Source organism: Sphingobacterium corticis, assembly GCF_042684745.1.
Taxonomy (GTDB): Bacteria; Bacteroidota; Bacteroidia; order Sphingobacteriales; family Sphingobacteriaceae; genus Sphingobacterium; species Sphingobacterium corticis.
The window spans coordinates 1-230686 of sequence record NZ_JBHUMA010000004.1 but is presented as its reverse complement, the minus strand read 5'-3'; the positions used below and the strand labels follow the sequence as shown (position 1 = coordinate 230686).

At 41.7% G+C, this 230686-nt stretch carries 214 protein-coding genes, 2 tRNA genes and 1 other RNA gene (1 of these 217 cut by a window edge); 108 read left to right on the top strand and 109 right to left on the bottom strand.

What is annotated here, in order from left to right; all coding sequences use genetic code 11:
- The 4 genes from ACFSQ3_RS02180 to ACFSQ3_RS02165 all read left to right on the top strand — a co-directional run.
- Window positions 1–811 carry the 3' portion of a DEAD/DEAH box helicase gene (locus tag ACFSQ3_RS02180; protein ID WP_380867093.1) on the top strand. 518 nt of this gene lie to the left of the window's left edge, so the window shows 811 of its 1329 coding nt (coding positions 519–1329); its start codon lies beyond the left edge, outside the window; its stop codon occupies window positions 809–811.
- On the top strand, window positions 808–1047 hold the full coding sequence (locus ACFSQ3_RS02175; RefSeq protein ID WP_380867091.1) for a hypothetical protein: 240 nt from the start codon (window positions 808–810) through the stop codon (window positions 1045–1047). Before ACFSQ3_RS02180 ends, ACFSQ3_RS02175 begins: the two co-directional genes overlap by 4 nt.
- A gap of 62 nt (window positions 1048–1109) precedes the next feature.
- Window positions 1110–1460, top strand: a complete 351-nt coding sequence (gene gldC / locus ACFSQ3_RS02170) for a gliding motility protein GldC (protein WP_380867089.1) — start codon at window positions 1110–1112, stop codon at window positions 1458–1460.
- Between the two features lie 31 nt (window positions 1461–1491).
- Window positions 1492–1899 carry an EVE domain-containing protein gene (locus tag ACFSQ3_RS02165; RefSeq protein WP_380867088.1) on the top strand — a complete coding sequence of 136 codons (408 nt, stop codon included), beginning with the start codon at window positions 1492–1494 and terminating at the stop codon, window positions 1897–1899.
- A 9-nt stretch (window positions 1900–1908) separates the two neighbouring features.
- On the opposite strand, the gene ACFSQ3_RS02160 is transcribed toward ACFSQ3_RS02165, so the two are convergent.
- From ACFSQ3_RS02160 to ACFSQ3_RS02130, 7 genes are all read right to left on the bottom strand, one after another.
- A complete protein-coding gene (locus ACFSQ3_RS02160) occupies window positions 1909–2436 on the bottom strand; it encodes an acyl-CoA thioesterase (protein ID WP_380867086.1) in 528 nt (175 codons plus the stop codon).
- Window positions 2437–2446: 10 nt separating this feature from the next.
- A complete protein-coding gene (locus ACFSQ3_RS02155; RefSeq protein ID WP_380867084.1) occupies window positions 2447–3352 on the bottom strand; it encodes an SDR family oxidoreductase in 906 nt (301 codons plus the stop codon).
- A gap of 9 nt (window positions 3353–3361) precedes the next feature.
- Entirely contained in the window at window positions 3362–4309 is a 948-nt protein-coding gene (locus tag ACFSQ3_RS02150) for a M20/M25/M40 family metallo-hydrolase (protein WP_380867083.1), read from the bottom strand.
- A 16-nt stretch (window positions 4310–4325) separates the two neighbouring features.
- A complete protein-coding gene (locus ACFSQ3_RS02145) occupies window positions 4326–4976 on the bottom strand; it encodes a lipoprotein signal peptidase (RefSeq protein WP_380867081.1) in 651 nt (216 codons plus the stop codon).
- Between the two features lie 100 nt (window positions 4977–5076).
- Window positions 5077–5460 carry a TraR/DksA family transcriptional regulator gene (locus ACFSQ3_RS02140; protein ID WP_380867079.1) on the bottom strand — a complete coding sequence of 128 codons (384 nt, stop codon included), beginning with the start codon at window positions 5458–5460 and terminating at the stop codon, window positions 5077–5079.
- 3 nt (window positions 5461–5463) lie between these two features.
- Window positions 5464–8874, bottom strand: coding sequence for an isoleucine--tRNA ligase (gene ileS / locus ACFSQ3_RS02135; RefSeq protein WP_380867077.1), 3411 nt, complete (start codon window positions 8872–8874; stop codon window positions 5464–5466).
- A 217-nt stretch (window positions 8875–9091) separates the two neighbouring features.
- Window positions 9092–9445: a HesB/IscA family protein gene (locus tag ACFSQ3_RS02130; protein WP_380867075.1), complete on the bottom strand. Its 354-nt coding sequence runs from the start codon at window positions 9443–9445 to the stop codon at window positions 9092–9094.
- Window positions 9446–9692: 247 nt separating this feature from the next.
- Here ACFSQ3_RS02130 and ACFSQ3_RS02125 point away from each other — a divergent pair, with 247 nt between their 5' ends.
- On the top strand, window positions 9693–10964 hold the full coding sequence (locus ACFSQ3_RS02125) for a serine hydroxymethyltransferase (RefSeq protein WP_380867074.1): 1272 nt from the start codon (window positions 9693–9695) through the stop codon (window positions 10962–10964).
- Window positions 10965–11180: 216 nt separating this feature from the next.
- Window positions 11181–11771 carry an RNA polymerase sigma factor gene (locus ACFSQ3_RS02120; RefSeq protein ID WP_380867072.1) on the top strand — a complete coding sequence of 197 codons (591 nt, stop codon included), beginning with the start codon at window positions 11181–11183 and terminating at the stop codon, window positions 11769–11771.
- A 10-nt stretch (window positions 11772–11781) separates the two neighbouring features.
- Here ACFSQ3_RS02120 and purE read toward each other — a convergent pair whose 3' ends face one another.
- From purE to bshA, 10 genes are all read right to left on the bottom strand, one after another.
- Complete coding sequence (gene purE / locus ACFSQ3_RS02115) at window positions 11782–12288, bottom strand: 5-(carboxyamino)imidazole ribonucleotide mutase (protein WP_380867070.1); 507 nt, start codon at window positions 12286–12288, stop codon at window positions 11782–11784.
- On the bottom strand, window positions 12288–13430 hold the full coding sequence (locus ACFSQ3_RS02110; protein WP_380867069.1) for a 5-(carboxyamino)imidazole ribonucleotide synthase: 1143 nt from the start codon (window positions 13428–13430) through the stop codon (window positions 12288–12290). The genes purE and ACFSQ3_RS02110 overlap by 1 nt, the downstream gene beginning before the upstream one ends.
- A 1-nt stretch (window position 13431) precedes the next feature.
- Complete coding sequence (locus tag ACFSQ3_RS02105; RefSeq protein ID WP_380867068.1) at window positions 13432–13944, bottom strand: NADH-quinone oxidoreductase subunit B; 513 nt, start codon at window positions 13942–13944, stop codon at window positions 13432–13434.
- Window positions 13941–14531: an NADH-quinone oxidoreductase subunit A gene (locus tag ACFSQ3_RS02100; protein ID WP_380867066.1), complete on the bottom strand. Its 591-nt coding sequence runs from the start codon at window positions 14529–14531 to the stop codon at window positions 13941–13943. Before ACFSQ3_RS02100 ends, ACFSQ3_RS02105 begins: the two co-directional genes overlap by 4 nt.
- A gap of 70 nt (window positions 14532–14601) precedes the next feature.
- A complete protein-coding gene (ffh, locus tag ACFSQ3_RS02095; RefSeq protein WP_380867064.1) occupies window positions 14602–15945 on the bottom strand; it encodes a signal recognition particle protein in 1344 nt (447 codons plus the stop codon).
- Between the two features lie 133 nt (window positions 15946–16078).
- Entirely contained in the window at window positions 16079–16768 is a 690-nt protein-coding gene (locus tag ACFSQ3_RS02090; RefSeq protein WP_380867062.1) for a zinc metallopeptidase, read from the bottom strand.
- Between the two features lie 112 nt (window positions 16769–16880).
- Entirely contained in the window at window positions 16881–17882 is a 1002-nt protein-coding gene (locus ACFSQ3_RS02085) for a sugar phosphate isomerase/epimerase family protein (RefSeq protein ID WP_380867061.1), read from the bottom strand.
- Window positions 17883–17982: 100 nt separating this feature from the next.
- Complete coding sequence (gene frr / locus ACFSQ3_RS02080) at window positions 17983–18546, bottom strand: ribosome recycling factor (RefSeq protein WP_380867059.1); 564 nt, start codon at window positions 18544–18546, stop codon at window positions 17983–17985.
- A 17-nt stretch (window positions 18547–18563) separates the two neighbouring features.
- On the bottom strand, window positions 18564–19268 hold the full coding sequence (gene pyrH, locus ACFSQ3_RS02075) for a UMP kinase (RefSeq protein ID WP_380867058.1): 705 nt from the start codon (window positions 19266–19268) through the stop codon (window positions 18564–18566).
- A 62-nt stretch (window positions 19269–19330) separates the two neighbouring features.
- A complete protein-coding gene (bshA, locus tag ACFSQ3_RS02070) occupies window positions 19331–20470 on the bottom strand; it encodes an N-acetyl-alpha-D-glucosaminyl L-malate synthase BshA (protein WP_380867056.1) in 1140 nt (379 codons plus the stop codon).
- A gap of 161 nt (window positions 20471–20631) precedes the next feature.
- Here bshA and arfB point away from each other — a divergent pair, with 161 nt between their 5' ends.
- From arfB to ACFSQ3_RS02045, 5 genes are all read left to right on the top strand, one after another.
- Window positions 20632–21033, top strand: coding sequence for an alternative ribosome rescue aminoacyl-tRNA hydrolase ArfB (gene arfB, locus ACFSQ3_RS02065; protein ID WP_380867054.1), 402 nt, complete (start codon window positions 20632–20634; stop codon window positions 21031–21033).
- Window positions 21034–21132: 99 nt separating this feature from the next.
- Window positions 21133–21423: an antibiotic biosynthesis monooxygenase family protein gene (locus tag ACFSQ3_RS02060; RefSeq protein WP_380867052.1), complete on the top strand. Its 291-nt coding sequence runs from the start codon at window positions 21133–21135 to the stop codon at window positions 21421–21423.
- A 110-nt stretch (window positions 21424–21533) separates the two neighbouring features.
- Complete coding sequence (locus tag ACFSQ3_RS02055) at window positions 21534–22040, top strand: S-ribosylhomocysteine lyase (protein ID WP_380867051.1); 507 nt, start codon at window positions 21534–21536, stop codon at window positions 22038–22040.
- The gene (locus ACFSQ3_RS02050; protein ID WP_380867049.1) at window positions 22041–22685 is read left to right on the top strand and encodes a 5'-methylthioadenosine/S-adenosylhomocysteine nucleosidase family protein; all 645 of its coding nucleotides are present in this window, start codon (window positions 22041–22043) and stop codon (window positions 22683–22685) included.
- Window positions 22686–22921: 236 nt separating this feature from the next.
- Window positions 22922–23782 (top strand): hypothetical protein, encoded by an 861-nt coding sequence (locus ACFSQ3_RS02045; protein ID WP_380867048.1) that lies wholly within the window; start codon window positions 22922–22924, stop codon window positions 23780–23782.
- A 94-nt stretch (window positions 23783–23876) separates the two neighbouring features.
- On the opposite strand, the gene ACFSQ3_RS02040 is transcribed toward ACFSQ3_RS02045, so the two are convergent.
- Window positions 23877–26036, bottom strand: a complete 2160-nt coding sequence (locus ACFSQ3_RS02040) for a S9 family peptidase (RefSeq protein ID WP_380867046.1) — start codon at window positions 26034–26036, stop codon at window positions 23877–23879.
- Window positions 26037–26251: 215 nt separating this feature from the next.
- Here ACFSQ3_RS02040 and ACFSQ3_RS02035 point away from each other — a divergent pair, with 215 nt between their 5' ends.
- From ACFSQ3_RS02035 to ACFSQ3_RS02015, 5 genes are all read left to right on the top strand, one after another.
- The gene (locus ACFSQ3_RS02035; protein ID WP_380867044.1) at window positions 26252–27865 is read left to right on the top strand and encodes a S8 family peptidase; all 1614 of its coding nucleotides are present in this window, start codon (window positions 26252–26254) and stop codon (window positions 27863–27865) included.
- A gap of 79 nt (window positions 27866–27944) precedes the next feature.
- A complete protein-coding gene (locus ACFSQ3_RS02030; RefSeq protein WP_380867042.1) occupies window positions 27945–28130 on the top strand; it encodes a hypothetical protein in 186 nt (61 codons plus the stop codon).
- A 103-nt stretch (window positions 28131–28233) separates the two neighbouring features.
- Window positions 28234–28884: a peptidylprolyl isomerase gene (locus ACFSQ3_RS02025; protein WP_380867041.1), complete on the top strand. Its 651-nt coding sequence runs from the start codon at window positions 28234–28236 to the stop codon at window positions 28882–28884.
- A complete protein-coding gene (locus ACFSQ3_RS02020) occupies window positions 28881–29927 on the top strand; it encodes a DUF2157 domain-containing protein (RefSeq protein ID WP_380867039.1) in 1047 nt (348 codons plus the stop codon). Before ACFSQ3_RS02025 ends, ACFSQ3_RS02020 begins: the two co-directional genes overlap by 4 nt.
- 45 nt (window positions 29928–29972) lie before the next feature.
- Complete coding sequence (locus ACFSQ3_RS02015) at window positions 29973–32261, top strand: family 20 glycosylhydrolase (protein ID WP_380867037.1); 2289 nt, start codon at window positions 29973–29975, stop codon at window positions 32259–32261.
- Window positions 32262–32343: 82 nt separating this feature from the next.
- Here the strand turns inward: ACFSQ3_RS02015 and ACFSQ3_RS02010 are convergent, their stop codons facing one another.
- The 12 genes from ACFSQ3_RS02010 to nth form a co-directional block, all read right to left on the bottom strand.
- On the bottom strand, window positions 32344–33930 hold the full coding sequence (locus ACFSQ3_RS02010) for a M28 family peptidase (RefSeq protein WP_380867036.1): 1587 nt from the start codon (window positions 33928–33930) through the stop codon (window positions 32344–32346).
- A gap of 22 nt (window positions 33931–33952) precedes the next feature.
- Window positions 33953–34390, bottom strand: a complete 438-nt coding sequence (rpiB, locus tag ACFSQ3_RS02005; protein WP_380867034.1) for a ribose 5-phosphate isomerase B — start codon at window positions 34388–34390, stop codon at window positions 33953–33955.
- 17 nt (window positions 34391–34407) lie between these two features.
- Complete coding sequence (gene tatC, locus ACFSQ3_RS02000) at window positions 34408–35283, bottom strand: twin-arginine translocase subunit TatC (RefSeq protein ID WP_380867032.1); 876 nt, start codon at window positions 35281–35283, stop codon at window positions 34408–34410.
- A gap of 97 nt (window positions 35284–35380) precedes the next feature.
- Window positions 35381–36730, bottom strand: coding sequence for an acetyl-CoA carboxylase biotin carboxylase subunit (gene accC / locus ACFSQ3_RS01995; protein WP_380867031.1), 1350 nt, complete (start codon window positions 36728–36730; stop codon window positions 35381–35383).
- Window positions 36731–36749: 19 nt separating this feature from the next.
- Complete coding sequence (accB, locus tag ACFSQ3_RS01990; protein WP_380867029.1) at window positions 36750–37238, bottom strand: acetyl-CoA carboxylase biotin carboxyl carrier protein; 489 nt, start codon at window positions 37236–37238, stop codon at window positions 36750–36752.
- A 39-nt stretch (window positions 37239–37277) separates the two neighbouring features.
- Entirely contained in the window at window positions 37278–38276 is a 999-nt protein-coding gene (locus tag ACFSQ3_RS01985) for a beta-ketoacyl-ACP synthase III (RefSeq protein WP_380867028.1), read from the bottom strand.
- A 7-nt stretch (window positions 38277–38283) separates the two neighbouring features.
- Window positions 38284–39222, bottom strand: coding sequence for a phosphate acyltransferase PlsX (gene plsX, locus ACFSQ3_RS01980; protein ID WP_380867026.1), 939 nt, complete (start codon window positions 39220–39222; stop codon window positions 38284–38286).
- 96 nt (window positions 39223–39318) lie between these two features.
- Entirely contained in the window at window positions 39319–39510 is a 192-nt protein-coding gene (gene rpmF, locus ACFSQ3_RS01975; RefSeq protein WP_380867024.1) for a 50S ribosomal protein L32, read from the bottom strand.
- 15 nt (window positions 39511–39525) lie between these two features.
- The gene (locus tag ACFSQ3_RS01970; RefSeq protein ID WP_380867022.1) at window positions 39526–40062 is read right to left on the bottom strand and encodes a YceD family protein; all 537 of its coding nucleotides are present in this window, start codon (window positions 40060–40062) and stop codon (window positions 39526–39528) included.
- Window positions 40063–40128: 66 nt separating this feature from the next.
- The gene (locus tag ACFSQ3_RS01965; RefSeq protein WP_380867020.1) at window positions 40129–40791 is read right to left on the bottom strand and encodes an epoxyqueuosine reductase QueH; all 663 of its coding nucleotides are present in this window, start codon (window positions 40789–40791) and stop codon (window positions 40129–40131) included.
- A gap of 203 nt (window positions 40792–40994) precedes the next feature.
- Complete coding sequence (recA, locus tag ACFSQ3_RS01960) at window positions 40995–42023, bottom strand: recombinase RecA (RefSeq protein ID WP_380867018.1); 1029 nt, start codon at window positions 42021–42023, stop codon at window positions 40995–40997.
- A gap of 81 nt (window positions 42024–42104) precedes the next feature.
- On the bottom strand, window positions 42105–42767 hold the full coding sequence (gene nth / locus ACFSQ3_RS01955) for an endonuclease III (RefSeq protein ID WP_380867017.1): 663 nt from the start codon (window positions 42765–42767) through the stop codon (window positions 42105–42107).
- Between the two features lie 65 nt (window positions 42768–42832).
- On the opposite strand from nth, the gene mutS reads away from it, so the two are divergent.
- On the top strand, window positions 42833–45442 hold the full coding sequence (gene mutS / locus ACFSQ3_RS01950) for a DNA mismatch repair protein MutS (RefSeq protein WP_380867016.1): 2610 nt from the start codon (window positions 42833–42835) through the stop codon (window positions 45440–45442).
- Window positions 45443–45520: 78 nt separating this feature from the next.
- Here the strand turns inward: mutS and ACFSQ3_RS01945 are convergent, their stop codons facing one another.
- Complete coding sequence (locus tag ACFSQ3_RS01945) at window positions 45521–46627, bottom strand: hypothetical protein (protein ID WP_380867014.1); 1107 nt, start codon at window positions 46625–46627, stop codon at window positions 45521–45523.
- 221 nt (window positions 46628–46848) lie between these two features.
- On the opposite strand from ACFSQ3_RS01945, the gene ACFSQ3_RS01940 reads away from it, so the two are divergent.
- Together ACFSQ3_RS01940 and ACFSQ3_RS01935 are read left to right on the top strand one after the other, a co-directional pair.
- Window positions 46849–47502 (top strand): tRNA1(Val) (adenine(37)-N6)-methyltransferase, encoded by a 654-nt coding sequence (locus ACFSQ3_RS01940; RefSeq protein ID WP_380867013.1) that lies wholly within the window; start codon window positions 46849–46851, stop codon window positions 47500–47502.
- 17 nt (window positions 47503–47519) lie between these two features.
- Window positions 47520–48011 carry a metallophosphoesterase family protein gene (locus tag ACFSQ3_RS01935; protein ID WP_380867011.1) on the top strand — a complete coding sequence of 164 codons (492 nt, stop codon included), beginning with the start codon at window positions 47520–47522 and terminating at the stop codon, window positions 48009–48011.
- Window positions 48012–48024: 13 nt separating this feature from the next.
- On the opposite strand, the gene ACFSQ3_RS01930 is transcribed toward ACFSQ3_RS01935, so the two are convergent.
- The 4 genes from ACFSQ3_RS01930 to dprA form a co-directional block, all read right to left on the bottom strand.
- A complete protein-coding gene (locus ACFSQ3_RS01930) occupies window positions 48025–48360 on the bottom strand; it encodes a MerR family transcriptional regulator (RefSeq protein WP_380867009.1) in 336 nt (111 codons plus the stop codon).
- 130 nt (window positions 48361–48490) lie between these two features.
- Entirely contained in the window at window positions 48491–49333 is an 843-nt protein-coding gene (gene accD, locus ACFSQ3_RS01925; RefSeq protein WP_380867007.1) for an acetyl-CoA carboxylase, carboxyltransferase subunit beta, read from the bottom strand.
- Between the two features lie 130 nt (window positions 49334–49463).
- Window positions 49464–49561: signal recognition particle sRNA small type (ffs, locus tag ACFSQ3_RS01920), an RNA gene on the bottom strand.
- A gap of 105 nt (window positions 49562–49666) precedes the next feature.
- Window positions 49667–50767: a DNA-processing protein DprA gene (dprA, locus tag ACFSQ3_RS01915; RefSeq protein ID WP_380867006.1), complete on the bottom strand. Its 1101-nt coding sequence runs from the start codon at window positions 50765–50767 to the stop codon at window positions 49667–49669.
- A gap of 111 nt (window positions 50768–50878) precedes the next feature.
- Here dprA and ACFSQ3_RS01910 point away from each other — a divergent pair, with 111 nt between their 5' ends.
- Complete coding sequence (locus tag ACFSQ3_RS01910; protein WP_380867004.1) at window positions 50879–51109, top strand: hypothetical protein; 231 nt, start codon at window positions 50879–50881, stop codon at window positions 51107–51109.
- An 87-nt stretch (window positions 51110–51196) separates the two neighbouring features.
- Complete coding sequence (locus ACFSQ3_RS01905; protein WP_380867002.1) at window positions 51197–51715, top strand: hypothetical protein; 519 nt, start codon at window positions 51197–51199, stop codon at window positions 51713–51715.
- Between the two features lie 18 nt (window positions 51716–51733).
- Here ACFSQ3_RS01905 and rsmG read toward each other — a convergent pair whose 3' ends face one another.
- Window positions 51734–52369, bottom strand: a complete 636-nt coding sequence (gene rsmG, locus ACFSQ3_RS01900) for a 16S rRNA (guanine(527)-N(7))-methyltransferase RsmG (protein WP_380868457.1) — start codon at window positions 52367–52369, stop codon at window positions 51734–51736.
- A 1-nt stretch (window position 52370) separates the two neighbouring features.
- Window positions 52371–53516, bottom strand: a complete 1146-nt coding sequence (locus ACFSQ3_RS01895; RefSeq protein WP_380867001.1) for a glycosyltransferase — start codon at window positions 53514–53516, stop codon at window positions 52371–52373.
- A gap of 147 nt (window positions 53517–53663) precedes the next feature.
- Between ACFSQ3_RS01895 and ACFSQ3_RS01890 the strand changes: the two genes are divergently transcribed.
- The 8 genes from ACFSQ3_RS01890 to ispF all read left to right on the top strand — a co-directional run bounded on the left by ACFSQ3_RS01890 (window position 53664) and on the right by ispF (window position 62204).
- Window positions 53664–54275 carry a hypothetical protein gene (locus ACFSQ3_RS01890; protein WP_380866999.1) on the top strand — a complete coding sequence of 204 codons (612 nt, stop codon included), beginning with the start codon at window positions 53664–53666 and terminating at the stop codon, window positions 54273–54275.
- 115 nt (window positions 54276–54390) lie between these two features.
- Entirely contained in the window at window positions 54391–55521 is a 1131-nt protein-coding gene (gene tgt / locus ACFSQ3_RS01885) for a tRNA guanosine(34) transglycosylase Tgt (protein ID WP_380866998.1), read from the top strand.
- A 21-nt stretch (window positions 55522–55542) separates the two neighbouring features.
- Window positions 55543–56625, top strand: coding sequence for an LptF/LptG family permease (locus tag ACFSQ3_RS01880; protein ID WP_380866996.1), 1083 nt, complete (start codon window positions 55543–55545; stop codon window positions 56623–56625).
- Between the two features lie 22 nt (window positions 56626–56647).
- Complete coding sequence (locus ACFSQ3_RS01875) at window positions 56648–57544, top strand: DMT family transporter (RefSeq protein ID WP_380866994.1); 897 nt, start codon at window positions 56648–56650, stop codon at window positions 57542–57544.
- Between the two features lie 493 nt (window positions 57545–58037).
- Window positions 58038–59342, top strand: coding sequence for a ribosome biogenesis GTPase Der (der, locus tag ACFSQ3_RS01870; RefSeq protein WP_380866993.1), 1305 nt, complete (start codon window positions 58038–58040; stop codon window positions 59340–59342).
- Window positions 59343–59358: 16 nt separating this feature from the next.
- Window positions 59359–60831, top strand: a complete 1473-nt coding sequence (gene cysS / locus ACFSQ3_RS01865; protein WP_380866992.1) for a cysteine--tRNA ligase — start codon at window positions 59359–59361, stop codon at window positions 60829–60831.
- An 80-nt stretch (window positions 60832–60911) separates the two neighbouring features.
- Window positions 60912–61715: a YybH family protein gene (locus tag ACFSQ3_RS01860; RefSeq protein ID WP_380866991.1), complete on the top strand. Its 804-nt coding sequence runs from the start codon at window positions 60912–60914 to the stop codon at window positions 61713–61715.
- A gap of 6 nt (window positions 61716–61721) precedes the next feature.
- Complete coding sequence (ispF, locus tag ACFSQ3_RS01855; RefSeq protein WP_380866989.1) at window positions 61722–62204, top strand: 2-C-methyl-D-erythritol 2,4-cyclodiphosphate synthase; 483 nt, start codon at window positions 61722–61724, stop codon at window positions 62202–62204.
- Here the strand turns inward: ispF and ACFSQ3_RS01850 are convergent.
- On the bottom strand, window positions 62188–63444 hold the full coding sequence (locus ACFSQ3_RS01850; RefSeq protein ID WP_380868456.1) for a TCR/Tet family MFS transporter: 1257 nt from the start codon (window positions 63442–63444) through the stop codon (window positions 62188–62190). The genes ispF and ACFSQ3_RS01850 overlap by 17 nt on opposite strands.
- Window positions 63445–63531: 87 nt before the next feature.
- Between ACFSQ3_RS01850 and ACFSQ3_RS01845 the strand changes: the two genes are divergently transcribed.
- The gene (locus ACFSQ3_RS01845; RefSeq protein ID WP_380866987.1) at window positions 63532–65937 is read left to right on the top strand and encodes an alpha/beta hydrolase family protein; all 2406 of its coding nucleotides are present in this window, start codon (window positions 63532–63534) and stop codon (window positions 65935–65937) included.
- A gap of 316 nt (window positions 65938–66253) precedes the next feature.
- On the opposite strand, the gene pth is transcribed toward ACFSQ3_RS01845, so the two are convergent.
- Together pth and ACFSQ3_RS01835 are read right to left on the bottom strand one after the other, a co-directional pair.
- Window positions 66254–66817, bottom strand: a complete 564-nt coding sequence (gene pth / locus ACFSQ3_RS01840) for an aminoacyl-tRNA hydrolase (RefSeq protein WP_380866985.1) — start codon at window positions 66815–66817, stop codon at window positions 66254–66256.
- Between the two features lie 101 nt (window positions 66818–66918).
- Entirely contained in the window at window positions 66919–67515 is a 597-nt protein-coding gene (locus tag ACFSQ3_RS01835; protein WP_380866983.1) for a 50S ribosomal protein L25, read from the bottom strand.
- Window positions 67516–67745: 230 nt separating this feature from the next.
- Here ACFSQ3_RS01835 and ACFSQ3_RS01830 point away from each other — a divergent pair, with 230 nt between their 5' ends.
- Window positions 67746–68870 (top strand): TlpA disulfide reductase family protein, encoded by a 1125-nt coding sequence (locus ACFSQ3_RS01830; protein ID WP_380866981.1) that lies wholly within the window; start codon window positions 67746–67748, stop codon window positions 68868–68870.
- Between the two features lie 88 nt (window positions 68871–68958).
- On the opposite strand, the gene ACFSQ3_RS01825 is transcribed toward ACFSQ3_RS01830, so the two are convergent.
- Together ACFSQ3_RS01825 and ACFSQ3_RS01820 are read right to left on the bottom strand one after the other, a co-directional pair.
- Entirely contained in the window at window positions 68959–69912 is a 954-nt protein-coding gene (locus ACFSQ3_RS01825) for a ribose-phosphate pyrophosphokinase (RefSeq protein ID WP_380866980.1), read from the bottom strand.
- Between the two features lie 152 nt (window positions 69913–70064).
- Window positions 70065–70135, bottom strand: a tRNA-Gln gene (locus tag ACFSQ3_RS01820).
- 259 nt (window positions 70136–70394) lie between these two features.
- Between ACFSQ3_RS01820 and ACFSQ3_RS01815 the strand changes: the two genes are divergently transcribed.
- Together ACFSQ3_RS01815 and ACFSQ3_RS01810 are read left to right on the top strand one after the other, a co-directional pair.
- Window positions 70395–73412: a glycosyltransferase family 117 protein gene (locus tag ACFSQ3_RS01815; protein WP_380866978.1), complete on the top strand. Its 3018-nt coding sequence runs from the start codon at window positions 70395–70397 to the stop codon at window positions 73410–73412.
- Between the two features lie 89 nt (window positions 73413–73501).
- Window positions 73502–74638, top strand: coding sequence for a sugar phosphate isomerase/epimerase family protein (locus tag ACFSQ3_RS01810; protein WP_380866976.1), 1137 nt, complete (start codon window positions 73502–73504; stop codon window positions 74636–74638).
- A 1-nt stretch (window position 74639) separates the two neighbouring features.
- Here the strand turns inward: ACFSQ3_RS01810 and ACFSQ3_RS01805 are convergent, their stop codons facing one another.
- Complete coding sequence (locus tag ACFSQ3_RS01805; protein WP_380866975.1) at window positions 74640–75278, bottom strand: response regulator; 639 nt, start codon at window positions 75276–75278, stop codon at window positions 74640–74642.
- 197 nt (window positions 75279–75475) lie between these two features.
- On the opposite strand from ACFSQ3_RS01805, the gene mscL reads away from it, so the two are divergent.
- From mscL to tsaB, 5 genes are all read left to right on the top strand, one after another.
- A complete protein-coding gene (gene mscL / locus ACFSQ3_RS01800) occupies window positions 75476–75886 on the top strand; it encodes a large-conductance mechanosensitive channel protein MscL (protein WP_380866973.1) in 411 nt (136 codons plus the stop codon).
- 101 nt (window positions 75887–75987) lie between these two features.
- Window positions 75988–76146 (top strand): 50S ribosomal protein L34, encoded by a 159-nt coding sequence (rpmH, locus tag ACFSQ3_RS01795; protein ID WP_082784996.1) that lies wholly within the window; start codon window positions 75988–75990, stop codon window positions 76144–76146.
- Window positions 76147–76207: 61 nt separating this feature from the next.
- Window positions 76208–76600, top strand: a complete 393-nt coding sequence (gene rnpA, locus ACFSQ3_RS01790) for a ribonuclease P protein component (RefSeq protein ID WP_380866971.1) — start codon at window positions 76208–76210, stop codon at window positions 76598–76600.
- Window positions 76575–76829, top strand: a complete 255-nt coding sequence (gene yidD, locus ACFSQ3_RS01785; RefSeq protein WP_380866969.1) for a membrane protein insertion efficiency factor YidD — start codon at window positions 76575–76577, stop codon at window positions 76827–76829. The genes rnpA and yidD overlap by 26 nt, the downstream gene beginning before the upstream one ends.
- 31 nt (window positions 76830–76860) lie before the next feature.
- The gene (gene tsaB, locus ACFSQ3_RS01780; RefSeq protein WP_380866967.1) at window positions 76861–77574 is read left to right on the top strand and encodes a tRNA (adenosine(37)-N6)-threonylcarbamoyltransferase complex dimerization subunit type 1 TsaB; all 714 of its coding nucleotides are present in this window, start codon (window positions 76861–76863) and stop codon (window positions 77572–77574) included.
- An 11-nt stretch (window positions 77575–77585) separates the two neighbouring features.
- On the opposite strand, the gene ACFSQ3_RS01775 is transcribed toward tsaB, so the two are convergent.
- Entirely contained in the window at window positions 77586–78491 is a 906-nt protein-coding gene (locus tag ACFSQ3_RS01775) for a CorA family divalent cation transporter (protein ID WP_380866966.1), read from the bottom strand.
- Between the two features lie 109 nt (window positions 78492–78600).
- Window positions 78601–79212: an OmpH family outer membrane protein gene (locus ACFSQ3_RS01770; RefSeq protein WP_380866964.1), complete on the bottom strand. Its 612-nt coding sequence runs from the start codon at window positions 79210–79212 to the stop codon at window positions 78601–78603.
- Window positions 79213–79357: 145 nt separating this feature from the next.
- Here ACFSQ3_RS01770 and gyrB point away from each other — a divergent pair, with 145 nt between their 5' ends.
- Both gyrB and ACFSQ3_RS01760 read left to right on the top strand, forming a co-directional pair.
- Entirely contained in the window at window positions 79358–81313 is a 1956-nt protein-coding gene (gyrB, locus tag ACFSQ3_RS01765; RefSeq protein WP_380866962.1) for a DNA topoisomerase (ATP-hydrolyzing) subunit B, read from the top strand.
- Window positions 81314–81429: 116 nt separating this feature from the next.
- Window positions 81430–82509 carry a Gfo/Idh/MocA family protein gene (locus tag ACFSQ3_RS01760; protein WP_380866960.1) on the top strand — a complete coding sequence of 360 codons (1080 nt, stop codon included), beginning with the start codon at window positions 81430–81432 and terminating at the stop codon, window positions 82507–82509.
- A gap of 112 nt (window positions 82510–82621) precedes the next feature.
- On the opposite strand, the gene rplS is transcribed toward ACFSQ3_RS01760, so the two are convergent.
- The 3 genes from rplS to ACFSQ3_RS01745 form a co-directional block, all read right to left on the bottom strand.
- Entirely contained in the window at window positions 82622–82969 is a 348-nt protein-coding gene (gene rplS / locus ACFSQ3_RS01755) for a 50S ribosomal protein L19 (protein ID WP_380866958.1), read from the bottom strand.
- 204 nt (window positions 82970–83173) lie between these two features.
- A tRNA-Pro gene (locus ACFSQ3_RS01750) sits at window positions 83174–83247 on the bottom strand.
- A 390-nt stretch (window positions 83248–83637) separates the two neighbouring features.
- Window positions 83638–84000 (bottom strand): MerR family transcriptional regulator, encoded by a 363-nt coding sequence (locus ACFSQ3_RS01745; protein WP_380866956.1) that lies wholly within the window; start codon window positions 83998–84000, stop codon window positions 83638–83640.
- A gap of 264 nt (window positions 84001–84264) precedes the next feature.
- On the opposite strand from ACFSQ3_RS01745, the gene ACFSQ3_RS01740 reads away from it, so the two are divergent.
- The 4 genes from ACFSQ3_RS01740 (at window position 84265) to ACFSQ3_RS01725 (ending at window position 87347) form a co-directional block, all read left to right on the top strand.
- Window positions 84265–85308, top strand: coding sequence for an MBL fold metallo-hydrolase (locus ACFSQ3_RS01740; RefSeq protein ID WP_380866955.1), 1044 nt, complete (start codon window positions 84265–84267; stop codon window positions 85306–85308).
- 125 nt (window positions 85309–85433) lie between these two features.
- On the top strand, window positions 85434–85853 hold the full coding sequence (locus ACFSQ3_RS01735) for a hypothetical protein (protein WP_380866954.1): 420 nt from the start codon (window positions 85434–85436) through the stop codon (window positions 85851–85853).
- Between the two features lie 343 nt (window positions 85854–86196).
- A complete protein-coding gene (locus ACFSQ3_RS01730; RefSeq protein ID WP_380866952.1) occupies window positions 86197–86856 on the top strand; it encodes a DUF2931 family protein in 660 nt (219 codons plus the stop codon).
- Window positions 86853–87347, top strand: coding sequence for a polyketide cyclase (locus ACFSQ3_RS01725; protein WP_380866951.1), 495 nt, complete (start codon window positions 86853–86855; stop codon window positions 87345–87347). Before ACFSQ3_RS01730 ends, ACFSQ3_RS01725 begins: the two co-directional genes overlap by 4 nt.
- A gap of 117 nt (window positions 87348–87464) precedes the next feature.
- Here ACFSQ3_RS01725 and ACFSQ3_RS01720 read toward each other — a convergent pair whose 3' ends face one another.
- Entirely contained in the window at window positions 87465–87737 is a 273-nt protein-coding gene (locus tag ACFSQ3_RS01720) for a DUF3781 domain-containing protein (RefSeq protein ID WP_380866949.1), read from the bottom strand.
- Between the two features lie 17 nt (window positions 87738–87754).
- Window positions 87755–89797, bottom strand: coding sequence for a S41 family peptidase (locus ACFSQ3_RS01715; RefSeq protein WP_380866947.1), 2043 nt, complete (start codon window positions 89795–89797; stop codon window positions 87755–87757).
- A 429-nt stretch (window positions 89798–90226) separates the two neighbouring features.
- Between ACFSQ3_RS01715 and ACFSQ3_RS01710 the strand changes: the two genes are divergently transcribed.
- The 6 genes from ACFSQ3_RS01710 to ACFSQ3_RS01685 all read left to right on the top strand — a co-directional run bounded on the left by ACFSQ3_RS01710 (window position 90227) and on the right by ACFSQ3_RS01685 (window position 95864).
- Complete coding sequence (locus tag ACFSQ3_RS01710) at window positions 90227–91006, top strand: enhanced serine sensitivity protein SseB C-terminal domain-containing protein (protein ID WP_380866946.1); 780 nt, start codon at window positions 90227–90229, stop codon at window positions 91004–91006.
- A gap of 95 nt (window positions 91007–91101) precedes the next feature.
- Window positions 91102–92112, top strand: coding sequence for a serine hydrolase domain-containing protein (locus ACFSQ3_RS01705; RefSeq protein WP_380866944.1), 1011 nt, complete (start codon window positions 91102–91104; stop codon window positions 92110–92112).
- Entirely contained in the window at window positions 92096–92530 is a 435-nt protein-coding gene (locus ACFSQ3_RS01700; RefSeq protein ID WP_380866943.1) for a hypothetical protein, read from the top strand. The genes ACFSQ3_RS01705 and ACFSQ3_RS01700 overlap by 17 nt, the downstream gene beginning before the upstream one ends.
- Before the next feature lie 805 nt (window positions 92531–93335).
- Window positions 93336–94394, top strand: coding sequence for a hypothetical protein (locus ACFSQ3_RS01695; RefSeq protein ID WP_380866941.1), 1059 nt, complete (start codon window positions 93336–93338; stop codon window positions 94392–94394).
- Between the two features lie 168 nt (window positions 94395–94562).
- On the top strand, window positions 94563–95000 hold the full coding sequence (locus ACFSQ3_RS01690) for a DUF1801 domain-containing protein (protein WP_380866939.1): 438 nt from the start codon (window positions 94563–94565) through the stop codon (window positions 94998–95000).
- Window positions 95001–95291: 291 nt separating this feature from the next.
- Window positions 95292–95864 (top strand): hypothetical protein, encoded by a 573-nt coding sequence (locus ACFSQ3_RS01685; RefSeq protein ID WP_380866938.1) that lies wholly within the window; start codon window positions 95292–95294, stop codon window positions 95862–95864.
- 834 nt (window positions 95865–96698) lie between these two features.
- Here the strand turns inward: ACFSQ3_RS01685 and ACFSQ3_RS01680 are convergent.
- Together ACFSQ3_RS01680 and ACFSQ3_RS01675 are read right to left on the bottom strand one after the other, a co-directional pair.
- Entirely contained in the window at window positions 96699–97157 is a 459-nt protein-coding gene (locus ACFSQ3_RS01680; RefSeq protein WP_380866937.1) for an Lrp/AsnC family transcriptional regulator, read from the bottom strand.
- Between the two features lie 154 nt (window positions 97158–97311).
- Window positions 97312–97761: a protein-disulfide reductase DsbD domain-containing protein gene (locus ACFSQ3_RS01675; RefSeq protein ID WP_380866935.1), complete on the bottom strand. Its 450-nt coding sequence runs from the start codon at window positions 97759–97761 to the stop codon at window positions 97312–97314.
- A 405-nt stretch (window positions 97762–98166) separates the two neighbouring features.
- Here ACFSQ3_RS01675 and ACFSQ3_RS01670 point away from each other — a divergent pair, with 405 nt between their 5' ends.
- The 3 genes from ACFSQ3_RS01670 to ACFSQ3_RS01660 all read left to right on the top strand — a co-directional run bounded on the left by ACFSQ3_RS01670 (window position 98167) and on the right by ACFSQ3_RS01660 (window position 101699).
- Window positions 98167–99225, top strand: a complete 1059-nt coding sequence (locus tag ACFSQ3_RS01670; protein WP_380866934.1) for a PLP-dependent cysteine synthase family protein — start codon at window positions 98167–98169, stop codon at window positions 99223–99225.
- A gap of 6 nt (window positions 99226–99231) precedes the next feature.
- Window positions 99232–100902 (top strand): protein-disulfide reductase DsbD family protein, encoded by a 1671-nt coding sequence (locus ACFSQ3_RS01665; protein ID WP_380866933.1) that lies wholly within the window; start codon window positions 99232–99234, stop codon window positions 100900–100902.
- 173 nt (window positions 100903–101075) lie between these two features.
- A complete protein-coding gene (locus ACFSQ3_RS01660) occupies window positions 101076–101699 on the top strand; it encodes a hypothetical protein (protein WP_380866931.1) in 624 nt (207 codons plus the stop codon).
- A 6-nt stretch (window positions 101700–101705) separates the two neighbouring features.
- On the opposite strand, the gene ACFSQ3_RS01655 is transcribed toward ACFSQ3_RS01660, so the two are convergent.
- Window positions 101706–102974 (bottom strand): YeiH family protein, encoded by a 1269-nt coding sequence (locus tag ACFSQ3_RS01655; RefSeq protein ID WP_380866930.1) that lies wholly within the window; start codon window positions 102972–102974, stop codon window positions 101706–101708.
- A 275-nt stretch (window positions 102975–103249) separates the two neighbouring features.
- Here ACFSQ3_RS01655 and ACFSQ3_RS01650 point away from each other — a divergent pair, with 275 nt between their 5' ends.
- The 8 genes from ACFSQ3_RS01650 to ACFSQ3_RS01615 all read left to right on the top strand — a co-directional run bounded on the left by ACFSQ3_RS01650 (window position 103250) and on the right by ACFSQ3_RS01615 (window position 111996).
- Complete coding sequence (locus tag ACFSQ3_RS01650) at window positions 103250–103777, top strand: outer membrane beta-barrel protein (RefSeq protein WP_380866928.1); 528 nt, start codon at window positions 103250–103252, stop codon at window positions 103775–103777.
- Window positions 103778–103935: 158 nt separating this feature from the next.
- Window positions 103936–104304 carry a hypothetical protein gene (locus ACFSQ3_RS01645; RefSeq protein ID WP_380866926.1) on the top strand — a complete coding sequence of 123 codons (369 nt, stop codon included), beginning with the start codon at window positions 103936–103938 and terminating at the stop codon, window positions 104302–104304.
- Between the two features lie 205 nt (window positions 104305–104509).
- Entirely contained in the window at window positions 104510–105313 is an 804-nt protein-coding gene (locus tag ACFSQ3_RS01640) for an MbnP family protein (protein WP_380866924.1), read from the top strand.
- A 16-nt stretch (window positions 105314–105329) separates the two neighbouring features.
- Window positions 105330–106412 (top strand): cytochrome-c peroxidase, encoded by a 1083-nt coding sequence (locus ACFSQ3_RS01635; protein WP_380866922.1) that lies wholly within the window; start codon window positions 105330–105332, stop codon window positions 106410–106412.
- 3 nt (window positions 106413–106415) lie between these two features.
- Complete coding sequence (locus tag ACFSQ3_RS01630; protein ID WP_380866921.1) at window positions 106416–107318, top strand: MbnP family protein; 903 nt, start codon at window positions 106416–106418, stop codon at window positions 107316–107318.
- 4 nt (window positions 107319–107322) lie between these two features.
- The gene (locus tag ACFSQ3_RS01625; protein ID WP_380866919.1) at window positions 107323–108393 is read left to right on the top strand and encodes a cytochrome-c peroxidase; all 1071 of its coding nucleotides are present in this window, start codon (window positions 107323–107325) and stop codon (window positions 108391–108393) included.
- A gap of 9 nt (window positions 108394–108402) precedes the next feature.
- Window positions 108403–109365, top strand: coding sequence for a transporter (locus tag ACFSQ3_RS01620; RefSeq protein ID WP_380866918.1), 963 nt, complete (start codon window positions 108403–108405; stop codon window positions 109363–109365).
- 147 nt (window positions 109366–109512) lie between these two features.
- Entirely contained in the window at window positions 109513–111996 is a 2484-nt protein-coding gene (locus ACFSQ3_RS01615; RefSeq protein WP_380866916.1) for a PAS domain S-box protein, read from the top strand.
- Here the strand turns inward: ACFSQ3_RS01615 and ACFSQ3_RS01610 are convergent.
- Window positions 111980–112606: a LuxR C-terminal-related transcriptional regulator gene (locus tag ACFSQ3_RS01610; protein ID WP_380866914.1), complete on the bottom strand. Its 627-nt coding sequence runs from the start codon at window positions 112604–112606 to the stop codon at window positions 111980–111982. The genes ACFSQ3_RS01615 and ACFSQ3_RS01610 overlap by 17 nt on opposite strands.
- A gap of 659 nt (window positions 112607–113265) precedes the next feature.
- Between ACFSQ3_RS01610 and ACFSQ3_RS01605 the strand changes: the two genes are divergently transcribed.
- Window positions 113266–116304, top strand: coding sequence for a SusC/RagA family TonB-linked outer membrane protein (locus ACFSQ3_RS01605; protein WP_380866912.1), 3039 nt, complete (start codon window positions 113266–113268; stop codon window positions 116302–116304).
- Window positions 116305–116369: 65 nt separating this feature from the next.
- Window positions 116370–117923 carry a SusD/RagB family nutrient-binding outer membrane lipoprotein gene (locus tag ACFSQ3_RS01600; RefSeq protein WP_380866911.1) on the top strand — a complete coding sequence of 518 codons (1554 nt, stop codon included), beginning with the start codon at window positions 116370–116372 and terminating at the stop codon, window positions 117921–117923.
- 157 nt (window positions 117924–118080) lie between these two features.
- On the opposite strand, the gene ACFSQ3_RS01595 is transcribed toward ACFSQ3_RS01600, so the two are convergent.
- From ACFSQ3_RS01595 to ACFSQ3_RS01565, 7 genes are all read right to left on the bottom strand, one after another.
- Window positions 118081–119511 (bottom strand): TolC family protein, encoded by a 1431-nt coding sequence (locus tag ACFSQ3_RS01595; RefSeq protein WP_380866909.1) that lies wholly within the window; start codon window positions 119509–119511, stop codon window positions 118081–118083.
- Window positions 119512–119561: 50 nt separating this feature from the next.
- Complete coding sequence (locus ACFSQ3_RS01590) at window positions 119562–120923, bottom strand: HlyD family secretion protein (protein WP_380866907.1); 1362 nt, start codon at window positions 120921–120923, stop codon at window positions 119562–119564.
- Window positions 120910–121914 carry an ABC transporter transmembrane domain-containing protein gene (locus ACFSQ3_RS01585; RefSeq protein ID WP_380866906.1) on the bottom strand — a complete coding sequence of 335 codons (1005 nt, stop codon included), beginning with the start codon at window positions 121912–121914 and terminating at the stop codon, window positions 120910–120912. The genes ACFSQ3_RS01590 and ACFSQ3_RS01585 overlap by 14 nt, the downstream gene beginning before the upstream one ends.
- Window positions 121915–122235: 321 nt before the next feature.
- Window positions 122236–123060: an AMP nucleosidase gene (locus tag ACFSQ3_RS01580; protein ID WP_380866904.1), complete on the bottom strand. Its 825-nt coding sequence runs from the start codon at window positions 123058–123060 to the stop codon at window positions 122236–122238.
- 65 nt (window positions 123061–123125) lie between these two features.
- On the bottom strand, window positions 123126–124376 hold the full coding sequence (clpX, locus tag ACFSQ3_RS01575) for an ATP-dependent Clp protease ATP-binding subunit ClpX (RefSeq protein ID WP_380866902.1): 1251 nt from the start codon (window positions 124374–124376) through the stop codon (window positions 123126–123128).
- Between the two features lie 4 nt (window positions 124377–124380).
- On the bottom strand, window positions 124381–125079 hold the full coding sequence (gene clpP / locus ACFSQ3_RS01570) for an ATP-dependent Clp endopeptidase proteolytic subunit ClpP (protein WP_380866901.1): 699 nt from the start codon (window positions 125077–125079) through the stop codon (window positions 124381–124383).
- A 46-nt stretch (window positions 125080–125125) separates the two neighbouring features.
- Window positions 125126–125602 carry a type I restriction enzyme HsdR N-terminal domain-containing protein gene (locus ACFSQ3_RS01565; RefSeq protein WP_380866899.1) on the bottom strand — a complete coding sequence of 159 codons (477 nt, stop codon included), beginning with the start codon at window positions 125600–125602 and terminating at the stop codon, window positions 125126–125128.
- A gap of 84 nt (window positions 125603–125686) precedes the next feature.
- Here ACFSQ3_RS01565 and holA point away from each other — a divergent pair, with 84 nt between their 5' ends.
- Complete coding sequence (gene holA, locus ACFSQ3_RS01560) at window positions 125687–126694, top strand: DNA polymerase III subunit delta (RefSeq protein WP_380866897.1); 1008 nt, start codon at window positions 125687–125689, stop codon at window positions 126692–126694.
- A gap of 16 nt (window positions 126695–126710) precedes the next feature.
- Window positions 126711–127298, top strand: coding sequence for a hypothetical protein (locus ACFSQ3_RS01555; protein WP_380866895.1), 588 nt, complete (start codon window positions 126711–126713; stop codon window positions 127296–127298).
- 16 nt (window positions 127299–127314) lie between these two features.
- On the opposite strand, the gene ACFSQ3_RS01550 is transcribed toward ACFSQ3_RS01555, so the two are convergent.
- From ACFSQ3_RS01550 to ACFSQ3_RS01500, 11 genes are all read right to left on the bottom strand, one after another.
- The gene (locus ACFSQ3_RS01550) at window positions 127315–130485 is read right to left on the bottom strand and encodes an efflux RND transporter permease subunit (protein ID WP_380866893.1); all 3171 of its coding nucleotides are present in this window, start codon (window positions 130483–130485) and stop codon (window positions 127315–127317) included.
- 19 nt (window positions 130486–130504) lie between these two features.
- Window positions 130505–131611: an efflux RND transporter periplasmic adaptor subunit gene (locus ACFSQ3_RS01545; protein ID WP_380866891.1), complete on the bottom strand. Its 1107-nt coding sequence runs from the start codon at window positions 131609–131611 to the stop codon at window positions 130505–130507.
- 12 nt (window positions 131612–131623) lie between these two features.
- Window positions 131624–132952, bottom strand: a complete 1329-nt coding sequence (locus tag ACFSQ3_RS01540; RefSeq protein ID WP_380866889.1) for a TolC family protein — start codon at window positions 132950–132952, stop codon at window positions 131624–131626.
- Between the two features lie 2 nt (window positions 132953–132954).
- The gene (locus tag ACFSQ3_RS01535) at window positions 132955–133542 is read right to left on the bottom strand and encodes a TetR/AcrR family transcriptional regulator (protein WP_380866887.1); all 588 of its coding nucleotides are present in this window, start codon (window positions 133540–133542) and stop codon (window positions 132955–132957) included.
- 120 nt (window positions 133543–133662) lie between these two features.
- On the bottom strand, window positions 133663–134082 hold the full coding sequence (locus tag ACFSQ3_RS01530; RefSeq protein WP_380866886.1) for a c-type cytochrome: 420 nt from the start codon (window positions 134080–134082) through the stop codon (window positions 133663–133665).
- Window positions 134082–134708, bottom strand: a complete 627-nt coding sequence (locus tag ACFSQ3_RS01525; RefSeq protein ID WP_380866884.1) for an SCO family protein — start codon at window positions 134706–134708, stop codon at window positions 134082–134084. Before ACFSQ3_RS01525 ends, ACFSQ3_RS01530 begins: the two co-directional genes overlap by 1 nt.
- A 31-nt stretch (window positions 134709–134739) precedes the next feature.
- Complete coding sequence (locus ACFSQ3_RS01520) at window positions 134740–135192, bottom strand: hypothetical protein (RefSeq protein WP_380866882.1); 453 nt, start codon at window positions 135190–135192, stop codon at window positions 134740–134742.
- A complete protein-coding gene (locus ACFSQ3_RS01515) occupies window positions 135189–135695 on the bottom strand; it encodes a DUF4442 domain-containing protein (protein ID WP_380866881.1) in 507 nt (168 codons plus the stop codon). The genes ACFSQ3_RS01520 and ACFSQ3_RS01515 overlap by 4 nt, the downstream gene beginning before the upstream one ends.
- A gap of 252 nt (window positions 135696–135947) precedes the next feature.
- Window positions 135948–136583, bottom strand: coding sequence for a uridine kinase family protein (locus ACFSQ3_RS01510; RefSeq protein WP_380866879.1), 636 nt, complete (start codon window positions 136581–136583; stop codon window positions 135948–135950).
- Between the two features lie 4 nt (window positions 136584–136587).
- Window positions 136588–137466 carry a muramidase family protein gene (locus ACFSQ3_RS01505; RefSeq protein WP_380866878.1) on the bottom strand — a complete coding sequence of 293 codons (879 nt, stop codon included), beginning with the start codon at window positions 137464–137466 and terminating at the stop codon, window positions 136588–136590.
- 9 nt (window positions 137467–137475) lie between these two features.
- Entirely contained in the window at window positions 137476–138231 is a 756-nt protein-coding gene (locus ACFSQ3_RS01500; RefSeq protein ID WP_380866876.1) for a hypothetical protein, read from the bottom strand.
- Window positions 138232–138268: 37 nt separating this feature from the next.
- On the opposite strand from ACFSQ3_RS01500, the gene ACFSQ3_RS01495 reads away from it, so the two are divergent.
- Window positions 138269–139618: an NfeD family protein gene (locus ACFSQ3_RS01495; RefSeq protein WP_380866875.1), complete on the top strand. Its 1350-nt coding sequence runs from the start codon at window positions 138269–138271 to the stop codon at window positions 139616–139618.
- Between the two features lie 502 nt (window positions 139619–140120).
- On the opposite strand, the gene ACFSQ3_RS01490 is transcribed toward ACFSQ3_RS01495, so the two are convergent.
- On the bottom strand, window positions 140121–141377 hold the full coding sequence (locus ACFSQ3_RS01490; RefSeq protein WP_380866874.1) for a hypothetical protein: 1257 nt from the start codon (window positions 141375–141377) through the stop codon (window positions 140121–140123).
- Between the two features lie 114 nt (window positions 141378–141491).
- Here ACFSQ3_RS01490 and proS point away from each other — a divergent pair, with 114 nt between their 5' ends.
- From proS to ACFSQ3_RS01475, 3 genes are all read left to right on the top strand, one after another.
- On the top strand, window positions 141492–142964 hold the full coding sequence (proS, locus tag ACFSQ3_RS01485; RefSeq protein WP_380866872.1) for a proline--tRNA ligase: 1473 nt from the start codon (window positions 141492–141494) through the stop codon (window positions 142962–142964).
- A 20-nt stretch (window positions 142965–142984) separates the two neighbouring features.
- The gene (locus tag ACFSQ3_RS01480; RefSeq protein ID WP_380866871.1) at window positions 142985–143770 is read left to right on the top strand and encodes an NAD-dependent epimerase/dehydratase family protein; all 786 of its coding nucleotides are present in this window, start codon (window positions 142985–142987) and stop codon (window positions 143768–143770) included.
- 98 nt (window positions 143771–143868) lie between these two features.
- Window positions 143869–144129: a hypothetical protein gene (locus ACFSQ3_RS01475; protein WP_380866870.1), complete on the top strand. Its 261-nt coding sequence runs from the start codon at window positions 143869–143871 to the stop codon at window positions 144127–144129.
- A gap of 33 nt (window positions 144130–144162) precedes the next feature.
- Here the strand turns inward: ACFSQ3_RS01475 and ACFSQ3_RS01470 are convergent, their stop codons facing one another.
- From ACFSQ3_RS01470 to ACFSQ3_RS01460, 3 genes are read right to left on the bottom strand one after another with little or no spacing between them, the layout of a single operon-like run.
- The gene (locus ACFSQ3_RS01470; protein WP_380866868.1) at window positions 144163–145359 is read right to left on the bottom strand and encodes a glycosyltransferase family 4 protein; all 1197 of its coding nucleotides are present in this window, start codon (window positions 145357–145359) and stop codon (window positions 144163–144165) included.
- Window positions 145343–146359, bottom strand: a complete 1017-nt coding sequence (locus ACFSQ3_RS01465; protein WP_380866867.1) for a lysylphosphatidylglycerol synthase transmembrane domain-containing protein — start codon at window positions 146357–146359, stop codon at window positions 145343–145345. Before ACFSQ3_RS01465 ends, ACFSQ3_RS01470 begins: the two co-directional genes overlap by 17 nt.
- Window positions 146338–147516 (bottom strand): glycosyltransferase family 4 protein, encoded by a 1179-nt coding sequence (locus tag ACFSQ3_RS01460; RefSeq protein ID WP_380866865.1) that lies wholly within the window; start codon window positions 147514–147516, stop codon window positions 146338–146340. Before ACFSQ3_RS01460 ends, ACFSQ3_RS01465 begins: the two co-directional genes overlap by 22 nt.
- A gap of 159 nt (window positions 147517–147675) precedes the next feature.
- Between ACFSQ3_RS01460 and ACFSQ3_RS01455 the strand changes: the two genes are divergently transcribed.
- Window positions 147676–148704, top strand: coding sequence for an endonuclease/exonuclease/phosphatase family protein (locus tag ACFSQ3_RS01455; RefSeq protein ID WP_380866864.1), 1029 nt, complete (start codon window positions 147676–147678; stop codon window positions 148702–148704).
- Here ACFSQ3_RS01455 and ACFSQ3_RS01450 read toward each other — a convergent pair.
- The 6 genes from ACFSQ3_RS01450 to ACFSQ3_RS01425 are packed head-to-tail and all read right to left on the bottom strand — an operon-like array spanning window position 148701 to window position 153588.
- Window positions 148701–149891, bottom strand: a complete 1191-nt coding sequence (locus ACFSQ3_RS01450; protein WP_380866863.1) for an aspartate aminotransferase family protein — start codon at window positions 149889–149891, stop codon at window positions 148701–148703. The two genes, ACFSQ3_RS01455 and ACFSQ3_RS01450, sit on opposite strands and share 4 nt — an antisense overlap.
- A 51-nt stretch (window positions 149892–149942) precedes the next feature.
- Entirely contained in the window at window positions 149943–150356 is a 414-nt protein-coding gene (locus ACFSQ3_RS01445; RefSeq protein ID WP_380866862.1) for a hypothetical protein, read from the bottom strand.
- Window positions 150356–151144, bottom strand: coding sequence for a hypothetical protein (locus ACFSQ3_RS01440; RefSeq protein ID WP_380866860.1), 789 nt, complete (start codon window positions 151142–151144; stop codon window positions 150356–150358). Before ACFSQ3_RS01440 ends, ACFSQ3_RS01445 begins: the two co-directional genes overlap by 1 nt.
- A gap of 34 nt (window positions 151145–151178) precedes the next feature.
- Window positions 151179–151724 (bottom strand): RNA polymerase sigma factor, encoded by a 546-nt coding sequence (locus tag ACFSQ3_RS01435; protein ID WP_380866858.1) that lies wholly within the window; start codon window positions 151722–151724, stop codon window positions 151179–151181.
- A 3-nt stretch (window positions 151725–151727) separates the two neighbouring features.
- The gene (locus ACFSQ3_RS01430) at window positions 151728–152681 is read right to left on the bottom strand and encodes a transketolase family protein (protein ID WP_380866856.1); all 954 of its coding nucleotides are present in this window, start codon (window positions 152679–152681) and stop codon (window positions 151728–151730) included.
- 58 nt (window positions 152682–152739) lie between these two features.
- Window positions 152740–153588: a transketolase gene (locus ACFSQ3_RS01425; RefSeq protein ID WP_380866855.1), complete on the bottom strand. Its 849-nt coding sequence runs from the start codon at window positions 153586–153588 to the stop codon at window positions 152740–152742.
- 139 nt (window positions 153589–153727) lie between these two features.
- Between ACFSQ3_RS01425 and ACFSQ3_RS01420 the strand changes: the two genes are divergently transcribed.
- A complete protein-coding gene (locus ACFSQ3_RS01420; protein WP_380866853.1) occupies window positions 153728–154534 on the top strand; it encodes a hypothetical protein in 807 nt (268 codons plus the stop codon).
- A 106-nt stretch (window positions 154535–154640) separates the two neighbouring features.
- Here the strand turns inward: ACFSQ3_RS01420 and ACFSQ3_RS01415 are convergent, their stop codons facing one another.
- From ACFSQ3_RS01415 to ACFSQ3_RS01405, 3 genes are all read right to left on the bottom strand, one after another.
- Window positions 154641–155195 carry a NifU family protein gene (locus ACFSQ3_RS01415; RefSeq protein WP_380866852.1) on the bottom strand — a complete coding sequence of 185 codons (555 nt, stop codon included), beginning with the start codon at window positions 155193–155195 and terminating at the stop codon, window positions 154641–154643.
- Between the two features lie 57 nt (window positions 155196–155252).
- Window positions 155253–156617, bottom strand: coding sequence for an adenylosuccinate lyase (purB, locus tag ACFSQ3_RS01410; RefSeq protein WP_380866851.1), 1365 nt, complete (start codon window positions 156615–156617; stop codon window positions 155253–155255).
- Window positions 156618–156739: 122 nt separating this feature from the next.
- On the bottom strand, window positions 156740–156934 hold the full coding sequence (locus ACFSQ3_RS01405) for a PG1828 family lipoprotein (RefSeq protein ID WP_380866849.1): 195 nt from the start codon (window positions 156932–156934) through the stop codon (window positions 156740–156742).
- A gap of 264 nt (window positions 156935–157198) precedes the next feature.
- Here ACFSQ3_RS01405 and ACFSQ3_RS01400 point away from each other — a divergent pair, with 264 nt between their 5' ends.
- Both ACFSQ3_RS01400 and ACFSQ3_RS01395 read left to right on the top strand, forming a co-directional pair.
- Entirely contained in the window at window positions 157199–158527 is a 1329-nt protein-coding gene (locus tag ACFSQ3_RS01400) for an acyl-CoA dehydrogenase family protein (protein ID WP_380866848.1), read from the top strand.
- 105 nt (window positions 158528–158632) lie between these two features.
- Window positions 158633–159421, top strand: a complete 789-nt coding sequence (locus tag ACFSQ3_RS01395; RefSeq protein ID WP_380866847.1) for a M48 family metallopeptidase — start codon at window positions 158633–158635, stop codon at window positions 159419–159421.
- A gap of 89 nt (window positions 159422–159510) precedes the next feature.
- Here the strand turns inward: ACFSQ3_RS01395 and yidC are convergent, their stop codons facing one another.
- The 7 genes from yidC to aspS all read right to left on the bottom strand — a co-directional run bounded on the left by yidC (window position 159511) and on the right by aspS (window position 169353).
- A complete protein-coding gene (gene yidC, locus ACFSQ3_RS01390) occupies window positions 159511–161313 on the bottom strand; it encodes a membrane protein insertase YidC (RefSeq protein WP_380866846.1) in 1803 nt (600 codons plus the stop codon).
- A 30-nt stretch (window positions 161314–161343) separates the two neighbouring features.
- A complete protein-coding gene (locus ACFSQ3_RS01385; RefSeq protein ID WP_380866844.1) occupies window positions 161344–162960 on the bottom strand; it encodes a CTP synthase in 1617 nt (538 codons plus the stop codon).
- Window positions 162961–163103: 143 nt separating this feature from the next.
- The gene (locus ACFSQ3_RS01380; RefSeq protein WP_380866842.1) at window positions 163104–164174 is read right to left on the bottom strand and encodes a family 10 glycosylhydrolase; all 1071 of its coding nucleotides are present in this window, start codon (window positions 164172–164174) and stop codon (window positions 163104–163106) included.
- Entirely contained in the window at window positions 164167–165252 is a 1086-nt protein-coding gene (locus ACFSQ3_RS01375) for a carbohydrate-binding family 9-like protein (RefSeq protein WP_380866840.1), read from the bottom strand. The genes ACFSQ3_RS01380 and ACFSQ3_RS01375 overlap by 8 nt, the downstream gene beginning before the upstream one ends.
- A gap of 137 nt (window positions 165253–165389) precedes the next feature.
- Window positions 165390–166013, bottom strand: a complete 624-nt coding sequence (locus ACFSQ3_RS01370) for a 7-carboxy-7-deazaguanine synthase QueE (protein ID WP_380866839.1) — start codon at window positions 166011–166013, stop codon at window positions 165390–165392.
- A 40-nt stretch (window positions 166014–166053) separates the two neighbouring features.
- Entirely contained in the window at window positions 166054–167529 is a 1476-nt protein-coding gene (locus ACFSQ3_RS01365) for an LUD domain-containing protein (protein WP_380866837.1), read from the bottom strand.
- Between the two features lie 78 nt (window positions 167530–167607).
- The gene (gene aspS, locus ACFSQ3_RS01360; protein ID WP_380866835.1) at window positions 167608–169353 is read right to left on the bottom strand and encodes an aspartate--tRNA ligase; all 1746 of its coding nucleotides are present in this window, start codon (window positions 169351–169353) and stop codon (window positions 167608–167610) included.
- Window positions 169354–169745: 392 nt separating this feature from the next.
- On the opposite strand from aspS, the gene mraZ reads away from it, so the two are divergent.
- The 22 genes from mraZ (at window position 169746) to ACFSQ3_RS01250 (ending at window position 197032) form a co-directional block, all read left to right on the top strand.
- On the top strand, window positions 169746–170219 hold the full coding sequence (mraZ, locus tag ACFSQ3_RS01355; protein ID WP_380866831.1) for a division/cell wall cluster transcriptional repressor MraZ: 474 nt from the start codon (window positions 169746–169748) through the stop codon (window positions 170217–170219).
- On the top strand, window positions 170212–171129 hold the full coding sequence (gene rsmH / locus ACFSQ3_RS01350) for a 16S rRNA (cytosine(1402)-N(4))-methyltransferase RsmH (protein ID WP_380866830.1): 918 nt from the start codon (window positions 170212–170214) through the stop codon (window positions 171127–171129). Before mraZ ends, rsmH begins: the two co-directional genes overlap by 8 nt.
- A 4-nt stretch (window positions 171130–171133) precedes the next feature.
- A complete protein-coding gene (locus tag ACFSQ3_RS01345; protein WP_380866828.1) occupies window positions 171134–171541 on the top strand; it encodes an FtsL-like putative cell division protein in 408 nt (135 codons plus the stop codon).
- Window positions 171542–171561: 20 nt separating this feature from the next.
- Window positions 171562–173679: a penicillin-binding protein gene (locus ACFSQ3_RS01340; protein ID WP_380866826.1), complete on the top strand. Its 2118-nt coding sequence runs from the start codon at window positions 171562–171564 to the stop codon at window positions 173677–173679.
- A gap of 12 nt (window positions 173680–173691) precedes the next feature.
- Window positions 173692–175146, top strand: coding sequence for a UDP-N-acetylmuramoyl-L-alanyl-D-glutamate--2,6-diaminopimelate ligase (locus ACFSQ3_RS01335; RefSeq protein WP_380866824.1), 1455 nt, complete (start codon window positions 173692–173694; stop codon window positions 175144–175146).
- 5 nt (window positions 175147–175151) lie between these two features.
- Complete coding sequence (gene mraY, locus ACFSQ3_RS01330) at window positions 175152–176396, top strand: phospho-N-acetylmuramoyl-pentapeptide-transferase (RefSeq protein ID WP_380866823.1); 1245 nt, start codon at window positions 175152–175154, stop codon at window positions 176394–176396.
- A complete protein-coding gene (gene murD / locus ACFSQ3_RS01325) occupies window positions 176397–177776 on the top strand; it encodes a UDP-N-acetylmuramoyl-L-alanine--D-glutamate ligase (RefSeq protein ID WP_380866821.1) in 1380 nt (459 codons plus the stop codon). It begins immediately after the preceding gene.
- Between the two features lie 18 nt (window positions 177777–177794).
- A complete protein-coding gene (locus tag ACFSQ3_RS01320) occupies window positions 177795–179000 on the top strand; it encodes an FtsW/RodA/SpoVE family cell cycle protein (RefSeq protein WP_380866819.1) in 1206 nt (401 codons plus the stop codon).
- Window positions 179001–179012: 12 nt separating this feature from the next.
- The gene (gene murG / locus ACFSQ3_RS01315; RefSeq protein WP_380866818.1) at window positions 179013–180110 is read left to right on the top strand and encodes an undecaprenyldiphospho-muramoylpentapeptide beta-N-acetylglucosaminyltransferase; all 1098 of its coding nucleotides are present in this window, start codon (window positions 179013–179015) and stop codon (window positions 180108–180110) included.
- Window positions 180111–180113: 3 nt separating this feature from the next.
- Window positions 180114–181469, top strand: a complete 1356-nt coding sequence (murC, locus tag ACFSQ3_RS01310; protein WP_380866816.1) for a UDP-N-acetylmuramate--L-alanine ligase — start codon at window positions 180114–180116, stop codon at window positions 181467–181469.
- A complete protein-coding gene (locus ACFSQ3_RS01305) occupies window positions 181462–182289 on the top strand; it encodes a cell division protein FtsQ/DivIB (RefSeq protein WP_380866815.1) in 828 nt (275 codons plus the stop codon). The genes murC and ACFSQ3_RS01305 overlap by 8 nt, the downstream gene beginning before the upstream one ends.
- A 28-nt stretch (window positions 182290–182317) precedes the next feature.
- Window positions 182318–183700: a cell division protein FtsA gene (ftsA, locus tag ACFSQ3_RS01300; RefSeq protein ID WP_380866813.1), complete on the top strand. Its 1383-nt coding sequence runs from the start codon at window positions 182318–182320 to the stop codon at window positions 183698–183700.
- Window positions 183701–183841: 141 nt separating this feature from the next.
- Window positions 183842–185650, top strand: coding sequence for a cell division protein FtsZ (gene ftsZ / locus ACFSQ3_RS01295; RefSeq protein WP_380866811.1), 1809 nt, complete (start codon window positions 183842–183844; stop codon window positions 185648–185650).
- Window positions 185651–185839: 189 nt separating this feature from the next.
- Window positions 185840–186388, top strand: coding sequence for a bifunctional pyr operon transcriptional regulator/uracil phosphoribosyltransferase PyrR (pyrR, locus tag ACFSQ3_RS01290; protein WP_380866810.1), 549 nt, complete (start codon window positions 185840–185842; stop codon window positions 186386–186388).
- A 24-nt stretch (window positions 186389–186412) separates the two neighbouring features.
- Window positions 186413–187348 carry an aspartate carbamoyltransferase catalytic subunit gene (locus tag ACFSQ3_RS01285; protein ID WP_380866809.1) on the top strand — a complete coding sequence of 312 codons (936 nt, stop codon included), beginning with the start codon at window positions 186413–186415 and terminating at the stop codon, window positions 187346–187348.
- Window positions 187349–187541: 193 nt separating this feature from the next.
- Entirely contained in the window at window positions 187542–190571 is a 3030-nt protein-coding gene (locus ACFSQ3_RS01280) for a tetratricopeptide repeat protein (RefSeq protein ID WP_380866807.1), read from the top strand.
- A 16-nt stretch (window positions 190572–190587) separates the two neighbouring features.
- Complete coding sequence (locus tag ACFSQ3_RS01275; protein ID WP_380866805.1) at window positions 190588–192324, top strand: hypothetical protein; 1737 nt, start codon at window positions 190588–190590, stop codon at window positions 192322–192324.
- Window positions 192325–192369: 45 nt separating this feature from the next.
- Window positions 192370–193635, top strand: coding sequence for an HU domain-containing protein (locus ACFSQ3_RS01270; RefSeq protein WP_380866804.1), 1266 nt, complete (start codon window positions 192370–192372; stop codon window positions 193633–193635).
- A gap of 38 nt (window positions 193636–193673) precedes the next feature.
- Window positions 193674–194372 carry a MotA/TolQ/ExbB proton channel family protein gene (locus tag ACFSQ3_RS01265; protein ID WP_380868454.1) on the top strand — a complete coding sequence of 233 codons (699 nt, stop codon included), beginning with the start codon at window positions 193674–193676 and terminating at the stop codon, window positions 194370–194372.
- Between the two features lie 25 nt (window positions 194373–194397).
- Entirely contained in the window at window positions 194398–194805 is a 408-nt protein-coding gene (locus ACFSQ3_RS01260) for an ExbD/TolR family protein (protein WP_380866802.1), read from the top strand.
- Between the two features lie 69 nt (window positions 194806–194874).
- Window positions 194875–195699: an energy transducer TonB gene (locus tag ACFSQ3_RS01255; RefSeq protein ID WP_380866800.1), complete on the top strand. Its 825-nt coding sequence runs from the start codon at window positions 194875–194877 to the stop codon at window positions 195697–195699.
- A 19-nt stretch (window positions 195700–195718) separates the two neighbouring features.
- Window positions 195719–197032, top strand: coding sequence for a bifunctional folylpolyglutamate synthase/dihydrofolate synthase (locus ACFSQ3_RS01250; RefSeq protein ID WP_380866799.1), 1314 nt, complete (start codon window positions 195719–195721; stop codon window positions 197030–197032).
- A gap of 212 nt (window positions 197033–197244) precedes the next feature.
- On the opposite strand, the gene ACFSQ3_RS01245 is transcribed toward ACFSQ3_RS01250, so the two are convergent.
- Window positions 197245–199956 carry a DNA gyrase/topoisomerase IV subunit A gene (locus ACFSQ3_RS01245; protein WP_380866797.1) on the bottom strand — a complete coding sequence of 904 codons (2712 nt, stop codon included), beginning with the start codon at window positions 199954–199956 and terminating at the stop codon, window positions 197245–197247.
- A gap of 130 nt (window positions 199957–200086) precedes the next feature.
- On the opposite strand from ACFSQ3_RS01245, the gene ACFSQ3_RS01240 reads away from it, so the two are divergent.
- The gene (locus ACFSQ3_RS01240; protein ID WP_380866795.1) at window positions 200087–200914 is read left to right on the top strand and encodes an alpha/beta hydrolase; all 828 of its coding nucleotides are present in this window, start codon (window positions 200087–200089) and stop codon (window positions 200912–200914) included.
- 172 nt (window positions 200915–201086) lie between these two features.
- On the opposite strand, the gene ACFSQ3_RS01235 is transcribed toward ACFSQ3_RS01240, so the two are convergent.
- From ACFSQ3_RS01235 to ACFSQ3_RS01205, 7 genes are all read right to left on the bottom strand, one after another.
- Window positions 201087–201596, bottom strand: coding sequence for a hypothetical protein (locus ACFSQ3_RS01235; protein ID WP_380866793.1), 510 nt, complete (start codon window positions 201594–201596; stop codon window positions 201087–201089).
- 122 nt (window positions 201597–201718) lie between these two features.
- Window positions 201719–202324 carry a hypothetical protein gene (locus ACFSQ3_RS01230; protein WP_380866792.1) on the bottom strand — a complete coding sequence of 202 codons (606 nt, stop codon included), beginning with the start codon at window positions 202322–202324 and terminating at the stop codon, window positions 201719–201721.
- A gap of 43 nt (window positions 202325–202367) precedes the next feature.
- A complete protein-coding gene (locus ACFSQ3_RS01225; protein ID WP_380866790.1) occupies window positions 202368–203390 on the bottom strand; it encodes an asparaginase in 1023 nt (340 codons plus the stop codon).
- 2 nt (window positions 203391–203392) lie between these two features.
- Window positions 203393–204175: a TatD family hydrolase gene (locus tag ACFSQ3_RS01220; RefSeq protein ID WP_380866788.1), complete on the bottom strand. Its 783-nt coding sequence runs from the start codon at window positions 204173–204175 to the stop codon at window positions 203393–203395.
- 96 nt (window positions 204176–204271) lie between these two features.
- The gene (locus ACFSQ3_RS01215) at window positions 204272–205264 is read right to left on the bottom strand and encodes an FKBP-type peptidyl-prolyl cis-trans isomerase (RefSeq protein WP_380866787.1); all 993 of its coding nucleotides are present in this window, start codon (window positions 205262–205264) and stop codon (window positions 204272–204274) included.
- Window positions 205265–205291: 27 nt separating this feature from the next.
- Complete coding sequence (locus ACFSQ3_RS01210) at window positions 205292–206302, bottom strand: DHH family phosphoesterase (protein ID WP_380866785.1); 1011 nt, start codon at window positions 206300–206302, stop codon at window positions 205292–205294.
- Between the two features lie 85 nt (window positions 206303–206387).
- Window positions 206388–209006 (bottom strand): hypothetical protein, encoded by a 2619-nt coding sequence (locus tag ACFSQ3_RS01205; protein WP_380866783.1) that lies wholly within the window; start codon window positions 209004–209006, stop codon window positions 206388–206390.
- Between the two features lie 134 nt (window positions 209007–209140).
- Between ACFSQ3_RS01205 and ACFSQ3_RS01200 the strand changes: the two genes are divergently transcribed.
- Both ACFSQ3_RS01200 and priA read left to right on the top strand, forming a co-directional pair.
- Window positions 209141–209530, top strand: a complete 390-nt coding sequence (locus ACFSQ3_RS01200; protein WP_380866782.1) for a DUF423 domain-containing protein — start codon at window positions 209141–209143, stop codon at window positions 209528–209530.
- 59 nt (window positions 209531–209589) lie between these two features.
- Window positions 209590–212076 carry a replication restart helicase PriA gene (priA, locus tag ACFSQ3_RS01195; RefSeq protein ID WP_380866781.1) on the top strand — a complete coding sequence of 829 codons (2487 nt, stop codon included), beginning with the start codon at window positions 209590–209592 and terminating at the stop codon, window positions 212074–212076.
- Window positions 212077–212088: 12 nt separating this feature from the next.
- Here priA and ACFSQ3_RS01190 read toward each other — a convergent pair whose 3' ends face one another.
- The 5 genes from ACFSQ3_RS01190 to ACFSQ3_RS01170 form a co-directional block, all read right to left on the bottom strand.
- The gene (locus ACFSQ3_RS01190; protein ID WP_380866779.1) at window positions 212089–212826 is read right to left on the bottom strand and encodes an MIP/aquaporin family protein; all 738 of its coding nucleotides are present in this window, start codon (window positions 212824–212826) and stop codon (window positions 212089–212091) included.
- A complete protein-coding gene (glpK, locus tag ACFSQ3_RS01185; protein ID WP_380866777.1) occupies window positions 212823–214328 on the bottom strand; it encodes a glycerol kinase GlpK in 1506 nt (501 codons plus the stop codon). The genes ACFSQ3_RS01190 and glpK overlap by 4 nt, the downstream gene beginning before the upstream one ends.
- 12 nt (window positions 214329–214340) lie before the next feature.
- Entirely contained in the window at window positions 214341–215957 is a 1617-nt protein-coding gene (locus ACFSQ3_RS01180; protein WP_380866775.1) for a glycerol-3-phosphate dehydrogenase/oxidase, read from the bottom strand.
- A gap of 74 nt (window positions 215958–216031) precedes the next feature.
- Window positions 216032–216892 (bottom strand): DUF4886 domain-containing protein, encoded by an 861-nt coding sequence (locus ACFSQ3_RS01175; protein WP_380866773.1) that lies wholly within the window; start codon window positions 216890–216892, stop codon window positions 216032–216034.
- Window positions 216893–216916: 24 nt separating this feature from the next.
- Window positions 216917–217732, bottom strand: coding sequence for a penicillin-binding transpeptidase domain-containing protein (locus tag ACFSQ3_RS01170; protein ID WP_380866772.1), 816 nt, complete (start codon window positions 217730–217732; stop codon window positions 216917–216919).
- A 143-nt stretch (window positions 217733–217875) separates the two neighbouring features.
- Between ACFSQ3_RS01170 and ACFSQ3_RS01165 the strand changes: the two genes are divergently transcribed.
- The 3 genes from ACFSQ3_RS01165 (at window position 217876) to ACFSQ3_RS01155 (ending at window position 220880) form a co-directional block, all read left to right on the top strand.
- On the top strand, window positions 217876–218532 hold the full coding sequence (locus ACFSQ3_RS01165; protein WP_380868452.1) for a protein-L-isoaspartate(D-aspartate) O-methyltransferase: 657 nt from the start codon (window positions 217876–217878) through the stop codon (window positions 218530–218532).
- Between the two features lie 59 nt (window positions 218533–218591).
- Entirely contained in the window at window positions 218592–220397 is a 1806-nt protein-coding gene (locus ACFSQ3_RS01160) for a MutS-related protein (protein WP_380866770.1), read from the top strand.
- 78 nt (window positions 220398–220475) lie between these two features.
- Window positions 220476–220880: an acyl-CoA thioesterase gene (locus ACFSQ3_RS01155; RefSeq protein ID WP_449329216.1), complete on the top strand. Its 405-nt coding sequence runs from the start codon at window positions 220476–220478 to the stop codon at window positions 220878–220880.
- 21 nt (window positions 220881–220901) lie between these two features.
- On the opposite strand, the gene ACFSQ3_RS01150 is transcribed toward ACFSQ3_RS01155, so the two are convergent.
- The 3 genes from ACFSQ3_RS01150 to ACFSQ3_RS01140 form a co-directional block, all read right to left on the bottom strand.
- Entirely contained in the window at window positions 220902–221276 is a 375-nt protein-coding gene (locus ACFSQ3_RS01150) for a DUF779 domain-containing protein (protein ID WP_380866767.1), read from the bottom strand.
- 121 nt (window positions 221277–221397) lie between these two features.
- A complete protein-coding gene (gene adhP / locus ACFSQ3_RS01145) occupies window positions 221398–222429 on the bottom strand; it encodes an alcohol dehydrogenase AdhP (protein WP_380866766.1) in 1032 nt (343 codons plus the stop codon).
- Between the two features lie 84 nt (window positions 222430–222513).
- Complete coding sequence (locus tag ACFSQ3_RS01140; RefSeq protein ID WP_380866764.1) at window positions 222514–224016, bottom strand: aldehyde dehydrogenase family protein; 1503 nt, start codon at window positions 224014–224016, stop codon at window positions 222514–222516.
- A gap of 196 nt (window positions 224017–224212) precedes the next feature.
- Here ACFSQ3_RS01140 and ACFSQ3_RS01135 point away from each other — a divergent pair, with 196 nt between their 5' ends.
- Window positions 224213–225130 carry a helix-turn-helix domain-containing protein gene (locus ACFSQ3_RS01135; protein ID WP_380866763.1) on the top strand — a complete coding sequence of 306 codons (918 nt, stop codon included), beginning with the start codon at window positions 224213–224215 and terminating at the stop codon, window positions 225128–225130.
- Window positions 225131–225148: 18 nt separating this feature from the next.
- Here the strand turns inward: ACFSQ3_RS01135 and smpB are convergent, their stop codons facing one another.
- Window positions 225149–225604, bottom strand: coding sequence for an SsrA-binding protein SmpB (gene smpB, locus ACFSQ3_RS01130; protein ID WP_380866761.1), 456 nt, complete (start codon window positions 225602–225604; stop codon window positions 225149–225151).
- 304 nt (window positions 225605–225908) lie between these two features.
- On the opposite strand from smpB, the gene spt reads away from it, so the two are divergent.
- Genes spt through ACFSQ3_RS01100 form a run of 6 tightly spaced genes read left to right on the top strand, consistent with a single transcriptional unit; the run spans window position 225909 to window position 230568 of the window.
- The gene (spt, locus tag ACFSQ3_RS01125) at window positions 225909–227108 is read left to right on the top strand and encodes a serine palmitoyltransferase (protein WP_380866759.1); all 1200 of its coding nucleotides are present in this window, start codon (window positions 225909–225911) and stop codon (window positions 227106–227108) included.
- A gap of 14 nt (window positions 227109–227122) precedes the next feature.
- Window positions 227123–228244 (top strand): hypothetical protein, encoded by a 1122-nt coding sequence (locus tag ACFSQ3_RS01120; protein ID WP_380866758.1) that lies wholly within the window; start codon window positions 227123–227125, stop codon window positions 228242–228244.
- Complete coding sequence (locus ACFSQ3_RS01115; protein WP_380866756.1) at window positions 228241–229242, top strand: NAD-dependent epimerase/dehydratase family protein; 1002 nt, start codon at window positions 228241–228243, stop codon at window positions 229240–229242. The genes ACFSQ3_RS01120 and ACFSQ3_RS01115 overlap by 4 nt, the downstream gene beginning before the upstream one ends.
- Before the next feature lie 10 nt (window positions 229243–229252).
- Window positions 229253–229918: a CDP-alcohol phosphatidyltransferase family protein gene (locus tag ACFSQ3_RS01110; RefSeq protein ID WP_380866754.1), complete on the top strand. Its 666-nt coding sequence runs from the start codon at window positions 229253–229255 to the stop codon at window positions 229916–229918.
- A 17-nt stretch (window positions 229919–229935) separates the two neighbouring features.
- Window positions 229936–230337 carry a GtrA family protein gene (locus ACFSQ3_RS01105; protein ID WP_380866753.1) on the top strand — a complete coding sequence of 134 codons (402 nt, stop codon included), beginning with the start codon at window positions 229936–229938 and terminating at the stop codon, window positions 230335–230337.
- A 54-nt stretch (window positions 230338–230391) separates the two neighbouring features.
- Window positions 230392–230568 (top strand): hypothetical protein, encoded by a 177-nt coding sequence (locus ACFSQ3_RS01100; protein ID WP_380866751.1) that lies wholly within the window; start codon window positions 230392–230394, stop codon window positions 230566–230568.
- Window positions 230569–230686: the final 118 nt, after the last annotated feature.

The window sequence follows — 230686 nt, the reverse complement described above, 5'->3', positions numbered from 1 at the left end:
TCCGCGTAAGCGACAAAATATGCTGTTCTCCGCAACGATGAGTGAACTCGTGCGGAAGATCGCAGGTGATTTCTTGGCTTTTCCTACCATTATTGAAGTGACAGAACAAGCTACGCCAGCAGCTACGGTAACGCAATCGCTCTATAAAGCACCAAATTTGCGTACGAAATTAAATTTGTTGCAGGTTTTGTTTAAAGACGATGAAGCTTTTCACCGCGTGATCGTGTTTTGTAAAACAAAAACGGTTGCGGATAATATTTTCGTGTATTTAGATCGCAAATATACGTCGGATGAAGTGCGCGTTATCCATGCGAACAAAGGACAGAATACACGTATCAATTCCATCAATGCATTCAAAGATGGAGAAGTGCGTATTTTGGTAGCGACGGATGTTGCAGCGCGCGGATTGGATGTGTCGAATGTTAGCCATGTGATTAACTTCGACGTGCCGATTGTTATCGAAGACTATGTGCACCGCATCGGCCGTACGGGAAGAGCATTCAATAATGGTGATGCGATTACATTTTGCAATCCGGCAGAAGAATATTACGTGAAAAAGATCGAGAAATTAATTCGCCAAACTATTCCGGTGCTAGATTTGCCGGAAGGCGTAATCGTGGAACCAACGGGATTTGATGAGCGCCAAGCGATTGCTCGTGAAATCGATATGCAAATGCGGAAAGAAAATCCGGATTTCAAAGGCGCTTTCCACGAAAAGAAATTCGTTCCGAAAAATAAGAAGAAAACAGACAACAAAAAGCGTAACAACGGCAAGGCTTTCAAGCCTGCTAAACTCGGAAAGCGCAAATGAGATTGTCCCCACTAAATATCGTGTTGGCTTGCATATTGGTGTGGGCAATTTCCGAAATGGGGCAAGACGGAGAAGCATTGTTTTCTTGGGGATGGTTGATGTTGTTAGTTTTTGTGTTGATCGTTGTCGATATCGTTTCCCGTCTATGGGCACGCGACACACAACGATTATGGTGGATGCAAATTGCCTTTATTTTGATCACAGGCGTTTGTTCCATCCTAATAAAATTGATTTAATGTACATAGATCGGACTGAAAAATTATCCGATTTGTGGAATCCATAATAGATAGTAAGAGATATGAAAAAAGCAGAGATCAAATTAAACGTAGAGTTGGACGATAAAAATGTGCCTGAAACCATCCAATGGTCTTCGTCAGACGGTGAAAACTCGGATGAGATGAATGCAAAGGCGCTGTTTTTGGCACTTTGGGATGCCCAATATAAGAACTCGTTGCGTATAGATTTGTGGACAAAAGATATGCCTTATGATGAGATGAAACGTTTTTTCTACGAAACGATTCAAACTTTAGGCGATTCCTTTTTACGTGCTTCGGGAGGTGATCCAATGGCAGAAAAAGTAATAGGCGATTTACGCGATTACTGTGCACATTTTGCAGAGAAAATGGAAGTAATCGAGCCGCAAAGCTAATCGGATATTTACGAGCAAATCATTAAAAGCAATGAATTACTTTTTAGTGAAATCGGAGCCCTTCAAATATAGCTGGGAACAGTTTAATAAAGACGGCCAAACGTTTTGGGATGGCGTACGCAATTACCAAGCGCGCAACAATATGAAGGCCATGAAAAAAGGCGATTTAGTACTTTTTTATCATAGCAATGAGGGAAAGGAAGTTGTGGGGTTGGCTAAAGTGGTAAAGGAATTTTATCAAGATCCAACGACCGACGACGATAAATGGGTTGTTGTTGATTTGGCGCCAGTAGAAACATTCCAAAAGCCAGTAACCTTGGAAGCAATAAAAGCCGATAAAATGTTGGAAGATGTTGCTTTGGTTAGGCAAGGCCGATTATCGGTTATGCCACTCAAACAGGCAGAATTCGACCGTATTGTAGAAATGGGAAATAGCTAGTTCAACTAGTTATTCCTGTTCTTGAAAGAGCTTAATAAGCTCTTGTAGCACTTCTGCATTTTGTGGCTTCAACTTACCTGACAAGATCAGGCGAAGTTCCCGACGTTGCAGGGCAGAAGTGTATAAATTCTTTTCATTTTCCGTTTCCGGAACAAGCATTGGAACCGCTTTCGGTTTGCCGTTTTCATCCAGCGCTACAAACGTGTAATATGCTTCGTTCGATTTTTCCCTTGTTCCTTTCGGTAGATTCTGAGCGAAAACTTCCATGCGAACTTCCAACGAGCTATTAAAAGCGCGTGTAACTTGCGCGGTAATGGTAACCACATCGCCAAGCTTTACCGGACGTTTGAAAGAAACATTATCCACCGAAGCTGTCACCACCACATTATTACAATGCTTTTGTGCGGCCATTGCAGAACAGATATCCATCCAGTACAAAAGCTTTCCACCCATTAAATTTCCAAACGTGTTGGTATCATTGGGAAGAACCAATTCGTTCATCTCGGTGTAAGAATGTTTAGCTGTTTTCGAATCCATGATCTAATTGTTAGTTGCTGACTAATTCTTTGTTTATTTGTTTTAAGCTTTCGATAAATGGGGTGGGTAGGTAACCCAATTCCGACTTCGCTTTATCTAAATGAAACCCTGTTTTTCGCGGTCTGTTGTTCTCTTGTCCAATATCCTTTGCCGATATCGGTTCAATCAAACTGCGGTCTAAATTCCAGAACTTAGCTACTTCTTGAACGATTTCTAAGATCGACATCATCTCGTTTCCACTGATGTGAAAGATGCCTTGCGCGTTCTGGGAAGCAGCCAGATAACAAGCTTCTGCTAAATCTTCCACCCAGGTTGGCATGCGCCATTGATCGGAAACAACACGAATATTTTGCTTGTTCCTCAACGCTTCCTTAGCCCAAACGACCAAGTTCTTCGCTGAACTTCCCGGATTTGGCGTCCCGTAAACGAGAATAGTGCGCAAGATCGCGTGCTTACATCCGCTGTCAATTAAGATCTGCTCCGCATCAATCTTGCTCTGTCCGTATGCGTTGCAAGCTCCCGTGTCATCGGTTTCGCGATAAGGGCCGTTCAATCCGTCGAAAACGAAATCGGTGGACAAGAAAGTGATATGAATGTCGAATTCCGTTGCTAGATCGGCTAACTGTTTAACGACCTGAATGTTTACACGTTGACAACGTTCCGGTTCCTTTTCGCAAACATCAACGCTACTAATCGCTGCGGTGTGTATGATGTGTGTTGGGGCAAAAGAACGAACGACTCGATCTAATTCTTCCGGTTTGTCGAAATTAGCTTGCTCGAACTGATGCGGAATAGTCGAAGGAATTCGATCTGCCGAGCCGGATGTGCAAAACAACATGACATGGGCATTCGCTGACAAACGTTTTACTAATTTTTGTCCGAGAAATCCGTTTGAACCGGTAATGAGAATTCGCATTTTACGCAGTTAGTTTGTCCATTGAAAAGGCATTTCCTTTACCAGCATAGAGCGGTCGATTACTTTAATTTCTAAGTCGAGAATAGCTTTCAAAGCGTCGTATTCAATTTTATCCGCATCGTCGCTGGCCATGTGATAATCCGCATGACCGCCCGTATGGAAAAATAATACGGGAATATCTTTCTTGTAAAATGAGGTTTGATCGGATCCACCATTACCATCTTTGCTGGTAAAGAATTTGATGTCACTCGTCAAACCATCAAATATTTCCACAAAAGCCGGACTTGTGCCGTGGCCGATAATGGCCAAACCATTTTCAGGTTGGTAGCGTCCGATCATGTCCATATTCAACATCCAATGTATATCCGTCAAAGGAATTGTTGGGTTTTCCGTAAAATATTTTGAGCCGAGAAGCCCCAATTCTTCCGCCCCGAAGGCGATGAACAGTATATTGAAAGTTTCTTTTTTATTATTCTCGCTGTAATGCCGAGCCAACTCCAACAAACCGGCAATTCCGGAAGCGTTATCATCAGCACCGTTATGTATTTCGCCAATATGTAACGTGTCCCGAGATCCACCGATGGTACCATGACCTAAATGATCGTAGTGCGCGCCGATTACGATGGTATTTTTCGCGCCATTATCCAAGAATCCAATAACATTGTCGGCTTGGCGAATGGAGTCCGCAACGGGAACGCGTTTGATTTTTGCCGTAAACGACTGGCGGTATCCATCCGTTCCTTTAGGAACTAGACCGTACTGCTTGAAAGCTTCTTCGATGTAATCTGCTGCTTCTGCAACTTGTTTTGATCCGGTTTCCCGACCTTCCATTTCATCCGAAGCTAAAAAATAAATATGCTTTTTAAGATTCGCTGAATTGATTTGCGCACTGGCAATACCTGAAACGCAACCAAAAAGCAGCACGAATAGAAATCGGGAGAATAAAGTTAACGTCATTCGTATTTTATCGATATTAGTTTTCTACACTTTCTAATTTCTTATCTGCTTCTTTGCTGTCTTCTTCCTTGAAATATTTCTTTTGGAAAATTAAAATTAGGAACACACCAATCGAAATAGCCGAATCCGCAATATTGAATACCGGACTGAAAAACAAAAAGTTTTCACCGCCCCAAACAGGGAACCAAGTAGGGAAGGTACCTTCGAATAATGGAAAGTAAAGCATATCGACCACTTTTCCATGAAACCAAGCTGCATATCCACCGCCTTCAGGAAATAAGGTCGCTTTTTCATAGAAATTGCTTTCGCTGAAAATACGTCCATAGAATACACTGTCAATAATATTGCCGATCGCACCAGCCATAATCAACGCTACGTTCAAGATAAAGCCTTTGTGGTAATCGTTTTTGATCATGTGATGCAAACCGTATCCGATACCGCAAATTGCCGCAATGCGGAATAACGTTAACAAGAGTTTTCCGTAATCGCCACCGAACTCCATTCCCCACGCCATTCCATTGTTCTCAATAAAATGGATTAGAAATTTCTTGCCAAGAACGGGGATATCTTCGCCGATGGTCATATTTAGTTTTACCCAAAATTTGGAAACCTGATCGATCAGCAAGACAGCAAATATAAGTAGTAATGGACGCGAATATGCTTTCATGTATATGTACAAAAAATAAAACTGTCCAAATATAGGAGTCTACTTCGATAAAAAGTAAGCTCCGGCCATTTGGACAGTCGTTAATCGTAAAAAATGATGTCTAATATTGCTTGATCTTAGCTTCCATGCTAAGGGTTGTATGCGGAACAGCTTTCAAGCGTTCTTTTTGAATCAACTTGCCCGTTTCACGACAAACACCGTATGTTTTGTTTTCAATACGAACTAATGCTGCTTCAAGATTATCGATAAACTTCTTTTGACGTGCCGCCAATTGATTCGTTTGCTCCTTCTCCAGCGTAGCAGACCCATCTTCCAATGTCTTGTAGGTACCAGCGGTGTCGTCTGTACCATTTGCGTTGCTACTGCTTAACGATTGCGTTAACGAAGATAATTCTTCTTTAGCTACGCGCAATTTCTCAACGATGATTGCTTTGAACTCTTGAAGTTCGGCGTCGCTATAACGCGTTTTTTCCACTTTTTCCATAATTTAATTTTTTTCAATCGATAGCAATAGGTTGATTCCTTCTATTTCAATGGGGTCTCCTACAGAAATACTGCCAAAATTCAAGTTGTCGGCCAAAATCTCGGTGCAAATATACGATAAATTATCAGTAACTGCTTCTTTGATTTCTGTATTCTCGCTGACTATCACTTGAATACGATCGGTAACTGCAAATCCCTTATCCTTGCGAATATTTTGAATTCTATTAATTAATTCTCTAGCCAGCCCCTCTTTCTTCAGTTCCGGACTAATGTTTACATCCAATGCTACGGTCAATCGACCTAAGTTGGCAACTTGCCAGCCTTCTACATCTTCCGCGATAATTTCCACATCTTCCGTACTGATGCTATATGGCAAATCGCGAAGCGGCAATGTACCATCGGTTTCCAGCGCTTGAATTTCTTCAGCGGTGAACGCGGTAATTGCGGCAGCCACTAGCTTCATGTCTTTACCTACTTTTGCACCTAACGCTTTGAAATTTGGTTTGATCTTCTTTTTGATGATGCCCGTTGTATCCGTAATAAAGCTAATCTGCTTGATGTTGGTTTCCGACAAAATCAATTCTTGTACTTTTTCTACTTTCGCTTGGAATGTTGCATCCAACACAGGAAGTAAGATTTTCTCCAAAGGCTGACGAACGTTGATGCTTGTTTTCTTACGTAACGACAAGGTTAGGGAAGAAATATTTTGTGCTAAACGCATTCTTTCTTCCAGATCTAAATCGATGATCGCCGTGTTAAAAACTGGGAAATCTGCCAAATGAACCGATTCAAAATTTTCTTTTTTCGTCGCTTTGTTCAAATCCAAATACAAATTATCTGCAAAAAACGGGGCAATTGGCGCGATCAGTTTAGATAATGTATCCAAACAAGTGTAAAGCGTTTGGTATGCGGAAATTTTATCGTCGGTGTAATCGCCTTTCCAGAAACGGCGACGGCATAATCGAACGTACCAGTTACTCAAATGCTCATCAACAAATGTTTGGATTGCACGTGCCGCTTTGGTTGGTTCGTATTCGTTGTAGAAATTGTCGACTTCTTGCGTCAAGCTGTTTAACAACGAAAGTACCCAACGGTCGATTTCCGGACGTTTTTCTAATGCAATGTCCGCCTCAGCGTAGCTAAACTGATCAATGTTTGCGTATAGCGCAAAGAAAGCGTAGGTATTGTAAATCGTTCCGAAGAATTTACGACGAACTTCGTCCAAGCCTTCTTCGTTGAATTTCAAGTTTTCCCAAGGCGATGCATTGCTGATCATGTACCAGCGCGTTGCATCGGCGCTATATTTTTCTAAGGTACTGAATGGATCAACGGCATTGCCTAAACGTTTAGACATTTTGTTGCCGTTTTTATCCAATACCAAACCGTTTGAAATTACGTTTTTGAAAGCCACAGAATCCTTTACCATAACGGAGATGGCATGCAGCGTAAAGAACCACCCGCGGGTTTGATCCACACCTTCTGCGATGAAATCTGCAGGAAATGCATTAAAGAAATCCGCGTTGAATGGTAAATCTTCTCCAGCGGCTAATTTCTCCTGATCCAGTCCCCATTGCGCATAAGGCATCGCTCCTGAATCAAACCAAACGTCGATCAAATCTGGTTCACGGAATAATTTCTGTCCACCTTCGGAGACCAAAACAATATCATCCACGTAAGGACGGTGTAAATCTAATTTCTCTGTCCCGAAACGATCCAAATACGCTTGATTAATAGCTTTTTCGTCCGCTGAAAGCACCTCGGAAGCTACTGCAGTTTCCAACAGCGTTTTTAGCTCCGCGATAGAACCAATGCAAATTTCTTCATTCTCATCTTCGCTGCGCCAAATTGGCAATGGGGTTCCCCAATAGCGGGAGCGCGATAGATTCCAATCCACCAAATTTTCCAACCAATTACCGAAACGTCCGGTTCCGGTTGCTTCCGGTTTCCAATTGATGGTTTTGTTCAGTTCTACCAAACGATCTTTAACCGCCGTAGTGCGAATAAACCAGCTATCCAATGGATAGTATAAAATGGGTTTGTCGGTTCTCCAGCAGTGCGGATAGGTGTGCTCGTATTTTTTAACGTCGAACGCTTTGTTCTCTTCCTTCAGCTTAATCGCGATTAACACATCCGTTGGACGGAAATCTTTGTCAGCGCGCTCTTCATTGGAGTAATATTCTTCCTTGACAAAACGACCCGCGAAATCGGTGATTTCTTTCACAAAACGGCCGGTACGATCTACCGTTGGTACATCTTTCCCATTCTCATCTTTTACCAAAATCGCCGGTACGCCGTGTTCTTTCGCTACGCGAAAATCGTCCGCACCGTATGTTGGCGAAGCGTGAACGATACCTGTACCATCTTCTGTGGTTACAAAATCACCAGGGATGACGCGGAAAGCCTTCTCTTGTAGTTCTTCTGACGTGATGTATGGCATCAATTGGTGGTAACGCAAACCAACCAATTGCTCACCTTTAAAGTTAGCCACGATTTCCCAAGGAATCACTTTGTCGCCCAATTTATAATCTTGGAAAGACGCTTGTTGTCCGTCGGCTTTGAAATGCTTGTTGATCAGATTTTGCGCCAATACCACCGAGACAGGCTCGCCTGTATATTGGTTGAACGTGCGGATTTTTACATAGTCGATATTCTTCCCAACCACTAAAGCGGTATTAGAAGGCAACGTCCAAGGCGTAGTTGTCCATGCGATAAAAGCTACATCTTCCTCTGCATTTTCTACTAAGGTGCTGATCAACGGATGAACCTGCGCTTTATCTACGCGGAATTGCGCAACGATGGTTGTATCCTTAACATCTTGATACGTGCCGGGTTGATTCAATTCGTGCGAACTCAATCCTGTTCCTGCGGCAGGAGAATAGGGCTGAATCGTGTATCCTTTGTATAGATAACCTTTTTTGTACAACTGTTGCAGCAAGTGCCACAACGTTTCAATGTATTCGTTTTTGTAGGTAACATAAGGATTTTCTAAATCGACCCAATAGCCCATTTTATTGGTCAGATCATTCCAAACATCGGTATAGCGCATTACTTCTTTACGACAAGCGTCGTTGTAAGCTTCGACCGTGATTTTTTTACCAATATCCTCTTTAGTAATGCCCAAAGTTTTCTCTACCGCAAGTTCGATAGGTAGACCGTGCGTGTCCCAACCTCCTTTACGTTTTACCTGAAAACCTTTTAACGTTTTGTAGCGGCAGAATATATCCTTAATTGCTCTGGCCATAACATGGTGAATGCCGGGCATTCCGTTAGCGGATGGAGGACCTTCATAGAAAGTATAAGGCTTGCTTCCCGGACGGTTGGAAATACTTTTCTCGAAGATTTTGTCGGTTTCCCAACGCTTCAATACTTCTTTTCCGATCTCGGGCAAGTTCAACTGTTTATATTCTTTGTACATAACTGTGGATATCAATTTCTAAGGGCGCTAATTTACATAATTTAGCCGAAAGGATGAACTTGTTTGCGATGCCGATTGTAGGTGATAAATTGTTTTTGCACACAGGAATGGAATAATTTGCTCGAACCGCAAAAAGAAAATAAAAAAGCCAGATTAAACATCTAATCTTTATGTTTAATCCGGCTTTTTAAATGTTGTAAGACCTATTCGGACCTGCTTATGCAGAGAAAGAACTTCCGCAACCGCATGTGCTAGAAGCATTCGGGTTGTTGAAAGTAAAACCGCGAGCGTCCAAACCGTTTTTGAAATCGACTTCCATTCCGGCAAGGTACAATCCATGACCTTTATTCATAAAAACACGGATACCATCGATGCTGTATTCCGTATCTCCTTCTTTCTTCTGGTCGAAACCTAAAATATAACTCATGCCAGAACAACCGCCACCTTCAACACCGACACGTAGCCCAAATTCTGGACTAATTTCTTGCTGATCTATCAGTTTTCGCAGTTCTTTTACAGCTCCCTCCGTCAATGTAAGTGGCGCAGGTGCCAATGTAGTTTCTGTGCTCATAATCTGTACAATCTAATCTTAAACCTTAACAAAAATACATATTTTTCGGGACAAACATTTTCGCGTTAGGTTTTTGACATAAGGTCAACAATAGGGGAGGGGTGTTTGTGAATCGGTGGATTGCCAAAATCGTAAGGTTTTGAAGAATTCTCGCGGTTTCATCTACGGATTTTATCGATAAGTTGTTAAATAAGAATTATATTTGCAGCTAATCATTAAAGATTTAATCTAGAAAATCGCATAGAATATGGAAAGAGATCAGGCTATATTTAATCTGATAGCGGATGAACTAAAACGCCAAGAAGAAGGTATTGAGCTAATTGCTTCGGAAAACTTTGTAAGTAAGCAAGTTATGGAAGCTGCAGGCTCCGTTTTGACAAACAAGTACGCAGAAGGATTACCGGGAAAACGTTACTACGGCGGTTGCGAAGTGGTCGATCAAATTGAGAGCATCGCTATCGATCGTGCAAAACAACTTTTCGGTGCAGAATGGGTAAACGTACAACCTCACTCCGGAGCACAAGCAAACGCGGCAGTTTTCTTGGCTATCCTTAAGCCAGGCGACAAAATTTTAGGTTTTGATCTTTCTCACGGCGGTCACTTGACGCACGGATCTCCGGTAAACTTTTCAGGTAAATTGTATGAGCCACATTTCTATGGAGTGGTTAAAGAAACCGGATTGATCGATTATGATCAGTTGGAAGAAACTGCTCGTCGCGAAAAACCAAAAGTAATTATCTGTGGTGCATCGTCGTACTCACGCGATTGGGATTACGCACGCATTCGTAAGGTAGCTGACGAAGTAGGTGCATTGGTTGTTGCGGATATTTCTCACCCAGCAGGTTTAATCGCTCGTGGTTTGTTGACGGATCCACTTCCACACTGTCACATCGTTACTACAACTACGCACAAAACGCTTCGTGGTCCACGCGGTGGTATGATCATGGTTGGTCAAGATTTTGAGAATCCTTGGGGCATCAAAGGTCCTAAAGGCGATGTTCGTACGATCACGCAATTATTGGATTTAGCAGTTTTCCCAGGTACGCAAGGTGGTCCTTTGGAGCACACTATTGCTGCGAAAGCAATTGCTTATGGCGAAGCGCTATCCGACTCTTACATGGACTACATTGTTCAGGTAAAGAAAAACGCAGCAGCGTTGGCGAAATTTTTCGTAGAAAAGGATTACCACATTATTTCTGGCGGAACGGACAACCACTTGATGTTGGTAGATTTGCGTAACAAGGATATTTCCGGAAAAGAAGCAGAGGCGGTACTTGGTAAAGCAGGAATTACGACCAATAAAAATATGGTTCCTTTCGACACCCGTTCTCCATTTGTTACTTCGGGCGTTCGTTTCGGTACAGCAGCAATTACAACTCGTGGCATTAAAGAAACAGAAATTGTTCAGATTGGTGAGTTGATCGACGAAGCATTATTAAGCGCTTCTGATGATGCAAAATTGGATGCTATTCATGGAAAAGTGAGACAATTAATGGCTCAATTTCCACTTTATAAGTAACCATAATTACATCAATTAATAAGCAATAGCTCCATTTTAAAAAAGTGGAGCTATTTTTGTACGACACGAGGTAAACAAACGTTAAATGTGTTAATCAAATTTGAATAGTCGATTATTTTTATTCAATTTGGTTTATAGAAACAAACAAACATCTGCCTATCGAAACAATACTACGCTAAAAACAAAACATATACTCTTAATTATTAGGGGATAATTATGAAAATATTGAAGAAGTTAAGTGATCAGAATTTGATCCAAGCGTATGTACAAGGAGATGAACGTGCCCTTCAAGTGCTATTAGAAAGGCATAAATCTAAGATTTATACTTCCATTTATCTGCAAGTCAAAGATGATTTTTTGGCAGAAGATATCTTTCAAGAAACTTTTATCAAAGTGATAAATACGTTGCAAGCTGGTCGTTACAACGACGAAGGCAAGTTTTTACCTTGGGTAATGCGTATTGCTCACAATATGGTCATTGATCATTTTCGAAAGGAAAAGCGTGCCCCATCGGTGGTAAACAACGACGGCTTTGATATATTCGAAGTATTGCAGTTTTCGGACGACAATGCCGAATCCAAATTGGTGAAAACGCAGCGCGATGTGGATCTAAAAAAAATCATCCAGCTATTGCCGGATGATCAAAAAGAAGTTTTAATTATGCGTCACTTTTGTGACATGAGCTTTAAAGATATTGCCGATGTGACCGGCGTTAGCATCAATACCGCGTTAGGTCGTATGCGTTACGCGCTGGGCAATCTGCGAAAGATGATCGAAGATCACCGTATGATTCTACAAACCGGGTAGCAGCGTTCAGCTAGAACTTCATATTCTCGACTTCTACCGCGGTTTCCTCTACCTTTTCTTTCAATTCTGCTTTATAAGCGATTAAGCGATTGCTTACTTCAGGTTGCGCAGTAGCCACGATTTGCGCAGCCAAAATACCAGCATTTTTTGCTGCATTTAACGCTACTGTAGCGACAGGGATACCATTTGGCATTTGTAAAATGGATAGGATAGAATCCCAACCATCAATCGAGTTCGACGATTTAACAGGAACGCCGATTACCGGCAAATGCGTAATAGAAGCAACCATGCCAGGAAGGTGCGCTGCTCCACCGGCACCCGCGATAATTACTTGAATACCACGATTCGCTGCGCCTTCCGCATAATCAAACATACGTTTTGGCGTGCGGTGTGCGGATACCACAGAGACCTCAAAAGGTACTTTTAAATGATTTAAAACATCGATAGCATCTTGCATTACAGGTAAGTCGGATTTACTTCCCATAATAATACCTACGATTGGTTGTGCTGAACTCATTATGCTTTTACTTTTAAAGTGGACTGCACATAGCGTGCGTTTTTAATTGCTGTTTCGCGATCTTTATTAATAATACAAACGTGACCCATCTTGCGGAAAGGCTTCGTAAATTTCTTGCCATATAGATGTACAAATACACCTTCTAAACTGAGAATATCTTCCACACCTTCATATTTCGCTAAGCCGTCATAACCATCTTCACCCAGCACGTTGATCATCACTGCATGATCTCTCGTTGCGGTATTCCCTAAAGGAAGATTAAAGATAGCACGCAAATGTTGATTGAATTGTGAAGTGATATTTCCTTCAATCGTTTGATGACCACTATTGTGCGGTCGCGGAGCCAATTCATTAACCAGAATTTCACCTGTTTTTGTTAAGAACATTTCCACGGCTAAAAGACCAACAATTTGTAAATCGTTGGCAATCTTTTTCGCAATTTCTTCCGCACGCTGTTGGATCTCTATGCTAAACGTTGATGGGGAAATGAGAAATTCCACTAAGTTTGCTTCTGGATTAAATTCCATTTCCACCATCGGGAAGGTAGAAACATCTCCTGCATCATTACGTGCGACAATTACAGCAATTTCCTTTTCGAAATCTACCATTTCTTCTACAATCGAAGGTTCGGTAAATGCTGCCGAAACATCTGCGTCGGATGTGATTTTCTTAACACCTTTTCCGTCGTAACCATCCTTACGCAATTTTTGGATATACGGAAAATTCCATTCGATTTGTTTCAATCCTTCGTGCGCAGAAACGAAGTGGAAAGGTGCAGTAGGAATATCGTTTTGCTTAAAGAATTGCTTTTGCAAACCTTTATCCTGAATTAGGCGAATCACACGAGATTGCGGATATACCAAAACGCCTTCATCTTCCAATTTTTCCAACGCATCCACGTTGACTTTTTCAATTTCGATAGTGATCATATCCAAATCGCGACCGAAATTATACACAGTATCGAAATCGGACAGTGAGCCAACTTCGAAGTGGTTACAGAGCTTTTTGCAAGGGGCATTCTGATCGGGGTCCAACACGTGAATGTTGACATTGTAATTAATCGCGTCTTGGATCAGCATGCGACCCAATTGACCTCCGCCCAAAATACCCAAACGTAAGTCTCCGTAAAAATCTTTTGCCATATTAACTATTTGATGCTACTGTTGGGAAGAAATTATCCCTAAGCAGACTTTCTTTTTCTATTTTCTTTTGTAACTCTAAAAATGCGCCAATTAACGCTTCCGGACGGGGCGGGCAACCTTGTACATACACATCCACCGGAATGATTTTGTCAACGCCTTTTACCACGTGATAACCATGTTGCCAATAAGGACCGCCACAGTTTGAACAGGATCCCATCGAAATGACATAGCGCGGTTCCGGCATTTGCTCGTACAGTTTTTTGATACGGTCGGCCATTTTAAAGGTAACTGTTCCCGCGATAATCATCACATCGGATTGTCGTGGCGAAGGACGTGGAAATACACCTAAACGATCTAAATCGTAATTGGCTGCCATTGCACCCATCATTTCGATCGCACAACATGCAATTCCAAAACTCATCGGCCATAAAGATGATAAGCGTGCCCAATTAAGCAAATCATCCATTTTAGCGATCATAACGCCACCTTGTTGTCCTGATTTATCTAAACTCATGAATCATCTGCCTTTCTGAATCGAGGTTTGAATGCTGGTTTAGGAGCACTGGTTTTGGGTGCTTTTTCTTCCGTAGCGACGGAGCTAGCTATTTCTTTGTAATCCCTGATCGCGTAGGATTTAGCGTTCAGTTTATCGTAAGCAGATGCTGGAATAGCCACATTGACTTGCGGTCGAACGGTGCGTGGTTTTACCCAATTCAGATCGTCATTTTTCCATACGTAAACCAATCCTACTATCAATATCCCGAGGAAAATAGCCATTTCAATTAACGTGAACCAGCCCCAGCGGTTATCCAATGCAATGAATTCTGCATTTCCGAATACTGTAGCCCAAGGAAAAATGAAAATCAATTCTACATCAAAAAGTAGGAAAATCAATGCTACGACGTAGAAACGTGGATTGAATTGAACCCACGATGTTCCAATGGCTTCTTCACCACATTCGTACGTGCTTAATTTAATGGAATTAGGTCTTTTCGGAGAAATGAGCTTCGCTGTGAAAATGGTGCCACCGACCAGTAAGAGTCCTACTATCGCTAAAGATAGTATTTTTCCATATTCTGATAGCTGCCCGGGGTCATCCATAACACAAAGTTAACGAAAATGTCCTTGTTCAGAAAATAAAAGAAAATTCGTTCTAAAGGGAGCGTTTAGCCTAAAACGGTTTGCCCGGTTGCTTCGGCATATTACGCATCATTTTCGCCATCATGCCCGGATTCGACATTTGCTTCATCACTTTGCGCATATCGCCGAATTGCTTCATCAGCTTGTTGACCTCGTCGATATTTGTGCCAGAACCTTTAGCGATGCGTAAACGACGTTTTGGATCGATAACATCTGGGTTTTCGCGCTCGTATGGCGTCATCGAATCAATGATTGCTTCGATTGGTTTGAATGCATCGTCTTCAATTTCGATATCTTTAATGGCTTTACCAACACCCGGAATCATGCCCATCAAATCTTTCATATTACCCATTTTCTTGATTTGTCCAATCTGGGATTTGAAATCGTTGAAGTCGAATTTATTTTTGCGGATTTTCTTTTGAAGTTCTGCCGCTTGTTTTTCGTCGAATTGTTGTTGTGCACGTTCTACTAAGGAAACGACGTCACCCATTCCCAAAATACGGGAAGCCATACGATCCGGGTGGAAAACATCCAATGCTTCCATTTTTTCGCCCGTACCAATAAACTTGATCGGTTTGTTTACAACGGATTTGATGGAAAGCGCTGCACCACCACGTGTATCACCGTCTAATTTTGTTAAAACTACACCGGTAAAATCTAAACGATCGTTGAATGCTTTTGCTGTATTGACGGCATCTTGTCCAGTCATGGAATCCACCACGAACAAAATTTCGTGCGGTTGCGTAGCTTGTTTTACCGCCGTGATTTCCGTCATCAAAGCTTCATCAATAGCCAAACGTCCTGCCGTATCAATGATGACCACGTTATTTCCATTTTGCTTCGCATGAGCAACACCTGCTACAGCAATAGCAATCGGATCTTCAGAGTTACGATCTACATAAACCGGAACGTCTACTTGTTTTCCAAGTACTTCCAACTGATCAATCGCAGCCGGACGATACACGTCGCCAGCGACCAATAAAGGTTTCTTGCCTTTGTTTTCACGAAGGAAATTTGCCAATTTTCCAGAGAAAGTAGTTTTACCCGCACCATTTAAACCTGCAATTAGAATGATTGTAGGACTCTTGGTGATCTCCAATTCAGTTACAGAACCGCCCATTAATTCGGTTAGTTCGTCGTTCATGATCTTGGTCAATAGCTGACCTGGAGAAACGCTGCTTAATACATTTTGGCCTAAAGCCTTTGTCCTTACTTCGTCGGTAAAAGATTTTGCTGTTTTGTAGTTCACATCGGCATCCAATAATGCCTTGCGGATTTCTTTCATGGTTTCGGCCACGTTGATTTCCGTAATGTTACCTTGTCCTTTTAGGACTTTAAACGCTCTATCTAGTTTATCTTGTAAGTTTGAAAACATAATCTGTATTATCCGCAATATGATACGTAGCGCAAAGCTACAAAAATATTTTGAGTACTTTTCTACAAACAAAAGCCAGCAGTGCGCTGGCTTTTGTGTCGTTTATTGGAGCTATCTAAGCTCGTTGACTAACTTAATCCCTGCGTCCGAAAAGAATGGAAGCGTAGTAAAGTAAGGTCGCTAATGCAGCAAGTGCAGCAACTACATAAGTCATTGCGGCCCATTTTAACGCATCTTTTGCGCCATCATGCTCATCACGACTGTGTGTAATACCTGCCGTATCTAACCAAGCTAAGGCTCTATTCGATGCATCAAATTCAACGGGTAACGTAATGAAACTGAATAATGTGGTCAAAAACAAAGCGCCAACGCCGATCGCTAAAACCCAGATATTTCCACTGAATGCCATTAATAATACACCACCTAATAAAACCCAAGTAGTCATACGTGACGCGATACTTACAATAGGAACCATTGCCGAACGGAACTGTAACCAAGAGTAAGCTGTTGCGTGTTGTACGGCGTGTCCGCATTCGTGCGACGCTACTGCCGCTGCAGCTACACTACGTCCATGATATACTTCCGGACTCAAGTTTACCGTTTGATCTGCTGGATTGTAGTGATCCGTCAATTTGCCTTCCACCGAAATGATCTTCACATCGTGCAAACCATTCTCTTGTAGCATTTTTTGTGCAACTTCTGCTCCAGACAATCCGGAACTCAAAGGCATTTCTGAATACTTCTTAAATTTGCTCTTAAATCGATACTGGACAATCCAGCTGATTACGGCAATACCAATAAAAATAATCCAATATAAATTCATCGTTTCTTTTCTTTATTTCTACTGCTTCAAAAAGCAGTCCAATTCATGTTTTGCTTCTACGATAGGTTGATCTGTCCGATTTCTTCTACGAATCCTGCAAAAATGACAGCAATTACTTCGCTAAGTTCTTCTGGATGTAATCGTAGCTTTTCTTAATACTTTCGAACTTGTTTGGCATCGTGATTACATCCTGCTCTACAAATGCATACTTCAACCCTGCTTCTTTTTCAAAGCTTTTGAGGTTTCGGAAATCGATGCTTCCCGATCCGACTTCAGCGTATTTGATTTGTGACAGAATTTCTTCCAAGTTGAAAGGTTCGCGCTTACCTGTTCTCGGATTCACTTCTGAAGCTTCTAATGGTTGGCTGAAATTACGGTCCATATCTTTAATATGCCACATTGGGAATCGCCCAGGATATTTCTCAAAATAGCTTTGCGGTTTTTCGCCAGCTTTCACTGTCCAATATAAATCCAATTCGAAATCTACCAATTCTGGATCTGTAAATGCAATCAGGATATCCAATCCTTTGGTCCCATTTCCAAAAGGGCGGAACTCCCAAAAATGATTATGATAAGCCATTTTTACGCCAGATTTTTTTGCCAATTCGCCCGCAGCATTTAGTCGTTCCGCGAAATATTGGTAGTCCGAGGCCGTTAATTTGTTCAGATCGTTCATCGGAGGAACGGGTGCCACAATATATTCTTGTCCCAATGCGTTGGCCATTTCGATGTACTTGTGCATATCTTCCGGCTCTTTGCTATCTTTTGTCAAATACTGACTCAAGTCATAATGTCCGCTGTAGGATTTCAATCCATTATCTTTCAGAATCTTTACTAAATCTGCCAAAGGAACGCCCCAAAAGCTGTTGCCTACGGTGTTTGCCCCAAAGGTTTCCACGTGTTTATAACCAATTTTGGAAACGTTTTCCAAGACCATTTTTGCATCTTGATCAAGTAATTCTCGAAGCGTGAATAATTGTAATCCGATGTTTTGAAAAGGGGAACCACCATGAGCGGGGTCAGAACTGCACGATAACCAATGGGGAGCGAATGCCGCCGCGGCTAATCCGATACCGGAATGGCGTAAGAAATTTCTACGATTAATGGACTTCATGTTTGTGTGTGTATGGGTTTATGTTTTCTGGTTATACCAAAAATAAAAAAGGATCCTTAAAAATAAGAATCCTTCCCGTATTTTTCGATGCATACGATTTCTAAACCGTCATTACATCTTTTTCCTTCAATTCTGCTAATTGATCCACCTTCACAATGTAAGCATCGGTTAGCTTTTGTACTTCGGCTTCCCCAACTTTGATTTCATCTTCGGAAACGCCGTCGTTTTTCAATTTCTTGATAGATTCGTTTGCATCTTTACGGATGTTACGAACCGCAATGCGGCCGCGCTCTGCCTCTTCTTTCACTTTCTTTACTAAATCGCGACGTCTTTCCTCCGTCAATGCGGGGATCGTCATGCGAATTACAATGCCATCGTTTTGGGGATTGATACCTAAGTTAGCATCAGTAATTGCTTTTTCGATAGCACCTATGATCGATTTTTCCCACGGCTGAATGACGATTGTGCGCGCATCAGGTGTGTTGATATTACTTACTTGTGCCAATGGCGTAGCGGAGCCATAATAATCCACAGATATGCCATCCAACATACTTGGAGTTGCTTTACCAGCACGGATTTTTGTTAATTCTGACTCGGTATGTGCTACCGCTTTAGTCATTCCGTCTTTACAGTCGTCTAATTCGAGAGAAATTAACTCATTCATATTTTGAAATTCTAATATTAACTAACCAATGTTCCGATATCGTTGCCTTCGGCTAATTTTTTCAAATTGCCCGGTTTGTTCATATCGAAAACAATAATTGGGAGATTGTTTTCTTGGCACAAGGTGAACGCGGTCATATCCATTACATTCAATCCTTTTTCGTAAACTTCAGTAAATGAAATTTGTTCAAATTTTTCCGCGTTGGGATCTTTCTCTGGATCTGCCGTATAAATGCCATCTACACGCGTTCCTTTTAATACAGCATCCGCGTTAATTTCGATTGCGCGAAGTGAAGCCGCTGTATCTGTAGTAAAATATGGGTTTCCGGTTCCCGCTCCAAAGATTACCACGCGGCCTTTTTCCAAGTGACGAACTGCACGACGACGAATAAATGGTTCACAAATTTGTTCCATCTTAATTGCCGTAAGCAATCTAGTTTTCAAACCGTTTTTTTCCAAGGCATCTTGCAGCGCCATACTATTGATGACGGTTGCCAACATACCCATGTAATCCGCTTGTACACGATCCATCCCGGCTTTTTCAGCACTCATACCACGGTGAATGTTGCCGCCACCAATAACGATAGCGACTTCTAAGCCCATACTATGAATTTCCTGAATATCTTTTGCGTATTGTTGGACACGATTGATGTCAATACCGTAGCTTTGCTCTCCCATCAAAGCTTCTCCACTTAGTTTTAGTAGGATCCGTTTGTATTTCATATGTGTTTTTTGGAGTGTTTCCAAAAGCCAAATATAAAACTTTTTTGGCGGTCGACCGCGCTTTATTCTCCTTTTTTCACGCGTTCAATAACTTCGGCATAGAAATGCTCATAGCGAGGAACGATTTTGCAAATCTTGAAATCTTCCGCGCGCGTAAGTGCATTTTGTTTGAATTCGTTGAGACGATCTTCGTTTTCCAAGATATGAATACCATGATTTGCCATACTGTCCACATCGCCGATATCGCTTAGGTAACCACTGAAACCGTGCACGTTCAATTCCGGTATTCCACCCGTGTTTGACGATATAACGGGAACTTTACACGCCATCGCTTCCAAAGCTGCCAATCCAAAACTTTCCGATCCGGAAGGCATAATAAATAAGTCGGCGATCGATAAAATTTCCTCAATCGCATCCTGCTTTCCTAAAAAGCGAACATGCTCCCATACGTCTAATTGGCGAGCCAATTCTTCTGATTTTCTACGATCTGGTCCATCGCCCACCATGAGCAATTTGCTTGGAATCTTCTGGTTTATTTTCTCAAAAATTCGAACTACATCACCCGTGTTTTTTACTTTACGGAAGTTGGAGGTATGTACGATGATACGCTCGTCGTTCGGTGCAATAGCTTTTTTGAAATGCTCGTGATTTTTGCTGTGGAAACGATTTAGATCGATAAAGTTTGGGATCACTTCAATGTGATTGGTGATGTCGAAATAATCTAACGTTTGCTGTTTTAAGTTTTCCGAAACTGTCGTTACGCCGTCGGATTGATTGATCGAAAAAGTAACCACCGGACTAAAACTTTTATCTTTACCTACTAATGTGATATCGGTTCCGTGCAATGTGGTCACTACGGGGATTTTGATGCCATAAGTAGCTAATATTTGTTTCGCCATAAATGCCACAGAAGCATGTGGGATAGCGTAGTGGACGTGCAAAAGGTCCAATTTTTCGTAGCGAACGACATCAACCAATTTGCTGGCTAGCGCACTTTCATACGGTGCGTAATCGAATAACGGATATTGCGCCATGGCAACCTCGTGATAAAATAGGTTTTCCGAGAAGAAATCCAATCTAGCCGGCTGGCTGTACGTTATAAAATGTATTTCGTGACCGCCTGAAGCTAATGCTTTCCCAAGTTCAGTAGCCACCACACCACTACCGCCGAAGGTAGGGTAACAAACAATTCCTATTTTCATCGATTAATATCGTCTTCTTAATAAATCATTGAGTCGTGTAGATACATGGTATAATAGCAAGCAGTGTCTTCTAGTTTGCCTGCATCGCGACGCGGTAAAGATAAGCAGGCTTTTATAATTGTTTTGCAATAATTCCGTGGCGAAACATTATTTTTATATCAATGGATAAAGCTTCGATAGAAAAAGAAATTTGGTATAAAACAGCTCGGTCGGGTGGCGCTGGCGGTCAGCATGTCAACAAGGTAGAAAGCAAGGTAATCTTGTATTGGAATCTGTCGCAAACTTCTTGCCTCCACGAAAACGAAAAACAGCGAATTGCAGAACGATTACGTAATCGTATCAATAGCGAGGGCGTGCTTCAGCTGGATTCTTCACAGAGCAGAAGTCAATTTTCAAACAAAGAAGAAGTGACGGAAAGATTTTTCAAGTTATTAGCAGAAGCCATGAAGCCGGCAAAAAAGCGTGTACCAACGCGCATACCCAAATCTAAAATTTTGGAACGGTTGGATCGCAAAAAGCACCAATCAGAAAAGAAGCAGCAGCGGAGAAATAAAGATTGGTAATGTTCGTACTTGATCGGAAGTTTATTTACTTTTAAGTTGTTTCGAGCTCGATGACGCAGTTCAAGCATAAATAAATGATATTTAGTTAGATTAAGAATTATGATTTTAGAAGTTGCAGTATTAGAAATTATCGCCGGTCAGCAAGCTAATTTCGAAAGGGATTATAAAACTGCTTGCCAATACATTAGCGCTAGCAAAGGTTACATCACGCATTCGCTTCGCAAATGTATCGAGAAGGATAATCAGTATATTTTATTAGTAGAATGGGAAACACTGGAAGATCATACGATCGGTTTCAAAGAATCTCCGTTATTTAAGGAATGGGAGAAGCTGTTGCATCATTACTACGATCCTTTCCCAACGGTGGAGCACTATGAAGTATTAAAGTAATACTTCCTTTTCTCACTTATTAAAATTAATCTAGTACTTTTGTAGATATTTTTGATAGTTTATTTTTCAACCCGAGAGTGCTTCGGCATTGTCACATGGAGCAATACAATATGTACACAAAAGAAAAAGCCACAGTAAATAGTTTCACGGTAGATCATACCAAATTGAAACAAGGAATTTATGCAAAAGCTTCTGCAACAAATAAAAGCGGTTTAGAAAATTATACGACGTATGATATTCGTATGATTCGACCAAATTCTCCAGAACGTATGTTGTCGCCGGAAGTAATGCATACGTTGGAGCATTGCTTTGCGACAGAAATCAGAACGATTTTAGGAGATGAAGTGATTTATGTTGGTCCAATGGGATGTTGCACTGGTTTCTACATTGTTTTAGCAGGAACCGATCGTACGCCTCAGGATGTAGCCACATTGATGAAAGAAGTTTTGGAGATCGTTTTGGAAGAAGGTTACGAAGTGCCTTTTCAAAATCCGATTAGCTGCGGAAATTATACTTTCATGGATTTCGAAACGTCGAAACAAGCTTGTGTTAATTATTTAAACCTGATTAACGCCGGAGAATTAGAATTCGAGTACCCATATATTGACGAAAATTAAATGATCCTCCATAAGGATATAGAAACCATAATTCTAGTTGCAAATAGAAATGAATTGTCATTCGCAACAACCGATGAGTCAATTTTGGTTTACGAAATTGGCGTTGGAAAGGTAAATGCGCTGTTGTCCATCGCTACGTTATATGAAGACATCAAAGCATTAAATATCAATCCCGTTCTGCTTAATGTAGGCACCGTTGGTTGTACGCGATATCCAGTTGGACACGTTTTATACCCGTCGTATTATGCGCAGGGCGATGCATATACCGATGGTTTCTTTTTAGAAAATACGTTGTTCTTGAAAGGGCAGGGCATGATTGAATCCATTCCGATGGATGAATTTCGGTATGAAGAAGCATTATTGACATCCGATCGCTTTATCAATGTCAATACTGCTTTTTATCAAGATATTACACATCTTGATCCATTGGCGTTTGATATGGAAGGATACGCGCTTGCAAGTTTCTGCTTTCAGAAAAATTTGCTTTTCTACAGCATTAAGATTGTTTCTGACAACTGCGATGGCACGGTAAAGGATTGGGAAAGTATTCTTGGCGAAATTTCGGGTCGTTTGGGTGATATTCTCGATCAATTTATGCAATCGTTGGATCAGAAGAAAGTTGCAGGTTCGACGATGCTTTCTTAGATGGCATTGTCACGACTTTATTTCATCTATACAGTTGAAAGATCGCTTCGTCGGAACTCCTCGCGATGACGAGATTGGTTTTTCGCGTGTCGCAAATCGAAAACTTGCCGTCATCGCGAACCCGAGGAACTATTGGGGAAGTGATCTATTGACTTTACAAATCAACGAATCGACAATTTTACAAATCAACAACTTTACAAAATATTCTTGCAATCAGGACGTTATAACAATAACTAATGCCTAAACTGATGATATACAAGAATACCTACTCTCCGCTGTTATTACTTTTTCTGTTCGTTATTTTAATTTTTTCTTCCTGCAGGACGTATCCATTTTCGGAATATGGTTACACGATTGAAAAGGATCCCAACTATCACAATGTCAAGAGCCATTTGAGCATTCGAACCGATTCTCAAGCAGTTGTGGACATGCAAACGCTTCATGCTAGTGATAAAAAGGCATTAAAATCCTATAAATTGAAACCCAAAAATGTTGACGTTTTATATAGCGCAACATTACCGCAAGATTCGAGCGTGAATATGTTAGTGTGGCAGGCGGATGAAAACAAACACGATTTTAAAAACTATTTGCCACAAACGTCAAAAGCAAACCGTTATCTGTATCAAAAGAAACAGGCTGGTGATGGTCAGATGATTCATGTGGTTTACGAATCGCTGACCGGTTCACAAGTTGGATTAATATTTTCGAGTGATACGTCAATCGATGAAGCGAAGATCAACGCTTTTTTAACGAAGGACGTACGTTTCAGTCGTGAAATGTTTCCCGATTTGACTTCTGTAGATTGTCCGCCGGAAGACCAAGTTGGTTGGGGAATCGATATTCCGTCCGAATTAGTTCGGGATAAACATACCTTGCTTAAAATTTATCAGGTGAACGGCGGTGAGGAAGATTTGATTCTTTATACGTTGCGCGAGCCAAAGGAATTTTATTACACCGCTTTTTCTGTTTGCAAAGACAGAACTTACCGCGCCGTTTACACCGATTTGCAACACAAAGAAATTTGGTCGATTAAAAAGCACGGTTACGAGATTGTAGCTGAAGATGCGGAGATCATGAAAGCGTACGAGAATAGATAAATACTAGTTGTGGTTACAATGTTATCGCATAAAAAAGCGGTAAATGAATATCCTCATTTACCGCTCTTTCGCTGATCTGAATGATCCGTTTTACTTATTCTGTAATGCCTTCAAGCTTAAATAAGAAAGCATATTCTAACGCTAAATCCTTCAGATAATCGAACCTGCCCGAAGCACCGCCATGGCCATATTCCATATCCGTTTTTAATAAAACAACGTTATCACCTTTCTTCGTAGTGCGTAATTTTGCCACCCATTTTGCCGGTTCGAAATATTGCACTTGGCTATCGTGCAATCCCGTCGTTACCAATAGATTCGGATATTCTTTCGCTTCCACATTTTCGTAAGGAGAATACGATTTCATGTAATGGTAAGCTTCCGCATTGTTAGGATTTCCCCATTCATCGTATTCATTCGTGGTCAAAGGAATAGTTTCGTCCAACATGGTGGTTACCACATCCACAAATGGAACCGCCGCAATAACGCCATTCCACATGTTTGGCGCCATATTGATAATCGCACCCATCAACAATCCGCCAGCGCTGCCGCCTTCTGCGTAAAGATGTTTTTCGGACGTAAATTTCTGATCGACCAAGAACTTACCACAATCAATAAAATCGGTAAACGTATTCTTCTTTTTCATCATTTTGCCATCTTCATACCATTGACGACCCATTTCTTCGCCACCACGGATGTGCGCAATCGCAAAAACAAATCCACGGTTCAATAAGCTTAACCGCGTAGAACTGAATGTCGGATCCATTGACATACCGTAGGAACCATAAGCATAAAGAAGCAATGGCGCTTGTCCATTTTGCTCAAATCCTTTTTTGTAAACCATCGAGATGGGAACTTTCGTGCCGTCGGTAGCAGTCGCAAAAACACGCTTGCTTTCATACTGATCAGCATCATATCCACCCAAAACTTCCTGTTGCTTTTTCAATTCCTTTTCTTTCGTACGCATGTTGTAATCGTACGTTGAACTTGGCGTTACCAACGACGTATATCCATAACGCAATACTTCGGTGTTGTATTCGGCATTGGTGCTAGAGTATACCGTGTAAGCTTCCTCGCCGAAATCTAGATAATGCGCTTTGCCGGATTTCGTATCGTGAATAGCCAATTGTGATAAGCCATTCTTTCTTTCGGAAACCACCATAAAATCTTTGAACTCATCCACACCCTCAACTAACACATCGTTGCGGTGTGCAATCACTTCTTTCCAATTTGCTTTTTCGGTTTTGTCCAAAGGTGCTTCCATCACTTTGAAGTTTTTGGCATTATCGTTAGTCACGATGATAAACTTGTCGTCCAATGGAGTGACATGATACAAAACATCTTTCGTGCGCGGTTGAAACAATTGGAACTCTCCTTGCGGATTATCCGCTTTCAAATACCGTGTTTCCGAACTCATTGTTCCGCCAGAATAGATCATAATGTACGCGCCATTTTTCGATTTGGAAACACCGATGTAATTGGTTTTATCCTTCTCTTCGTACACAGTTATGTCTGCACTTTCCTTGGTACCGATGGTATGGCGTTTAATCTTTTCTGAAAGTAAGGTTTTTGGGTTTTGAGAAGTATAGAAAATAGTCTTATTGTCGGCCGCCCATACAATACCACCTGAAGTGCGTGCAACGCGATCAGCATATACTTCGCCCGTTTCCAAATTTTTAATATGCAAGGTATATTCTCTTCGCGAAACCGTGTCTACAGCATAGGCCAATAACTTGTTGTCTGGACTGATGGATGTTCCGCCGACAGCGAAATACGCATATCCATCCGCCATTTTATCGACATCTAAAATCACTTCCTCTTTCGCATCCAACGAACCTTTCTTACGACAAAGTTTATAGTATTGCTTGCCCGCGTCCGTGCGGCGGTAATAGTAGTAACCGTCCTTAATATACGGAACGCTTTCGTCAGCTTCTTTAATTCGACCTTTCAACTCCGTGAAAAGATTCTTTTGAAAATCTTCTGTGTCCTGCATCATCGCTTTCGTGTACGCATTTTCTGCGTTTAGATAATCCACGACTTTTGACGAGTCCGGTCCTTCTTTGAAATAATCATTCAACCAATAATAATTGTCAATAACCGTATCGCCGTGCATCACGCGCGTATATGGCTTCTGTTCCGCTAAGGGAGCTTCCACATCGTTCGGCCATTGCGGCGCTGTTCTTTTTTCTTCTTGCGTTTTGCAAGATCCTGCAATAATTGTAAGTGCTATCAAACCAAATCCAGTTTTAGATTTCATATCATTTTAGCTTTTATGATTAGTTATTTGCTTCGGCACGAATCCAATTTTTACAGGATTTTTATGAGAAAACGGTGGCGTTGATCGCGGTGTTTTTCCAAACCTTAGCATGGTTTAAAAATAAGGTAAAAAATTCATTTTTGAACTATTTAACATTGCTTCATACAATAATCGTTTATATTTGTTGTTACTGAAATCATTATCGTAAACACATCATGAACAAAATTAACAAAGCACTTTTATACCTTGCATTTGGTGCATTGCCCTTTGTGGCTAGCGCTCAAGATAAAGATACGCCACCACCAAATTGGTACAATTTAGATTTTAAACAGGATGGCATCATGGGAATTAGTACAGAAAAAGCGTACGAATTCCTGAAGGGCAAAACAGCAAAACCGGTAGTAGTTGCGGTATTGGATGGGGGTGTCGATATTCATCATGAAGATTTGAAGGATGTTTTGTGGACCAATCCAAAGGAAAAGGCGGGAAGCAAAGACAATGATGGGAATGGCTACGCCGGAGATGTTCATGGATGGAACTTTTTGGGGAATGCCAACGGCGAAAACGTGGATCAAGATAATTTAGAGGTAACGCGACAAATCCGGTTGTATGAGCCGAAATATATTTCCGTGCTTCCAAGCACTAAATTATCCGAAGCGGAACGTCGTGAGTTTGTCGCTTATCAGCGCATGATCGGAGATTATACTTCGAAAATGGAAGAAGCGCAGTTTGGAGCGAGCAATTACACGCGTTTGAAAGAAGATATTGATCAGTTGGTAGCTAACATTGGTAAAGATCCAAAAGACATTACCAAAGAAGATCTAGATAAAGTAACGCCAGCTGGTGATCGCCAGAAAATGGCCGTCCGAATTATCAAAAAGGAGTTGGAAAAAGATCCTTTCAGCAAGTTTTACGACAGCTTGGCTGAAGGCGTGAAATACTACAATGAGCAGGTTTCTTATCATTTGAACAAGGAGTTTAATCCGCGTCACATTATTGGGGACAACTATGACGACGCAAGTGAACGCCATTACGGTAATCCAGATGTGAAAGGTCCTGACGCGGGGCATGGAACGCACGTTGCCGGAATTATCGGCGCGAAACGTGGCAACGGAATCGGTGTGGATGGCGTAGCGAACGACGTTCAGATTATGGCGGTGCGGACAGTGCCAAACGGCGACGAGCACGATAAGGACGTTGCGAATTCCATCCGCTATGCCGTGGATAACTGCGCTCGCGTGATCAACATGAGCTTCGGTAAGGCATACGCTTATAATAAGAAAACAGTTGATGAAGCAATAAAATATGCGGAATCGAAAGATGTACTTTTAGTGCATGCTGCCGGAAACGATGGTAAAGATGTCGATGTAAACAAAAATTATCCGACGAAATATTACACGGATAGTTTAGGTTCCACGCAAGGCGAAGCTACAAACTGGATCACGGTTGGTGCGACAGGTTGGAAGCAAGATAATGACTTGGTAGCTTCTTTTTCTAACTACGGATATCGTACGGTGGATGTATTTGCTCCGGGCGTTCGTATTAACTCAACGATGCCGGAATCCACTTATAAGGAACAACAAGGAACGAGTATGGCAGCACCGGTAGTTGCAGGTTTGGCGGCAATTATTCGCGCATATTACCCGGATTTAACTGCTCCGCAGGTGAAAGAAATCATTATGAAGAGCGTTACAAAAGTCGACCAGAAAGTAAAAGTTCCCGGCGAAGGGCGCTCAAGAAAAGCGTACTTAGATGAGATTAGCGTATCTGGCGGTATCGTGAATGCATACGAAGCGGTAAAGCTTGCTGAGCAAATGGCAGGAAAGTAATATTTTGTAAAATTTTTTTTACACGAATACTATAAATCTTTATCTTGCGTTTAGATAGTAAAATCTAATTTAAACGCTTATGGTTAAAGTTTTTACAAAAGAAGAATCATTAGCTTACTACGTAGATCGGCAGCCACAAAAGCTTACCGATGGTCAGTTCGAAATGAGCTTGCAAGCAAGCCTAAAAAAATTGACCAAAAGTCCGAGCGAAAAGACTATCGAAGCGATTTTGGACTACTCCAAATCCTTACGCAAGAAGAGGTAATGAATGAGCCTCAGGAGAAAATCCTGAGGCTTTTTATTTTCTAGATAACAGTAACGTTATATCGCTCAATCGAAAGTGCCAACTTTTTAGTAGATTGGAGCTTATGAATAAATTACTGCTGTTATTTGCTCTTAGCTTTGTGTACTTTTTGCCTTCTCAGGCGCAACAAACTCACGTTTTGTTCGAAACTTCTTATGGAGATTTCGAAGTCGAACTATATGATGATACGCCGAAACATCGGGACATGTTTCTTCAAGCGATTGACGATAAAACATATCATAAAGCTTTGTTTAATCGCGTGATCGCCGGTTTTGTTAATCAGGGCGGCGAATTGGATGAGCCAATTTTAAAGGAAGAAGCGGATGGTCTTAGAGAACGCCGTCGATTAGCTCCGGAAATACTTCCACAATATTTTCATCATAAAGGTGCACTCGGTGCAGGACGTGATGATAACCCAGAAAAGGCTTCTTATTTATCGCAAATCTATTTCGTCATTGGCCGTACGTATAGCAACGAAGAATTGGACAAAGAGGAAAAAACAAAAGGTTTTACCTATTCTGCTGAGCAACGAAATGCATATATAAAAGACGGCGGTGTCCCACGACTGGACGGAGATTATACGATCTTCGGTCGCGTAGTTCGCGGTTTGGAAGTAATAGAAAGAATCAATCAGGTGGAAACCGATAAAAGCGATATGCCGAAACAAGCGGTACGGTTTTCGATAAGGGTGCTTAGCAAATCACAAAATCGATGAAGAAATTAGATGTTACCAAGCATGATCATGAAACGCTGAGCGAGGCGATCGATTTTTGGGAAAGCAAAGGCTATCTAGATTCCGGAAAATCTTCGGAATTGCGAGAATCACTAGATATTAAAAGTTTTGATTGGGGGAGACTTGCGCGGTATGCATTTTGGGTGGCATTAGGTTGTTTGGTTTTCGCGGTGTTTTCTTTGTTTTTAGATGATGCTTTTGTGCAATTTGTGCAAAGCTTGTCCGACGCTCCAGACATTATCTACTTTGGCTTCTTCGCTGCATTGGCTGTGATTTTTTATGCTTTAGGATTTCGCTATAAGCTACGCAATCCAAAAAAGATTCTTTCCATAGAAACCATGATGCTGGTCGGCGTATTTGCAACGGCAGCTGCGATCGGTTTTTTAGGTAAAATATTGGGGAAAGATACGAGTCATTATTCCCTGTTCTTTCTGCTTTCTGTCGTTATTTATGGATTCCTCGCCGTGCGATTCAAATCGCAACTCATTTGGATATTCATGCTGATTAGTTTAGGGGTTTGGTTTGGAACAGAAACCGCGCATCACAGCAATTGGGGCTTTCGCTTTTGGGGAATGAATTATCCGTTGCGCTTTACTTTGTTCGGACTGATCATCACCTTGATTTCTATTTTCATCGTTCCTAAAATAAAGCAGTTGACCGATTTTCGCAAAACCAGCTATGTGGTTGGTTTGCTCTATTTGATGATTTCGCTGTGGGCGTTATCTATTTTCGGGAATTACAGCGATTGGGATCGTTGGGTAAACATCCGTCAGTATGAAATGTTTTATTGGGGATTACTTTCCACAGCTATTTCTGCCGGTTTGGTTTGGTATGGATTGCGATTTAAAGATAATGCTACGCGAGAAATTGGATTTGTGTTCTTTATCGTAAATGTGTACACGCGGTATGTGGAATATTTGTGGGATAACATGAATCGAAGTTTGTTTTTTCTGTTTCTGGCTGTTTCCTTTTTCCTTGTCGGCAGATGGGCAGAAAAAATCTGGCATAAAAGGAATGAAGACTAGTCTTTTTGTTATCTTGTTGGCTCGAATAACTCCATTAATTTCAAGATGAAAAAAACGATCTTATTATTTAGCTATTACCTTTTAGCTGCTGTCGTATTTTGCCAAGCGCAATCCGCGAAGAAATCAGCAGATGCTCCGCTTATTCCTTATCCGCAAAGTTTAGAAACGCAGAGCGGTTCTTGGACACCGAATCTAAATCTGTTGCAATATTATAGCGATGATGCTGAGTTTTTTAAGCAAGAAATTCAGGTTTTGTCCGAGCACATCTTTCCCGAAGCTACAATACAATTAGCACGAAATGCGGAGTCTGCAAACATCCTATTGGTTAGAGATGCATCTATTACAGACGAACATTATGATCTGATCATCAATGATAAAGGTGTTCGCATTGCTGCGGGATCGGCTTCCGGAATGTTCTATGGTTTACAATCCTTGAATCAACTAATTTTGTCAGCAAAGAAAGAACAAGCGCTTGCATTGCCATTTTTACACATCGCTGATGGACCAAGCTTTTCTTGGCGGGGAGCACATTTGGATGTGGCGCGCCATTTCTTTTCGAAGGAATATATCTTCCGCTTTCTAGATTTATTGGCTTTGTATAAATTCAATAAATTCCATTTCCACTTGACCGATGATCAAGGTTGGCGTTTGGAAATCAAACAATATCCGAAATTGGCCGAAGTTGGAGGTTGGAGAACCTACAATAACCATGATACGGCGCTGTTGGAGAAAGCGAAAACTAATCCTGATTTTGATTTGCCGAAGGAACATTTGCGCCAGCGTGATGGCGTGACCGAATATGGCGGATATTACACACAGGAAGATATGCGCGAGATTATCCAATATGCAGCAGATCGACATATCACCGTTATTCCCGAAATCGATATGCCCGGACACATGTACATGGCGACCAAAGCTTACCCAGAATTATTGTTAGATGAAGGAGAAGCAAGTTGGGGAAAAACGTTTTCTACGCCGATCTGTCCATGTAAGGAAGAAGCCTACACATTTGTGGAAAATGTACTTTCTGAGGTAATGGAACTGTTCCCAAGCCAATACATTCACATTGGTGCCGATGAGGTAGAAAAAGACAGTTGGGAGAAATCGCCATTATGTCAAAAGCTGATGAAGCGTTTACAAATTAGCGATTTGGATAGCCTGCAAAGCTATTTCGTTAATCGAGTGAATGCATTTATTGTGAAAAATGGTAAGAAAGCAATTGGTTGGGATGAGGTGCTGGAAGGCGGCGTAGATACAACGATGGCGGTAATGTATTGGAGAGGATGGGAGAAAAACGCTCCGCATACGGCGGCCTCGCGCGGACATCAGGTTATCATGACGCCGACAAATCCGTTGTATTTCGATTTCCTGCCAAACAGCAGTTCGTTGAATAGCGTATATCACTTCAGTCCGATTCCGTCGGATATGCCGGAGAAAGATCGCAAAATGGTCATGGGCGCGCAAGCTAACACTTGGACAGAAATGATTCCTTCTGTTGCGAGATTGGAGTTTATGATTTTGCCAAGATTAACCGCTTTGGCTGAACGCGTTTGGACCAATAAGCAAGAATTTGCCAGCTATCAAAACAGAGTCGTGGAGCATTACAAAGTTTGGCAAAATTTGGGATATAGCTTCCGTATGCCGGACTTGCAAGGATTTGCTGAAAGACAAGTTATCGTAAATGGAAAAGCGACACTGAATGTTCAGAATCCTTTGGATTGGGCAGACGTTTATTACACAACGGATGGGTCGTTGCCAACCGCAGATAGCAAAGTTTTAAAGGGTTCTTTGACGATTAATAAGCCAAGTAAAATCCGTTTTGCATCTATAACGAAGGGCGGTGCAAAAAGTGAACTTTATGAAGTGGATTTCTTTGAGGATACTTGGAAGAAGCCGATCGCAAAATCAGCCAAATCAAAGCAAGGCTTATCGGTTGAACATTATGCCGGCAAATTTCCAAAAGTAGAAACCATAAAAGGCGAGATAGCTTATAAGGAGGTGATCAGCAATGTGCATTTAGACGATACGATCAGTATGCCAGCATTCGCGAGCAAAATTCGTGGAACGATCAATGCGCCTAAAGATGGTCTTTACAGCTTTTATTTTACTTGCGACGATGGAGGTGTTTTGCGCATCGCAGATCAAATGGTGGTCGACAATGATGGCAATCATTCGCCGGTAATGAAGAGCGGACAAATCGCATTGAAAAAAGGATTGCATCCGTTCGCGATCGATTTTATAGAAGCGGGCGGCGGATTTACTTTGGAATTGAAATATAGCGTGGATGGGGGAGAAGTGATGCCGATTCCCGACGATTGGTTCAATCAACCGTAATCAATATCCATAAACAGTAAAAACGCCTTTGAGTTTATCGAACTCAAAGGCGTTTTTCGTATCATGTTATCAATAAACTGAACTAGCGTACACCGCCATCGTCCGGAATATCAACTACCAATTTATTATCGCGATTTACCATATCCCAAGCGGTATGGAAGATCAAATGCTCTCTTTTAACCATCATCGGGAAATCAATTTTTTCAACCGTATCTTCCGGGGTGTGGTAGTGGGGATGCAATCCAGAGAAGAAGAACAACGCCGGAATACCTTTCTTCGCGAAGTTGTAGTGATCGGAACGGTAGTACAAACGCATTGGATCGTTAGGATCATTGTACATGCCATCCAACTCCAATCCAACGTAATCTTTATTCGCTTTCTCCACCAACGGATTCAGTTCCGAACTTAATTTGTTGGTACCAATTACGTGTACATAATTATGATTGCCTTCCAAATGCTTGTCATCAATACGACCAATCATATCCACGTTAATACAAGCAACTGTGTTCTCTAATGGATAAATCGGGTTTTCCACGTAGAAGTTCGATCCTAACAAACCTTTTTCTTCCGCTGCGTAAGCGATGAAAAGTATGCTACGGCGAGGCCCATTTCCTGCTTTCTTTGCTGCAGAAAACGCGCGAGCAAGGTCAATTACTGCCACGGTTCCCGTTCCGTTATCATCTGCTCCCGGGAAGATCGTTCCATCTGGCAAAATGCCGTCGTGATCCCAGTGTCCGCCGATAACCACAATCTCCTCTTTCAAATCAGAACCTTCTAACAAACCCAAAACATTCGGATCGTGTAAATCTTCCTGATTGTTGCCCATGTTAGCTTTCAATTTGGATTTGATCACAAATGAGTTTGGTTTTTTGCTTTCAGCGATGCCTTTTTTTACATCAGCCAAAGTCGTTTTTTTCGCTTTTAGGATTTGATCAACCATGTTTTCGGTAGCGATCACCATCGGCGTTGCGTTATTTTCTTTTGGCGTGTTTTCCTTTTTCAAACCATAACGACCGGACGATAAACGTGCGCTAATGCGTGGTAAACCCGTAGCAACTTGTGAAGATGTAGCGATGATCAGCTTCGGATTTTTCTTCATCAGTTCTTGCAAACGTTTCAAACGGCTGCGTGTCCATTCTGAATCTTTGTCCGTTCCGGTAATGATGGAATTGCCGGAAGCATCTTTCGGTTCGCCTTCATTGATGAAAACTACTACTTTACCAGTAACATCAATGTCCTTTAAATCGTTGTATTTTTCGTCCTGAATGCCATAGCCGATAAAAACAATTTCGTCCACATTGTATTCCTGCAAGGTGTTTTCTCCCTGAACATAGAAATCCTTACCGTAGGTGAATGTTTGTCCAGCAATGCTGAAATCTTTTACGGCATAAACCGATTTTACCAAACTTACCGGCTGAAAATACGATCCATTTACCGGCTTAATTAAACCGAATTCTTCAAATTGTTTGGCCACATAATCCACTGTTTTGCGTCCGCCTTCTTGTCCGGTACCACGACCTTCAAATTCCGGTGACGCCAAAATTGTTAAGTGTTTTTTTGCCAATTCCTCGGTGATTTCTCCCGCGAATTTCTTCTGTGCCGCATCTTGCGCAAATGTGCAGCTCCAGACCGCAGGCACGATAAATAATAAGGAAAGATATTTCTTCATATTCATTGTCATGTAAGTTAATTTAAGAACAAGCTATTTTGTTGACACGATTGGCGTGTCTACCGCCTTCGAAATCTGTCGTCAAGAACGACGTAACAATTTCTTTTGCTAAATCGATATCAATGTACCGCGCCGGAATACATACCACGTTAGCATCATTATGCTCGCGCGCTAGCGCAGCTAACTCTTTCAACCAGCAAATTGCTGCGCGGATGCCTTGATGTTTGTTGGCTGTAATCGCTACGCCATTCGCACTACCGCAAATAAGGATTCCTAGATTTGATTCCGCACTCTCCACACTGCTCGCTACGGGATGTGCGAAGTCCGGATAATCTACCGAATCTGCACTCGAAGGACCAAAATCTTTTACGGTATATCCGTTTTCCTCCAACATGGTAATCAGCACTTGTTTGTATTCAAAACCGGCATGATCGCTTCCTATTGCAATTATTTTCGACATATTTTTATAGCTAATAACTAACCTTTTTTATAAAATTCTTTTTCTTCCTGCAGCTTTCTGCGTTTCACATTTGCTGAAACCGAAATACTCAATTCGTACAAGATAAACATCGGCGCACTAACCGTCAGCAAGGTGATTACATCTGCCGTTGGCGTAATGATCGCTGCGATCACTAAAATGATAACGATGGCGTAACGTCTGCTGGCGCGCATGAATTCCGGCGTCATGATACCTAACTTCGATAGGATGAAGATCAGGATCGGCAATAGAAATATAACACCACAGCCTAATGTTAATGTGGCAATCGTAGACAAATACGAATCGATGGTAATTTGATTGGTGATCTCCTCACTAAGCGATACGTTCGCTAAGAAATTGACCGAAAGCGGCACGACAATGTAATATCCGAATAGCGCACCAATAATGAATAGAATAGTTGCGTAAAATACAAATCCGCGAGCTCCTTTACGTTCTACATCCGTTAAGGCAGGTTTTACAAATAGCCAAACTTCAAATAGCAAATACGGAAAACCTAGCGCGACCGCCATCAGCAAACAGGAATTAATTTGGAGCATGAACTGTCCTGCTAATTCCGTATTGATGATGTTGAATGGAATACGTTCCACGCAGAATCCATCTAAGCTCAACAGATCGCCCACTTTACACATCATGCGATAGGTCCAAAAATCTAAATTTTTGGGTCCCATGATAATTTGATTGAAGACGAAATCGTAAAATGTAAATGATAACATGGCGAAAACCATGATGGCAATCACCGAACGAATAAGGTGCCATCGTAAGACCTCAATATGCTCGAAGAAAGACATCTCTGCTTCTAAACTTTCGCCTTTATTTTTTAGTGCTTGAAGAAGTTTTAAGTTTTTATTTGACATGCAATTATGTGTATCTGACTAGTAGAAACAAAAATACCATTCTTCGGCAGAAGAATGGTATTTTTTTTACTTTGTAACGGGCTCTTTAGAAACCGCGTTAATCCGCATATTCAGTTAAATCAAAGCTTTCCATAAACTTCGTAGTGAAGTTACCTGCACGGAAGTTTGGATCGCGCATCAAGCGCAAGTGCAATGGAATAGTTGTTTTGATTCCTTCGATAACAAATTCACTCAATGCTCTTTCCATCGTGTTCAATGCTTCTTCGCGAGTTTGCGCCACACAAATTAGTTTAGCGATCATCGAATCGTAGTTCGGTGGAATGGTGTATCCTGCGTAAACATGTGTATCTACGCGCACGCCATGACCGCCTGGAGAATGGAAGTTCGTGATTTTGCCGGGAGAAGGGCGGAAGTTGTTGAACGGATCTTCCGCATTGATACGGCATTCGATCGCGTGCATCGTTGGCTCGTAGCTTTTTCCTGAAATAGGAATGCCGGCAGCCACTTTGATTTGCTCTTTGATCAAATCAAAGTTGATTACTTCTTCCGTTACCGGATGCTCCACCTGAATACGTGTATTCATTTCCATGAAATAGAAGTTGCGGTGTTTGTCCACCAAGAACTCAATCGTTCCTGCACCTTCGTATTTCACCGCCATCGCACCTTTGATCGCTGCTTCACCCATTTTCTCACGCAACTCCGGCGTAATGAATGGAGATGGCGCTTCTTCCACTAATTTTTGGTGACGACGTTGGATAGAACAATCGCGCTCCGATAAGTGACATACTTTTCCGTACTGGTCACCGATTACTTGAATCTCGATATGTCGTGGCTCTTCAACGTATTTCTCCAAATAGATACCGTCGTTTCCGAATGCTGCTGCTGATTCTTGACGTGCAGAGTCCCAGTTTGGTTCGAAATCTTCGTCTTTCCAGATGATACGCATACCGCGACCACCACCACCAGCTGTTGCTTTGATGATTACCGGATAACCAATTTCATTCGCCAATTGGATACCTGTTTTCACATCAGGGACTAAACCTACAGATCCAGGAACTGTAGGTACACCCGCTTGTTTCATGGTATCTTTTGCCGAAGCTTTGTCACCCATTTTTTCGATCTGCTCCGCAGTAGCACCAATGAACTTGATACCGTATTCCGCACAGATTGCCGAAAATTTAGCATTCTCTGATAAGAAGCCGTATCCTGGATGGATCGCGTCTGCGTTGGTTAATTCCGCTGCAGCTATGATATTAGGAATATTTAAATAAGAATCCTTGCTCGCTGGCGGGCCGATACATACGGCTTCATCCGCAAATCTCACGTGTAAACTATCTCTGTCCGCAGTAGAATATACTGCTACACTTTGAATGCCCATCTCACGACATGTGCGGATAATGCGAAGTGCAATCTCTCCCCGGTTGGCGATCAGTATTTTTTTAAACATAAATCTTTGTTAAAGTAAATTAAGCAGGATCTACCAAGAATAATGGTTGATCGTATTCTACCGGCTGCGCATCGTTTACTAAGATTTTAACAATCTTACCTGATACTTCCGATTCGATTTCGTTGAACAATTTCATCGCTTCAACGATACATAGTACTTTACCTGCTGCGATCTCATCACCTACATTGATGAATGAAGGTTTGCCCGGGCCAGCCGAACGGTAGAACGTACCGATCATTGGCGATTTAACTGTGATGTATTTAGAGCTGTCGTCCGCCGCTGCAACTGGTGTAGCGGCAGTTTGAGGTGCTGCTGCTTCTGCCGCTGCAGGGCTTGCTACTGGTGCAGCAACTGGCGCTACCTGAGGAAGCGTTGCGGTTACGTAAGTAGGTTCTTGATTCGTTTTGATCGTAATCTTGAAATCCTTTTCTTCGATAGAAACTTCGTTTACTCCAGACTTGGAAACGAATTTTATCAAATCTTGTACTTGTTTGATATCCATACTCATAGTCTCTTCTATTTAATAGTCTTAAATTGTAGTTATTTGTTATTTAGGGTCGTAAGCCCATTTTATATAGGTCGCTCCCCAAGTGAAACCTCCACCGAAAGCCGCCATAATAATATTGTCTCCTTTTTTCAACTGATTCTCCCATTCCCATAAACACAATGGAATCGTTGCGCTCGTTGTATTACCGTATTTTTGGATGTTTACCATCACTTTTTCTTCCGGTAATCCTGCGCGCTCAGCTGTTGCATCTATAATGCGTTTGTTTGCTTGGTGTGGCGTCAACCAATTAATATCTTCGGATGTTAATTGATTTTTCTCCATAATCTCCGCGACTACATCAGCCATGTTCGTCACCGCAAATTTGAATACCGTGCGACCTTCTTGGTACGCATAATGCATTTGCGCATCTACTGTTGCGTGAGATGCTGGATTCAATGAACCACCACCTTTTAAATTCAAATATTCAGCGCCAGCGCCATCTGTTTTCAAGATAGAATCCTGCAAACCATATCCTGTGGTATCCGGTTCCAAAAGAACGCAGCCACATCCATCACCAAAAAGGATACAGGTATTACGATCCTGATAGTTCACGATGGAAGACATTTTGTCTGCACCAACGACCAGTACTTTGCTGTGCTTACCGGATTCGATAAATTGAGACGCAGTGGTCAATCCAAAAAGGAAACCTGAACAAGCTGCTTGCAGATCATACCCCCAAGCGTTCGTAGCTCCGATTTTATGGGCAATAATGTTTGCCGTTGCCGGAAACATCATATCCGGTGTACTCGTACACACGATGATCAACTCAATATCTTTCGCCGTGATTCCACGTTTTTCTAACAATCCTTGGATTGCCGGAACAGCTAAATCAGACGTAGCTTTACCTTCCCCTTTTAGAATACGGCGTTCTTTGATACCGGTGCGGCTTACAATCCACTCATCATTGGTATCTACTGCAGTTTCTAATTCCTTGTTCGTTAACACATAGTCAGGAACGTATCCATTTACAGCTGTAATGGCAGCACGGATTTTTGACATCTTAATATTAATTAATAGCTGACTTGATTTGCTCGATAAATTCCGAGGAGATCATATCACGTGATTGTAGAACCATATTTTTAATAGCCTGCGGTGTGGAGATACCGTGTCCGATTATAACCGGAGCGTTAACACCTAAAACCGGACTTCCGCCGTAACGCTCGTAGTTGAAGCGATCAAAGAATTCGTCTTTGAAACCTTTTTTCAAGGTAACAACGTAGAAAGATTCCGCCAACTTCAAGATCACATTTCCTGTATAACCATCGCACACGAAAACGTCAGCATGATCTGAAAATAAATCCCGTCCTTCGGCATTGCCAATGAAGTTGATTTTCTCGTTTGCCTTTAGTAATGGGTAAGTGCTTGTGGTCAATAAGTTGCCCTTTTCTTCTTCCTCACCAATGTTGATCAAGCCAACTCGTGGTTGCTCTACGCGAAGAACATGCTCTGCATAGAAACTTCCAAGGATGGCAAATTGATTAATCATTTCCGGCTTGCAATCCGCATTCGCTCCAACATCCAACAGCACACTCGTTCCGCCTTTTAACTGGGGAACATTTGTTGCAATTGCCGGACGAAGAATACCTGGAATGGTTTTAACGCTGAACATAGAACCAACAAGCATAGCACCTGTATTTCCTGCAGAAGCAAAAGATTGAATCTTTCCTTCTTTCAGAAATTCAAAACCTTTAGAAATAGAGGAATTGGGTTTTTGCGTGATTGCTTTCGTGGGATGCTCGTGCATACCGATACTATCCGGCGCATGAACGTAGTCGAAAGCAGCTATATCACCGCCAGCGTTTGCAATAAGTTCTCGGGTTTTTTCTTCATCCCCAAATAGTACCAAACGTTGGTCGTCTTGTAGGATTTTTTGAGCTTCAATAGCTCCTTGTATCGTAGAGTTAGGGGCATAATCTCCCCCTAGTACGTCTAAACCAATCTTCATTCGTTATTATTTAATCAGTCAATAATACGAAAAAACATCCCAATGTCAGTGAATAATTCGAATTATTCACAGCCGTTGGGATGTTTTGGAAGTTCTTTAGATCGCCGCCGTATTCTCGATGATCAACTTGCCATTGTAATACAAGTTACCATCTACTGTATAAGCGCGGTGTGGCAAGTGCACAGCTCCAGTTTCTTTACAAACTGTCAATCCTGGTCTTTCCGCTTTATAGTGCGTTCTTCTTTTGTCTCTTCTTGACTTAGACATTTTACGTTTTGGATGTGCCATCTCGTATCTGTATTTTTAGTTATTTTTAATTTTTTTTAATGCTTCCCAGCGAGGATCCAACTGATCCTCTTTTGATTCATTTTCTACGTCGTTTTCATCAGCAATTTGTTCCAGCATAGCCGGATCGCAATCGATGTTTTCGCCCTGTTCGCTGCATTTCGGATAATGTGGTACGCATACGTTAATGTATTCATACAACAAGTTGGAAATGTCAAATTCATAATCATTGTGCGATAACACGATAATTTCATCCGATTCTTGATCCCACTCGTCATGCGTAAACTTGACGATCACTCGTTCTTTTGTTGCTAAAGGTGCATCGAATGTGCGAAGGCAAACATCGCAATGCAACTCAATGTGCCCCTTGATGTTGAAATTAGCAATTAGCATGTTTTCCTGCTTTTGTAATTCCACGAGGGCGGTGAGGTTTCCTTTTTTAACTAAAGAGTGCTCAAAACATGCAAAGAACGCGTCATCAATATCAAATTCGAAATTGTGCTTACCAGTCGAAAGACCTGAAAATGGTATTTTATATTTTTTTAAATACTTCACAATCCAGTATTTGAGCCTGCAAAGATAATCGTTAAATTGATTAATTGCAACTCTTTTTTAAACAGTTTATTGTTCTTCGTCGCCGTAATATTTTTCGCCTAACTTAATCTTCTCTCGTCCGGATTCCATGCGCCATTTGTTGGTGTCACGCAAGGAGTAGGCACAACCGCAATATTCTTGCATGTAAAAGCGCTCGCGCTTACTAATTTCCAACATGCGGGCGGACCCACCTTTTTTGCGCCAGTTGAATGTCCAGTACTCCATGTCAGGATGGCGAGATGCTGCCCGATTTCCGCAATCGTTGATCTGATCCATATTTTTCCAACGAGAAATACCCAACGAACTAGAGATCACATCAAAGCCATTTGCGGCAGCGTATTCTGCGGTTTTCTCGAAACGCATATCGAAGCACATCGTGCATCGAACACCACGTTCAGGCTCGTTTTCCATTCCTTTCGCCAGGTCAAACCAATGATCTACATCGTAGTCGGCATCGATAAATGGAATATTGTGCTTTTCCGCGAAGCGAATGTTTTCATCCTTACGGATGTCATATTCTTTGCGTGGATGGATATTGGGATTATAGAAATAGATCGTAAACTCAATGTTTGACGCGATCAGCGCTTCCATCACTTCTCCTGCACATGGTGCGCAACAAGAATGCAACAATAACTTTTTGCCTTCGTTAGGTAGACTGATCTGCTCCCGAATGAGCGGTTTATTTTCCATAGCTACAAAGGTATAGACTTCGGCGCATATTCTAAAATGCTTCGTTTTATGCTAGCTGCGATTGTACTTGAATAGTGCAATTGATAAACATAGCCTGCGTGAAAATGCGCTTTACAAGTTTTAACATGCAATAAAAGAAAAACGACCTGCGGTTTAAAAGCTGCAGGTCGTTTCGTTATTTCATGGTGAAGATAAGCTTTCGCTTATTCAGCATCTTCTTTCATTAAAGTTTGATCCAAATCCTCGCCCGTAACTTCTGCGCGGATTTTTGCTTCCAACTCGTCCATTAAATCAGGATTGTCCATGATGAGGTTTTTCACAGCATCGCGACCTTGTCCTAGTTTGGTGTCGCCGTAGCTAAACCAAGAACCCGATTTCTTAACGATACCATATTCTACCCCAAGATCGATGATTTCTCCAGCTTTCGAAATACCTTCACCGAACATGATGTCAAATTCCGCGATACGGAATGGTGGAGCTACTTTGTTTTTAACAATCTTCACTTTCACGTGGTTACCGGAAACCTCATCCGCATCTTTAATTTGAGAAGTACGGCGGATATCCAAACGCACAGAAGCGTAGAACTTCAATGCATTACCACCTGTTGTTGTTTCTGGATTACCGAACATCACACCAATTTTCTCACGTAATTGGTTGATGAAAATACAACAGCAGTTTGTTTTAGAAATTGTTCCTGTCAATTTACGCAAAGCTTGTGACATCAAACGCGCTTGTAAACCCATTTTAGAATCACCCATTTCGCCTTCGATTTCACCTTTCGGAACCAATGCCGCAACGGAGTCAATAACGATCACATCAATAGCACCCGAACGAATTAAGTTGTCCGCAATTTCTAGCGCTTGCTCTCCGTTATCAGGTTGAGAAATTAATAGATTTTCAACATCAACGCCTAATTTTTGTGCGTAGTATTTATCGAATGCGTGCTCCGCATCAATCATCGCTGCAATACCGCCTTTTTTCTGCGCTTCGGCAATAATGTGCGTAGCCAAGGTTGTTTTACCAGAAGATTCCGGACCGTAGATTTCTACGATACGGCCTTTAGGAACACCGCCAATACCCAGCGCGATATCTAATCCCAATGATCCGGTTGAAATGGACTCAATAGGTTCCACCACAGAATCACCCAATTTCATGATGGTTCCTTTTCCGTAGGATTTTTCTAGTTTATCTAAAGTAAGCTGTAGCGCTTTTAATTTATCTGAGTTGCTCATCGTTTGCGATTTTGTTGTTCAAATATACGGAGTAAATACAATCCCTGCAATAGTAAATACTAAAATTATTAGCTTTTTTATTTAAGCTTTCTCAATAACCGGCTTTCCGAAGTTTTTGCCAAAATATTGGCAAAAGTAAGTAATCGGGCATATTTCACACTTGGGACGACGTGCTAAACAGATATAGCGCCCGTGCAAGATCAACCAATGATGTGCAATTTTGATCGTTTCTTCCGGCAAATGTTTGACCAGTTGTTTTTCAACAGCGAGTGGAGTTGTTGCTCGAGAAGTTAAACCTAACCGATTGGAAACACGAAAAACGTGTGTATCCACCGCCATCGCGGGCTTATCATACACCACGGAAGAAATCACATTGGCTGTTTTTCGACCTACACCGGGAAGTTTAACCAAATCTTCTACTTGTTCCGGAACTACACCATCAAATTCCGCTAAAAGTTTTTGCGCCATTCCGACTAAATGTTTGGCTTTGTTGTTTGGATAACTTACCGACCGGATATAGGTAAAAACTTCTTCAGGAGTGCTGGCAGCTAGGGATTCAGGTTCAGGGAAACGTGTGAAAAGTGCTGGAGTAACCTGATTGATACGTTTGTCCGTGCATTGCGCAGAAAGAATGACGGCCACCAAAAGTTCGAATGGATTGGAGTAATGTAATTCCGTTTCCGCATCCGGATTATGGGTCGAGAAATAGTCTACAAAGGCTTTATATCGATCTTTTTTCAGCATGGACAAAGATAATTAATAATATCCTTATTACTTTTACCCTGCTTAAAACCGAAAACAGATTACCATTGGCTAAGAAAGAGAAAAAGCAGACACCGTTAATGCAGCAATACAATACCATCAAGGCGAAATATCCGGGTGCGTTATTGTTGTTTCGCGTTGGAGATTTTTACGAAACGTTTGGAGAGGATGCCATTAAGGCAGCGGGGATTTTGGGAATTGTGTTGACGAAGCGCGGAAGCGGTTCGGAGTCGGAAACGGCCTTGGCCGGATTTCCACACCATTCTTTGGAAACCTATTTACCGAAGTTGGTGCGTGCGGGACAACGTGTCGCTATTTGCGATCAGTTGGAAGATCCGAAACAAACTAAAACGATCGTTAAACGCGGCGTAACGGAATTGGTAACGCCAGGTGTTTCGTACAGCGACAACATCGTGCAGCAGAAATCAAATAATTATTTAGCCTCCATCTTCGCTGAGAAGAACATCTATGGGGTTGCTTTCTTGGATATTTCTACCGGAGAATTTTCGGTAGCGCAAGGACAAGCTTCTTACATCGATAAATTGCTGCAAAGTTTTAAGCCCACGGAGGTTATTCTTCCCAAAAAGCAATACAATTCATTTATAGAGCATTTTGGGAACAGCTATTATACGTTCACGCTGGACGAATGGCCATATACCGGCGATTATGCGAATGAAAATTTGCTAAAGCATTTCGAGGTAAATTCATTGAAGGGATTCGGTATTGATCGACTTTCTGTGGGGATTGTCGCTGCTGGTGTAGCTTTGCACTACCTGAATGAAACGGAACACCGCAACCTGCAACATATTTCCAATATAGCGCGAATTGAGGAAGATCGCTATATGTGGTTGGATCGTTTTACGATTCGTAATTTGGAGCTGATTGGCTCCGCAAATGACAATGCGACCACGCTTTCTGATGTGTTGGATCATACGGCTTCACCGATGGGCGCTCGCTTATTGAAGCGCTGGATCATCATGCCGTTGAAAGATCGTAAATCCATTCAGGAACGTTTGGACGTGGTCGATCATTTTCATCAGAACAAAGATTTACGAGATGATTTGGTGAAGGAGATTAAGCAAGTGGGCGATTTGGAGCGATTGATTTCCAAAATTGGTTTGCAAAAAGCTAATCCGCGGGAAGTTATTCAGCTAAAACGCGCGCTTTATGCGGTTGAAAAGTTGAAAGAATCGACGAATATTGACGGATCGGAAGCCTTGCAAATTATTTCCGAGCAACTTAATAATTGCACGATTATTCGCGAGAAAATCGAAACGGAAGTGCAAGCCGAACCGCCCGTTTTGTTGCAAAAAGGAAATGTGATTGCCGATGGGGTAGATCAGGAGTTGGATCGACTGCGTAAAATCGCCTTTGGCGGAAAAGATTACCTGATTGAAATTCAACGTCGGGAATCCGAAGCAACTGGTATTCCTTCCTTAAAGATTGCCTTTAATAACGTGTTTGGTTATTATTTGGAGGTTACCAATACACATAAAGATAAAGTGCCGGAAGGATGGATTCGTAAGCAAACTTTGGTAAATGCCGAACGATACATTACCGAAGAGCTGAAAACCTACGAAGAACAAATCCTTGGTGCGGAAGAAAAGATTCAAGCAATCGAAAACCGGATCTATCAGGAATTGTTGGTCGATATTGCGCAATATATCAAGCCAATTCAGCTGAATGCACAGCTGATTGCTAAATTGGATGTGCTGTTGAACTTTGCTGTTGTTGCGGAGCAGAATTATTATGTAAAACCGGAAATCAACGAAGGTAAAGCCTTAGATATCAAAGGCGGTCGCCACCCGGTGATCGAAAAGAACTTGCCTATCGGACAAGATTATATCACGAACGATACTTATTTAGATCAAGAAACCCAACAGATTATCATTATTACCGGACCTAACATGGCTGGTAAATCGGCTTTGCTTCGTCAAACCGGATTGATTGTTTTGATGGCGCAAATTGGTTCTTTTGTGCCTGCGAAAGAAGCGCAGATTGGGTTGGTAGATAAGATATTTACGCGCGTTGGCGCATCCGATAATTTGTCTTCCGGCGAATCGACTTTTATGGTGGAGATGAACGAAACGGCAAGTATTATGAACAACTTGTCGGATCGTAGTTTGATCTTACTGGATGAAATTGGTCGCGGAACAAGCACGTACGACGGGATTTCTATTGCTTGGGCGATTGCCGAGTATTTGCACCATCATCCGACAGCAAAAGCAAAAACTTTATTTGCTACACATTATCACGAACTGAATGAGCTGAGCGCATCCATGCCACGTATTAAGAATTTCAACGTTTCCGTGAAGGAAGTGAACAACAAAATCATCTTCTTGCGTAAGTTGGTTCCTGGCGGTTCGGAGCATAGCTTTGGTATTCACGTGGCGAAGCTGGCAGGTATGCCTAATAAGTTGCTTAGTCGAGCGAATGATATTTTGCGTCGCTTGGAGCAGGAGCGTACCGGCGGTGAAGATATTAAAGATAGCATGCGTAAAATTCAAAAGCAGGCCTATCAATTACAAATGTTTGCGATTGATGATCCGGTATTGGAGAAGATTCGTGATATGTTGAACAATTTGGACGTAAACACGCTCACTCCTGTTGAAGCATTGATGAAATTGGATGAAATCCAACGTTTGCTCAAACATTAACGATAGAAAATTAATTCTACAAAACAGAAAAGCCGACTCAATCCGTCGGCTTTTCTGTTTTATATTTTTTGTCAGCGATTAGAAACGGAAGAATAATTCGAAATTAATGTAATCCGAAGCTGTCGGTGTCAACAATCTGCGGTCATTATTGTAAGGTGAGTAATGATATTGTATGTTCGCTCCAATAAATGTTCGACGATGAAGATGCTGCATTACGGTCAATCCGCCTAGCAAATTGTAGGTGTTCACGTTGTGAAAACGTGTAGATGCGCCACCACCACCATAATACGGATCGTAATAATCATAATATTGCACTTCTTGCAATCCGGTGCTCACCGTTTCAAATGCGATACCGCCCTTACCGATCATTAAAAATTTCCCTAAATCCAAAAACTTATAACCGACGGAAGCTCCCATAATGTAGCTAGCTGGAGAGTTCACGTACTCGACCTGATCATATAAATCGTATTCAAATGTTCTAGAACCTTTATTCGAACGGTACTTGAAGAATGCGTCAAAAATCCAATCGTTGGAAAGTGGACTCATAGCAGAAACACCGAAGATTGCCTGATTATTGAAAATTGGATTTGTCGCATTCAACGGACGGTATAAACCGCCACCTAGCGTGAAACCCCAACCTCTTTTCCAATGCTCAACTTCTTGAAATTCCTGCACACGCGTTACCGGTTTTTCCTTTTGCATGCGCATCAAATAGGTGTTAATATGATCTGAGAAAAGGTAAGCGATTGCTTCTTCAGTTTCCGTCAAATTATACATTTGCGAACCCAAAATTGCCGCTGCTTTTACTTGGACTAAAGAGTCTACCCCATGACGAAGCGGAACATAGTTATATGCGGCCTTATCTTTTAGATAGATGTTTTGGTAATTTTCCTCCGCAGCATCATCCAATCGAATCATTAATTTATTGTCTTGCCCTTGTTCCAAATATGTACGGATAGAAGCGGTGGTAGGTTGTTTTTGAACTAATTGTCCAATGATGCGCAAGCGTTGAGTTACTTCATTCGGTCCGCAAGCGGATTCCAATGTTTGAAGCGCTTGCTCTAACGCCGTAAAATTATTGTCGTTCAGCGAGCTGACCAATTTTGGTAGGGCGGCTTGCGTAAGTTGTTCACAACCTTGGTTCGGTGGTGAAGTGGTTTGTTGTTCTTGTGCCACTGTTGGCATAACAGATAAGCTCAAAATAGAACAGCATATAGCTGCGTATAGCGAATACAATCGATGCATAGGGTTTTGAATGTTTTTAAGAAAACTAACATTTAGACATTTAACTGTCCGAAAAGTTTAAGCAAATATACAAATGTCTGCTATCCGAGTAAAAGTGTAATTTTGCCGATGTGAGTGTTTTTCAATTTAAGCAGTTTTCAGTAAATCAAACAGGTTGCGCAATGCGCATCAATACGGACGGCGTTTTGCTAGCGGTAATGGCTAACGCGGCACGCGATGATGGTATTTTGGATGTCGGAACTGGAACTGGTGTGATTGCGTTAATGTTGGCTCAACGTTTTCCTAAAGCGCAGGTTTTTGGGGTGGAGATTGATGAAAGCTCTGCAGATACGGCGCGCAAAAATGCAGAAGCTTCGCCATTCAGTGATCGTGTCGAAATGCATCACACCGCCTTTCAACGTTTCAAACCGAAAAAGCCTTTGGATTTGATTGTTTCCAACCCGCCATTTTACGTGGACGCGCTGCACAATCCGGATGCAAGGAAGCAACAAGCTCGGCACGCCGATCGCATATTTTTCGATGAACTCCTACATTATGCGGATCAAAACCTGACAAAAAGCGGCGCGATTGAATTGATTCTTCCTCCGAGCTTAGCGGAAGAGGTGGAGCAACGTGCTTCGCTTTTGGGATTTCAATTAATGCGGAAAATTAGTATTCATTCTTTCGAGGATTCGCCTTGCATACGATCGGTTGTTCGGTTTTCGAAGGTAGTCACGGAAAAAGCTAAACTTTTCGATTTTATCATCTATCAGTCCAAAGGTGTATATAGCGAAGCGTATCGAAAACTTTTGCAACCTTTCTTTCTTGCCTACTAAGCCGTACCTTTATTTTTATGAAAATTGGATTGCTTTCGGATACGCATAGCTTTTTAGATGATGCCGTTTTTCAGCATTTTGCAAAATGCGATGAAGTATGGCACGCGGGTGATTTTGGTAATGGTGAATTAGCAAAGCAATTGGCAGATTTCAAACCGTTTCGTGGTGTTTACGGGAATATCGATGGTCAGGATATTCGCTCCATTTATCCTGAAAACCTGCGTTTCACTTGTGAAGAAGTAGATGTTTGGATGACGCATATTGGTGGTTATCCCGGGAAATATGCGCCTGCTGTTCGAGCAGAAATTAGGAAAAATCCACCAAAATTATTTATCAGCGGTCATTCTCACATTCTGAAAGTACAATACGACCAGCAGCTCCAACTGTTGCATTTGAATCCCGGTGCTGCCGGAAAGCAAGGTTGGCATAAAGTGCGCACATTAATGCGCTTCGATATTAACGGAGAGCGAATAGAGAATTTGGAAGTGATTGAATTAAATGGACGTTAAGGCAATATTTTGGCTATAAGCTGTCGCGAACTTCTAATAGAAAATGCTTTAACTTTTCTAAAGATTCCACCACGCGCTGATTCTCGCGCGCTTCATTTTTGTTAGCACGTAAAAAATCGCGTGCACCTTGCAGCGTGTAACCTTTGTCTTTTACCAAATTGAAGATAATCTTCAGATTAGCGATGTCATCTTGCGTGAAAAGTCGGTTTCCTTTTTTATTTTTCTTGGGTTGAATAATATCAAATTCACGCTCATAGAAACGAATCTGCGAGGCATTCACATCAAACATGGCGGTCACTTCGCCCATGGTATAATATAACTTATTTATTTCGCGCTCTTTGTATGGCATAGCCGTAGTTTCTATTAACAACAAACTTAATCATTTTGCCCGTATTTTCAAGCGAGGAAGGATGTGGTTTGCTTGAAATTGAAAGGGCGCTCGATCAAGCGCCCTTTCATTAACTATATTTTATGCATTTCTAATTCACGTGGCGTAAGAACGTGGCCAACTTGCTTTTTAATTGTCTGCGATCGACGATGAAATCCAAAAATCCGTGCTCCAAAACGAATTCTGAAGTTTGGAAACCTTTCGGAAGATCTTTTTTGATGGTTTCTTTAATAACACGAGGTCCAGCAAAACCGATTAATGCTCCCGGCTCAGCAATATTGATGTCGCCCAACATAGCATATGATGCGGTTACACCACCCGTAGTTGGATCTGTTAATAAACAGATGTATGGCAATTGTGCTTTGCTTAACAAAGCCAACTTAGCGGATGTTTTCGCCATTTGCATCAAAGAAAATGCCGCTTCCATCATCCGCGCACCACCCGATTTTGAAATCAACATAAACGGTAATTTATGTTCCAAGCAATAATCAATCGAACGAGCGATTTTCTCACCAACAACCGACCCCATGGATCCACCGATGAAATTGAAGTCCATACAAGCAACAACCACATCTTGGCCTTCTACCTTACCGTGTCCACAGCGGATTGCATCTTTCAAACCAGTTTTTGCTTGGCTATCTAACAATCTGTCTTTATAAGGTTTGCTATCTACAAAGCCCAGCGGATCGCCAGCTTGCAGGTTAGGAAATAATTCTTGAAATTCGTTATTATCAAAAAGGATGGAGAAATAAGCGGCAGAACCGATGCGGATGTGGTAATCGCAATAATGACAAACATAGCTGTTTTCCACTTGCTCCACATTTAAAAGTGCTTTTTTGCAATTTGGACATTTATTCCACATGCCGTCCGGCGCCTCTTTTTTATTTTCAGTAGCGGTGTTAATTCCCGCAGTACTTCTTTTAAACCAACTCATAGCAATTTTTTAAACGAACTACAAAGAAACGAAAAATATTGTTCTGATCGTGCAGGATGTGTAAAAAGTAACGATGATAGTCGTGGAGGTAATTCAGAGAAAGGATTTTTGGAAAATAGAAGGAATAAAAAATGGGTAAGCTACCTTTATCGCACCGCTCAACCATTTACCCTTGCTTTGTTCCCAACCTGGGGGAGTCAACAGGAGCTGGTCGTAAAGGACTTACCCACGGCAAAAGTAGAGAAAAAATGTGATTAAAGAAATTTAAATTGCCTTTTCCCGCTATTGGATTGATTTTCAGTTGAAAGAAATTGTTGCTCTCGAAAATGTAGTTCAGCTAACCGTTTTGTAAATCTTTCCCGGAAGGGAAATGACCACGTTATTCATTTCCATCTCCAGTAAAATCATCGCCAATTTACTTTGCGGCCAATCAAGATTTATAGCAATTTGATCGACCGAAGCTTGTTCCACCTGACGTAAATAATGGAAAACTTTTTCCTCATCGGGATTCAAATCCGGCGGTAGAAGAGAAAGCTGTGGTGCCGAAGCTTTGCTTTGCTGTTTCTGCCAATTCATCAAATACAGTAAATCATCCGCATTACGTATGAGGTGTGCGCGGTTAGTTTTAATGAGGTAATTGCAACCTTCGGAATACGGTTGGTTGACGGAGCCCGGAAATGCGCCAACATCACGATGGTAACCGTTCGCCATTTCTGCCGTAATTAATGCGCCGCCTTTTATGCCTGCCTCAACAACAATTGTAATATCAGCTAAACCCGCAATTATGCGGTTACGCATCGGAAAGTTCATGCGATCAGGTTTTGTACCGGAAGGAAATTCAGTTAGTAAACCGCCTGTATGTAACATCTGTTCGGCGATATCCCGGTGCATGGGCGGATAAATACGATCCAAACCATGTGCGACAACGCCAATCGTAGGAATATGATTCTGCAACGCTGCGCGGTGTGCGATCACGTCAATTCCATAAGCTAATCCACTGACCACGATTGGATTAATTTCTTTGATGCCAGCAATTAGATCTTCACAAAGTTTCTTGCCGTAAGCCGTCGAGTTTCGTGTGCCAACCACGCTAACGATATGTTGATCGTTGAAGTTGGTATCTCCCTTAAAATAGAGCAACGGCGGGCCATCGTCACAGGCTTCCAACCTTTGCGGATAAGCGGAATCAGTAAGCCAAATGGTTTGGATATTGTGTTTCTCTACAAAGCTACATTCCCTTTCCGCGCGCTGCATATACGCTTTGTCGTATATAATCTTGGCTAGTATTGGGCCTATTCCTGAAGCTTTCGATAATTCCCGAATGGAAGCGCGAAATATTTCCTCCGTTGAACCGAAATGCGCTAGCAAATGGCGAGCAAGCCGAGGCCCGACGCCGGGAATCATTGTTAACGCTATTTGGTGGATAAGATTCATAATTGATTAATCTTTGAGGTAAATATAATTCTTTTTAAGAAAATATTAGCCAAGTCGGGAATCTAGTTTTTAGATTTCTGTCTATATTTGTTTACACACAAAATGAAAAGCATGAACACACCAGAACCATTCTACGTAGAAATTAACGGAGTAGAATATTCCGTTTTTCCTGATGAAAAGGATACATACACCATATTTAAAGACGGGAAGGAGTATGTGCAAATTATTCGCGACAATGAAACTAGTTGGTTAAAGCTAAATCCGGAAACCGGTTTGCCACTTTTCGGTATGGATGAGGAAGTGTTGCTAATTGGCAAGGAGATCAATGCGCAAAATGCGTAATCTGAGAAACTTTTAAACCAAACTCCGATGTTGCGTTGTCTGTTTTTTCTTTGCTTTCTGCCGGTTTTGCTGCATGCGAAAATGGTTATGGCGAGCGAAAATTTTTACGGACAACCAACTTTAGACACGATTCCTTTATACCGTGATACCATCGGCATCGAATCGGTGGAGATCAATCACGAAGTGCTCACGCCGGAAGAAAAATACGAACGGAATAAACGTGAATTCCGGAGCATTTACTTCAATGGCGATAATAAGAATATTATCACCGCTATCGGCATAATTCCGCCGGGCATTGCAGTCAATATCAACAAGCTTTATAATCATTTCGCCAAGAGTGGAAAGCAAGCCCGTCGTTTTCAGAAGGTATTGGCGGATGATTTTAAATTGGATAAGGTTAATCAAACTTGGTATCCGCTGACGCAAAAGCTAACCAAATTGGATGGTCAGCAGTTGGAGGATTTTCGACGTTACTATCATCCTGATTTCGAGTGGTGGGCAGCGGCTGAGGAATATGAGCAGCTGGATTACATCTTTAAGCGCTTGAAAAACTACCAAGATTCTTCTGTACATATTCGAGCTTATTTGGCATTGCCGAAGCAATAGCCAAATAAGCTCGATGTTTTACATGGGGATGTAAAGCACGTATTTCGTATCGAAGAAATCTTCCTTAAAATAATCGCTCAACGCGATCAGATCATAATTCACTTTCGCCTCTTTGATTTCTTCTTTTAAATCTCCGCCCTTCAAATACAATATACCGTTTGGAATACCATTTTTATCTTTCGCATAAATCTTATTGCGCACCCAAGGAAGAAAATCTTTTAATCGTGTAACCGCTCTAGAAACAACAAAATCATATTGGTTGTCCAACTGTTCTGCGCGAATGTGATCTGCTTCCACGTTTTTCAATCCAATCGCTTCTGCCACTTCGCGAACTACTTTTATTTTCTTGCCGATTGAATCTACCAAATGAAATTGCACGTGCGGAAATAGGATTGCCAAAGGAATCCCCGGAAATCCACCTCCCGTTCCAATGTCCAAAATACGTGTTCCTGCAGTTAGCTCGCGTACATAAGCAGCAATGCCTAAAGAATGCAACACATGTTTCAAGAACAAAGAATCCATATCCTTCCGAGAAACGACATTGATCTGATCATTCCAAAATGGATAAACTTCCGCCAATTGGGCAAACTGCTCTTTTTGAGTGGCAGTAAGATTTGGGAAATAAGAATAAATGATATCGACAGTTGGGTTCATATTACTTCCAGGATGTTTGTTTTTTATTTCTATTGAATAAGCCATTCAGGCAGATGAAGAAATAAAAGAATATATCTAACACAGGTAGCCACCATAATAAATCGGCTACCGCTAACTTTTTAAACGATGAGGTGAAAACGGCATATTGCAATATTAATCGCAATACATATAATCCTACGGGAATAAACCACCAATGTGGCATAACGGCCAAAGCTGTGCCTAGCAATAGGTAGAATAAAATGGATGAAATGAGTTGTGTTGCCAACATCCATTTATGTCGCGGTTTGTACATCACCGAAGCTCCCGCATGTCGCGCCTTTTGCTTGTTATAACTTTTCCAAGTAAGCTTCGGAACCGAATAGGTATGACTTTCTGCCGATAAACAAATGGCAGTATTTTGGGATGTTGCGTTCTGATTAACGAATAAATCATCATCGCCGGATTTGATGTGCATGTGTGCATTAAACCCTTTTCCTCTATAAAAAAGCGCTTTCGTATACGCCAAGTTCCTGCCTACACCCATATATGGATCGCCTTTCAAAGCATAAGAAAGATACGTCATGGCGGTGTGCGTGGTTTCAAAACGTATGAGCTTATTTAAAAACCCCGGGTATTTAAAATACGGGGAATAGCCTAAAACAATTTCATTTCCAGCGGCAAATGGCGTGACCATGTGTTTCAACCAAGTATTTGAAGCTGGTTCGCAATCCGCATCCGTAAACACAAGGTGTTCGTATTTCGCTGCTTTAATGCCAATTGTGATGGTGAATTTTTTGGTATGCTTCAATCGAATATGTTCGCCGATGTCGATGATCTTTAGATGCGCATGCTGCGATGCCAATTCGCGCAAAATCCATGGCGTTTCATCGTCAGAACAATCGTTCACAACAACCACCTCAAACTGCGGATAATCTTGCTCCAGAACAAGCGGAAGAAATTGCTTTAAATTATCTTGCTCATTGTACGCGCTTATTACCACCGAAATCGGTGGCAATGCCTGATCCGGCAATTCCTCGCTTAGTTTATACCTCGATAATTTGCTGTAAACAAACAACAAATAGTAAACTTGAACGAAGAATGTGATACCTAATGCAGCAACAATGAGATAAGGCCAATATGTAAAAAGCGGTTCTTCCGGAAACGACATAAGTTGCAAAGATAATGGTATTTACTGCCATTGACAGCGTTCATCAAGAAAAGTTTGCTTCAAATCGCATTATCGAGTAAACTAAAACGGCAGTTCAAGCGTCTAAAACTAAAAAATACTATATTACGACTCTTTAACACATCTTTCATGACACACAAACACGTTTATTCTAGTTTCCTATCATTGATCGTCTTCATGGTTCTTACAGGTTGCGCTTCGCTCAATCCCGGAAAACAAGTAGATATTTTAAAATCCTATAATTATAATGTAGAATCAGTTTCAAACCTACAGGTGGCTGGTCGTTCCGCCCAAGGTTTATTAGAAGGAAATGGCAATTCATTGAATTTAAATGCCCTGCCTGGATTGGCCATGGGAATCTTGCGTAAGGATTTACCTTTGGCCGCTGTGGTGAATATGAAAGTAAGCAATCCAACGGCGAATGTCACGAGCATCAATGCATTCAAATACCTAATCGAAATTAAAGGAAAGCCTTTCTTCGAAGGAACGGTAGATCGCGTGGTAAAACTGAACCAAGGCGAAAGCGCTGTTGTTCCGCTTACGTTTAATGCCAACTTATTTGGTGTTGTCGAGGAACAGCGTGGTATTGAAGGATTGTTGAGCGATCTATTTACACGAGAAGGAGAGGGTGCAGTTGTATTGAAGATTAAGCCATCAATCTCCCTTGCAGGTAGCAATATTTTCTATCCGGGATACATCACGATTGATAATAATCTATTGAAAAGTTTACGCAAAAAGTAACTTTTACTTTCGGCAGTAAGTCGATCGGGAGCTGTTAATATTTATTAATAAAGCTTTTCGAACCGAATTTACTGTCGAAAATTATCGTAATTTTGCGGGCGTTTAGAGGGAATAGATGAAATTTACGCTTCAAGCTCAGGATCCACTTTCGAAGGCACGTGCCGGAGAAATGGAAACAGCACACGGTACTATACAAACACCCATTTTTATGCCTGTGGGTACGGCGGCAACAGTGAAGGCCGTGCACATACATGAATTGGTGAACGATATCCAAGCTCAAATTATTTTGGGAAATACCTACCATTTGTATTTACGTCCGGGGTTGGACGTTTTGCAGAAGGCAGGAGGATTGCACAAATTCAATAACTGGAATGGTCCGATTCTGACCGATTCGGGTGGCTATCAGGTGTATTCGTTGACGGAAGTGCGCAAGATCAAAGAAGAAGGTGTTACTTTTCGTTCCCATATTGATGGTTCCAAACATCTTTTTACACCGGAAAATGTGATGGATACGCAACGTATCATTGGCGCCGATATTATCATGGCGTTCGACGAATGTACACCGTATCCATGTGATTACAACTATGCACGCAGATCTTTGGATATGACGCACCGTTGGTTAAAACGCTGTTGTGATCGTTTTGATAGTACAGAACCTTTATACGGTTACGATCAGACGCTATTCCCGATTGTGCAAGGTTCGGTGTACAAAGATTTGAGGGAAAAATCAGCGGAAAAAATTGCTTCCTTCGAGCGCGAAGGAAATGCCATTGGCGGGTTATCTGTCGGTGAGCCAGCACATGAAATGTACGCCATGACCGAAGTGGTAACGAAAATTCTTCCCGAGCACAAGCCACGTTATTTAATGGGAGTTGGTACGCCGGTAAATATTTTAGAAAACATCGCTTTGGGAATTGATATGTTCGACTGCGTGATGCCAACGCGTAATGCGCGTAATGGCATGTTGTTTACCAAACAAGGCATTATCAACATAAAAAATAAAAAATGGGAGGACGATTTTAGTCCGATTGAAGCAGACAGCGATTTGTTGGTGGATCAGATTCATACCAAAGCGTATTTGCGTCATTTGATTCGCTCGCAAGAAATTTTGGGCGCGCAAATCGCTTCCTTGCACAACTTGCATTTCTACCTTTGGTTGGTGAAGCAAGCGCGTGAGAAAATCATAGAAGGGACGTTCTATGATTGGAAAGAAAAAATGGTAAAGATTTTAGATCAACGTTTGTAATTATTTACATAATTCCTCGGAATGAAAATTATCGATCGCTATATCATTGGAAAGTACCTAACCACGTTCGTGTTTACGGTATGTATTTTCTGTTTGGTGATTGTAATTTTCGATTTTTCGGAGAAAGTAGACGATTTTAATAAGAATCGTGCGTCCATGGCGCAGGTTTTTACGCAGTATTACGCGATCGGTAGTGTTCCTTTCTTCATCAATATGCTGACGCCATTATTGAACTTTATTGCCGTTATTTTCTTCACTTCGAAAATGGCCGATCAAACGGAAATTGTTCCGATTCTGAATGGCGGTATGAGTTTCTATCGCATGTTGCGACCGTACATGATCTGTGCAGGCATCATCTGTTCGCTGGTGTTGCTGTCCAACTTATACATTATTCCATTTACCAATAAAGTGAAGGTGGATTTCGAAAATGTGTACGTGAAACCTCAGAAAGTAAGCACAACGTCAAGTTCTACGCACATGCAATTGGATTCCAATACGTATGCGTACATGGGGACGTTCGAAACGAAATCCGGTGTTGGTTACAACTTTACCATTGAGAAATTTGATGGTGATATCCTCACAGAAAAACTAATGGCAGATCGCATTACTTGGGATTCTGTCAACAACAAATGGTCGATCCATAATTATACGGTGCGCCATATCGATGGCTTACGCGAGCGCATGGAAACAGGAGAGCAGCGCGATACCACGTTGGATATGCGACCGAAAGATTTCGAGATTTACGAAAACGTATTCTCCACCATGAGCCAAGCCGATCTGAACGAGCGTATTCTTAAAGAAGAAACGCGCGGAACAGGCATGATGAACGAACTTCTTCTTGAGAAATATAAACGTATTATCAATCCGTTTTCTGCATTTGTATTGACATTAATTGGCGTTTCCTTGTCTTCCAAAAAGGTGCGCGGAGGTATAGGTGTCAGTTTAGGTGTTGGTATTGGTTTGAGTTGTATTTATGTCGTTCTCGAACGTTTTTCTACTATGTTTTCCGTAAAGGGCGGACTGGATCCGCTGATTTCTGTGCTAATCCCCAACGTACTATTTTTAGTATTGAGCCTGTACCTGATGATAAAGGCTCCCAAATAATCGCTATTTCTTTTTTCGTAATATGACTAAGTTTATTGCTAATCGCAACGTGTTGATTCTGCACCTTACTGTGCTAATCTGGGGTTTCACAGGCGTTTTGGGCGAATTGATCTCCGTATCCGCTTTGCATTTGGTATGGTATCGCGTTTTAATTGCTTCGGTATCGCTGTTTCTGTTTTTTAAAATCGCGCGCAAGAATTTTATCGTGCCAACCAAACGTATTTTGCAATTGTTGGGCGTAGGTTTTATTGTTGGATTACATTGGGTTTTCTTTTTTCATTCGATTAAAATCTCGACCGTTTCTGTAACACTTGTTAGTTTATCTTCGGTAACGCTGTTTACCGCCATATTGGAACCGTTGATTAATCGTAAACGCATCGAAATGTCGGATGTGCTGATAGGTATGGTTATCATATTTGGTATTTATCTCATCTTTACTTTCGAGTTTCAGTATTTCTGGGGAATTGTTTTTGGATTAATTGCTGCGGTTTGCGCAAGCGTATTTTCCATTTTCAATGCAAGGATGGTGAAAACGACTAATCCTACAGTAATTACCTTTTACGAAATGATTGGCGCGGTGCTCGGCGTGAGCGTACTACTAGCATTTTCTGGAGGATTCGATGAGCGTATGATTTTGAATCAATCCGACTTGTTGTATCTGTTGCTGCTCGGTGTTGGATGTACAGCAATTGCTTACGTATTGGGGGTATCTGTTATGCGCGAATTATCTGCGTTCACGGTCGCCTTAACTACCAATTTGGAACCGGTTTATGGGATCATTTTGGCTTTAATGATCTTCGGACAGCGCGAAGCCATGAGTATGGGCTTTTATGTCGGAGCGGTACTGGTGTTGATGGCGGTTTTCATGTATCCATATTTGAAAAACCGCTGGATTGGCAGGCGCGCGATTGGTAGGTAACGAAGGGTAAAAAAGTTGGTTCATCTCGGTCGAATGAAAGCTAAGTAGGTTAGAGGAAACGGGAGACTCTAATTATTTTCTGTTCCACTTTTTCTTGATAAAAAGTGGTGCAAAACCACGGAGTGCTCAGCGAAGCTAAATCAAGCCTGCATACCTTGGTGCTAGTCTTCCTCAGAAATCCTAAACAAAAATAAACTCGCTTTGCTCGAACAGATTTTTGTTCTTTACGGATTTCTCTTCGGACGACTGGACGCAGTCGGAATGCTAGGGCGTATGTGCTGTTCGCGATCTTTTGCATCTTTTTCGGTCGAAAGAATAGATAAAGTTTTGGAAGTCCTGCAAACAAAGGAATAGTGCTCGGGATCAAAGCGATAACAATCGACGGTAAGCTACCAAATAATCTGTTATTTATCCGTAGCTTTGCCCTCCTTAAAAATATGTATATCTTTAATGGGTATTGTGTTAGGCAATGTCCTTAGTAAAATAAAATAGTATGGCAAATATTGTTGCAATTGTTGGAAGGCCGAATGTCGGTAAGTCGACGCTTTTTAATCGTTTGACAGAAAGTCGGAAGGCGATTGTAGATGATTTTAGTGGGGTAACCCGTGATAGACATTACGAAGCAGCGGAGTGGATCGGTAAAAAATTTACTGCAATCGACACCGGAGGTTTTGTACATGGCTCGGATGATGTATTCGAAGAAGCTATTCGTCAGCAAGTTCATATTGCGATCGAAGAAGCAACCGTTATTATATTTATGGTGGATGTTACCACTGGAATTACCGATTTGGACGATGAAATTGCGGACTTATTACGCAGAAGCTCCAAGCCGGTTTACGTGGTAGCCAATAAAGTAGATCATGCCAAATTGCACCACGATTCAGCAGAATTTTATGCATTTGGTTTAGGTGAAATTTTCAATGTTTCCGCAGCTACTGGTTCGGGAACGGGTGAGTTATTGGATGCCGTGGTTTCTCATTTTCCGGAAGAAGAGGAAGAGGAAGATAACGAATTGCCAAAATTCACGATCGTTGGTCGTCCGAATGTTGGTAAATCGTCCTTAACAAATGCGTTATTAGGTGTAGATCGTAATATCGTTACGCCGATAGCAGGAACGACACGCGATTCTATTCGTATCCATTACAATCAATTCGGACACGAATTTTTGATGATCGATACAGCAGGTTTACGTCGTAAATCCAAAGTAAGCGAAGACATCGAGTTTTATTCGGTTATGCGTACGATCAAAGCATTGGAAGATGCCGATGTAGTTATTTTGATGTTGGATGCGAATGATGGAATTGAAGCGCAAGACATCAACATCTTCCACCTTGCTGAAAAGAATAAAAAAGGTGTTGTGATCTTGGTAAATAAATGGGATACCATTGAGAAGGATCATAAAACGGCAACGGAATTTAAAGAACGTATATTAAACAAAATTGCTCCGTTTAGTGATGTTCCGGTATTGTTTACATCGGTAACCGAGAAACAACGTATCTTCAAAACCGTAGAAACGGCGATGGAAGTTTACCAAAACAAAACCCGCAAAATCCCTACATCGAAATTAAACGAAGTAATGTTGGATATTATTGCGCATTATCCGCCTCCGGCAACTAAAGGGAAACACATCAAGATCAAATACATTACGCAATTACCTGGGCGTTCGCCAATGTTCGCTTTCTTCTGTAATTTGCCACAGTATATCAAAGATCCGTACAAACGTTTCGTAGAGAATAAGTTGCGCGAGAACTTTGAGTTTTCTGGTGTACCAATCCAAATTTTCTTTAGACAAAAATAACGACGACGATCTCTTTATGTTAGCTCATAATCTATCTCTATATAATACGCTGACCCGTACGAAAGAAAAGTTTGAACCTATACATCCCAATATGGTGGGCATGTACGTTTGCGGCCCAACCGTTTACAGTGATGTGCATTTGGGAAACTGCCGCACCTTCGTTTCTTTCGATTTAATCTTCCGTTACCTGCGCCATTTGGGCTACAAAGTACGCTATGTTCGGAATATTACCGATGCGGGACATTTGGAAGGAGATAACGATGAGGGCGACGATAAATTTGCAAAAAAGGCAAAGCTAGAGCAATTGGAGCCGATGGAAATCGTGCAGAAATACACGATTGGTTTCCACGATATGTTGCGCTTGTTCAATACTTTGCCACCAAGCATCGAACCAACTGCCACGGGTCATATTTCCGAGCAAATCGAAATGGTGCAGCAAATTATCGAAAATGGTTACGCATACGAAGTGAACGGAACGGTTTATTTCGATGTAGATCGATACGTGCAAGAGCATAATTATACGATATTGACGAATCGTAATTTGGACGATTTGTTGAATAATACGCGTGAATTGGGCGGACAGGACGAGAAGAAAAATCGTTTGGATTTTGCCTTGTGGATCAAAGCAAAGCCGGAACATATTATGCGTTGGCCAGCTCCTTGGAGCATTGGTTTTCCAGGATGGCATATCGAATGTTCAGCGATGAGCAGAAAATACTTGGGCGATCAATTTGATATCCACGGTGGTGGAATGGATTTAGCGGCTACGCACCACACCAACGAAATTGCGCAATCGCAAGCTTGTAATCATACCAGTCCGTCGAAATATTGGATGCATACGAATATGTTAACGGTGAATGGGGCGCGGATGTCCAAATCAGCGGGAAATGGATTTTTGCCAGGCGAATTGTTTACAGGAAATCATCCTTTGCTGAATCGCGGATATTCGCCGATGGCGGTTCGCTTTTTTATGTTGCAAGCACATTATCGCAGCACATTGGACTTCTCCAATGAAGCTTTAGATGCAGCAGATAAAGGTTTCAAACGTCTGTTTGCCGCGATCAATCTGCTGGATAAAATTGCGGTTTCCAAAAAATCAACGGTGCCAAGTTTGGAAGAAATTCAGGAGCGTAGTTATGCCGCGTTAGATGATGATTTCAATAGCCCAGTGCTGATCTCTGAATTGTTTGAGGTGGTACGCATCATCAATTCCGTTTACGATAAGAAAATGACCATTTCGGAAGCTGACTTAATCTTCTTGAAAGATTATATTCAAGCATTCGTTTTTGATGTTTTGGGATTAAAAGATGATCAATCTGGAACGGATGATGGCAGCGCAGATGGCTTGATGCAATTGATTATTAATATTCGGAACGAAGCAAAAAGCAATAAAGATTTCGCAACATCAGATCGTATCCGCGATGAGCTAAATGCTTTAGGCATTCAGCTTAAGGACAGCAAAGACGGAACGCTTTGGAATAAAATTTGATATTGAGCACCTTATTTATGGTAAACAGTATGAGGTTAATCACCACACTAATTCTTTTTATAACGATACGGAGCGCCGTTATGGCGCAATTGCCTGAGAAAGTCGGAAGTTTAATTTCCGTGGATCGCAACGCGGCAAATACATCGAATCGCGAAAATCCGCACGCCGGATTGATTTCTATTGTTGACAAAGAATCTTCCTTTTTTGTGCCTTCTTCAGTGAACGCGCTGAACTATTTGAACAATCGCCCGAACCTTCCGGATCGCCTAAATTGGCAGCCAAACTTCGCATTGGTTTCTCGTAGCTTGGATTGGGGAGTAACTTCTGGACCGACGCAATATCAGCGTACAGGAGCGATCAAACGTTTCGGACAGTACGTGACGATCTGGCGCAGGGATAAGAAAGGTAACTGGCGCGTGCACGTGCGTGCTGAAGTAGAAAATTACGGAAAGCAGGAAGCAGCGAAATTGGAATATTTCGAACCCGATAATCAAAAATATTTGAAACATCGTTCCATGGTTCGTTTGAATCAACGCGAAGAAGTGGTTTTTCAAACGGATAAATTATTTTCGCATGTATTGAAAGCCGATACGCGCGCTGGATATACAGAGTTTTTGGCGGATGATGTTCGCTATTACTTTCCTTGGCAACCCGAAATCGTTGGACGAGACAAGGTAATCGATATGTTCACTAAGGAACGTATTGAAATCGATACGGAACCGGAAGACGTTGGTCGTGCTTACAGTGGTGAGTTTGCGTACACATCGGGAACGGCAACAGTAGGTTTGAAGGATAAAGTAGTTAAGTTTAACTACATTCGCGTTTGGCAGTTGAAAAATGATTACCAATGGAAAATCATTCTGGAAATGATGTTCGAAAGATAAGATATTATGGCTAAGATAAGAGTAGGTTTCGGGTTTGATGTTCACCAAATGAAAGATCAGCATCCATTTTGGGTGGGCGGTGTTCAATTGGAACATCATGCTGGTGCTTTCGGGCATTCCGACGCGGATGTGCTTCTTCATGCCATTTGCGACGCAATTTTAGGCGCTGCAAATCTGGAGGATATTGGTTATCATTTCCCAAATACCGACGATCAATGGAAAGGAATTTCCAGTTTAGTGCTTTTGGAAAAATCTGTAGCGCTAATCGCGGAAAAAGGATGGCGGATCGAGAATATTGATGCGATGCTTTGTTTAGAAGCGCCGAAAATCAAACCATACATTCCGCAAATGAAAGAAGCGATTTCTAAAGCGAGTGGACTGCCGGTAGATGATATTTCCATCAAAGCTACCACAAACGAAAAGCTGGGTTTTATCGGTAGAGAAGAAGGCGTGGTTGCTTACGCAGTTTGTCTTATCCAAAAGGATTAATATCTGCTTCGCGATTTTTCGCAGGAATACTTCTAGCTTTCTGGAAGTAAATAATTGCTATGACGACCGCTACCAATACTAGGATTGTTGCCAAGTAGAATGGTGCTTCCGGTAGGTAGGTGCTGGCATTTTTCGCTGTAAAATGAGAGAACAGGGAAGTCATCACTGGAGGTCCAATAATTGCGGTTAAGCTGATTATACAGGCCAATCCGCCTTGAATTTGTCCTTGCTCATTATCCGGAACTTCGTTGGAAACCGCACTTTGTAATGCCGGGCCACTTATGCCTCCAAATACGTATAAAATACTAATGGCAAAGAGCATCCATGTTGCTGTCGCCAATCCAAATAAAGGGAGTGATATACAGTAGAGCGCGATTCCGCCAATGATACTTCCCGGTACACCCACTTTAGGAATAATAATACGCAGCAATCCGGCCTGAATGATGGTAAGGAGAATGCCAATAAATCCTAAAGAATAACCAACCATCCGCTCGTTCCAATCAAATTTTTCCATCGTAAAATAAGACCAGGTGCTTTGCACGGAATGTGCTGCTACGTTAATCAGAAATACGCAAATGCAGAGCGGAATGATGCTTGGATATCGAGCAATATGTTTAAATGTTCCGATCGGATTCGCATTCTTCCACTGAAATGGCCGACGCAAGGATGGACTTAATGATTCTGGAACAACAAAATACCCATAAACGAAATTGAAAAACGTTAGTCCGGCTGCTGCGAAGAACGGAACGCGTGGGCCATAATGGCCAAGAACGCCTCCTAACACGGGACCGATAATAAATCCCAAACCGAAAGCTGCGCCGATCAAACCAAAATTCTGTGCTTTCTTGTCTGCCGGCGAAACGTCGGCGATATAAGCGGCAGCAACCGTATGGCTCGCACCCGTAATTCCGGCTATGATCCTGCCGACAAACAACCAAAATATGCTTGGCGCAAAACCGATTAAGATGTAATTGATCGCAAAGCCCAGTAAGGAGAATAGCAACACGGGGCGGCGCCCAAAACGATCGCTTAGGTTTCCTAGAACGGCGGCAAATAGAAACTGCATGCACGCGTAGCAAAAGGTCAACCAGCCACCGTAGCTGGAAGCCTGACTGATGTCGCCATGAATTAATTCCCGAATCAACGCTGGCATGACCGGAATGATAATACCTAATCCCGTAGAATCCAACACTACCGTGATGAAGATGAAAATCAGTGCTGCGTTGGAGTTTTTATGCATCGCCACGAATGTAATTAATTAGTGGCAAACTATATCAAATATATTTTTTTCATAGATTGCAGTAACTAACACGCACAAAAGCAGTTTATGAAAAAAGTATCCCTATTATCGTTATTACTTCTGTTTGGAAGTGGATTGTCCATCAAAGCGCAGGAGAACATGACTTATCAAAAACCTCCTGCTGAAATTCTGGAATTACTAGAAGCCAAGAACACGCCGGCAGTACAATTCAATCGCGACGGCGACAAAATGTTCTTGTTGGAACAACCTGATTTTATCACGATTGAAGAAGCTTCACAACCGATCATTGGTTTGGCAGGATTGCGAGTAAATCCGAGAAACTCAACTTCTGTAGGTGGTTTTAGTTATGCGGGCATCAAGCTCCAGGATTTAAAAACGAACGCCGTTCACGACATCGTTGGCTTGCCCAACAATCCACGAATTAGTAGCCTACAACTTAATGCAGAGGAAACAAAGTTAGCCCTGTTAAATACAGATGTGGACGGAGTGAGCGTTTGGGTGGTTGATCTCGCTACTTATCAAGCGAAGCGTGTCGGAAATTTCTACGTGAACGATATTATGGGCGCAAGCATGTTTTGGAAAGATAATACATCCCTGTATGTCATGCGTATTCCTGAGCGTGGAGCAGCACCAATAGCAAACACAACGCCGACTGGACCAGTTGTTCAAGAAAATTTAGGCAAGGCAGCGCCATCACGCACCTATCAATATCTTTTGCGCAATGAAGATGATGTGCGTTTGTTCGATTACTACATGACGGCTCAATTGTCCGAAGTTAATTTGGATGGGAAACTCGTTGATTTAGGAAAGCCTTCGATCTATCGGAATGTATCGAAATCACCTGACGGTAAATACCTGATGGCAACGACTATTCAAAAACCGTATTCTTATCTGGTTTCCGTTGGATCTTTTCCTTATCAGGTAGATGTTTTAGATCAAGCAGGCAAGGTGGTAAAAGCCTTGTATTCGGCGCCGTTGGCCGAGAGCGTAGCATTGGGTTTTGATTCTACTGTTCCTGGGTATCGCGGTTTTGCATGGCGCGCGGATCGTCCGGCAACATTGTATTGGGCGAATGCATTGGACGAAGGTAATAGTCGGACGAAGGTGGAGTTCCGCGATGAGGTGCTACAATTGGACGCGCCGTTTACGGCAGAGCCAACGACTTTTGCTAAAACGGCTTTACGATATGGTGGTATTACGTGGTTTAATCAGGATTACGCTGTGTTATCCGAACGTTGGCGAGCAAACCGAAAAGTGAAAAACACATTGGTTTCCAGTAAAGATGGTCAAGAAGTGAAGGTCATCGAAGAGCGTTCTTCGGAAGATGCTTATGCTGATCCGGGACGTTTTGTATATACGGATAACGACTATAATCGTGCGGTAATTCTTACCGATAAAGGCAAATCGCCAACGGTGTTCACGACATCGGAAGGTGCGTCGGCCGAAGGTGATCGTCCATTTTTGTTGAAATGGGATTTGTTGAGTGGTAAAAAAGATACCTTATTTCGTTCGCAAGGCGAATGGTACGAAAGTCCAGTTTCTTTCAAGAATGATGGTACATTAATTATTTCTCGAGAATCGCAAACGGAGGTGCCCAATTACCAACGCGTCGTTTTGAGAACGCGTAAAATGACGCCGATTACGGAATTCGCGAATCCTTATCCATCGTTTGAAGGTGTTCAAAAACAGCAACTTTCCTACCCAAGAAACGACGGATTGAAGTTGACGGGAACGCTGTATTTGCCGAAGGATTATGACAAATCGGATGGACCGTTGCCATTGTTGATGTGGGCTTATCCGAGAGAATTTAAAACGGCCGACGCAGCTGGTCAGGTAAAAGGTTCGCCTTACCGTTTCACAAGAATTTCTTGGGGTTCGCCGATTTATTGGGTGAATCGGGGTTACGCAATTCTGGATAATGCGGATATGCCGATCGTAGGAGAAGGCGATTCGGAGCCAAATGATAGCTTCGTGCCACAGTTGAAAGCGAACGCAGAAGCAGCGATCAATTATTTATCGGAAGCAGGTTACGTAGATCCAAAACGCGTTGGAGTAGGAGGTCACTCGTACGGAGCGTTTATGACGGCAAATTTGCTGGCGCATACCGATTTATTTGCAGCAGGATTAGCGCGTAGTGGAGCATATAATAGAACGTTTACGCCGTTTGGTTTTCAGGCGGAAGAACGTACCTATTGGCAAGCGCCGGAGGTTTACCGCACGATGTCTCCATTCAGCTATGCGGACAAAATAAAAACGCCGATTTTGTTTATCCATGGAATGGATGATGAGAACTCAGGAACATTCCCCATCCAATCCGAACGTTTCTACAACGCAATCAAAGGACATGGCGGAACCACAAGATTGGTGTTCTTACCAAAAGAATTTCACGGCTATCGCGCGAAGGAATCCATTATGCACACGCTGTGGGAAATGGATCAGTGGCTCGAAAAATATGTAAAGAACAAGAAATAGAAGGAATTTATTTTATTGGAAAGTCCGTTGCGTGTTCACGTAGCGGACTTTTTTAGTTATGGCTAGAGATTGCTTCGCTTCTTCTTCCTTAAATTCTCGCAAAGACGTTTTTCTTGCTGAGGTAAAGTTTTTTCAAGCAATAACTTCCTAGGACTTTAGAACCGACCTAGCGTTCCGATTGCGTAATCCGACCGAAAGTCAATCCGTTAATAACAAAAGTCTGTTTGAGCAAAGCGAGTTCATTTTGCTTCGCTGAGCACCTCGTGGTTTACCGAACTTTTATCAAGAAAAGTTTGAAAAAAGCCGCTTCCTTTTATTACTTCGTGTTAAGGTTTGTCATGGTCAATTCGATACCAATGTTCACAAAGCTATGCACCATTTTAACGCTATGCTCAATCAGCGCTGGCAACTCTTTGCTTTCGTCGTCGTCGAACGGCCCTAAAACGTAATCCACTTGTCTGCCTTTTGCGAAATTGTCGCTAATCCCGAATCGCAAGCGTGGATAATCTTGTCCGCCACACAGTTGTTCGATGGATTTTAAACCGTTGTGTCCAGCTGCGCTTCCTTTCGGCTTAATGCGAAGCGAACCAAAGGGAATAGCCAGGTCGTCAACTATGACCAAGATGTTTTGCTTGGGCACCTTTAGGGCATGCATCCAATAATTTACAGCTTTACCACTCAAATTCATGAATGTGGTCGGTTTGATCACATAAACATTATGTCCACGTTGTCTAAACTCTGTATAATAAGCATACTTCAAAGTCGACCAGCTTGTTCCAGCTTGATTGGCCAATTCATCAGCCACCATAAAGCCAATATTATGTCGCGTGTCCGCGTATTCTCTACCGATATTTCCTAATCCAACAATGAGATAGTTCATGTGCCAAAATTAAACATTATGCCTAAAATCAATAGCGTATTTTTATAAAAGAAAAAAGGCATCGATTACCGATGCCTTTCCACATTTAGCGTACGCTAAACTTATTTTTTTCCGCCTTTTGCTGCTTTCGCTGCTTCTTGCTCTGCTTGACGCAATGCACGAGACATGATTACAGAAACGATGGTGTCGTCAGAATTGTTCAATACTTTCGCATCAGTCAATTCTACTTGTCTTACGCGGTAAGATTTACCAACTTCTAAGCTATCCATAGGAACTTCGATTACTTGAGGCAAGTTGTTAGGTAATGCTTTAACGCGAAGAGCACGTAATTTTTGTACTAATTTACCACCCATTTTAACACCTGGAGATGTACCAGTTAATTTAATAGGAATGTTTACAGAAACTTCTTTATCGTCAGATAGCTCAAGAAAATCTACGTGAGTAACTAAGTCAGTAAGTGGGTGGAATTGTGCGTCTTGAATGATCGCTCTAGATTTTTTGCCTTCGATGTCTAATTCGATGAATACAACATCAGATGTATAAAGAGCAGATTTCAAATCAGCTGCGGATACAGAAAGGTGCGTTTGCTCTTTACCTCCGTAAAGTACTGCTGGGATTTGTCCCTCGTAACGCAATTCCTTTGCATCTCTTTTCCCTACGTTCTGTCTTACAGAACCGCTAATAGCAATTGATTTCATGTTTAATTTTATTAAAATTTGAGGTGCAAAGATATTTAATTATTTTATAAAGTACAATAAGACAGAGTAATATTTGCTGCGGTTTTTCTATTTCGTCTTTTTGTGTATTGAATAATTTATTACCTGATTGGTGAAAATAATTGTTTGATTTGTGGCGGTATACGGTTTTTTATCGGTAAACTTGGGTAATACTAACTAGAAGTTCCCGTTTCGAAAACTATCAAGTATCTATGCAATTCAAGAACCTGTTATCCCCAATTCTATGTATGCTATCTTTTGCAGCTTTGTCTCAGGATTTGACGCATAGGTCTTTATCTATTTCTGAACCTGCGCCTGCGCTATCTGTGGAACATTGGATAAAGGGTGATTCTATTAAGCGGTTTGAAAAAGGACATGTTTACGTGCTGGAATTTTGGGCAACTTGGTGTGCTCCTTGTATTGCGGCAATGCCGCATATGTCTAAGTTGGCATCCGAATATAAAGGTAAGGTTACTTTTATTGGTGTCAACGTTTATGAAGGTACAGGGACTACGCTGACAGATATCAAGCAATTTGTAGACGAGATGGGGGGTAAGATGAACTTCAACGTAGCGATAGATGAAGATAAAAAGATGGTTGAAAACTGGATAGAAGGGACTAAAGAAGCAGATAGCGGCATTCCGCGAACTTTCGTAGTCGATGGGGAAGGTCGCCTTGCGTGGATTGGCCATCCAAGTAAACTGGATGCTGTGTTAGGCGATATTGTAGAGGGCTCCTGGGATTTGGAAGGGTTTTCGGTACAGAGAAAGGAGATGATACGCTTGGATAGTCTAACTAGCAATGCGTATCGTGAGATACGTAATTCAAAATATGATTCTCATAAGCAAAAACACATTCCAATTTATGGTACACCAGAATTGAGATTGCAATGTATCGATAGGCTTGTAGCCGGAGAACCTATGTTAGAAAATAGCTCAACGATTGTTAGGTATAAGTTGGAAACATTGCTAGATATTAATCAAACGCAAGCTCTAGTGTATGGGACGCAAATGTTAGATCGTGCTAACGATTATCTTTCTTACAAGGCAATTTTGTTAGCAGTTAGTGTGATTTCGGAAAAAAGTCGGTTGCAGCCGGAAATTTATATTTTAGGAGCTAAAGCCTACGAAGGTATGATCGCGCAAATTGCCTATCCAGAATTAGTGGAATTACCAGATATGTATAACGAAATGGCATACTGGTATTGGCTTGGAGCAGATCACACAAAAGCGGTCATTTCTCAAGAAAAGGTGATAGATTTGCTTAAGAGCGGTCAATATCCTTCTGAGTTAGATCCTGAGCTAATGAAGGATGAGTTGACCAAATTTCAAAATTAAGGTCGTTTCTCAAATTAATTCCCTCGCAAACAAAAAAAGCGGCGCAAAATGTCTTGCGTCGCTTTTCGTTATATATTTCGATTCAAACCTAAATATCAAACAATCCAGAGATTGATCCGTGTTCGTTGACGTTTCTAATTGCGCCAGCAAACAACTTATCTGTAGACAATACTTGAATCTTGTCGCAAAGATGCTTTTTATCAGGATGCAGTTGGATAGTGTCTGTTACGATCATTTCTGTCAGTACCGAATTTTGGATAGTTTCATAGGCTTTACCAGAAAGTACCGCGTGCGTACAAACGGCACGAACAGATTTTGCACCATTTTCCATGATTAACGCAGCTGCTTTAGATAAAGTTCCTGCCGTATCACAGATATCATCGATCAATACTACATCTTGTCCAGTTACATCACCGATGATCGACATCGATTCAATCTCGTTTGCGCGTTTACGACGTTTATCGCAGATGATCACTTCGGCATTAAAGTATTTCGCAAATGTACGTGCCCGGTAGGAGCCACCCATGTCCGGAGATGCAATTGTCAAATTCGGAAGATTCAACGATTTGATATAAGGGACGAAGATGATAGCACCATCTAAGTGATCCACAGGAATGTCGAAGAAACCTTGAATTTGCGCAGCATGTAAATCCATGGTCATGATGCGGTGCGCGCCGGCAGCCGTTACCAAGTTAGCCATTAATTTCGCGCCGATCGCAACACGAGGTTTGTCTTTTCGATCTTGGCGTGCGTAGCCAAAGTAAGGAACCACGGCGGTGATGTAGTGTGCAGAAGCACGTTTCGCTGCATCAATCATCAGTAGTAGCTCGACCAAATTGTCGTTGGGCTGATTGGTAGATTGTACAATGAAAACATCGCTACCGCGTACCGATTCGTTGTAAAATGGTTGGATTTCACCATCTGAGAATTCAGATAAGGTGATGTCCCCGAGGGGTTTACCGTAGCTTTTTGAGATTTTCTCTGCTAATTCGCGCGATCCTGAGCCAGCGAATAGTTTAACGGTATTAAATTGCAAAGGCATGGTGAGTATAGTTTAGCTATCTTGCACTTGAAAGTTATCGGGAGTCAAAGTTATAGAAATGTTTTCGAATAGTCATAAAAAAGTAAAGGAAGTTGGGAGAGAATGGAATAGGCTATAAAAAACAAAAAGCGAAGAAATCTCTTCGCTTTTTGTTGCCCGACCTGGATTCGAACCAAGACAAACAGTACCAAAAACTGTCGTACTACCCTTATACTATCGGGCAAGCTTTATCAAATTTGGAAATGTTTTTCCTTGTTTGACGATGCAAATATAGGGCGCTTTTTCATATATCCAAAATTATTCTATCTATTTTTTCGTATCTGCATTGATTTTCAAACGAATAAATTTTCATGGCATTTGTGACCTAGTGTCGGTAATGCTTGTCCAATAGTCAAACAGTTAAAAAATGCTATATAAATTCTTTTATAGAGGACTAATCCTTATTTTCGGAGCGAAAATGCAAATTAACTTCATCATAGGATATGAATTATAATAAAATTAATAATGGGTTGGGTTGGTTATGTGCGGCCATAGCGACGATTGTGTACATTCTGACGGCCGAGCGTACAACCAGTTGGTGGGATACGGGCGAGTTCATCGCTTCTGCATACAAAATGCAGATCGTTCACCAGCCGGGAGCACCATTATTTCTAATGATCCAAAATATGTTTTCAAATTTAGCGATGGGTGACGTAACACGCATTGCTTTTTGGATGAACATAGGATCGGCCGTATGTAGCGGTTTGACGATTTTATTTCTTTTTTGGTCGATCACTGCGTTGGCGAAAAAAGCGTATGCGTCCTATAATGATCAAGAGGTTTCTGCCGGGGCTATTGTTCGTATTATGGGAGCTGGAGCAGTAGGCGCTTTGGCATATACATTCTCCGACACATTCTGGTTTTCTGCAGTGGAATCTGAGGTGTACGCGATGTCCTCACTTTGTACCGCGATCGTGTTTTGGGCTATTTTAAAATGGGAAGCGCGTGCGGATGAACCGGGAGGCGATCGTTGGTTGATCCTCATTGCTTATGTGATGGGGCTTTCAATCGGTGTCCACTTGTTGAACTTGTTGGTGATTCCGGCTATTGCATTGGTCATTTACTTCCGCAGAACGAATACGGTCAGTACAAAAGGAATTTTAAAAGCGCTAGGAATAGGAGTTGTAGTGCTCGGATTTGTGTTGTGGGGAGTTATTCAGTTTTCGATTAAGTTCGCGGCATATTTCGATCTATTCTTCGTGAATACTTTAGGTTTAGGATTTGGAACCGGAACGGCGTTCTTCGCTATTTTAGTGGTTGGCGCTTTAGTATTCGGTATTCGTTATTCCATTGCTAAAGCAAAACCTATCTTAAATATCGCCTTAGTTTCTTTAGGATTTATCTTGTTTGGTTACAGCTCGTTCGCGATGATTGTGATTCGTGCGAAAGCAGATCCATCCTTAAATAATAGTGATCCAGATAATGCTTTTACCTTTCTAAGTTACTTAAACCGTGAACAATATGGCGATGAACCATTGATCAAAGGAAAGTATTTTGATGCACGTCCGAATGATGTTTTCGAGGATGGAAAAGTATATCGTAAGGATGGTGATCGCTATGTTGTGGCGCGTACTAAAATGCGTTACAGCTACGATCGCGAAACGATTTTCCCACGTATCTATTCTGATCGTGGCCCACATGTACAGGTTTATCGTGACTTCTTGGGTTTAGGTCCGGATGAGCAACCCACCATGGCCGACAACCTGAAATTCTTTTTCGGTTACCAAATCGGACATATGTATAGCCGATATTTCATGTGGAATTTTGCTGGGCGTCAAAATGATATTCAAGGACACACCTCCTTTACGGAAGGAAACTGGATTTCCGGTATCAAAGCGATCGACAACATTCGTTTAGGCGGACAATACGATTTGCCAACGTCTGAACTGGAAAATGCGGGAAGAAATACCTATTTCTTCTTGCCGTTAATCATCGGTTTGATTGGTGCGTTCTGGCACTTTAAATCGAAACAACGTGATGCGGGCGTGGTCGGCTTATTGTTCTTCTTTACCGGTTTGGCTATCGTGCTTTACTTGAATCAAACTCCGTTGCAGCCACGTGAACGTGATTACGCGTATGCAGGTTCTTTTTATGCATTCTGTATCTGGATCGGTTTGGGTGTGATCGGTATTGCTGAATTCCTTTCCAAGAAATTGGAACCAAAAATGGCTGGATATATCGCTTGTGGTGTTTCCTTGCTGGGCGCTCCAGTATTGTTAGCAAGTCAAAACTGGGACGATCACGATCGCTCGCAAAAGTATCTAGCGCGCGATATGGCGAAGAACTATTTAGAATCTTGTGCGCCAAACGCGATTTTGTTCTCCTACGGAGATAATGATACGTATCCGCTTTGGTACGTGCAGGAGGTTGAAGGTTTCCGTACAGACGTGCGCGTGGTGAACTTGAGTTTGTTAAGTTCGGATTGGTACATGAAGCAAATGATGAAACCAGTGAACGATGCGGCCGCTTTGCCTATAAAAATTGATCCGGAAAAGGTAAAAGATGGTCTTCGCGATGTTATCTATTATCAAGATCACCAAATTCCGGAACACATCGATATTCAGAATCTTTTAGCGATTATGCTATCAGACAACAAACAAAATATGGTGCCATTGCAAAGTGGGGAATATGTGAACTTGTTGCCGACGAAGAAAATGCAATTGAAAGTAAATCGTGATGCGGTTTTAGCAAATAAAGTTGTGCCGGAGCAATGGCAAGCGAATATTTTGGACACGATGAAATGGGAGTACAGCATGGATTATGTAAGTCGTGCTGAATTATCCATCTTGTCGATCTTGGAAAATAACAATTGGGAAAGACCTATCTATTTCACAACAACAACGCCTGCCGACAATTATATTGGTTTGGATAAGTTCTTGGTTTCAGAAGGTTTTGCTTTGCGATTAATGCCAGTGGCTGCATCCGAAAGCGAGGAAATGGGCGGAGCGGTAGCTGATGCTGATCGCGTTTACGACAATATTATGAATAAATATACTTGGGGTAATATTGCGCATTCGTCGTATTTGGACCCAGATTCTTACCGTTATATCAGCATGTACGCAGGTAGTATCTTTGGCGAAACTGCTCAGGATTTGTTGATGAAAGGTGAGCAACAAAAAGCAAAGGATATTGTGAATAACGCCTACGAAAACCTACCTAATCGTGTTTATGGAATGGGCGAGGTGTTGAGTTATGTTTCCTTATTAGATGCAATGTATAAGGTAGGCGAATCCGCTAAGGCCAATGAAATCGTCAAAAGAAATTTACAATATGTGCGCGAGAATCTACGCTATTATATGGCGGTTGCTGAAACGAAACCGAATTTGGAATACAGAAATATGCGATTCGGCTTAGCTTCTATTCAACGTTACCAAAACTTGTTGAAGGATACCAAAGAAAAAGCACTTTTGGATGAAGCGAACAAGTTGTTTGATTCCTACAAGTACCTTTACGGAGAATAAGCGAAGCTTACCGTTGAAAGATTTTGAAGCCCGTCGATTTTCTATCGACGGGCTTTTGCTTTTTAACAGAAAAACTGCTATCTATGAATATGAAACAACAGAACAATCCCATTTGGTTAATGAGTTCAGCTTATGAAAAGTTGAATCAGGAACAATTGATAGAAAAGGCCGTTTCGCTAGGTGTACAAGGTGTTGATTTGTGTGTTTTTCGGACCGACAGCGATCGAAAGGATCATACCGCTACGCATTTAGATTACGCCAACTTTGGTCCCGATGATGCCGCACGAATCATTGAATTGTTCAACGGGAAATCATTGCGTTTATCCTTGGGCGCTTTTGATAATATGATTGGCGGCGATCCAGCAGAGCGTACGAAAAATCAGAATCATCTACTTCGTTTGATTCGCATTGCACATTTATTGGGCGGCAATCAAAATGATATTATAGTCGGAACCTTCGTTGGTTATAACCACGATTTAGGTGTGAAGGAAGATGGTTTCCAGCGCAATTTGGAAGAATACAAACGCGTATTTGGCCCAATCGTGCGCTATGCAGAAAGTTTGGGCGTAACGATTGCATATGAAAACTGTCCTATGGAGGGTTGGCGTTCGGCTAGATACACATCCACATTCAATAATCTTTCCGGCGTTTTGGCAGCTCGTAAGTTAATGTACACATTGGTGGATAGCTCGGCACATGGAGAAATCTACGATCCATCGCATGATATTTGGCAAAATACCGATCCCATTGAAGTGATAAAACGTACCGATTTGAGCCGCTTAAAACGTATTCACGTTAAGACAACAAGGAATTTGTTGGACGATGCGCGTGTGCAATGGGGCGGGATGTATCCTATGCAGATGGTCGACGAATCTTTAGCGAGAGAAGCAGGTGTTGTCATTCCTAAGCACGATTGGGATAGGCATCATTACGAAGCTATGCTTCCTGGTTTTGGAGGTACCGATCATATGGATTGGAATGGCTTCGTAGGAATTCTGAATGAGAAGGGATTTAAAGGTGTTTTTGAAATTGAGAACGAAGCGAAGAATTCCAAAGACGCGGGTGCGCCTGCGGCTATTGATCAAGGAATCCATGCTTGCGTAAATTTTCTAGCTCCACTATTATGGCCGCTGCAAGAATCTGGATATGTACGACCTGCTCATCAGCAATTAAGCGGAGATGTACGAAAGGACATCCCCGTTGTTGAAATGAAGGATCTGCTATAGCTTAGTCCTCGTGCAGTTTAAACAGCTCTATGAGCTCGGGGATATTAGCAACATGTAACTTCTCAAACACTCTGCTTTTATAAGTGGATACTGTTGATGAGCTTAGACTTAGTTTGTTAGAAACTTCCAAAATACCCAATCCGTCGATCAGGTGCTTAGCCACGTCCATTTCTCGGTTAGAAAGCTTGTTCAGCGGATTGGTCTTTTCAACTTCCGCTTTGTTAGATATCAACTTTTGAATATGAAGCTCGCGTACAGCATCCGACATATATTTCCCCCTCTCTTGCACGCTTTGAATTGCAACACGCAAGTCTTCCATAGCAGTATTTTTGTTCAAATATCCGCATGCGCCTTCTTCAATGTAGCGCAACGCGTAAAGGTTTTCGTCATAAGAGGAGAAAACGAGGATTTTAAGATCAGGTTGTAATTGTAGGATTTCTCGGATAACACGAATATTGTTTCCGCCTGGCATATTAATATCTAATAGCAATAAATCAAATGATTGTTTTTTAATATAGGTGTAAACTTCATCGTACGTTTCGGCTTGAATGATATTAGCTTTTTCAATCAAATCTGAAATAATCACCGAGGCACCAAGCCTCACAATGCTGTGATCATCTGCTATTAAAATTTCTTTCATGTAATATTAAGTGCGTTTGTAATTGTAATACGGTGCAATTTAGGGAATTATTTAATTATTTTCGATGAGATAATTGTCGGTTTTAGATCATAAAATCCGTAAAAATGATAACAGAATTTTTCTCGTCTTTTTGTAATTTTGAAAATATATACAACTTTGTTATGTAAATTTTAACTTTGGTTTAAATCTAATACACTATGGGGATTTTAAAAGAATTTAGAGAGTTTGCCCTACGCGGCAACGTAATTGATCTAGCAGTCGGTGTGGTTATCGGCGGGGCGTTTGGTAAAATTGTGACGTCATTAGTGGACGATATTATCATGCCACCGATAGGCTTTTTAACTGGAGGCGTTGATTTTTCGCAGTTACGATATGTGATTCGTGAAGCTAACGAAGCGCAAGGAATTGCCGAGGTGGCAGTTACTTACGGGAACTTTGTAAATGTAGTCATCCAGTTCCTAATTATTGCATTCTGTATTTTCTTGGTAATAAAAGGGCTCAATAGTTTGAAGAAGAAAGAAGAAATCAAAGAAGATAATGCTTTGCCGGTTCCTACTAAGGAAGAAACCCTTCTTACGGAGATTCGCGATATTTTAAAAAATAAATAGAAGGATTAATTTGTATATTTTCGATATAAGCTTTACTTTTGCATTCCTCTTTTAGAGGAACATAGGTTTTAAATCGAAATATTAAGCATATATAAAGCGTCATGAAAAGAACATTTCAGCCATCGCAGCGGAAAAGAAGAAACAAACACGGTTTCAAAGAGCGTATGAGTACTGCTAACGGAAAAAGAGTATTGGCATCTCGTAGAGCTAAAGGAAGAAAACGCCTTACTGTATCTGACGAATATCGTCACAAAGGTTAAGGGTTTCTGTAGCCGGTTCGCATCCGTGCTTCCTATCGGAGTTTAAGATCGCCGGATACCGATGTATACATTTCACAAAGAAGAACGATTGTGTAGCGTCAAGCTTATTCAAAGCTTGTTTCACAATGGTTCTTCTTTTGTCGTTTACCCATTTCGGATCGTCTACCAAACCGAACATGCTACCGAGGTAAGAGCGAAGGTGCTTATTTCCGTTTCAAAAAGGCGTTTTAAACATGCGGTTACACGAAATCGAATAAAACGGATGATCCGGGAAGCATATCGCTTGGAAAAACCGTCCGGACTTTCCGTTTATTTAAGTCAATCGCCAAAATCGCTTCATTTTGCGGTACAATATATTGGCAAGCAACCCGAAGCGGTGTTGCCTTATTTACGTGAAAAAATGATTTTGGTTTTTAAGAAGCTACACGATGAAACTGCTCGGTTGGATAGTTAAATATCTGGTTAAAATTCCATTGCAGTATTTTTTTGTAGCGATAATTCGTGCTTATCAACTATTTATATCGCCGTGGTTAGGAGCTAATTGCCGATATACACCGACCTGTTCGCAATATGGTAAAGAAGCCATCTTAAAATACGGGCCTTTTAAAGGCGGCTGGATGACGGTTAAACGTATTGCAAGTTGTAATCCTTGGGGTGGTCATGGCCACGATCCAGTTCCTTAATCGATCTCTTTCTTCTAAAAATCAATAGCACATGTCAGATCAGCACACGTATATTCTTTGCATCGAAACCGCGACTACAACTTGTTCGGTTTCCATCAGCAATCAGGATGAGTTGTTGGGTTTGCGCGAAGCGCAAGAGCCGAATATGCATGCTTCGGCATTGACCGTGTTTATTGAAGATCTTATTGCAGATTGTGGAATCACCTTCGCGTCGCTTTCTGCCGTCGCCGTGAGCAAAGGCCCCGGTTCGTATACTGGGTTACGTATTGGAGTTTCCGTAGCCAAAGGTTTGTGCTACGCATTAGATATTCCGTTGATATCCGTAAATACGTTGGCTTCGATGGCGCAAGGGTTCTTCTCTGAAAATGCTGATCGGTTGGATAAACATTCGCTTTTGTGTCCGATGATCGATGCACGGCGCATGGAGGTTTACGTCGCTATGTTTGATAAACAACTCCGGGAAAGCGATCCTACGCGCGCCCTCATTGTAGATGAGCATTCTTTCGATAGCTGGACGGCAGAAGGAAAGCATTTGCTTTTGTTTGGTACAGGTGCTGATAAGTTGAGCGAACTTTTCAAAAGTCGTAACGACCTGCAAGTTGTTTTAGGATTCCAAAATTCTGCGACGCATTTGGTTGTTCCTGCTTGGCAGAAATATCAGACGTCCGATTTTGAAGACGTCGCGTATTTTGAGCCGTTTTATTTAAAAGACTTCGTGGCTACCACGCCTAAAAAATTGTTATAACTTGCACAAAGTTATAACCAACGCTTTTTCTTGAACCAAATGTAAATGGCTAAGGAAAGCAAGATCATGAACAACATCACTGCCGGATAACCATAATGCCAATCCAATTCCGGCATAAAATCAAAGTTCATTCCATACACCCCCACAATAAAGGTTAGCGGCATAAAGAATACTGATATAATCGTCAGCGTGCGCATGATTTCATTCGTGTGATTGGACTCTATATTGAAATACATGGACAATAATTGTGACGTGTTTTCCGCGATATTTCTGTACAAGGTATCGGTACGTTTATATAGATCATGCACATTTCTGTGATAAGTATTCACGTGTTCTGGAATGTGGTAGTATTCTACCAAATCTTGATATAAGGTTAGGATAATACGAATCAAATCAATCTGCCGCTTCAAGTAATACAGCTTTTTCATGAACGGTTTTCGTCGACTATGCAGAAAGACAAATTCTTCGTATTGATCAATCTTGTCTGAAAAGGTATGAATCACTTCGTGTTCAAAGGTTTTAAGTGCTTCAGAAACCAATAAGTTGATGATCGCTTTAGTGTGTTTCAATTTAGGATTATCAGCGGGCAATTGTTTAATTCTGTCCAACCAATCGATTTGTGTACGATGCACAGTAATAATAAACGTATCGTTATAGAAAACGGATATGCGATCAGTTAGTTCTGGCAATACATCCGAATGTTCCGGGTATTTCGCCGCAATGGATCTTAGAATCAGAAATTCATAATCCGGGTACACGTCTATTTTGGGAAGGTGCCCAACTTCCAAGCAATTGCGTATGGTGGATTCGTGCAAGTTATAGCGCGTAGCGAATTCCTGCAAATCTGCCAACGTCGGATTGGTGATGTCGTACCAATCAAATCCATGAGATTCTCGATTCAAAACCTGTTGCACCATAATCTAAAGTTTTGGGAAGTTACGGAGGAATGGGGTAGTATGCAATAAAAAAAACCTGTAAGATTTATCATCCTACAGGTTTTCTATTTCTAAAGTAATTGCTCGCGAATTACTTTTTATCTGCGTTTTTCTTTTTGTAATCCGCATTCAAACCATCAACTACTTGTTTAGTGATGTCTAGTTTTTTGTCGGCATATAGCACGCTCGGATTTTTCGTAGAATACGTCAATACCAAAGTGTATCCTTTGTCTTCTGCGTGTTTCTTCAAGTATTCCGTGATCGCTGTGTACACGTTGCCAAATTCAGTCGCTTCATCTTGCGCTAGAGAAGAAGAAGCATTTTGATCCAAACGACCAAGCTCATCTTGTTTGCGAGCCAAACGTTCTTCCGTAGCTTGACGCTCAGATGCGCTCATGGTGTTCATCTTTTGCTGATAGTCAGCAACCTCGCGTTGGAAAGCTTGTCCTTTCGACTGTAAGTCCGTTTGCGCTTTTTTGACCTTAGCTTCTAGTTTTGTTCTGATCTCTTTGTAATACTCGTATTTTTCTGATAAGGTATCCGAATTAACGTAAACGATTTTCTCAGCTTTAGCATCTGTGTTGCTGGCTACTGCAGTTGAGTCATTCGTGTTTGACGATGCCTTGTTGTCGTTTTGTTGATTACAAGAGGCAAGTGTTGCGGCAGCGACTACTGTCATTGCCAATGTTTTCCATGTATTCATGCTAAGTTCAAATTTTCAATTCAACAAGCAAACCTAACATAAAAAATGGTAAATCACTAATTCGAGGCTGTATTTTTACCTTGTCACTATGGGGGTTTTTCTGTATTTTTGATAGATAATTTAAAGAAATCTTTAAGTAAATTTCATGAGCGAAGAAAATAAAAATGTATCTACGTATTCCGCGGATAACATCCAGGTATTGGAAGGTTTGGAAGCGGTGCGTAAGCGTCCGTCCATGTATATTGGTGATACCGGAGTTAAAGGTTTGCACCATTTGGTATACGAAGTCGTGGATAACTCCATTGATGAGGCTGTTGCCGGATTTTGTACCAATATCTTGGTCACTATTCATGAAGATAATTCCATCTCCGTTCGTGATAACGGACGTGGTATTCCGACAGGAATTAATAAAAAAGAAAATAAATCTGCATTGGAATTGGTTATGACCGTTCTACATGCCGGTGGTAAATTCGATAAAGATACCTACAAAGTTTCTGGTGGTTTGCACGGTGTGGGTGTTTCCTGTGTGAACGCATTATCTACCTTATTACGTGCGGAAGTGCGTCGCGAGGGGAAAGTGTTCGTGCAAGAATATAAGCAAGGTAAGCCGCAATTTGATGTGAAAGAAATCGGAGAGAGTGACGAAACCGGTACGATCGTCACGTTCCATCCGGATCCGGAAATCTTCACCATGACGACGATTTACAATTACGATACGTTAGCGAATCGTCTTCGTGAATTGTCATTCTTGAATAAGGGCATCGAATTATCTTTAGTCGACGAGCGTGAAAATGTAGATGGCGGTTTCCGTCAGGATGTTTTCCTTTCGGAAGGCGGTTTGAGTGAGTTCGTGAAATTCTTGGATGGCACGCGCCAACCATTAATTCCTGAACCAATCCATGTAGAAGGAATTAAACAAGGTATTCCGGTGGAATTGGCCTTGCAATACAACGATACATTTTCTGAAAACGTACACTCGTATGTGAATAATATCAATACGGTAGAAGGTGGTTCACACGTGGCAGGTTTTCGCCGTGGGCTTACTCGTACGTTGAAGAAATACGCGGATGAATCTGGTTTGCTTAAAAATCTAAAAGTAGATATTACAGGTGACGATTTCCGTGAGGGATTATCTGCTGTAATTTCTGTAAAGGTTGCTGAACCTCAGTTTGAGGGACAAACAAAAACGAAATTGGGTAACTCCGAGGTAATGGGTGCAGTTGATGTTGCTGTAGGCGAAATCTTAAGTACATACTTGGAGGAAAATCCAAAAGAAGCTCGTGCCATCGTACAGAAAGTGGTGATTGCAGCGCAAGCACGTGCTGCGGCGCGTAAAGCACGCGAACTGGTACAACGCAAAACCGTAATGAGCGGTTCCGGACTTCCAGGTAAGCTAGCAGATTGTGCTAGCAATGATCCAGCGCTTTGTGAAATCTTCTTCGTCGAGGGGGATTCGGCGGGTGGAACGGCTAAGCAAGGCCGCGACCGTCAGTTCCAAGCGATCATGCCGTTGCGTGGTAAGATCTTGAACGTAGAGAAAGCGATGGAGCATAAGATCTACGAGAATGAAGAGATTAAAAACATGTTTACGGCGCTAGGTGTGAGCATCGGTACGGAGGAAGATCCGAAAGCATTGAACATGGCGAAATTGCGTTACCACAAGATTATCATCATGACGGATGCCGATGTGGATGGAAGCCACATCGCTACTTTGATTTTGACATTCTACTTCCGCTACATGCGCGAATTGGTAGAACGCGGATATATTTATATTGCAACGCCACCGCTTTATTTAGTGAAAAAAGGTAAGGAAGGCGAATATGCATGGAACGAAGAGCAACGGATCGCGGCTATTCAACGTTTGAAAGGTGCAGGTCGCGAAGATAGCGTACACGTGCAGCGTTATAAAGGTTTGGGTGAGATGAACGCAGAACAATTGTGGGAAACAACCATGAATCCGGAACATCGTACTTTGCGTCAAGTAACCATTGAGAACGCTGCGGAATGTGATCGCGTATTTTCTATGTTGATGGGGGATGAGGTTGCTCCGCGTCGTGAATTTATCGAAAAGAATGCGCGATACGCGAAAATAGATATTTAAGTATTTTCAAATTAATAGCACATAAGCTACTTTGTTAAGCGTCTTCGTAAGAGTGATTTTTAACAAAGTAGCTTTTTTATTGTCCAATTGGTCACATTTTTGAACAAGACATAGATATGAATACTAAATTACGAGTTTTAGTTGTTGGTTGCGGAAATATGGGTGCCTCTCATGCGCACGCATATCACCACATGGATGAATTTGAAATTGTAGGCTTGGTTTCAAAGGGTAAAAGCAAAGAAGATCTGAACGAAAAATTAGGTGCAGATTATCCATTATTTGGCGATTACTATTGGGCATTAGCAGAAACGAAACCAGATGCAGTTTGTATTTCGACCTATCCAGATACGCACGAACCTTTTGCAATAGCTGCGTTTGAAGCGGGAGCGCACGTGTTTTTGGAAAAGCCCATGGCAGATACAGTGGAAGGCGCGAAGCGTGTGATGGAAGCTGCGGTAAACGCGAACAAGAAATTAGTCATTGGTTATATTCTCCGTTATCATCCATCTTGGATAAAGTTTATCGATTACGCGCGCAATATGGGTTCGCCTTTGGTAATGCGCATGAATTTGAATCAACAAAGTCAGGGTTACATGTGGGATGTGCATCGTAATTTAATGAAAACCTTGAGTCCGATTGTGGATTGCGGTGTACATTATATTGATGTAATGTGCCAAATGACCAACGCGAAACCTACACACGTTTCTGCTATTGGTGCACGCTTGACGGAAGATGTTGCTCCGGATAACTATAATTATGGTCAGTTACAAATTCGCTTTGATGACGGTAGTGTTGGATGGTATGAAGCAGGTTGGGGGCCGATGATTAGCGAAACGGCTTTCTTTGTGAAAGATGTGTTTGGGCCAAAAGGCAGTGTTTCTATTGTTGCGAAGGATGCCTCTGCTACCGGGAAATCGGACTCGATCGATGCGCATACGAAAACGGAATCGCTTCGTGTACATCATGCTGAAATCGATGCGGAGAATAAATTCGTAAAACCAGATGAATATATTGATCTGCAAGATGAGCCAGATCACCAAGAATTGTGTAATCGCGAACAACGATATTTTCTGCGTGCCATTCGAGAAAACATCGATCTGACAAAAGAAATGCAAGATGCATTCAATAGCTTACGTATTGCCTTGGCTTGCGATGATTCAGTAAAAAGCGGTGAAATCGTCCGCCTAGCAGAATAGTATAGGAGCGAATAATTTAACAAAGAGCAAAAGGCTGATTCCGGTAGAAATCAGCCTTTTGCTGTAATTCGCATATTAGTAAACCTGTATCATCAGGTTAACGGTATAATAATTATACGCGTCTAGATTTGATACGAGCTGCTTTACCAGTAAGTCCGCGTAAGTAGAACAATTTAGCTCTGCGTACTTTACCGTAGCTGTTTACAACAATTTTTTCGATGTTTGGTGAGTTTATAGGGAAAATACGTTCTACGCCTACACTGTTAGAGATTTTACGTACCGTAAAAGTAGCGTTAGCACCTTCGCTGTTCAACTGAATAACCACACCTTGGTATACCTGAACACGTTCTTTATTTCCTTCGCGGATTTTATAATGAACGCTAATGGTATCTCCGGCTTTGAAAGCGGGGATTTCATTTTTCGCTACCGCTTGTTCTTCTACAAATTTTACTAAATCCATGATTTCGAGTAATTATATTACGATTTTGTCCTGTGAAAATCGGAATGCAATATTACGGACTATTTCTTACATTTTGAAATATATTTTAAAAATGTATGAGATCGTTATAGCATTCTTTGGAAGCTGACGCCTTATGGCACAGTTTCAGTTCTAATGATCAACTTAATAAATGAAAAAAGCTCTAACTTTTGTTAGAGCTTTTTGTCGGGGTGGCAGGATTCGAACCTACGACCTCCACATCCCAAATGTGGCGCGATACCGGGCTACGCTACACCCCGAAAACGAATGTTTCTCCGTTTGTGTGGCACAAATATACGGCGATTTTAATTACTGTCAATAGCTATTTTGAAATAATGTACTAAATAGCTCATTTATTGATAAATAAATTTTGCATCCGTTTTAAAAGCAGTCGTCATCAAGTTAAATATTCTGCTATTGGGAGCCGTTGCGCGGGCGATGTGGGTATGGAACTTGCAATATCGATCTTAAGGCGTGTCAAAAATCTTAAGCGGGCGGTAGACTTTTGGTCTCAGGCAATCAATTATAGATTAAAGTGTGCTCCGACCGATGACTTCGCGATATTAATTCCATAATCTGGTATAGGTTTGCAGATATTACCGGATTGTTAGCTATTTATCAGCGATTTTTACGATTAAGAACAAACACAATCAGCAAATCCCGTTTTTAATATCCACAATGCAATCCGAAAGCAATTTTCTGACATTTTCTAGCTGACGAATCTTTTCGTCAATCTCCTCAATCTTATTGTTCACAACGGCTATCTTTTTGTCGATGGATAAACGTTTATTGAACCAACTTTCTAACAAATGTTTGATTTCGGAGAGTGTAAATCCAGCTTCTTTTGCACCTTTAATCATTTCTATTTTCTCCAAAATGCTTTCGTCGTAGTCCTTATAGTTGTTCGTTTTAACGTTCTCGTTAGAAACGCCCTTAAAAAAACCATAGTTTTCATAGTAACGCAATGTTGGAATAGATACGCCAGATCGTTTAGATAATTCGTTTATTAACATAGTTTTACAAAATGATGATAAAATATGTAAAGCATAAACCATACTTTATACTTGTCGGTTACAAAACTAGCTATTAGTTTTGTGATCTTGAAATTGGATGAGTTAGAATGTCAAGTTAAGCCGCACAAAAATGACTTCATAAGTAACCTCTTTCCATCTAGAAACAGAAAGATAATGAACAAAAGATTTTTAAGCATATTAAAACGAACGATGATAACTACAATCATAATAATTGGCGTTCTGCTAATCGCCACCTTCTTGTATATGCGGCAAGATAAATTTGGCAAAAGTCCAAGTGGAGCGCGGCTCGAAAGAATCAAGCAATCACCGAACTATAAAAATGGTCAATTTCAAAACATCAGCAAAACGACCACGCTGGCCGAAGGCCATAACTACTTTGATGTGCTTTATGAATCTTACATCAAAAGGAAACCTCGCAAATATCCAAGTGGTAAAATTCCATCTGTAAAGACGGATTTGCTGAATCTTGCAGCAGACGAAGATATACTGGTTTGGTTTGGGCATTCTTCGTACTTCATGCAAATTGATGGTAAAAGAATTTTGGTCGACCCGGTTTTTAGCGGAAATGCTTCGCCAATTCCGGGAACCGTAAAATCATTCGATGGAACCGATGTGTATACCGTGGCCGATTTGCCGGATATCGATTATTTATTTATCTCTCACGATCATTATGATCATGTTGACTACGAAACGTTGATTGCGCTGAAGGAGAAAACGCGAAAAGTAATTTGCGGCTTGGGCGTCGGAGCGCATTTCGAACATTGGGGATACAATTCAGATAATATTTTGGAAGGCGATTGGGGTGATAAAATTGCGCTAGATAACGGTTTTGTAGCATTTGTAGAAACTGCACGACATTTCTCCGGAAGAGGTTTTTCGACAAATAATACCTTGTGGGCATCGTATGTGCTGCAAACACCAACTATGAAAATCTACATCGGTGGCGACAGTGGATATGATCGCCACTATGTAGAAATAGGCAAAAAATACGGTAGTTTTGATCTCGCCATTTTGGACAATGGACAATATGACGAAGCGTGGAAATATATCCATCATCTGCCAGAAGATGTGTTGAAGGCTTCCCGAGATTTAAATGCGAAGCGAATTTTACCCGTTCATTCATCGAAGTTTGTTTTGGGAAGCCATGATTGGGATGAACCTCTAGCTAAGATTATTGAGTTAAACCAATCGTACAATATTCCGTTGCTAACGCCCATGATCGGAGAAGCCGTCCAATTGAAAAGCAATCAGCAGAAATTTTCAGCTTGGTGGCTAGAAGTGAAATAATATCTAATCCAACTTGCAGTTTCGGCTTTGGGATTTTGTGTTAAATTTGATCGTAGTTTTTGGTTGCATCACGTTGCGAGCTAGCAGAAACAAATCAAACGCTACATCACATTTGAAAGAAGCCAATGAAAAAACTGCTTTTTAAGTTATTTGTCCGTGTCAGCTTGTTGAGCGTCGTCTCGACATTCTTGCTAGCGAGTCTGCTGGTGTTTGTTTTGCAAAATGCCGAACCTCAAGGAGAGCGTGTGCGTAATTACTACATGCCATTATTTACAGAAATGTTAACTGCTTTCATAACGCTTTTCCTTTCGCTTTCCACATTGAGTATATTTCTAAATCTCAATAGGCGATTCAGACAATCGAAAACTAGGGTTGCGCTATCTTTTTTCTTGCTCCCCGCTTTATTGAGCAGCTTTGTGGCTTTAGCCGTATACCTACAGGAAGGCGATGACTTGAAAACTTCGTTGCTTGTTTTGGTAGCGTATTTGCCTTTTTGGTTTTTGCTAATCAAATCGTATTTTTCCTTTTCCAAAGCAAGCCTATGACAGCTGTTAAAGACCAAAAACCCATAACGCTACTGTTTCTCGTTGTGAACTTCGTACTTTTCTTTGCGTATCTCAACCAAGGGCATATAACGGAAAATCAGCGTATTCATAACACCTATTTGTTGTTCGTTTATGTTTTCTTGGCGAGCTTGTTTTATTCCATCTATTATAAGCAACATTACAAAACGTTTTCTTTTTGGCTAACGATCGTGGTTTCTATTGTTTTCGTACTTGTAACTTGTATTTATTGGTATATTAATGCGTTAGGTAGCGCCAGTTGGAGATGAGAAATTTGAACCTGCTTAACAAGATTTTGATTGGAATAACGATTATCCTCGCTGGGATGATTGTATACAGAATTCTCGATTATAAAGGTTGGAACCGCTATTATTATATTACCAGCGTTTCAAATCCGAAAGCATTTCCTATAAACATTCAAGGGATTTGGTTCAACCTTCCAAACGGCGAGCTTGCTTCCGCATGCTTTCATAAATCCGAAGAAATGGTCAATGGTTTTTATTCCGATTGGGGAAGGGGTGCGTACGACAATGCATATAGTCCGGAATTTCTACCACAAAGCTTGTTTGTAGAATACATCGATTTTCGAACAAAGCAATATTACGCCGATACAATCGCATTGCCGCAAGAGAATATGTTGGAAATTTTCAAACGAGCGGAAAAGGACAATGATTTGAAGAACCTTTCCGCATGGAATCCAAAAATGGGACTTGAGTTTCAAGTTGGAATCGCAAACGGAGGAAACATTGTTTTCTGGCTGATGAATGATCATTGGGAAAAGGAGTTTTATAGAACTCAACTCCAGCCGAAACCGTTTCCAACCAAGATGCAGTCGAATCAAAAGCCTATAAATTCCAAAGAAGAATTTCTGTCGGACATTTTTGCTGAAATTCCGGATAGCGTAAAAACCGACGTGCTGAAAACTTCGGGAGTCGCACAGTTTAAAGATAGCATTCCCATTTATTTTAATGATTTGCGGAAATGAAAGTTATTGTTGTCATTTTGTTGGTAATAATAGGTGTGATTACATTGATATTAGTTAGCGGCATTTTCATGAGAAGAAATCATTATGTAAGCCGGGAAATAATAATCAATGCGCCCCAAAATGAGGTCTTCAACTTTCTTAGGTTTCTCAAAAACCAAGAAAAGTTCAATAAGTGGGTGAGGGCTGATTCGGAAAGAATAGAATTGTCTGAAGGTAATGATGGGACGAAAGGCTATATTTATTCTTGGACTGGAAGTGAGAAAAGCGGAAAAGGAGCAAAGGAGATTGTCGACATTATAAATAACAAACGGATCGAGACCGAGATACGGTTTGAAAAGCCAATGAAGGTAACCTCAAGCTTTGTCATGGAGACGGAATTTTTTTCTGATAGCTGTACAAAAGTGCGACTCATCAATTCGGGAATACTGAATTATCCGATAAATATTATCATACCCATCGCAGAAAAAAAACTTTGCCAAGGACATGGATGAGAGTTTGAAAAGCTTAAAGGAAATTTTTGAAGAGTAAAAATGGTGTACAACGAGTTGCCATGTTCTGAGTTGCTCTAATATACATGGAATAAACAAGCGTTTGAAGTTTTATGATAATTAACCTTTCTTCGTTTTAACCGCTGTAATTATTTTTTTCGTAAACGAATTTACAGTCAAACATATTCCTCTATTATGGTTCGTTATGTGGATGTTTTTCCCTTTTTTTATGAAAGTGATTTCATCCGTTTCTTTAACTATTTCTCTGATTAATTTTTCAATTTCGGCTTTCGAAAGATGAGTTTTTAGCTTTTTATTGATTCTTTCGTAAACGAGTTCTGTATAACATAAGTTTTCCAAAATTATCGTTTTGTAACCGCGATATTGCATCATAGTTTTGTCTCGTTGGTTTACTTTTCAGACGAATCTAAATATTCCAAAGCTTTTTGTAGCACCTCGTCTTGACCGTCGCGAATGCCTTGTATTGTTGGCTTTACTAGCACGTCGGGAACTATTCCGATGCGCTGTGTTTCTTTCCCGTCAGGATAAAATACGCCGATTCCTGAAATAGTTGTATATAAACCACCCGGTAGATAGAATGCACTAGTATTTCCATCTGCTCCAGCAGTTTGCGATCCAAAAACTTTCGCATGAGGAGCCATTCGGTACGCCATGCTATGATATTCTGCCGAACTTTGTGTGCTCTCATCGATCAATATTGCAACTTTCCCCTTGTAATAATCTTCGGTGTTCGTGCCCACTTCCAATGTTTTTGTGAAATGGAAATCGCCGATATTTTTTAAACCAGTGTGGGTAAACTTTACGAATGGAGTTGGTCGTGGCAACAGAAGCGCGGCTAATTCGAAGATTACGAAATCACGTGGATAATTTCGAATATCAATAATAAGTCCGTTAGCAGATTTAATTTCCGTTGCCCTTTCGTCGATATCCTTCCGTGTGATATAACCGTGATTGATATAAAGAATATTGCCTACCAACCTTTTCAAAGCAACGGTGTCTTTTTCGAATTTTAAGTTTTTACTTGCAACAGCTTCGACTTCTAATTGAATCTGTTCTCCATTTCTTTCAATATCCAAATACACGATTTCATCAATACTGCGAGCAATTTTAGTTGATAGTTCTCGCTCGATAACGGCTTGATTTGGAGTGGGTAAAAGATGGCGCAGAGAATCTAAAATATATTCCGGCGATCTTCCGTTCTTTCGTATAATCACATCGCCCACGCGAAGTTTCGAATTGTCAATATGTGCTAAAGATATTTCTTTGACGACCGGCTTTCCTTCGGCATATTTTAATCTGACAGGAATACTTCTATCACCACTAATTAGTTTCAATGCTTCATGCTGGCTCCATAATTGGGTGTGTGCATCCTTCATTTCGCCTAACATAGCCGTTGCGGTGAATAAATAATCTATTTGCTCGTCGGCCTGAATCATTTTGGGTATGTAAATAGACAAAATGTCGTTCCAGAGTGTGTCGGTAATGCTTCGGTAGGGAGAAAGGTACTGGATAATGTTCCAGTATCTAAATAACGACAGCAATCGAAAGCCAACATCCGGATTTTTCAGATGTTCGTAGGTAAATTCACCTGTTATTTTGGCCCCACCAGTTCCGGGAAACATGTCTATATAGTGATGTTGTTCAAATGTTGTGTGCTGATAAACTTTCAATCTGTTTTTAAGAATTGGCGTGTAAGGCAAGTCGTCTATCCACTCATAATCCACAGTTTGTTGTGCATCTGAATTCAATGGCTTTGCACTGTGTACTTCTGAGATTCCAAGTTGATCTAAAACCTCCATGTAGTGCTGTTCAATCTCATGTTTGTTGTCGGCTGAAGCCACCAGATTTATTGATTGAAACAATTGATTATCCCAATTCTCTTCTCCCAAAGCAACGGTTGGATGACGGTACTTCAGCAAACCCCAAATTCGACCTAAATCGGCCAAGCGATCGACGGTTTTCTTGGTCGCATCAATTTCGTTTACACCTGATGCTCCTATTCTTGAATAATCTTTTGCGAAAGGAATATAATGTTCGGAAGAAGTGGTTATATCTTCACCATCTACCATCACTTTTACATTATCCGCCCATATTTTTCCTTGTCCGGATAGGAATATTCCTAATGCAATCGTGGATGTGATGTTTGGTTTAAGTTTTGCTTTGATTTTAAACTCTCTCCAGTCGTGTGTGCCATTTATTTTGGGCTCCATCAGGTTGTCGAAAAATACGCCGGGATCAATCCTGAGCATGAAGCCCAAACTTGATGACGAGTCTACATCTTTTAATTTAATCATCGCCGACAGCTCTATGCTATCTCCGCTTAGGTTATGGGGCAAATGCAACATCGCTCCGCCAAAATTCTTAGTTGACTTCGCGTTGGTGATGAATAAAGATTGCCGTCCCGCGTAAGAAGTTAAGCTATCAAGTTGCACGAGGTGATCTTTGCTATTACCAATTAAATACCAGGGTTCAAGCGTTCGATTCTCAAAAAATCGAAATTTAACTCTTGGGCGCTCAAGGATTGAATTGCGAGTAGAAGTGCTGCTATGATGAACTGCCTTGTGATCATAAAATTAGATAATTGATTTTCCACTTCTAAAATGAGAAATAACATTTACTTTTCTTGAAGTTTAAGAATAATTTAACATATTGAGGAATATAATTAGCCCTTTAGTTAAAGGATTCTGTTCCAAATTATTAGAATAAGTTCATCAGTTTTGAGGAGTAAAATCTAAACTATAAAAGCATATGGGGGGGTAAATTTCTTATATTTAAGAACTGGGTCATTTGTTTAAATAATTCATTATTGACCTAAATCGATCAAACGACAAGGTCACACGGCTAAAATAAATTAGGTAAAAATGGACTTATTTAACTTCCTTAAAAAATCGAATAATACGAACCGATCCGAAACCCTTTCTCTCGAAGAGTTGCTTGAAAAAGCTTCGAACGATCCGAAGTATCGACCGGAATTTTACGATCGCTTGTTAACAGATGATTTAGTTACTATAGTTGCGGATGAACATCTGCAAAAAGGCGAATATACACTAGAGAAGGTTACCACGGTGAGGTTTGTTAGCTATTCTGACGGTAAAATACCGGTGTTCACGTCAACAGATCGGATTTTCGATAAAGGTGTTATAAAGGAGCAAGTTAATTTTATGGCGATGAAAGGTCGTAATTTGTTTGAAACAGCCGTCGGAGCTACGTTTCTTTTAAATCCCTATTCCGATTATGGAAAAGAGCTTCTGCCTAATGAAATTCAACAAATGTTAGATGGCACCATTAATAAGCGAAAAGGTGAACATATTACTATCGAAAAGGAAACGCAGGTGCAAATTGGTCAGCCCGCTGTTTATCCAACAAAGCTTATTGATGGATTAAAATATTTTTTCGCGACTCGTCCTAACGTAAAAGCAGCTTATTTAGGGTGGATTTTTGATCCAGCAAGCGGACAACCTCCGCATTATATTTTTGGACTGTATGCGGATGGCGATTGGAAATCTTTGAGCCAAGAATCGGAAGCTATCGCGTCGGATTATCTTAAGCCCGACGAGTTTGTTGACTTTTTCAAAATCGACGGAGGTGAGGGTTTAAGTGGATATTTTACTAACGATACAGAACCTTTTTACAAGCGATGATTGGATTTTGGAAAAATAGAATAAGAGTCGGTTTTATAAATCTGATATCTACAGCTCTTATTTTAACTATTGTATTTAGTCTTTGCAAAACAGGTGTGGCTCAAGAGAATGATCTGATCAACCTCAGAATCAATTTTAAAAATGCAATTGTAAGCAATCCACTCGTTAACATTGACGCAATAATTGTACAACAAGGTGATTCTATTCTTTTGGAAGAGTATTTCAATGGTTATTTAGCAGATAGTTTGCATGATACTAGATCATCTTTTAAATCGATTACAAGCCTGTTGGCTGGAATCGCTATCGATCAAGGTATTATACAATTGGAAGATCGATTGGGTAAGTTTTTTCCCAATATTAGAAATCAAAATAAGCGAGATATTTCCGTGCGTGATTTGCTTGAAATGCGATCTGGATTAAACTGTGAAGAATTCTATGGTTTAGGTCCGGAATGCGAAGATGCTATGTGGGAATCAGATGATTGGATAGCATTTTGTTTAGATGTCGAAATGATCGGAAAATCTGGATTAAATTGGTCGTACAATTCCATCGATCCGATGTTACTGGGCGAGGTAATAAGTCGAGCTAGTGGATTGTCAGTTATGGAATTTGCAAAACAATACTTGTTTGATCCTTTGGAGATTTCAAATTATCGTTGGACAGTTTCGCCTAAAGGTCAAGGCATGACTGCTGGCTCATTCTTTATGCGGCCCATCGATATGATGAAAATAGCATCTTTGGTTAGGTATAATGGCTTGTGGGAAGATCAACAAGTAATTAGTTCGAATTGGATTCATCAATCTACTGCTTGCAATATTCCAATTGATTATTCTTTTTGTCGTTATTCAAGGATGTCAAATGCAACTTACCAAAGCGCTCGATATGGTTTCTATTGGTACAAAGAGCGATTGATTCACGATAAAATTGATACAGAAGTTTTGTTTGCCTCGGGCAATGGCGGGCAGTATATGATGATTATTCCTGACTATAATCTATCCGTTGTATTCACAGGTAGTAATTACGGAAGTTGGCGCGGCAAACAACCGTTTAAAATCTTGTTAGAACGAATTCTTCCAAATCTACAGATAGATGAAGGTATTAAGTAAGCATCCCGAACACGAAAAGTTGCAATTGATAGATTGGTTGATGGCCAATCAGCTATCAAAATATAAACAAACGATATCACTTATGTTATCTTGGGAAAATAGCTTCTCATCACTACAGCGGCGAATTTTTTGGTATTATCAGGCTCGTCTTCGTTGGGTGGGACAAAAACCGCCATTAAACACGGAAGAATTACTTTCAAAAATCGAAGAACGTATAATTAAAGAGGTTTCTGAGGTACAGTGGGCAATGAATTTCACGGCTGCGCAGATTGGTGTTTTTGAAGAGAAGTATCGTGCTAGATGCATTGCGCTTGGAGAAAACACCGGCCTTTATCGGGATGAAATAGTAGCAAAAAATTGTACACCAAATTATTTGCCTAAGTTTATCGCTATCCAATTAGGAAAGATTGAAACGTAAATACATTGATCGCTTTAAATGTATTATGCGTAGTGACGTTTTTAGTTTCCTCAAATTATCTATATTGATGTGTTTGATATTTTCAAGAAATGGAACGACCTAAGACATTGTTCAGAATTTTACGATTGTTTGCTTATAGATGATTTACTTACTATTGTCGCTATTGTCGCAAGTAGCATGCGCGAGCAGGAAATATACATTGGAAAAGTATTTTTAAGTGAGTTTTCTTAATTACTCTGACGATAAAATACCTTTGTTCATCTCAACAGATCAGATTATCTTAAGCCCGACGAATTTGTTGACTTATTCAAAATCGACGGCGGTCAAACATATCCCTCTATTATCGTTCGTTATGTAGATGTTTTTCCCTTTTTTTATGAAAGCGCTTTCATCCGTTTCTTTCACGACCTTTATCATCAGTTCTTCGATCTTAACTTTCGAAAGTTTAGCTTTTTATTGATTCTTTCATAAACGAGTTCTGTATAACATAAGTTTTCCAAAATTATCGTTTTGTAACCGCGATATTGCACCATAGTTTTGTCTCGTTGGTTTACTTTTCAGACGAATTTGTTGACATTTTCAAGATCGACGACGATGAAGACTTAAGCGAATATTTTACTAAAGATACGAACCCTTTTTCCAAACGATGATTGTGTTTTTGGGGACATGGGATGAGATTTGTGTCTCTAAAATCTGATTCGGGATGCCTATAGAAAATATAACCTAATCAACGTAATTAAAATTCACATATCAGGGGAATATGTCATATCTTTGAACGTTTAAAATCGCTGGCTAATTAAATAAGATGTTTAAAAAATTACTCTCGTCCTTAATGGTTGCATTGACGCTTTTTGGGTGTTCTAAAAGTGAAAACTTAGAAACCGAAGTGCTTCCAAAAGAAGAAGACAAATATAAAACTGGTGTTGATTTGTCCAATTTTTCTTCCATGCATTCAGAAAATTTTTGGACAGAAGATCCATATCTTATGTTGGGATATGGTTACGATGCAACTGGTAAATATGCGCATCCAACCGCGATTCGAAAGAAGGTGTTTGATGTGGTGAAATTGGAAGAGGAACGCGAGGGCAGAGTTTCGTTTTTCCGGAGTAGTTCTTCTGGTTCTGAATTACATATGTCTGGCACAATAGAAGATTGCATTCGTCAAATGAGCAGAACTACAGGGGTCGATGTGGACAAAGTCATTAATCACAAAAACTTATTTCGTGGTGTTTTTGAAACGCCTTTTACGAACGATACGACATTCAAGGATGCTGATTACCGTTTTCTAGGATTTTCTGACGTAATGACAACGGGCCGTTCGTTTTTCAACTACCCCGTAGCCAGTTCACAAAACGAGTTAGAACAATTCTTGTCGGAGGAGTTTATTCAAGATGTAAACTCAAAATCTGCAGACCAAATAATAGCCCATTATGGTACTCACGTTTTGCAATGGATTGTGATTGGTCGTCGCATTGATTATCTTTATCGATATGCTGACGATATGGAAAGAGCTGCGGTTGATTGGATATACTATAACAAATCTAGATTTTTCCAGGCTTGGACAACCGTTTGGGCTAGTGAACCTTCTAGACGTGCACCGCTGAAAGAAAACCTTTTTGTACAGGTGGTCGACAATCTGGATCATTCGCCGAACTGTTGGATGATTGATATTACGAATTACAAAGGGCAACCGGTGAAATTTTCGGGCTGGGATGCTTTAGATGAGTCTGATGTCACGTTGGTTGATTTCGGGAATGATAACGGTTCTTTAATTCCTATTTATGATTTCATTGCAGATGAATCGAAAAAAGCACAAGTAATAGAAGCTTTCGAAAAATACTTGGGGAATACTTCTGGAAAATAATGACAAGTTTCGACCGAATTTCGATAAATCAAAACCGAATAAGCGTACGCTTATTCGGTTTTTTATTTTATGTATATCGTTTTCCATCAGACAATTAAATAATAGCTAATTAAAAGATATATTTACTAGCAAATCATATCTTTGAAACAAATGAATGTTTAAAATTCGATGTCAAAAGCCAAAACAATATACACCGAACAACACGTAACCGACTTCATCAATAGTTATGTGAAGAATGAAGCTAAGAAGTCTGATGCTTTTCAGCTTGTTGATTTATTTGAGGAATGGACAGGGGAAGAAGCTAAAATGTGGGGGCCGAGCATTATTGGTTTTGGTAATTATCATTACAAATACGAAAGTGGACACGAGGGAAATGCACCTGTAATCAGTTTTTCTCCAAGAAAAAATGCGCTTACGTTCTATGTGTATTCCAACACGGAAAAAAGTAAATTGCTGCTCGAAGATCTGGGTAAGTTTAAAATCAGCAAAGCATGTATTTATGTAAAGAAATTAAGCGATATCGATTTGTCGATCTTAAAAGAATTGTGCTTTGAAACGATAGCTTATATTAACGAACATCACGAATGTTCATGTCGATTAATGTAGCTTATAGGTTTGTGGACACAATTTTGTTAGTGAGCAAATAAGCCATGTTCTCAATTTTTTTCAAATAGGTATACAGCTTTCCTTAATTATTAGCGAATGAGCTTTTCCAGATAGGCTAACCGTTGCCTTTTAGAGCTTAGCCATACGTCGTAAAGATTTGTTGATGTGAATTGATAAAAATAGCGCAGATCAGGTGCAAAAGATTTTATTGTTTGAGCGCAACTATTTTAGGCAATTAGGTGTTAAATAGAATAGATTAAACAATACGTACAGAATTTAGCACATCAGCACATGAATATAATAGAAGAAAAATTGACCGAAGATTTTTTGCTCCGACTGGATTTGGAGTTTGAAAAATTAAATGATCAGGAAAGCTTACTAAGTAAGTTGGATAATGAAACCGTTGCCGCACATATCGCCGAAAATCTTAAGGAACATTATAAATTTCACATCGAATTGTTAAGTAACAATGGACAGATGGAAATTTTCGATAGCAATCCGACCGACGAGGATACGGTTGTAAACAAATTCAGCATGGTCGTATACCCAATTCAGATCGACTATACATCAGCGGGCGTATTCGAAATTGTAAGGCAAGCCTCGGTTTCTGAGATTGAACTTTCAAAAGACAAAGCTACTGTCTTTGTCCCACTTTCGTCGGAAGGAGTCAATCACGTCGACCTTGATAAAACATATCAAATTGTGAGAAATTTTATAGATACAACGCACGCTGCGGTGCAAAATGTGTTTTTATTCTTGGAAAATAATCATTCTTTGATAATAGATAAGCTGGTAAAGCGCTCCGAAATGGAAATTGCTCCGGTGGTATCGTCTATTGTTATCCCACCAAATGGAATAAGTTAGTAACGTCTTTTATCAAGCTACATGACGATGATGAAAGATCTATTCCTTCCAGTAGTCATCAGCGAATATTGATTTTTGATAAAAGTCCTTTTCAACATTGTTGTGGCTATTCTCAGGAAAAAGTTAAACTCAGCCATGCAATAGAAGTTACTGATTTTTGGAATATATGTTTGGTTCCTGAAAATAAGTCCAACGTTATGTATTATCTCATCAACGGCGACACGCAAAATGTTACATCTAAAGGTTTTTAGGAAGGAACTTTTCAAAACACAGTATAACTGAACGAATGTGTCAGCGGGATAGATGATTGATGAGAATAGGATATTTAAAACGATCTATATCAGCGGCGTGTTAAAAGATTTTTAGCCTTACTCAAAAGAAATCTCAATTTCAGACTGGGTAAAGTAAATGATTCGAAAAAGAATGCCAGTTTGGTTTCGTAGATCATTCAGCGAAAAGATGCTGATTCGTAATTTGCCGTTGTTAATTAAGCCAAGACAAGAAAGGCATTGCTAGATTTTCGCTATAAAAATCGGGAAAGCGAGGTTCATAAGAAGTGAGGTTTTTCGAAGTGTCACATCATTTATGCACAAAAATCGATGTCAGAAGGCTGAGATTTCTTATAAAGTAATGCGACGCGAACAATAAATGAGCGATGCAGAGCGCGGCCAAATTGCTGTTGAACTTATGGTTGAAAGTAATGAATCTATAAAAGAAGTTCCCTTTGATGTTGAAAAGGTGCCTGTTGGAGAAACTTGACAATATGTTACTAAACGCGTTTTCAATAAGCCAAAAGGGATTCGAAACGCTGACCGATACTGATAACTTCCAAAATTAAATTGGATACAGGGTTTCGCTCTTCGTTTCAGACAATACGAAATAGGTTTGCACGGTATTTACTTGCGGAAGAACGGCCAGCTTATGACGTAAAAATTCGTGATACGCTTCCATGTCTTTGGTTGCAATACGGAGCATAAAATCATAGGATCCAGCCATCTGATAGCATTCCATTACTTCCGGAAATTTTGCTACATCGTGCTCAAATTGATTCAATACTTCGGCGGTATGAGCTTTCAGGAAAACCTGCGAGAAGGAAATCAGTCCCATGCCAATCTTCTGACGATCTAAAATAGCAACCACTTTTTTAATATAACCTTTCGCTTTTAGCTTTTTTACGCGTTCGTGAATAGCAGCGATAGATTTATGCAAACGATGAGCAAGCTCTTTGTTGCTGATTGTCGCATCAACTTGCAATAATCGAAGTAGTTTTAGGTCAGTTTCGTCGAGATTCATGGCCAAAAATATTAAATTCTTTGATCAGTTGAGTTTTTTTGCTAAACGCTTGTGCGAAAAGTTGTTGGTCGAAGTAAAGTGACTGTCGGGAAAGACAGCCACTCACATAATTAAAACTATAACACACTTATTAACTTCAATTTTCAGAAAGCGATTACTTAACGACGATGCTGAATTGATAATCGTCCGGAGGTAAGCATTGATTTTTATCGCAAGCCATAAAGGATACTTCGCCTTTTACAGTTGCTGATGATCCCGAAAGTTTTATTTTCTGCTGGAAAACAACTTCGTTAGCATAAAACGGAATATCCATATTGAAATCTTTCTCAAACTTTTTTGCCGGAGTTGGAGCCGCTACTTTGCCGTTCAAAGCATAGGTTTTGTCTGCCAAAAAATTGAACGAAGTAGACACCGGTCCGCCGTTCGGTACATTCAATCCGTAAATATGCCAACCGCTCTGAATGGTTGCTTTTACAAAAATAACGGCTTCCGTTTTGTTGATTTTCTTTGCTGCTACAGACCATTTTACTGGATCATAAATTTGTGCTTTTGCACTACATACTGTCATGCACAGCGCGGAAATAAGTAAGACAATGTTTTTCATTTATTTTGATTAGTTTTTTTAACTCCATTTTCGATTTTGATTAAGAAGGTTAAAGACATCCCGCAAGTCAAGCGAAGCTTTAAACGTTCAAATCGATAATGAATTATCCCTACAAATATTCGAACAGATCATAATATTTACAATGAATACTAATTAAATCGAAAATAATATCTGTATTAATAATTATTTCAATAAATATTTCGGTTTTGGTGCTGGAAATGCGATCGCTACGATTTTTTATCTCGAAGTTGGCTAGTTATCTAGCTTCTGTGTTTCTCCTTAGTAATTTTGTACGGTCGATTGGTGGATATAAATAATTGGTTATGAGCTTGTCAGAAATAAAAAGTATTTGACCAATCTTTTGAAATATCAATTTGATAACAACACAAACTAAGCACGAACATAATGGAATTATTAGATCACGCCCCGGTAACCTCGCAAACATTGGAGGAAAAGGTCAGACATCTTTGGTGTTTGGTTGGCAACACGCCCATGTTGGAGTTACAATACGTTTATCGCGGAAAGAAATCGCAGATATACGTGAAGTGTGAAAACTACAACTTGACAGGCAGTATCAAGGATCGCATGGCGCTGTACATTATGTACAAAGCGTACACCATGGGAACGATTCAACCTGATGATGTCATTGTAGAAGCAACCAGCGGAAATACAGGCATTGCCTTTTCGGCAATCGGGAAGGCTTTGGGACATCAAGTGAAGATTATTATGCCGAATTGGTTGAGTAAAGAGCGCATTGATATCATTAAAAGTATGGGCGCGGATATTCAATTAATCAGTCGGGAAGAAGGCGGTTTTTTGGGCAGTATCAAGTTGAGCCAAGAATTAGCCGAGCAAGGAAATGTGTTTCTGCCGAAGCAGTTCGAAAACAACTACAATGCGGAGGCGCACGAGCGTACTACCGGCCCCGAAATGATCGAACAATTGAAAACCATCGGTAAAGTGCCAGATGCATTTGTCGCCGGCGTAGGAACGGGCGGAACGGTTATGGGCGTAGGTAATTACTTGAAAAAAATAAACCCGAACGTAAAAATTCATCCGTTAGAACCAGCGGAAAGTCCGACATTAACCACCGGATATAAGGTCGGTTCGCATCGTATTCAAGGTATTTCCGATGAGTTTATTCCGGCAATCGTGCAATTAGATCAGTTGGATGAAGTGATTCAGGCTTCGGATGGTGATTCCATCATTATGGCACAAAAACTGGCTGCCCAATTAGGTTTGGCGGTTGGTATATCTTCTGGCGCGAATGTTATTGGTGCGATCAAGTTGAAAGAACAGTTAGGTGATGATGCGACGGTAGTTACGCTGTTAAGCGATGATAATAAAAAATACTTGAGCACTGATTTGGTTAAAACGGAGCCGGTGAAAGAAGGTTATATTTCTACCGAAATGGATTTCACAGGGTTTCATCCAATCAGTCGTTTGGACAAAAATTTATTCTAACTAATTATGCGATTTATACTATATCTATTATTAACCTTTTGGAGCTTTGCACCGATTAATGGCTTTTCGCAAGAAGCGGATACCTTGATTTCTTTGGACGGATTGGAATTTTCTGATGCAGACGCTGATGGCGATGAAGTTATTTTTGAAGAGAGCGACGCCGTAGCGCGCGTGGATAGTGCTGCGGTTGTAGATGATGTCCAACAAGCTGAGGCCAAGCAAGAAAGCCGCTCGCTTTGGACCATTTTTATTGCCGGATTATTGGGTGGATTTGCTGCGTTCATTATGCCATGCATCTTTCCAATGGTTCCGCTTACCGTTAGTTATTTTACCAAGAAAAGCGCTTCGCGTAGTCAGGGGATATCGCAAGCACTGCTTTACGGTTTATTCATTATTGCGATTTACGTAGCATTGGGGATGCTCATAACGATAACATTTGGTTCGGATGCATTGAATGCATTATCAACGAATGGTATTTTCAATTTTGTATTCTTCCTGATTTTAGTTGTTTTTGCTGCATCATTTTTCGGCGCATTCGAACTCACATTGCCAAGTGCATTTGTTAATAAGATCGATGCAAAATCGGATAAAGGTGGCTTGCTAGGATTGTTCTTTATGGCATTTAGCTTGTCGCTCGTTTCCTTTTCTTGCACCGGACCCATCATCGGAACATTGCTTGTAGAAGCTGCTTCAAAGGGAGAACGCTTAGGTCCGGCGATTGGAATGTTAGGATTTTCGATAGCCTTAGCCATTCCATTTATTCTATTTGCGATGTTTCCATCCATGCTGAAAACCCTGCCGAAATCGGGCGGTTGGTTAAACAGCGTGAAAGTAGTTTTAGGCTTTTTGGAGTTGGCGCTGGCGCTAAAATTTTTGTCGAATGTCGATTTAGCCTACCACTGGAATTGGTTGGATAGGGAAATTTTCTTGGCGCTGTGGATTGTGATTTTCGGAATGACCGGATTGTATTTGATTGGAAAAATCAAATTCTCGCACGATAGTCCCTTGCAACATCTTTCTGTTCCGCGTACGATCTTAGCAATCATTGTATTTTCTTTCGTGGTTTACATGATTCCAGGGATGTGGGGAGCGCCATTGAAGTCGATTTCTGCTTTTCTTCCGCCGTCGGCAACGCAAGATTTTGATCTGTCGTCTGGTGGAAATGGTCATGCTGTAGTTTCCGATCCGTCGGCAACTAAGAAGAAGTATTACGAAATTTTCCACGAGCGCGGTACGCCAAAAGGATTCGAGCCGTACTACGATTACGAGGAAGGTTTGCAAGCTGCAAAGGCTGCCGGAAAACCAGTTCTCATTGATTTCACTGGCTGGAACTGTGTGAACTGCCGTAAAATGGAAGCTAACGTTTGGACTGATCCAAAAGTAGCTTCTGTATTGAGAGAACAATATATTATGGTCGAACTTTTCGTAGATGATCGAACGGAATTAGCTGCTGATGAAATGTATAAGTCGACTTACTCCGGTAAGAATATCAACACAATCGGCAAGAAGAATAGCGACTTTCAAGCTTCTACATTCAACAGTAATTCGCAACCGCTTTATGTCATCGTTAATTCAGATGGAGAGGTACTAATCCCACCAACGGGAGCAAACTACAACGTAGACGAATACCTGAAATTCTTAACGGATGGTATTGCTGCTTATGAATCAGGCAAATAAACAAAAATTTTATTGTTTAATTCATCAGAACTCCCCGAATGGGGAGTTTTTTTGTGCACAAAAAAAGGCGAGTTGCCCCGCCTAAAATGTTTTCACAGTTGGTTTTTTTAATATCATTGAATCAAAGTAATCGCTGTATTTAGTTTCAAGGAAATTGAATAACTTTATTTATTATGAGATATTTTCTTTTCTTACTGATTTCGTTTCTGTTCACGCTTTCTGCGCAGGCGCAGAAAATGAAAGAATTTAAGCGAGAAATATCGCTATACAACGTGTTGTTGAAAACTGATGGTGGTAACGTGAAAGGTTTGTTGCAGACCGTCGATTCTACTCGAGTAGTTGTTCTTACTAAAAAGAGTTTAGTTTCGTTGCAACCGCAAACTATCAAATCGTTAAAAATCAAATTTGATAGAACTAAAACGATAAAAGTTTTTGGACAAATCGCGCAAGCAGGATTTGATACGATGGTTGATAGTCCGTTTAATAACGACGGCACACCTAAAAGCATGTTCTATGATCCAAGTCAACCTGAAGATCCCGATCCCTTGGGAGCGAGGCTTTTGTTGGGCACCGGCTTGGTCGCTACCGCATTGATTGGTAACGAAGTTTCTAAATTAGTTCCTCGGCCGACCATTGAAGGTTTCGATATCAACAAAGATTCAGCAAAATACCAAAGCATTTATCCCAGATTATCGCTTTATGCATTGGATACCCAAACATCGCCCGACTACGAAAAGCGCGTTCACGAAGTGATGAAGGATACGATGAAAAACAATAAATTAGATGTGCATCGCTAAGAAAAGCTAATTATTGAATAACCACATAGCGATCAGCAGCGTGATAATGATATTGAAAAATTGCGCCGTCAGAAATGCCATGAACGGTTTTAAATTATTGTTCCCAATTAAATCCTTAAAATTGGTTTCCAAACCGATGCTGGTAAAAGCCAATGCGAACCATACTGTTTGCATTTCTTTAATACTACCTTTCACATTCGTGACTGTTTCTGGAGTGAGGTAAAAGGAGAACAACAAAGATGCAGCTATAAATCCTAAAACGAATTTCGGGAATCGCTCCCAAATAATCTTCATGCTTGGTTTTTCCACGCTACTGCCACTTGGGGCGCCCTTATAGGTCCAATAAATCGAAATGGCTAAAGCAGCAACACCAAGCAATACATTCTGCGAAAACTTGACGATCGTGCTGATTTCTAATGCGCGGTCGCCTACTAAGCTTCCTGATGCGACAACCGCTCCCGAAGTATCAATACTTCCACCTAACCAAGCGCCCGTTACTTCTTGCGATAAACCCATCATTTTAGCTAGATAGGGCATACCCAACATCATTGGAATCGCGGTAATCAAAACCATCGAAACGACATACGATAACTTCTTTTGGTCGCCTTTAATCGCTCCGGAAGTTGCGATTGCGGCAGATACGCCACAGATGGAAACCGCGCTAGAAATCATCATCGTCAGTTCATCATCTACTTTTAGTTTTTTACAGAGCCAAAAGGCGAAATACCACACGGAAAGCACCACAATAAGTGATTGCACTAAGCCCAGCGTTCCAGCTTCTAAAATGTCGGAAAAAATTACGCTTGTTCCTAGCAGAACCAATCCGATTTTTACATACAATTCGGCACTCAGCGCATCTTTTAACCATTTTGGTAACGTGAAAACGTTACCCACAAACAAACCAATCAATAAGCTGAAAATAACTGCTTCCAACCCCATTTCTTTCATAAATGCATTGCCCGCGACGATCAACGCAAATACAGTAAGAAGAAATACAATAGGGAATGTTTTTATAACTCCTTTTATCGGTTTCCTCATAATAAGATTGCCGAAAAGGATCAATGCGTACACCAAAACAAACTGTTGCAAAATGCCGAACAGACTCTGAGGTGACACGACCTTTCCAATTTCTGACCATTGGCTCCATTTGTAAGAAGGAATGTTGATTTCGAGTCCAGCAACGAACAATCCGATGACCATGAATCCTAATATAACGACTGTCCAATCTTCTGTTGCTTGGAGTTTGGATTTGGGTGTGGCTAGTTTTTCTTGCATGTTATTTAAGGTTTCAAAAACGAGTTTTCGACAAGTTGGCAAGATAGCAATCACGAAATGATTATTAAAATATTATTAAGTTTGTCCCGCGAAAATATTGATGGTTTTACAAAGTATCTATTACTATAATAAACCTTAAAGCATCCTAGATGAAAACGTACCATTTATCCAATAATCACGTTTATTTTGATAATCTGTTATGTTTAGGAAAAAACTATCCAATTTTATTGGTTTTTAACTAAGCCAATGATAGCTTTGCGGCTTTACAAGCTACTATGAACTTACCTTTTTTGAAGAAAATACTTTTATCTGTTTTCATAACAATCACTTTCCAAGCAAACACCATTGCTCAAACTTCCAACTATTCCGTCGGATTATTTGCTGACATGATGATGGAATCGCCTGGATACGATACGTATTATGGCGTCAACGGAAAATATGATTTTAGTAAGCATAGTGCCGTTCAAGCTTTTGTAGGTTATAGCAATATTCATATTACCACCATCGGTGCTGATTATATTTATCAGATTTTTGATAAAGAGAAAAGCAATTTTAATATTTACGGCGGGCTTGGTTTTTCCGGTGATTTTTATCGAAAAACAGTACATGTCGAATTCGGAGAATATTCAGCATCTGGAAAGGTGAAGATGAATCTATTTGCTATCAATCCTACCATTGGAATATCTTATCATGCACCGATTATAAATAGCTCGATATTCGCTGGATACAAAGCCAAATACTATCCTTTCGAAAATGCGGTGGATATTAATTTTCTGTCCGTAGGATTGAGATACCATTTTTAAACGGCTTCCTCGATATATTTGGATTAATTTTTCCGCAATCTGTATCGAAAAGCTAAATCATTGGCGCGAATTGTATAATCTTCTTTTGCGCGATTGTTGCTAAACTTGCAAAATGATTTTCGCATAATAGAATGTGATTGTCATCGCAAAGATCGGATTTGAGAAGATTTCTAACATACATGCTACTGATTGCGCTAACGCTGCAGTCGTTTTATCGCGTGGTCATGACGTTAGATTATCAAATCCACCTGCCGGATTACTTAGCGAAATGTATCAACCGAGATAAGCCTGAGCTGCATTGTAATGGTCAGTGTATACTTATGCAGAAGATTCGGGATAAAGAACGCCAAGAGTCCGAAAGCAAGTTGGCTACGTACGAATTTAGTTTGGTTTACATACATCAAGAATCACTTTCGCTAGAAACGATTAAACCGATCGAAGAGGTTGCGCCAATCAGCGGCGCAGGTTATTTCGTCCGAAAACCATCCAATCATCTTTCTGATATATTTCGCCCACCAATGGCGTAGTCCGATTTTCCTTTTTGCAGAACATTTCCGTTCTACGTACCAATCAAATTCAAATACTTACTCGCAGTCTATACGTTGCTGCGCATGATTATATGTCGGATTATAGCTCGATTAAATCTAATGTGCGGCATTTAATTTCTTGAAACGAATGAATCGTTATTTTACTATTTCTCGAAAAATATATGTTTTCGCTACGCTTTTGTGTGTGGCATCCTTTACCGCTTGCAGCAAAGATGAGCTGCAAGAAAATCAAAGCAGTAGCAATACTTTGCGCTTACAATTTGATAGCAAATTTGGCGATCAAGATTTTGAATTGAAGAAGCGCTACCCATATCGAACTGCCAGTGGAACAGCTGAATCTGATCTCGAACTTTCTTTCGATCGACTTCGTTATTGGGTGAGCAATGTGAAGTTGGTGAAAGCAGATGGAAGCGAAGTCGCCATTCCGGAATCCTACTATTTGATTGAGGAAACCGGAGCGATTACGGTACCGCATTTAAAGCAAGATGAGCAGTATCCGGCAACCAAACGCGATGAAGTTACCATTCCTCATGTCGAAGCCGGATCATATAATGCGATCAAGTTTTCCATCGGCGTAGAACCCAAATACAACGACAACATTACGCTGAGAGCTGGGGAATTGGGTCTGTTAAATGGGATGGGCTTTTCTGATGGATGGATGTGGTTCACTAGCTATATCTTCCAAAAATTAGATGCCACGATGTATTCAGGAACGGAATCGAAAAGCCTTCGTTGGGATTCTGGATCCAATGCGCTCTACGAAGGAGCGGAAAAATCCATCACTTTTCCGAGCGCCATCACGATTGACCAAAAGCAAGGCTTAAACGTGCATGTAAAAGTGGATGTTCGGGAATTGTTGACGACAAGTAACGATCCTTGGCAAAACAATATGATCACGCAATCGACACCGGAATTAATGCTAGCCTTCCGCAATGCTTTGTTGGAAAAAGCGATGCAATTGGAATCTGCAACAGCTATCACGGAGTAGTTAAACGCACAAACGAATGTTCTTACGAAGATTTTGGTGGTTTGTTTTCATTTCATCCTTTGGGCAGTTTGCTTGCGCGAAGGATGATTTGGATAGTGAACATCCTCAAGAAAAGGCGTTCACTTTTCGCGCTCCCGATTACTTTCCTATTCCAGTGGATATGATCGATAATCCGCTTTCCAAAGATGGAATCGAGCTTGGTAGATATTTGTTTTACGAGCCATTGCTTTCCGGCAATCAACAAGTTTCTTGCGCTACCTGTCATCATCCGGAAAAGGCTTTTTCGGATGGATTGATCACTTCAAACACCGGAATTTCGGGTAAAGCTTTGGAAAGGCATTCTCCTGCATTATTTAATTTGATGTGGAGCACCAACGGATTGTTTTGGGATGGTGGAGCCAAAAACCTAGAATCACAAGCATTCGCTCCGCTCACGCATCCGGACGAAATGGGCGTACATTTTCCAACCATGGTAGCTCGATTGGCGGAAATACCAAGCTACGTCGAGATGTTTCGGCATGCTTTCGATGAGGCGCCCAGCTCCGCAGGTATTGCAAAAGCGTTGGCACAATTTCAACGCTCCATCGTTTCTGCCAATGCGCCGTATGATCAATACCGAAGTGGAAAAAACCCGAAAGCCTTAAACGCGCAGGAACTTATCGGTTTAAAGCTAGTTCAGTCACATTGTGCAAGTTGCCACGAGGGCGAACTTTTTACGGATAATGCTTATCACAATAACGGTTTGGATGCCACATTTGAAGATGATTCCCATGAGGAGGTTTTCTTTGGTAGATTTCGCGTTACGCGAGATAAAAAGGATTTAGGCGCCTACAAAACACCTTCGCTACGCAACATAATGGTCACTGCGCCATATATGCATGACGGCCGCTTCGCTTCCATAAATGATGTGTTAAATCATTATCGATTTGGAATAAAACGCAGCGCGCATACAGATCCCGTTTTGCTGGCTAAGATGAGCGGAAAAGGCATTCCATTGAGTGACGCTGATGTGGATGCGATCAAAGCATTTCTACATCAATTAACCGATCACGAGTTTTTAAATAATCAACAATACAGCAATCCACATAAAAATAAATAATAGATGAACTTATTTAAGCTAAACCATATTTCGAAAAAAGTTGCGCTGCTAATCAGCGCTTTCTACACCTTAGCGATCACTTCCTGCAGCAAGGATCCAGATAATATTGACGAGAGCAAACTGGCAGATTTCTCCATCGAATTTGATCATATTGTGGGCGAGGATCGATTTTACATCGATCCGAATTACCAATACCGCAATAGCAAAAACGAAGCATTTAGTATCCGAACCTTGATGTATTATATCAGCAATATCAAGGTTTATCGCGCGGATGGCTCTGTATATACTGTTCCGGCAGATGATAGTTATTTCTTAGTCAATGGTGCGGATCGCAATTCGCGTTTTACCAAAGTTCAAGTTCCGGAAGGCGATTATACGCGCGTCGAATTTATGATCGGCGTAGATCGCGAACGCAATATTATGCCAATGGAACGTCGGACAGGCGTGCTATCATTCAATCCCAATGAAGGACATTCGGGCATGTTTTGGACGTGGAGTCAAGGTTATATTTTCTTCAAATTGGAAGGAAACAGCGAAGTGGTTGCAGATGATCGTACCGGAGATCCAACTGGAAACAAACAGTTCAAATACCACATCGGAGGATTCGGTTACCCGTTCGACGATCCTGAGGCGATGGATAATATCAAGATCATCAACGTGGATTTGACACAAACAGGAGGAGATCACATCGCGCACGTGCGCGAAGGATTGCGAAGCAATGTGCATTTGATGGTGAATCTAATGAAGGTTTTCGATGGGCCAAACGACGTAAGCATAGCTAAAACGCCGAATGTAATGTTCAATAAGGACGATAGTGGTCGCGTTGCCGGAAATTTTGCGGCCATGTTCACGCACGATCACACGGAAAACTATGTCAAAAGCGAGTCGGAATTAGGTTCAAATTAATCAAATGAAAAAAGTTGTAGTTATGCTTGCTCTGTTTACCGCGGTGTGGGCATGTAAAAAAGGGAATGAACTTTTGGGAGAGGAGGAGCAACCGTTTTTAGGTTTTGAACAACCTGCGAATTTTCCCGAACCAGCATACGATTTTTCAAGAAATCCAATTACCAAAGAAGGGTTTGAACTGGGCAAAAAGCTGTTTTACGAACCTCGCTTGTCGCGAAATAATACCATAGCATGCGGAAGTTGTCACATCCAATCGGCAGCATTTACCCATCATGGTCACGATGTGAGCCACGGGATTGATGATCGATTGGGAACACGAAATCCTATGCCGATTATGAATATGGCATGGCATAATGAGTTTTTTTGGGATGGCGGCGTTTTCGATTTAGATTTTGCTCCGGTGAATGCTATTCATAGCGAAGTGGAAATGGATGAAACCGTGACCAATGTGCTGAAGAAGCTTCGCGCGCATCCCGAATATCCAGACTTGTTCAAAAAGGCATTTGGATCAGAGGAAATCACAGATGCTCTTTTTTTCAAAGCGCTTTCGCAATTTATGTTGATGGCGAATAGCGCGAATTCTAAATACGACAAGATAATGCGCAAAGAACAAGGTGCAAGCTTCACGGAAACGGAGGAACGCGGTTATGTATTCTTTCAGAAAAACTGTGCGGACTGCCACAAGGAACCGCTATTTACGGATTTGAGCTATAGGAACAACGGTATTCGTCCAAATCGAAGCGATGATCAAGGACGAGCTATTGTCAGCGGAAATCCTAAAGATGCCTATAAATTCAAGGTGCCGAGCTTGCGTAACCTTTCGTTTACCGCTCCCTATACACATGATGGCCGTTATCTTACGATCAGTCGTATGCTGGATCATTACCAGAACGATGTCATTGATTCGCCAACTTTGGATCCTTTGTTTCGACGATCAGATGGCACGCGTGGTATTCCAATGACTGAACAGGAAAAAGCGGATTTATTAGCTTTTCTAAAAACATTAGAAGATCCGACTTTTCTAAATAATCCGTTACTCGCTGAGCCTTTCGGCTCGGACTTTACCGTTAATTAAAAATAATCTATGAAAACATTAAATACATTCTGGGCAACCTTTCTTATCTTTTTTATCGTAGTCACTATTTCGGTTCCGCAAAAAGCAAAGGCCTGCGACGTATGTGGTTGCGGTGTTGGAAGCTATTACTTAGGTATTTTGCCAAATTTCAACAAACGATTTATAGGTTTACGCTATAATCAAAACCGATTGATTACGCATCTTGGTCCAAATGGAAATCGTACACCGAACTCAGCAGATGAAACCTATCGCACTATGGAATTATGGGGCGCGTGGAATTTTGGGGAACGATGGCGCATGATGGCAATCGTACCATATAGTTTTAACGAGCGCACAATTGGCAATCAAGGCTTAGAAACGGGCAGTAAAAATGGCTTGGGCGACGTGGTACTGATGGGACATTACAAGTTGTTCGATAACATGAGTACGACACGCAATAGCAAATTGCTAGTGCAATCGTTATGGATAGGTGGCGGCGTGAAAGCGCCAACCGGCGCGTACGACAGAAGCGAACAATCTAGTGCTGAAATGGGCGCTCCAAATACGTTTCAACTAGGCACCGCCACTACAGATTTTCTAATCAATGCTGCTTACGACATCAGATTAATGGATCTAGGATTGAATATCAATGCAACTTATAAGATAAACACAGAAAACAAACACGATTATCGTTATGCAAACAAGTTGGCGGTGAATGGTTTGGTGTATTATAAGTTTAATATTCAAGACAAAATAAGGCTTTCTCCGAATGCAGGTATTTTGTATGAAACGCAACCGAAAGACGTTCTTTACAACCGATTTGATGTAGCGCAATCTGGCGGAAATTCGGCGATGGGTATAGTCGGTTTGGAAGCAAATATGGGCAGGATTTCTATCGGTGGAAATTTCCAAGCTCCAATAAATCAAAATCTAGCCGATGGCCGAATAGAAGCAAAAAGTCGAATTATGACACACGTTTCGTTCTCGTTCTAGATATTTGCTTTTCAGGCGTAAAATTCCATATTAATAGTTGGCGTATCATCTCGGTAATTTTGTTGCCAAAATGAATATGATGCGTTGCACGACAAAACTTTTATATGTGCAATTTTTTGATATATTTGTGTACTATACCAACTAGCTATGAGTATTCACCTCACGGAACTTCTTGATGTCTTCGTTCATCTTCCGCAAGCGGCGGCCGTTTACGATAGTAAAGATTTGAATATCGCTTTCGTGAATACGGAAATGCTTCATATTTGGAATAGAACCGACGATCTGATCGGTAGGGAATTCGGTGAAATATTTCCAGAGCATATTAAACAAGGGTTTGACGGTTTGTTAAGAAGTGTTTGGCTTACCGGGGAAACCTATAATGCCCATGAAACGCGCGCTGATATATTGGTCGACGGTGTTCTGACACCGCGCTATTTCGATTTCGAATATAAAGCAATCAAAGGAAGCGACGGTGCAGTAAAAGCTATCTTACATACAGCAACTGAAGTTTCCGAGCGTATGAGGTCGCGGAAATTGGTGGAGGAACGGGAAGAGAATGTTGCTAAACTAAACAAGGAGCTCCACGCAACGAACGAAGAATTGTTGGCCACGACCGAAAAACTTAGTAGTACTGTGGATCAGTTGCTCCAGTCACATAAACAGCTCGCAGCTTCTGAAAGTCAAATACGACAGATCATGGATTCTGCGCCAACTGGGTTAGGAGTAGTTGGAGTTAAAAATCTCACGATAGAATCGGCAAATGCGCATTTTTTGGCGTTGGTCGGGGCGGATGTAAATGCTATTGGGAAGCCATTCGCTGAAGTGCTTTCTCCCGAAAATCAGGAACGCTTGAAGAAGCTGGTAAACGAAGTGCTTGAAAAAGGAAAGTCTCACACTCGTACCGATGTACAAACGCCATTTTTGACGTCGGAGGGAGTCGAGACCCGTTACCACAATATCGTCTACCAACCGGTGTTCGATAGTATAGGTGAAATTTTTTGGGTATTAATCGTGGCGAGCGACGTCACAAGCCAGCATAACGCTAAAACTGAGTTAGAAACTGCTTACCATAGTTTGCAGGAACGTGATAGCGATTTGCGTCAAGCAAACGAAAATTTAGAAGCCGCATATCAGGAAATTTCAGCTAGCGAAGAGCGTCTTAATTTAGCTATAAATTCAGCGTCAATCGGTACTTGGCGTTTTGATATGAAAACTATGCAGGTAGCTTGGGATGATAGAACACGTGATTTGTATGGTTTCACGAGCGACGATGTAGTTTCCTATGCCGATGTTCTGCAACATATTCATGAACTGGATCGTCCAAAGGTAAAATTATCGATTGAACAAGCCCTGTCTACAAGGGCAAGGCCAGACTACGACGTAAAGTTTCGTACTGTGGTTGAAAATGGCGATACGTTTCGATGGATTCACGCAAAGGGAAAGGCCTATTTCGACGAATATGAAACGCCCACAGTGCTATCTGGAATTGTGCTCGACATCACGCAGGCTATGCTGGCGCAACAGCGCATCAGTGTGTTCCATGAACTGGTAGCACAAAAGGAGAAAAAATTGCAAATGATTGTGGATTCAGCGAAAGTTGGCACTTACGTATTTAACCAAGCAACGAAAGAAATCCAATTGAATGATCATTCCAGAAAGCTTTTCGGGTTTACTGACGATGAATTGCTTACAGAAGGTTCGCCGATAGAACAAACGGTTGCAGACTTTATTCCTATGGCAGTAGAAGCCATGGAGTCAGCTATTGCAAACGATACAGCGTATGATTACAGCTATCAGATTGTGGATAAGCGATCAGGCGCGGTAAAATGGTTACGATCCGTCGGGAGTTCAGCTGGCATAACCTCGCCAAATATGTTTTATGGTGTAATTATCGACATTACCGCCCAAAAACAAGAGGAGAAGCGTAAAACGGATTTTTTGGGTATTGCTAGTCACGAGTTACGCTCGCCGCTCACTGCGTTAACTGGGTATTTGCAAATATTGGAACATAAATCTGATTCTGTCAATAAACAACAATTGATTACCATTGTCAAAAACGCAGAGCGCCAAACTGCGCGTATGCGAAGTTTAATAGATGGCTTCTTGGATATCTCTAATATTGAGGATGGTAATTTACGGTTGCGTTTAGATCAAGTTCACGTCGCAGATTTAGCGAGAGACATTCGGTCCACATTTACGGATACAGTAAAAAGCCATCAATTTGATCTATCGGGAGTTGATCGTCGGGTAAGCGTTCTTCTAGATCGTCACAAAATCGAGCAGGTAATTACCAATTTTGTACATAACGCGATTAAATACACGCCGTCTGGAACGCGAATCAGCATAATTGCAAAAATGGAAAACAACCACTGGGTAGTAAAAGTGAAAGATGAAGGTCCAGGTATTTCAGCCAAAGATCAGGAGAATCTTTTTGAAAAATTTTACCGCGTGCCTCGTGAAGGTAGATCGAAAATATCAGGTTTTGGTATTGGTTTATTTATATCCAAAGAAATTGTTCGCTTACATGGCGGTGAAATCGGTGTAGTCAGTCAAGATGGATTAGGAGCAACATTTTGGTTTTCTATACCACAAATCAATCTTACCACATCCGGAATTAGCAAGCTAAATTAATCAGGTCATTTAGCTCCCTAACATTTCCTATTCCTAATTTTCCATAAATTCTACATTTGTAGGTAGAAACGGTTGATGGACTGATCATCAGTAATTTTGCTATTTCTATAATTGGTGTACCGTTTCTCAAATGTTCCAGTACCATCTTCTCTCGACTAGAAAACTTTTGCGCGATACTTTTTTGATAAGCGGCTGTAGCCTTCGCTTGACGTTCCTTATACGATTGTAAATCAGCTGATATGTACTTGCCGTGTTCCAGAAATACGGACATAGCATTTGCAATTTGTGAAAGATTATAGCTGGAGCTAATGAATCCATCCGCGCCCGCCTGCATCAAATGATAGCCAAATATTTTCTCCGCATAGGTAGATAATAGGAGGATCTTCAGGTTTGGTGATATACTTTTGAATTTGCTAATTGATGTACTCGAATGTTCTTCAAACATATCTGTATTCAAAAACAGCATAGTTATATCTTCATTTCTGAGATGTTGGCAAATTTGGTGATGTGAACTCGCTTCGAAAACTTTCATGGAAGGTGCTATCGTTCTCGCAATGGTAATCGTTCCGTGCCTAACTACACCTTGGCTATCTGCAAATAATATATTCATAATCAGTGTTTTATTTCGCTGATATGATGATTTTCCAACATATTTTAACCATCATGTCAACAATGAATATTGGATTTAAATTGTTAGTTATTGTTTTTCTTAGTTTAAAACCATTTTTAATAATTCGGTAGTTGCGAAAGTATTGATATTAAATAATTTCAATATGAAGCGCACTTGGTAGATGTTTTTACACAGATTCATCGCCCTAATAAATTCATGAATGTAATTTCTCATCTATCAATAGGTTGAAAATCATCCCTTTCTGAGAATTTATTACATGATTACAAGAAATAATTATGCCATATCTGGTAATATTGTGTCTACCTATATTCTTATAAATATTTTTGTAGAATAATCGCTACAAGGCATGTGTCAATTCTTTGTTTGTAGCATTTGTTCGATATTTTGTGATGACCACTTTTTTTCGCAGTAACCGGACGCGAACCTTATATGTTAAAAATTTTCTCAAGGCACTGTTTAGGAACGGTTATTGCTAAATTGATCAAAATTTTTTCACTCTAACTAACGTAATAATCGATTGAGCTATTTAAGAACAGATTCTGTTCCATCGTCTTTTGATTAATTCAAGGTAAGTTCAGTATGAACAATCAAAAACTACACACAATAATTTACTACAAAACAACAATCAACAAATCATTATGAGAAAAAAACTTGTTTTAACAGGTCTTTTTGCTTGTATGCTTATGTTCGCGTTTGCGCAAGTAAGCATTAAAGGTACCGTGGTAGATGGACTAAAGGTTCCGATCGCAGGTATTAGTATACAAGTAAAAGGCAGTAGCGTGGGAACATCTACTGATCAAGACGGAAAATTTACTATCTCGGCGCCATCGAGCACCGCGACATTAATATTTTCATCCACAGGATATACACGCCAAGAAGCTCCTCTAAATGGTCGCGAAAACCTTATGATTACCATGGAAGAAAGTTCTACCGAGTTGACGGAGGTCGTCGTTACTGCCTTGGGCATCAAGCGCGAGCGTAAAGCTTTGGGGTATTCGGTTACTGAGGTAAAAGGCGAGGAGTTGACACAAGCGCGCGAAACGAATGTGATGAACTCGTTGGCTGGTAAAGTGGCCGGGTTGAACGTTTCTGCCGGAAGCGGCGGACCGGGCGCGTCGAATAACGTGCTTATCCGTGGTGTTTCCAGTATTGGAGGTACAACGCCACCGCTTTACGTAGTTAATGGTATTCCAATGGAGAATCCGCGAAATGCACAAGGGGGCGGACAGTTCGATAACGCGCCCGACTTAGGCGATGCCATTGGTAACTTAAATCCAGATGACATCGAGAGTATCTCGGTGTTGAAAGGTGCTGCTGCATCGGCACTGTACGGATATCGGGCAAAAGCGGGCGTGGTCATGATTACGACGAAAAGTGGTAAAGCCGACGGAATCGAATTTAATTCCAACTTTGTGGGCGAGCAGATCATGGATTTGACGGATTGGCAATATGTTTATGGACAAGGTATAAGCAATGTGAAGCCAACCACTGGAACTGCAGCAGCGCAATCTGGCGGATCAAGCTGGGGTGGATTGCTAGACGGCAGCATGGTGCCTCAATTTGATGGCGTAGAACGACCATATTCTGCTGCTCGCGGAAATCTGCGTAAGTTTTACCGTACAGGTAGTGCATGGACAAACACATTAACGCTAACCAAAGCATTCGAAGGTGGATCCATCCGGTTATCAGGAAGTAATTTGGATAATAAATCCGTCGTGCCAAATTCAGATTTGGGACGTCAAACGTTCAATTTGGCCGGAATATTTCAGCCGATCAAAAACTTAAATATCGACGCACGCGTAAACTATATCTTGGAATCTGCAAAGAATCGTGCCGTGCTCTCTGACGGTGCCGGAAATGCTAATTTCCAAACCATGTTCTTACCTACAAGTCTTGATGTAAATGATCTGAATCCGGGAACCAATCCCGATGGGAGCGAGCGCGTATTTAATGCAAATAATACTTTCGCAACCAATCCTTGGTTTGCCGCATACAATTTTCAAAATGATACGAAGCGCGAACGGCTGATTTCATCTTTATCGGCTCGTTACGATTTTGATAAAGGATATTATGTGCAAGGCCGCGTTGCTCGGGATAACTATACGGATTCCTACGTTAACGTGGTGCCAACAGGAACTGCTTATCGTCAACTGGGATCCATGCAACAGCGAAATACCGAATTTGTCGATATGAATGCCGATTTATTGGTTGGAGGTACGTTTGACATTGGCGATTTCAATATTGCGCCTGTTCTAGGAGGTGCTTACAGGAACACCACTACTTTGACAACAAACAATGCGGGGAACGATTTTGCCGTACCATTCGTTTACAACGTCATGAACTTAAAGAACAAAAATCTTAGTTATACTGATGATAGACTTGAGGTGCAATCGGCTTTCGCTAATGTAGAATTCTCTTTCCGTGATTACTTGTTTTTAACCACGTCTCTTCGTAGCGACTGGTTTTCGTCACTAGCTACGCCCGGGCAAAATAACAAGCTGAATGTGGTATATCCAAGTTTGAACTCTTCGTTCATCTTTACCGAATTATGGAAACCATCATTTTTTAACTTTGGTAAAGTGCGTCTAGGTTATGCGCAGGTAGGTGCTGCAACAAACCCTTATCAAACGTTGTTGACGTATAGCTTATTGAGTGAATCCATCAACGGATATCCGCTAGGAAGTATTTCTAATGCTGATATTCCAAATAGAGGATTGATCGCTTCGCGAGCTACTGAGTTAGAAATCGGTACGGAGTTAACGATGTTTAACAATCTACTATCCATTGATGCCACATGGTACAATAAGGTATCCAACGATGAAATTATTCCAGTTGCTCTTTCCCAAACTACAGGCTATAGCGGTGCCGTATTAAATAGCGGATCTTTACAAAATAAAGGTTTTGAAGCCTTAATAACGGCGCGCGTCATTCGAAACAACGATGGTTTCGGATGGACAACGTCATTGAATGGATCTATTAATAATAACAAGGTGCGGCGCATGGCCGAAGGCACGATCAATATGCCTATGGGGCTATCTCGTTCCGGCGTTGGGTCTGTCCAACACCAACTAGGTCTACCGTCGTTCCAAATAATGGCTTACGATTATAAATACGACGACGCGGGAAATATCGTGTATTTGGAAACTGGCGTTCCAGATCGTGGTGATCTAATTCCGGTGGGCTCAGCAATTCCAAAATGGACCGCCGGTTGGAATAACGAATTCAACTATAAAAGATTGAACTTTTCTTTCTTGATTGACGGTAAATGGGGAGGTAAGATTTATTCTGGAACTGACTTCTATGGCTACACCAATGGTCTGCACCAAAATACGTTAGAAAATCGCGAAGGCAATTTTGCTCCAGACGGTAGTACTACCACCACGGAGGCTTCCACCTATTACGGACAGTTGGTTCAAAACGTGTCGAAGTTAAACGTATATAGTGCTGACTTTATCAAATTGAGACAAATTATCGTGGGTTATACGTTTCCATCTTTGTTCAACGACAAGGTGAAATCATTAAACATAAGTGCGGTAGCTAGAAATCCCTTTATTTTGATGCGCAAAACGGATAACATTGATCCCGAAGCTAGTTATTCAACGATTGTTCCAGGGATGGAATTAGGTGGTGTTCCGCCTATCCGTTCTTTCGGTGTCAACCTAAGTGTTAAATTTTAACTTTTGTCTATACTATCATGAACAAAATATATAGTTTAAAAAATATCCTTCTAGCTTGCACAACTATGACTTTGCTGTTCCAGTCGTGCACCAAGGATTTCGAGAATATTAATACCAACCCCATATCATATACTGAGGACAACTTCGATCCTAATTTTTTGCTGTCCAACTTGCAGTTGTCGTATGCCGGAAGTAACGACTTCGCGTACGATACATGGCGCGCAAATCTTATCTATTCTGGTACGATGATGCAAGGCTTATCATCCGTTATTTCATATTGGTCTGGCGATAAATACATTCTTAACTTGCCATACACATCTGCATATTGGGAAAAAGCATACGGCGATCAGGTGAAACTTGTTAGCGAGCTATCAGAGTTTACTAAGGAAAAGGATCAATATAGAAATGTGCATCAGGTCAGTAGAATTATGAAAGCACTAGTTTTTCAGCGGTTAACCGACTTGTATGGAGACATTCCTTATTCAGAAGCTGGATTGGGATATCGCCAGGAAGTTTTTTATCCAAAATACGATTCGCAAGATTCCATTTATGCGGATATGCTTAAAGAATTGGAAGAAGCAGTAATTGCGTTAGATCCGGCGGCAGATGCGGTAAGTGGAGATATGTTTTACCAAGGTAATGTCGCACAATGGCAAAAATTTGGGTATACACTGATGTTGCGTATGGCTATGCGATTGACGAAAGTGAATGCAACGTTGGCGCAAGAATATGCGACAAAGGCGCTCGGAAAGACCATGCAAAACAACGATGACAATGCGATGGTAGCGCATGACGATGCAGGTGGTCGCGTGACGCAAAACCGTATTGCGCAAGTTTTTCTTGATGGTGGTCAAGAGCATTATTATGTCAAGTGGTCTGATACTTTTATTGATAAGCTGAAAGCAAATAATGATCCGCGGATTGCTGTAGCTGTAACTAATCTTTATCCATTGAATGCGCAGGGTGGTATCCCAGCTTCGGGTAGTCAAAATGCCAACTTTAACAGAAATGCAGCTTCCCAAAAAGGGATGCCAAACGGTCGCGATTTGAGTGGAATCGCTGGACGTGATATTTCTTCACATCCAAGCTACACAACAATCTCCGATTATTCGGGCCCACACCCGTTGATGATAAGCCGAACAGCTCCAACATTTTTGTTGACATATAGTGAATCTGAATTGCTTTTAGCAGAAGCGAATGTTCGTTGGGGAATTGGTGAAAGCGCTGCAACGCATTACCGAAATGCCATCGTTGCATCAGCGACCAATTTAGCAAACTTCGGAACGGCATTAAACATTTCGGCGAGTGCAGCAAACACATTTGCGGAAGCCAATCCATTGGTTGTGGGTCGGGAGTTGGAACAGATTGCTACTGAATATTGGTTGCATAACACCACGGTGTTCAACTATTACGAAGTTTGGAGTAATTGGCGCCGTACAGGATTACCAGCTTTAACTCCAGTGAACTACGTAAATAATGCGACACAAGGAAGAATTCCACGTCGTTTCCCTTATCCAATCGCGGAAGAATCTACCAACCCACAACATTATCGTGCAGCATCTGCTGCCGTTCCGGGGGGAGATATTCTGATGGGAAGAGTTTGGTGGGATACTGAATAATAGTAATCTGCTGAAGATATCGCTTTCTCAAACGATTCTAAGTCAATAAAAACGGCGCGTTTCCTATTTGGATTCGCGCCGTTTTCTAACGTATAGTTTCTGCTTTAAGGACATCTCAGTCGTAATAAATCCTTTTTGTAAAACAACTTTAATCGACTTATCTCGATAGATTCGGATTTCCCATTGGGCTATTAACATCCATCGCCTGTCGGGTACCTGCCTTATAGTAAAGACCACCGAGGGCTTTTTGGTATTCGACCACCAAGTTTTCGCGCTTGCGTTGCATATCTATCAACGTCGTCTCGCGATTATTGATAATAAATAATGTGCTTTCTCCCAATTCAAACTTCTGTAATTCACCTGCTACAAGGACTTCTTGATTGGCAATGCTTTGTATCTGCAAACGTAATTGACGTGTATAGGCAGTGAGGTCGTTGTACGTCGTATTGATGTCATTGCGAATATTACGTCCTGTAATTACTTGGTCGTAACGAAGTTGTTCTTGATCGATTCTGACTGATCGTAATCTTCCACGTTCTGCTCGAAGAAATATAGGGAAAGCGAATGACATACCCAGTTTATAATTTCCCAAGTTAAAATCATAGATAGGTTCGACAGGTTCTCGAAAATTACGACCTGCGATCAATGTCCCGGATATATCTAATCGAGGTTTCAACATTTCCCGACGGTAGCGTTCCTCAATGTTGAGCTGCAATCCTTTACTTTCTAGTTTCAATAGCTCGGGGTGTTGCTGTTCGGCTAATTCTAAAAGTTGCGACAGCAACTGGGGTTCGGGCGCAAGCTTAGTGATGTCTATTGAAATCGGAACTGCTCGATCTGGTAGTTCGACAGGTTCCTGATTTTCGTTCCAAAGGTGGTTGGATAATACCAACTTCGTGTTCCGTAATTCAATAGCAGATTTTGCTAACTGCATTTGTCGTTCTTGTAGCGTAATTGCTGCTTCCACCGAATCAATTGGTGGTCGGTCGCCGAGTACCGTTTGTTCGCTAATCGCGCTGAAGCGAGTTGCTGCTAATTCCACGGCATCCTCTTGTAGAACATATTGTTGATGCGCGAAATACCAATCCCAATAATCGGAAAGTGCCGTATACCACAAGCTATTTATTTGTCGCACTTGTTCCGCTTCGGCATATCCTAGCATGGCACGGGCTTGTTGCAGCGTGTTTCTACGACTATCTATCAACAAACCTTGCCCCAAGGGAATGCTTATTCCTACGCCAGAAAGGCCACTGTTTGGCGTTCTGCTTTGCGGATTCGTGTAATTTCCTACATTACGGTCGTAGCCCACTTTCAAATCAGCTCCTGCTAACCAAAGTGGAACTTTTAATTCGCTGCTCCAATCGTTATAATAAGAGCTTTCTCCGAAATATTTGTTCTTAAAATCCGCGTACAGCGCCGGATCAAACTTTCCCAAAGCTTGGGTAACATCCGCGCGCGCCGATTCGCTCAATAGTTGAATTTGCTTTAAAACGGGATGATTCGTAAACAGAAATCCTTCTAAATCTTCGATGGAGAATTCATCTGAAATCCGTTTAGTAGAATCCGTTTGCGCTAGCCCTATATTCATGGTCAAACTAACCGAAATAAAGAGGAGAAACAATGACCTAATCATATTCATTAATCTAATGCGTGGTCTTTAGGTTCTTGTTCTAAACTCGGCGGAAATCCATTTAGTTGACGCCATATCTCGTACCAAAGCGGTACGCGGTTGAGGATGACACGCGCATAAACGCCCGATCCTAAACGTAACTGTATCGGCCAATCTTCATCACCATCCGGAATAGGATGTGTCGGTCTGATTAATAGGCGATATCTACCGTTGGTGCTACTAACTTTATCAATTACCGTCACCTTGCCGGCAAATGTACCCACGGCAACTGACGGCCATCCCGAGAATTGCACCGATGGCCATCCATCAAACTGTAAACGAACATCATCTTCCAACGCAATTAAGGGAACATCCATAGCATTGACGAAAACCTCGGCAGCTAACATCGGTTTCTTCGATTGTAATGTCGCGACTGATTCTCCTTCTTTAATCGTTTCTCCGATACCGGCTTTCAGTGTTTTTACAATAAAGCCATCTTGCGGAGCACGCACAATGTATAAACCCCGACGTACATCAATATTCGCAATTTCATTTCTTAGTTTGGATATATCACCACGCGCAGTTGCTCGATTTGATAAAGCAGAACCAAGATCGGACTGTGCTTTAGCTAACGATTCATTGTATTTGGCGCGAATGTTATCCAATTCGATCTGCGCGTTTAAATACGCTTGTCGGGAATTCGATAACTTATTTTCGGCTGTCACGACCTTTGCACGATCGTTTTGTAGATTTAACCTGCGAGTTTCAATGTCCGTCAACGAGAATAGACCATCTCGGTAACCTTGTTCATACCGTTCTAATCGAGCTTCGCTCGTTTCAAAGGAAATCTGCATGGCTACCAAATCTGCGCTATCAATTTTAACGACATTATTTGCTTGAGCTACGGAGTTTTTGGCGGCTTGCAACTGAAAATTCAAACCACTGCCAAGAGCTGCAATTTGTGCTTCTGTAGCAGTCATTTTCTGGTCGGCAGCCGTTTCACTATTACGTTTTGCTTCCAATTGTTCCTCGAGTCGCATAGGAAGTTCCGGGTCAAAATAAGATTGGGAAATCTCTGAAACAACCAAAAGTGTATCCCCTTTTCTGACTTCATCGCCTTCTTTTACGTACCACCTCTCAATTCTACCTCCAATCTGATTCTGTATCGTTTGAGGACGGTCTTCTGGTCGTAGTGCACCTACAAGGCCTCTAGCCGGAATAGTTTGCCGCCAGGGTAGTAAAAGGAAGATAATGAATACTAGTACTGTAACCATCAGTACACGTCCTAATACGATTGCTCCTCGATTAGAAAGTAATTCTTTAGCTCCTTTGGATGTCAAATCTTGCCAACCAACTTCCTGATCATTAATGGGTCGTTTATGAATGGCCATAAGGCATGGCGTCCTCCTCTAACGCTAAATCGGTAACTGCTCCAAGTTTTACGCTTCCCGTAAGCATATCAAATACAGTATTAATGTTGGTAAAGAGTTTCTCGATAGCATAACCCACTTGTACAATAAGGACTTCAGCCGCAACGAATTGCCCAAATGTCATTTGTCTTTCTACCACAAAAAATGATCCTAGTAGAAGCATTGCACCAAACAACATGGTTCTTATAAATACCGATGCCGCGAAAAAGCTCTTTAAAATTCTGAAATGGGAATTTCTTGCTTTAAGATATTTACCAGTAATTAAATCTGTGTCTTCAATAATTTCCTGCATCTTAACGTCATCTCCACGATACTCCTCAATTTTTTCTGCAACGCTTTCTAAATAGGCAACGGTTTCATATTTATGTTCCGATTCCTGAATGCTGGTGTTTACGCCACCTCTGTAATAAACCGCTAAAATGATGGCAATCATGGCGACCACAACAACCCCGATGATAATGAATACAGGGTGATAAAATGCTAAAAGAAACACGCTTGAAATGATAGTAACTACTGCCGCAGCTAAATCCATCAATAATTTTATCACACCTTTTTGTATAATCACCACGTCGAAAAAGCGATTGACCAATTCCACTAGGTTTTCGCCTTCTAGCTCTTTGGATTTGATTCTCGGCAAACGATACGCAAATTCTAAAGCAGATTTTAAAAAGAGTTTCTGTTCAAGGTATTCGACCAAACTGAGCTGCCCGATCAATAAGATACCAGCGACGACAACGCCGGTCAATACAAAGGCGATAAGTATATAGGTAGAACTATACATCGCACCATTCATTAAGAAGTTGAACACTGCAGTAATGCCGAGCGGAATACTCAGGCTAAAGATGCCGATGACTATGGCATATAAAAAGATGTAGTTGATCGTTTTGCGATCCGGATGCAACAATCGTATCAGTCGCTGCATGGGGGTAAGGCTTCCGTGTTTACTAGCCATATAATGTCGAAAAATTTATGTTGAGTGCGTACAGTGCCCCAGATTCGGACATCTCGCGATGGATTCCATAGCGAAGCAATGAAGCTGGGCTAAGTATTCTGAAATAAATCAGCATATTGCAAAAATAGAAATAAGATTGTAATTACATAATTTAGTAACCTAATCTTCATTTCTATCGGGTATAATTTTACATTAATCAGGCTAAACGACAATCTACCTGTCTGTTAATGGTAGAAACTATTTGTTTCTTCATAAAACGAATGCTAGAAGTTTTAAATAGGTTTAGAATGATTAAAGTGCAAATAAAATTAAATTTTTTGTCTAAAACTGCAGGTGTTTAACAGTAAGTCCATTGTTAATTAATTGTTTCAGCGCATCTATTCCTATAGAAAGATGTTTTTCTACATATTTCGCAGTTACTGACACGTCTGATTGCGCTGTTTTTACACCTTCTGGGATCATAGGTTGATCAGAAACCAGTAATAGGGCGCCTGTAGGGATCTTGTTTGCAAAACCAACGCTGAAAATAGTCGCGGTTTCCATATCTACACACATCGCACGAATGGATTTCAGATACTTTTTGAATCCCTTATCATGCTCCCACACTCGGCGGTTCGTTGTGTAAACGGTACCGGTCCAATAATCGGACGAGTGATCGCGAATGGTGGTAGAAATGGCTTTTTGCAATGCGAATGCTGGTAGGGCGGGTACTTCCGGTGGGAAATAATCATTTGAGGTTCCCTCACCACGAATTGCTGCAATTGGCAATACCAGATCGCCTATGTTGTTATTCTTTTTCAATCCACCGGCTTTCCCTAAAAATAGGACCGCTTTCGGTTTTATAGCAGATAGTAAATCCATAATGGTGGCCGCCATCGGGCTTCCCATTCCGAAATTGATAATCGTGATTCCGCCAGCGGTACAGGTTTGCATCGGTTTGTCCAAACCCAAAATAGGAGCATGGTCATGCATTTCGGAGAAAATCTTTACATAATTCGAAAAGTTGGTTAAAAGAATGTATTCTCCAAATTCTTCGAGCGGCCGTCCGGTATAGCGCGGTAGCCAATTAACAACGATATCTTCTTTACTTTTCAACCCCGGAATTACCGGAGAGTTTTCCAATTTTGCTTTTTTGTTTTTGCTCATAATTTCCTTTCATTTAATTCGTCAGGAGAATAAAAACCCCCGCACTAGGGCGAGGGTTTTATGTCTTAAGCGACTTGCATTTTTTTGATGTCCGTTTTGGCAATCTTCTTCTTCGCATAGTCGAGCGTGATATGAAGCGTCTTCTCGCTGTCGTGTTCTTTACTGGTTGGTATTTCAAACATAGCGTCCAACATGATGGCCTCGCATATGCTTCGTAAACCACGAGCACCTAATTTGAATTCCCAAGCTTTCTCGACGATAAACTCAAATACATCCTTGTCGAATTGCAAGTCGATACCTTCGTATTCAAACAATTTTTTGTACTGCTTGGTCAATGCATTCTTCGGCTCTGTCAAGATACTCAATAACGTTTCTCTATCCAAAGGATTTAGATGTGTCAACACCGGCAAACGACCGATCAATTCTGGAATCAAACCGAAGTTTTTTAAATCCTGTGGTGTGATGTATTTGTACAGGTTCTTCAAATCGATATCCTGCTCATCATCCTTCATCTTGTAACCTACAGTTTGCGTACGCAATCTGTTCGCAATTTTCTTTTGAATACCGTCGAACGCACCGCCACAGATAAATAAGATGTTGCTGGTGTTTACAGAAATCATCTTTTGATCCGGATGTTTACGACCACCTTGAGGTGGGACATTCACATTCGTGCCTTCCAAGATTTTCAATAACGCTTGCTGAACACCTTCGCCAGATACATCGCGAGTGATTGAAGGATTGTCGCTTTTGCGAGCAATCTTGTCGATTTCATCGATGTAAATAATGCCACGTTCCGCTGCTGCGACATCGTAATCGGCTGCTTGCAACAAACGTGTCAAGATACTCTCTACATCTTCACCAACATAGCCTGCTTCGGTTAATACCGTTGCATCAACGATACAAAATGGCACGTTCAAAATTTTCGCAACCGTCTTTGCCAGTAAGGTTTTGCCCGTTCCGGTCTCACCAACCACAATTAAGTTTGATTTCTCAATTTCAATCTCATCGGCATCTACGCGTTGATTCAATCGTTTGTAGTGGTTATATACCGCTACAGAAATCACCTTCTTAGCGTCGTCTTGGCCGATCACATAATGGTCAAGGTGCTCCTTAATTTCCATTGGTTTGATCAGCTTGAGAACAGTTTGCAAGTTTTTGCTTTTGCGTTGCTTTAGTTCTTCAGCAAGGATTTCGCTTGCCTGCTGTACACATCGATCGCAGATATGTGCGCCATCTCCAGCGATCAGCATCTGTGCTTCACTTTTGCTAATACCGCAGAATGAACAATGTATATCTTTTTGGTTCGACTTACTCATTTTCTTATTTCGTTTCTTTTTTCGGCATCAACACTTCGTCGATCATGCCGTATTCTTTTGCTTCTTCAGCGCGCATCCAGTAATCGCGGTCTGATGATTTTTCTACCCAATCATAAGTTTGGCCAGAATGCTCTGCGATGATATTATAAAGTTCGCTTTTCAGCTTCAACATTTCGCGCAAATTGATCTCCATGTCAGAAGCAACGCCTTGTGCACCACCAGAGGGCTGGTGAATCATAACGCGCGAATGGCGTAACGCCGCACGTTTGCCTTTCGCTCCGGCAACAAGCAAAACTGCTCCCATGGAAGCGGCCATACCTGTACAGATGGTTGCTACATCTGGCGAAATATATTGCATCGTATCGTAAATACCCAAACCTGCGTAAACGCTTCCGCCTGGTGAATTGATGTAAATTTGAATATCCCGTTGCGCATCCGTTGATTGCAAAAACAAAAGCTGTGCTTGCACAATGTTCGCTACCTGATCGTTGATGCCATCTCCCAGGAAAATGATTCTATCCATCATTAAGCGGGAGAAAACGTCCATCTGAGCAACGTTCAATTGACGCTCTTCGATGATGTATGGCGTAAGGTTGGTCGGGATGTTGCTTTCTACGCGTCCGATAAAACCATCTACGTGCTGACTACCAATACGGTGATGTTTGATAGCGTATTTTCTGAATTCGTTTTTGTCAATATTCATATACTTAACCTTTTTCGGTCCGTTAATGTTTTGTTATGTAATCGATTTATCTGCGTAGCGCCAAACTTGCCGTTTGGAAGCTTGGCAAATCTTCCAAAAAAGTAAAGTCTTCACGCTGAAAATCTATTCTACAATAATAATGCTCAATTCCGTTACTTACCAAAAGTAGCGGAATTTTATGTACTTTATTATAGTTTGCGATCTGTGAAAATGTTTTTTCGGAAATTTTGACAGTTGGCGCCTTAAATTCTGCCAATAAAATCTTTGATCCGAAACTGTCGTACACCAGTAAATCACTGCGCTTCTGCATCGTATTAAGCACCAATCCGCCTTCGGTTTTCATCAGCGATTTTGGATAACCCTTTTCATTATGAAGATAATGAATCCAATGCTGACGTACCCATTCCTCTGGTGTCAATAGCAACTTTTTTTTGCGTAAAACATCGAAAACGTAGGTCTGCTGATCCGATTGAGTGAGCTTTAATGCGCAAGGTGGAAGGTTCAAAGGGATCGGCGTAAACATGTGCGAAAATACGCATAACGGTATAAAATTACAACCTGCCTCGATAGACTGCGGTAGCACGCGAAAAATCTGTATTTTCGTGAAGTGGATGCGAAGACAATTTTATCAGACGTAAAGAAGGGGAAATTCAGCCCTGTATATTTGTTGCACGGCGAAGAATCCTATTTTATTGATTTGGTCGCGGATGCGATTGAAGGCAGTGTACTGAACGATGCGCAAAAAGGTTTCGACCAAACCATTTTGTATGGTAAGGATACGGATTTCGTTACGATCGTAAATGCAGCAAAACGCTATCCGATGATGAGCGATTATCAAGTTATTCTTGTGAAAGAAGCGCAGAATTTGAAGTGGAAAGATGATGAATTGTTTCAGAAATATTTGGAATCGCCCACGCCGACGACCATTTTGGTGTTGGCGCATAAATATGGCTTGGTCGATAAACGCAAGAAAACCTATAAGCTGGCTGATAAAGCCGGTATTGTTTTAGAATCGAAAAAGTTATACGACGATAAAGTTGCGCCATGGATCGCTGATCAATTCCAAGCGGAAGGAAGGCGTATTCATCCGCAAGCAGCGGCGCTGATGGCGGATTATTTAGGCACAGATTTGTCCAAAGTGGCGAACGAAATCGATAAGTTACTATTGAATGTTGCATTGGATAAAGAAGTGGACATCAGTGATATTGAACGAAATATTGGAATTAGCAAGGATTTTAATGTGTTTGAACTCAACACGGCATTAACCAAAAAAAATGTCTTCAAAGCATTTCAGATCGTGGATTATTTTGCCGCTAATCCTAAATCGAATCCCATTCCGGTTGTGATTGGTTCCTTGGGAAGCTATTTCACTAAAGTGTTGAAATATCATTATTTGCCGGACAAATCGTCTCAAGCTGCAGCAAAGGAATTGGGTGTGCATCCATTTTTTACCAAAGATTACGAAATGGCCGCGCGTAATTATTCCCGACGCAAAATGTTTGATGTCATTAATTTGCTGAAAGAATATGATTTAAAATCCAAAGGAATGCACGTTGGTCCGAATACCACTTCCGGCGAGTTGCTTCGCGAATTGGTGTACAAGATCATTCATTAGACAGTAACGAAATCGCATGATGAACCGAAAACGAATCATTGTTCCATTATTTCTATTATGCCTTTTGATTGCCATGAAGGCTACTTCCCAAACTCAGTATTATACTGTTTTTCAACTAGGAGGGCAGTTTGGCGTGAGTAACTCAGGGTACGATGGCGCCTTCAATGGCTATGCAACACATTTTGTGTTCGGATTAAATTTGCAGGATCGAGCCTATGTCGGAATTGGTTTGGGAAACGAGACGTTTCGCGGATCGTATCAAAGCAAAGAAATAAACAGAGCCGGGAATTCGCCGCGATTTAATTATGATACGTATTTGATGCCGATATTTTTGGATGGCCGTGCGCCTATTTTTTACGTCAATAATTATTCTTGGATCGGTGTAATTGGGAATGCGGGCTATGCGCCGCGGATTGGTCCGGTTTACGATCGAGGATTTCTTTTCCGAGGCGGATTATCCTACGTTTACGAAACGATGAGCAGCAAGAATTATACGGTTTCGTTATCCTATGGATATCAACAATTGCATCGCAATGCACATGATTTTAAAAAACCATTTCAACATCAACACCTAAACTTGACGGTAGGGTTGATGCTGAAATAGTTACTTCAGTTTTGCGCTAGTGCGCGCTTAATTTACTTTTCTTTTCTTCATCGAAGCCAGCTTCTAACTCGGCTAGTTTTTTCTTTCCGTAAGCCAATCGCGTAATCGCGACGAACAAAACAGGAACAATAAAGATGGCTAGGAACGTCGCTGCCGCCATTCCGCCGAATACCGTCCAACCGATCGTTTGGCGGGAAACTGCGCCCGCACCGCTTGACAACATTAATGGAATAATACCCAAAATGAAAGCGAATGAAGTCATCACGATCGGGCGCAAGCGAAGTTTTACAGCTTCGATGGTCGCTTCGATTAGATTCATACCAACGTCTACACGCTCTTTCGCAAATTCAACGATCAAAATTGCATTCTTCGCTGCCAAACCTATAATGGTGATCAAACCGATTTGAGCAAAAATGTTGTTGTCAATTTTCGGTAGCAACGTTAATGCTAAGATTGATCCGAATATACCTAAAGGCACAGAAAGTAGGATAGAGAATGGTACCGACCAACTTTCATAAAGTGAGGCCAACAATAGAAATACAAATATTATACAGAGGGCAAAAACAATAATAGTTTGTGCGCCCGATTCCTTTTCTTGAAGCGAGGTTCCAGAGAAATCGTACGAGAAGCCTTCCGGCAAGGTTTCTTGCGCGACCTCCTCCAGCGCCGCCAATGCATCACCAGAGCTGTATCCTTGGCCAGCGTCGCCCATTACCTCGATGGCACGAAAAAGGTTGAAGTGACCAATCATAGCAGGCGCTTCTGCCAATTCATAACGAGCTAAAGTCGACATAGGAACAGGTAGTCCCGCCGTATTGCGGACATACAGTTTGTTCAAATCTTCGATTTGCATGCGGTAGTTTGTATCCGCTTGCGAAACGACGCGGAAGTTACGTCCGTAAAGTGTAAAGTCGTTGATGTAGCTACTTCCCATGTAAGCGGACAACGTAGTATAAATTGCGGAAACCGGAACTCCCATGGCTTTTGCTTGTTCACGATTTACATCAAGCTTATAGTTTGGCGTATTCGTGTTAAACAGTGTGTACGCTCTTGCAATCTCCGGCCGCTGATTGGCTGCACTAATAAACTTCTTTGTGATAGCTTCAAATTCCTTAATATCGATACTGCGCTCATCTTGAATCAAAATCGAAAATCCACCTACCGATCCCAAACCGGGAATCGGTGGAGGGGCAACCGCCATTACACTCGCCTTATTGTATTGCGAAAACATAGCCATCACTTCCGAAATCACATCTTCGTTGGTACGGCTGCGTTCGTTCCAAGGCTTCATGAAAACAAAGAACGATCCATTGTTTGGCTTCGCCGAACGATTCAATAAGTTCATGCCGGAGATTTGCGTCATGTATTTTACTTCAGGAATAGAATCGGAAATACGTTTGTAAATTTCATCCAGCACCACATTCGTACGACCATTGGAAGATCCCTCCGGTAGGGTAACACCCATCATAAACAGCCCGTTATCTTCTTTAGGAATAAAGCCGGTTGGCTTTTTGCCAAACATGACTCCAGTTCCGATGAAAATACAGAGCAAAAGGATAAGTACCAATGGCGTTGCTTTTATAGATTTCTGCACACCACGAGAATACTTATTCGTCACATTATCGAACCATACATTGAACTTGTAGAACAATCGATTGACACCGCGCGCATCCTTATTGATGGGCGATGGTTTTAGCATAATCGAGCATAGTGCCGGCGTTAATGTCAACGCGATAAACGCAGAAAGTAGCACAGAAACAGCAATCGTAATAGCAAACTGTTGATACAATACGCCGACCATTCCCGGAATGAACCCTACCGGAACGAATACCGCTGCCAAAATTAATGCGATAGCAATAACCGGCGCGGTAATATCTTGCATGGCCTTTCGCGTCGCTTCTTTAGCATCCATCTTATCATGATCGATATAATGCTGTACAGCTTCTACAACGACAATCGCGTCATCCACCACGATACCAATAGCAAGCACGAATGCCAGCATGGTCAAGTTGTTGATGGAGAAACCAAGTAAGTTGAAGAAGATAAACGTACCGATAATAGAAACTGGAATAGCTAATACTGGGATCAATGTTGCCCGCCAACTTTGTAAGAAGAAGAATACAACAATTGTTACTAAGATCAGCGCTTCTACTAAGGTATGTAATACGGAATCAATAGACGCGTGGACTACAGATACCGTTTCGTAACTGACGAGATAATCCACATCATTTGGAAAGGATTTTTTCAGTTGTTCCAACGTGGAATAGATTCCGTCCGCCGTTTCTACTGCGTTTCCTCCCGGCATTTGGTTAACCATCATTCCGGTGGAGATTACACCATTCACTTTTGTAGATGTGGTGTACATAAACTGACCCAATTCAACACGAGCTACATCTTTCAATAGCACGATGGAACCGTCCAAATTTGTTTTTACGATAATATCTTCAAAATCTTCTTCTGTGCTAAGATCGCTGTCCGTTACGATAGAATATTCGAAAACTTGTGACGAGGCTTGCGGTTGACCACCGACATTACCACCAGGAACACGAGAGTTTTGCTCTTGAATAGCTGCGCTTACATCAGCTGGAGTCAATCCGAGGTTCGATAGTTTGTTGGCATCCAACCAAACACGCATGGAGAATGGCTGTCCAAAAGCCATCACATCACCTACTCCCTTCACCCGTAAAATCGCATCACGCACATATAAGTTAGCATAGTTAGCCAAAAACTTATTGTCGCGCGTGCCGTTTGGCGAAATTAGAGAGATCATCATCAATGCATCGGCATTCGCTTTACGTGTAATAACACCTAAACGCCGAACCGATTCTGGAAGAACTGGCTCAGCAATACCTACTCGATTTTGTACATCTAATGTGGCAATGTCGATATCCGTACCTACTTCAAAGGTTACCGTAATCCTTGACATACCATCGGAAGTACTATTCGATTGCATATAGATCATTCCCGGCGTACCATTGATCTGACTTTCAATCGGTGTGGTAACCGTTTGTTCTACCGTTTGTGCATCTGCTCCAGTGTAAGTTGCCTGAACGGTTACGGTTGGTGGAGCAATATTGGGGTATTGACTGATGGGCAAGGTAACAATCGAAATGACCCCTAAAATACAGATCAATATCGAAATCACCATTGCGGTTATCGGCCGTCGTATAAAAACTTCTGATATCATATTTTTCTATCTATAATGCCTATTTATGTTGAATAGACAATTTATCTCCTTCTGACAAGTTGCTTGCTCCATCTACCACGACTTGCTGACCCGCTTGTAAACCCTTCAACACAACAACTTTATCGTCGAACTTAGTACCAAGTTGCACTTGATTGAAAACTGCGGTACTGCTGTCGCTGATCGTGAAGATGCTTTTCGCTCCTAATTGCTCAATGACTGCGCGCAAAGGAACTACCAATTGTTTATCCAACGATGTATTTGCTAAACGAAGCGTTAAGTTCATGCCAGCGCGTAATTTTCCTTGCGGATTTTGGAAGGTAGCTCGAACGCGCAGTGTGCCTGTTGTCCTATCGATAGCGCGGTCAATAACACTGATTTTCCCAGATTCCCCATAAATTGATCCATCAGGTAAACGTACTTCTATACCGGAAGAAGCATTGCTTTTTTGCAACTCCAACACGCGATCTATATCACGTTCATTTACTTGGAATTCTACGGTAATAGGATTGGAAGTCGACAACGTATTTAAAAGCGTAGTGCCGGCAGTAACTAAAGCCCCTGTGCGCACTTGAGAAATGCCCACCGACCCGGCGAATGGAGCATAAATAACAGAACGATTCAAATTTGTATTTGCATTTTCAAGCGCTGCTTTAGCCGATTGTACTTGCGCACGCTGATTGATCAAATCGGTTTCTGCATAATCTAAAGTTTGTCGCGCAATGGCATCACTTGCTGCAAGCTTCTTGTATCTTCCTAAATCACGATTTACACGCTCTAGATCAGATTCTGCAATCGCAAGGGTTGCTTTAGCACGTTCTACTTCCGCTGCATAGCGTGTACGATCGATTTCATATAATTTCTGTCCCTTTGCTACAATAGCTCCATCAGCCACCGAAATGCTGGTTACATATCCGGAAACCTCCGCGCGAAGTTCGGTCTCCATTAAAGGCACCACGTAAGCCGGGTATTCCTGATAACCTGTAACAATTTGCTCTTCCACCGCGAATGCACTTACATTTTTCGCGGTATTTCCACTAGGTGCTGATTCCTTTTTATTTCCTCCGCAAGCTTGTAGAAGGGCAGCTGACCCCAATAAAAGCATATAAAATAGGTTGTTCTTTGTCATGTTTCGCTAGGATTATTGAATTTGGACATTGCCGAGCGCACGCTCCACGTCGATTTTGCTGGCAAGTAGTGTATATAGTGCATTTAAATAATTCAGTTGACTGGTGCGCAGATCTGTCTCAGATATCATCAAATCTAAATAAGTTTTGATACCTTCATCATATTGTAGTTTGATGATATTATAAACTTCCTCGGACAGCGCAACATTTTCTCTGCTCATCTTCCAATCAGTCATATACGCGCGATAATTGGTAATCGCTTGTGAATATTCTACGCCAATTCGATTTTTCAAATCGACCATATCCCATTCCAGTTGCATCTCTTGCAATTGCGATTTACGGATTTCATGATGACGTCTTAATCCTTGAAAAATGGGAATAGATAAGGTTAATCCCACTGCGGAATTCGGGAAGGAACGATTGTAAAGATCGCCAAAGCGCGGATTAAAAAAATTAAGTTGATAATTTGCGTAAGCACCGATGGTAGGTAGGAATTGCCATTTCTGAAACTGCGTGTTTAATTCTTGTTCGCGCTTCATGTTTACTAATTGACGGTATTCGATACGACGTTCCTCATCCAAAACATCGGTAGTATCGAGTAATACGCGTGCTTCCAAGTTTTCCTTGTTGAAAGATAGATCCATCAGGTGCGATACAGGAAGAGCCAATAATTGCTTCAGAAAATCGTATTTATACTTTCGAAACTCATGGGTTTTCTTCAATTCCGCTTGCGCATTGTTCAATGAGATTTGCGCGCGCTTGTAATCAGTCTTATCCACCAATCCTACCTCATAACGCACGTTGGCATCGGTAAACTGACGTTGGATACGCGATATGTTTTCTTGGATAATCTTGATCTGCTCTTCGGTAGTTAGGATGTCATAATATGCTTTGCTGACGTCCACCACCGTGCTAATCTTTTGTTCTTCAACAGTCTGTTTAGTACGTTCACGAATCAATCGCGCCGCGCGCGAAGCACGCATAAGATCGGGGTTTAACAAAGCTTGATTCGCTTCTGCTATCACATTACTTGTATTTCTTTGTCCCATTTGAATGAGATTGCCACCGATAATGTTGGTGGGAATTTCCAAATAGTGATTTAAAGTTCCGGAAGCCATGACTTGCGGGTAATAACCTGATAATGCAGACTGAATTTCTTTTTCACCGATTTCTTCTCCTAAATACGCATTGCGAATATTGATACTGTTGACTAAAGCGTAATCTAGAAGCTGTTGCAGACTGGGCGTTACCGGGAGTTCTTCTTCTTTTTCTTGCGCTATTAAGGAAAATGTTGATAATCCTAAACAGAGAGATAATACAATGTTTTTTATTTGCCGAATCATGTTTAAGCTGCTTTTATAGATTTCCAGACTATATCTACCATTTCTTCCATGTTTTTATCAGTCATTTCCATCTTACCGAAATGGATGGATTTGAGAAAAGAAACGGCAACCCCAATATAGGCTGACCATAGAATTTCTGTACTGGTATTAATAAGTGTTTTTTTCTCTACGCCAAATTCCAAAAATTGTTGAATAGAAATGGCCCATGTTTTTTTTGTTTTTTCTCTTTTTACGTATTCCATTTCATAAAATGGAGATGAGTAAAATTGATTCATAAATCGGAAATAATGCGGATGATCAAGATAAAATTGAACAAACCTTTTCCAAGTTATTCTAAAATGTGTTTCGTAGTTTTCGGTGTTGGTCGCCAAACCTTCGAACAAATAACGCATGAGTCTACATTTGCAATAGCCGTACAACTCCATGATAAGCGTTTCTTTTGAATCGAAGTAATGGTAGATCGTTCCGACGGATACGTTTGCCTTTTTGGCAATTTGGCTCATAGGTGTTCCATGGAACCCGTGATCTTGCAATAGCTCGACCGAGCTTTCGAAGATAATCTCTCTTTTGTCTATCAATTGAACGTTCATTCGGTAGTGGCAAATGTAGGCATTTTGCTTATACACGAATGTCAAATTTTCGTTATAGAAAAATTAGGAGAGTGGTAAAAAGTGAATTTTTATGAATGAATGTACAATGATACTAGCAAGCTAACGCTTTAGCGAAGCTTTAACTTCGTCGAGCTCGTATTTCTTTTCAGCTTCGCCAAAACGAATTGTTATGTACGACAAAACATAAGCAATATCGATTTCAGTAAGCTCAGGAATGGCGGGCATATTTTCGGCGTATGTGTTTCCGGAAACGTGAATCGTATCGCGTAAGCCATATCGAATGATCCGAGGTAGCAATTCGTGGTTTTCCTTTAAATATTGTGGATCGGTTAGCGGTGGATACAGCTTTCCCAAGCCTTCACCCTGTCCACCGTGGCAATTTTGGCAGTGTGCGCGATATACTTTTTCGCCATTAGTAACATATTGCATGGTTTTAATATCGTGTTTTGCATGACAACTATGCATAGCTGCCATGCAAAACACGATCCCGGCAATAAATATGGCAATCCTTGTTTGCATCAAGATTCTTTGTCGGTTTCTGCAAGTAAGATTTTGATATCTTCCTGTAATTTATTTACCTGCTCATCTTCAGTTCCATCATACGCGCCTCGAATGCGTTTTTGCTTGTCGATAAGCACCAAATATCCTTGATGATCGTAACCGCCCGGCGCATTGGCATCTTCTGCCGTGTACACCAAATATTTCTCGGCGATGCCATATATTTCGGCTTTGCTTCCGTTAACGAATTGCCATTGATCATTATCTACACCCAACTTTTCAGCATAGGCTTTTAGTACATGTGGCTGATCGTATTTAAAATCGATACTGTGCGAAAGAAACGCGATGCGATTATCATTTTTGTAGCCTTCATAAACTTTTAGCATATTGCGTTGCATGGTAGGGCAGATGCTCGGACAATGCGTGAAAAAGAAATTCGCGACGTAGATTTTGTCTTTGAAAAAATCGTCAGTTAGCACCGCACTGTCTTGATTTACAAATTGAAAGGCTGGAATGGTTTGGTAAATGGTGTCAACGATTGTTTTTCCATCGACCGTTTTTTCGACCGGTTCGCGATGTCCGTAAATGGGCAGTTTTTTTGATTGACCTTCGCAGGACGCCAATAGAACACCTAACGCGCAAGCCATTCCAAAAAAGATTCTTTTGTTGCTGCGCATATTACTTGTTGTGTACATTCATAACCGAATCGATTCGTTTGTTTACCGTTTCGAATTCGCCTCGCATTGCTTTTATTCTTTCCACTTCGGCAGACTGATATGTTGCATCCAAGCTATCCAAACGATAGTTGCGCATCCAATCCATCATGGCATCTGTTGCCGATTCGATATCAGCTTTCAACGTAGTCAACTCTGTACGAACAGCTGTAGTGTCCAACGTTGGATCGTTTGTTTTCGCAGAAGACAGTGCATTTAATAGAGAGTCCAATTTAACGGACGTTTTATCGAATTTTGAAATCTGCGGCATGATTTCGTCGTGTACTTCAATAGCCTTTGCAGATAACGACTCGACGCTGTCTTGATCTTCTTTACCTTTGGTTTTCGTGTTCTGACACGAGGTCATCGTAAATGCAGCAATACTTATATAAGCTGCAAATAAAAATGGTCTGTTCATAACCCTTTATGTTTTGTTGATGTGTTGTTTAAATTATTGTCGAATTGCAGGTTTCGAATGTAAACTTCGTTGTGTACGGTGGCACAATGGATGCCGTCGTTGTCAAAAATGTCGGTAGAAAACGTTCGAATTACTTTGCCTTCTTCGCGTATAGTATGGAGGATAGATTCCATCTCTTTTTCGTTCAGTCGAACAGAAAAATGAAGACTTCGATGTCCGGGTTTTTTGTATTCAATACGAGCTGATTTTAACCAAGCTACTGTTTTTTTGAATCCATGGCTTCGGATGTAAGCATCGATTAAGACAGGATAAATCGGATCAATGGCTGAAAAAATTGTGCCACCGAAAATGGTTCGGTTAGCATTGAGGTTCAGAAAGCTCTTGCGGATTTTTACATCGGCTCCAGTGTAACCCGGACTAATGTTTTTTACCCAAATTCGTTGAAAAAGAAACGGCGGGTAAAAACGGAGTAACCATTTAACTTTATTCGGTGTATACCTCATCCTGCAAACTTAAGCTTTTATGGAATAGTATCCGGCAGCTACTGCGCTTACCTATCTGGGCATTTTTTGCACCTTTTGCCCTTTTTGTATTTCTTACAGCACTTTTTGAAAGCATACAGCTCACTATCACCAAAACCCCAAAGCCCCTTCGATGACCAATTGGCCATGTTGACTTCATTGTCAATCACAGGTAATCCGATAAAGTTATCTTCGCCGCACATGCTACAAATATACTACAAAACTCCTGATAAATTATAAACCACTGAGTTTGACTTTCAGTTCGTTGACAATATCACGCGTGTAATTATTGATAACTTCCGGATCGTCGGTATTATTGTGAATAACCAAATTGCATTCTTCCTTATGCGGAAAAAGGTACGACTGAAATGACGGCATCACGTGATTAATCCACTTATACATCACATCATCGTGATCGTAACCCCGTTCTTCTAAATCTCTTTTCAGACGGCGACGAAGTGCAATTTCTTCATTAGCATCGATAAAAATGCGGTAATCCAATAATTTATTTACTTCTTCGTAATGGAAAATGAATAAACCTTCTACCACCAAAATAGGTGCGGGTTCGATTTTCAGCATACGCGGTTTGGCGTTGGGATTGTTGAAGAGGTATTCCTCTTTCAAAATGCTTTTTCCTTCGAATAGCTCATTGATATCATTGTAGAACGATGCGCGATCGATCGCCGTTGGCAAATCAAAGTTGTATAAACGGTTTTCTTCGCGCGTTTTTGTGTTGGCAGGGATGTAATAATCATCCTGAGAAATCAATGTTACATCTTTCTGATCGAAATGATTCAGAAAACTGTTTAAGAAGAATGTTTTTCCGGATCCACTGCTTCCTGCTATGCCGATTACGTAAGGCTTTTCCATCTATCTATTCTGTTGGGATTCCGTAAGTGATTTCAATTCTAAAGCGCTTGTCGACCGCGCCAATGTACGCTGCGGCAGATTTTGAAATTACCACCAATGCGTCGTGTGTGTCTTTATTGTCTGTAAACTTGCCCACTACCTTAGCATAGGTTACGCTTTTCGAGATAGGATTGGTGATCTTTAATATGGTTCCGATTGGGGCTGTTTTATGCAACGCCAAGTTGCTATTATTCCTTGTCTCCAAATTATTCATCCAAATGCCAATTCCTTTTTCGGTGGTTTCCCGTACGCCGTAGCGCTTCGCTTCGATGTCGCGCACCGGTACATCGGGGATAATATCGTCTTTTTCCGGTTCTGTAACAGTTGGTGCTTGCTGTTGTTGTGGTTCCGGCGGCAACGCACCGTCAGGAATACGCAAAAGTTGTCCTTCACGCAAACTGTCGGATTTTAGATTGTTTAATCTTTTTATATCGTTAACATTGGTTTTGAATCGTTTTGCGATGGAATACAATGTTTCGCTCGTGCCCACTTTGTATTCAGTTAATATCTGATCCGAAGAAATGGTTTCGGCCGGATTACTAGCATTCGCCGAAGGAGTAAGTTGACTTCTATCTTCGTTCATATTGCTAGGAATGCGTACGCTATCGCCAACACGCAGTCCTTTTTTATTATTCGCAGCCATAATGTCATTAACCGGAATATTGTATGTTCTGCTTAACGAATAATAGGTTTCTTTGGATTTTATCTGGTGGATAATATATGTCTTCCCATTCACTACTTCTGTTTGCTGTTCTTGTGCTTGCGCTGGAGAGAGCACGAGCAACAAACCCAAAACTAACATGGCGAGGCTACCGAATGCCCGCTTTGATACCAATTCTAACATATTTTGCAATTATACTAAATACGAAACAATTTCATGTTTATTATCTGCTAGAAAGAATAATCGATCATCCACTTGAAAATAAGGTTGGGGAAACATTTTTTTAAGATCCGTTTGCACAATTTCGGTGTCGACGATGGTATCTGTGGTGCTGATGGCTAAATGTAAGTCGTAGGTGCTTTTGTCTTTTGTGTGATAAGCCCAAGCAAAAGTTTTCTCATCGATCTTGCTTAACCATAATTGCTCCTGAATAGGTTCATCTGCAAAAAAAATCGGCATTTCCGCATAGGGGATGGGGAAATTAACACGATTGATGGGTATCTCATTTACAACTTTTTCTTGGATCGAAAAACGTTGCCCATCTGCAATGCGCAAAAGCTGTTCCCCGCCCTGCGTAAAGCTTCTCGGTCGAACCAATAAATAATCCTCAAACATTTCCAATAGCACGTATTCGTAGCTTAACATCACTTGCTTTTCCTCGCTAATGCAAATGATCTGAATACCTTCTTTAGTCGGCGTTTGTTCTCCCACTTGTTTCAAAACGAGGTAATCTTTCTGCACGCCTTCCATAGTCCATTCTTTAGAATCCGTGGTGTAATTCATAATGGTATTCCCAAATTTGTAATCGATAACTACGAAAGTTGGACGTGTAGTTTCCGCATTGCGAATTTCAACAGCCATTTTATCGCTATATCCATCCACTTCCATCTTCCAAATATTATGAACAAAGTCTTTATGAAACGCTTTTTTTATCGTATTTTTAGTCATGTGTGCCTTTCCAATGGTGCCTATAGAGCAAACTATTATGAACAAAATTATAAAAATAGCGTCGCTGATGGTAATTTTCTTTGCCGTCTTGAGCATGCCGGGCTATGCGCAACGCGTGTACGAATTCAGTATTAAAGACGAGATCGGGCCGGGAGCTTGGTACGTCGCCAAAAACGCATATGCTAAAGCCAAAGAATCGAAAGCGGATTATTTGTTGATGGAGTTGAATACCTTCGGAGGTGCCGTCAATTTCGCAGATAGCATACGTTCGATGCTTTTAAATGCTGACATGAAAACCGTTGTTTACATCAACAACAATGCAGCTTCCGCTGGCGCTTTGATCTCGCTAGCTACGGATCATATTTTTATGCATTCGGGCGCGAGTTTGGGAGCTGCTACGGTGGTGGACGGTTCAGGCGAAGTACTTCCCGAAAAATACCAATCCTACATGCGTGGATTGATGCGCGCTACTGCGGAAGCAAAAGGGCGAAATGCGCGGATGGCAGAGGCATTCGTAGATCCCAGCATTTCGGTGCCTAGCTTGAAAGAAGATGGGAAACTACTTACCTTGACCGCTTCCGAATCTGTGAAAGCGGGGTTGGCCGATGCCGAAGTGAAATCCACGGCACAGATTTATGAGAAATTGGGTGTTGCGGATCCGCAAATTACGGTGCATCAAACCACGATGATCGATCGTCTGATCGCATTTTTAATCAATCCTTTGGTTAGCGGATTGCTTATTATGGGGATTATTGGTGGGATTTATGTGGAGATGCAAACGCCTGGGCTGGGTTTTGCAGGCGTGGTCGCTGTCGTTTGTGGGGGCTTGTTTTTTGCTCCATTGTACTTACAAGGGTTAGCGGATCATTGGGAGATTGCGATATTTGTCGTCGGCGTAATCCTTATGGCTTTGGAGGTTTTTGTTATTCCAGGTTTCGGCGTAGCCGGAATTGCCGGAATTATATGTATGCTGTGTGGTTTGGCTTTTTCGATGGTAGCCAACGATTTTTTAGATTTTCAACTTTCCAAACCAGGATTATTAATGGAAGCATTTTTGGTCGTTTTAGGTGCCATGGTATTATCCGTCGTGCTGATGGTTATTTTTGGTAAAAATTTGTTACGTTCGCCGGCGTTTCGCAAACTAGTGCTTGCCGATGAACAATTGGCGGAAGGTGGTTACACGTCCTCTGTACCCAAATTAAGCTTGATTAATCAAGTCGGTGTAGCTTCAACGGTATTGCGTCCTTCCGGAAAGATAGAAATTGAAGGCGGTTGGTATGAAGCGGTAGCGATGGATGGATTTATTGATTTGGGAGAACGAGTAGTCGTTGTGAAGCACGAGAACTACACATTGTTCGTTCGAAAATATGTAGCACCGGCTGAATAAATTGGGAATATTGTTCAAAACGGGTGTCGAGGTAAAAGGTGTTGGATAATCTAATCTATTAGATTCAATAGAAAAGCGGGTGTGCCTGCATCGTTATTTAATATACAGAATTATCCTTATCCACGGATTATCCCAATTGCGTAATCTCGTCGCTAGGTCCGCTCCGGAAGACAGTTTGTTTAATAATTATCGGAAGGCTATTTTAAGTAATAGCTAATTGGCCTCTATACATAAGAATAGGAATTTACTGTAAATCGAACTAACTGCAAGGTGTTGTTACCGTTCCTCTTATATAAGAACGGCATTGGCAGAAATGGCTTTAGCTAATTGGGTTTTGCAAACCTAATAAAGCTGGTTTACAAAGTTATACGGCGGAGAACAAACTACATCTTCATCAAGCAAAAGTTTTATTTTGTACAATTTAATGCAAATAAAAAAGCGAGGTTTGGAAAATACTTCCAAACCTCGCTTTTTGCACTACATACGTTCTTTTACAGAACTATTATCTTCCGCGTCCAGAAGCACCGCGACTTGCACCTCCACCTCCAGAACTACCGCGACTCATTCCGCCACCGCCGGAAGAACCTCTGCTCATGCTACTTCCAGATGCGCCACGGCTCATTGTGCTTCCGCTTGAGCGTGTTGGAGCAGAGCCTCTGCTCATGCTACCGCGCGAAGAAGGTGCTGTAGATCTTGGAGCAGTACTACGACCCATATTCGTACCTCTCGATGAAGCGCCTCTGCTCATTGTTCCTTGCGATCTGCCAGTTCCCTGACGAGATGTTCCCATTGTACCGCGTTGCGATGCACCACGACTCACTGTACCAGTTTCTCGTCCATAACGTCCACTTGCGCCTCTCTCTGAAGATCCAACCGCACGTCCCGATGCAGGAGCTCCCGTTCCTCGTCCAGATGCTGCACCACGTGATACGGTTGATGCTGCGCCTCTTCCAGATGCGCCTCTTCCGCTACTAGCAACAGCTCCTCTGCTTCGACCGGCGGCAGTACCCGTTAAAATTCTTCCGCTTGCATCGCGCGAAACACGGCCACTCGTTCTTCCACTTGCTCCTCTGCTCGTCAAACTGCTTGCGCCACGCGAACCGCCTGCGTAAGCGCGTCCACTTGCTCCGCGAGTACCACGGTTATAGTAATAATTGTTATTCACATAGCCAGAATAGTAGCCGTGTCCGAAATGCCCATAATATGGATGACCCCACGGCGAGTAGAAGGAATTAAATCCCCAAGGACTAAATCCTCCCCAACCCCAACTGTTGCCCCAACCAAAGCCCATGCGCCAAGGTGAACCCCATCCGAAGCCAGCTCCCCAGCCCCATCCGGCTCCCCAGCCAAAACCTGCATTCATGCCGAGGCCCCAGCCACCGTATCCCATCCAAGGATCAAACCAAGGATCGTAATACATCATGCCCGGGCTTGTATGATAAAAACGATTGATGCGGTTTGCGTATTCTAAATCGCTAAATTCGTCATCATAAAACCCACCTTGATTGGTATTTCCTTCGGCGTACACTTCGTCCAATTCCGCTTCGTCCGAATATTCGTCTTGATATTCATCTGCGTAATAATTGCTCTGCGCGGAGCTACTACCTTCCGTACCAGAATAGTAATAATCCGGACTTTGATATACGCCGCGATCTCGTGATGCGACGCCATAGCGCTTGCTAGAGCAAGAGCTGGTAAGTAATATTGCTAATAAAGCAAAAACTCCGTAGTATATTCGATGCTGTTTCATGATGCTCATCCCGTTAATCTTTCGATAATTACAGTCCTAATTCTTAACTTAGACCCCTAATTAAAGAGGGGGTTTAATCCCTTTTTCTAAATTAATATTTATTTTTTCGATTCAATAGATTTTATGAGCAAGGGCATCACCAGCAGAAGCGAAGATTATTCGCAGTGGTACAACGACTTGGTAGTCAAAGCCGATTTAGCAGAACACTCAGCCGTGCGCGGATGCATGGTCATCAAGCCTTATGGCTACGGTATTTGGGAGCGTATGCAGGCGATTTTGGATAAGCGTTTTAAAGAAACAGGACATTCGAATGCTTATTTCCCCTTGTTTATACCTAAGTCTTTTTTCTCGAAAGAAGCTTCACACGTGGAAGGTTTTGCTACCGAATGCGCGGTGGTAACGCATTATCGACTGAAAAATGATGGAACGGGACAGATTGTGGTGGACGAGGACGCGAAGTTGGAAGAAGAATTGATTGTTCGCCCAACTTCAGAAACCATTATTTGGAATACATATAGAGGATGGATTGAATCGTATCGCGATCTACCTATTTTGGTAAACCAATGGGCGAATGTGGTTCGTTGGGAAATGCGCACACGCTTGTTCCTGCGCACAGCAGAATTTTTATGGCAGGAAGGGCATACCGCGCACGCGACAGAACAAGAAGCGATTGAAGAAGCGGAGCGTATGTTAGAAGTATATGCGGAATTTGTAGAAGGTACCTTGGGTTTGCCGGTTGTGCGCGGACGTAAAACGGAAAACGAACGTTTTGCGGGAGCGGTAGATACGTATTGTATTGAAGCATTAATGCAAGATGGTAAAGCTTTACAAGCAGGAACTTCCCATTTCTTGGGACAGAATTTCGCGAAAGCCTTTGATGTGAAGTTTACGTCGAAAGAAGGTAAATTGGAACACGTTTGGGCAACCTCGTGGGGAGTTTCGACAAGGCTGATGGGGGCACTTATTATGGCGCATTCCGACGATCAAGGTTTGGTGTTGCCGCCAAAATTGGCACCTATTCAGGTGGTTATTGTGCCGATTTTCCGTACAGAAGAGGAGAAGCAAGCGATCGATAATTACGTGGATAATTTGATGAAGGAGTTGAAAGCTGTCGACGTAACGGTTAAATATGATGATCGAGACACGCAACGTCCAGGATTCAAATTTGCGGAATGGGAATTGAAAGGTGTGCCATTGCGCATTGCTCTGGGTTCACGCGATATGCAAAATGGTACGGTGGAATTGGCTCGTCGCGATAACCAAACCAAAGAAACGGTTTCTCAGGAAGGTTTGGCAACGCACGTGGTGCAATTGTTGGATGAAATCCAAAATACCATTTACCAAAAAGCACTTTCTTATCGTACAGAACATACCACGGAGGTGAATAGCTACGATGAGTTTAAGGAAGTGTTAGAAAGCAAAGGTGGATTTGTTTCGTGCCATTGGGATGGAACGGTGGAAACCGAAAAGCGGGTGAAAGAAGAAACGAAGGCAACGATCCGTTGCATTCCATTGGATGCAAAAGAAGAAGCGGGAACTTGTATTTTCACAGGTAAGCCTTCGACGCACCGCGTTTTATTTGCGAAAGCATATTAGGTAATATACAATGAAAGCCAATGCGTAAATTATTGATATTAGGTTGTGGATGGGTCGGCGAATCTTTCGCCGAATGGGTTCAACAATATGATGTGGAGATTTATGCTACGGTAACTTCTGAAGAGAAAGCCCTTCGCTTGCGAGCGAAAGGTTTACGCGCGGAAGTATATAATTTTGATCAAAGCGCTTCTTTCCCGTTTGAAAAGGAGCGCTTTGATTTCGTTCTCAATAGCATCCCTGCTTCCAAAAAGCTAACTGTTGATCACATCCAAAAGCGTTTCGATCAAGTGGCGAACATACTCAGCAAACTGGATTATGGAAAGCATGTTTACTTAAGTTCGATCGGAATTTATCCCGAAGAAACGCGCAACTTCGATGAATCGTACACGCAATACGATACGATGAGTGCAGAGTTGTTGCAAGCGGAAAATGCGATGCAGTCATTAGCGAATACGGTGATTTTTCGATTAGGTGGCCTGTTTGGAAAACAACGTATTTTTGCCAAATATTTTGCTGGACGAGTTTGCCCCAGCGGCGAACAGTCGGCTAATTTTATTCATGTTGATGATGTGGTGAAGCTGATTTGGTTAAGTTTAACACATAACTTGTCAGAACGATTGTACAATGTGGTTTGTCCAGAACATCCTAAGAAAGAACTAGTCGTTCGCGCTTCCGCGCATAAATACGGTTTTGATCTGCCGACAGCTTTTACTTCCGAGCGAAGTTATGATAAAGTGGTTGACGGAAATAAATTGACGAGGGAATTGAATTACACCTTTGTTTATCCGAATCCTATCCACTTTTAGTACCCAATATTTCGCGCTTCGCGATATTTTAAAATTAATTTTCAATCAGGTCAAGACTTTTGTACATTTGTGACGTATTTAATAGCACACAATAATTTATGGAAAATACAACCGTGTTTGAAAGACCAGCTAAGACGACGAACAACAACGCGAATCGTACCGAATACTATGTAACATTAACTGTTGCGGTTGTTATCGGATTAATCGGAGTTTTTATCCGTTTTGTTCCTGATGTAATCGTGTCATTGGATCAGTTCGCATCCTTGTTCTCTTGGATTGCCAACATCGCTATCATTGTAGCTTCTATCATCGCATTTAAAATAGTTTTCGAAATTTTAGGTTTCGGAAAGAACAAGTAAGCGATATTTCGATAATATTTAAAAGCTCTTGATCTAACAATCAGGAGCTTTTTGTTTATTTAGCGATTGGAAAATACTGAAGTAGGAAGCTGCCATTTTTCGCCAGCTAAAGTTTTGCAGGGTATAATCTTGGAAAGATTTTCTCCATTGATTTTCTTCCTCTTTCGAAAAGTTCAAATTATTTAAGGTCTCTATCCATCCTTCCGAATTTTCAGAAGGAAGCAGAAATCCATTTTTTTCGTGTTGAATGGCATCGTTGATCCCTTCCAGCGCCGAAGCAAAAATCAGCGCACCCCGGCTGCTCGCTTCTAAGCAAACTAATCCAAAACCTTCCATATCTCCAAATACGCTAATATTTGGCATTAGAAATGCTTTTGCGTGCCCAAGCAAGCTTTGTAATTCTCCATGCGACAGTTTCCCCAAATGCGTGGCGCAATTTGCATATTTAGGTTGATGCAGTAATCTTCTGAGCGTATCTTGATCAGAAGGATGGCCCAGAAATAAGGCAAGAAGATGATTGATTTTTTTCGGAAGTAAACTTAGAATCCATTCTTTTGCACTCCTATTTTCTTCATACGGCCCAACAATCAATAAATGGTATTTTGGATCAAGCTTCGGCATAACTTCTTTCAAAAACCAGGAAAATCCCTTTCGTTTTACCGGCCTACCGAGTAAAACCAAATATTCTTTTCCCTTGGGGAATGGATGTCGACGAGCCAAATCCGTCATGTCGTATTGATCTGTTTCCTTGGCCCAATCATGATCAATCCCATTCGGAACCACCGTCACCCGCTCAGGCTCTATGCCACGCGCTCGAATCGCTTCTGCTGTAGCGGAACTAACCGCGATAATTTTGTCAAAGCGATTAAATCTTGGCAGAATCTTTTTTTGGAAATAACGCAAAGGAAACACAACATCTAACCCGTGAACGGTCACGGTTTTGGCAATATGTTCGTAACCTTTATGATAAAGCGATAAGGTTGCAATCAGCCCATCATTGAAGTGGATCATTTCGATTTCTGGATAATCTCGTAGCTGATCGAGAATACGCTTATTAAGCTTCCTAAAAAATGATATAATGGATTCCGAACCATCGAATACGATCATGTGCACGACAGCAAGCAATTTCATGTGCTCAATAAGTTCATAACTTTGCTTTTCCATTCCGCCAGTTGCGGGAGGATATTTGTGGCTTACAAATAGAAAGGATGGTTTATTTAGAAAAGGCATACGATCTGTTTTGTTTAGGAAGGAACAAATAAGCGATCAACGCGATGGCCGTCCAAATCAATTGCCGGAATCTTCTCAACAGCGAAACGCTGATCCATATCGACGTGGCGGATATTCCGATCGATAACAATACGAGCTTATTACCCAATTCCTCGATGCCAATTTGACCAGGAATAAATGCGCCGACGCTCTTTACTAATATTACCCCCATGTCCAGCAAGATGCTATGCATAAGCGTGATATCAATTCCTAAAAAATGGAGGATTAGATAAAATTCTAAGCTGCCAAAAATCCAATGAAATGCTGATAAAATATATGACAGGAAGAACGCTCGTTTGTCGGATTGAAAGTCGGATTTGATATCGTTTAATATCTGTTTTAACCGAATTTTCCAAAGGGCGAAAATAGTTTGTTTCTCGTTTTGTTGTGCTGCGATATTAGAACTGCTGTCGGATCGATTTAGCCAATAAAAAAGGCCAAATTGAACGAATATGAATGAGATTGCTAGAATTGATAACGTATAGAATAGTGCGGTTGGCCAAGGTTGTCGTAAACTATTCGCCAGCAACCAAATCACGGCGATATTGGCCAGTAAGATTTGGGATAAAACCATTGTGATGCGCGATGAAATGACCGAGTTTTTGGCGACGGATTCATCCACGCCAACATCGCGCAAGTAATATATTTTGGTAAGATCGCCACCAACAATGCTCGTAGGATTAAATAAGCCAATCGTTTCACCGATTTGTCGAACGAAAAATAGTTTTAATAATCCCAATTTGTTCTTTTGTTTCCCCAAAAATACTCGCCAAGAAAGCGTGCCGAGTAGATAAGCAAACGCGGTTAGTGGGAAAACTAGTAATGCTTTGGCTCCAACCTGTTTCAGGGTGCTAGCAACAGCACGGAAATTGGTTTGATAGCAAAATAGACCAATGCTGACGCAAACTGCTACAAGAATAAATAGCTTGAACCAACGTATCAACTTGCTTCTCCGATCCACTTGTTTGTGTTTGTACGAGTCGATAACTGAACCACGTCAGCAAAGTATCGTTCCGCCAATCGATCCCAATCTAACGGAGTTACGGTTTCTAAAGCATTCTTTCGTAACAACGCGTAAACAGACGTATTTTCTAGAATCTTTTGGAGGTAATGTAGGTACTCGAACGGATTTTGCGGATCGCATTTATACCCATTGTAGCCATGCTTCACCAAATCCGCGCTTCCTCCGCCGTCCGCAATTACACACGGTAATCCAGAAGCCATCGCTTCCGTTACCACGTTTCCGTAGGTTTCTGAAATCGATGGGAAAACAAAAACATCGCTCGAAGCGTAAAGCGTTGCCAACGTTTGGTGATCCTGCTTTCCAAAAAAATAGGCGTTCGGCATGTGCTTTTCCATCTCTTTTCGTGCTGTACCATCGCCCACGATAATGAGATTGTATTGCAAATCCTGCTCTTCTATTAATTCAGAAAGCTGGATAAGCATTTTTACGTTTTTTTCCCAAACTAAACGGCTGGCAAATAAAATATTTTTTCTATTATTTCCAGTTCTCTTAGGTAAATAGTTTGGATCTCTGTTTGTCGGGTTGAAAAGTTGCAGATTGATGCCGCGCTGCCATAAAGTTAATAGTTGCTTTTTAATACCGATTTTCTGCAGGTTCTCAATCATGCTAGGTGTCGGTGTGTATATCATATCGCAACTGTTGTAAAACCGTTGCATAGCGGACGACATCCAGTTCGAAACAGGTTTTACCAAAAACGATAATTTTTGAAAATAATAGGGAATGTAGGCCAGAAAATGCGTATGGTAAATGCTGATTACCGGAAGATTTCTTTTCTGTGCATATTTTAGTGCGAAAAACCCCAAAGCAGACGGTGTTGTAATATGGATCACGTCTGGCGCAAACTCATCTAATTGTGTGTACAATCGTTGCTTTGTAAGTGCTGGCAAAGCCAGCGAATAATCTTCATTTACCGGTAAACGCAATCTGGGCGTTTTTAGCGATTGATAATTTCTGAACTTTTCTGGGCCGTTTCCGTAAACGAAAGCGTATTCAAATTGTTCTGTATCTATACGATCAATTAATTGGAAAAGCGTGCGAGCAGCACCATCAAAATCCTTTATCATAATTTCGGCAAACAAAGCAACTTTTATCATGACGATCTATATATATCTGTAAATATAGTTTCAGTATGTCAAGCTTATATTTCCAGAATATTACGATTTTGTCAACGAACCATTTTTGAAGATTATTTGTTAATCAGTCAATAGAAGTAGCTAAATAAAATGTTAACAGTAAATTCTTAAAGACGTCACATGAATATGTTTAATTTGTTGGTAGAAAAGACCACACAAGTTATGGCTTGGACTAACCTATTTATCCCCGTTGAACGATGGCGCTTATTAATCGTCATGATATCCGTTATTGCTATTGTTTTATGGTATATGTTCAACTTCAAAAGAGCAACAGCAAGAAGCAATTACATTTTTGAGAGCGATTACGAATTAACAGAAAGTCGTTCCGGTACATTAAACCTACTGACGTATAATATCGCCGGTTTGCCCGAATTGATTTCGAGTGCAAAGACACCTCGAGCGGAAAGTATTCGCAGCATCGGTCATAAGATGGATCGTTTTGATCTGGTAAACGTGCAAGAAGATTTTAATTACAATGCCGATTTGTACCATTTTAATCAGCATCGTTTTCGTACAGTTACCAAAGGTAAAGTTCCTTTTGGCGACGGATTAAATACGCTTTCAAAATATCCTATTTTGGAAGTCCGACGTATTCCTTGGGATCATTGTAACGGTTCTGATTGCCTGACGCCAAAAGGTTTTGCTTATATGTGCGTGCAAATTGCAAAAGATGTGTTTATAGACGTCTATAATATGCACGCAACTTCGCATATTAGCAAGGCAGCGCTACAAGCTCGAAGCAATAACATGCAACAATTGGCCGCTTACATCAAGACGCATTCTGAAGGGAATGCGGTTATAGTAATGGGAGATTTTAATGCACATTACACATTTGTTGGTGATAATATGCATGATTTTAAAAAGCAAACTGGTTTGATCGATCCTTGGGTAGATATCTTTTTAAAAGGAAAAATTCCGCAGCCTTTCGCTGATTTTATGATTCCGCATAAGCTGGAGCTAACGGACGAAATGGAATCAATCGATAAAATTCTTTATCGACACGGGAAAGGTGTGCGGTTATCGCCCGGAGCTTATGCCATCGAAGATGATTTGTTTTCAACAGAAACGGGTGATCACTTAAGTGATCACCTCGCTATTTCGTTAAAGCTTGATTGGGAGTTAATCGATGAAACCGAAAATGCGCGTTAGTCGCAGATTTCTTGAATAGCTTCTTTTATGACAACGCAAGCAGCATCAATTTCTTCGTCACTGATTGTCAGTGGAGGAGCCAATCGAAGTGCGGTTTCGCAATGTAAAAACCAATCAATCATCACGCCTTTTTGAGCACAGTATGTGCTAACAGCATAAACTTGATCGAAGTTATCCAATTGCAAACACATCATCAAACCCAATCCGCGAATTTCTTTAATTTGAGGAAGATTCAAATGATTTCTAAACCGAGCAGCTTTTCTTTCTACAGATTCCACCAATTTTTCCTCTTGAATTACTTCTAGCGAAGCTAATGCAGCTGCGCAACTTACCGGATGTCCTCCAAATGTGGTAATATGACCCAGCATAGGATTATCTTTGAATACGTCCATCATGTGTTTTGGTGCGACGAACGATCCTAAAGGCATTCCGCCACCGATTCCTTTGGCTAAAATCAGCACATCGGGAACGATGTCGAAATGTTCGAAAGCAAATAATTTTCCGGTGCGTCCAAATCCCGTTTGAATTTCATCAAATAAGAGCAAGGTTTTCGTTTCGTTACATCGCTTGCGCAGCGCTTTCATATAATCTTTGCTTGGAACTCGGATGCCCGCTTCGCCTTGAATAGGCTCGATAATTACTGCTGCGGTTTCTTCAGTTATTAGCGAAAGATCGTTTTCTTCACCAAAATCGATGAAAGAAATTTCCGGTAGGAGCGGAGCGTATGCTTCATGATACGCTTCATTGCCAATCAAACTTAATGCGCCTTGCGTGCTTCCATGATAAGCTTTGCGTGCCGCAATAATTTGCCGACGGCCCGTATATTTTTTGGCCAATTTCATGGCGCCTTCTACGGATTCTGCACCTGAGTTGGTCAGGTAAACCGAACCAAATGAATCCGGTAGACAAGCCAACAATTGCGTAGCAAACTGCACCTGCGGTGCTTGAACAAATTCTCCGTAAACGGTTACGTGCAAGTATTTTTCCAGTTGATGTTGAATCGCCTGAATAACTTTCGGATGGCGATGGCCAATATTGCTAACGTTGAATCCGGAAACTAAATCCATGTATTGCTGACCTTGCGGTCCATATAGAAACACACCTTCGGCTCTTTCTACCTCAATAAGTCGAGGTGATCCAGAAGTTTGTGCGGTATTACGAAGAAAAAGTTCTCTGTTGCTGATCATGCTGCAAAGTTACATGCCCGAAAACAAAGAAAGAAGCTTTGAAGCTTCTTTCTATCTATTTTGTCTGCTTTGCCATTCTTTGTAAAGCATTTCCCTAAATTCCTGCTCTACCATAAAAAACTGGGAAGCTCGGGCTGCGCCAATAACTTCGGCAAATTTTGTTCTGTATTGTTTCTTTATGTCGACTTCTTTCGCATCAAATTCGATGAGATCATCACTTTGCTTTCCTTGGCCGGAATTCAATTTTGCTTTTGCTGATCGAACGGCACGAATACTTTCGCTGTATTGGTTGTAGATTGGGAAGAATCGTTGCGCCTCCGATGTGGTTAAGTGAAGATGTTTAGTTACATAAGCCACTTTTTGCATTTCGATTTTCTCAAAACGATCATCATTTTGCGCGTTCGCAAATGAAGTAACACCAAAGACGGTACAAATGATTAATAAAACAGTTTTCAATCGGATCATTACAACATATGATTTATATACGCTTCCAATTCTTTATCTTCCAATTTCGAACATTTTTTCTCATCAGCATGTTCATGTTCATCTTCGTCGCAACAGTATTCAGCGAAATACGCCAGATCGTTATCGTCCTGACTTGACGCTAAATAAGCGACAAGTTCCTCGTCAGAAACTGCGTCCAGTGAGGTTTCTGCTATTGCTTGCTGAGGCAAAGCACGTTCTCCATTATTTAAACCAATATAAGCAGCGATAGAAAGTACGAATAATATACATGCTGCCGCAACATAGCGCGTCCATCTAGAAAGATAAACCACTTTCGTTGATTGTTTTTCTTGCTGATTTTCTCCGATTAGATCTTCTTCCTTGATTTTTTCTAAAATCCGAGCGCTCAACGTTTCGAAATAATTCGGAGTAACCGAAAAACCATTATCTTCTGTATCCTTTGCATCTCCCAAGCGATTAGAAAGCTTGGCAAGCTGAACAATTTGCTCCGCGCTGTTGTCGAAATAATTCTCCGGAACGGAAAAACCGTCGGCTTGATCTTCAGGCAAAACTTGCGCTAATTTCACGCGGTTAATCACTTGCTCGTGCAACTCATCAAAGTAACCAGAAGGAACGCCAAAAGCGTTTTCAGATGCCTTTGATAAAATTGGCTCCAATTTTGTGATACTAAGTAAATAAGATGCTGATTCTTCGAAGTAATTGGCAGGAACAGTGAAAGGATTTCCGCTCCGAAAATTAGGGAATTCTTGGCTTCCTAAATCCTCATCGTATGTGCGCGTTTCCTTCATAGTATTTCTATAGATTGAACCTTATCGAAAAGGTTTAATCATTCGATCGAAAAAAAAGTTCTATTTTCTTTACTGCCAAATGGTAGGATGCTTTTAGTGCACCCACACTCGTACCGACAATCTCGGAAATCTCTTCATACTTCAAATCTTCAAAGTATTTCATGTTGAAAACCAATCGTTGCTTTTCCGGAAGCTTTAATAACGCTTGTTGCAATTTCATCTGTGCAACATCTCCATTGAAATAAGAAGAAGCGGTCAAGGTATCGGACAAATATGAAGAATCTTCTTCGTCCAATGATACATTTTGTTTTTGCTTCTTCTTATTTAAGAATGTAATACACTCATTGGTCGCTATGCGATACAACCAAGTATATAATTGAGAATCTTCTCTGAATTTTTCCAAGTTCCGCCAAACCTTCACAAAAACATCCTGAACGACATCATCTGCGTCGTCATGATCGATAACCATACGGCGCACATGCCAATAAATTTTTTGCTGATATTTTTTTACCAGAAGGTTGAATGCCTCCTCGCGTGTACTTTCGTTTGCAAACTTGGATATAATCAGAGCGTCTTCCATATATTATTTACGCGTTATTACTTTACGAGCAGCTTCAACGATTGATGCGGCGTTTAATCCGTATTTCGCCATCAAATCTTCCGGTTTGCCGGATTCTCCGAAGCTGTCGTCCACTGCTACGTATTCCTGTGGCGCAGGTAGCTTCCTTGCTAAAACTTGGGCAACGCTATCTCCTAAACCGCCTAAACGATTGTGCTCTTCCGCGGTAACCACACATTTTGTTTTGGAAACCGATGCTAAAATTGCGTCTTCATCCAAAGGTTTGATAGTATGGATATTGATAATTTCTGCTGAAATGCCCAATTTTTCCAATTCCTCACCAGCTTGGATAGCTTCCCAAACTAGATGCCCCGTTGCCACGATTGTTACGTCAGTTCCTTCATTCAACATGACCGCTTTACCAATCACAAATTCTTGATCTGCTGGAGTGAAGTTTGGAACGACAGGACGTCCGAATCGCAGATATGCAGGTCCTACGTGATCTACTAACGCTAAGGTTGCTGCTTTTGTTTGGTTGAAATCACAGGTGTTGATCACTGTCATGCCCGGAAGCATTTTCATCAAACCGATATCTTCCAAAATTTGGTGGGTTGCACCATCTTCGCCTAAAGTTAAGCCAGCGTGTGAAGCACATATTTTTACGTTCTTACCGGAGTAAGCGATGGATTGACGGATTTGGTCGTAAACACGGCCGGTAGAGAAGTTTGCGAAAGTTCCGGTAAATGGAATTTTATCGCCAATGGTCAATCCCGCTGCAATGCCCATCATGTTCGCTTCCGCGATGCCAATTTGGAAAAAACGTTCTGGAAATTCTTTGATGAAGTCATTCATCTTTAATGAACCAATAAGATCGGCACATAATGCAACAACGTTTTCGTTTCTTCTACCTGCTTCTAATAAGCCTGCGCCGAAACCGGAACGTGTATCTTTTGATTCTGTATAGGTGTATTTTTTCATGTCTTTAAAGCTGTTCGAAAATGTATAATAATGCAAAAACTAAATGCGATCGTGGATCTTAGTAATCGCCTAAAGTTTCCAGATTTTGCGCCAAAGCAGAAGCTAATTGCTCATCATTTGGAGCAACGCCATGCCATTTGTGCGATCCCATCATAAAATCTACACCATAACCCATTCCGGTATGCAACAAGATCATCACAGGTTTTCCTTTTCCGGTACGCGATTTTGCTTCATCCAATCCTTCTAGGATTGCGCGCATATCATTTCCTTTTTCAATATCCAAAACATCCCAACCGAATGCTTCCCATTTCGCGCGAAGATCGCCCAATGATAATACATCTTTCGTTGCACCATCGATTTGCGCACCGTTGTAATCTACTGCAGCAATAATGTTATCCATTTTATTATGCGGCGCATACATGGCTGCCTCCCAAACTTGGCCTTCTTGCAATTCACCGTCGCCCATTAACACGTACACCAACTGCGAATCTTTGTTTAATTTTTTCGCTTGTGCAGCTCCGATAGCAACGGAAAGTCCTTGACCCAAAGAACCCGACGCAACACGGATTCCTGGAAGGTGCTCATGCGTAGTTGGGTGACCTTGTAAACGAGAGTCAATCTGACGAAATGTAGCTAATTCGGCTGCCGGGAAATATCCGGCGCGCGCCAATGTACTATAAAATACAGGCGAAATGTGCCCGTTTGAAAGGAAGAATAAATCTTCGCCTTCCGCGTTGAAGTTGAAAGCTGGATCGTGCTTCATCGCACTGAAATATAAAGCGACAAAATAATCGGTACAGCCTAATGATCCGCCCGGGTGGCCCGATTGGCAAGCGTGAACCATACGTACGATATCGCGCCTAACTTGGGATGCGATCTGCTCTAACTTAGTAATATCTGCACTCATTGTGTATCAGGTTTTATCAAATTTGCCTAAAGTTAATGAATTTCCAATGGAGTAGTTCGATGAAATGTGAAAAACGAAAGCTTTCCTGATACAGATAAAATTATTGTAGCTTCGTGTATATTAAACTGACTAACCGCTGATGGATAAAAACTTGCATGCTATTGCGCTGATTTTGCTTTTGATATTGGCTTCCTGCCGAAATGACGGCGTTAAAATCCAAGGAAGTTTGCCTATAGATTCTTTGACGGAAGTGAAATTGGTAAATATCATGACGGGGAAGGAGTTGTTGGTGGATACAGTTGTGCCGTCCGATTTTTCGTTGAATGCTCAACATGTTCAACAAGGTATTTATTTGTTGGAATTTTCGTGGAACCGACATCAGTTGAAACCACAAGAAATAAAAGAACGTTCGCAATTTCAAACCCAGGTGACGCCGAAGCACGTGTTGTCGAAAGCGATTTGGTTGGATCATAAATCCAAGCAGCAAATTAAACTTGGCACCTCAGATAACCTTTCGCAAGAAGATTTGGAAATACATTTGCTGAATGAAAACGGAGAATTTGGCTTGATCGCGGAATCCGATCGGGAAAATGCGCAGCTTTTTGAGAAGTTTTTACAAATTGGAACGGGTTATAGCAAGCTAAATAGGGAATCGAAAGAAAAGATTAAAGCGAAGCAATATGCCGCCAATGATAGCGGAGATTTCGAGCAGTCGAAGGTATTGCAGAAGCAGTTGGAACAATCTTGGGACCCGGTAGTAAAAGCGACGATGTTACATGCAGAGGTGGATTTTTTAAAAAAGCAATTGCATCGCCCATTTGTTCCTTACATACTTTATGCGCGCATCGGATCGAAAGATGACTTCAAGATCTATCAATCAATTTACGAAGGTTTGGACGAGGATGTGAAGGAAAAAATCGGAGTTTGGTTCGAGAAATACATGTAAATCTGATTTGTCGGCTACGGAAATTGTTGTGAAAAAAAACGAAGGCACCATGAAAAACATAGTGCCTTCGTTTTTTACTTTTTAATTTTAGCTTTTTAATTAAAAACTACATCGCTTCTGCAACAACTTCCTCAACATCAGGAACCATACGTTTCAATAAACCTTCGATGCCGGATTTTAATGTGATTGTGGAAGATGGACAACCACTACATGATCCGCGCAATTCAACCGTCACTACACCATTTTCGAAAGATTTGTAAGCGATCGCTCCACCATCTTGCTCCACCGCCGGACGAACGTAATCATGCAAAACTTGCTGAATTTTCACTTCCGTTTCTGTTCCTTCGAACGAAACTGAATCATCGGCAACCACTTCTTGTACCTTTAATTCTGATTCTACAGCACCTTTTACGAAATCTTTCAGAAGCGCTTCGATATCGCTCCATTCCGCATCATCCGTTTTGGTAACTGTTACAAAGTTACTTGCGAAGAAAACGCCATTCACGAAGTTGAATTTGAATAACTCTCTTGCGAAAGGAGAAGCTTGCGCTTTCTCTTGATCTGGAAAATCGACACTGCCGTTGATCAACAATTTATTGACCAAAAACTTCATCGTTGCCGGATTAGGTGTAGTTTCTGTATATACGTTTATTGTAGCCATGTTAATTTCGAATAGTAAATGTTGCAAATATACATCATGTGTATTTGATGCGCGTCATTAATCCGTAAAACCTACCGCTTTCACACCCACGTAGTTGCTTGGCGATATCGCAATAAGTTCTGCTTTAACTTCTTCCGAAACATTCAGATTCTGAACGAATTCACGAATAGTTTCTTCGGTAATATGTGTGTTCGTACGCGTCAAATCTTTCAAAGCTTCGTATGGCTTCGGATAACCTTCGCGGCGCAAGATCGTTTGAATAGCTTCCGCAACAACTGCCCAATTATTTTCCAAATCTTTCGCCAAAGCATCTTTATTTAAAATTAGCTTACGCAATCCGCGTAGCGTCGATTTTAAGGCGATTAACGTATGGCCAAAAGGTACGCCGATGTTACGCAAAACCGTCGAATCGGTTAAATCGCGTTGCAATCTAGAGATCGGTAATTTTGCTGCCAAATGTTCGAAAAGCGCATTCGCAATACCTAAGTTTCCTTCCGCGTTTTCAAAATCGATCGGATTCACCTTGTGTGGCATCGCCGAAGAACCAATTTGTCCTGCCGTAATTTTTTGTTTGAAATAGTCGATTGAGATATATGACCAGATATCACGGCAAAGATCAATCAGGATGTTGTTGATACGTTTTAGCGCATCGCAACTTGCAGCAAAGTTATCGTAATGCTCAATTTGCGTAGTCGTTTGTGAGCGCGTCAAACCTAAGTTTTCTTCAACAAATTTGTTTCCGAAATCTACCCAGTTTTGTGCAGGATACGCCACCGTGTGTGCATTGAAATTTCCAGTTGCACCGCCAAATTTGGCAGCATGCGGAACTTGAGCCAACAGTTCCAATTGTTTTTCCAATCGTTCTACGAACACCCAAATCTCTTTTCCTAATGTGGTAGGAGAAGCAGGTTGGCCGTGTGTGCGCGCCAACATCGGAATCGCTTGCCATTCCATAGCCATGGTTTTTAGCTCGTTGACTAATTCCTGAACAGTTGGTAAATAGGACGCTTCCAAAGCAACTTTCCAAGAATAAGGAATCGCGGTGTTGTTGATGTCTTGAGAAGTTAATCCGAAGTGAATGAATTCCAAAGAATCATGCAATCCCAAGATTTCGAATTTATGCTTCAAAAAGTACTCAACTGCTTTAACATCGTGGTTGGTAACTTTCTCCGTATCCTTTATCCACTGCGCATCTTCTAGGCTGAAGTTTCTGTAAATGTCGCGCAACTTGTCATTTAAGCTTCCATCCAAATGTTGCATTTGTGGAATGCCTGATTCGCTTAGCGCAATAAAATACTCTACTTCCACCAAAACACGGTATTTGATTAGCGCGAATTCAGAAAAGTAGGCGGAAAGCTCGTTTGTAGTATTATAATATCTGCCATCGATAGGAGTGACAGCAGTTAATGGAGATAATGTCATGATAAACTATTTGGAAGTCAAAAATACAAAATTGCCCCAAGTTCATCAAGTGTTATTTAGGCGATATAAAACAACAAAGACCCAAAAAATGGGTCTTTGAAGTATTTCGATTTTGATTCGAATTATTGAACGTTCTCGATAGTATCTGTAGTAACAGTAGTATCAGTAACTACAGCAGTAGTGTCAGTTACAACTTCGTCTTCGATCAACAAAGTAGTGTCAGCAGTTTCTTCAGTTTTTTCTGCAGAGTTGTTACAAGCTGCGAAACCTACAGTTAAAGCTAGACCTAAAAATCCGAATTTGAATAAGTTTTTCATTTTTACTAGTTTTCTATTTAATTAAAACAAATTTGTTTATTTAATCCTTAATACCTCACATCATGTTTAGGTAACCCAAAAAATATATAAATTTTTAGAAATTATCCTATTATGTTGTTTTTCAATTAGATAAACTCAAAAATAAATAATATTGTTTGTACAAATGTGCCTTTTATTTGCCATTGTATTTTAAAAACTATTTATAGTTCGAAATGTTAAACGCATATATACACGAATTTGCTGATGATAAGTAAGATAAAAAATATGATGAAATTCGCGAAGTCGATTGACTTCAACGAATTGGAGAAACTTTCTAAAAAAGTCGACCTTGGCGAAGTAATTGGTGCAGTTTCCAAAATGGACGAGAATCAGTTGAAAATGGCCATGAAAATGCTGACTGGATCTAAAAAGAAGAAGGAATCGCCACCCATTAACGCTGACTTCTATGCCGTAGAACAGAAGCTTTCGCCAGAAGATCAAGCGCTGAAAATGAAAGTACGTACTTTTTTAGAAACTGAAATCAAACCTATTGTCAATAACTACTGGTTGCATGATGACTTTCCGTTTGAAATCATTCCTAAACTGGCCGAACTAAATGTTTGCGGTTACGTGTATGACGGTTACGGGTGTGCTGGTGGAACTTCCTTGATGGATGGTATTATTGCTAGTGAATTTGGCCGAATTGACCCATCCATAGCTACCTTTTTGGGCGTACAAAGCGGTTTGGCAATGGGCTCGATTTATTTATGTGGCTCAGAAGAGCAGAAGCAAGAATGGTTGCCGAAAATGCAACAATTAAAAACCATTGGCGCATTTGGCTTGACTGAGCCGGAGGTAGGGTCGGGAACTGCCGGAGGATTAACAACCACTTGTAAACGAACGCCCGAAGGTTGGGTGCTGAATGGACAAAAGAAATGGATTGGTAATTCTACGTTTTCCGATATCACGATTATTTGGGCACGCGATTTAGACGACGGACAGGTCAAAGGTTTTATTGTCAAGAAGGAAAATCCGGGATTTGCTGTCGAAAAAATAAAAGGCAAAATGGCTTTGCGTATTGTGCAAAACGGCCTAATAACGTTGACGGACTGCCTCGTGCCGGAAAGCGATCGTTTGCAAAATGCAAACAGCTTCCGCGATACCGCGAAGGTACTTCAAATGACGCGGGCGGGGGTAGCATGGATGGCTGTAGGTTGCGCACGTGGTGCGTATGAGAACGCGTTGGATTATACGTTGAAGCGCGAGCAATTTGGGAAACCGATCGCTTCATTCCAATTAATTCAGAATCATTTGGTCGAAATGTTGTCCAACTTAACCGCCATGCAGACGCTGACTTTCCGTCTTTCCGAAATGCAAGATGAAGGATTGTTAAAGGATGAGCACGCTTCATTGGCGAAAGTATTCTGTACGTTGCGCACACGCGATATTGTTTCCAGAGCGCGCGAGGTAATGGGAGGTAACGGAATTTTGTTGGAATACAATGTAGCTCGCTTTTTAGCGGATGCCGAAGCAATTTATTCGTACGAAGGAACAAAAGAGATTAATTCGCTGATCGTCGGGCGCAGTATTACGGGCTTCAGTGCTTTTGTTTAGAAATTAATAGGTTTCATAGGTGATACCAGCTCGTCAAATCAGCTGGTATTATATTTGTTAAAAGAAAAATTGTTAAACAACCTATTTTTCTGAAAATACACTACTATGAAATTCAAGCACATTTTGTTGAGCGCTTCTGCGCTGATGATTAGTTCGGCCTCTATTGGTCAAATTAAGCTGAACGGTAAATCGATTGGAGCGGCTGCGAAGGCTGTAAAGGCGGTAACCTTAAGTAATGAGGACGTTATTGCGTATACGAAAGAATATATCGAATGGATGGACGAAAATAATCCTGTCGCACCGGATGATGACGAGTTAGCAATTCGCTTAAAAAATCTGACTGCAAACTTGCAGAATTATGATGGCTTAAACTTGAACTACAAAGTTTATTTGGTAAGAGATGTGAATGCCTTTGCTTGTGCAGATGGAAGCGTTCGCGTTTGTGCGGGATTGATGGAAAGTATGAGCGACAACGAAGTTTTGGGCGTAATTGGTCATGAAATTGGACATGTGAAAAACACGGATTCTCGTGATGCGTTCAAATCAGCTTTAATGACATCGGCTTTGAAAGAAGGCGTTTCTTCGCAAGGTGGAACAGCAGGCGCTTTATCGAATTCGCAATTGGGCGAATTGGGCGAACAAGTGGCAAACATGAGCTTCTCGCGCAAGCAAGAAAGTGCGGCTGATGATTATGGATATGAGTTTTTGAAGAAAAACGACGTGAATCCTTGGTATATGTCGATGGCTTTTGAGCATTTGGTTGAATTGTCTGGCGGTGCTTCAGAAGGCGGAGTAACCAAGAAGCTTTTCTCTTCTCACCCGGATACGCAAAAACGCGTAGATGAGATGGCGAAGAAAGCTACAAAAGATGGCTTTGAGAAACCCGCTCAATAAAATTTACCGGAAAACACCATTGATAACACACTATAAAAACAGAAAAGCTCGGAAATTTTCCGAGCTTTTCGTTTTACGAATAAGTGCAATTACTTATTCTTTTTTTGCTGCGCAGCCTGTTGTTGGCGCATCATATCTTCCATGCGTTTTTGGAAACTATTTGGTTTCTTTTCTGCCTGTGGTTTCTTCTTGAAAGCTTCAATCTTCTCCAAGATTTTATCATCGTCGATGAATTGACGGATGATTACTTGTGTCAAGAAGGTAAATACTGCTGCTAATAGGTAGTAGTAATTCAAACCTGCAGGGAAGTTGTTTAACAAGAAGAAAAACATCAACGGCATAATGTAACCGATGTATTTCATTTGACCTACGGCACTCGCTCCAGAAGTGGTATTGTTATACCAAGTCGTTAACAATGTCGTGATGGTCATTAATACACACATCAAAGAAATGTGGTCGATCCCGAAGGCGATCGGTGCAAAGGAAATTGCTGAATCGTAGGTCGATAAATCTTTCACCCATAAGAACGATTCGCCACGTAGCTCGAATAGGTTGGGGAAGAAGAAGAAGAAGGCAAGGGTAAATGGCATTTGCAATACTAAAGGCAGACATCCGCCCAAAGGATTTACACCCGCTTGCTTGTACAACTTCATTTGTTCTTGCTGTAATAACATGGGATTATCTTCACCAACCTTCGCTTTGATTTCGTCCAATTGCGGTTTTAAAACACGCATTTTCGCCATGGAAAGGTACGATTTGTAGGTAAGCGGGAACATTGCGCCTTTCAATAGAACGGTTAAAATCAAGATTACAATTCCGTAAGATAACGCAAACCCGTCCAAGAAATCAAAGATTGGAACTGTGATGAAACGGTTGATCCAGCTAATTGGTCCCCAACCCATGTTGATGATCTTGTTGTAGTCATTTCCTTCGGCTTTCAAGGTGTTGTATTGATTCGGTCCGAAGAAGAAATTGAGGTTGTAGCTTTGATCTTTACCGTTGTTCGATAATTCCGCTTTCGCTTTATATAACTTGACGATATTGTCACTCGTGCCAGCGCGCGCCGTTAGGTTTACGTTGTTAAAACCTTCTTTGCTCGATAAAATGTTGGAAAAGTAGTGTTGCTTAAACGCGATCCAATTTACCGGTTGTTCTACCGTTTCATCATCATCTTTACTTTCCGACAAGTTGTCGATATTTCCTTCTACATCGCGGTAGTAGATCGATGATTTATCGCGCTCTCCAGAAATATTTTTCTCTTTTTGTGTTAAAATGGTTTCCCAATTCAACAAGATGTTTTTCGATTTTACATCCAACGCATTTTGAATTCCTTTCGTTTCGATGGTCAAACCAACATTGTAGCTGTCTTTTTCTAAGGAATAAATGTAGTCGATGTATTGGTTGTCCGAGTAGTTCAAACGCATTGTTAATGCGCTGTTGTCACCACCTTGCGATTTGAAATACAAATCGTTTGTGTTAACAGCTTTTCCCGGAACATTGAATTCTAGTCCGAACGTATTGTGATCTCCATCGAACAAGATCAATGGATTACCATCGAAATTTTGCTGTCCTTTTAATTCGACGGATTTGATACGTCCGCCTTTTGTAGAAACGGTAGCGATGATTTTATCGTTCTCTAATTTGATAAGTTCTTCCTCGCCAAAGCTGCTCGCTCCGAATGGTTCGTTCAATTTTGCAGAATCTACTTCGTTTGACTCTACGATTTGTTGCAACGAATCTTTAATTGGCGACAAACCTTTTTCAACGCGTTCTGTAGAATCTTGACGTGCTTTCTCTGCCTGAATCTCTTGCTCGGAAGGCTTCATCAACCAAAATGAACCGGCGAAGATGATGAAGATCAAGACCAGCCCAATGATATTATTTCTATCCATTTTAACTTATTTTCTCTCTTTTTTGGATGTTTATTTATTCGCAGCTTTCTTATGCGTAAGCGCAGCGGCTACAAAACTAACAAAAAGTGGGTGAGGATTTGCTACCGTTGATTTTAATTCTGGGTGAAATTGTCCGGCCACATAGAAAGGATGGTCTTTTAATTCCACAATTTCTACTAGTCCAGTTTTCGGATTTTTCCCCGAAGCGATCATGCCAGCTTCCTCAAACTGCGCCAAATATTCGTTGTTGAACTCGTAGCGGTGGCGGTGGCGTTCGGTAATTTTGGCTTTTCCATAAATGGAATAAGCCCGTGTTCCTTTCTTTAAATCACAGTCGTAAGCGCCCAAACGCATTGTTCCGCCCATATTTTTGATGGTTTTTTGTTCTTCCATCAAATTGATAACTGGATATTTGGTGGATTCATCCATCTCGAAACTATTTGCTCCGCTCAATGAAAGTACGTTGCGCGCAAATTCAATAACCGAACATTGCATGCCTAAACAAATGCCGAAGAAAGGAATTTGATTTTCGCGTACAAACTTAATCGCTTCTAATTTTCCTTCCAATCCGCGCGCGCCAAATCCTGGTGCTACCAATACACCATCCAAACCTTTCAATTTGTCGGCTACATTTTCTGCATCAATGCTTTCCGCTGCGATAGATTTTACTTTAACTTTTGTTTCGTTGGCCGATCCAGCATGGATAAATGCTTCGGCGATGGATTTATAAGCATCTGGTAACTCGATGTATTTGCCCACCAAACCGATGTTTACTTCGTTAGTAGGATTTTTAAGCTTTCCTAAAAACGTCTTCCAGTTTTCTAGATCCGGTTCTGTTTTTGTCGAAAGTTTGAGTTTTGAAAGAACCGTTTTATCCAATTGCTCTTTCAACATTAACAATGGTACGTCGTAAATCGTCGATGCATCGATGGATTCGATTACTGCATTGATATTCACATTGCAGAACAACGCCAATTTCTTACGGATATCTTGTGTTAATTTATGCTCGGTACGGCAAACTAAAATATCGGGCTGAATACCATACTCCAATAATGTTTTGACCGAGTGCTGCGTCGGTTTTGTTTTTAATTCACCCGCTGCCGCTAAATATGGGATTAACGTCAAGTGAATCACTAATGAATTGCTGCTACCCAATTCCCAACGCAATTGACGAACAGCTTCGATAAATGGCAATGATTCGATATCACCCACGGTACCACCAAGCTCGGTGATCACGATATCGTATTCGCCGGATTGTCCCAGCAATTGCATACGTCGCTTGATTTCATCGGTAATATGTGGAACAACTTGTACCGTTTTCCCCAAATAAGCGCCTTCGCGCTCTTGTTGAATAACATGTTGGTAAATACGTCCGGTAGTTACGTTGTTGGCTTGCGAGGTTGGAACGTTTAGAAAACGCTCGTAATGCCCCAAATCCAAATCGGTTTCTGCACCATCTTCCGTTACGTAACATTCGCCATGTTCGTAAGGATTCAATGTTCCTGGATCAATGTTAATGTAAGGGTCGAATTTTTGGATGGTAACTTTTAAACCGCGTGCTTGGAGAAGTTTTGCCAACGAGGCCGCAATGATGCCTTTGCCTAATGACGAAGTTACGCCGCCCGTAACAAAGATGTATTTACTCATAGTATTTGAAGGATTTTGAGCGATACTCCACTGCCTTTTAGCAATGGAATATCTGTCTTTTGTACGGGATACAAAGATAGCATTTTTTTTGTTCTTTGGAGCTAAAATTGAATATAGCTACCGCGGAGTTCGGCCTCAGTAAGTTAGCGTAATGAGCGGAGTAATTTGATTGTTTCCTGATCAAATTCGCGTTCGCCGAAGAGAGAAACTCCTGCCGCGCCATTGGTTTTTGCCAGTTTAATGGCTTCTTGCAATTCTGTGCTGTCCTTGAAATCCGGCATATACAATCCGGCGTAAAGCGGAAACTTCTTGTTTAATGTTTGTACGCCTTCCTTAACGGCTTGTCCAACCCAATACACGGGTTCTTGATAGAAACCATGATAAATCATCGGAAATACCGCATCCAAATCCCAGTTTGCCCAATCTTGTCGAACCATGCGACGCGCTAGATCCGGCGTTGGAAATACAGCCGCCGTCAACGGTTTTTCATATTCTTTTGAAACTTTCGCGATGCGATTTACCACACGGTTGATTTGTTCGTAGCGGAATGCGCGCCAAGACGGACTCTGCTCCGGACGCTCCACCTTATCGATATCAATGCCGGTTTCTTCCAAGAAGGCCGCCTTCGTGAATTTGCTATAACAGAAATCGTAATCCGCTAATTCAGAAGATTGATCTAGATTGTAGTTTTGCCAAAGATTGGTAGGCAGGATAACGTCAGGATAGCGAATATAATCCAAGTGCAAACCGTCCACATCTTGCTTTTCCAGTTGTTCTCTGGCTTTTTCTTCCAAATATTTAGGAACATCGGGATGAGATGGGCAAAGAAATCGGTAATAATCCACATAAGCTGGTTGATCGGCGCAAGATTTTCCTGAGCGGCTTACCGCATAGTATTCCGGATGCTTTTCCAATAATTCTTTCTCGCCCCGGTTCATCGTCCACATCCAACGGTGCGTTTCCATGCCAAGCTCTTTGGCAACTTGAAAGTGCCTTTTGCTATAATCTTCGAAAAGCAAACCGCGAACACCCGCGTCGCGGTACGATTGATAACGCTTTTTTAATGTTGCATCATTGTCGTCTTTATTCGGTCTTATCCACATCCAGTAATCGAATGTAAGCGGCGTAACCTTCGCTTCCGCGATGGAAAGCTTCGGAAGTTGGAGTGCAGCCATTCCGAGAAGGGATGCTTTTATGAAATTTCTTTTATTCATGGTATGTATGATTTCCAGCGTGGTCGATCGTAAATGTACTATTGTTTTTCCGGTCTTTGATGCGAAGCAAATATGCCGTTCCATCTTTTGTACGATCGTACGTTAGCTCAAATTGATCTTTTGCTGCTGTGTATTTATCGTAATCGGTAAGCTGTATAAGTTGCGGAGCGTATTTTCCTTGCTTCTTCTTATAAACCTGTTGAAGGTAATGGATATTCCATCCTAACCGTTTTATATCGTGGTATTTAGGTAGGGAAGGGGTTGCTTGTTGTTTCAAAAATTGAATGTATCCCCAGCGTTCCGGATAGTGCATGTTGATCAATCCAATTGGCGACCAAACCCAGTTATCTTCTGGAAGTAATTTTCCATTTTGCTCCTTGCGCTTGTAGATGTCGTCTTTGATTTCATGTTGCCATTGCACACGCGAGAAATTAAATAACCAATGTGCTTTATCTTTTGGGGTACGACCTGTTCCGAAACTATGTAAAGCGGAAAATGGAATCGCTATTTCCAATCCCCAAAATTGATCAACATCTGTGGGATCATTTAGTGTTCCGGAAACATGAACCGCAGATTTCAAACCTTTGATGTCCCAATGTATTAATGCGTTCCCACCAAAGCGATAAGGTTTCGGCATGGCCAAATCGAAAATGGTGTTTAGCGGATTTATTTCGAGCTCATAATAGTGATCCTGATGCACATCTGGCTTCATGAAAACCTCAAAATCATTATTGTGGAAGATGATTTCATCATATTTGGTAATATCTCCCCAAACGTGTGGTTCCTCCATGTTCGCGTAGATATACAAATGATCATCATCGTACGCCATCTTGAACCGTGTGTTGTATTTAGGTTTCGGTTTTTGTAATCCTTCGATATCGACAAATGCATCCGACCAAGGAATGTTTGCCCAAGCTTGATCTTGATCTCGACCATCAATTTCCAATGGACTATTTATTTTGTAGACCGGATAAATCTTGGGTTCAGATTGCAGTCGATCGACTTCATCCATCGTGCTTTGTGCAGATGCAGAAGCGACGCAGAGCAAACACGGCAAAAAACGTTTTAGCAAATTCATAAATTATTAATAGGGCAGCTCAATATTAAGGAAAATTCGCAACAAATAGTGAAAAAATGTGAGCATAGAATGGTAACAACGCTGTGATGAGGACAGGTTCTGCGAAAAGATATTTCAGGAAAAAATCGTGTAAACGATTAAGGGATATTCAGGTACTTATGGGTTTGTAATGAGATTTCCCATTTTGGATTGTTCATCACGTAATCTATAATCAATGGCGTCATTTCTGTTGCTTTTGACCATTCGGGTTGCAAGTACAATTTACAATTCGATCCGACCATTGCAGCATGCTCCTCCGCCCATTTGAAATCACTTTTATTGAAAATGATCACTTTCAATTCGCCTGCTGCGTCGAGGACATCTTTTCGAGGAGCTTTAAACTTCTTCGGCGACAAGCAGATCCAGTCCCAATTCCCACTCAGTGGATAGGCGCCGGAAGTTTCCATGAATGTACGAATACCGCGATCTTGCAGGCTTTTTGTTAGGGGTTCTAGATTATATATTAATGGCTCTCCACCAGTAACAACAACGGTTTTTGCGGGATGGATATCGGCATGATCAACAATTGTTTCGACGTGCGTCAATGGATGAACGCTCGCGTCCCAGCTTTCTTTCACATCGCACCAATGACATCCCACATCACAACCTCCTAAGCGAATAAAATATGCGGCCTTACCGGTGTGGTAGCCTTCGCCTTGAATGGTGTAAAATTCTTCCATTAATGGAAGCTCGGTGCCGTCTTCTGGAACTTGTCGTGACATGCGGTTTTTATTAAGAAAGGCAAAGGTACAGATTATTTACTTAATCGTTGTCTTTCTGTTTCGTGCGCCATTGGGTAGAAAAGGACTTGTCCGGCACACGTGGTAAAGCACGTTGTTCGCCCCAAGGTTTTTGGAAGAAGAATTTAATAAGCATATTTTTTACGCCTTTCCCGAAGAAATCCAAGTATTTTCGATTGCGAGCCAGTTTGGAGTACCAGCGCCATAAGCGTGGTGGATTATTAGCGCTTTCAGATTCTGCTATGCGATCGTGTCGGTTTTTTAGTAACAAACGATTGATATCAATATCCAGCGGACTTGGTCGGTCTTGATTTTTAAAGCTCGCCGCATGATCTAGAAATGTAAAGTTATCCTCCTTGTTTATGTGCGGAGCAAACACTGCGCCCATTGGTCCGGGATAAACGTTTTGGTACGCTTCGCCACCAACCGCGCCATATATGTCACAAGCGTTACTACTAGCGCCGCATTCCATCCAATATAAAGCTTGGCGCTGTTCTGTTTTTGCTAATAAATTTGACCTTCCATTATCAACTAAAATCAGCACCATCTGCTCCGGTCCATCGGTTTCTCGGCCTTTTCTTCCGCCGCTCAATATCGTGTGATATGTTTGGATATGCTGTCCCTGATCGTGTAAAGTTCCCAAAGGAATAAATAAATCCAGATCAAGAATGGAAGGAAGAATTTTATCGATTCCGGCGAATACGATATGGTGAGGGCAAAATGCTTGGTGCAAGCGTTCGTTTCCTTCACTTTCGTTGATCACGACGCTACCGCTATCCGCGGTTAAATAGTCAGCACCAGATATCAACACAGAATTGAGCTTTACGCGTTCACGCTGAATTTCGCGAAACTGCTCAAGCATTTGCGCAGTGAAGCTTTTGCTTTCATCGCTTACGGTTTCGATAACTTCCGTCGATTTGCTTTCAACATCATCAGCATCGGCTTTCTGCTCTATGATTTGCTCGCTTGCTTTAGGTTGCGGATGTTTTGCAGTCCACAAAGCCCAAGCTTTTTCCTCATCCAAATCAATCGCTGGCTGGATAACGTGCGTTGGCTTTTTGCCGGCAAGCGCCGTAATATGTCGACCGAAATCCGTTTGCTCATCACGATAGCGGGATTTTGCAAGATAATCCGGCAGCCCAATTTCTTCATGAATCATGGCATGATTGCTCATCACGGCATCCGGTTGGTAGGATAGAAGTAGTTTGTGGAGTTCTTCCAATGCTTCGGCTGCATCGTTCGCCCAAATTACTTTTCCGCCAGCACGCGTAAAGTTTGCTTCAAAATCCACCAAATAGCGATCAAGATTTTCGATAGCTTTCCATTTGATCAGATGCGCTTTCCTTTTTGCATTGGTCAAATTTCTAAAACGAGCGGAGGAATGCTGAAAAACTTCTTGATAATTTCCAATATGCGATTGGAGCGTAGCTTGGCTGTCCGGATTCGCGGCGCTAGCTTCGCAAGCTTTCCAAAATTCTTCTTCCTTCGTTTTTGGCATGTGTGGATATTCGAGTTGGGGTTAAATCACAGAAAAGTTGGCAATCTTCTTGCCAACTTTTCTTATGGGCTGTATGATTTATAATTTTACGCGAAGCGCTAACTCATCCAATTGCTGTTCGGCAATTGGAGATGGCGCGTCGATCATCACATCGCGACCGCTATTGTTTTTCGGAAATGCAATCACATCGCGGATGCTATCCAATCCGGCGAAAATGGAAACTAAACGATCTAATCCGAACGCTAAACCGCCGTGCGGTGGAGCGCCGTATGTAAATGCTTCTAATAAGAAACCGAATTGTTTCTCTGCTTCTTCTGGCGTAAATCCTAAATGTTTAAACATGTTGGATTGCAAAGTGCGATCGTGAATACGGATAGATCCACCACCGACTTCCACGCCATTAATCACCAAATCGTACGCATTAGCGCGAACATCGCCCGGCTGACTTTCTAATAATGCAATATCTTCCGGCTTAGGGGAGGTGAATGGATGATGCATGGCATGGTAGCGTTGCGATTCTTCATCCCATTCCAACAATGGAAAATCGATTACCCAAAGTGGCGCAAACGTGTTTTTATCACGCAAGCCCAATTGTCCAGCAACTTCCAAACGCAATTCGTTTAGTTGTTTGCGCACTTTGTCTTTTGGTCCTGCCATGATTAACCATAAATCGCCTGCTTCGCTGCCAAATGCTTCCGCCCATTTTGATAAAGCTGCTGCATCATAAAATTTGTCGACAGAAGATTTGATGGAACCATCTTCGTTATGGCGAGCGTATACTAATCCGGTAGCGCCGATTTGTGGGCGCTTAACGAAATCCGTCAAAGCATCCAATTGCTTACGGGTGTAGCTTGCGCAGTTTTTAGCATTGATACCAACCACCAATTCCGCTTGTTCAAATACAGGGAAATCGTGGCCTTTGGCAACTTCGTTTAATTCCACGAACTGCATGCCGAAGCGCGTGTCGGGTTTGTCGGAACCATATAAACGCATGGCATCATCATACGTCATGCGCGGTACCTTACCTAAATCGATTCCTTTTACCGTTTTAAACAGATGCTTCGTCAATCCTTCGAACATATTTAATATATCTTCTTGCTCAACGAAAGCCATTTCACAGTCGATTTGCGTAAATTCTGGCTGACGATCTGCGCGTAAATCCTCATCGCGGAAACATTTCACGATTTGGAAATAACGATCGAAGCCCGAAACCATCAAAAGCTGTTTGAACGTTTGAGGCGATTGCGGAAGTGCGTAAAATTCTCCTTGGTTCATGCGAGAAGGTACAACGAAATCGCGCGCTCCTTCCGGAGTGGATTTAATCAATACGGGCGTTTCTACTTCCAAGAAGTTTGCGCCATCCAAATAGCGGCGAATTTCTTGCGACATTTTATGGCGCAAAATCAGGTTCTCGCGTACCGGATTACGACGTAAATCTAAATAACGAAACTTCATGCGGATATCATCACCACCATCCGTTTCATCTTCGATCGTAAAAGGAGGTAGTTTTGCTGCGTTTAAGATTTCTAAATCGCTAACCTTGATTTCAATATCTCCAGTGGCGATTTTTGCATTCTTACTCGAACGCTCGATTACCGTTCCAGTAACTTTAATTACATATTCTCTGCCCAGTTCCAATGCTTTGCTGCGTAAGGTCTGATCATCGTCTACATCAAATGCAAGTTGAGTAATTCCATATCGATCGCGTACGTCGATAAATGTCATTCCTCCCAAATCCCGCGATTTCTGTACCCATCCACTCAAAGTGACGGTCTTTCCCAGATCGGCCAAACGAAGTTCGCCGCAAGTATGTGTTCTGTGCATGTTGCTATTCTATTTTATGTAATTCAGAATCTGTTGGCAAAAATATCGGATTTTATACACAAAAACGAAAAGTTCTTCAACCGCAACGTTATCTCCGAGCGCTAATTCCTGACACGATCTCCCACCGCTGGGCGGAATCTCCCACTTCACTATTATTTTTCCGTTGTTCGCGTCGTCCGGTGAGTTAAGTATAAGCTAAATAGGGTTGGTTTTGTCTCGTATGTACGCGTCTTCAAACAGCTGTAACATCTACAAGATCAGTGATTAAGCGCTGTTTGGACTCGAAACGTAAGAAAACGGTAGTGTGGAAAACTTTTTTGTGGGGCAAAGTGTTGTAAAGTGGGAGAAAGTGTATAATTTTACATTTGATTTCGATTACGCTGATTAGCTGTATGACCGAACTGACTGGAGAATATATATGTAAGTTGGACGCCAAAGGTAGAATGGTGGTTCCTGCGTTGCTCAAAAAACAAATACCCAACATTGAGCAAGAGGGGCTTATTGTGAACCGTGGTTTCGAGAAAAACTTGGTGATTTATCCGCGTTCGGAATGGTCTAAAATGATGAAACAGCTGTCCAAGTTGAATAAGTTTAAAGCCGAAAACAGAAACTTCATTCGGAAGTTTATGAGCGGCGCTACAGAACTGACATTGGATTCGGCGAATCGCGTTTTGTTGCCGAAAATGCTGACTGAATATGCTGGTATCAATGGAGAATTGATGTTAGCTTGTCAGTTTGATCGAATTGAGGTTTGGTCGAAATCGGTTTATCAAGAAACGCTGGCCGAGATGAGTGAAGATGATTTTGCAACATTGGGTGAGAAAGTGATGGGCGGATTGGATATAGGAGATTTGGAAGATGAGTAGCGAAGTATATCACGTTCCGGTTATGTTGCAGGAGTGCATCGAGGCAATGAATATCAAGCCGAACGGTGTGTATGTTGATGTTACTTTCGGTGGTGGAGGACATTCGCGCGAAATTCTTAAGCACTTAGGTCCGGATGGACGTTTGTTTGCTTTTGATCAGGATCCGGATGCCTTGAAGAATGCGATTGATGATACTCGTTTTCGTTTGGTGCATCAGAATTTTAGATTCTTGAAAAATAGCCTTCGCTTGGAAGGTGTTCGTCAGGTAGATGGAATTTTGGGCGATTTGGGTGTTTCCTCCCATCAGTTTGATGCTGCCGATCGCGGTTTTTCGATTCGTTTTGATGCGAATTTGGATATGCGGATGGATCAGGTAGCGGATTTGGATGCGACGCAAATTATCAATCAGTATCCTGAGGAGGATTTGCACCGGATTTTTGGCATGTACGGAGAAATTCAAAATGCCAAATCATTGGCAAAAGCGATTGTAACAGCTCGATTGAGCACGTCGATTCAGTCCGTTGCTCAATTAAAAGAGGTGATCAAATCGTTGGTTCCTCGCGGAAAAGAACATAAATATCATGCGCAGGTTTTTCAGGCATTGCGTATTGAAGTGAATAAAGAATTGGAAGCGTTGCAGGAGTTTTTGGAGCAAACAGTTTCCGTACTTAGGCCGACCGGACGTTTGGTTATTATGTCTTATCATTCTTTGGAAGATCGATTGGTGAAGAACTTTATGGCCAAAGGAAAATTTAAAGGCGAGGTGGAAAAGGATTTTTTTGGAAATGAAATCAAACCTTTTCATGTCATCAGTCGGAAGGCGATTGTAGCAACGGAGAACGAAGTGCAGCAAAATAATAGAGCCCGGAGCGCGAAGTTGCGGATAGCAGAAAAGTTAAATAAAGCTTGATCGCATGACCAGGAATAAAATTAAAAATAGCGAACTGAGTGAAGAAGTTCAGGAGGAAATGTCCGATGAACTAGAAGAGAAAGTCGAGGAAACCCAAAATTTCCTCCGTTCTTTTTTTTCGACCAACCCTTTGTCTGCTTACTTGGTCACGAAGAATTTGCCCTTCATCGCATTCGTTGCTTTGTTGGGTTTGATTTATATCTCTAATCGACATTTGGCAGAAAATACAGTTCGCCGGATCGATCGCTTGGGTAAAGAGGTAAAAGAGCTGGGTTGGGATTATAAATCGCTGCACGCAGAATTGATGAAGTTGACGACGCAATCGGAGATTGCGAAACGTGCCGATACGTTGGGATTAACCGAACGCACCGAGCCACCAATAAAGATTGAATTAATTAAAAAAGAAGATTAAAAGCGTAAACGCCGTATATCATGAACATCAGAAAATCCATTTTGATTCGTGTGTACCTAGCCTTCGGGCTAATGGTGTTTGGCGCGCTATTGGTTTTCGGCAAAATGCTTCATGTGCAGTATGTCGATGGCAATAAATGGCAAGCCATTGCTGATTCATTGACCATTAAAGAACGTATTGTTGAAGCTGCGCGTGGAAATATTTACTCCAACGACGGGAGCTTGTTAGCTACTTCCGTGCCGGAATATACAGTTCGCTTTGATGCGATGGCAATCCCTGAAGAACATAGTGATGTGTTTCAAGCGCGTGTGGATTCTTTAGCGATTCGCCTTGCGCAATTCTTCGGTGATAAATCAGCGCGTCAATATTTGACGCAGTTGAAAGAAGGGCGCGCAAAAGGACAGCGCTATATGTTGTTAAAGCGCAATGTTTCGCATCAAGATTTGAAAGAATTGAAAACGTTTCCGCTTTTGAAAACATTCAAAGAGGGACGTAGTCGTTTTTCTGGCGGTCTAATCGCGGTGCAAGAAAACAAACGTATTCTGCCGTTCACGAATTTGGCTGCCCGAACAATCGGTTATCGTAACGATGAATACCGTGTTGGATTGGAAGGTGCTTTTGGCGATTATATTGAAGGGAAGAGCGGGATGCAGATGATGCAACGTATTGCTGGTGGTGTTTGGGTTCCGGTTAGTCGTGAAGTAGAAATTGCGCCGGTGGATGGTTCAGATATTATCGCAACGATTGATGTCAATATGCAGGATATGGCGCAACGCGCCTTGGAAAAGCAATTGATTAAAAGCAATGCAGATAATGGTTGTGTAATTCTAATGGAAGTTGCCACTGGAGAAGTGCGTGCAATTGCCAACTTCACACGAGATAAAGATGGTGTTTATCGCGAGAAGTTTAACTATGCCATTGCGCAAGGTGCTGATCCTGGATCGACATTCAAAGTGGCTTCGTATTTAGCAGCGATTGATGACGGATATATCGATACGACAACGATTGTGGATATCGGCAACGGAACGTATAAAGTTCCATCGCATACGATTCGCGATTCGCACGCACCAAAAAAATCACGCGTCAGTGTGCAGGAAGCTTTCGAAGAATCTTCCAACGTAGCGGTTACGAAGTTAATCAACACGCATTATGGAAGTCAGCCAGCCAAGTTTATTAAAAAGCTACATAGCTGGGGGTTAAATAATCGTTTGGAATTGCAAATTCCTGGTGAGGGCGATCCTTTGGTAAAAACGCCGGATAGCAAATCGTGGAGCAAGTTGTCGTTGATACAAATGGCTTACGGTTATGAATTGAAATTAACGCCATTGCAAACCTTGGCTCTGTATAATGCCGTGGCAAATGATGGTAAAATGATTGCACCATTGTTTGTGAAAGAGATTAGAAACTTAGGCAATACCGTAGAACGTTTTGAAGCGCGTGTGATCAACGAGCAAATTGCATCGCCAGAAGCTATTGATAAAATGCAGGGCATGATGCGCAGCGTGATGAAGAATGGAACGGGCAAAAGTTTGAGAAGTCCGTTATACACCGCTGCCGGGAAGACAGGCACAGCGCAAATGGCGGATGGTTCGAGAGGATATGGCGCGCGTCGCTATCAATCTTCATTTGCAGGATATTTTCCGGCGGAAAATCCGAAATACAGCATGATCGTGGTAATTCGTAATCCACGAAACGGCTATTATGGTGGATCTACTGCTGGTCCGGTTTTCAAAGAGTTGGCGGACATGGTTTACGCCAATGATTTGAGTTTGCATGAGAAATTCGAAAAGAGAAAGGTCAACAGCAAAGGCAGCAAAACACCACATACGCTGGTCGGATCGAAGGAAGCTTCATCCAAAGTGTATGCTTGGATGGGTGCTCAAGTAAATAATTGGTCGGCATTGACGCTTCCGGTAAAAGATAGCGCGCAACGCACCATCAATACGTTCACAGAGGCAGAATTTAAAGAAGGCGTAGTGCCGAGCGTTTTGGGTATGGGATTGACGGATGCGATTTACGCGATGGAAAACGCAGGCTTCAAAACGTCAGTAAAAGGAAAAGGACGCGTAACAGCGCAATCGTTGATGGCAGGTCAGAAATTAGCTGCCGGATCGAAGGTATTATTGGAATTGAACTAAACATAGGATTGTATGATATTGAAAGATTTACTTCATGCTATTCCAGTTAAGGAATATAAAGGATCGCTAGAAATAGCGGTGTCTGGACTGTGTTTTGATTCGCGTGCGGTGGAACCGGATACGCTGTTCGTGGCGGTTCGCGGAACGCATACCGATGGTCATTTATTTATTGATAAAGCCATTGCTTTGGGCGCAAGTTGCGTTTTGGTAGAAGAATGGCCGGATCACATTTTAAATCATATTACTTATTTGTTGGTCGATGATTCATCCTACGTTTTAGGATTGTTGGCTGCTAACTTTTACGATAATCCTTCACAGCAATTGAAATTGGTTGGTGTGACGGGAACGAATGGTAAAACCACCGTGGCTACTTTGCTGTACAATTTATTTGTCGCTTTGGGCTATCAGGTCGGATTATTATCAACAGTAGAAAATCGTTTGGCGGGAGAAGTTTTGCCAACAACACATACTACGCTTGATCCAATTTCTTTAAATCGTTTGCTTCGTCAAATGGTGGATGCAGGTTGTGATTATTGCTTTATGGAAGTGAGCTCGCACGCGGTGGTACAACAACGTATCGCTGGATTGCGGTTTGCTGGCGGAATTTTCACAAACATTACGCACGATCACCTCGATTTCCACGGAACATTCGACAATTACATCAAAGCTAAAAAGCAATTCTTTGATAACCTCGATCGTTATGCATTTGCGCTGACGAACGTCGATGATAAAAATGGGAATGTGATGTTGCAAAATACCGTAGCACATCAAAAATCTTTCGGACTGAAAGGTTTGGCCGATTTTAAGGCACGAATTGTTGAAAGTCATTTCGATGGTATGTTGCTGCATATTGATGGGCAAGATGTATGGGTAAAATTGGTGGGGCACTTCAATGCCTACAATTTATTAGCGGTTTACGGCGCTGCTATTCTATTGGAGCAAGAAACGATGAAAGTACTGACGGCGATTAGTGATATCGTTGGAGCAGAAGGTCGTTTTGAAGCGTTGACATCGCCACAAGGGCAAATCGGTATTGTGGATTATGCGCATACGCCGGATGCGGTGGAAAATGTACTGGAAACGGTGCATGGCTTGCGCCAATCGGGGCAGCAAATTATCACCGTAATCGGTTGCGGCGGCGATCGTGATAAAGCGAAACGTCCGACTATGGCGAAGGTGGCGGCTTTGAAAAGCGATACGGTAATTCTTACTTCGGACAATCCGCGTAGCGAAGATCCGTTGCAAATCATCCGTGAAATGGAAGCGGGTATTCCGGCAGATAAACGCAAGGCGGTATTCAGCATTGCGGATCGTCGAGAAGCTATTCGTGCAGCATGTCATTTGGCACAGCCGGGCGACATCATCGTGATCGCAGGAAAAGGACACGAAAAATATCAAGATATCAACGGTGTGAAACACCATTTTGACGATAAGGAACAATTAGCTAGCGCATTTAACGAGCAATAAGAGGGATGTTATATTATTTATTTACTTGGCTAAACGAGCATGTGCATATTCCTGGAGCGGGTTTGTTCCAGTATATCTCTTTCCGTACAGCGATGGCGGTGATCACTTCACTGATCATTACTACGGTATTCGGTAGCCGCCTTATTCGCTTGTTGCATCGCAAGCAAGTTGGAGAAACCGTTCGCGATTTGGGATTGGACGGCGAGAAACAAAAACAAGGTACGCCGACAATGGGCGGTTTGATCATTATCGCCGGTATTTTGATTCCGACTTTACTTTTCGCAAAACTGGATAACATCTACGTCATCATCCTAATTATAACCACCATTTGGATGGGAGCAATTGGGTTTTTAGATGATTATATTAAAGTTTTCAAAAAGAATAAGGAAGGTTTGGCTGGACGCTTCAAAGTTATCGGTCAAATCGGTTTAGGTGTTTTTATTGCAGTGACGATGTATTTTCATCCAAGTATTTTGGTGCGTGAGCAGGTTACTAATCCAACATCTTCTGTTCCAGTTGCCGTGGTCATTAATCCATCAACGGGAGAAAAAACTTACGTGGAGGATGTTAAATCAACAAAGACGAACATCCCATTCTATAAGAATAACGAGTTCGATTATGCGAAAGCATTAAGCTTTTTGGGTTTATCGGGAACTTGGGTTTCTTTCGGAGTGATTCTTTTGGTGATCGTGTTTATCGTAACAGCGGTTTCGAACGGAGCGAATATTACGGACGGAATTGACGGTTTAGCGACGGGAACCTCGGCTATTATGGGGATTACATTAGCGATTCTTGCCTACGTTTCCGGTAACGTGATTTTCTCGGATTACCTTAATATTATGTACATCCCGAATTCTAGTGAGCTGGTAATTTTTGCCGGAGCATTCATTGGTGCTTGTACAGGTTTTCTGTGGTATAACGCTTATCCGGCGCAGGTTTTCATGGGCGATACCGGAAGTTTGATGATCGGCGGAGTAATCGCAGCATTTGCTATTTTGATTCGTAAAGAATTGTTGATTCCAGTGCTTTGTGGAGTTTTCTTAATCGAAAATCTGTCGGTAATAATGCAGGTGTCGTATTTCAAATACACGAAAAAGCGGTTTGGCGAAGGTCGACGTATTTTCTTGATGTCGCCATTGCATCACCATTATCAGAAAAAGGGTTATCACGAATCGAAGATTGTGACGCGTTTTGTGATCGTTTCGATCATGCTGGCGATTTTGACCATCGTAACATTAAAAGTGAGATAGATGCCGAATATCCAACATAGCTATTATCCGCAATCCGGTCGCGTTGTCATCTTAGGTGGTGGCGAGAGCGGTGTTGGCGCAGCTATTCTAGCGAGCGATAAAGGATTCGATGTGTTCTTGTCGGATATGGGTGCGTTGGCAGAAGCTTACAAAGAAACCTTGCAGCAGGAGCAAATTCCTTTTGAAGAAGGACAGCATACCGAAGAACTGATTTTAAATGCTGATTTGGTGATCAAAAGTCCGGGGATTCCGGAAAAAGCGCCTTTGATTCAGCAGTTGCGCAAAACGAACATTCCAATGATTTCGGAAATCGAATTCGCTGCACAATATACTGATGCAACATTGGTGTGCATCACAGGATCAAATGGAAAGTCAACGACAACGATGTTGACGTACGATATCTTTCGTCACGCAGGAACGAATGTAGGTGTCGCCGGAAACATAGGACAGAGTTTTGCGCTACAAGTTGCGCGTGAAAAGCACGATATCTATGTGTTGGAATTATCCAGTTTTATGTTGGATGATATGCATCATTTCCGCGCAAATATTGCCATTCTGCTGAATATCACGCCGGATCACTTGGATCGCTATAACTACGACATGAATCTGTATGTCGATTCTAAGTTTCGCATTATCCAAAATCAGCAAGCGGAAGATTATTTCATCTACTGCGCGGACGATGAAGAGATTGTAAAAGGCTTGGAACGCCATCAAACTGCCGCAATGGCATTGCCATTTACGCAGGAAGATACGACGGCAATTGCGCAAGGCGCTTATATAGACGAACAAAAGAAATTAATCATTAACATACCTAAACGGGAAACATTTACGATGAATATTGAAGAATTATCACTCCAAGGCAAGCACAATGTGTACAACAATTCTGCTGCAGGATTAGCGGCTAAAGCGCAACAATTGCGCAATAGCGCGATGAAGGAAAGTATGCAGTCCTACGTCAATATTGCACATCGTTTAGAGCATGTGGCTTGTATCGGTGGCGTTACTTACATCAACGATTCAAAAGCGACGAATGTCAATTCCGTTTGGTATGCATTGGAAAGTTTCTCGCCGGATATCGTTTTGATCATGGGTGGTGTGGACAAAGGAAATGATTACGATATGTTGCGCGATCTTGTGAAAAGCAAAGTTAAGGCGATTATCTGCATCGGTAAAAATAATGGTCGTATTCACGAAGCATTTGAGTCGGACACGGAAGTGATTGTAAACAGTGCGTCGATGGGTGATGCAGTAGAAATCGCTTCACACATTGCGAAAAAGGGAGATACCGTATTGTTATCGCCAGCTTGTGCAAGTTTCGATTGGTTCAAAAACTACGAAGATCGTGGCGATCAGTTCAAAGATGCTGTAATGGCATTGTAGCATTTAAACAAATAAGCGATGTCAGTAGAACAGTTATTTTCAAAACTCAAAGGAGACAAATGGATCTGGATAATCGTGATTATCCTTTCCGGATGGTCTTTGCTGGCGGTTTACAGCTCGGTGGGAACTTTGGCTTACAAAGAAGGAAAAGGTACGGAGTTGTATCTCTTTAAACACTTTGCCATCATCGCTGTCGGATTGGTTTTGATGTACCTGTCGCACAAATTGGATTATCGCTATTATGCCGGAATCTCTAAAATGTTAATGATTATTACGATTCCATTGTTATTAGCGACGTTGATTTTTGGTGATTCGATCAACCAAGCGAATCGATGGTTGACAATTCCTGTCATCAATCAATCGTTTCAAACCTCCGATTTGGCCAAGCTGGCACTGATTACTTTCTTGGCGCGTATGCTTTCGCGCAAGCAAGAAGAGATTAAAGATGTAAAGAAATCGTTTTTGCCCATTATGGGTTCCGTTTGTGCGGTTTTCGTACTGATCGCGGTCGCAAATATGTCGACAGCGGTGATGCTTTTCGGTGTTAGCGTATTGTTGCTGCTTATCGGTCGGATTTCTTTCAAGCAAATTGCAATCGTGTGCGTTGGATGTGGGATTCTATTAGTTTTGGTCGCGGTATTGGGTCCGCGTCGCGCAACATATATCAGTCGTTTCGAAGGTTTCTTTAAAACCGAAGAAGTGATCAACGGGAGCGGTGGTGTTTCTTTTCAAGAAGATAAAAACTACCAAGCTAACAACTCCAAAATTGCGATTGCAACGGGAGGTTTTTTTGGTAAAGGTTGGGGAAATAGCGTACAACGCAACGTCCTACCTCACCCATATTCGGATTTTATCTTCGCGATCATTATCGAAGAATACGGTACGATCGGCGGATTTGTGCTACTCAGTTTATACTTGGCATTGATGTATCGGATTATCCGAATCGTGACATTGAGTCCACGCGCCTTCGGTGCATTCTTGGCAGCGGGTTTGGGCTTTAGTTTAACGATTCAGGCATTAGCAAATATGGCAGTTGCCGTTGGATTAGGTCCGGTTACGGGTGTTCCACTTCCGCTGGTAAGTATGGGTGGTACGTCGATTCTATTTACGAGCGTGGCTTTGGGAATTATTCTCAGCGTGAGTCGTAACGTGGAAGAATTGAAAAATAGAGAAGAATTAGATGAAATACCTGTACCAAAACGTGTGGTAGTAGGAACTATTTAATAATAAAACTTGATGGCAAATAAGATAATCATAAGTGGCGGCGGAACGGGAGGACATATCTTCCCTGCGATTGCGATTGCAAACGCTTTGCGTCAGCTGCAACCTGATATCGAAATCTTATTTGTCGGTGCGCAGGGCAAGATGGAAATGGAGCGCGTGCCAGCCGCAGGATACGAAATCGTCGGATTGCATATTCAAGGCTTCAACCGCCAAGCGATGTGGAAGAATGTGCTATTGCCATTCCGATTGCTTGGAAGCTTGTGGAAAGCGAGAAAAGTGCTGAAGGATTTCGGCGCGAAAGCTGCAGTTGGTGTTGGCGGTTACGCTTCCGGTCCGTTGTTGATAATGGCCAATATGATGGGCATTCCAACTTTGGTGCAAGAGCAAAACTCGTACGCCGGATTGACGAACAAGCGTTTGGGTGAAAAAGCAAAGAAGATTTGCGTGGCCTATGAAAATATGGATCGCTTCTTTCCAAAGGATCGCATTCTGTTAACGGGAAATCCAATTCGTCGTTCCTCGGTGCAAATTGAAGGAAAGCGTGAGGAAGCGATTAATGCGTTTGGCCTTGATCTAAGCAAGAAAACGGTATTAGTTACGGGCGGTAGTTTAGGGGCGAAAACGTTGAATGATTGCGTACTTGAAGGGTTGGATAAATTGATGGATGCGGGCGTGCAAGTGATTTGGCAGTGTGGTGGCTTTTACCACGAAGCATTGACTGAAAAACTAGCGGACAAACTACCGGATTCGGTGAAGATGTTGCCATTTTTGGAGCGCATGGATTATGCATACGCAGCAGCAGATTTTATTGTTGCTCGCGCCGGAGCCGGAACTATTTCTGAGCTCGCCGTAATTGGCAAGCCCGTAGTATTGGTTCCATCGCCAAATGTGGCGGATGATCACCAAACTAAAAACGCATTGGCGTTGGCGGACAAGAAAGCGGCGATTATGGTGTCGGATATGAGTGCGAGTATCCACTTGGTGGATGAATTGATAAAATTGATAAATGACGAAGCTTCGGCTTACGAGTTAGGACAACGTATTAGTGAGTTTGCGCTTCCTGATGCGGATACGGTAATTGCCCAAGAGGTGTTAAAGTTAATAAAGTAAAAGATGCATATCGATCAGATTAAAACGGTTTACTTATTAGGGATTGGCGGAATCGGCATGAGCGGATTAGCGCGCTATTTCCATCGCTTGGGCTGCGCAGTTTCCGGCTACGATAAAACGGAAACCGAACTAACGCAAGCTTTAGTTTCTGAGGGAATCGAAGTGATTTATCAGGATGATGTTAATGCATTGCCTGTGTCATTAGCAGCGCCAAAAGATGATGTTTTGATCATCTTCACGCCGGCGGTTCCTGTCGATTTGAAACTTAAAAACACCTTGATTGAACGCGGATTCACGTTGTACAAACGGTCCCAAGTTTTAGGGTTTATCAGTTCGAGTCGCTTTACGATTGGCGTTGCTGGTACGCACGGTAAAACAACGACATCAACCATGATCGCGCACGTATTGAAAGATTCGGGATACGATTGCTCCGCATTTTTGGGCGGGATCAGTACGAATTACCAAAGCAATGTGCTTTTCGGAGATAATAACACCGTAGTGGTGGAAGCGGATGAGTTCGATCGCTCATTCTTGACCTTGCATCCAAATATTGCCATCGTTACCTCAGCCGATGCCGATCATCTAGATATTTATGGTGACGCTGCGCATTTGGTAGAGTCATTTGAGTTATATCTGGATCGCGTGGTAGAAGGTGGAACACGAATCGTGAAAACTGGCCTGCCATTTCAAGGCGATTTGTCTTACGCTATGCAGCCGGGAGCGGATGCTTATGCAACGAACGTACACGTGAAAGACGGTGATTTCTATTTTGATTATCAAAGCGAAAGTTTGCAGTTGACTGATATTCGCTTAGGAATTCCGGGATTGCATAACATCGAAAATGCAGTTTCTGCAATTACTGTAGCCCATTTGTTGGGTATATCCGGAGATAAAATTGTAGCAGCGCTTGCATCGTTCAAAGGTGTAAAGCGCCGTTTCGAATATGTCGTTAAGCAATCGAATGCGGTGTATATCGACGATTATGCGCATCACCCGGAAGAGCTACGTGCGTTCTTGACGTCGATGCGCAAATTGTATCCGAACAAGAAACTGACCGTCATCTTCCAACCGCATTTGTTTACACGTACGCGTGATTTCGTGGATGGTTTTGCGGAGGTTTTGGCTATGGCGGATGAATTGTTGTTAATGGAGATTTATCCTGCACGCGAAAAGCCAATCGAAGGAGTGGATTCTTCTTGGTTATTGAATAAAATTGATTTAGTAGATAAAAGAATTGTTTCGCCGGAAGAAGTGTTGAAGGTCGTAGAATCCGAAAAGCCGGAATTGATTGTGACGGTAGGAGCTGGCGATATTGATCGTTTAGTAAAACCTTTAAAGCAAATTTTGACGCATGCTTAAGCAGTTGAAAAATATCCCATGGCGTTTGCTTGGATCGATCACGCTCGTGCTTATCGGTGTGGTCGGCGTGGTGATGTTGATGGGATTGGTGCGTAAAAAGGATGCTTCACAAACCTGCACGGCACTGCAGATTTTTGTGGAAGGTAAGGAAACGTTTATCGATCAGGCGGATATTACAGCGATCATTCAAAACCAATTTGGGCAGGTAATTGGGCGTCAGTTGCAAGATATTCCATTGCATAAAATTGAGAAAGCGCTAACTGCATTGCCGTATGTTTCGCAAGCCGGTATTTATGTGGATATCGATGGTGCGATGCGTGTTACAGTGCAGCAACGCGCGATTTTACTTCGAGTAATCAATCGAGTTGGTCAAGAATTCTACGTGGATACCGAAGGGAAGAAGATTCCTACCACATTAAAATATGTTCCGCATACGATCGTAGCGAACGGAAATATCCGTGAATCGTTTGGGAAGCCTTTGCAACCAGTAGAATCGCAAGTGGTGGATGATTTGGCAACGATTGTGCGCCACATCAACCAAAGCGAACTTTGGAGCAACCAAGTCGTACAACTTTATGTTAACGATAATGGCGATATCGAATTGGTGCCACGCGTTGGCGATCAGGATTTGATCTTAGGAAATGCGGAGAATTTGGATGATAAACTTCGCCGATTCGAAATTTTCTATCAGAAAATCTTACCGCGTGTAGGAACAGAAGCCTATAGCAAGGTGAACGTAAAATACGCGGATCAAATCATCTGCGAACGATATGGAGACTGGTTTATCGACAGTTTGCAGATGAAAATGAATAAATTATAATACGGAATTACACAGAAATACACAGCATATGAAACCAAAATTTACAGAACTCGAAAAAGAAAATCCAATCGTCGTTGGGTTGGACATCGGTACGACAAAGATCTGCGTCACCGTAGGTCGCCGTAGTGGAAGCACGAAGGTGGAGCTATTGGGCGTAGGAAAAGCCGAGTCTGCTGGGGTGAGCCGGGGGGTAGTCGCCAATATCCAGAAGACTGTGGATAGCATTCGCGAAGCGGTTTCCATCGCAGAAGGCCAATCGAATGTCGATATCAAAGTGGTTAGCGTGGGTATCGCCGGGCAACACATCAAAAGTATTCAGCACCGCGGTATCGTAACTCGTAACGACGATGACGAAATCGGGCGCGAAGATGTACAGCGTCTGATCTCTGATATGTACAAATTGGTCTTGCCTCCAGGAGAAGAAATCATCCACGTATTGCCACAAGAATTCACGATCGACAACGAGCCGGGAATTAAGGAGCCGATTGGAATGGCAGGCAGACGTGTGGAAGCAAATTTCCACATTATCTCTGGTCGCGTTACCGACATTAAAAACATTAAGCGTTGTGTAGATAATTCTGATTTGGAAGTGTCCGAATTGATCCTTGAGCCATTGGCATCATCTGAAGCTGTGTTAGATGAAGAGGAAAAAACGGCGGGCGTTGTATTGGTAGATATTGGGGGCGGTACTACTGATGTTGCGATCTTCCACGAAGGAATCATTCGTCATACTGCTGTTATTCCACTGGGCGGAAATATCGTTACGGAAGATATTCGTCAAGGGTGTTCGGTGTTGCGTAATCAGGCGGAGCAATTGAAAGTGCGCTATGGTTCTGCTTTGGCTGACGAAAACAAAGAAAACGAGGTCATCTGTGTACCTGGTATTCGCGGTCGCGAAGCGAAAGAAATTTCCGTAAAAAACCTTGCCTACATCATTCAGGCGCGTATGGAGGAAATCATTGAGCACGTGCATTATGAAATTAAATCATCCGGTTACGAGGATAAGTTGATTGCCGGAATCGTGATCACTGGTGGTGGCGCGCAATTGAAACATCTAGTTCAATTGGTAGAATATGTTACCGGAATTGATTGCCGTATCGGTTATCCGAATGAATATTTGGCTAAAACAGATATGTTGAATAAGCAAGCTTTTGATGAATTGAAAAGTCCGCTTTACGCGACAGGTATTGGTTTGTTGATTAAGGGAATTCAGGAGATCGAAGAAGGCGAAAAACGCGAACAAGAAAAGATTGCAAAAGTGGGCGGTGGGCCACGTGCTAAGTCCAGCGTAAAAGTAAGCGATATCGCCAGCGATCAAGGCAGAAAAGAAGGTTGGTTGACTCGAATTTTAGGCAATTGGATTACCGATGGAGAAGATATCGACAACGATACATTTATCGGGAAAAAGTAATTTATTAACATCGGGCGATTTTTTCCACAATTTGATAAATGTGGAAAACTCTTGTGGAGAAATTGTTAATATTACATAAGGATTAGCGGAAGAAAATTCTTGTTGCAACAGGTTGATTTAAAAGGAAATAGGTAATTAGATATGTCGATACAATTTGAAATGTTGAAAGAGCAGTCATCTATCATCAAAGTAGTTGGTGTAGGTGGCGGTGGTGGTAATGCCGTAAACCACATGTATAAGCAGGGGATTAGTGGGGTTGATTTTATTATATGTAATACGGATGCACAAGCATTGGAGTTGAGTCCGATCCCAAACAAAGTCCAGTTAGGCGCAAGCTTGACCGAAGGGATGGGTGCTGGAGCAGATCCAGATGTGGGCGAAAATTCAGCAATAGAAAGTATCGAAGATATCAAACGGATGTTAGGTACCAATACCAAAATGCTTTTTATTACGGCAGGTATGGGTGGTGGTACCGGGACAGGTGCTAGTCCGGTATTAGCAAAAGCTGCTAAGGAAATGGGTATCCTAACCGTAGCAATAATTACTACACCATTTACTTTTGAAGGTAAACGTCGTAAATCACAGGCAGAAGAGGGGTTAGGTGAGTTACGCAAATATGTGGATTCTTACTTAGTTATTTCTAATGATCGCTTGCGTGAGATTTTCGGAAATCTAACGATGACGGCAGCTTTTGCCAAAGCAGATGATATTTTAACTACTGCTGCTAAAGGTATTGCAGAGATTATCACTATTCCTGGTTACGTGAACGTCGATTTCAAAGATGTACGTACCGTGATGAATGATAGCGGTGTAGCAATTATGGGTAATGCGGTTGCTAGCGGCGATGAACGTGCGCTGGACGCAGTTACTGGTGCTTTGGCATCACCGTTATTGAAAGACAATGAAATTGAAGGAGCACGTTATATCCTTTTAAATATTACCTCCGGCTCTAAAGAAGTAACCATGGATGAAGTATCGATCATCACGGATTACATTCAAGAAAAAGCGGGTCTTTCTGCAGATCTTATTTGGGGTAACTGTATTGATGAAGCCATGGGCGATGATCTTTCCGTTACTATTATTGCTACTGGTTTTCAAACCAGCGAAGAGCGCGTAAAGGAAAAAGAAAAGGAAAAGATTGCGCACAATTTGACGCCTGATGATTCCAAATCTGTTTTCGTTAAACCTGTTTCACAAAATCAATTTGCTGCAAAACCGACGTACACAGAACCTGTTGTAAAACCGGTTGGAGTGACAGCGCCGGAAGGACAAGAATCTATTCAACAGACGGACTTGTTTAATGCAAACCAAGCTGGTCGTCCTTTTATAACGGCACCTGTGGGTCAACCAACAGCAGCACCTGCTTCTCAGCCTCGCCATACGCCAGAAAACGAAGCACACGTGGTTCGTCATACGTTGGATTTGAATGAGCAAGAGTTGGAAGAGCCGGAAGCGGAAGATAATCATGGTTTTGAATTGAAAACATCGCCTTCGATGTTCGAGTTTAAAGTGCCTACTGTTTTTGATTCGTATCAACAACCTGCGGCGCAGCCATCTTACGAGCAACAGCCAACTTCTTATCCGCAACAGAATCAACCAACGCAAGCGCCACAAAATAGCTATAGTCAGCCATATCAAGCGCCTGTTCAGAACAGCTTCCAAGCGCCAGCAGCTTTAGAAGAAGCGAAAGCGGAAGAAGCAAATTTCGAAGATCAATTGATGAAAACCAAAGAGCGTATCTTACGTTTGAAGGAATTGAGTATGAAATTACGTTCAACAAACGGCTTGCAAGAAATGGAGAACGAACCGGCTTATAAGAGAAAACAAAAATCTTTGGACGATGTGCCACATTCTTCGCAATCTCAAGTTTCTCGCTTCACTTTATCGTTTGATAGCGGCGAAACAGAAATTCGTCCGAATAACTCGTTTTTACACGATAACGTCGATTAATCGATCAACAGATATTTCAAACAGCTTCCTTACCGAAGCTGTTTTTTTGTATGCATACGGCTCAAGTCTTTTGAAAAAAATGGCTAAGTTTGCCTAAATAATAACCACGTTAGAAAGGTCGCTTTTTAGATCGCCATCTTGTCCAAACAGTAAGCGCTAAAAGCCCTAATAACATCGAATACGATATATATGAAACAATCTCTGCTTTTAAATGGAGCTAAGTTTGACATCACCTTGCAGCGACTGTGCCAGCAGTTGATCGAGAATCATGGCGATTTTAGTGAAACAGTGATTATTGGTGTGCAACCGCGCGGACCATTTATGGCAAATCGCCTTCGGCAAGAGATCAAGAAAATGTCTGGACACGATGTGCAAACCGGCGCATTGGATATTACTTTTCATCGAGATGATTTCCGGATCAAAGGATCGAGCCCTTTGCAGGCAAATCGTACGGATATCGACTTTTTAGTCGATAATAAAGCGGTTGTTTTTGTGGACGATGTGCTTTGGACCGGAAGAACAATTCGTTCCGCGATGGATGCTGTGCAATCATTCGGCCGCGCCAAGAAAATTGAATTAATGGTTTTGGTTGATCGTCGCTTTTCTCGTCAATTGCCGATTGAGCCGGATTATATCGGTATTCAAGTTGATTCCATTGATGCTCAAAAGGTCATTGTGAGTTGGAAAGAAGCCGATGATCAAGAAGACAGCATCGTCCTTATCACCGAAGAAAAATAACGCGTATACAGATATATAAATTCCATGTCTACCACAGAACAATTAAGCACCCGTCACCTTCTAGGAATAAAAGATCTTAACGAGCAAGATATAGCACTGATTTTGGATACAGCATCCAATTTTAAAGACGTGCTAAATCGTCCTATCAAGAAAGTTCCATCGTTGAGGGATATTACCATTGCAAACGTTTTTTTCGAAAACTCTACGCGTACCAGATTATCTTTTGAATTAGCTGAAAAACGCCTTTCTGCGGATACAATTAATTTCGCAGCTTCATCGTCCTCGGTAAGCAAAGGCGAAACATTGATTGACACGGTGAACAATATTTTGGCCATGAAAGTGGATATGATCGTGATGCGTCATCCATATGCCGGAGCTGGGGTTTTCTTAAGTCGTCATATTGACGCGCAGATCGTAAACGCGGGCGACGGTGCACACGAACATCCGACACAAGCACTGTTGGATTCGTTTTCAATCCGTGAACGTTTAGGTGATGTCGCGGGAAAGAAAGTTGCCATCATTGGAGATATTTTGCATTCTCGTGTTGCGTTATCGAACATTCTCTGTTTGCAAAAGCAAGGAGCAGAGGTGATGGTTTGTGGTCCGACTACTTTAATTCCCAAGTATATCAGTTCGCTCGGCGTAAAGGTGGAGCATGATTTGATGAAAGCATTGAATTGGTGTGATGTGGCTAATATGTTACGCATTCAGCTCGAACGTCAGGATATTGCTTACTTTCCGTCGCTTCGCGAATATTCTATGCTATATGGCCTTAATAAGGAGATATTAGATAGTTTAAATAAGGAAATCGTTATTATGCATCCCGGCCCAATAAATCGAGGTGTGGAAATTACCTCCGATGTCGCAGACAGCGATCATTCAATCATTTTGGATCAGGTTGAAAATGGCGTAGCAGTCAGGATGGCAGTGCTTTACCTATTAGCTGGCAAGCGCGGTTAATCCATCTGTTAAAATATCGTTAAAAATGGTGTTTATGCACCAATGTTAATAACTTTTGAGGAAAACCTAAAGGGGAACTTCTATTTTCGTATGTTGATGGAGGCTGTTCGTTTCTGCGGAGAAGTCAACTACGGAAGGCCATCATTGTAATGATGAAACACGTGTATCCAATAAATAGTAGCATTCGTTAAATATGTACAATAAAATATATCAAGTCGGTGTAGCTTTATGCTTGATGGGGACATCTGCTATGGCGCAGCAAACTGCTTGGCAAGATGTGAATCGAGCATACAAATCGGGTTTAGAATTGTATGAGCGTGGCAAGTTTAGTTCAGCCGCGAAGCAATTCGATAAGGCAGAGGAAGTTCGTACTAAATCTACATTGCAATTGGATGAAACGCAAGAGCTCTCGCTTTTGAAAGAGAACATCCGTTATTACCAAGCGGTGTGTGCATTGGAGTTGGAAGAAACCAATGCTGAAAGCTTATTTTTAAAATATATCCGCGATTTTCCTTCGAGTCCAAATTCTAAAGCGGCAAATTTCCAGATCGGTAAGTTTTACTACGAAAGACAGGAATTTGAAAAAGCGATAGAATGGTTTACACGTATTGATAGCAAAAGCTTAGCGGGCGCTGAGAACACGGAATATCGGTTCAAACTGGCTTACGCGCAGTTCATGATCAAAGATTATGAATCTTCCAAACCGGTATTCGACGAATTAAAAAATAGAAATTCTGCTTATCAAGAAGCGGCGATCTATTATTCGGCATATCTAAGCTATCTGAACTCGGAATATAAAACCGCGTTAAACGATTTCGAACGTTTGAAGGGTTCTAAAACCTATGAGAATAGCTATCCGTACTACATCACAGCGCTTTATTTCTTAGATAAGCGTTATGATGAAGTCTTAGCGTATGCCTTGCCTATTCTGCAAAATACTAAGCAGGAGAGCGAAACGGAGATGTTCCGTATTATCGCTGCAACCTATTTTATTAAAGGTGATTTAGATAAATCAAAACAGTATTACGACAGATTCCAAGCTGGGGACAAAGGTCAAACCCAAAATAATCAAGATAGCTACCAGATTGGTTATATCAACTACAAGTTGGGTAACTATGAACGTGCGATTGAGGAATTAGAGAAATTGGACGATCCCGATGCGTACTATCAAAGTGCGATGATCACTTTGGGCGATGCATTCATCAAAACCAATAACAAGCAAAGTGCGAGAAATGCATTTTTCCGTGCATCGAAGTTAGATTTTGATCCACAATTGAAAGAAGAAGGTTTATTCAATTATGCGAAGCTTTCTTACGAGTTGGAATTCCACCAAGTCGCTTTGGATGCGGTGCAAGAATACCTGACCACATACGGCAATTCTCGCCGTAGCGAAGAAGCAAAAACATTATTGGCGGAGGTCCTTTTAGGAACGAAAAATTATCGTGCAGCTGTTGATGTTTTGGAAGGCATTAACCGCAGTAGCCGCGAAGCAAAAGCAGCCTACCAAAAGGTAACGTATTATCGCGGTCTAGAATACTACAACGAACGAGCTTTTGAAAATGGTATTTCCATGTTCATGCGTTCGGAGGAGAATCGTTACGACGAAGAGATCTATGCATTATCGGTTTATTGGAAAGCGGAAGCGATGTACGAAGTGCGCAAGTACAAAGAAGCAACAGCAAACTTCAACAAATTCTTGCAACTGCCTGCAGCGCGTAATACGGATGTTTATCATTATGCGAACTACGCATTAGCGTATGCTGCATTCCGTAACGACAACTACAGCACCGCGGCAAATTATTTCGAGCGTTTCTTATCGGGAGCGCAACGCGATGGAATCGACGCGAATACACGTAATGATGCAATCGCTCGCGCTGCGGATTCCTATTTCGGAACGAAAAATTATGGTCGCGCAATGAATTACTACGATCGCTTGATCAGCAGTAATGCACAAAGCCAAGATTACGCATTATTCCAACGCGGGATTATTCAAGGTTTGCAAGGCAATAGCCAAGCAAAAGTGGCTACGTTGAATTCGGTAATCCAAAAATACCCGAACTCCAACTATGCAGATGATGTAGCGTTCGAGATTCCGTATACTTATTTCTTGTTAGGTCAATACGATCAAGCGATTTCCGGATTGCAAAAGATGGTGGATCAATATCCAAGAAGTAGTTATGTGCCACGTGCTTTAGTGACGATTGGTTTGGTTCAGTACAATCAGGATAATCGTGATGCTGCATTAGCGACTTTTCAGCGTGTAGTTAGTCAATATCCAACGACCGATGAAGCGAAACAGTCATTAGCATCTATCGAAAACATCTATTTGGATAAAAATGATGCTGGCGGTTATATCCGTTATGCGACAAGCACCAACATCGGGGATTTGAGCACGGCGGAGCAAGATGGACATACGTTCTCGGTTGCACGTACACTATTCGATCGTGGTAATTGGCAAGGTGCCGTGGAAGCAATCAATGCGTATTTTGATAAGTTTCCGAAACCAATCCATGAGAAACATGCTCGTTTCATCCGTGGAGAAAGTTACGCGCAGTTGCGTAAAGACAAAGAGGCATTGCATGATTTCAATATCATCATGAACGATTGGACAAGTGCTTACACCGAGAGAACGTTGCTGAGTGTTGCGCGTTTGCATATTCGCAACAAAGCGTACAATGAAGCGGTTCAAGTATTGAAAAAACTGGAATTAACGTCAGAATACAAAGAAAATTACGGTTGGGCAGTCAATAATTTATTGATCAGTTATTACAACATCAATGATTATGCAGAAACGTTAAACTACGCAAACATCATCAAAGGATACGAGAAATCTTCGGAAGAAGAAATCGCTCGTGCTAGTTTGTATGCTGCTAAAGCTTACCAAGCAACCAACAAAGCGGCGGATGCCACAAAGGAGTTAACCGCTGCTGCGTCGAAATCGAAAACGGCAACTGGAGCGGAAGCAAATTATCTAATTGCGAAGCAACAAGTTCAGGCTAAACAGTGGGATAAGGCAATTAAAACCGCTATGGAAATAGGCGATAAATTCTCTTCGTTCGAGTATTGGGTGGCGAAAGGATTTATTACGATGGCCGAAGCATATCGTGGTAAGGGCGACAACTTTCAAGCGAAGGCAACCTTGGAAAGTGTGATCGACAATTACGACAATGATAAGGACGGTATAGTGAAAGAAGCGAAGGAGTTATTGCAGAAAATTAAATAAGATCAGGGTAGTGAAGATGAAATTTCAGAAGATACTGACGCAAACAGCGTTTTTAGCGATGCTTACTGGTGTGAGTTTTGAAGCTGCTGCTCAACAACGCGAAGAAACCGAAAAGCCAGCAACGATAGATTCATTCGTTATTGTGCGCGACTACCGTCCGCTTTTGGCGGATGCCGTAAAAATTCGCCGCAGTCCGGACATGGCCAACAAGCGTGAATACATGCCAAAATTGTCTTACGGAAATATTCCTGACAAGAAATTGGATATCAATACAGGTTTGAGCGAGTTGAAGATTATGGAAACCCCATTCATCCGTGCTCGCGATAACTATAGTAATTATATCAAAGGTGGAGTAGGTAATCTGGGAACCATCATGGGCGAAGCGTATTTCGCGGTGGAAGATTACGAAGATATTCGTTTTGGAGGTTTCGTGAAACATTTGAACCAAAAAGGTGCTTTGGATGATCAACGTTTCTCCCGCCAGGAAGTTGGCGTGTTTGGAAGACGTGTTTTTCCTCAACTTACTGTTGATGGCCAATTGGGTTACAACCGATTGGGAACCAATTTCTATGGTAATCCGTTGAATGCACAAGGAACGAATATCAACCCTGCCCGCGAATCACAGGTTTTCAATGATCTGTATTTGACGGGAGAAATGGTGAGTAATTTCGATCCAGCTGATGAAGATGCGTTGAGTTATTCTTTGAAGGCCGATGCCTACACCTATTCGGATCGTTATGATGTGCGCGAAAACTCCTTTGCGCTATCCGGTTATCTAAACAAACGTGTGCGCACATTCAATATCGGTGCAAACGTTTCTGTAGATTTAAACAATGTCGATGGTGCACTGAATGCAGCCGGATTCCCAGGTGTTAATAATTCCGTAGCATCCGCAAATCCATACATCAGTTTCAAAGGAGCGAATTATACTATTCAGTTAGGAGCCAACTTAGTTTCTGAATTTGGAAACGAGTCGTCATTCAATGTGTTCCCGAAAGCGGAAATTGACTTCTCTTTAGTACCTGAATATTTCTATATTTTTGGTGGTATCACAGGCGGCGTTGAGCGTGGATCATATCGTGATTTCACAAGACAAAACCAATTCTTGGGTCCAAATGTTCAGATTCAAAATATGATTGAACGTATGCATGCGTACGGAGGTATTAAAGGTAATGCGGGAGCAACATTTGGTTGGAAAGCGAAAGCCTTCTATCGTCAATTAGAAAACATGCCTTTCTTCGTGAACAATCCAACAACGCCGTTTCAATTTAATATGGTGTACGATGGCAATGGCGACGAAGCTGTTAAGCATATTGGTGTAGAAGGTGAGATCAATATTCGCGTATCCGAAGCGGTAAACTTAGGCGGTCGTTTGAATATTGATAACTATACAATGGTACTGCAACAAGAAGCTTGGCACACGCCAAACATGCGCTTGACAGCGAATGCTCGCTTCAACATTTCTGAGAAATTGTACATCGATGCGGAAGCGCTATTCCACGGAGCTACGAAAGCAAGAACATTCGAATATACTGCTACTAGCGCTGATCCGGCTTCTTATAATTCAAGCATGCCAATTATTCAAAGCATTCCATCGTTTTTGGATCTGAGTGCAGGTGCGGAATATAAAGCGACAAAGCAATTGGGCATTTTTGTGAAAGCAAATAACATTCTGAATAACGAATATCAACGCTACTTATATTACCCACGTTTAGGGTTTAATGTGATTGGCGGATTGAATTTTTCGTTTTAATTGATTCTTTCGAGTAAATTTGCGTAGCAATTTCTACCGTAAACTATGGAATTAGGCAAGAAAATACAACAAGTACTAAAGCATTACCCAACCGTATCCGTCGAAGGGCTAGGTGTATTCCGAAAGGTACACCAATCCGCATCATTTGATGAAGCGCGTAATGTATTCTTGCCTCCAATCGATTATATCGAGTTTGAGCACGCTGGTCAAGGAGGAATCAATATCATTGATTATCTACAACAAGAGAACGAGATTACACATTCCGCTGCGGAAGAATTAGTATCACAGGAGGTGTCGCGTATCAATACTAGTATTGTAGAGAACGGAAAGGCACGTATCACGCAGTTAGGCGATTTGTTGAAGTATGGTGATGCATTTGTTTTCAGACCATTAGATTTGTCGAGCTTCGTTTTCGAACCAATTTCTAATGTCGAAATTCCGCCGTATAGCGACGCTGTTTCAAAAACTGAAACGTCATCTGAAGAAATCGAACCAAACGCTTCGACAAATCGGTATTCCGAAGAAAATGTTTCTTCGGAATCTGGCTCTAAACCGGGAGAAGCGCTAGAACAACAGCTGGATCAAGATCAAGCTGCTTCGAATGTGTCGATTGAATCAAATAAGCAACATATACCTGTTCCGGAAGCGCCTCCGTTGACACAAAACAGAAATCAACATGTTGGGGATAATCAAATGTCTCCTTTGGAACCATTGGAAGAAAACTACCCTTATTCTGATGGCTATGAAGACGAAGATGGAAAATCCAACACCATTTGGTACATCGTGGCGGCGATAGTTGCCTTATCTATTATAGGCGGATTGTGGTATGCTACACGTCCTACGTCCTTATATTCGGACGATTCATTTGGCGATATCGGCAATGATTCTACCGAGGTTTACAGCCAGCAAGAAGAATTGGCATTGCCACCAGCAGATCTTGCCGACATAGATACTTCGGAACTATTAAAAAATAGACAACAAGATACTGTCGCAACTTCAATAGCGCAGGAATCACAAGAAAATGCGCAAGCACCGATTGTGCAGAACGCGAATCAGCCTATCATTCCGGCCAATCACAATTGGTATATCGTGATTGGTTCCCGTTTGCCGCTTGCGGATGCGAAAACTTTGGTAAGCGATTATAACAAAAAAGGGCAGTCACGCGTGCGCCTGATCCCTGGTCGTGGTGAAAATAGTCCAGCGACGGTTATTTGGGATTCTTATGTCACCAAAGAGCAAGCAGATTCTGCATTGCGTCATGTGCGTAAAAACTTCGTTGCCGATGCTTGGCATAGAGCAGTAAAAAAATAAACAGAACAAACAAAAAACAAGTATATCTAAATAGTATGATGTCATTACTTTTACAAGCATACCCGGTTGATTCACTAAACCAGATGCAACAAACAGTAGATTTAACTCCAATGCAAGAGGATACCAATCTTTTGCAATTGTTGATGCGTGGAGGGTGGATAATGGTGCCGATTGCGTTGTTGTTCTTTATCGGGTTAGTCATTTTTATCGAACGATATATTACCATTCGTAAGGCATCAAAACGTGAATCCGGATTATTACCTCAGGTAAAATCAAACGTGTTATCGGGAAAATTGGATTCTGCGATAGCAGTTTGTCGTTCAAGCAACTCCGCACTTTCCAGAATGTTGCAAAAGGGTTTGACACGCGTTGGTCGTCCGATTAAGGACATTGAAGGTGCTATTGAAAACCAAGGCAAATTGGAAGTAGCTCGTTTAGAGAAAAACATTAACATTCTAGGCATCGTAGCTGGTATTGCACCAATGCTTGGTTTCGTCGGAACGATTTTCGGGGTAATCCAGATCTTCCGTGAGGTAGAAATTGCCGGTGGTATCGATATTGGTTCGGTATCTGGAGGTTTATATGTAAAGATGATTGCTTCCGCGTCTGGATTAACGATCGGTATCTTGGCATACATCGGTTACCATATATTGAATATGATGGTAGAACGCGTGATCTTACGTATGGAGACGGATGCGATTGAATTTATCGATCTATTGGACGAACCGGGATCTTAATATCCACGAATAAAGTTTTATTCTGATGAATTTAAGAAATAGAAGAAATAAGCCTACAGCAGAGGTACACACAGCAGCGCTGAATGACATCATGTTCTTCTTGATGTTATTCTTCCTGTTAGCATCTGCTGTGGCCAATCCGCAGGTCGTAAAGTTATTGTTGCCGCGTTCTAGCGCCGGCGAACAGTCGGTTGCCAAAAAGACCATGACGATTTCCATCACGAGCGATTTGATTTATCATGTTGATAAACAGGCCGTGCCGTTGGAATCTTTGGAGGCAGCTATTCAAAATAATATTGCGACGGGAGAGGAGTTGACAATTATGTTGTACGCAGATAGCACCGTGCCGATCCAAAATGTTATTTCGGTAATGGATGTAGCCAATCGCTTGCGTGTAAAATTGGTGTTAGCTACAGAACCGAAAAATAACTAAAACCCAATTGCTGCATTAAACAATGTGCAGTCAATTTGGTCTATAGGTCATAAAGAGAGAAAAACGTATATGTATTACCATCAACAGCAGCAGGAAGAAAATAATCTGCCCAAAGCATTGGGAATATCCACTTTGGTGATGGCCGGTCTGTTGCTGATCGGATTTTTTATCGTATTCGCTGAAGATATTCCACAGTACGGAATGGGAGGAATAATCGTCAACTACGGAACTTCTCCAGAAGGAATGGGCGACGATTATATGAGTGTAGAAGAGCCTTCGATGGACGAAAATGCGAATCAGGTACGTCCGGATCGTATTGATGAAAATACAACCCCGCTTCCTACTCCGACCCAACAAACTGCGGAGAAAACAGTCGCGACACAGGATATTGATGATGCTCCAGCAGTAACGAAAACGGAGAAGCCAAAGCCTAATAATGCAGAGCAAAGTACGGTAGAGAAGAAAAATGCTACACCGGCGGTGAATCAAAATGCATTATTTAAAGGCAAAAAGAACAATGGTAAAGGTGCCGGCGACGGAGAAGGATCGACGCCGGGAAACCAAGGTTCTGAATTGGGTGATCCGCTGGCGAGTAATTATGGCGAAGGTGGTTCCGGCTTCGGAAATATGGCGCTTTCGTTGTCCAATCGTCGTTGGGATGTTCCGCCGAGCGTCAAAGACGATGGACAGTCCGTTGGTATTGTCGAAGTAGAATTTACGGTAGACAAGAGCGGTCGTATTGTGCGTGCTCGTCAAGGTTCGAGAACAACCATTGCAGATTATCGCTTGGTGCAGAAATGTATTCAGGCAGTAGAGAATGCGAAGCTTAATTCGCTTGCGAACGCACCGGATAGCCAAGTAGGTAAAGTGACCTTCCGATTCCAAGTTCGATAGTATTTTTTCAAGATATTTTATGAATAATTATGCAGAGGCGATCGAGTATTTATATGCTCGATTGCCTATGTTTACACGCGATGGCGCTTCTGCTATCAATAAAGGTTTAGACCGCACGATCCAGTTATGCGAATACCTTGGTAATCCTCAAGAAAGCTTTAAATCCATTCATATTGCGGGAACGAATGGCAAAGGTTCGTCTTCGCACATGTTGACATCCATTTTAGAACACGCAGGCTATAAAACCGGATTGTACACGTCGCCTCATTTGGTAGATTTTCGAGAACGTATTCGGGTGCATGGCACTCCGGTGGAACAAGAATTTGTTGTCAACTTTGTAAACGAGCATCAGGCATTTATTGAAAAAATTAAACCCTCTTTTTTCGAATTGACCGTCGGAATGGCATTTGATTATTTTGCGAAGCAAAAGGTGGACGTCGCTGTAATTGAGGTTGGCTTGGGCGGCCGTTTAGATAGCACAAATATTATCACACCAATTGTTTCGCTGATCACAAACATAGGTTTTGATCACATGGATATGTTGGGAAATACGTTGACGGCGATTGCTGGAGAGAAAGCCGGGATTATCAAACCCAATGTTCCAGTGATTATCTCCGAGAAGCATTCCGAAACGGAAGTCGTTTTCCGCGAGGAAGCAAAAAATCATGCAGCGCCAATTACCTTCGCATCTGATCAATGGCAAGTTAAAGAGCACGTTAATTCCTCGTCGGACTATCAAGAACTTGAAGTAATATCGCGAAGTGATGCCCGCCAGCAATATCACTTACAATTAGATTTAAGAGGTTCTTATCAGGCAGCAAATGTGAAAGGCGTACTTTCTGTTATTGATGTTTTAAATACGCAAGGTTGGCATATAAATGCTGATCAGGTCGTCGGAGGATTGCGTGAGGTACAATCCAGAACAGGATTGATGGGACGTTGGCAAACGATCTCAAACGAACCGCGAGTTATTTGTGATACTGGACATAATGAAGATGGCATTAAGCAGGTGGTTGAAAACCTAGCGCGGACTTCATATCAGCAATTACATGTTGTCATGGGAGCCATGAAAGATAAAGATCTTAGTCACATTTTGCCTTTATTGCGGAAAGATGCTCGCTATTACTTTGGGGCACCAGCTTTACCAAGAGCAATGGATGCGAAAACCTTACAGCAAATGGCTACTGCGCATGATTTGACTGGAAGTGCATACGAAACGGTGCTTGAAGCTTACAACGCAGCGTGCGAAGCTTGTAAAGAAGGCGATTTAGTATTCGTCGGCGGAAGCACATTCGTTGTCGCAGAAGTGCTTACTTCGCTGCAAGCTAGGTAGGAGGAATTTCGTTGTAAAGTCGTCAAGTTACGAATTTTTGAGATTGCTTCACCGTTCGTACCTCGGGTTCGCAAGGACGCGCTTTTGGATGGTAACCGTAGCGAATTCCGTCACTGCGAGGAGGAACGACGTGGCAGTCTATCCTTAAATCTTCAACAACAAAAAGAATATCAATTTAGCTTCGCTGAGAAATTCGATTCAAAGTTTCGCTTCTAAAAAAGCGAAACCTGTCCATCCTCATCTAAATTAATATCATCCGGATTGGTGATCTCCATCGTCGGTCCAGAATCACTTGGTTTAGCTTCGCCTTCGTTTCCGTCGCTTGATGTTTGCTCCTCCGATTCGGAATTTTCCTGCGTTGCAACTGGAGCTTTATTTCCTATAGCTAGATCCATTTCTTCCGTTAGCAGACTAATCTTTTCCACCTTATGGAATGATAAACGATTCCCTTGTGCTTTTAAGCCTTTCACATCGATAATTTCCGATAGAGGTTGATCCAGTTCTTCCGGCGTTTGCGACTTACCTTTAAGGATATTCAATTTGACCATCGGATCCGCACCATTTGTTAATAATACCAATTTAGATCCTGCATCTTCATTGATGAATTTAACGCGTTTTCCGATTGGCAAATCATCAAACTTAAAACGCTTTACATAATAAGTTCCAGTCTTTCCATCCTGCTGAATAGCCGAATAAATGTGTTCCGGTTCAAAGCGCTCTAAACGAATCATCTTTTCATCGAAATGGTTTGTCAGATCGAATGAAGACAATTCATAGGATCCGTCCGAAAGGATGACTAAAAGTTTGTCGGAGCCATCAAATTCACCCAAAAACGTTCCGCGTTCATCGGCATTCAGACGTTGCAAAGTTGGATCAAACCAAATCTTTCTGCCCGCCAGCGTAGAAACACCAGCGCTCTTGAATTGCACTTTTTTGATCGGATATTTGCTGACAATATTTCCCTGTGATCCACGGCCTTTGATGGCTAAATCTGCAAAGTTGATGTCGAAAGTCAATTTCCGTAATTGGGAATGCGCGCGCAATTGTACATTTACTACTTCAGCTTCGCCATTGGGATTTGCCGTGAAATACAAAACTTTCGAACCTTTTTCGCCTTTGGTGATATCGTACGGTTTATCACGCGTCACGCCCGAAACAGAAAATCGTTTTACATAGCTCGTTCCGCTCGTTCCGTCTTTGTAGATCGCGTTATAGGTCGTTCTATCGTCGCCTTTTTTAAATACGGCAACGTGAATAATATCTTTTCCTACGAAAACTTTGTCTTGAATTTTGTTGATGGAGTATTTGCCATCTGCTCGGAAAGTGATGATGTCGTCGATGTCCGAACATTCGGAAACAAACTCATCTTTACGCATATTCGTACCGATAAAACCTTCCTCACGGTTTACATAAAGTTTGGCATTCGCTAGTGCTACTTGCGCCGCTTCTACTTTGTCAAATGCCCGAATTTCCGTTTTACGTTCCCGATTTTTACCATATTTTTCACGCAAATATTCGAACCAACGAATGGCATATTCGGTAAGCTGACGAAGATGGCGTTTTACTTCTTTAATTTCTTCTTCCAGCGCCTTCATCTGCTCGTCAGCTTTAGCAACATCGAAACGGGTAATGCTACTCATCGGCTTGTCGATTAAACGTTTGTAATCGTCGCTGTTGATCTCGCGGTAAAACTGATCGAAGAAAGGTTCGAACAAACCATTCAAAACCACAACGACTGTTTTAAAATCGCCGGCTTCTTCATAGCTTGCATTCTTATACATGCCTTCGCGAATGAATATCTTCAATAAAGAGCTGAAGAATATTTTCTCCTGCAATTCATGCAAGCGAATTTCCAATTCCTTTTTTAATAGTGCTTTGGTCTGTTTTGCATTTTCGACAAGAATATCGTTCACACTCATAAAATGCGGTTTGCTATCCTTTATCACGCAGGTATTCGGTGATATGGCATTCTCACAATTTGTGAATGCATAAAGCGCATCAATCGTCATATCCGGGGAAATTCCCGGCGCGAGATGAACAATGATTTCTACATTTTCAGCCGTGTTATCTTCGATCTTCTTGATCTTGATTTTTCCTTTATCGTTCGCCGCAACCACGCTGTCGATCAAACTTCCGGTGGTCGTTCCAAACGGAATTTCTGTGATAGCAAGGGTTTTCTTATCGCGCTCCTCAATCTTGGCACGTACTCGAATCTTTCCGCCGCGAAGTCCTTCGTTGTAATTCGATACATCGGCCATTCCGCCAGTCGGGAAATCCGGGTAGATATTTGGTCTTTCTCCGCGGAGGGCTTGAATCGCGCCATCAATCAATTCGATAAAGTTATGCGGCATAATCTTCGTCGCCAAACCTACGGCAATTCCTTCGGCACCTTGCGCAAGCAACAGCGGAAATTTTACCGGTAAGGTAACTGGTTCGTTATTTCTACCATCATAGCTCAACTGCCATTCGGTGGTGTCCGGATTGAAAACTACATCGTTTGCAAACTTGGATAAACGACCTTCAATATAACGAGCTGCCGCTGCTGAATCTCCCGTGATCGGATCGCCCCAGTTTCCTTGGCAATCGATCAGCAAGTCCTTTTGACCAATTTGTACCATCGCATCGCCAATGGATGCATCCCCATGCGGGTGATACTTCATGGTATTCCCGATGACGTTTGCCGCTTTATTATATCGACCATCGTCCATTTCTTTTAATGAATGTAGAATACGACGTTGCACAGGTTTGAAACCATCGTTGATATGCGGCACGGCGCGATCTAAAATAACGTAAGATGCATAGTCCAAAAACCAGTTTTCGTAAAGCCCCGAAAGTGGAATAGTATTACTCGCTAATTCTCCGTTATTGGCGTCGGGAAGTTGTTCGTAATGATCTTCGTTATTCTTATTAATCTCGTCACTCATTTTTGAAAGGTAAAGTAGTCAACAGGGTATTGGCAAAAGCCGTCAGCTTGCGTAAAAATACAAAAATGATTTTGGTTTTCAGGGACTGGATATGATTGCGAACCCGTTAAAATATTTGTAAGTTTAGGTTATGATAAAATTCGCACAATTATTCGTTTTAGCGCTTCTTTTCGTTGGTATTAGTGATTCATTTGCACAAGCAAATGCAACGAAAAACAATAATATTCCTTACTACGAAAATTCTAAGGATGATTACATCAATAAGCAATGTTTAATTGATATTTATATCCCGGAAGAGAAAACGGATTTTGCTACCATTGTTTGGTTTCACGGTGGTGGATTGACTGGAGGGCAGAAGGAAATTCCGGAATTTTTGAAGGATAAAGGATTTGCCGTTGTTGGCGTCGGTTATCGCTTCGCGCCACAGGTAAAAGTCAAAGAAATTGTTGAAGATGCAGCACAGGCCGTAAGTTGGGTGTTTAAAAATATCGAAAGTAGGGGAGGATCGAAAGATAAGATCGTGCTTTCCGGTCATTCTGCTGGAGCGTATTTGGGGTTGATGCTGACATTGGATAAATCGTATTTGACAAAGCACCACATTGATGCTGATGACCTTTTCGGTGTGGTTTCGCTGAGCGCGCAAACTATTACGCATTTTACAGCTCGTCAGGAACAAGGTATTGACATTAATCAACCGACGATTGATGCATTGGCACCATTGTTTTGGGTGCGAAAAGATGTTCCGCCCATTACCTTGATTACTGGCGGACGCGATTTGGAAATGGTCGGACGTTATGAAGAAAATGCTTACTTGTATCGCATGTTGAAAATTGTGGGCAATGAAGATGTTAAATTGCTCGAATTGGATGGATACGATCACGGGATGGTATATCCTGCCTTACCATTGTTGGTAAAAGAAGTCAACGGTTGGTTGGCCAAAGAAGATCAGAAGAAATAGCGAGTTTAAAAATACTAATAAATAAGCGGTAGTAAATTTCAATTTACTACCGCTTATTTATTGTTTCATACTGATTACTATTTTCTCAATTGTAGCTATGTTAACACAGCTTTTTTTTACGCGTATGAATTTTGGTTCAGCTTTGGAACCAAAATCTTTTTATCAATCAGTCTTAATTAAAAGATGCATTGATATTATGCTTCTTTGCGTAAGCTTCGCCAGCAACAATCAAAGCTTCGTATTTGGTGTAGAAATCCGCTAGATATTTTTCTTCGATCTCTTTTGTTTTTTCTTCGATCACTGCTTTGTCCGCATTCTCTACGTTTAGTTTAGCGATTTCCAAATATTCGTTTTCAAACACCGCAAGGGCAAATTTGTATAAATCCAAGCTCAGCGTTTTCAATTCTTCTCCATCCGCATCCGGTGCTTTTGTCTTTTCGATATCCGGTATGATCTTTTCAAGATACATCACTTTCGATTCTAGAATAAGCGAATAATAGTGCTCTTTGTCAGCCGGTGCATTGATGATTTCCCTTGTCATTTTATCCGTACCAAACTGAAATAGAATATTGGAGTTTAATACGGTTTTCTGGAAGAATTCATCGGGCGTTGCTGTGTTGCAGCTGATGGTTAAAAAGAAAAAGCTAAGTGCTAAAAATGTGGTACTAAGAATTGTTTTCAAGGTATGTTATTCTTTAGATGATGAAATGTAAAAATGGATTTAATGTGATTTTGGTAGGGATTCTGCTTTAATTCATTGAGCAGGACATTTTATCCTGCCAAATAATAGCGAAGCAGAATTCCTTAAACAAGGTAACCTAAAAGAGATTTTGCGTATTCCGTTATGTTGGGGTTTTCGAAAGTTAATTTGCCATTTTCGAAAACCAATTGTTTTTCCATATTCTGAAACCCAAAATCCTTCGTATTATCCCAAATAGTTGCAATTTGAAATTTAGGGAGGTAGGTTGCGAAATTCTTAAAAGATTGATCAAACGATTTTTGAATGGACTTTCCCTCTGACGAATGCCCACCTAAAAGTTCTCTTTTGTTAGCACGTTCTTTCAAAACATCTACAGTTGCTACCCCGATAAAGTGCGCTTCAAACTCGAAATGATTTTTATTTTGATGCAGGTACGTATTGATTTGACTCAACTGTTCTGTTGTAAAATGTATTTGCATCATAAAGTCTTTGTTGTTTCGAATACTGTCCTGTATGGCATTTTTTAATGCATTTGCAAGATTTAGGTCATTGATCTTATTTTTATTTTCAGCGTAAAGCTGAATCATCAACTTTATTTTATCGTGATCAAAAAAGTTGGATTCCTTATTATCGAGGTTGTACAACTTGTTTTCCATGAACGTTGACTTCCCAGCGGCAACAGGCCCAACTATAAAGGTAAATTTGTTCATTTTTTCACTTATTAAAACGTTATCTATCTTTCGTATAACTTTATTAATCATTTGGTGTCAACTCGCCGCGAATAGGCGTTTCTACGTATTCCGCTACCGCTTGTTGATCGGAGAAATGACCTTGCAGATACATTAACTTGGTGATTGCTGCTTCGAAGGTCATATCGTATCCATTCAATACCCCAATTCCTTTTAGCATGGCGCTAGTGCCATAGCGTCCCATTTCCACCGAACCTACTTTACATTGGGAAATATCAATTACATTGATTCCCGACGAAACCGCTTCCGAAAGTTCATCCAAAAACCATTGGTCCGTCATCGTGTTTCCTGAACCGAATGTTTCCATGATAATTCCGCGCGCTCCGCAATGCAAGATTTGATGAATCGTATTTCGGTTGATTCCCGGGAAAAGTTTGAGTACCGCTACGCGATTATCCAAACTGGTATGCATGATGAAATCTTTTCCCGTATTATCCAATAGAGCGTCATCATTATACTGAATATGAATTCCGGCTTCCGCCAAAACCGGATAATTGGGCGAGCGGAATGCTTCGAATTTGGCTGAATTATATTTGAAGGAACGGTTTCCGCGGAACAATTTATTGTCGAATAGGATACATACTTCCTGCACGATTGACCGACCATCGCGCTTCGCGGAAGCAATTTCTAGCGCTGTCATCAGGTTTTCGCGTGCGTCCGTACGGATTTCTCCGATTGGAAGTTGCGAACCTGATAAGATCACCGGTTTCTGCAATCCTTCCAGCATAAAACTTAGAATGGACGCGGAAAATGACATCGTATCCGATCCATGTAAAATTACAAATCCATCGTACAGCGCGTAATTCTTTTTGATAATTTCGGCCATTTCAATCCAGATATGTTCCTTCATATCGGATGAATCGATAATGGGATCAAAAGAATGCACGGTTATCTCATAATTCAGCCGACTAAGATCCGGTAAATTATTGGCGATTAATTGGAAGTCGAACGGCACGAATGATCCCGTTTCAGGATCTTTTACCATGCCGATGGTTCCGCCAGTATATATGATAAAGATGTTATGCATAATTAAATTCCAAAAACGTCGATTGAATTTTTCGTAGTAATTTGAGCGAGCTGCTCAATGGATATTTCGTGTAGATCAGCCACTTTTTCGGCTATATATCGCAAATAGCTACTTTCATTTTCTTTGCCACGAAATGGCGTAGGAGCGAGGTAGGGCGCGTCAGTTTCCAACACGATATGTTCCAACGGAATCTCTTTTACCACAGCATCTAATCCTGCTTTTTTGAAAGTAACTACTCCGCCAATGCCCAATTTGAAACCTAAATCGATAGCGCGCTGCGCTTGCTCCAATGTTCCGGTAAAACAATGAAAAATACCGAAAAGCTTATCATCTTTCAGTTCTTCCAAAATTTCAAAAACCTCATCAAACGCTTCGCGACAATGAATATCAATAGGTAATCCCAAAGCTTTCGCCCAGCCAATCTGAATACGGAATGCATCTTGCTGAATGGCTAACGTCGTTTTATCCCAATAAAGATCAATCCCAATTTCGCCAATCGCATAAATTTTGTGCTGCTGAATGGCTTCTTCGATAGTTTTTAAATCGGAAAGATAATTTTCGGTCACGCTGCAGGGATGTAAACCCAACATCGGAAAGCAATGGTTGGGAAATGCGTGAACCGTTTGCATGACGGGCGCGATGGACGCAACGTCGACATTGGGCAAGAAGAGGCGATTAACATGCTGCTCCAAACAACGACCGATATGCTCCTGAAGTTGTGGCGTACCTGAATGGTAGTAGATATGGGTGTGCGTGTCCGTTAACACACAATCAGTCTGACTCATATTCAAAATTAACACTTTATTAATTAGGAAATAGCCGTACCAACAAAAAACGCGATTCTTTTAAGGAATCGCGTTTTTTGTTGAAATTTTTTCAGTTTACTTTGTCGGAGTGGTAGGAGCAAATTGTCCTGCCGGAACTTGTGGAGCTTCTTCCTCTTTTGGTCCAGCAATGATATCTAATACTTCTACTTCAAATACCAACGGTGCGTACTGTGGAATTTGTCCCATAGATCCCTGTTGTCCGTACCCGATGCTTGAAGGAATAATCCAAGTTGCTTTGCTACCTTTTTTAAGTAATTGCAAACCCTCAGTCCAACCAGCGATAACTGGGTCTTTCCCTACACGTACGCGAATTGGCTCGTAAGTGCGCATTGGGCTATGGATGTCGTTTTTCTTTGCTACTTCTGGGTTGTTGGTATCAAACATTTTATCGTTTGCCGCCAAAGAACCTGTGTAGTTCAATACAACGGTATCGCCAATAGCTGCTAATTTACCAGCACCTTCTTCTTTAATTACGTATTGCAATCCAGAAGCAGTTTTCTTTGGTTGCAATTTGTTTTTCTGAATATAGGCGTTGATCTTTCCTTCTTCCGCGTTTTTGATTTTCTCAATTTCGCCTTCGAAGTATTTGTTTACTTGCTCGAACAATACCGAGTCAGCAAGATCGCCTTTTTTGAAAAGTTTTTCTACTTTGAATGTGAACTGGATGTATTTGTCAGCAAATTCTGGTTTTGGTTGTCCAGTGCGTGCTGCCATCGTATCCAAGTTGATACGGAATACAGCGCTATCGCCTTCACCTAACATACGTAGAATACTATTCGGATCACCAGGATAAGCGCCTTGCAACATAGAATCCGGCATTACTGGTTGTGCTTGAGGCAAACCTAAGTCATAGGTGTTTGCTAAAATTGAATCACGATCTGTAGCCACAATTAGGTTGAATGCCAAGACATCACCAGTAGTCGCTTTTTCTCCGCTACCTTCTTCAATAAATTTGTACTCTAACCCACCATCACCTTTTTTGAAACTTTGGCATGCGGTCATTGCTAAAGCGGCAACTGCCGTTAAAAATAGAATTGACTTCTTCATTTTGTATTTGAATGTATAATTTTAATGTTAAGCTGTTAAAATTTCTTTGTATTGAGGAAGCACCTCTTTAAAGCGTTTCACAACGGTTAGTAAATCTTCTGTCGAACTCCCGCCGGAAGCGTTCAAATGTCCGCCACCGTTGAAGTGATTCTTGCAAATCTCGTTGCAGGGAATTTCTCCAATCGAACGCAAAGATAGTTTAATTAATTCGGTTCTGTCAACAAATAATCCGGCCAAACGAATGCCTTTAATGGATAGTGCGTAGTTGACTAAACCTTCTGTATCTCCAGTCGTTATCGAAAATTGTTGCAGATCATCTTTGCTTAATGCAAATATGGCCGTATTGTATTCTGGAATCACTTCCAAACAGTTCAATAAGCAATAACCAAGAAACTTTAAGCGATTCTCCGTGGAGCTATTATAAACGTTTTGATGAATTTCCCAATTTTTTACGCCGATTTCAATAAGATCTGCGATGATGCGGTGGACTTCGGCATTTGCCGCTTTAAAACGAAATGATCCGGTATCCGTCATGATACCTGTATATAAACAAGTGGCCATATCGGAGTTCAGCGTATCGTGTCCATTGAGCTCTTCGCAAATAAAACGGTAAACCAATTGCGCCGTTGCGGCAGCGTTGGAATCCCAATAACTTAAATCGGCGAAATCTTCGGGATCGAGGTGATGGTCAATCATCCATTTTTGTCCTTTCGCTTCGCGGATGATTGGTTCTAAAATATTCGTGCGTGATAGCACACTGTAATCTAAACAGAAAATCAAGCTCGCATCATCGAAAAGCTTTTGATATCTTTCTGGGTCTTGCGGGAAAATGAGCACCTCCTCGCGTCCAGGCATCCAATCTAAAAAGGTTGGGAAATCGGAAGATACAATAATGGAAACATCGTGTCCACGAGCGCGCAACCACTGTCCTAATCCCAACGAAGAACCTAAAGCGTCTCCATCCGGTTTATGATGTGTTGTGATAACAATTTTCTGCGGAGAATCTAATAATTTAATGTTTTCTTTTCCTGCTAGCATATATAAATCTTGAGTGCAAACCTACCAAAAAAAATGCGCGAATAAAATATTTTTACGGATCGCTAAATCGATGTGATACAATTTATTAATGCTTGTACGCATACAGTTTATGATCGCGTTTGGTAGAGAGTAAGTAGTTGGCGCCATTATAATTTATTCTACCATAATAAAACAAAGGCAGCGCTTCGATTGGAAATCCACTTGTTGGTGTTCCATTCTCTCCGAATACATAAATGATGTTGTTGGACGGAATACTTATACCCAATTGCGAGACCGAACCGTTTGGAAGAAAAAGCGGAGTAGTTGATAGATCTTTAGTAAAACCTTGCTTAAATTTTGTGGTTACGCTGTCGCCGAGTTCATAAACGTACATCATGTTATCGTCTAAGATCACCATATCCGTATTGCTTGGCGAAGAAAGATGCGCAAAATAACTTCGATGTTTAGCAGAAAGGTCAGGAAGCTGCGTCGTTCTATTTTCTTTATCGAAAGAAAACCAATGCAAAATACCTTCTGTATCTGTGGCAACGAAATATTCTTCATCTGCACGTGATACGCGACCAAGTTCGCTACGGAAAATTTCCTCGTCACCACCATCCAAACGCTTGATTGTTTTTCCATCGCTTCCCAAGAAATAGACGAAACCTTTCGTGCTTCCCACCACAATGAAATCTTTCCAAAGGTGTATGCCGGGTAATAGTCTGCCAGATACACGCTCCATATCCCAATTGTCGACAATATTACCTTGCATATCATACGCTTCCAGCCGATCGCTCAAAGGAACTAAGATAATATCTTGACCTGCTAAGGACGCAATGGTTGGCGAACCTGTAGGTTCTTCCGGCAGTCCCAAAGAAAAGCCATCCATTCCCTTGCCATTCGTATCAAAGCGATACAAACGATTCCGATCGGTAACGAGAAAGATCGATCGATCTTTCCACTGTACCATATCGCCAATGATACGTCCGGAAAATACAGCCGACCACATTTTATTTCCGCTTGGATGGATAGCATGAACCGTGTGGTCCTGCTCTTGTGCCAAAATGAACTGGCTTGTATCCGAATGTTCAAAAACATACGGCCTTGTAATTAATCGGTTGTTGAAGGCGTATGTCCAGTCTGCAGAAACTCCCAATGCGTTCGAACTTTTGTAAATTCCATACATGCTGCTGATAAAATTTCCACCATTTCCAGTCAACTGTACCGACCATGAATAGAAATCTTGATAACCGAAATCTTTGTTGTTTCGGAAATTGCGTGCGTACGTCGTCGCCAAATTATTGCCCAACATGCGCGAAGCATTCTTCGTGTGCGCAAAGAACGTGACGTTGGCTTCATTGCCTTGCAGGCGTTCGTAGTTTTTAAAACCTAACGTACCGATCAATAAATCACTGTTTCGCCAGCGGCGCAGGTAATCTGTCAAGGTGCTTGATTGATTGGCCATCACAATAATGTCATCCACGATAGTGAAATAGGGGCGCTGGAAATTTTGTAGCGCATCTCCATAAAACGCATACATCAAATGTTCGTATTTAAAACGGTAAATGTTGTCGCCAGCGGATTCAGCAACGTCATCCAATATTTTTTCGAAAGCTGTCGAATCTTTCAGCGAAGCGAAACCTAAGTAATTGCCATTATCCAATTCAAGTAAGGCAAATTCCTTTCCGATCGACTGCTCGAGGTTTTGCATTAATGATTGCCGACTGCTCCTCAAATTGGCAATCTGATCTAAAACGCGTTTCTGACTGGTTTTCTTGCTGACGTATCGTTCTAAATCTTGTCGGAATCCGCGCTCATCGCTTAAAGCATATTCTAAATACAGCGCCGTATTGGATGGGAAATAGTTGTACAAACGTTGGGTTTGCTTTTGTTGTTTCGCAAAAAGCGCGATGTAGCTGTTCTCTGTTTTGGCTAATTCACTCTCTCCGGTTAGCATCAGCGCATCCTGTTTGTAATTGATGTTCCATGCAGATTGTCCGCCTAATCCCAAAAACTGCTGCATGAAATCGCGCGGACGGTTACGTTGAAATTGCTTGGTTAGGCTATCTACCTGTTGGTGCGCAAAGTAAATGCTTAACGGAACGTTTCGGTTGGTGTGTTCCAAATAAAAGTTGATGCGATCGCGTGATAATTTTGGATGGCGTTTATCCAGCACTTTGGCTAATACGGAAACGGAAGGAGAAACGGAGAATATGTCGTTTTGATAGGCAATATATAAGGATAGATTGCTGCTATCGCTGGTCAATGCATATATGGTATTGCCCAAGGTATCCAAAGGTGCAATGTTGTAAGGTTTTTCGATTTGATTGAGTACGCTCGATATTTCCTTTGCGTCAATGGATTCGGAAGTGGGAATAGTAAACAAGGTCTCAACTTCTTTTTCCACTTGATGAAAAGAGATATATACATCGGTTCCCGATAAATATTCGGATAACACTGGGCTGCGAAGCACCTCCTGTTTCAAGGAATCTAATCTCGCTTTTTGCTTAAAACCAAGGATAGCATCAAATACTTCATAATCTTTAAAGATATTATCGGTGGTTTCATCGTTTTTAAAAGCCGCTACAAAAAGGGTTTCCTCCGGCAAAGAAGCTAACGGCGCTGCCAGATCCTTTTGCACGCTTCCTAAGCCAGTAAAGTAGAAAATGGATGCTGCTACCACTGCTACAAATAATACAACCGAAACTATAATGGTACCTTTCATGTACTACAAACCTATAAAACTACCTGCAACTTTCTGTCATAATTGGTATAAATTGTGTGGGTTGACGATTATTTCGCACTAAAATCTTTACATTTAACGACGTAAAGCCAACTCGATAAGTTGGCGCACTCGTTATGAACAAACAGATTATTCTTACCGCAGCATTTTTAGGGATGATGGCCGTCATCTTAGGCGCATTTGGAGCGCATGGTTTAGAAGGCAAAGTGAGCGAAGCGCAGTTAGAAACTTGGGAGACGGGCAATCGCTACCATTTTTATCACACCTTGGCCTTATTGTTTCTTTCTACCTTTTCCAGAGCGAAAAGCCAATCTATTCGCCTTTCGTTTATTGCGTTTACGGTCGGGATCTTCTTGTTTTCAGGTTCCTTGTATTTGTTGAGCACCCGCGAATTGCTTGGAATTACGCAGACCGCTTTGCTAGGGCCGATTACGCCGATCGGCGGACTGTTCTTCATCGTTGGTTGGATCGGTTTATTTTCCGCAGCTTTACGCCATCGCGCTTAATTATTTCTGAACAGCATGCTTGACCTTTCTTATCAGGGGTCAATTTTCTACATTTGTATATGTCCTCAGCTTCGCTATTTCATTCGGCAGATGCGCGAAAGACGCTATTTGTAGAAGTCATTTTGCCATTATCTATTGCTAAATCCTACACCTATCGGGTGCCGGATGCGTTGCGTGGAAACGTGAAAATCGGTGTGCGCGTCATTGTGCAGTTCGGGAAAAATCGAATTTATGCTGGAATCATTGAACACGTTACGGAGGAAGGGCCGGAGCGCTACGAAGCAAAGTATATTTTGGATGTGGTCGATGAAGAAAGCATCGTTGCTGCGGGACAACTGGATTTCTGGCGTTGGATAGCCGATTATTACATGTGCCATCTCGGCGATGTGATGCAAGCGGCATTACCGGCTGCGCTAAAAATGGCATCGGAAACGAAAATTCGCGCAGCCGATTCAGAAGAACGTGGTCGAAGTGAATTAAGTGATAAGGCATTTTTGGTAATGGATGCCTTGGATGTTGCAGGCGAGTTGCGTATTAGCGATGTTATCAAGATTCTCGGTCAAAAAACGGTTTTTCCATTACTCAAAAACTTATTTGATAAAGGATTTATTCTTATTTCCGAAGAAATCAAACAACGTTATAAACCAAAAGTAAAGACCTTCTTGCGTTTAGCTTCGATGTATAACGACAGCGAAGGAAAGCGAACCATATTGGATGAACTGAATCGTGCGCCGAAACAACAAGATGCGGTATTAGCCTTATTGCAATTGCAAAAGCAGGATATCGACATTTCTCGCCAGTTGTTGATGGAAACATCGGGTTGTGGGGCTGGAGCAATTACCGCATTAATCGATAAAGGCGTTTTCGAGGTAGAGGAGAAGGTAGTAAGCCGTTTCCAAGGATCGGATATTGTTTTGCAGAAGGATTTTAAATTCAGCACGCCGCAACAGCAAGCTTTCGACCAGATTAACCAACTTTTTCATGAGAAGGAAGTCGTTTTATTGCATGGCGTAACGGCATCCGGAAAAACACAGCTTTACATCCGTTTAATGGAACAGGTTTTGGCACAAGGGCAAGGCGTATTGTTTTTGTTGCCGGAAATTGCCTTAACCGCTCAAATTACGGAACGCTTAAAGTTATATTTTGGCGACGAATTGGGCGTTTACCACTCGAAATTCAATGATAATGAACGCGCTGAAATGTGGTACAAAGTGCTGCGCGGCGAAATAAAAATCATCGTCGGAGCGCGATCTGCTGTTCTATTGCCGTTCAAGGATTTAGGTTTGGTGATTGTGGATGAGGAGCACGAAAGTTCTTATAAGCAATATGAACCTGCACCGCGGTATCATGCACGCGATGCAGCGATTTACTTAGCAAATACACATCAAGCGAAAGTGCTTTTGGGTTCGGCGACGCCTTCAGTGGAAAGTTTCTATAATGCGAAAGCGGACAAATTTGGTTTAGTCACCCTAAGTGAACGCTTCGGGGAAGTGGAACTACCGGCCATCGAGATTGTTCACGTGACCGAGGAGGCACGAAAGGATCAAATGGTCAATTATTTCAGCAAAACGTTGGTGCAAGGAATTCAAGATGCGGTTGCGCGAAAGGAGCAAATCATTTTATTTCAAAATAGACGCGGACATACGCCATTCTTACAATGTAAAACATGTGGTTATGTGGCCAAATGCGTGCAATGTGATGTGAGTTTAACGTACCATAAATCGAGCAACCTTTTGCATTGCCATTACTGTGGATTTTCTGAAGATAATATGCAGCTGTGTCCCGCATGCGGATCCACGCATGTGGAAAATAAAGGTTACGGTACCGAACGTATCGAAGAGGAGTTAGAATTATTGATGCCGGAATTGCGTATTGGTCGTTTGGATTTGGATACCACGCGTGGTAAGGATGGTTTCCAAAAAGTGATTACTGCTTTTGATGAACATGAGTATGATGTGCTGATCGGAACGCAGATGGTAGCAAAAGGTTTAGATTTCGGACGCGTAAATCTTATTGGAATTATTAATGCGGACAGCATGATTAATTTTCCGGATTTCCGATCTTATGAGCGCGCTTTCTCGCTATTTTCTCAAGTTGCAGGCCGCGCTGGAAGGAGACAAACCCAAGGTCGTGTGATCATCCAAACTTATTCGCCAAATCATCGCGTTTTAGAACAGGTCGTGCAACATGATTATCTTTCTATGTTTACGGAGGAAATTACAGAGCGCAAAAATTATCACTATCCGCCATTTTATCGTTTAATTCGGCTAGATGTGAAACATGCCGACCAAGATAAATGCTTGGATTCTGCCAATAAATTGGCAAATCTACTTCGCACAACTTTGGAAAAACGCGTACTCGGTCCAGAGCAACCTCTGGTGGCGCGTATTCGAAATAACTACATACAAACCATCACGTTGAAGGTGGAGCGCAAAGATATCAGTATTGTTAAGGTAAAGGAACTCATCCGTCAAGCTTTGGTACATTTTGAAATCGACAAAAAGAATTCGGGTGTGCGCGTTGTGGTGGATGTAGATCCCTATTAAATCATGGTTCGCCTACTTCGTCAAAAGCTGAAAAATCAAGGTGGCAACGATCGAACCAACAAATGGCGCAATTAAGGGAATCCAAAAATAGCTTTTATCGAAAGCACGTTTTGCGTTGATAGGTAATAAGTGATAAACCAAACGCGGCGCTAAATCGCGAACCGGATTAATAGCATATCCGGTCGTTCCTCCCAATCCTAAGCCAATTCCCCAAACCAGAAAGGCAACTGGCAAAGCTCCGATTGATCCCAAACCAATCACACCAGCGGTGTTTTCCCACTCAACGGACGGTTCTTGAAAGAACAAAATTGTGCCGATCAGTACAAAAGTTGCGATCACCTCGGAAAAGAAATTGGAGGATATATTTCGAATAGCTGGCGCCGTCGCAAATACGCCATGCGTTAATTCCGGATCTTCAGTGCGGTCGAAATGCGGACGATAAACTAGCCAAACGCAAAATGCACCTAATGCGCCGCCCAAAATCTGAGCTGCTGCATAAATAAGCGCAGTCAGCGTATTTAATTCTCCAATCATCCAAACGGATAAGGTTACCGCTGGATTGAGATGTGCCCCGCTGTACGGCCCGGCGACCGAAACGCCGATAAAAACAGCGAGCGCCCAAGCGGTGGTAATCACGATCCATCCGCCGTTGCTTCCTTTTGTGTCCTTCAAGATGACGTTGGCAACTACGCCGCATCCGATCAAGATCATCAAAAATGTTCCTAGCAATTCTGCAACAAAGCTGTTCATGGTTTCTTATGATTTAAAGCTGCCCAAACTTTTGTCGCTTCTACGGCTGCGTGCCAAGCATGCAATGCTTGCGTGCTATCTGCTTCCGCATCCGGTTCGAATGTTTGATCGATTTCCCATTTTTTCTGAATTTCGTCCATATCCTTCCAAAATCCAGTGGCTAATCCGGCTAGATATGCCGCGCCCATAGCGGTGGTTTCAATATTCTTCGGGCGTACAACCGTTGCCCCGAGCAGATCGGCCTGAAAATTCAATAACATTTCATTTTGTGTTGCGCCGCCATCCACGCGAAGCTCCTTAATGTCATGCCCTGCATCCTGCTGCATCGCATCCAGCACGTCGTATGTTTGGAAAGCAATCGATTCCAAGCAAGCACGCGCAATATGTGCATCCGTAGTTCCGCGTGTAATCCCGAAGATGCTACCGCGTGCACGCGAATCCCAATGTGGAGCGCCTAATCCCGCAAAAGCCGGAACGACGTAAACGCCATCTGTATCACTCACTTTCTCGGCAAGCCGAACTACATCGTTTGATTTTTTAATTACCCCTAATCCATCACGAAGCCATTGTACTACCGCGCCACCTATAAAAACGCTTCCTTCTAAGGCATAAGTAACTTGATTGTCGATTTTCCAAGCAATGGTTGTTACGAGCTTGTGTTCGGATTGAATCGCTTGGTTGCCTGTGTTCATCAACATAAAACAGCCTGTTCCGTACGTATTTTTGACCATTCCTTTTTCAATACACAATTGACCGAATAAGGCTGATTGTTGATCGCCTGCAATTCCTGCAATCGGAATGGCAGTCTTCAATACATCAAGCGCAGTTTCTCCATAAACCTCGGAAGACGATTTCACTTCCGGTAATATGGCTTTTGGAATATTGAACAAAGTCAATAACTCGTCGTCCCAATCGCAATCATGGATGTTAAATAGCATGGTACGCGATGCGTTTGTAACATCCGTAAGATGCTTTTCGCCATTCGTTAAGTTCCAAATCAACCACGAATCCACCGTTCCAAATGCAATTTCTCCGGCTTCAGCGCGTTCCTGCGCACCATCCACATGATCCAAAATCCACCTGATTTTTGTCGCTGAGAAATAGGAATCGATTAATAATCCCGTTTTCTTGCGCACCATTTCCTCTTTTCCATCAGCCTTCAATTCGTCGCAGAAATCTGCCGTACGGCGATCTTGCCAAACAATAGCCGGATAGATCGGTCTTCCGGTTTTTTTATCCCAAACAATGGTTGTTTCACGTTGATTGGTGATGCCGATTGCGTGAATATCGGCTGATCGGATCTTGCTTTTCGCGATTACGGAAGTAATCACTGCCAGTTGTGAAGACCAAATTTCCATGGGATCGTGTTCCACCCATCCTGATTGGGGGAAATGTTGCTCGAATTCCTGTTGTGCGATATCAATAATTTGTCCGTCGTGATCTACTAAAATAGCACGTGAACTGGTCGTTCCTTGATCGATGGATAATATGTATGGCTTCATAGCTACGGAGGTTTATTGGTTTTCTGTGGACGAAGTCTGAACAGGTGAAATGAAATAGCCTTCTGCTAATGTAGTGAATTCCTGAATTTGATGATCAACCCACCATTGATCTCGATGCAATTCTGTGGCTAATATTTCGGCTACTTTCGGTGCTACGGCAATGGCTAGTTTTGCATTTAGAAATAACAACCGCAGTCGGCGCGCTAACACATCCTCAATTGAACAAGCCATTTCAGCGCGCGCTGCCCACACCACCTGAGCAATGGAGTAGGGAAGGGAAGGATGTAATTTTTTGGCAAATGGCGGATTGTCTTCTTCCAAGGCCAACACATTCGCTGCATCGCTGCCATATCCTGATAAATGGGGATGTGTATCTGAAGAATAACGTGTAGAACCGTGGATAGATAGCGATTCCGTTTTACACGATATTGATTTTAAGCCATGTAATTTAATAGCTGCATCAACCGTATCTTCGGCCATTTTCCGGTAGGTTGTCCATTTTCCACCGGTAATCGTAATCATTTTTGATTCGTGGGTAATCAACTTATGGTCGCGAGAAATCTCTTTTGTTTGCTGGCTGTTTCCTTGCGTAGCAGCCAATGGGCGTAATCCGGCGAAAGTACTTAGCACATCGTTTTTCTTTGGTGGTTTTACCAAATAATCCGCTGCCGTGGATAAGATAAAATCAATTTCCTCCGCTAATGGTTTTGGTTCTTCCAATTTTTGATTAATCGGCGTATCTGTTGTTCCCAATACCAAATAATCCTGCCAAGGCACACCAAATAACACGCGACCGTCGCTCGTTTTCGGGATCATCAGTGCATCCACAGATTGCGGTAAAAATGATTTGTCGACGACGATATGACTGCCTTGACTGGGGCGCACTAAATCTGGCTGTTTTGGACTGGCCAAAGACAAGATTTCATCTACAAAAATACCCGTTGCATTGATGATGGCTTTGCCTTTTGCATCATAGCTGATTTGTTTTTCGGAGTCGATGAATTGAACTCCGTTTACCACGCCGGAGTTGTCTTTTTTAATTGCAGTAACTTCGGTGTGATTTAGTACGCAGGCTTTATATTCCATCGCGGTTTGTGCAAGATTTACCGCCAAACGCGCATCATCAAATTGTCCATCAAAATAGCGAACACCGCCGCTTAATTTTGCCGTTTTGAGGTTGCCAAGCTCTTTTGCCGTTTCCTCTTTGGAAAGTAATACCGATTTCCCGATGCGGTATTTTCCGGCTAACCAATCATAAAGTTTTAAACCGATGAGGTACTTTAGTTTGTCCCAGAGTCCGTAACAAGGAATGATGAACGATTGGCTTCTTGATACGTGCGGGGCATTTTTAAAAATGCGCCATCGCTCTTTTAATGCCCCATAAACAAGTTTGATATCGCCCTGCGCCAAATAGCGAACGCCGCCGTGAACGAGTTTGGTGCTTCGGCTAGAAGTTCCCTTTGCAAAGTCGGTTTTTTCTAAAAGCAAAGTTTTAAATCCACGACTAGCCGCATCCACGGCGATGCCCAAACCGGTAGCTCCTCCACCAATTATAATAAAATCCCAATCTTCGGTTTTTGCTAATCGATCAAATTGTGTACTGCGAGTGAATTGCGCATAGTGTGTCATAAGCCAATAGCATCATGTGATGCTTAGCGTATGCAATAAACGTGCGAGACATTCTCGAAAACACGATGTTGTGTTTATTTTTTTATCGGCGAAACTTTGAAAGGCTTTTTGTTGGCCGCATGTGCTGCTGCTCTAGCAATTTCAGCTTGTAAATCAGTTACCTTTTGGGGTTTATACGGGTTCTTGCGAACATCCAATCCGAACAACTTTTCGTACCACGTACATGCTGCAGTAAATCGACCAAAATCCAAATTCAAATGGTAACCATCGCGTGTGTATTCATCGCCAATACTACTAGTACGACCATTCTGCACAGCCGTTCCCGCCGGAACTATGAAAGCGAAATCGTGGTTTTTGCTCAGTTTTCGGGATGTTTTTGAAATGGATTTGTACATGATTTGCTGACTATTATCGTAACCAACGAAACCTTCGTGCTTGCTGTCTTGTTGATACGCCCAAGTTTGGTGATAAACGAATTGCGTATGTGGCGAAACCCGCTCTCGAACGTAAGCTAACAATTCCGGTAAACTCTGCATAATAACATCATATTTTCCGGAAAGCGGACTGGCTTGTTGAAAACTAACATAATCCCACGATTCGTCTTGAAGTGCTCGCGCAATGGAAACGTTTTCCGTGGTTACTTTTTCGCCATTTTGTTTAACTTTTCGATAACTATACGCCGACTTATCCGCCTTCGTGTTCTTTACATGAAGATCTAATGGCGCTCCGCCGATGTATAAATTACCAATGATGATTTCCTGATCGACAGCATTCGCCAACTCATGCAGGTAGTTTTCTAACGCATCTTCGGAGAAGCTATTTCCGATAGCTAAAACTTTAAGAACTTGCTGGTTATTTGCTTTAGGACTTCCTTGTGCAAACGCAATCTGCACAGCCAAAAAGGCAAATACGAAATGGGCTAAAAATCTTTTCATGGTAATAACTGTTTATGAGGGCTTTTATAAAAGTTGCATTGTGGCCAGCGCTTCTCTTGCAACGCGCTCGCGATCGGTAAGAAATTGTTCCAGTGCGTCAGGATCCTTCGGTTCTACGTTTATTGCGAAATAATACATATCCTTTCCGCGCATAAGGTAGCCGACAAACCAACCGTTGTCGCCGTGGTCAGTGCTCCATCCTGTTTTTCCAGAAAACGTATGGGTGGATGTGTTTTCGATTTCCATGATACGCAGCATCGTTTGATACGTGTTGTCGCTTATCGACATTTTCCGCTCGAAGAATTCGCGCAGAAATTTAATTTGTTGGCGTGGTGTTATTTTGGCTTCGCCAACCAACCAAAATTTAGTTAAGTTATCTTCGTTGATATTGATTTTCGGGTAACCGATCGTAGTCAACTTTTCTTGCATGCGTGCTACCCCGACGGATTTAGCAATCTGCTGGTAACACGGAACGCAGGATAGGCGAAACGCTTGTTGCAACGTCAAATCTTTTTCCCAATTAATGTTACTTCTGGGTTCTCCATCCCATAGCAAAATCGTGTTTTCGTCTTTCATCACGCCAGTTTCTAAGGCAATAATGCTATTTGGAATTTTGAATGTAGATGCTGGCAAATGTCCTTGATCTAGCGCTTTGACATTATTTGTGTACAAACTGTCTTTTTGTGCGTCTAGTATACTGATTGATCCAGCGAGCTGATGTTGCTTTAAGATCGACTCGAATGCCTGCTGATAACGGGCAGATGTAGCAGTTTGTGCATCAGCCGACTGAAAAAGAAAAACGTTACATACCAAACAAAAAAGAAGATTTATATATCGCATTATCTAAGATGTTTAGCGGTAAATCTATGTAAATTAATAGCTATTTTACGCATTTTGCTACCATTTATTGTAACTCGGCTCGTGTACAACGTTTTGCAATTAATCTGCTCGAATGTGATTTAACAATGTTAATTTTGGAGGAAATGGCCTACAAATTCATCGATAATTACCGAGAAAAAGGAGCGCGAAAGCAGTTGGTAAAACAGCTGGAAAAACGTGGAATACAAGATCAGCGCGTCCTTACGGCGATTGGAAAAATTCCTCGTCATTTTTTCTTCGATGAAACGTTTTGGAATCAAGCTTACCGAGATATTGCCTTTCCAATTGGCGATGGACAGACGATTTCACAACCTTATACCGTAGCGTATCAATCGGAGCTATTGCATGTGCGCAAAGGCGATAAGATACTGGAGATTGGTACCGGATCGGGATATCAAACTTGTGTTCTTTTAGAGTTGGGAGCAAACGTGTTCACCATTGAGCGCCAAGAAAATCTGTTCAACCGAACCAAAATGGTACTTCCATACATGGGCTATCAAGCAAATTTCTTTTACGGCGACGGATCTAAGGGAATTGCGGAGCATGCACCTTACGATAAGATTATTGTAACAGCCGGCGCACCTTTGGTGCCGGAAATTATGTTGAAGCAACTGAAGTACGGCGGATTATTGGTCATTCCTGTGGGCGACGAAAAGCAACAAAAAATGGTAACCATTCTGCGGGTCGGTGAGAATGATTTCGAACGCATTGAATTGGATACATTTCGTTTCGTACCTTTGGTCGGTGATCAGGCGTGGTAATTTTTTGCCAATAATGCGTTTCGATCATTAGAAACCATTGTTCAAGCAAAATTCACGTCGTGTCCAATACATTATATTCGAATAATATATCCAAAACACTTTCAGAAATTTCCGTACTCACTAAGCGCGTCAACACGACGAGTTTATTGCGTTTAGCTGTTATCCTTCTTGGCGGCGCGGCCTTATTTATGCTTTTCCAAACGGAAAATGTAGCGTATGTGTTGCTATGCGCTATCGCTGTTGTGGTTGTGTTCCTTTATCTGGTTTTTCAGCAAGCCAAATTGGAGCGGCAGCGCGATGAGAAGCAAGCTTTTCTTCAAATCAATGAAAACGAAGCGCGTATTTTGGAAGGTGGCGAAAATATGTATTCCGATGGCACAGCTTATGCCAACGGCAAGCATCCTTATTCCTCCGATTTGGACATTTTCGGTGCACATTCGTTGTTCGCCAAGATTAATCGATGCGCAACACAAGATGGCAACGATGCGCTGGCGCAATGGTTGGACAAGGCTGCGGATCGCAACACCATCATGGAACGACAAGAAGCTGTTCGCGAATTCGCCGAGGATTCTTCTTTCAACCAGCAATTGCAGACGAAATTATTATTTAATCTTAAATCGAAGACCAATTTACGAGCATATCTTTCCGCGTATTTTAATGACAAGCATTTGTCGTTTGGAAATAAGTTTATGCAGATTTATACGCGCATAGCGCCATTTTTGCTTATCGGCGGTATCGTATATTCCATCGCTGTGGAATCGATTATGAGTTATGTGCTGATGCTCGCTATTGCGCATTTGTTGTGGACATTAGCTTTGGGTGGAAAAGTTTCGGTTTTTTCGAATAGAATTGATAAGATCGGAGCGATCATGATCGCTTATAGCGGCGCGATTGAAGCGATTGAAAAGCGTGATTTTCAAGCAAAACGGAATCAGCATTTGCAGCAGCAACTTAAAACAAAAAGTGATACGCCGCTTTCCGAAGCGTTGAATCAGTTGGGAAAGTTGATCGATAAGTTGGATGTACGTAATAATATGTTGGTCGGCGCAATCCTTAATATGTTTATGTTGTGGGATTTTAGGCAGGTGCAAGCCATTGTGAATTGGAAGAAGGATTATGCGGGCGATACGCTCGAAGCTTTTACCGTGATGGCGGATTTCGAAGCACTTTTGTCATTGGGCGTTTTAGCATATAATCAATCGGGTTGGTCGTTCCCGGAAATTTTGGATGATGCGCAAAATGGAAGAATTGTTACGAAAGACATCGAACATCCGCTGATTATTTCCAATAGGTCGGTGGCAAATACGTATGATGCAAATGCGCATCGTGTTGCACTGATTACCGGTTCGAATATGGCCGGGAAAAGTACCTTTCTAAGAACCATTGGTATCAATGCCGTCTTGGCGTACGCGGGATCGGTGGTTTGCGCGAAATATCTGCAATTGCCCATTTATAAATTGGTGACCTACATGCGCATCAAAGATGATTTGAATGAAAGTACATCCACCTTTAAAGCGGAGCTCGATCGAATGAAGTTTATTTTAGGCGTAGTTGAGGTGGCAAAAGATAGCTTTTTCCTGATCGATGAAATGTTGCGAGGTACCAATTCCGTGGATAAATATTTGGGATCGAAAGCGGTCATTAAGAAGCTGATTGCTTTGGACGGTAAAGGAATGGTGGCTACACACGATCTGCAATTGTCCAAACTTTCCGACGAATACCCGAACGATTTGGCCAATTACCATTTTGATATTCAGATTCAAGATGGAGAAATGTTGTTTGATTATAAACTGAAATCCGGAGAATGCAAAATCTTCAATGCGTCCATGCTGTTGCGTGGTATTGGTGTTGAGGTGGATGCATAATGCTGAAAAGCAACATTTGTGTATATTTGTTGCGGAGATAAAATGGATACCATACAAACACCTGAACAAAAATCAACCGTGACTATTGCTGAACGAATCGACCAATCCGAAACACGCGTTTGCATCACTGTTTTCCCATACGTTACCAATCACCACGACACGCTGTTTGGCGGGAAAGCCTTGGCGATTATGGATGAAGTAAGTTTTATGGCGGCCACACGATTTTGTCGCAAACGATTGGTCACCGTTTCCACCGATAAAATTGATTTCAACAAAGCGATTCCGGCAGGAAGCATTGTGGAAGCCGTAGGTCGCGTAGAAAAAGTCGGGAATACGAGTGTGAAAGTGCGCGTGCAAATCTTTTTGGAAAGTATGTACGAAGATGGTCGGGAATTAGCGATTCAAGGATCATTTACTTTCGTCGCGTTGGACGACGACAAGAATCCCATTCCTGTACTGCAAGGTTTGGATGTGGAAGGATAAATGGAGCGCCCGCTTAATTTGCTAAATACTTCGCTTTACGGAACTCAAATCGGCCAATTCTGTTTCCGAAAATAGTCGATAATGCACTTTGAATGTTTTGCCTAATGGCGTTTCTAAGGAAAAGCCGCCCGGCCCAAATCCGTCCACAACATCAAGCGTGAAATGTGCAAATTGCCAATATTCGAATAAATCGCGATCGATCCAAAATTCATAGCCATTAATCAAGCCAATCATCGCATCATTCATTCGTGGAAAATAACCGCCTTTTTCGAAACATTGGGGCTGTGTACCTTCACAGCATCCTCCAGCCTGATAAAACATCAAATCGCCATGTTTTTCCGCTAATTCTCCAATCAATGTTAGCGCATCTTCCGTAGCATCTAATCGTTCTGTCATCGCATCATCCTTTCTTTATTTTTATACAAGCATCCAATTCCATGCCTATAATTATAGCGCTTACTTACGGTCGATCGATTTTTGATCTTAGGTAAGCAAGCGCGTGTTGATTTATTAAAGCTTAGTTCGTCATATCGAAAACGATACGGCCTTCGACTTGTCCTTTTTTCAATTGATCCAGCACCGTATTGACTTCGCTGAGTTTTGCTGTCGTTACGTTTGCTTTCACTTTTCCTTCGTTTGCAAATTCAATCGCTTCCTGCAAATCTTTTCGCGTTCCGACGATAGAGCCACGAACGGTAATGCGCTTCAGCACGGTTTCAAAAATCGGAAGATCGAAACTTCCCGGAGGCAAACCATTTAATGCTATCGTTCCTTTTCGGCGAAGTACTTCAATACCTTGTTTAAAGGCAATTGGTGAAACGGCTGTAATCAATGCACCATGCGCACCGCCGATCTCCTTTTGTAGAAAAGTTCCTGGATCGTTTTCTTTCGCATTCACCGTAATATCCGCACCTAACCGTTTCGCTAGCGCTAACTTATCGTCGGCGATATCGATGGCCGCAACGTGCATGCCCATTGCTTTCGCATATTGCACAGCGACGTGGCCTAAACCGCCGATTCCGGAAATTGCCACCCATTCTCCAGGTTTCGTTTCGGTTTCTTTCAAACCTTTATATACCGTAACGCCAGCACAAAGGATGGGAGCCATTTCAATGAAATTGGTGTTCGAAGCCAAATGTCCGACATAGCGTGCATCCGCCAATACGTATTCTGCGAATCCACCATCCACACTATAACCACCATTTTGCTGCGTTTCGCAAAGTGTTTCCCAGCCGGTAATACAATGATCGCAACAGCCACAAGCGCTATACAGCCAAGGCACACCCACCGCGTCGCCTTCTTTGACATTGTTTACGCCTTCGCCAACGGCAGCAACAAATCCAACCGCTTCGTGCCCCGGAATCAATGGCATTTTCGGTTTTACCGGCCAATCGCCATCAATAGCATGTAAATCGGTATGGCAAACACCGCTTGCCACCACTTTTACTAGAATTTGATTTCTTCCCGGTCTTTTTACCTCGACCTCCTCCATGTTCAATGGCTTGCCGAAGTCCCGGACTACAGCAGCCTGCATCGTGTTTGGTAACATCGTTTTGTATTTTATTGGATTACTTTTGCTGATTAAAGCCAAAACGGCGACCCGATTGAATTGATCGCCGTTTGGCTAGTTTGGTTAAAAGAATCCGAGTTTCTCTTTACTGTATGAAATCAACATATTTTTTGTCTGGCGATAATGGCCAAGCATCATTTTGTGGTTTTCGCGACCAATACCGGATTGTTTGTAGCCACCAAATGGTGCGCCGGCAGGATAGGAGTGATATTGGTTTACCCAAACGCGTCCAGCTTGAATAGCACGCGGAACGGTGTACAGTTGGTGCGCATCGCGTGTCCAAACGCCTGCTCCCAATCCGTAAATGGTATCATTTGCAATTTCGATCGCTTCTTCTTCTGTTTTGAATGTGGTCACGGAAACTACGGGGCCGAAAATCTCTTCTTGGAAAATACGCATTTTATTGTGGCCCTTGAAGACAGTTGGCTGGATGTAATAACCTTCGTTTAAGTCGTCGCCAACGTGGTTTACTTCTCCTCCGGTAAGCAATTCTGCACCTTCTTCTTGGCCTAGTTTGATGTAGGAAAGGATTTTATCTTTCTGAATTTTGGAAGCTTGTGCACCCATCATCACATCGCTGTCCAGTGGGTTTCCTACTTTGATTTGATTAACGCGGTCGATAACCTTCGCGATAAATTTGTCGGCAATATCTTCCTGTACCAAAATACGTGAAGGACAAGTACAAATTTCACCTTGGTTCAAGGCGAACAACACTGCGCCTTCAATCGCTTTATCTAAATACGCATCATCATGATCCATCACAGAGTTAAAGAACACGTTTGGCGATTTGCCACCCAATTCTAAGGTTACGGGAATGATGTTTTCCGTTGCGTATTGCATTACTAAGCGACCTGTTGCGGTGGATCCCGTAAAAGCGGCTTTGGAAACTTTCGGGTGCGTAACTAAAGCGCGACCGAGTTCGGAACCAAATCCGTTTACAATGTTTACTACGCCAGCGGGCAGCAAATCTTCAATCACCTCAATTAAAACCAAAATGGATGTTGGCGTACTTTCTGCCGGTTTAAGCACCACAGTACATCCTGCAGCAAGCGCCGGAGCAAGTTTCCAAACCGCCATTAAAATCGGGAAATTCCAAGGAATAATTTGTGCCACCACGCCCAGCGGTTCGTGGATAATTAGCGATAAGGTATCCGCGTCCAATTCCGTCGCACTGCCTTCTTCTGCACGAATCACGCCCGCGAAATAACGGAAGTGATCGATAGCTAAGGGCAAATCTGCGTTCAAGGTTTCGCGAACCGCTTTTCCATTGTCGACGGTTTCCGCCGCAGCAAGATATTCCAAGTTTTCCTCTAAACGATCAGCAATCTTGTTTAATAAAACACTGCGCTCTGTGGCGGAGGTTTTTCCCCAGGTTTTGAATGCTTCGGCAGCAGCCTCCACGGCAAGATCTAAATCTTCTTTTGTGGAATGTGCTACTTGCGTGTACACTTTTCCATCAATAGGGGAGATGTTGTCAAAATATTCGCCTTGCGTCGGCGCGACGAATTTTCCACCAATGTAATTGTCATATCGTTCTTTGAACGATGGTCTTTCTAGTAAGCTCATATCATCAAAAATTTAGTTTTATTGACTCATTGTGTTGGACAATGTTATCCAAATGTACCGTTTTCGCTCTCCGATGATTAGCATTATCGTCTTTATAAATAGCATTATTGTGACAACTCTTCTCAAAGATGTGTGTTGTTAATCTTGTCAGAATTTTAGTAAATTTGGAATAGATCGGCACGCAAAATGAATCCTTATGGTGAATAAATTTGCATTAGATATTTTGCCCTTCTCAAAGGCAAATCAGTTATCGACCTTGGTAGAAAACCGACGTGTGATGACCTTCAATAGTTTTGAGTTCAATGTGTTCGAAACGTACGAACGAGCTCATGCTGTGCCGTTACAATTCCAAGATGTTGTTCTGGTTAATATGTTGCAAGGCAAAAAAGTGATGCATTTGGAAGGTGTGGCTTCATTTGATTACTTTCCCGGCGAAACCTTGGTGCTGCCGGAGAACAAGGCGATGCATATCGATTTTCCGGAAGCAAATAGCGACGAACCTACGCAATGTGCTGCCTTGACCATTTCGCGAAGTAAATTGGATGATGTGCTTTTTTATCTGAATGATAAAGTGCCGTTGAGTGAAGGAAGTGATGATTGGCATTTTCGTTGGGAGCGATTCCATTTTCAGCATGATGCCGAAACACGTTATTTGAATAACAAGTTGTTTAAACTCATGTTCAGTAACGATCGTTTCAAAGAACCGTTGGCTGATCTGACGATTCGCGAATTATTGATTCGCACGTTGCAGAACCAAAATCTTTCATCGTTGACCGATACTCGAAATAGCCAAAAATCTGTACTAAATTATTTGCAGCAATTTATTAGAGAGCATATTTCGAGTGATCTAAATGTTGATCTGCTAAGCCGCAAAGCTAACATGAGCCGATCGGCATTATTCCGCGAATTTAAGGTGCAGTTGGGGGTGAGTCCGATGGAATACGTCATTCAAGAACGTATTATCGCTGCCAAAAGATTCTTGGAAAGTGGAATAAGCGTGAAGGAAGTGGGTTACGCGGTAGGTTTTAACGATGTGAACTATTTTGTCCGCTTGTTTAAAAAGCGAATCGGTTATACGCCCGGCGCTTATGCAGTAAAGTTTGGAATTCGATAAGAAGGTGCAGAATCGACATTAACGTTTCATCGCACGATCCAATTCCCTTTTCGATTCTCTTTCTTTAATGGTATCGCGTTTGTCGAAATCCTTTTTACCTTGTGCAAGTGCAATTTCTACCTTGGCAAATCCGCGCTCATTGATGAAAATCTTCAGAGGAACGATGGTAAAACCCTTTTCCTCACCTTTATCTTTCAATTTTTTCAATTCACGCTTCGTCAATAATAATTTGCGATCGCGTTTCGCTTCGTGGTTGTAGAACGATCCAAAAGAATATTCGGCGATGTGCATATTACGAATGTATAAGCCGTCTTCGAAAAAAGCACAAAAACTATCGTTGATGTTGGCTTTGCCTTCTCGGATGGATTTAATTTCCGTTCCGAGCAATCCCAAACCTGCGACGTAGGTGTCGAGAATGTGATATTCAAATGTTGCCCTTTTGTTTTTTATGTTGATGCGTGAAGCGATAGCCATATTATTCAAACTATTAATCTGCAAAACTACAAATTACGATGTGACAATTGAAACCAAAAAAAATATGTTTTTGTGTTAAAATTGGATTAATTTTTTGATATTTATGTGGCATTGTATGTGATTTTATTTAGTCGAGTTATGTACCTTTGCCACCCTAATGGACCAGTTCTTTTTTGTGCATTCATCTTTGTACGGTCATATTTGCTATAAAATGTTTTACATTTGCAGTAAATTCTGACATTTGCATCCGAATGTTCAAAAAGTATAACACTAGTGCGTGATAGTAAATAGCACATTAAAGAGAATGAGCAAAGGAAAGTTGAGCGGTAGAATATCGCAATTTACAGAAGTCGATTATTTGAAATCAAAAGGATTGTATGCGTTTTTTCGTCCAATCCAATCTCGACAAGATACCGAGGTTTTGATTGATGGTAAGCGCGTGTTGATGTTTGGTTCCAATTCTTATCTTGGATTAACCACGGATCAACGAATTGTCGAAGCCGGTCAGGCTGCGTTGGAGAAATATGGAAGTGGCTGTGCTGGATCCCGATTTCTTAATGGAACTTTGGATATTCACATTGAATTAGAAGAACGTTTGGCAGCTTACACAGGGAAAGAAGCGGCTATTCTATTTAGTACAGGTTTTCAATCCAATTTAGGCCCGTTATCTTGTTTAACTGGTCGCAACGATTATTTGTTATTGGATGATCGTAACCACGCTTCCATTATTGATGGTAGTCGTTTGTCGTTCTCTAAAGTGATTAAATACGCGCACAACGATATGGCTGATTTGCGCGCGAAGCTTTCCCGTTTGCCGGAAGATAGCTTGAAAATGATTGCTACGGATGGTATTTTCAGCATGGAAGGCGATATCGTCAACTTGCCAGAATTGGTTCGTGTTGCGGAAGATTATGACGCTGCCGTAATGGTAGATGATGCACACAGTTTAGGCGTTATCGGACACCTTGGTGCGGGAACTGCTGATCATTTTGGATTGACCGATCAGGTTGATTTGATTATGGGAACGTTCAGTAAATCGTTGGCTTCTTTAGGTGGATTTATTGCTGCAGATGCAGATGTTATCGAGTACTTGAAACATAAGGCGCGTTCATTAATGTTCAGTGCGAGTATGACGCCGGCGTCGGTTGCTTGTACATTAAAAGCATTGGAGATTATCCAATCCGAACCTGAGCATATCGAAAAATTGTGGAAGAATACCCACTATGCTAAGCAATTGCTAATAGATAATGGTTTTGATTTGGGCGATACACAAAGTCCCATCTTGCCGATATTTATACGAGATAATGAGAAAACGTTTTGGGTAACTAAAACGCTACAGGAAGATGGTGTTTTCGTCAATCCGGTAGTATCTCCAGCTGTACCTGCGGAGGAATCTTTAATCAGATTCTCCTTGATGGCTACGCATACTTTTGATCAAATCGATGAGGCGGTTGAGAAGATGTCTAAAATCTTCAAAGCAGCTGACGTAGAAATGTTGAGCTAATAATAACCTATCTGATGATTAAAATTGTTCCTGTAACCAGCAAAAAGCAATTGGCGCTTTTTATCGATTTTCCACATGATCTGTATAAGGGAGATAAAAACTACGTGCCAGAGCTTTTCTTAGGGCAACAGGATTTACTTTCGCCAGATAAACATCCATTTTACAAGCATTCTTCGGCGCAACCTTTCTTAGCTTACAAAGACGGTGTGCTTTCGGGACGCATTGTAGCGATTTGGAATAATAACCACAACGCATTTGTTCATGCTACGGAAGGTCATTTCGGTTTTTTTGATTGTATGAACGATCAGGATGTGGCGAATGCCTTGTTCGATCAGGTGAATACTTGGGTGAAAGAAAAAGGCGGAACACAAATCGTTGGTCCGATTAACCTAACGACAAATGATACTTGCGGTCTTTTGGTGGAAGGATTCGATCGTCCGCCCGTGGCGATGATGACTTACAATTATCCGTATTACGAAGATTTGATTACCAATTACGGCTTTGCCAAAAAAGAAGATCTTCGTGCCTATTTCGTGCATACGGAAACGGTTAGCGGTCGTGCGCTGGATTTAATGGATCGATTGGAAGAGCGCTTAAAGCGCTCGGGCATTACGCTCCGTCAAATCAATCTGAAGGATTTTAAAAATGAGGCGGCCAAAATAAAGGCTGTATATAATAGTGCTTGGGACAAAAATTTAGGTTTCGTTCCGATGACCGACGATGAGTTCAATCATACGGCGAAAGATTTAAAAATGATTGTCGATCCAGAGTACGCGATTCTTGCGGAAAAAGATGGGAAAATCATCGCCTTTGCTTTGGGGGTTCCAGATATCAACCAAGTGCAGATCAAAATCAAACGTGGTCGCTTATTGCCGACAGGTATTTTTAAATTATTATTTGGTCGCAAGAATATTGACACGATCCGCGTATTGATGTTGGGTGTTTTGGAACCTTATCGCAAACTCGGTATTGAGGCTTGTTTATACGGCCGTATTATCAGGAATGGTAAGAAAAATAATCTTTTAGGAGCTGAATGTTCTTGGATGTTGGATAAAAATTACTTGATGAACAACGCCATTGAGCAAATCAATGGAACGTTGTACAAGCGTTATCGCTTGTTCGAAAAAGCAGTATGATGCCACTAAAGCTGTTAATAACCGGTGCAAGCGGATTCGTCGGATACCACCTGGTTCGAACGGCAAAGAATGCGGGTTTCGAAGTACATGCTGCCATTCGCAAATCCAGCAACGTAAAGGATATTGAGCAGTTTGTCGATCATTTCATTTTCCCAGATTTTACAAATGTTCCAGCGCTTTCAGCTGCTTTGCAAGCGGAAAGCTACGATTATATTATTCATGCTGCTGCGCTAACCAAAGCGAAGCGAGAATCGGATATGATCGCCGTCAATGTCGATTATACACTCAATCTTCTAAGCGCTGCATTTTCCTTAGAAACTCCACCAAAACATATTCACATTGTAAGCAGCTTGGCCGCCGTAGGTCCGCGCGCTTACGATCCTTCGTTTTATATCACAGAGGAAACTCCTTATCAACCTGTCACAGTCTACGGTCGTAGTAAGATGAAGATGGAGTTGTTGGTAAAAGAACGTTTTTCAGATAAGCCCATTAGTATTTTTCGTCCGACAGCAGTTTATGGTCCGCGCGAGAAAGATCTTTTTATACTCTTTCAAACGCTGAACAAAGGGGTTGACGCTTACATCGGGCGGGGAGCACAATCATTGAGCTTTATCTACGTGAAAGATCTGGCAGATTTGTTGGTGAGAAGCATTACCATGAATACGCCGAATCTAGAAACGTATAACGTAACCGACGGAAATGTCTACAATCGTTATCAGATGGCTGATATTTTTAAGTCGGTAACGCAGAAACGGATGTTTCGTATGCACGTGCCTTTCGGTATCGTGAAACGCGTTGCGGAATGGTCGGAATGGTTGTATCGATCGTCGAAAAAAACACCGGTTATTTATCCGGAAAGACTGCATGAGCTAACCGCGGGCAATTGGGCTTGCGATATCTCGAAAATAAAACACAATTTAGAATTTACGCCCCAGCATGATTTGGAGGCGGGACTAACGGAAACTTTGGCTTGGTACAAGGAACACCGTTGGTTATGACACACAAACTATGGAAACGAATAAAAAGCTATTTGCAGACAGAAAGCGTACAAACATACTGAGCGTTCCTGAACAGAAATTTATCAGTTATTTAGTTCCGCGTATTCCGCAATGGATTACCTCGGATGGACTTACGGCAATTGGATTGTTTGGTTCCATCGTGATTTTTGCCAGTTTTGTTTTGGCGAACTATTTCACGATTCATTTTTTGTGGCTTTCGATGGTTGGTTTTTTTATCCAATGGTTTGGAGATTCCCTGGACGGTCGTATTGCCTACTATCGCAATAAATCCAGAAAGTGGTATGGCTTTGCGCTTGACATCGTTATGGATTGGATCAGTACGGTATTGATTGGTTTGGGTTTTCACTTATATGTTGAGTCCGAATATGAAATCATGGGATTTCTATTGGTAGCATTATACGGTTGGGCGATGATTATTAGTCAACTTCGTTATAAAATCACCGACAAGTATACGATCGATGCGGGGCTATTGGGACCGACCGAAGTGCGCGTTGTGCTTTGTGGCGTGATTATGTTGGAAATCTTCGTGCCGGGAAGCATTCTTTACTCGGTATTTTTGATATGCGCTGCGTTATTTGTGATCAACTGGGTTGATACCAAAAAGTTATTGGCGTTAGGTGACGAGCGCGATGCGCTAGAAAAGAAAAACGTCTAGAATTACTAGGGTAATCCATGGCTAAAGGCGTTAAACAATTTCTAAAAGCACAACTTTCCGCATTTGTAGGAGGGATGGTCGATTATTTGATCATGATTTGTGGTGTAGAAATGTTTTCACTGCCCGTCAGTACATCCATCGTAATCTCCGGATCGATAGGTGCGGTAATTAATTTTTCCATAAATCGATATTGGACTTTCAAAGATGATCGAACTGCTATCGGCGATCAGCTGTGGAAATTTGTTTTAGTAGTGATTGGAAGCATCTTTTTGAAATCGCAGGGGACACCTTTATTGACCGATATTACAGGAATTGATTATCGTATTACACGCTTAATGGTGGAATTAATTGTTTCTTTAGGGTTCAATTTTATGCTGCAGAAATATTGGGTTTTCCGTAAAGGAGCCAGCGAAGAATAATGAGCTTGATTTTCTCTGTAAAAAAATCTCCTTGCTTTACAGCGCTTTAGCGCTTTGGTAACAGCAAAAAGCAAAAAAGGTTTTGCGGGAATGAAAAAGGTTTCTACCTTTGCACCACTCCGCAAGGGAGGAACGGTAGTGAGAGAATGGAAAAAGGGAGTTTTTGGGGCTATAGGCTTAGAAAACGACTGGATTCAGAAGGGAAAGATCTTCAAAATTATTTTCAAATAAAATTTGCAAGATCAGAAAAGTTTCCTACCTTTGCAATCCCAACCGAGAGGAAGGGAAAACAAAATGAAAGGTTAAGCTCGCAAGAGTAAAACATAAGATGCCAAAGCGCGATGCGGCG

Excerpts from the sequence above, each read along its gene's own strand:
- ACFSQ3_RS02175 (WP_380867091.1), top strand. The coding sequence starts at position 808 with ATGAGATTGTCCCCACTAAATATCGTGTTGGCTTGCATATTGGTGTGG.
- gldC (WP_380867089.1), top strand. The coding sequence starts at position 1,110 with ATGAAAAAAGCAGAGATCAAATTAAACGTAGAGTTGGACGATAAAAAT.
- ACFSQ3_RS02165 (WP_380867088.1), top strand. The coding sequence starts at position 1,492 with ATGAATTACTTTTTAGTGAAATCGGAGCCCTTCAAATATAGCTGGGAA.
- ACFSQ3_RS02160 (WP_380867086.1), bottom strand. The coding sequence starts at position 2,436 with ATGGATTCGAAAACAGCTAAACATTCTTACACCGAGATGAACGAATTG.
- ACFSQ3_RS02155 (WP_380867084.1), bottom strand. The coding sequence starts at position 3,352 with ATGCGAATTCTCATTACCGGTTCAAACGGATTTCTCGGACAAAAATTA.
- ACFSQ3_RS02150 (WP_380867083.1), bottom strand. The coding sequence starts at position 4,309 with ATGACGTTAACTTTATTCTCCCGATTTCTATTCGTGCTGCTTTTTGGT.
- ACFSQ3_RS02145 (WP_380867081.1), bottom strand. The coding sequence starts at position 4,976 with ATGAAAGCATATTCGCGTCCATTACTACTTATATTTGCTGTCTTGCTG.
- ACFSQ3_RS02140 (WP_380867079.1), bottom strand. The coding sequence starts at position 5,460 with ATGGAAAAAGTGGAAAAAACGCGTTATAGCGACGCCGAACTTCAAGAG.
- ileS (WP_380867077.1), bottom strand. The coding sequence starts at position 8,874 with ATGTACAAAGAATATAAACAGTTGAACTTGCCCGAGATCGGAAAAGAA.
- ACFSQ3_RS02130 (WP_380867075.1), bottom strand. The coding sequence starts at position 9,445 with ATGAGCACAGAAACTACATTGGCACCTGCGCCACTTACATTGACGGAG.
- ACFSQ3_RS02125 (WP_380867074.1), top strand. The coding sequence starts at position 9,693 with ATGGAAAGAGATCAGGCTATATTTAATCTGATAGCGGATGAACTAAAA.
- ACFSQ3_RS02120 (WP_380867072.1), top strand. The coding sequence starts at position 11,181 with ATGAAAATATTGAAGAAGTTAAGTGATCAGAATTTGATCCAAGCGTAT.
- purE (WP_380867070.1), bottom strand. The coding sequence starts at position 12,288 with ATGAGTTCAGCACAACCAATCGTAGGTATTATTATGGGAAGTAAATCC.
- ACFSQ3_RS02110 (WP_380867069.1), bottom strand. The coding sequence starts at position 13,430 with ATGGCAAAAGATTTTTACGGAGACTTACGTTTGGGTATTTTGGGCGGA.
- ACFSQ3_RS02105 (WP_380867068.1), bottom strand. The coding sequence starts at position 13,944 with ATGAGTTTAGATAAATCAGGACAACAAGGTGGCGTTATGATCGCTAAA.
- ACFSQ3_RS02100 (WP_380867066.1), bottom strand. The coding sequence starts at position 14,531 with ATGGATGACCCCGGGCAGCTATCAGAATATGGAAAAATACTATCTTTA.
- ffh (WP_380867064.1), bottom strand. The coding sequence starts at position 15,945 with ATGTTTTCAAACTTACAAGATAAACTAGATAGAGCGTTTAAAGTCCTA.
- ACFSQ3_RS02090 (WP_380867062.1), bottom strand. The coding sequence starts at position 16,768 with ATGAATTTATATTGGATTATTTTTATTGGTATTGCCGTAATCAGCTGG.
- ACFSQ3_RS02085 (WP_380867061.1), bottom strand. The coding sequence starts at position 17,882 with ATGAAGTCCATTAATCGTAGAAATTTCTTACGCCATTCCGGTATCGGA.
- frr (WP_380867059.1), bottom strand. The coding sequence starts at position 18,546 with ATGAATGAGTTAATTTCTCTCGAATTAGACGACTGTAAAGACGGAATG.
- pyrH (WP_380867058.1), bottom strand. The coding sequence starts at position 19,268 with ATGAAATACAAACGGATCCTACTAAAACTAAGTGGAGAAGCTTTGATG.
- bshA (WP_380867056.1), bottom strand. The coding sequence starts at position 20,470 with ATGAAAATAGGAATTGTTTGTTACCCTACCTTCGGCGGTAGTGGTGTG.
- arfB (WP_380867054.1), top strand. The coding sequence starts at position 20,632 with ATGGATAAAGCTTCGATAGAAAAAGAAATTTGGTATAAAACAGCTCGG.
- ACFSQ3_RS02060 (WP_380867052.1), top strand. The coding sequence starts at position 21,133 with ATGATTTTAGAAGTTGCAGTATTAGAAATTATCGCCGGTCAGCAAGCT.
- ACFSQ3_RS02055 (WP_380867051.1), top strand. The coding sequence starts at position 21,534 with ATGTACACAAAAGAAAAAGCCACAGTAAATAGTTTCACGGTAGATCAT.
- ACFSQ3_RS02050 (WP_380867049.1), top strand. The coding sequence starts at position 22,041 with ATGATCCTCCATAAGGATATAGAAACCATAATTCTAGTTGCAAATAGA.
- ACFSQ3_RS02045 (WP_380867048.1), top strand. The coding sequence starts at position 22,922 with ATGCCTAAACTGATGATATACAAGAATACCTACTCTCCGCTGTTATTA.
- ACFSQ3_RS02040 (WP_380867046.1), bottom strand. The coding sequence starts at position 26,036 with ATGAAATCTAAAACTGGATTTGGTTTGATAGCACTTACAATTATTGCA.
- ACFSQ3_RS02035 (WP_380867044.1), top strand. The coding sequence starts at position 26,252 with ATGAACAAAATTAACAAAGCACTTTTATACCTTGCATTTGGTGCATTG.
- ACFSQ3_RS02030 (WP_380867042.1), top strand. The coding sequence starts at position 27,945 with ATGGTTAAAGTTTTTACAAAAGAAGAATCATTAGCTTACTACGTAGAT.
- ACFSQ3_RS02025 (WP_380867041.1), top strand. The coding sequence starts at position 28,234 with ATGAATAAATTACTGCTGTTATTTGCTCTTAGCTTTGTGTACTTTTTG.
- ACFSQ3_RS02020 (WP_380867039.1), top strand. The coding sequence starts at position 28,881 with ATGAAGAAATTAGATGTTACCAAGCATGATCATGAAACGCTGAGCGAG.
- ACFSQ3_RS02015 (WP_380867037.1), top strand. The coding sequence starts at position 29,973 with ATGAAAAAAACGATCTTATTATTTAGCTATTACCTTTTAGCTGCTGTC.
- ACFSQ3_RS02010 (WP_380867036.1), bottom strand. The coding sequence starts at position 33,930 with ATGAAGAAATATCTTTCCTTATTATTTATCGTGCCTGCGGTCTGGAGC.
- rpiB (WP_380867034.1), bottom strand. The coding sequence starts at position 34,390 with ATGTCGAAAATAATTGCAATAGGAAGCGATCATGCCGGTTTTGAATAC.
- tatC (WP_380867032.1), bottom strand. The coding sequence starts at position 35,283 with ATGTCAAATAAAAACTTAAAACTTCTTCAAGCACTAAAAAATAAAGGC.
- accC (WP_380867031.1), bottom strand. The coding sequence starts at position 36,730 with ATGTTTAAAAAAATACTGATCGCCAACCGGGGAGAGATTGCACTTCGC.
- accB (WP_380867029.1), bottom strand. The coding sequence starts at position 37,238 with ATGAGTATGGATATCAAACAAGTACAAGATTTGATAAAATTCGTTTCC.
- ACFSQ3_RS01985 (WP_380867028.1), bottom strand. The coding sequence starts at position 38,276 with ATGTCAAAAATCCGTGCTGCCATTACAGCTGTAAATGGATACGTTCCT.
- plsX (WP_380867026.1), bottom strand. The coding sequence starts at position 39,222 with ATGAAGATTGGTTTAGACGTACTAGGGGGAGATTATGCCCCTAACTCT.
- rpmF (WP_380867024.1), bottom strand. The coding sequence starts at position 39,510 with ATGGCACATCCAAAACGTAAAATGTCTAAGTCAAGAAGAGACAAAAGA.
- ACFSQ3_RS01965 (WP_380867020.1), bottom strand. The coding sequence starts at position 40,791 with ATGGAAAATAAACCGCTCATTCGGGAGCAGATCAGTCTACCTAACGAA.
- recA (WP_380867018.1), bottom strand. The coding sequence starts at position 42,023 with ATGAGCAACTCAGATAAATTAAAAGCGCTACAGCTTACTTTAGATAAA.
- nth (WP_380867017.1), bottom strand. The coding sequence starts at position 42,767 with ATGCTGAAAAAAGATCGATATAAAGCCTTTGTAGACTATTTCTCGACC.
- ACFSQ3_RS01945 (WP_380867014.1), bottom strand. The coding sequence starts at position 46,627 with ATGCCAACAGTGGCACAAGAACAACAAACCACTTCACCACCGAACCAA.
- ACFSQ3_RS01940 (WP_380867013.1), top strand. The coding sequence starts at position 46,849 with ATGCGCATCAATACGGACGGCGTTTTGCTAGCGGTAATGGCTAACGCG.
- ACFSQ3_RS01935 (WP_380867011.1), top strand. The coding sequence starts at position 47,520 with ATGAAAATTGGATTGCTTTCGGATACGCATAGCTTTTTAGATGATGCC.
- ACFSQ3_RS01930 (WP_380867009.1), bottom strand. The coding sequence starts at position 48,360 with ATGCCATACAAAGAGCGCGAAATAAATAAGTTATATTATACCATGGGC.
- accD (WP_380867007.1), bottom strand. The coding sequence starts at position 49,333 with ATGAGTTGGTTTAAAAGAAGTACTGCGGGAATTAACACCGCTACTGAA.
- dprA (WP_380867006.1), bottom strand. The coding sequence starts at position 50,767 with ATGAATCTTATCCACCAAATAGCGTTAACAATGATTCCCGGCGTCGGG.
- ACFSQ3_RS01910 (WP_380867004.1), top strand. The coding sequence starts at position 50,879 with ATGAACACACCAGAACCATTCTACGTAGAAATTAACGGAGTAGAATAT.
- ACFSQ3_RS01905 (WP_380867002.1), top strand. The coding sequence starts at position 51,197 with ATGGCGAGCGAAAATTTTTACGGACAACCAACTTTAGACACGATTCCT.
- rsmG (WP_380868457.1), bottom strand. The coding sequence starts at position 52,369 with ATGAACCCAACTGTCGATATCATTTATTCTTATTTCCCAAATCTTACT.
- ACFSQ3_RS01895 (WP_380867001.1), bottom strand. The coding sequence starts at position 53,516 with ATGTCGTTTCCGGAAGAACCGCTTTTTACATATTGGCCTTATCTCATT.
- ACFSQ3_RS01890 (WP_380866999.1), top strand. The coding sequence starts at position 53,664 with ATGACACACAAACACGTTTATTCTAGTTTCCTATCATTGATCGTCTTC.
- tgt (WP_380866998.1), top strand. The coding sequence starts at position 54,391 with ATGAAATTTACGCTTCAAGCTCAGGATCCACTTTCGAAGGCACGTGCC.
- ACFSQ3_RS01880 (WP_380866996.1), top strand. The coding sequence starts at position 55,543 with ATGAAAATTATCGATCGCTATATCATTGGAAAGTACCTAACCACGTTC.
- ACFSQ3_RS01875 (WP_380866994.1), top strand. The coding sequence starts at position 56,648 with ATGACTAAGTTTATTGCTAATCGCAACGTGTTGATTCTGCACCTTACT.
- der (WP_380866993.1), top strand. The coding sequence starts at position 58,038 with ATGGCAAATATTGTTGCAATTGTTGGAAGGCCGAATGTCGGTAAGTCG.
- cysS (WP_380866992.1), top strand. The coding sequence starts at position 59,359 with ATGTTAGCTCATAATCTATCTCTATATAATACGCTGACCCGTACGAAA.
- ACFSQ3_RS01860 (WP_380866991.1), top strand. The coding sequence starts at position 60,912 with ATGGCGCAATTGCCTGAGAAAGTCGGAAGTTTAATTTCCGTGGATCGC.
- ispF (WP_380866989.1), top strand. The coding sequence starts at position 61,722 with ATGGCTAAGATAAGAGTAGGTTTCGGGTTTGATGTTCACCAAATGAAA.
- ACFSQ3_RS01850 (WP_380868456.1), bottom strand. The coding sequence starts at position 63,444 with ATGCATAAAAACTCCAACGCAGCACTGATTTTCATCTTCATCACGGTA.
- ACFSQ3_RS01845 (WP_380866987.1), top strand. The coding sequence starts at position 63,532 with ATGAAAAAAGTATCCCTATTATCGTTATTACTTCTGTTTGGAAGTGGA.
- pth (WP_380866985.1), bottom strand. The coding sequence starts at position 66,817 with ATGAACTATCTCATTGTTGGATTAGGAAATATCGGTAGAGAATACGCG.
- ACFSQ3_RS01835 (WP_380866983.1), bottom strand. The coding sequence starts at position 67,515 with ATGAAATCAATTGCTATTAGCGGTTCTGTAAGACAGAACGTAGGGAAA.
- ACFSQ3_RS01830 (WP_380866981.1), top strand. The coding sequence starts at position 67,746 with ATGCAATTCAAGAACCTGTTATCCCCAATTCTATGTATGCTATCTTTT.
- ACFSQ3_RS01825 (WP_380866980.1), bottom strand. The coding sequence starts at position 69,912 with ATGCCTTTGCAATTTAATACCGTTAAACTATTCGCTGGCTCAGGATCG.
- ACFSQ3_RS01815 (WP_380866978.1), top strand. The coding sequence starts at position 70,395 with ATGAATTATAATAAAATTAATAATGGGTTGGGTTGGTTATGTGCGGCC.
- ACFSQ3_RS01810 (WP_380866976.1), top strand. The coding sequence starts at position 73,502 with ATGAAACAACAGAACAATCCCATTTGGTTAATGAGTTCAGCTTATGAA.
- ACFSQ3_RS01805 (WP_380866975.1), bottom strand. The coding sequence starts at position 75,278 with ATGAAAGAAATTTTAATAGCAGATGATCACAGCATTGTGAGGCTTGGT.
- mscL (WP_380866973.1), top strand. The coding sequence starts at position 75,476 with ATGGGGATTTTAAAAGAATTTAGAGAGTTTGCCCTACGCGGCAACGTA.
- rpmH (WP_082784996.1), top strand. The coding sequence starts at position 75,988 with ATGAAAAGAACATTTCAGCCATCGCAGCGGAAAAGAAGAAACAAACAC.
- rnpA (WP_380866971.1), top strand. The coding sequence starts at position 76,208 with ATGTATACATTTCACAAAGAAGAACGATTGTGTAGCGTCAAGCTTATT.
- yidD (WP_380866969.1), top strand. The coding sequence starts at position 76,575 with ATGAAACTGCTCGGTTGGATAGTTAAATATCTGGTTAAAATTCCATTG.
- tsaB (WP_380866967.1), top strand. The coding sequence starts at position 76,861 with ATGTCAGATCAGCACACGTATATTCTTTGCATCGAAACCGCGACTACA.
- ACFSQ3_RS01775 (WP_380866966.1), bottom strand. The coding sequence starts at position 78,491 with ATGGTGCAACAGGTTTTGAATCGAGAATCTCATGGATTTGATTGGTAC.
- ACFSQ3_RS01770 (WP_380866964.1), bottom strand. The coding sequence starts at position 79,212 with ATGAATACATGGAAAACATTGGCAATGACAGTAGTCGCTGCCGCAACA.
- gyrB (WP_380866962.1), top strand. The coding sequence starts at position 79,358 with ATGAGCGAAGAAAATAAAAATGTATCTACGTATTCCGCGGATAACATC.
- ACFSQ3_RS01760 (WP_380866960.1), top strand. The coding sequence starts at position 81,430 with ATGAATACTAAATTACGAGTTTTAGTTGTTGGTTGCGGAAATATGGGT.
- rplS (WP_380866958.1), bottom strand. The coding sequence starts at position 82,969 with ATGGATTTAGTAAAATTTGTAGAAGAACAAGCGGTAGCGAAAAATGAA.
- ACFSQ3_RS01745 (WP_380866956.1), bottom strand. The coding sequence starts at position 84,000 with ATGTTAATAAACGAATTATCTAAACGATCTGGCGTATCTATTCCAACA.
- ACFSQ3_RS01740 (WP_380866955.1), top strand. The coding sequence starts at position 84,265 with ATGCGGCAAGATAAATTTGGCAAAAGTCCAAGTGGAGCGCGGCTCGAA.
- ACFSQ3_RS01735 (WP_380866954.1), top strand. The coding sequence starts at position 85,434 with ATGAAAAAACTGCTTTTTAAGTTATTTGTCCGTGTCAGCTTGTTGAGC.
- ACFSQ3_RS01730 (WP_380866952.1), top strand. The coding sequence starts at position 86,197 with ATGATTGTATACAGAATTCTCGATTATAAAGGTTGGAACCGCTATTAT.
- ACFSQ3_RS01725 (WP_380866951.1), top strand. The coding sequence starts at position 86,853 with ATGAAAGTTATTGTTGTCATTTTGTTGGTAATAATAGGTGTGATTACA.
- ACFSQ3_RS01720 (WP_380866949.1), bottom strand. The coding sequence starts at position 87,737 with ATGATGCAATATCGCGGTTACAAAACGATAATTTTGGAAAACTTATGT.
- ACFSQ3_RS01710 (WP_380866946.1), top strand. The coding sequence starts at position 90,227 with ATGGACTTATTTAACTTCCTTAAAAAATCGAATAATACGAACCGATCC.
- ACFSQ3_RS01700 (WP_380866943.1), top strand. The coding sequence starts at position 92,096 with ATGAAGGTATTAAGTAAGCATCCCGAACACGAAAAGTTGCAATTGATA.
- ACFSQ3_RS01695 (WP_380866941.1), top strand. The coding sequence starts at position 93,336 with ATGTTTAAAAAATTACTCTCGTCCTTAATGGTTGCATTGACGCTTTTT.
- ACFSQ3_RS01690 (WP_380866939.1), top strand. The coding sequence starts at position 94,563 with ATGTCAAAAGCCAAAACAATATACACCGAACAACACGTAACCGACTTC.
- ACFSQ3_RS01685 (WP_380866938.1), top strand. The coding sequence starts at position 95,292 with ATGAATATAATAGAAGAAAAATTGACCGAAGATTTTTTGCTCCGACTG.
- ACFSQ3_RS01680 (WP_380866937.1), bottom strand. The coding sequence starts at position 97,157 with ATGAATCTCGACGAAACTGACCTAAAACTACTTCGATTATTGCAAGTT.
- ACFSQ3_RS01675 (WP_380866935.1), bottom strand. The coding sequence starts at position 97,761 with ATGAAAAACATTGTCTTACTTATTTCCGCGCTGTGCATGACAGTATGT.
- ACFSQ3_RS01670 (WP_380866934.1), top strand. The coding sequence starts at position 98,167 with ATGGAATTATTAGATCACGCCCCGGTAACCTCGCAAACATTGGAGGAA.
- ACFSQ3_RS01665 (WP_380866933.1), top strand. The coding sequence starts at position 99,232 with ATGCGATTTATACTATATCTATTATTAACCTTTTGGAGCTTTGCACCG.
- ACFSQ3_RS01660 (WP_380866931.1), top strand. The coding sequence starts at position 101,076 with ATGAGATATTTTCTTTTCTTACTGATTTCGTTTCTGTTCACGCTTTCT.
- ACFSQ3_RS01655 (WP_380866930.1), bottom strand. The coding sequence starts at position 102,974 with ATGCAAGAAAAACTAGCCACACCCAAATCCAAACTCCAAGCAACAGAA.
- ACFSQ3_RS01650 (WP_380866928.1), top strand. The coding sequence starts at position 103,250 with ATGAACTTACCTTTTTTGAAGAAAATACTTTTATCTGTTTTCATAACA.
- ACFSQ3_RS01635 (WP_380866922.1), top strand. The coding sequence starts at position 105,330 with ATGTTCTTACGAAGATTTTGGTGGTTTGTTTTCATTTCATCCTTTGGG.
- ACFSQ3_RS01630 (WP_380866921.1), top strand. The coding sequence starts at position 106,416 with ATGAACTTATTTAAGCTAAACCATATTTCGAAAAAAGTTGCGCTGCTA.
- ACFSQ3_RS01625 (WP_380866919.1), top strand. The coding sequence starts at position 107,323 with ATGAAAAAAGTTGTAGTTATGCTTGCTCTGTTTACCGCGGTGTGGGCA.
- ACFSQ3_RS01620 (WP_380866918.1), top strand. The coding sequence starts at position 108,403 with ATGAAAACATTAAATACATTCTGGGCAACCTTTCTTATCTTTTTTATC.
- ACFSQ3_RS01615 (WP_380866916.1), top strand. The coding sequence starts at position 109,513 with ATGAGTATTCACCTCACGGAACTTCTTGATGTCTTCGTTCATCTTCCG.
- ACFSQ3_RS01610 (WP_380866914.1), bottom strand. The coding sequence starts at position 112,606 with ATGAATATATTATTTGCAGATAGCCAAGGTGTAGTTAGGCACGGAACG.
- ACFSQ3_RS01605 (WP_380866912.1), top strand. The coding sequence starts at position 113,266 with ATGAGAAAAAAACTTGTTTTAACAGGTCTTTTTGCTTGTATGCTTATG.
- ACFSQ3_RS01600 (WP_380866911.1), top strand. The coding sequence starts at position 116,370 with ATGACTTTGCTGTTCCAGTCGTGCACCAAGGATTTCGAGAATATTAAT.
- ACFSQ3_RS01595 (WP_380866909.1), bottom strand. The coding sequence starts at position 119,511 with ATGAATATAGGGCTAGCGCAAACGGATTCTACTAAACGGATTTCAGAT.
- ACFSQ3_RS01590 (WP_380866907.1), bottom strand. The coding sequence starts at position 120,923 with ATGGCCATTCATAAACGACCCATTAATGATCAGGAAGTTGGTTGGCAA.
- ACFSQ3_RS01585 (WP_380866906.1), bottom strand. The coding sequence starts at position 121,914 with ATGGCTAGTAAACACGGAAGCCTTACCCCCATGCAGCGACTGATACGA.
- ACFSQ3_RS01580 (WP_380866904.1), bottom strand. The coding sequence starts at position 123,060 with ATGAGCAAAAACAAAAAAGCAAAATTGGAAAACTCTCCGGTAATTCCG.
- clpX (WP_380866902.1), bottom strand. The coding sequence starts at position 124,376 with ATGAGTAAGTCGAACCAAAAAGATATACATTGTTCATTCTGCGGTATT.
- clpP (WP_380866901.1), bottom strand. The coding sequence starts at position 125,079 with ATGAATATTGACAAAAACGAATTCAGAAAATACGCTATCAAACATCAC.
- ACFSQ3_RS01565 (WP_380866899.1), bottom strand. The coding sequence starts at position 125,602 with ATGTTTACGCCGATCCCTTTGAACCTTCCACCTTGCGCATTAAAGCTC.
- ACFSQ3_RS01555 (WP_380866895.1), top strand. The coding sequence starts at position 126,711 with ATGATGAACCGAAAACGAATCATTGTTCCATTATTTCTATTATGCCTT.
- ACFSQ3_RS01550 (WP_380866893.1), bottom strand. The coding sequence starts at position 130,485 with ATGATATCAGAAGTTTTTATACGACGGCCGATAACCGCAATGGTGATT.
- ACFSQ3_RS01545 (WP_380866891.1), bottom strand. The coding sequence starts at position 131,611 with ATGACAAAGAACAACCTATTTTATATGCTTTTATTGGGGTCAGCTGCC.
- ACFSQ3_RS01540 (WP_380866889.1), bottom strand. The coding sequence starts at position 132,952 with ATGATTCGGCAAATAAAAAACATTGTATTATCTCTCTGTTTAGGATTA.
- ACFSQ3_RS01535 (WP_380866887.1), bottom strand. The coding sequence starts at position 133,542 with ATGAACGTTCAATTGATAGACAAAAGAGAGATTATCTTCGAAAGCTCG.
- ACFSQ3_RS01530 (WP_380866886.1), bottom strand. The coding sequence starts at position 134,082 with ATGCAAACAAGGATTGCCATATTTATTGCCGGGATCGTGTTTTGCATG.
- ACFSQ3_RS01525 (WP_380866884.1), bottom strand. The coding sequence starts at position 134,708 with ATGGCTTGCGCGTTAGGTGTTCTATTGGCGTCCTGCGAAGGTCAATCA.
- ACFSQ3_RS01520 (WP_380866882.1), bottom strand. The coding sequence starts at position 135,192 with ATGAACAGACCATTTTTATTTGCAGCTTATATAAGTATTGCTGCATTT.
- ACFSQ3_RS01515 (WP_380866881.1), bottom strand. The coding sequence starts at position 135,695 with ATGAGGTATACACCGAATAAAGTTAAATGGTTACTCCGTTTTTACCCG.
- ACFSQ3_RS01510 (WP_380866879.1), bottom strand. The coding sequence starts at position 136,583 with ATGGAAAAGCCTTACGTAATCGGCATAGCAGGAAGCAGTGGATCCGGA.
- ACFSQ3_RS01505 (WP_380866878.1), bottom strand. The coding sequence starts at position 137,466 with ATGTTAGAATTGGTATCAAAGCGGGCATTCGGTAGCCTCGCCATGTTA.
- ACFSQ3_RS01500 (WP_380866876.1), bottom strand. The coding sequence starts at position 138,231 with ATGACTAAAAATACGATAAAAAAAGCGTTTCATAAAGACTTTGTTCAT.
- ACFSQ3_RS01495 (WP_380866875.1), top strand. The coding sequence starts at position 138,269 with ATGAACAAAATTATAAAAATAGCGTCGCTGATGGTAATTTTCTTTGCC.
- ACFSQ3_RS01490 (WP_380866874.1), bottom strand. The coding sequence starts at position 141,377 with ATGAGCATCATGAAACAGCATCGAATATACTACGGAGTTTTTGCTTTA.
- proS (WP_380866872.1), top strand. The coding sequence starts at position 141,492 with ATGAGCAAGGGCATCACCAGCAGAAGCGAAGATTATTCGCAGTGGTAC.
- ACFSQ3_RS01480 (WP_380866871.1), top strand. The coding sequence starts at position 142,985 with ATGCGTAAATTATTGATATTAGGTTGTGGATGGGTCGGCGAATCTTTC.
- ACFSQ3_RS01475 (WP_380866870.1), top strand. The coding sequence starts at position 143,869 with ATGGAAAATACAACCGTGTTTGAAAGACCAGCTAAGACGACGAACAAC.
- ACFSQ3_RS01470 (WP_380866868.1), bottom strand. The coding sequence starts at position 145,359 with ATGCCTTTTCTAAATAAACCATCCTTTCTATTTGTAAGCCACAAATAT.
- ACFSQ3_RS01460 (WP_380866865.1), bottom strand. The coding sequence starts at position 147,516 with ATGATAAAAGTTGCTTTGTTTGCCGAAATTATGATAAAGGATTTTGAT.
- ACFSQ3_RS01455 (WP_380866864.1), top strand. The coding sequence starts at position 147,676 with ATGAATATGTTTAATTTGTTGGTAGAAAAGACCACACAAGTTATGGCT.
- ACFSQ3_RS01450 (WP_380866863.1), bottom strand. The coding sequence starts at position 149,891 with ATGATCAGCAACAGAGAACTTTTTCTTCGTAATACCGCACAAACTTCT.
- ACFSQ3_RS01445 (WP_380866862.1), bottom strand. The coding sequence starts at position 150,356 with ATGATCCGATTGAAAACTGTTTTATTAATCATTTGTACCGTCTTTGGT.
- ACFSQ3_RS01440 (WP_380866860.1), bottom strand. The coding sequence starts at position 151,144 with ATGAAGGAAACGCGCACATACGATGAGGATTTAGGAAGCCAAGAATTC.
- ACFSQ3_RS01435 (WP_380866858.1), bottom strand. The coding sequence starts at position 151,724 with ATGGAAGACGCTCTGATTATATCCAAGTTTGCAAACGAAAGTACACGC.
- ACFSQ3_RS01430 (WP_380866856.1), bottom strand. The coding sequence starts at position 152,681 with ATGAAAAAATACACCTATACAGAATCAAAAGATACACGTTCCGGTTTC.
- ACFSQ3_RS01425 (WP_380866855.1), bottom strand. The coding sequence starts at position 153,588 with ATGAGTGCAGATATTACTAAGTTAGAGCAGATCGCATCCCAAGTTAGG.
- ACFSQ3_RS01420 (WP_380866853.1), top strand. The coding sequence starts at position 153,728 with ATGGATAAAAACTTGCATGCTATTGCGCTGATTTTGCTTTTGATATTG.
- ACFSQ3_RS01415 (WP_380866852.1), bottom strand. The coding sequence starts at position 155,195 with ATGGCTACAATAAACGTATATACAGAAACTACACCTAATCCGGCAACG.
- purB (WP_380866851.1), bottom strand. The coding sequence starts at position 156,617 with ATGACATTATCTCCATTAACTGCTGTCACTCCTATCGATGGCAGATAT.
- ACFSQ3_RS01405 (WP_380866849.1), bottom strand. The coding sequence starts at position 156,934 with ATGAAAAACTTATTCAAATTCGGATTTTTAGGTCTAGCTTTAACTGTA.
- ACFSQ3_RS01400 (WP_380866848.1), top strand. The coding sequence starts at position 157,199 with ATGATGAAATTCGCGAAGTCGATTGACTTCAACGAATTGGAGAAACTT.
- ACFSQ3_RS01395 (WP_380866847.1), top strand. The coding sequence starts at position 158,633 with ATGAAATTCAAGCACATTTTGTTGAGCGCTTCTGCGCTGATGATTAGT.
- yidC (WP_380866846.1), bottom strand. The coding sequence starts at position 161,313 with ATGGATAGAAATAATATCATTGGGCTGGTCTTGATCTTCATCATCTTC.
- ACFSQ3_RS01385 (WP_380866844.1), bottom strand. The coding sequence starts at position 162,960 with ATGAGTAAATACATCTTTGTTACGGGCGGCGTAACTTCGTCATTAGGC.
- ACFSQ3_RS01380 (WP_380866842.1), bottom strand. The coding sequence starts at position 164,174 with ATGAATAAAAGAAATTTCATAAAAGCATCCCTTCTCGGAATGGCTGCA.
- ACFSQ3_RS01375 (WP_380866840.1), bottom strand. The coding sequence starts at position 165,252 with ATGAATTTGCTAAAACGTTTTTTGCCGTGTTTGCTCTGCGTCGCTTCT.
- ACFSQ3_RS01370 (WP_380866839.1), bottom strand. The coding sequence starts at position 166,013 with ATGTCACGACAAGTTCCAGAAGACGGCACCGAGCTTCCATTAATGGAA.
- ACFSQ3_RS01365 (WP_380866837.1), bottom strand. The coding sequence starts at position 167,529 with ATGCCAAAAACGAAGGAAGAAGAATTTTGGAAAGCTTGCGAAGCTAGC.
- aspS (WP_380866835.1), bottom strand. The coding sequence starts at position 169,353 with ATGCACAGAACACATACTTGCGGCGAACTTCGTTTGGCCGATCTGGGA.
- mraZ (WP_380866831.1), top strand. The coding sequence starts at position 169,746 with ATGACCGAACTGACTGGAGAATATATATGTAAGTTGGACGCCAAAGGT.
- rsmH (WP_380866830.1), top strand. The coding sequence starts at position 170,212 with ATGAGTAGCGAAGTATATCACGTTCCGGTTATGTTGCAGGAGTGCATC.
- ACFSQ3_RS01345 (WP_380866828.1), top strand. The coding sequence starts at position 171,134 with ATGACCAGGAATAAAATTAAAAATAGCGAACTGAGTGAAGAAGTTCAG.
- ACFSQ3_RS01340 (WP_380866826.1), top strand. The coding sequence starts at position 171,562 with ATGAACATCAGAAAATCCATTTTGATTCGTGTGTACCTAGCCTTCGGG.
- ACFSQ3_RS01335 (WP_380866824.1), top strand. The coding sequence starts at position 173,692 with ATGATATTGAAAGATTTACTTCATGCTATTCCAGTTAAGGAATATAAA.
- mraY (WP_380866823.1), top strand. The coding sequence starts at position 175,152 with ATGTTATATTATTTATTTACTTGGCTAAACGAGCATGTGCATATTCCT.
- murD (WP_380866821.1), top strand. The coding sequence starts at position 176,397 with ATGCCGAATATCCAACATAGCTATTATCCGCAATCCGGTCGCGTTGTC.
- ACFSQ3_RS01320 (WP_380866819.1), top strand. The coding sequence starts at position 177,795 with ATGTCAGTAGAACAGTTATTTTCAAAACTCAAAGGAGACAAATGGATC.
- murG (WP_380866818.1), top strand. The coding sequence starts at position 179,013 with ATGGCAAATAAGATAATCATAAGTGGCGGCGGAACGGGAGGACATATC.
- murC (WP_380866816.1), top strand. The coding sequence starts at position 180,114 with ATGCATATCGATCAGATTAAAACGGTTTACTTATTAGGGATTGGCGGA.
- ACFSQ3_RS01305 (WP_380866815.1), top strand. The coding sequence starts at position 181,462 with ATGCTTAAGCAGTTGAAAAATATCCCATGGCGTTTGCTTGGATCGATC.
- ftsA (WP_380866813.1), top strand. The coding sequence starts at position 182,318 with ATGAAACCAAAATTTACAGAACTCGAAAAAGAAAATCCAATCGTCGTT.
- ftsZ (WP_380866811.1), top strand. The coding sequence starts at position 183,842 with ATGTCGATACAATTTGAAATGTTGAAAGAGCAGTCATCTATCATCAAA.
- pyrR (WP_380866810.1), top strand. The coding sequence starts at position 185,840 with ATGAAACAATCTCTGCTTTTAAATGGAGCTAAGTTTGACATCACCTTG.
- ACFSQ3_RS01285 (WP_380866809.1), top strand. The coding sequence starts at position 186,413 with ATGTCTACCACAGAACAATTAAGCACCCGTCACCTTCTAGGAATAAAA.
- ACFSQ3_RS01280 (WP_380866807.1), top strand. The coding sequence starts at position 187,542 with ATGTACAATAAAATATATCAAGTCGGTGTAGCTTTATGCTTGATGGGG.
- ACFSQ3_RS01275 (WP_380866805.1), top strand. The coding sequence starts at position 190,588 with ATGAAATTTCAGAAGATACTGACGCAAACAGCGTTTTTAGCGATGCTT.
- ACFSQ3_RS01270 (WP_380866804.1), top strand. The coding sequence starts at position 192,370 with ATGGAATTAGGCAAGAAAATACAACAAGTACTAAAGCATTACCCAACC.
- ACFSQ3_RS01265 (WP_380868454.1), top strand. The coding sequence starts at position 193,674 with ATGTCATTACTTTTACAAGCATACCCGGTTGATTCACTAAACCAGATG.
- ACFSQ3_RS01260 (WP_380866802.1), top strand. The coding sequence starts at position 194,398 with ATGAATTTAAGAAATAGAAGAAATAAGCCTACAGCAGAGGTACACACA.
- ACFSQ3_RS01255 (WP_380866800.1), top strand. The coding sequence starts at position 194,875 with ATGTATTACCATCAACAGCAGCAGGAAGAAAATAATCTGCCCAAAGCA.
- ACFSQ3_RS01250 (WP_380866799.1), top strand. The coding sequence starts at position 195,719 with ATGAATAATTATGCAGAGGCGATCGAGTATTTATATGCTCGATTGCCT.
- ACFSQ3_RS01245 (WP_380866797.1), bottom strand. The coding sequence starts at position 199,956 with ATGAGTGACGAGATTAATAAGAATAACGAAGATCATTACGAACAACTT.
- ACFSQ3_RS01240 (WP_380866795.1), top strand. The coding sequence starts at position 200,087 with ATGATAAAATTCGCACAATTATTCGTTTTAGCGCTTCTTTTCGTTGGT.
- ACFSQ3_RS01230 (WP_380866792.1), bottom strand. The coding sequence starts at position 202,324 with ATGAACAAATTTACCTTTATAGTTGGGCCTGTTGCCGCTGGGAAGTCA.
- ACFSQ3_RS01225 (WP_380866790.1), bottom strand. The coding sequence starts at position 203,390 with ATGCATAACATCTTTATCATATATACTGGCGGAACCATCGGCATGGTA.
- ACFSQ3_RS01220 (WP_380866788.1), bottom strand. The coding sequence starts at position 204,175 with ATGAGTCAGACTGATTGTGTGTTAACGGACACGCACACCCATATCTAC.
- ACFSQ3_RS01215 (WP_380866787.1), bottom strand. The coding sequence starts at position 205,264 with ATGAAGAAGTCAATTCTATTTTTAACGGCAGTTGCCGCTTTAGCAATG.
- ACFSQ3_RS01210 (WP_380866785.1), bottom strand. The coding sequence starts at position 206,302 with ATGCTAGCAGGAAAAGAAAACATTAAATTATTAGATTCTCCGCAGAAA.
- ACFSQ3_RS01205 (WP_380866783.1), bottom strand. The coding sequence starts at position 209,006 with ATGAAAGGTACCATTATAGTTTCGGTTGTATTATTTGTAGCAGTGGTA.
- ACFSQ3_RS01200 (WP_380866782.1), top strand. The coding sequence starts at position 209,141 with ATGAACAAACAGATTATTCTTACCGCAGCATTTTTAGGGATGATGGCC.
- priA (WP_380866781.1), top strand. The coding sequence starts at position 209,590 with ATGTCCTCAGCTTCGCTATTTCATTCGGCAGATGCGCGAAAGACGCTA.
- ACFSQ3_RS01190 (WP_380866779.1), bottom strand. The coding sequence starts at position 212,826 with ATGAACAGCTTTGTTGCAGAATTGCTAGGAACATTTTTGATGATCTTG.
- glpK (WP_380866777.1), bottom strand. The coding sequence starts at position 214,328 with ATGAAGCCATACATATTATCCATCGATCAAGGAACGACCAGTTCACGT.
- ACFSQ3_RS01180 (WP_380866775.1), bottom strand. The coding sequence starts at position 215,957 with ATGACACACTATGCGCAATTCACTCGCAGTACACAATTTGATCGATTA.
- ACFSQ3_RS01175 (WP_380866773.1), bottom strand. The coding sequence starts at position 216,892 with ATGAAAAGATTTTTAGCCCATTTCGTATTTGCCTTTTTGGCTGTGCAG.
- ACFSQ3_RS01170 (WP_380866772.1), bottom strand. The coding sequence starts at position 217,732 with ATGCGATATATAAATCTTCTTTTTTGTTTGGTATGTAACGTTTTTCTT.
- ACFSQ3_RS01165 (WP_380868452.1), top strand. The coding sequence starts at position 217,876 with ATGGCCTACAAATTCATCGATAATTACCGAGAAAAAGGAGCGCGAAAG.
- ACFSQ3_RS01150 (WP_380866767.1), bottom strand. The coding sequence starts at position 221,276 with ATGACAGAACGATTAGATGCTACGGAAGATGCGCTAACATTGATTGGA.
- adhP (WP_380866766.1), bottom strand. The coding sequence starts at position 222,429 with ATGTTACCAAACACGATGCAGGCTGCTGTAGTCCGGGACTTCGGCAAG.
- ACFSQ3_RS01140 (WP_380866764.1), bottom strand. The coding sequence starts at position 224,016 with ATGAGCTTACTAGAAAGACCATCGTTCAAAGAACGATATGACAATTAC.
- ACFSQ3_RS01135 (WP_380866763.1), top strand. The coding sequence starts at position 224,213 with ATGGTGAATAAATTTGCATTAGATATTTTGCCCTTCTCAAAGGCAAAT.
- smpB (WP_380866761.1), bottom strand. The coding sequence starts at position 225,604 with ATGGCTATCGCTTCACGCATCAACATAAAAAACAAAAGGGCAACATTT.
- spt (WP_380866759.1), top strand. The coding sequence starts at position 225,909 with ATGAGCAAAGGAAAGTTGAGCGGTAGAATATCGCAATTTACAGAAGTC.
- ACFSQ3_RS01120 (WP_380866758.1), top strand. The coding sequence starts at position 227,123 with ATGATTAAAATTGTTCCTGTAACCAGCAAAAAGCAATTGGCGCTTTTT.
- ACFSQ3_RS01115 (WP_380866756.1), top strand. The coding sequence starts at position 228,241 with ATGATGCCACTAAAGCTGTTAATAACCGGTGCAAGCGGATTCGTCGGA.
- ACFSQ3_RS01110 (WP_380866754.1), top strand. The coding sequence starts at position 229,253 with ATGGAAACGAATAAAAAGCTATTTGCAGACAGAAAGCGTACAAACATA.
- ACFSQ3_RS01105 (WP_380866753.1), top strand. The coding sequence starts at position 229,936 with ATGGCTAAAGGCGTTAAACAATTTCTAAAAGCACAACTTTCCGCATTT.